Raw genomic sequence first — 230,686 nt, forward strand, 5'->3', positions numbered from 1 at the left:
CAATCGCAGCCGGCGCTAAGTCTACTTTTAATATGGAATTCAAAGGTCAAGTACCTTTACAGATCAGACGTTCGGGTAGAAATAGTGAAGAAGGTGTTGCCTTATCTATGAGTCAATGGTATCCAAAATTGGCTGAATATGATTTTGAAGGTTGGCACGCAGATCCATACATTGCTCGTGAATTTCAGGGGGTTTGGGGAGATTTTGATGTAAAATTGACCATTGACAAAGAGTATACTGTTGGTGGAACAGGTTATTTACAAAACCCTAACGAAATAGGTCATGGTTATGAAACACCTGGTACCAAAATTAAAAAACAAAAAGGCAAGACATTAACGTGGCATTTTAAAGCACCAATGGTACATGATTTTATGTGGGCTGCAGATCCAGAATATATTCATGATATTCAACAAGTACCTGACGGACCTGTACTTCATTTCCTTTACAAAAACGACCCAAAAATCATAGAAAACTGGAAAAACCTACAGCCTAAAACTATTGAGGCTATGCAGTTTTTCAGTAAAAATATTGGTAAATACCCATATGATCAATATTCGGTTATTCAAGGTGGTGATGGTGGTATGGAGTATGCGATGTCTACACTAATTACAGGTAACCGTAAATTTGGTAGCCTAGTGGGTGTTATGGTACATGAAATGGCTCACTCTTGGTTTCAACATATATTAGCTACAAACGAAGCTAAACATGAATGGATGGATGAAGGGTTTACTTCATTTATATCTAAACTCTGTATGACTGAAATATTGGACTATGAAAAAGAGAATCCTTTTGAGGGGACTTATAAAGGGTATAGAAACTTAGCACTTTCCGGTAAAGAACAACCTCAAGGTACGTACGCGGATCGTTACGCTCTTAACTTTGCCTACGGTATTTCTGCATACAGCAAAGGTTCTATATTTTTATCTCAACTTGGCTATGTTATCGGTCAAGATAAATTGATGGAAACTATTCGTCAATATTATGATGAGTTTAAATTTAAGCACCCTGTACCAAATGACATCAAACGTGTTGCCGAGAAAGTATCTGGCTTTGAACTAGATTGGTATTTAACAGATTGGACACAAACCACCAATACTATTGATTACAATATTAAAGATGTTGTGGCAGCAGAAAACAACACTAAAGTAACTTTAGAACGTATAGGGTTAATGCCAATGCCTTTAGATATACTAGTTGTATATAATGATGGTAGTAGAGAAACTTTTTATGCCCCTTTGCGTATGATGCGAGGTGAAAAAGAGAACCCATATGAAGGTATTGAAAGAACTATTATTAAAGACTGGGCTTGGGCCTACCCAACGTATGATTTTGAAATCAACAAACCAATTTCTACGATACAAGCTATTGTTATTGATCCTTCTCAATTAATGGCAGATGTCAATTTAGAGAACAATGTTTGGCAAGCGGAGTAGTTTCTTTTGCTAAACTTTAAGATATTTACGCCCCCACATTGGGGGCTAATTCTTTTCAATACTTCTTTTATAATGGATGCATCCTTCGGCAAAAAGGAAAAACTAAAAAGTAAAATTCTCATTACCCAATTATTTGAAGAGGGTAAGGGTATTTCCGTTTATCCGTTGAAATTAATTTATCTATCCGTAGAGAAAAAAGAAGTGCCTATTAAAACCGCAGTTACCGTATCTAAGCGAAATTTTAAAAGTGCGGTCGATAGAAACAAGATTAAACGTTTACTGAGAGAGTCTTATAGACTTAATAAAGCACTGGTTTTTAACAATACAGATGCAAACTTTGCGTTTCTATTTTTATACCTTGGTAAGGATATGCCCACCTTTGAGCAGTTAGATCATAAAATGAAGCTCGTTTTAAACAAGTTTAAGCTACAGATTGATGAAAAAAATAGTAAGTAAAAAAGTACTTGTACCCATAATCGCCATCGCTTTTCTATTTGTGGGAAGTAGTTATAAAAGTGACTTTTTCGAAATAGCCAAACAGATCGAAATCTTTACCACCTTGTTCAAAGAATTGAACATGAACTATGTGGACGAAACCAACCCTGCAGAATTAATGGATACCGCCATTAAAAATATGCTAGAGGAATTGGATCCTTACACCAAATTTTTAAACGAACAAGATGTTGAAACGTATCGTATAAACAATGCTGGCGAATATTCTGGTATTGGTGCTATGGTTCGTTCTTTTGATGATAAATTGTTAATTATTGAACCACACCAAGGATACCCCGCAGATAAAGCGGGATTAAAGGCCGGTGATGAAATTGTACAAATCGGAGATATCAAAGTAGCCGATTTTGAAGATAATGCCAGTGAGCTTTTAAAAGGGGCTAACGGATCAACCATAAATGTTAGTTATAAAAGACAAGGTAAATTAAACACCACAAGTATAACCCGTGAAGGGATAGAAGTAGATGCGGTTCCTTTCTTTAAAATGATCGATAACAAAACAGGGTATATTGTTCTTGCAAAGTTCAATGCCAAAGCAACAGAACAGACAAAATCTGCCTTATTAGATTTAAAAGGAAAAGGTGCTGAAAAAATCATTTTAGACCTTAGAGGAAATCCTGGCGGATTGTTATCGGAAGCTATTAATGTCACCAACTTGTTTGTTCCAAAAGGGGAATTGGTGGTGACCACAAAATCTAAGGTTAAAAAATTCAATCGAGAATATCATACCAACAATCAAGCTGTAGATGAAGAAATTCCTCTTGTAGTGTTGGTAAACGGAAGCAGCGCTTCTGCCAGTGAAATTGTTTCTGGTAGTTTACAAGATTTGGATAGAGCGGTAATAATGGGTGCCAGAAGCTTTGGAAAAGGTTTGGTGCAACGCCCGCTTAAATTAACATATGGTACACAGCTAAAGGTTACCATATCTCGGTATTACACTTCTTCTGGTCGTTGTATACAATCATTAGATTATTGGAACCGCGATGAAAGTGGTAATGCCGTGCGTAACACTACCTTTAATGATTTTACTACCCGTAATGGTAGAAAAGTACAAGACGGTGGGGGTATTTTACCAGATATTGAAGTGGCAACTTCTAAAACCAATGACCTTACATTGGCCTTATTACAAAACAATATCATTTTTGATTATGCTACCAACTATCATTATACACATACGTATAACAATGTAGGCGACTTTAAATTTACAGATGCTGATTTTAATGCCTTTAAAAACTATGTAAAGAAAAGTAACTTCTCTTTTGAGACCAAGGCAGAACAGGCAATCAAAAAGGCGCTCTCAGGCGATGAAAACGACTTTTTAGGTTCAGATGTAAAGGATAGCTACAAAACCTTGTTAGCGAACATTGAAAAAGGTAAAATCAACGCGATAGACAAATACCAAAGCGAGATTCAAAAGAACTTAGAAGATGAAATCGTTAAGCGTTACTTCTACAGAGATGGTCTATACCAATATTACCTTAACAATGATGATGCTATTTTAGCGGCAACCGAATTATTAAGTAACAATTCTAAGTACAGCGCTATCTTAAAATAGATAACATTAATAGGTGCAAGCTTCTTTATCTGATACTTGGTAATACGCTTTATAGTTAGTTGCCTTTGGGTCTGTGCAACCTTTTAAATTTCTAATTTTTATATTTTTAAAATCAATGGGCTGACCTTCACTTTGTAAGGCAATAAAACCTTCTGTTAACAACTTACCATCTTGTTTCATTATTGGGTCATAGCCTTTAGCTACTTCACCTCCGATTTGTGGTTTTTCATACTCTAACACTGTTTTACCATTGATAATATGTTTAACCAATGAATCATGATAAACAACTAGTTCTGCCGTTACCCATTGATTACCATAATACGTATCTGAAGTTGAGTTGATACAGTGTCTAGGGTCAATTTTACCTTCGTAAACAACATCTGTACCTGGTGAACACATGTTACCCGTTGGGCGTTCTTTGCCCTCTTCTACTCCCGCTAAAAATTGTATTTCAACACTAATAGGCCAATCTTGTTCTTTTAACATGGTTCTTGGATCTTGCGAATGAAACATTACACCACTGTTTAGAATTGTATACTCTGGTGCGCCTTTATATAATTCACCTACAAATCTATACTGCACCGTAAAATGAAAATCTGAAAAAGGCTTGTCAAAGTATAAATGTGAAAACCTGTTATTAAAATCCCCCTCATATTTATCATATCTAACCTTCACCATATCATCTTCTGCCCTAAAGGTATCTGCATAGTTATCGCCTACATCATAATGATGTACTTTGTTTGTCCACCCATCTAAATTATTACCGTTGAACATGGTTTCCCATCCATCGTATGATTCTTGCGAATTACATACTCCGTATCCTAAAAATAACAAAAGTGTAGTTATGAGTATTTGAGATTTAATATTGTGTATTTTCATGTTGATCGTATTTGGTTTAATATAATTTATGCGAAGGGGGAACTAATGCTAAAAATGTACTTCTAAATATACTCAATGTTCTGATATTTTTGGTGATGTAAATTTTGAAACATATTCAATTCAATACCAGTAAATCTGTTCATTTATTATCGTTACTTTTAAAAGTATAAACTAACAACACCATCAATACTTTTACTCAAAATGAGAAATCTACTTTTATTAGTGACCTGTCTATTGTTTCTTCAATTTTCGGAAGCTCAAGAACCAAAAAAGGAAATCGAAACTAAACCTATACCTGAAGTGAAGTCTTTTGTAACGAAGCACAAAGGAGTTTTCGGAGGTACAACTATAGACTATACCACAACAGCTAAAGAAACTTTCTTAACCAATAAAGAAGGGGATTCTATTGCTACTTTTTGGTCTGTTGCCTATACCAAAACAAATATGGGAGATGTTTCCAAAAGACCGGTAACCTTTGTTTTTAATGGTGGGCCAGGTTCTGCTTCTATGTGGTTACATATGGGATTCTTCGGACCTAAAATTGTAAAAGTAGATTCTGACGCTAAATCTGATGATGGTGCAGCACCGTACAAACTAGTAAACAATGAACATGGTTTGTTAGATATTACTGATTTCGTATTTATTGATCCTGTAGGTACCGGATATAGCAGGTTGGTGGGGAAAGGTGAGGGAAAAGATTTCTACGGATTAAAAGAGGATGTAAATTCTTTTGCCCAATTTATTAGAAAATGGGTGACCGAAAACGAACGTTGGTTTTCACCTAAATATTTAGCGGGCGAAAGTTATGGAACTACCCGTGCCGCGGCTCTTGGAAAAACTTTAGAAGGTTCTGGTCAAAACATGGCCCTTAACGGAATGATATTAATATCACAAGCATTAGATTATGCAGGCTCTACATCAATATCAAATAATATTACTTCATTTATTTCCTATTTACCTAGCATGGCCGCAACAGCCTGGTATCATAAAAAAGCGGGGCAGGGCAAATCTTTAGAAAACTTTACACAAGAATGTAGAGATTTTACATACAATACCTATGTGCCATCTTTATATAAAGGCAATTCTTTGAGCGATGTAGAAAAGGACACCTTGGCTGAAAAACTCTCATATTTTACAGGATTGGATAAAGCATATATTCTACAATCTAATTTGAGAATTTTAATGGGTCGTTTTCAGAAAAAACTACTAGAAGATAAAGGCTTGGCAATTGGCAGATTAGACGGACGATTTATGGGTGATGAAGAAGATAAGGTTTCTGAAAAACCACATTTGGGAGATGCCGCCAGTTACCAAATTAGTGCTGCCTATACGGCTAGCTTAAATCATTATTTTGCATCAGAATTAAAGGTGAAAATGGATAGACCATATATTACTTCTGGAGGTGGGTCTAATTGGAGATGGAGAACAGTACCAGACGGTAAATACTGGGAGCCTATGCCCGTAAATACAGCTCCGGATCTTGGGGAAACTATGCGAAGAAATACAGCAATGAAAGTTCTAGTTGCTAGTGGATATTACGATTTAATTACTCCGTTTTTTGATGCCGAATTTACTTTCGATAGAAACGGTATTGTTAAGGATCGTGTTGAAATGAAATATTATGAAGCAGGTCATATGATGTATACACATGAAACAGATTTTATTAAACTAAGTAAAGATATACGCGAGTTTATTACTGCAGATTAGGAAATATATAAATTAGAGTAGCACTATTTTTTAAGAATAAGCACATGCTGATCATTACATTGTAGATTGTAAAAATTAACAATGTCTCTAATGTGCTTTTTCTTGTATTCTTTATTTTGAATTTTAGCCACTAACTCAGGGCAATCGGAAAAATAATCTGAAGCTGCATTTTTAAAGTTTTTACTAAATAGCTGATTTGATCCCAAGTGGGTTACTTCTCCTTTAACTCCTTTAGTAACATATAAGTTTTTTATATCGTAATAATTACCATGCATCATGTTCATTTGCCCATTTGTACCACCAACGAACATTGGGGCAGAATAGCCTGTTTGTTCAAGAACATATAAATTTACAGCACCTATTTCAAGTTCTCTTACTACATTAAAATAGCCATCGCTAGTTTCTAAGTAAATATAGGTAGTTGGCTCAACCCTATCATTGATAACTACTTGCTCTAAATTTTCAAAATGGTATTTTTGAGACTTATCCCCTTTAAATTTTTTGAATTTTACTTGGTCGCCATTTACAAGCTTTGCCAAACCCTGAAGTTTATTTCCGTTCTTAAAATATAGAGTAGCGGTATCGCTTTGAGCGATGGTAATAGATGATCCTACAAAACAGCAGATTAAAACTAGAAGAATTGTTTTTTTCATAGTAAGTAAATGATCGTTCTAATCTAAAACGAGCGCATTATTACAATGTTATATTATTTGTCTTAAAATCGATGAAACACCTCTTTTAAAAACAAAACTTTTAATCTTTTATCGGTTTTGTAATATTTAGCTTTTGAAGCAAAGGATCATCTTCGTTTAATACTCTTTGGGTTCTTAGATAACGCCCTACATTATATGAATCGTAATTTGGGGATTCTTTGTCAACACTGCTAATACGTACCATTTCAGATGAATGTATAAATTGATTATTACCTATCCACATACCCACATGAACTACTTTTTCTGAAGTGGTTTCCGTTGCTTTTCTTCCAAAGAACAATAAATCACCTTTCTTTAATTTACTGAAATCTGCAATTGAATCTATCGGTTTACCAGCGTGTACTTGTTGAGAAGCGTCACGTGGTATTACCATACCGTTCAAATAATAAATAGTCTTTGTATAGCCACTACAATCAACACCTTTTGTAGATGTGCCGCCCCATAAATAAGGTACGCCCATCAATGTTTTTGAGGTTGCTATAAGTGATTCTACCGTATAATCTAAACTAGATAACCATGTCTCATATTCTTGTGCTTCATGCTTCAAAATATAAGCTTCTCTACCATCTGGAAATTCAACTTTATAAAACTCTTCATCACTACTTAATAGTTTTAATATGCTTCCGGCAACGATATCCGATGTTCTATTCTTAGCCTCTTCAGAACTAAATGCATGCCCATAGGTATTCGTATAAATGATTTTATCTGCGGTTGACCAATTTTCAATATCCTTGGTATTCATTAATTGAATTCCACCAAGATTAACCCATGCCAAATACTTATCTGGTGTTTGTATCAGATACCAATCTCCTTCTTTTTTTAGAACATTAACAACGGTTCCTAAAGTAGCCTGTGTTGCTAATTCTGCTGAATGTTTAGGATTACTTCTAAGATTGGCGGCAGAGATGTTAATAACTGCCTTGGTCATACCCTCTAATTCATCTGCAGGTAAAATTTTTATTTCGTTGGTAGCATTAATCCCTTTTTCTTTTAAAAGATTATTTAAAGAATCTACAGCTAGCGGTAAATTAGTTTCACCGACCATAGTAAAGCCTGACGGACCATCTAATACTTCTAAATTAAAAAGAGCCGTTCGTTTATCTGGCGCAAAAGCATTCTTTATAATTTCAATTTCTTGAACCAATAATTTCTTTTCATCCATATGAAGCCCACATGCTGTATTTAAAACAATCAAAATCAATACAAAAGCCCTCTTTAACATAATTCTCTTCATCCGTAAAATAATTTCTAATAGTATTAGCCTTGTGAAATTATGTAATTTTATCGCAAATGAAGAAACTAAAGGTCATAGAACTTTTTGCGGGTGTTGGTGGATTTCGCTTAGGATTAGAGGATACTGAGAACTTCGAGGTAGTTTGGAGCAATCAATTTGAGCCTAGTACAAAAGCACAGCATGCCTCAACAGTCTATGAAGCTAGATTTGGCTCTGAAAACCACAGAAATGAAGATATTTCTGAAGTACCGACCAAAGACATACCTGATGCAGATATTTTAGTGGGTGGTTTTCCTTGCCAAGATTATTCCGTAGCGGCTACATTAAATAATTCTAAAGGTCTTATTGGTAAAAAAGGGGTTTTATGGTGGAGTATTCATAGAATTTTATCGGAAAAGAAAAATCCTCCTAAATATCTATTTCTTGAAAATGTAGACAGATTATTGAAATCTCCATCAAATCAAAGAGGTAGAGATTTTGCCATTATGCTTAAAAGTTTAGACGACTTAGGTTATGCTGTAGAATGGAGAGTTATTAACGCTGCAGATTACGGAATGCCGCAAAGACGAAGACGTATTTTTTTCTTAGGCTACCATAAGTCTACTCCGCTTTATAAACAATTTAAAAAAACCAAAGCTGAAGATTGGATCTTTGAAAAGGGAACCATAGCAACGGCTTTTCCAATAACAAGCACTTCTTCAAAAATAATTTCTTTTGATATAACCAATGACCTAGTATCACTATCTGAAAATTTTAATCTGGGTGAAAAATTATCTCCATTTCAAAATACCGGAGTCTTCATAAAAGGAAAAGTATATACTACTAAATCAATGGCTAGTTATATTGGTAAAAGATCAGTCTTAGCAGATATTTTACAGAAAGAAAAAATACCTGAAGAATTTTATATTCCTGAACAGGATTACGATAAATGGTATTATTTAAAAGGTGCAAAGAAAGAAACCCGTACTTCTAAATCTGGTTTTGCTTATCATTATAATGAAGGTAGTATGATTTTTCCGGATGCGTTAGACAATGCTTCAAGAACAATCATTACAGGTGAAGGTGGTAAAAGTGCATCGCGCTTTAAACATGTTATCAACACCAAAGAAGGGTTGCGTAGATTAACTCCTGTAGAATTGGAACGTTTAAATATGTTCCCCGATAATCATACGTTACTCGAAGGCATATCAAATACTAAAAGAGCATTTTTTATGGGCAATGCCTTGGTTGTAGGTGTGGTTAGAAAAATAGGTGAAGTACTTTCAGAAAAAATAAAATCTGCTTAATATAACTTTCTCTTCTTTAGATTTATAGAACATTTTTTGCTTTTGTTTTGTTTTAAAAAATAGTTATATAAAATCTGTCTTTAAGCACAACATATTGTTAATCAACGTTTAAAATTAGGAATTGTCCTTTTTTTTGTTATTTTATTAGGTATGGTAAAAGTAGAAAAGTCAGAAAACGTAGAATTTTTAGAAAAGTCAATTCAACATTTAGAAGCCACCGGTTTTGAGAATATTAAAGCTGATATGGAGGGTTATGAAACTCCGAAATCATACGCAAGAAAAGGTATGGAAGACAACGTTACACCAGACATAGTGGCTATCAAAAATGGAAGAAAGTATTATTTTGATATAAGCCTAAAATCACCAAAGACAAGATTACTGAAATCTAAATGGTTGTTTTTAGATACCTTAAGTAGAATGAACTCTAACAGATTTAGGATTATTACTACTAAAGGTCATTATAAGTTTACCGATAATATGCTTGAGGATATTAACTTAAGTAATAAAACACCCATCAAAATTTAAAAATTAAAATAATTTATACAAAAGAAAGTCCGCTATTTGCGGACTTTCTTATTTTTTGATCATTTCTATATGCGGTATACCGTCTTCCAAATACTCTTTTCCTGTTGCATTAAATCCTAAATCAGTATAGAATTTGGTAAGATATTTTTGAGCTGAAATTTTAATTTTATTTTCACTAAAACGGTCTTCTATAGCTTTAATAGAAGCTTCCATAATTACTTTGCCATAACCAAATTTTCTATATTCCTTATGTACTGCTACTCTACCAATACTTGCTTGGTCAAAATAATCGCCTGGTTTAAAAATTCGCGTATAAGCTACTACTGTGTTGTCTTTAAATCCGATTACATGAATAGCTTTTTCATCTTTACCATCTAAATCTAGATAAACACAATCTTGTTCTACAACAAAAATATCGCTTCGCAATTGTAGCACATTATATAGTTCTTTACTATCGAACTCTTCAAAACCAATTACCTTTATATCTAACATGAATTTGCTTAATTAACTAGATATGTTCATATCTATAACTATCTAAATATTTGATTATTAAGTATTTGTAATAACTATTTAGGGTTATCAACATAGTTGTAATAACTATCTATTGAAGCGGAATCTTTTCAATTCTACGTTCATGTCTACCACCTTCGAAAGAAGTATTTAAAAATGTAGAAACCATCTCAAGTGCTTGAGGTAAAGAAATATACCTTGCCGGTAAACTCAAAATATTGGCATCGTTATGTTCTCTAGCTAATTTAGTTATCTCTTTTGTCCAACATAGAGCAGCTCTCACATTTTGTTGCTTATTAGCGGTCATACAAGCCCCATTACCGCTACCACAGATTATAATTCCATAATCTGCAATACCATTTTCAACATCAAGAGCCACAGGGTGTGCAAAGTCAGGATAATCAACACTATCAGTACCATCTGTACCATAGTTAATAACTTCAATATGTATAGATTTAAGTAAACCTATAATAGCTAACTTGTATTCAGTACCAGCATGGTCGTTACCAATAGCTATTTTCATATACTTTATATTTAAAGGTTAATAGTTCAAGGTTTATATCCAGTGGGGGTGGAACAAAACTATGCTAAAGGTACAATAATCAGGCATTCACAACAAAAAACTAAGGGTTCACAACAATTCTTGTTAGACTAGAAATTAAAATTGTTAATTAGTATGTTATAAGCGAGATTACTTAATGCATAAATTGTTTAGAAAAAGTTGCTAAAAAATTAGGTTATTAAAGTTAACATCTGCTTACACTTTTAATCCTCTGAAGACGAATTTAAATATTAGAAACTATTAGAGGATTTTCATCAAATTAATACCCCTAGTTAACATTAAAATTACATTTAGTTATTAATAAATTCATGTTAATAGCACTTATAAACCGTGTTTAATAACTTCTCAAAATACTGATTTTCAATTATAGTTTCATAAAACATATTGTCAACAAGTATTAGTATCTCATAAAGGCAAATAAAATTGAAATAACTTATTCTAGATATTAACAAGCTATAATAATCATTAATATTTAATTTAATTTAAAAGAAAAAATGCCTAATATGATATATATGTTAATAACAACTCGTTTTCTTAACTTTTGAATAAGAAGTTGAATAACAGCTAGTGGATTATAATTCGTAATTTTCCAACAAATAAAAAGTTTAATGTCGAAGAAGAATAAGAAGGCGAAGAATCATAGAAAGAACGAAATTACAAGAGGAATTTTTACCGTTCTTGAAAAGGAGCCGAATAAAAGTTTCAACTATAAGCAGATTGCTGCTAAAATAAATATTACAGATGCTCAAGATAGAAACACCCTTATTAAAAGGTTAACTGAGCTTAAAGAGAAAAAAAGAATACAAGAAGTAGATAGAGGTCAGTACAAAGTTTTAGAAGATACTAAAAGCTATCATGAAGGTACTGTAGATGTTACAGGAAAAGGTAATGCATATATTGTTGTCGAAGGTATGGACGATGATATTTTTATACCGGCCAATAAATTAAACAAAGCATTTCATAAAGATAAAGTAGAAGTATATATCTACCCTCGAAATAAGAGTAAAAAGCTTGAGGGTGAAATAGTTAAAGTACTTGAAAGATATAAAACAACATTCGTTGGTATTGTTGATATGCAAAAAACTTTTGCATTCGTAAGACCTTCAGATTTTAGAATGTACACCGATATTTTTGTTTCAAAAGATAAATTAAATGGAGCAAACGATGGTGAAAAGGTTTTAGTAGAAATCACCGATTGGCCCGATGATGTAGATTCTCCTTTTGGTAAAGTTACCGATGTATTAGGTATACCGGGTGAACATGATACTGAAATTCATTCCATTTTAGCAGAGTATGGTTTACCATATTCTTTTCCTGCAGATGTACAGAACTTTGCAGATGGGCTAGATACTAGCATTAAAGAAGAAGAAATAGAAAAGCGTAGAGATATACGAGATGTTCTTACGTTTACTATAGATCCAAAAGATGCAAAAGATTTTGATGATGCATTATCTTTTCAAAAATTAGAAAATGGTAATTATGAAATAGGAATACATATTGCCGACGTTTCTCACTACTTACAAAAAGATACCATTTTAGATGATGAAGCTTATGAAAGAGCAACATCGGTTTATTTAGTAGATCGTGTAGTACCTATGTTACCAGAAGTACTTTCTAACAATGCTTGTTCATTAAGACCTAATGAAGAAAAATATACTTTTTCTGCTATTTTCGAATTAGATAATAATTCAATAATAAGAAATCAGTGGTTTGGAAGAACTGTAATTGATTCTAATGAACGTTTTGCATATGAAGAGGCTCAGTATATCATAGAGAACGGTAACGGAAATATTCCTGAAGATATATCGATACGAGAAACTGCATATAGCGTTTCTAATGATGTTGTAGAGGCTACATTAGAAATGGATAGACTCGCTAAAATTATGCGTGCTAAGCGTATGGATCAAGGTGCGCTTTCTTTTGATAAAGTTGAAGTTCGTTTTAATCTTGATGAGAATAGCGAACCTATTGGAGTTTATTTTAAAGAATCTAAAGAAGCTAATAAACTTATCGAAGAGTTTATGTTATTGGCAAATAGAAAAGTGGCTGAATTTATTGGTAAACAAAAACCTAAAAAGACATTTGTCTATAGAATACATGATGATCCAGATCCAGATAAATTAATGGCTTTAAATGGTATCGTTTCTAAATTCGGACATAAGTTAGATTTTAAGGATAAGAAATCTATCAGTTCTTCTTTGAACCAATTATTACAAGATGTAAAGGGAAAAAAGGAGCAAAATATGGTAGATACGCTTACCATACGTAGTATGAGTAAAGCGATTTATACTATAGATAATATTGGTCATTATGGTTTAGCTTTTGATTATTATACCCATTTTACTTCTCCTATTAGAAGATATCCAGATGTAATGGTGCATAGATTGTTACAGCATTATTTAGATGGTGGTAATTCTGCAAATGCAGAAGAATTTGAAAAGAAATGTAAGCATTCTTCTGATATGGAATATTTAGCGTCAAGTGCTGAACGTGACTCTATTAAATATATGCAGATTAAATTCATGCAGGATCATAGAGATGAAGAATTTCGCGGAGTTATCAGTGGTGTTACCGAGTGGGGAATCTATGTTGAGATTATAGCCAACAAATGTGAAGGCATGATACGTATTAGAGACATCAAAGGAGATTATTATATCTTTGATGAGAAGCAATATGCTATCGTAGGTGAACGTACCAAGAAGAAATATACTTTGGGCGATGAGATTACGGTTATGGTAAAAAGTACAGATTTAGTTAAAAGACATTTAGATTTTGCTTTAATTCCAGATAACAATAATTAATTTGGAATAGATTTTGGTATAAGAAGCCTGAATTAAGAATACATTTCAAATATAAAATGTATTCTTATATAAATTACATAGAAAAGAATGAAACAAGTTTTAGTTATAATGTTTCTCTTAGGATGTCTTTTGGTTACTGGCCAAGATAATGAGATTACCCAAAACTTAGAACCTTTTAAAGAGTTAAAAGGTTTTGATGGTTTATCTATTAATCTTATTAAATCTTCAGAAAACAAAGTTATCATAACTGGTGAAAATACAAGTAAGGTAGCTATTGTTAATAACGATGGTATTTTAAAAATACGAATGCAAATAGGTAAGATTTTTAGCGGCTATAAAACTTTTATAGATTTATATTATGCTTCAGATTTATTGGTTATTGATGTAAATGAAGACGCGAGAATTGTTACTGAAGATATTATTCAGCAAGATATTCTCGAACTAAAAGCTCAAGAAGGAGGTGAATTAATTGTAAGTGCAGAGGTAGAGCAAATGTTAATCAAGTCAGTCTCTGGCGGAATTATTAGAACAGCTGGTTCTTCAAATCTACAAGACGTTCAGATAAATACTGGTGGTATTTATGAAGGTAAAGGATTTGTTACCAATTTTTCTACTATAAATGTAAACGCTGGTTCTAGAGCCGAGATAAATGCAAAGGATTATGTGAAGGCTACAGTTAAAGCTGGTGGTGAAGTTTTAGTATTCGGTAATCCAAAGAAACTTGAAGAGAAAACGGTATTTGGCGGTACCATTAAAAGAATGCAATAGTACATGTTAGAAGATATTCAGGCAGCAATTCCTTTAGGCTTTTTCCTAAGCTTTATGGTTGGGCCGGTTTTCTTTGTGCTTTTACAAACAAGTGCTGTAAAAGGATTTAGAGCTGCAATTACTTTTGATTTAGGCGTTTTACTCGCAGATGTTCTTTTTATACTTGTGGCGTATTTTAGTAGTTTTCAATTACTTGAAAATTTAAGTAATCAACCTGGTCTATATGTATTTGGAGGAGTTATTCTATTGATATACGGACTGGTAACTTTTTTCAAAGTCGATAAAAAAGTGATACCAGATGAGTCTAAGAAGATTCGTAAGTCTGATTTCTTCGGACTTTTTATTAAAGGTTTTCTACTTAATTTTATTAATATCGGAGTTCTTGTTTTCTGGTTAGGAATTATTATAATTTTTGGTCCTTCCTTAGATAATCAACCAAATCGCTTTTTTATTTTTTTTGCTACAGTACTACTCTCCTATTTTGTAACAGATATTTTTAAAATACTTTTAGCTAAACAGTTGAAACGAAAATTGACTGCAAAAAGGATAATTATTGTAAAAAAGATAATAGGAATTATATTAGTTATATGTGGTATTGTTTTGATAGTAAAAGGATTTCTTCCTAAGGATCAATTCAATATAGAACAGGAATTAGAGCGGTTTGAAACAAATATAACAGAATAAAAAAAGCCGGTTATTGACCGGCTTTTTTTATGAATAAAATTAAAGTTTTATTTCTTGTACTTATCGTTAAGTAATTTAACTATTTCATCAGTAAGGTCATTAGCGTCCTTTCCATAAAGAACACTGCCACCATCTCCACCACCTAAAATATAAGAGTATCCATTTGTTTGACCATAAGCTTTAATTTCTTCTTTAACTTTTGATACAAGGCTGTCCATTTCGGTTTGACCTTCTATCTGCAATTGTTGATCTTGTTGTTGAAGTTGTTGACCGATCATCTGACCTTTTTGTTGCATTGCTGCATATTCTTCTTGAGCTTTTGCTTGAGACATTGATTGTGCTTTAGATTGAAAAGCTTGTGCTTCTAATTGGAAAGCTTGAGAAATACTATCTCTAGTTTTAGCTAAGGCATCTGCCTTTACTTTGAATTTAGATTCCACATCAATTTTTTGTTGATATTCATCCATCAATTTTACGTTATCCACGTAACCAATTTTTTCTTGTTGGCAAGATGCTAATAATGCGATAGCGAAAATTACAATTAGGTTTTTCATTTTTTCATTTTTATGTGGTGTAAAAGTAATAAAGCTTTTAGAATGAAAATATTTTTAAATAGAGATAAATTAACAGATATCTATATAAATAGATATTTGTTATTGTATTTTTTATAAATATTGATTTTACTTATTATAAAGACAAGTTTTAAGTAGTATTTAAGCTATTATTATGTTTTATTTGATATTGTATATAGGTTTTATTAAATAATGCTTTAAATCTCTTTTAAATAGGTTTTTACTCTTTTTTAAGCACATAAATTAGGGAAGAATACTCACTTGATGACTTTGCCTTCATATTTGAGATAAAACCTCTGTAAAACGCTTTGAAATAATTTGATGAACCAGATTTATATTTTTCTGATAAAAGTGATACATAGTAAGAATCAAAATACATTGGAATCGTTTTGACTACTTTTATTTTTTTATTTTTAAAAATATTTTTAATCGCATTTTGAGAAAAATGCCATAGATGTCTTGGTGTATCATAAGCTGCCCAAAACTCTTTGTAGTATTGAGCATCGTATGATTTGTAATTTGGAACGGCAATTATAAGTGTACCATTGTTATTTAAAAGAGATCTTATTTTATTTATTTGTTCGTCTAAATTTGGTAAATGTTCTAGTACATGCCATAAGGTAATAACATCAAATTTTTTATTATTTAAATCATCTAGCGATTTATATATTTCTAAATTTTTATCTAATGCTTTCTTTCTTGCATTATCATTTAGCTCTACTCCTACAGTATTCCAATCTTTTTTATTGGCATTAAAAAGAAACTCGCCAGTACCGCATCCTATATCTAGTAATTTTTTTTCACCAACATTAAGTCCTTTAATTAATTTTACTTTTTTATTTAGGGTATATTTTTTAACCAATTGATAAATATTTTCAACGATACCATTGCTAGAATCTGAGTGTGAAATATAATTATTAGGGTCATAGTATTTTCCTAAATCTTTAGGTACTGGTTTGGTTACAAGTATATCTAATTTAGGATTATACTCTAATTCAAATGGTTCTTGAGTTACTAAATAATCTTTGGTTAATATTTTAGAAATTTGATTTGGCATTTTGAACTAAAGATGGTTTATAAGTGATGTTTATTTTCATTGTTCCACGTGGAACAATTTGCCCTACCTTCCAAGATAAACTAAAAGAACACTGATGTCACTCGGAGTAACTCCACTGATTCTTGAAGCTTGAGAAATGGTAACCGGTTGAATTTTTGTCATTTTTTCTCTTGCTTCAAAAGATAAAGATTTCAATTTTGAGTAATCAAAATTGGCAGGAATTTTTACCGCTTCTAATCGGTGAAGTTTGTCTGCATTAACTTTTTCCTTAGCTATATAACCAGAATATTTAATCTGTACTTCTGCTTGTTCAAGAATTTCTCCATCGAAATTATTCTCTTTTATATAATTAGATACCGCATCTAATTGAAGCATGTGATCCATAGTTACATTGGGTCTGGAAAATGCTTTATACATTTTATCAGATTGTTTTACTAAAGATGAATCAACACTTTCGAAAATTGGATTTATGTCTTTTGGTAATACACTAGTTTCTTTAAAGAAATTAACAAGGGCTTCAGATTGTTCTAGTTTTTGTTCCATTCTTTTCATTCTAGAATCTGTTGACAAACCTATGGAATGACTTAAAGGTGTTAATCTTAAATCTGCATTATCTTGTCTTAGTAGTGTTCTATATTCTGCACGAGAAGTAAACATGCGATATGGTTCTTCTGTTCCTTTTGTAATTAGGTCGTCAATTAAAACGCCAATGTATGCTTCGTCTCTTTTAAGTATTAACGGATTTTCTTCTTTAAGTTTTAAATGTGCATTTATACCAGCCATTAAACCTTGCGATGCTGCTTCTTCATATCCAGTGGTTCCGTTTATTTGTCCGGCGAAATATAAATTTTCAACTAGTTTAGTTTCTAAGGTATGTTTTAATTGTGTCGGTGGAAAGTAGTCGTATTCTATTGCATAACCCGGTCTAAAGAATTTTACTTTTTCAAAACCTACAACAGAACGCAAAGCTTTAAATTGCACATCTTCTGGTAATGAAGTTGAAAATCCGTTCACATATACTTCTACAGTTTCCCATCCTTCAGGTTCAATAAACATTTGATGACTGTCTTTATCTGAAAATCTGTTTATTTTATCTTCAATGGATGGACAGTATCTAGGACCTAAACTTTTTATTCTACCGTTGAACATTGGTGATCTATCAAAACCTTCACGTAACAAATCATGTACTAGAGCACTCGTATGTGTCATGTGACAATCGCGTTGATGTGCTAATGGTTTTGTATTTGTATATGAGAATTTTTCAGGTATTGCATCACCCGGTTGAACTATCATTTTTGAATAATCAAGAGATCTACCATCAACTCTTGGAGGAGTTCCTGTTTTCATTCTTCCACTTTCAAATCCTAATTCAAGTAATTGTTCCGTTATTCCGGTTGCAGCTTTTTCTCCTGCTCTACCTCCACCGAATTGTTTTTCACCAATATGGATGAGTCCATTTAAAAAAGTTCCGTTGGTTAATACCACTGCTTTAGATTTAATATCAATGCCCAAAGAAGTTTTTACACCAACAACTTTATGATTTTCTACTAACAATCCTGAAACCATTTCTTGGTAAAAATCCACATTGGGAGTACGTTCTAACATTAAACGCCACTCTTCAGCAAAACGCATTCTATCGTTCTGAGTTCTCGGACTCCACATTGCAGGTCCTTTAGATTTATTTAACATCTTAAATTGAATTGCAGATTTGTCTGAAACAATTCCGCTGTATCCACCAAGAGCATCTATCTCTCTTACAATTTGTCCTTTTGCAATTCCTCCCATAGCTGGGTTGCAAGACATTTGACCAATGTTCTGCAAATTCATAGTTACTAATAGGGTTTTTGAACCCAAATTTGCAGCTGCCGCTGCCGCTTCTGCACCGGCGTGTCCTCCGCCAACTACAATTACATCATATTCTTCTCCAAACATATCTTCTATTGTTCCACGTGGAACAGCTTTAATTTTTCTTCTTCTTTAGCGCGCATTTCGGCAGTAGCTGTATCCGATTTATCCGAATAACCCATAAGATGTAAAACCCCATGAATCATTACGCGTTTTAATTCATTATCAAATGAAACATTAAACTCTTCTGCGTTTTCTTTTACGCGGTCTATTGAAATGTATAGGTCGCCTGAAACGTTTTTTCCTGACACATAATCAAAAGTGATAATGTCTGTTAGATAATCGTGTTGTAAGTAATCTTGATTTATTTTAAGCAAGTAGTCATCACTACAAAAAATATAGTTAAGTTCAATTATAGAAAACCCTTCGGTATCACAAGATTCTGTAATCCATGAATTGAAGTTGTTTTCTGCTACAAGTTTAAAGTCAGTTAGGTAATTATAATTAATCATTTGCTTTGAAGTACTCTTTAACCTTAGATTGAAAATTTTGCCGCAAAGGTAAGCTTTGCCTATTTAAAATTTCAACTTCATTATGATAATTATCTAATAATGAGGGTTTAGTAGTAATAGGATTTGTGAAGTCTTTGGTATTTCTATTACTTTCTCGCTCAGATTTCTCTCCTTGTTTAAGTGCTGCGTTTTCCAATTTCAACAATTCATACTGTATAGTATTGACTTTGTTGATAGTACGTTGTGTTACTCCATTTTCTAAAAGATCATTTTCAAAATCTTCCATCTGTTTGATTAATTTTTGACCTAGTTTTTGGTCATCGGAATTAATCATGTTTTCAAGTTGTTTTTCTAATTCCTGTCTTAATTTTTGCTGATTTTGATAGATTTCATAAATTTCTTTTAGCTCACTTTCACTCATTGACCCTTGCCTTTGCCCGTTTGTACCGTTAGAGCCATTATTTCCTTGACCGTTTTCTCCACCCTGTCCATTTTCACTATTTTTTCCGTTTTTTCCTTCTCCATTTTTCCCATTTTCACCGTTATTTCCATTCTCTCCTTCTTTTCCGTTAGCCCCTTGTTTACCACGTTCGCCTTGTTTTCCACCTTCTCCACTTTTACCTTCTTTTCCTTCACTCCCAGACTGACCTTGTTGTCCCATTTTTTCACCTAACTCTTGTTGACCTTTGATGATATCCGGCAATTGAAAACCACCTTCACTTTCTCCAGAACCTTTTCCCATTTGCATACTCGAATTCATATTATCCATTACTTCGGCGAGAAAATCTGCAAGACTATTTGCTGCAGTTAAAACATATTTTTGATGAGAAATACCTTGAAACATTTGACCATCTGCCATAGTTTCTAAAGATTTATCAATGTTGTAATACACTTCGGTAATTTGTTCATTTACAAATTCTGAAAGTTCAGCTTGGCGAAGTGATAATGCAAAAAGACTATCATCTACATGTTCAAACAAACCCTTCAATTCATTTTGATCACGCACGGTTTCAGAATACTGGGTTGCATCTTGGTCTTCTCTAGCTGTTAGTCGGTCATATAAAGTTTCTTGTTTGAAAGAAAATATGATAAGATTATCAAGAATTTGTCTCAGCATTTCTGCATCTTCAGTTACAGATGAACCACCGCCTCCACCAGAAGATGATTCGCTAAGTTGTTCACTCATTTCCTTCATCTTTTCTGCAGCAGATTTTTGCTTCTTATTCGCATCAGTACTGTTTGGTTTATTCTTGTCGTTTATTGCATTTTTTTCTAGTTGTTCCAATGCATTTTTTTGGTCTTTTTTTATGCCTTCTTTTTTACTTTTTTCTAAATTAATATCAATCGGTTTTTTGAGCTTTTCATTGTCTTTTTTAAGGTCATCCATTTCAGCTGAAATCTCATCGAATTTTTTATTTAATTCTTTCTGTTTTTGAGCGGTATTATTTTCCTCATTTTGTTGAGAAAGTTCTTCTTGTTTTTTAGCTAACTCTTCTAAATCACGTGCAATTTGAGATGCCTTTTCAGTTACATAATACCGTTTGGTCAATTCTAGTAATTGCTCAAGACTACGCTGACTGTTTTGTTGTTTTTTACCAAGTTCCTCTAATTTTTTGGTAAGCTCTTCTTTTTTAATCTTATCAGCTACCTTGTTAAGCTCTTCAAGGAGTTGCTGGTTTTTCTTTGCTTGTTCTTCTTGGCGTTGTAATCGCTCTTGTAACAATTGGTTTAATTTATCATCTTTATTTTCCTTATTTAGATTTTCTTTTAATTCTTTGCTGAATTTTTGCATCAGCTGTTCTTGCTGTTCTTGTTTTTTTAGATAGTCTTTTATCTGATTTTTATCATTAAAATTTAGACTGTTTTTTTCTTTCTGATTTTGATTAATCTCTTCTAAGGATTCCTTCTGTTCTTTAGATTGTTGTAATGATTTATCAAGGTCTCTTATGAGAGATTGTTGGGACTCTAAATCTTTGTTTTTTAGTTGATTTTCATTTAGTAATACCTGCTGGTATATTTGGCTTTTTATCGTCTTGCCATTATGTATTGCATCGTTATCCGTAACCTCAAAATAAAAGCCATAACTTTTGCCTGCTTCAAGTTCTAAACCAGATGGGAAAGTGTAATAGAATTGTTCGTAATTAGAAGTAGATTTTAATAGGTTAACCGTATTCTTATTTTCCTCTTCTCCTACTTGAAAATACACTACATCTATTTTTCGTAAACCATAATCATCACTTGCATTACCAGTGTAGTAAGAAACATTCGGATTTAAACTATCCAGAACTTGATTAACCTTTATTGAAGGGTATGCATCTTTAATTACTTTAAAATTATAGGTTAGACGTTCGTAATCTTGTACGTTTTTGTTGTTAGTGGTTAGTTCATAATTCAAATCAGTATAGATTCGTTTTTCTAATTGAAAGATATTTTTTTCTTTATTTAACGGTATTACCGTATCTTTTGTAGAAAGATTAATCTTATCGGTATTTTCTCCATTTATCTTCCACTGTATTTTGGTTCCTTCCGGTATTACAGCGTTTCCCGTGCTTTTAATAGTATCATTTTGTTTGTTCAGGTACGATGGATATGTAAGATTCATGGTGAAATCTAAAATAGAAGGTGTCTCTAAAGCTGTTAAGGTATAATCTCTAGAACTTACTTCATTTGCTTTGAATTTAAAGTTCGTTGTGGATATCGGTGGGGTGAATACATATTCATACAAACCATTGTTTTTTTGTAAAAGAATCTGTTTGCCATCTATTTCAATATATACGTTCTCTGGTTTTACTTCCCCATTAGTAGCAACTTGTATAGTAAAGGTTTCATCTTGTAACGTTTTCAAATCTTTTGAAAATATTTCGAATTGGAACGGTGCTGGTTTTTCATAAGCCATTTCATAATTAACTACGCGTTCGTAACTGCCAAAAAAAGTATTCCAGTTACCGGAAATGAATAAAAGTGCTATTATGGCTATCGGAATTATAGCATATTTCGAATATTTCAAAGAATCTCTAAAATCTATTGCGTTTGAAAATGGAATATGATCTAATTGTTTTGATCTTTGGTTTATGCTGGCAAGTAATAATTCTGATTGTTGCGGGTCGTTTGCTAGATCTAATAAATTGGTAAGCTTATCTCCTACTTCAGGAAAATGTTTTCCGATTATTTGAGCGGCACCTTTTGGTCCGATACCTTGTTTTAGTTTAAATAAGTAGAAAATGGGAGTTAAAATGTATTTAAAAAGAAGAAATAGCTCAACTGCTATAAAAATTCCGAAAAGTATCATTCTTCCTGTGGTATTCAGCCATAGAAAATATTCTACTCCTAAAATCAATAAGAAAAACAGTAATCCGAAGGCAAAGAATAATAAGATACCTTTCAGTAGAACTTGAGAGTAGTGCTTTTGTATAAACTGATTTAATCGGTCTAAAATGTGCTGATAGTCTTGCAATTGTTCTTTTTTATACCAAGATAACGGTTATCACCAATGTTTGTTGGGAAATATTTGTTAAATCAAAACTCTGACCTGTTGATAACTACATAATTAAACGGTACTATTTAGCTGTTATTTGTAAAATTCCTATTTCGCATTTTTAAATTAAAAAGTTAGGGATGTGTATCTTTGTAGCCTTATAAAAATACTATGTCGAAAAAAGTTCGTGTTCGTTTTGCCCCTAGTCCTACTGGACCATTACATATTGGTGGTGTTCGTACCGCCCTATTTAATTATTTATTTGCCAAAAAACATGGCGGTGATTTTATTCTGAGAATAGAAGATACCGACCAGAATAGATATGTTGAAGGTGCTGAGCAATATATAATTGATTCTTTGAATTGGTGTGGAATTCCTTTTGACGAAGGTATTGGTAAAGACGGTGGTTTTGGTCCCTATAGACAGAGCGAGCGAAAATCATTGTATAAAAAATACGCCGATGAGTTAGTTGAAAAAGGTAAGGCATATTATGCTTTTGATACTTCTGAAAGTTTAGATGATCATAGAAAAGAGCATGAAAAACAAGGCAAAACCTTTATTTATAATTGGCACAATAGATTAAAGCTTGATAATTCACTTTCATTAATGCCAGAAGAGGTAAAAGCCAAGTTAGATAATGGTGATGATTATGTAATTCGTTTTTTAACTCCACCAGACGAAACGTTACATCTACAAGATCTAATACGTGGCTCAATAAAAATAGACACTAATGTTTTAGACGATAAGGTATTGTTTAAAAGTGACGGTATGCCAACATATCATTTGGCAAATATTGTTGATGACCATTTAATGGAAATTACTCACGTTATTCGTGGTGAAGAATGGTTGCCTTCTATGGCGTTACACAAACAATTGTATGATGCATTTGGTTGGGATTCTCCAGAATTTGCACATTTACCTTTGATTATGAAACCTGTAGGAAAAGGAAAGTTGAGTAAACGTGATGGTGAAAAAATGGGCTTTCCGGTTTTTCCGCTTTCTTGGAATGAATCTGTAGGGTATAAAGAATCAGGATATTTTCCTGAAGCAGTTATAAATTTCTTGGCTTTATTAGGATGGAACCCAGGAACGGAACAAGAATTGTTTTCTTTAGATGAATTGGTAGAAACGTTCAGTTTAGACCGTGTAAACAAATCTGGAGCGCGATTTGATCCTGAAAAGACCAAATGGTACAACCAACACTATCTTCAGGAAACTGCTGATAATGAGTTGGCTAAACTATTCTTACCAATAGTTAAAGGACATGCTTCTAATGATGACAAACTAGATTTAGAGTATGTGACCAAAGTAGTTACGCTAATAAAAGAACGTGCAGTTTTTGTTTCAGATTTTTGGGACTTGAGTGATTACTTCTTTGTTGCTCCGGCAGAATACAATGAGAAAGCAGCCAAAAAACAATGGAAAGAAGATACCGCTTCAATCATGAACGATCTTATTACTGTGTTAAAATCCATAGATGATTTTTCTTCTGAAAATAGTGAAACCATTGTAAAAGCATGGATTAGCGAAAAAGAATTGTCTTTCGGAAAAGTGATGCCCCCATTGCGTCTATTCTTGGTTGGCGATATGAAAGGTCCTCATATTTTTGATATTATGGCGATGATCGGTAAAGAAGAAAGTATTTCTAGAATAGAAACAGCTTTAACCAAATTGGGATAAAATAGAGTTTTCAGGAAAATAATAATAATTTTATTTTCCTGAAAATTCACTTAAGATTTCCATTGCCTTTTCGGTGTCTTTGATAGGAACAAAAATATGATCATGATAATACGCCGCAACCACATTGCAACTGATATTGTTTTTGGTCAATTTAGTAGAAACAGCGGCAGTTAATCCAACAGCTTCTAGTGCCGAGTGAACGTTAAGTGTAATCCAAGATGCAACAAATTCGTATTTAAAATTTAATTCATCGGCTTTAGCCTGTTCTAAGATTATGGTTATACCTTCTTTTTCTTTGAACTCGAATAAAATAATGTCCCTGGAAACATGCTGAATATCCTTTACAGATATAAAAACATAATTCCCTTTGTTCAAACTAGGTTTTAAACTCCTTAAAAGTATATTTAAATCGGTTTCTCCTGCCATTTTAGCGTTTTTGCTGAATTTTCAAAAAAATTTCGACCCTTCGGGTCAATTTACCAAAGAGAACGGCTTAAAATACCTCCTTTGATGATTAAAAAAGGTCCGTGGCAAAATTTTATACGCTTACCCATCTATCTTCTGCCCAAGTTTTCATTTCTGCGGCTGATAAAAATGTCCAAGCAATTATTCTACTTAGTTTATTACCCTGCCCCATTGGTGTAGTTTTGTGCTCCACAACTCCTACTTTTTCTAATCTATCATAAAACGCACGTAGGTTAGATTGCTTTGATACTAAAGTTGAAAACCAGGCACAATTTTTAGAATATTGAGCACTTTCATTAATCATATTAAGTACGAAACGTTTTTCACCCCCGTCTGTCCATAGTTCTCCACCTTGACCGCTAAAATTCAGCTCGGGTTTCTTGACCCTTTTTTTCTTTAGATTACTTAATTTTCTAAGTGTTCCGGCTTCTGCTTCTGCTTGTGTAGCGTGAAATGGAGGGTTACAAATAGCTAAATCAATCTTTTCTTCAGCATTTAAAATTCCAGAAAATATATGTTCTGGTTTAGGTTGGTGTCTAAATTCGACTTTACCATGAAGCGAAGGATTGGATGTCACAATTTTTTGTGCAACTTCAATTGCCCTTGGGTCTATATCGGTTCCTATAAACGACCATCCGTAAGCACTATTTCCTATTATTGGGTATACACAATTTGCTCCTACTCCAATATCCAGGCATTTAATTTTATCGCCTTTAACCAAATTTCCATCGTTACTGGCTGCCAAGATATCAGCAATGTGGTGAATATAATCTGCTCTTCCTGGTATCGGAGGGCACAAGAAACCATCTGGTATATCCCAAAAATCTAAGCCATATTGAGAAATTAAAATTGCTTTATTTAGAGCTTTAACAGCTATCGGATTAAAGAAGTCTATTGTAAAATTGCCGTATTTATTTTTAGTTACAAACGGCTTTAAATCGGTATTTACCAATTTAAGCGCCTTCAAATCGTAACGACCGGTATGTTTGTTTCGTGGGTGTAAAGTTGGTTTTTCTATACCTTCTTTTTTCTTTTGGTCTGCCATAATTTTTGAGCCTTATTAAGACTCCAAAGCTAACCTTAATTTTTAAGCAGTTGTTTAATTTTTTCGCATACGCTTCGGTCCGTACCACAACCAAAAGCCGGTAATCGTAAAAAGTAGAAGGGCCAAGCCCATTATAGTAGTATAGATTACTTTAATTTGCTTATTACTAGTGCCTATATAATCGTCTAAAATTGAACCATCGTGTATTTGTTCTATAAGGTCGGAATATCTGCGTTCTACATGAAGTAATTTGCCGGTTGCCCCATCTAATTGCAAACCCCAAAGGTGATTTACATAGACAAATTTGACCATACCTTTTTCTTTTCTAATATCAATTCGATCTATTTCTGTTGATAATTCTTCAGATACGGTTTGTAAAAGGTAAGTATTGGCGAGAGTGTGTAAACTATCAATAGGTAACCAATGTTTTAAAACGGTTGAAGTGCCCTCATATGATTTTGATAAAATTACTCCATCACTATGTTTTTTCCAACCCAAAAGTAGTCCGGTTATAGAGATAATGAAGAAGAAAATAAATAATGCCGCACCTGTAGCTCTATGAATTTTTCGAAAAATCCGTAACCATTTGGCTTGACTTTGTCTTTTTGTTTGGTTCGCCATAAATAACTGTAATATAGCTGTGCAATATAGTTAGATTAACCAGGCTCATTAATACGTAAAGTGTTAAAAGAGAATCTATATAGCATATATTTCAAAACACTATAACATGGTTTCAAAAACCTTGTTTTTTATAAAGTTTTGGTTAGTAATGTTTTGCTAAGCTTTTCTTTACTTAAAAGCGGATTGATAAGATTCAAATTCCGTATATTTAAGTGCCTATTGACATGTGATTTAAAAAGTAATGTGTCAGTGAAAAAATTATATCATAAGATTTATCTATTAAAATCTGATTTATCATAAACAGAATATGAATAGTTTTACAATTGAGAATTAAAAACAACTTAAAATCTATATAATCATGAGTAGTACTAACGGAAAAGGGGAAGCATGGGATATTAATAATTCTGATGCTGCAAATTGTCCATTTTTAAATGGTGAAATGCACCAAGCAGCTGGCGGTGGAACAACGAATAGAGACTGGTGGCCAAATATGTTGAATCTAAACATCTTAAGATTGCATTCTAAAATGGCAGACCCAATGGATGACGATTTTAATTATACCGAAGAGTTTAAATCTTTGGATTTAGCTGCTATTAAAAAAGATTTAACCGAGCTAATGACAACCAGTCAAGACTGGTGGCCTGCAGATTATGGTCATTACGGACCATTTTTTATACGTATGGCATGGCATAGTGCCGGTACATATCGTATATCTGACGGTAGAGGTGGTGCAAGTGCTGGAAACCAACGTTTCGCTCCGTTAAACAGTTGGCCAGATAATGCCAATTTAGATAAGGCAAGGTTATTATTATGGCCTATAAAGCAGAAATATGGTAAAAAGATTTCTTGGGCCGATTTAATGATTTTGACCGGTAATGTTGCTCATGAAAGTATGGGATTACCAATGTTCGGTTTTGCAGGTGGTCGTGAAGACATATGGCAGCCAGAAGAAGATATTTATTGGGGTTCTGAAACAGAATGGTTAGGTAATAAACAACGTTACGATGAAGATGGTAATGAATTAGAAAATCCTTTAGGTGCTGCGCACATGGGATTAATCTATGTAAACCCAGAAGGGCATAACGCTAACCCAGATCCATTAGAAGCTGCTCACTATATAAGGCAGACCTTCAAAAGAATGGCGATGGATGATTATGAAACCGTTGCGTTGATCGCAGGTGGTCATACATTTGGTAAAACACACGGAGCTGCTAACCCTGACGATTATGTTAGTGCTGAACCTGCAGCTGCCGATATTACGGAACAAGGTTTGGGATGGAAGAATAGTTTTGGTACTGGTTCTGGTGCTGATACTATAACAAGTGGAATAGAAGGTGCTTGGACACAAACACCTACAAAGTGGAGTCATTATTACTTTGAAAATTTATTCGGTTTCGAATGGGAATTAACAAAGAGTCCTGCCGGAGCTTGGCAATATAAGCCAGTAGGCGATGCAGGTGCAGGTGAAATGCCAGATGCCCATATACCGGGTAAAACGCACCAGCCTTTTATGTTGGTGACCGATTTATCTTTACGTATAGACCCAGCTTACGAAAAAATTTCAAGAAACTTTTTAGAAAATCCAGATGAGTTTAAAGATGCCTATTCAAGAGCTTGGTATAAATTAACGCACCGGGATATGGGGCCTGTAGATCGTTATTTAGGTCCTGAAGTGCCAAAAGAAGAATTGCTTTGGCAAGATCCAGTACCAGCAGTTGATTTTGAATTGATAAATGATGCTGATATCGCAGGTTTGAAAAATACTATTTTGTCTTCGGGTCTTTCAACTGCAGAACTGGTTTCAACAGCTTGGGCATCTGCCTCTACTTTTAGAGGTTCAGATAAACGTGGCGGTGCCAATGGTGGTCGTGTGCGTTTAGCACCTCAAAAAGATTGGAAAGTTAACAACCCTAGTCAATTGGCCAAAGTAACTGCTACTTTAGAGAAAATTCAAAAAGACTTTAACGATAGCCAATCTGGTAATAAAAAAGTTTCTTTTGCCGATCTAGTTGTACTTGCTGGTTCTGCCGCTGTGGAGAACGCTGCTAAATTAGCTGGTTTTGATACTATTGTTACATTTAATGCAGGTCGTACCGATGCTACGCAAGAGAAAACGGATATCGAAGCTTTTGATGCACTAGAGCCAATTGCAGACGGCTTTAGAAATTACACTAAGCAAAAACTTTCTATTCAACCCGAAGAATTATTGATTGATAGAGCAAACCTGTTAACCTTGACTGCTCCAGAAATGACTGTTCTTGTTGGTGGACTTCGTGTATTAGGCGCTAATTACGATGGTTCTAACAACGGAGTGTTTACCGATAAGCCAGGTATGCTTACGAACGATTTCTTTATTAATCTTTTAGATATGGGTACCACTTGGAAAGCTAATTCTAATGATGATACTTTGTTTGAAGGAAGTGACCGCAAAACAGGTGCTGTTAAGTGGACAGGAACAAGAGCTGATTTAATTTTCGGCTCTAATTCTGAATTACGTGCTTTGGCCGAAGTTTATGGAACAGAAGATGCGAAACAAAAATTTGTTCGCGATTTTAGCAGAACATGGACGAAGGTGATGAATTTAGATCGTTTTGATATCTAACATATACCATTGATATATTGAAAAAGGCAGCTCATTTGAGCTGCCTTCTTTTTTTAAACACTTGTCATTTGTTTAATGACGCTCCAAACGTTAGTAAGTTACTGTCAGGGTCTAAAAGAGCGAACTCCTTTTGCCCCCAAGGCTTCGCCTCTAATATTCCGTTTGGATGAATAGGAACTTTATTGTTTAATAACGATTGGTATAACACCTCTATTTCATTAGTTCGAATATATACTTGCCCATAATTTTCTTTTGGATCTAGGGTTTCGAATAAAAAGAAATGTATTTCAATGCCATCTTTTTCTATCATTAAATAGTCAGGATAATCAATAGTCCCCACTTTTTTAAACCCGAGAGAAGAAATATAATAGTCCATAGTTTTATTCCTGTTTCGCATCGGTAATTTCGGATTTATTGATAAAAGCATAGTTTGCGTTTTAAGATTAGGACTAAATTAATCAATCGAAACCAGAGTTATGAGTGTTAGAAAATCATTTGTAAAGGTTAAACGGAAAAGGTAATTACCAAATAAATTACAGAATAAGTATTTATAGGTGCTATTCTGTAACAAATATGAAATAAAGGTTACTAATTGTTTGAAGGCTTTTAGTATCTTCCAACATTAACTTTAAAATAAAAAATCATGGGCTCATTTATTTGGATTCCGATTGCGTTTTTAGTGATTGCCACTATCCTATCGGGTGTATTTATTGTAAAACAACAAACAGCTGTTTTAATAGAAACTTTCGGAAAATTTACTAGTGTAAGACAATCTGGTATTCAGTTTAAAATTCCTTTTGTACAACGAATAGCCGCAAGAATAGGTTTGAAAATTCAACAATTAGATGTTATTATAGAAACAAAAACGCTCGACGATGTATTTGTTAAACTTAAGGTGTCCGTTCAATATGTTGTAATTAAGGAAAAGGTATATGATGCTTATTACAAATTGGAATATCCGCATGAGCAGATTACTTCTTATGTATTTGATGTTGTACGTGCCGAAGTACCTAAGATGAAATTAGATGATGTCTTTGTAAAGAAGGATGATATTGCAATTGCTGTAAAGTCAGAATTACAAGAGGCAATGTTAGATTATGGTTTTGACATCATTAAGACCTTGGTAACAGATATTGATCCAGATGCTCAGGTAAAAGAAGCTATGAACCGTATTAATGCTTCTGAACGTCAAAAAACTGCTGCGCAGTTTGAAGGTGATGCAGCCCGTATCTTAATTGTTGAAAAAGCAAAAGCCGAGGCAGAAAGTAAAAGATTACAAGGTCAAGGTATTGCGGATCAGAGAAGAGAAATCGCTAGAGGTCTAGAAGAGTCTGTTGAGGTATTAAATAAAGTAGGTATTAATTCTCAAGAAGCCTCTGCCCTAATTGTAGTAACACAACATTATGATACGCTACAAAGTATAGGTGAAGAAACGAATACCAATCTGATATTGTTACCTAACTCGCCACAAGCTGGTAGTGACATGCTAAATAATATGGTTGCTAGTTTTACGGCAAGTAACATGATTGGTGAAAGTATGAAACAAACCAACAAGCCTAAGCCAAAAGATAAATAGGCTTAATTATTTTAATGAGAATTTCAAACCCAGAAACTAAAAGCTTCTGGGTTTTTTGTTTCCTTTGGGTTTAGAAGCCAATCAATTTAAAGTTAAGAGCAATCATATTAAGATTATTTAATATCAAGGACTTTTAGAGCGTTTCCCGCAGGTTATAATACCAATAAGGTCTATAAAAACGAAAACGCCTGTAGACAGCTTGTCTACAGGCGTTTTTTAATAAGAATTTTAAATATATTTTATTGAATACAATAAGCGAATCTTATACTTCTAATTTATTTGATTTTGGCCCAAGAATCGCGTAAACCAACAGTTCTATTAAATACTAAATTATCGGCAGTGGTATCTGGATCAACACAAAAATATCCGATGCGTTGAAACTGAAAACGATCACCTGGTTTAGCATCCTTTAAAGCTGGTTCCACATAACCTGTAATAACGGTTAAAGAATCAGGATTTATAAAATCCATGAAATCTTTGTCCTTATGTGTATCCGGACTTTCATCTGTAAAAAGACGATCGTATAACCTTATTTCTGTTTTAACAGCATGCTCGATAGATACCCAGTGCAATGTTCCTTTTACTTTACGCAAGCTTTCTTCGGTACCGCTACCACTTTTACTTTTTGGGTCGTAAGTACATTGTACCTCTGTTATATTCCCATCGGTATCTTTAGTACAGCTTTCCGCTTTAATAATGTATCCGTTTTTAAGTCGTACCTCATGACCAAGTTTTAAACGGAAGAATTTCTTATTTGCCGCCTCTCTAAAATCTTCTTGTTCTATATATAACTCTCTTGAAAATGGCACTTGTCGTGTACCAGCATTTTCATCTTCCGGAGAATTTTCTGCTTCTAACCATTCCGTTTCTCCTTCGGGATAATTTGTAATTACCAATTTCAACGGATTCAAAACACCCATAACTCTATGAGTTGTTTTGTTTAGATCTTCTCTGATGTTGAATTCCAGCAAAGAAACATCAATAAGGTTGTCTCTTTTCGCTATACCTATGGTATCTACGAAATTGCGGATAGAATCTGGAGTATATCCTCTTCTTCGTAATCCTGATATTGTAGGCATTCTTGGATCATCCCAACCATTTACAACTCCTTGTTCAACTAATTGCGCCAGTTTTCGCTTACTAACTACGGTATGGCTTAGGTTACGACGAGCAAACTCACGTTGTTTCGGACGCACTTTTTTAGGATCATATACTTGATCTAAGAACCAATTATATAATTCTCTGTGCATTGCGAATTCTAACGTACAGAATGAATGTGATACTTGTTCTATATAATCACTTTCACCATGTGTCCAATCATACATCGGATAAATACACCAATCGGTATTTGTTCTGTGGTGTGCTTTATGAAGAATTCGGTACATTATTGGATCTCTCATTAACATATTAGAGGAAGCCATATCTATTTTGGCTCTTAATACATGAGTTCCTTCTTTAAAGTCTCCATTTTTCATTTTTTCGAAGAGCTCTAAATTCTCTTCGATAGATCTATTCCTATTCGGACTATCCGTTCCTGGTTCTGTAGGTGTGCCTTTTTGGATGGCCATGTCTTCCGAAGACTGATTATCTACATAAGCTTTGCCCTTTTTAATCAATTCAATTGCCCAATCGTATAATTGTTGGAAATAATCAGAGGCATACCGTTCGGTATCCCATTTAAAACCTAACCACTCTACATCTTTTTTGATGGCATCTACAAATTCCTGCTCTTCTTTTGCAGGGTTGGTATCATCAAACCTCAGATTTACAGGTGCATCGTATCTAAGACCTAAACCAAAGTTTAAGCAAATAGAACTTGCATGCCCAATATGTAGGTAACCATTAGGCTCTGGAGGAAAACGAAAACGTAATTCGTCTTTGGTATAACCATTTACCAAGTCCTCTTCAACAATTTGTTCAATAAAATTCAAAGACTTTGATGTCTCGCTCATGTCATTATTTTTCAGGGTACAAAAGTAGCAAAATTGCCTTAATTGGCAGGTTTAAAAAAGATACACATTAGATAAAAGGAGTTTCACAACAGAAATCTTCCTTCCGACAACATAAAATTCCCATTCATCGTATTAAATAACATATTTGTCTAAGAAATGTTCGGAATGTAAAAAACTTATTAACGAACTTTTCAACCGTAGTGGCCCCCAAAACTACAAATACTTATGAAAACTTTGAACAAACTTACCGTATTTACAGCACTATCCATGCTATTTTGCGCTTTTCAATTATCTGCGCAAGCAATAGTAATTAACGCTCCAGAACCTGCAGACAATCCAAATCTGTCAGGAAGTACTCCGTGGTCTGCCGTATGTGCAGGAAATGGTGGATTCAACGAATATTTTGTCAACATCACTTGGATAGGTACCGCCAATGCAGGCAATGAGTTTATTCTCGAATTGTCTGATGCCAGTGGTAGCTTTTCAAATCCTCAAACATTGCAAACGATTACCGATCAAAATGCCGTTAAAGATTTTGATACTAGTTTCGCAATACCTACCGATACTCGTGGCGAAGGGTATAAGATGAGGGTTAGAAGTACAGATCCTGTAAAAGTGGGTAGCGAATCTGAGGCATTCAATATGTATTATATGGATGTGACTTCTAATCTTAATATTAGTGAATTGGGTGACGGAGTGCCACCGGGTACCGTTTGTAGTACTGGTGCTATCACGTTGCAAGTTGATAATATTGCCAACCCAGAAACCTATCAGTATATTTGGTTTCGTAGTGGAACAGAATTAACAAGCGAAACTGGGCATACATTAAACGTAACGCAATCGGGTATGTACAACGTATATATTAATTACGGACCAAGATGTACAGGTTCTGGTAACACAGATTCTAATATTGTAGATGTTACTATTGGTGGTTCAGGAACTGGTATTGCAGTTACCGCCCCAAGCAAAACCTCTTTATGTAGTACCGATACAGAATTGTTAAGTATTGATCAAACCGATGCTTCATGGAGCTATCAGTGGTTTAAAGATGATGTCGAGATTGTTGGTGCAACAGCAACCACATATAACGTAAATGCTGCAAGTGCAGGTTTCGAAGGAGACTATGCAGTAGAGATTTCTGGAACAGGTATCTGTAATGAAAGATCAGCAGTGGTATCTATTACCAATGCAGAATTATATACAGTTTCGGTAGTGAATGAAATCAATATGGTTTTATTACCTACTCAAAGCGAAGTATTATCAGTGAGTACAACAGCGATTACGCCAAGTTATAAATGGTTTAGAAATGCTGTTGAAATTCCAGGTGAAACAAATAGTACACTTACAATTACTGAAGATGGCGAGTATTTTGCAGAGGTTACACAAACAGGCGGTGCTTGTTCGGTGTCTTCTAAAAACTCTCAAGTAACTACAGTGGTTTCTCCTGCTTCTTTCGAAATGACCATAAATTATACCGAAGCGTATACATCTTGTGAAACCACAAGCACTACTTTGGGTGTTGAGCTTATAAACGCAGTTGCTGCAGATGGTACTAAAACAGATGTTACTAGTGCTTTACTTGATGGATTTACCTATGAATGGAGTAAAGATGGTGCAGCAATAGCCGGTGCAACTAGCAACAGTATTAGTTTGGCTTCAAATGCTGAAAATGGTGATTACGATTTAAATGCGACCGTTGGTAGTTTTGATATAGATTCTAATTTGTTACCGGTTCAATTATTGACTAACGAAACGGTAAGTATTACAAGCTCTGGAACTGTCTTCTGTAGCGGCGGCGAAACCATTACATTGAGTACAACCACCGACTTGAATTCTGCTTCATATCAATGGCAACTAGACGGTGCATCTATAAATACTACGGATGCTGTATTGACGGTTTCTACTGCAGGTACCTATACCTTGGCGATAGATAGAGATGGTTGTTCTTTAATCTCTAACGAGATTGTGGTAACACCATTAGATGAAAACTTGATTACACTTGATCAGGGTACAGAAATAGTAATGCCAGAAGGTACTACTAGATTGGTAACAGCAAGTGGAGGTACAGGCTACAGATGGTTAGATGCCAATGCGGTAGAAGTAAGCAACTCTGATAGTGTAAACTTTACCGAAGCCGGTAGTTATACCCTTATAGCTTCTATAGATAATTGTGAGATTGTTAGACAGATAGAAGTTACCTATTTAGACACCTTTAAAGTGCCTAATGTAATTACCGTGAATGGAGATGGTATTAATGATCAATGGATTATACCAAACTCTTATTCTAATAAAGCCGATGTTAATGTAATTATCTACAATGAACAGGGTCAAGAAATTGTAAACGAATTCGATTATAAAAATAACTGGCCGCAGTCAACTACTGCGTTCACCAAACAAAACATGGTATTCTATTATAAAATTAGAAATGCCAGTGAAGTACTTAAACAAGGTACGATCACAGTAATACGTTAAGCTCACCATGCTAAAGAAAAGTGTTTTATATCTATTGTTATTTGTGTTAGCTATCATGAAGGTTAGCGGGCAAGAGGAAAATCCGTTTGTATCATACGATGTTCCTGCCCAGAACCTTTTGAAGTATAACCGATTCTTAATCAACCCAACGTTTTCAACGGTTAGGGAAGACAAGTCTTATATTAATTTATTACACCGAAACCAATCGGTACAATTTGATGATAACAATCAAAACTATTTCTTAAGCTATAGTGGACGTATTAATGATAAAACAGGATTAGGTCTTAGTCTATATTCTCAAAGAGAAGGTATCTTAAGCAATTTTGGTGTTCTGGCAAATTATGCCTACGGTATTAAACTGAACGACAAGAGTAACTTTACTTTTGGTGCAAACGTTTCTTACTACCAGAGTGGGTTTGATAACGGTAGAGCATCTACTGTAGAAGAGGATCCTTTTCTAGCCGGATTGCAAGATCAGAACCTATTATCATTTCAGCCTGGTTTTAACCTTTCGTACGGTAAGTTCGATGTTGGTGTTTTTGCGGAAAACCTTTTTGATTACAACTTAAAGACAAGCGAATCGGTAACTGAATTTAAAGACAAAACCTATTCTGGTCACCTACAATATACCCATCAGTTTGAAAAGCAAGATGGTATTTTTGAACAAGGTCGGTTAATGCCTTTGGCAAGAGTTAGAAAAGTAGGCGAAGAAGATGTTACCCTTGGTGGTAGTTTAATTCTTGACCTTCCAAAATTAGGATGGATACAGGGTGGATATGATAGTTTTTATGGCGCAGCTGCAGGTGTTGGTTTTAACCTTAACCAAAGAATTTCTTTAGGCTATACTATGGAAAAAGGATTGTCTAACAACTTTGATAATTTCGGAGTTACGCATGAGATATCATTTGCTTACTCATTCTCTCCGAATCTTACCGAAGATAGGGTTATGTTAGAAGATGACTTTGAAGATGATTTAGTACAGAATGATGAGGAGCCTGAAAATATTGCAACCAATGAGGAAATAGAGGAGTTGAAGATGAAATTGGCAGAAAACGATGCCATCATCGAAGAACTAATGTTTCGTCAAGACTCATTAGAAGCTATTCGTCAATCTGATTTAGAAAGACGTTTTGCTATGGTAATGCGTATGGTTCGTAATGAAACAAACGGAGAAAGACCAGACTTAGAGAATAAAGCTAAAGAGCTTTTCCTTGATGAGAATAACAACACTGAAGTGGCTTCTAATTACAATCCGAGTAATTCAGGTGAGGCAGTTGCAAGTAATCAACCTGCTAGTCAAACACAACAGGATAGGGTAGCAGTGTTAACAAACGAAAGAAAAGACCCTGTTGCAAAGAGGCAAGAAGTTGCAGAAACAAATACAGATACTAATTCTTCTGATGATAACAGATTTAATGAACAAGTACAGCCAAAAGATGCTGTCGTTGCCAATAGACCGCGAAATACAACAAGAACAAAATTGAATGCTACTAAAGAAGCGGCTCAAGATGGTGTTAAGGTTGGTAGATTTAAAAACTTACCAGATGTTACGGACGGCTACTATGTAGTTGCCAATGTATACAAAGGTGGTCAGTATATGAACAATTTTCTTGATGACTTAAATGCTAAAGGTATTAATGCTGATTATATTGATAATCCGAATACAGGTTTAAAGTATGTTTACCTTCAACGTTATGAAACATTTGAAGATGCTGTTGCTGCACACGATTCTAAACTGAACGGTACATATGATGGTGCCATGTGGATCATGAATGTAGATAATAGATACACTAATGAGGCTTACGCTAGCAATGTAAACAAGATCAAAGAAAAATCTTCGAAGTACGATTCTAATGTTCTTACTTCTAATGAGGTCGTAAGAGATAATGTAGATGCTAGAGAAGCTGATTCTAAGTCTTATGTTATTGAGGGTGCCGGTTCTGGGTATTACCTTATTGCAAATGTATTTGCGAACCCTACTAATGCGAATAAGTTTGTATCGCTTTTAAATTCATTCGGATTAAGTGCGAGTTACTTCATCAACCCTAAGAACAATTATAGATACGTTTACCTTAAAAAACACGACTCTTGGACCAATGCTTTGATATCTTATTACTCTAAGCTAAACGACGCCTATGATGAGAAGATGTGGATTATGAGGGTCAATCATGAACTGCTCGTGTAACACGGCTTTATGTTTGCAAAGGTTTCGGACTTCATCAATTACATGCAGGAACTATAAACCAATCATTATATTTTATTGTTTCTTTTAAATCTATCCATGTATTTTCATATGATCTAATAAGTAGAAAAGTTTTGGTAAAATGCCAAAATTAAAATACAACTTGGTATTTTAAATAATTTAAAAATTTTTCAAGGGATAATATTCTAACTTTTGATCACTCTTTTTTCAATTCTTATTTCTTGAAAAGTGCTTGAATTTAAACTTATAAGTGTAATCAATTCCATCTAATTTTTATCAAACGAAGTGGAATCAAATTAGAAATTTATAAAGGCAATATGTCTTTTTCAAATATGATTTTTAAACGGTAATCTTTTTAATTATTTTTTGATTGTGTAACAAGATGTTCGCCTTTAAAATCAATCATAATTTGAATTTATAAGGTGTAAATTTACATTGGTAAAAAAAGCACTTTTAATTATTTGGTAGAAGTCATTTCGAATGCAAACCGCTGGATAGTGATTTTTACTTTGTCATTCTTTCATGTGTGGATTAATTTTTTCTTTTTCAACACTTCAGATACAGCTTTACTTTGAATTTTATAAGAAGTGCTATTAATATTCCTTTCATTCGTATTGAGCGAATGAAAGTGTAATTCGTATCTTGATTTTGAAGATTAAGAATATTCAAAACTATAATTTATGGGTTGGTTATGGATTCTTAATTTCATTTAACCCAAATCTTTAATTACAGTATCACTTATTTTTATAGTTTATTATTTGATACTTACAAGTGAAGTTTTTTTTATCCAATTTTATGTTCAGAAAACAGTTGTGTAATTACTTCTCTAGTTTCTTCTTCCTCTAAATAAATTTTTTCACGAAGGGCAATTTCATTTCATTCTCTCTTGTTTTCCATTAGTGATATAAAATGTCTTTCTTTATTTTTTCTGTGTTTGTTTTTTTACTGCTATCATCATATGCGGACTAAAAGGTAAAATGTAGCTGTCGTTTTCTGTAATTTGCACTAGTACTATTAAGTTCTTTCTCTTTTAAAATATAGCATGTTTAAGATGATGGAAACAAGTCTCAAGATTATCCTAAATGAACCGAAACCCTTTTTTTTAATTTCTTAGGGCAGTTTTAGACTATGAATAGTTGTTTCGTGACAAGTTCTACTAATGAACCAGATGATTTTTTTTATGCAAGCTACTTAGCATACTTTTCCCTTTCCCCACTAACATCAATAATTGTTATAAATGTTATAAAGAGGGGTTTTTCAATGAGCGATTTGATACTTCAAACTCCAATATACCGACACCCTTTTCAACTCAGATTTCCTCAGATACTTTAGAAAAGAGCGATGTAATATTTCTAGAGATTAATTATTTACTTTTCTTTTCAATGCTACAAATTTCATCACACTTGAATTTGATAACTATAATTCATAAAATGACGGTTTAACTATTTTTAATCAACTGTTATGTTTCAAATTTGATTACAAAAAGCGGATAGTATTATTTGTGTACTAACGACTTTTGGGTAGTATGAACTCATTTGTAGCATGGTCTTTCTTGAAAGATTTGGAAATATGTGGAATTAATATAACAGCTTTTTAAAAGTAAAAATATTCTTTTTCAACAGGCTATTAGATTTCCGTTTTTTGTTTATGACACCTCGTATATTAAGCTTGATAAAGAGTTTAAGAGCTATTTAAACATAGAACTGAACTAATCTCAATTACTTGTAACTTATTTTTTAGAGTCGCTTATGGCGCCTTAAACAGACTTTGTGTTTCTTAATGCTAAGTCCATCATAGTAAAATCAAAAAAAGAAGTTCTAAAAACACACTATAGAATAGTTTATTATAGTGCTAAATCAATTTTATGTTTATAATCAACCGTATTTAATACGGGTTATATTTTATAAACAGTACCTCAAAAATTGACTAATTGCGTGTTGGTTTTGTCTTCGAAACCATCATTTTGTAACCTATAATTATTAAAACTTTCACAAAAGAATAGCAATAATTACAAGAAGAATTCAACTCAATTTTTGATGAAATTCATTGAATTTAACGTCAAGATTTAAGCTGTTATTCAATAAATGTTGACTACTAAATTCTCTCAAATCGCCGCAAATTTAAAATTATAAAAGCAACGCCATTACTTGCGTAATCGTTTAAATACGCTCTTTTCTCAAAAGTTCAAACCCATTCTATTCGCTGTTTCACAACAGAAAACATCGTTACCACAACAATAAATTCTTTAGCTAACTAGTATGGTTAATATTTGTTATTGGAGAATTCCGCAAGGAACGATGCGAAATTGATATTGAATGATTGGAAGACTTCAACAAATTTACAAAATGACCAGACTGACTCAATTTTTAGATTTTACCAAACACACTTCTCTCATGGGAAAACAGTACTCAAAATGTTTATTTTTCATTTTATTCTTAGCGCTAGGTTTACAAACTGCCGTCTCTCAAGTTAAAAATGATTTTGACGTTCGTTATGAGGCGGATATTCGAGGCGAACTTACCTTTATTGCGAACAATATTGTAAACAGGTATATTCCTGAAAGCACACGTAGACAATGGGTCTTTAGAAATGGAAGATGGAGACGTGAAACCATTACTATTCCCGCAGTGACACCCAATGAACCTCTAAACGATACCGGTAATTCATCAGATTACAATGACAATTACAGCATGCAATATATTGATGTTGATAATGATAACAGTACTTTCAGTTCTAGTAGTGCAAACCTAGAAATTCCGGATGTTGATTGTTCTTTGGTTCGTTATGCCGGCTTATATTGGTCAGCCGTTTATGTAAATGCAGACAGGAGTAATATTGATGAAATTAAATTTATGACACCTGGAGGTGCATATCAAGATATCACCGCAGATGAGATTATTTTTGATGGTAATGGTGATGCTGATTTTGGTTATTACAGTCCGTATGCCGCCTATAAGGATGTAACCTCAATTGTATCGGGATTAGCAAATCCTAACGGAGATTATTTTGTTGCTAATGTAAGAGCTAGTACCGGCAATAATATTTCAGGTGGTATTTCAGGTGGATGGAAAATGGTTATTGTTTATGAAAACCCTAATTTGCCTGGAGATAAATTTATAACCACTTTTGATGGTTATGCAGGTGTTAAATCAGGAGAAAGTATTGATATTCCAGTAAACGGATTTACAACTCTACCAGCTCCTTTTCCTGTGTATGCAAACATGGGTGTAGCTGCTTTAGAAGGGGACAATAGAATTGGTGGTGATGCTTTGCAAATTAATGCGAACGGTTCGTTTACCACGTTAGCAAATGGTCAAAACCCAGCGAACAATTTTTTCAACTCTAGTATTACTCAATTTGATACTCAATATACTAATAGAAATCCTAACAGTATAAATACTTTAGGATGGGATGTTGATCTTTTTGAAATACCAAATGGTGGCGCCAGTAATACGATTATACCTAACGGAGCAACTAGTGCTATTTTAAGAGCAAGTTCTTCACAAGATAAATATGATATTTTCTTTACTTCTTTTGATGTAGATATTATTGCCCCAAATATTGTATTGGAAAAAAGAGTACAAACACCAGGTGGTTTAGATATAACAGGGCAGGGAGTAAATTTAGGGCAAACGTTAGATTATGTTTTAACCTTTGAAAACATCGGTAACGACGATGGTGTTAATTATACGATTAGGGATGTTTTACCAGTTAACGTTTCTCCACCGGATGGACGTAGCTTTTTTAATGCTACTGATTTTTCTTTTCCTGCACCAATATGTACAGGAACACCTAGAACATGTTATGAAATTACTTATGCATATGATCCAGCGAGTAGAGAAATTGTTTTCAATATTCCAGATGTTTATGTTGAAGACGAAGATGGTGAGTATTCTATTATTTTTCGAGTTCAAGTTGCCGAAAATTGTTTTGACTTTATCAACGCTTGTTCAGATTTAATTGAAAACCTTGCTTATAGTTCATATAGAGGAGAAAATAATTCTGCACAGGTTACTGATGACCCTAGTGTTACCGATTTTAATTCATGTGGTTTTATAATACCAGGTGCGACCAATTTTCTTTTAGATGATTTATCTGATTGTAATTTTGAAAGGACGATAGAGCTTTGTGGTACTAGTGCAATTTTAAATGCTGGTGATGGTTTTGATACTTATGTGTGGTATCGCGATACAAACAGTAATGGCGAAATTGATGCTACTGATATTGAAATTAATGACGGTGATCCAGATAATGACCCAAGTACTCAAGTTGTAACACTTGTAGGTCAATATATTGTAGATAAAATTGTTGCTGATCCTTGTAAAGGTTTTAAAGAAATTATTACTGTAGAACCATTTGGTTCTGGTAGTTTACCAAACCCGGTAACAGAATATTTTAATGAGGTAAATGGAGATACTGATCCAAGTAATGATATTCCTGGTGAAATAGTTTTCTGTAGTGATGACAACTCTTACTTACCAAAAATTTTCTTGTGTGGTATTAATGATTCGCAACCATTGGCAGTAAACATAGTTGATGCACAAAGCGTGGCTTGGGAACGTTTGGTTGAAGGTAGTTGTGGCGTAGATGTTGGTGAAGATTGTGCCAATAGAGCACTTACGTGTACATGGACAGAAGTAGGTACTGGTAGCAATTATTTATTGAACGCACCAGGTGAATATAGATTATCTGTTGTTTATCAAAACGGTTGTACAAGCCGCTTTTTCTTTAAAGGGTTTCAGAACAACTTAGATATAGAATTTAATAATAGAGATATTGTTTGTGATACCGATGGTAACATTACCATTACAAATCTAGGAAGTGGATATGGATATCAGTTGGTAGACAATGATACTAATAACGTTATTGTACCATTTAGTTCAAACAACGGACCTAGTTTTGATTTTGGTTCTGGTGAAAATGGTTCTTATAGAGTAGAGGTTACTCAACTTGATACTAGCGGCAACCCTATTCAAGATGCTTGTGTTTTTACTACTCCGGTAATTGGGGTACGTGAGCGTGCGATTACATATAATGTTAGTGTAACACCTGAAACGTGTTTTAATTTAGGAACAGTTAATCTACAGATTACAGATGCAGATCCACCATATGCTTTTGAGATTAGAAGAGATGATGGTGCAAACGGCGGACTAGGTACTCTTATAGACAGCCAAAATGGTCATGCAGATAATAACTACACTTTTACAGATGTAAGTGCTGGTGATTATATAGCTTATATTTCTACAGATGATGGTTGTTCTTATAGTGAAGCAGTAACTGTTATTAATGAAAATGACCTTGATCTTACTGCAAGGGTTTCTCAACATATTACTTGTAGAGAAGGTAATATTTTAATGGATTCTGAGGGCGGTAAAACACCACATACCTACGCCATTTGGGAACACATAGACCCTTCTGGTACAACCGTAACATCTTATCCTAATTACTCGGATATACCTCCTACAAACTTTCAGAGCAGTCAAATATTTGACATTTTTGACCCAGGAGATTACACCTTCGTAGTTTTAGATAGAAATGGTTGTTATAGTGAATCAAATACCGTTACTATAGAATTTAGACCTGCCGCCGAATTTGCCGCAACTACGGTTAACGATGTTTTATGTTTTAACGAATCTACAGGTAGAATACAGTTTAATTTAATAGATGACAATGGGTATCAACTAACATTTTTCCTGTTTGACTCAGATGATCAACCTTTAGGTGAAAATACAACGGGTCTTTTTCCAAACTTGGCAGATGGTGATTATAGAGTTGTAATCAATCAAAGAAAAGGTAGTGCGTCATGTGATTATGAAGAGAATTATTCAATTTCAGCACCAGCTTCGGCAGTAAGCGGAACATCTATTTTAATTCAAGATTATACCTGTTTACAAGATGGTATTATAGAAGCTCAAAATGTAACCGGAGGTACTGCACCTTATGAATATAGTATTGATGGAATCAACTTCATTCCAGATACGACCGTAAATGCACATCGTTTTGAAAACCTAACAGATGGCACTTATAATCTTGTAATTAGAGATGCCAACGGGTGTACTCTAAGTACAGACGAAATTGTGATAGACAGACCTAATCCTCCAACGGATTTAACTTTTACAGAATCACAAATTACCTGTCCGGCACAAACCGTTAATTTAACGGTGAATACTATTAATGGTACTGCACCTTATGTGTATTCAATTATAGCACCAGCTACAATTGCACCAACGAGTACTTCAGGTAACGAAGCTGCTTTTGATGGTTTAGCTCCTGACACCTATACGGTTAGAGTTACAGATGCCGACGGTTGTTTTTATGATGAAAATTATACAATAAATGCGATTAACCCAATTACTGCAAACGGTCAAACTACACAACCAATTAGTTGTTTTGGTGCTGCAGATGGCGTTATCCGTTTTAATGTAAACTTCCAAGCAGGTCAAAATTTCACGTATACCATTACCGGTCCTGCAGGAGTTGTTAGAACCGGGGGTACCGAAGCTTTAATTGATAATATCAACAATTTGGCTCCTGGCATATATACCATAGCTATTGTTGACACTGATACTAACTGTACATATAGTGCTTCACATGAATTGGAAGGTCCGGCTTCGGCATTGACTATTTCTAGTTTAACAGAAATACAACCTAGTTGTACATCACAGGGTAGTGTAAGTGTTCTTGCCGATGGCGGATGGGGAAGCTATGTTTATGAACTGAATAATCCAGATAATTCTGTATTTGGTTCTAATTCAACGGGTTCTTTCAATGGCTTATCACAAACTGGAACTTATAACGGTACTATTACCGATGCTAATAACTGTAGTATTCCATTTACTTTCGATTTAAACCCAGCAACTGCTCCAGTTTTAGAAATAACACCAAATCAAGATTGTTTTGACGATGCTGTATTATTGACATTGACCGCTAGTGTTTCTTCTGGTGGAGATGGAACTTTTCAATATAGCTTGAATGGTGGTCCTTTTAGTAGTACAAACGTATTCGCAAACCTTTCTGCGGGAACATACACTATCGATGTTAGAGATGGTAATAATTGTACAGATACAGAAAGTATTACAATTGACCCGGCGTTAACAGTAAATGCAAGCGCAGGTAATATTACCGCTTGTGGTACCGATACGGATATTACTGTTTCTGCAGCTGGTGGAGATGGTAATTATGTGTACGCTGTAGTGGCTGACGGAGTTATACCAACCGCTGGTGATTTTAATGTAAATAACACAGTTACGGTTACCGGAATTGGTGACTATGATGTGTACGTAAGAGACAATAGCGGAAACGCTGATTTCTGTGAATCTTCATATGAGATTACAATAGACCAAGATGCTCCTGTAGCCGCAACAGAAACTGTTGTAGATGTTACTTGTTTTGGCGGAAATAATGGTAGTATCTCTTTAGCCCCAAGTGGTGGTGAAGCTCCATATACCTTTAGTATCAATGGCGGTATTTTCGGTACAGAAAGTTCTTTTAATAATCTTACTGCGGGCACGTATGATGTTAGGGTAAGAGACGCGAATAATTGTGAAGCGATATTATCACTTCCTGTAGACGAGTTACCTGAAATTATTGCGGAAAGTGTACAAACCGAAGATTATACTTGTAATCAATTAGCAGAAATTACTGTGGGTAGCGTAACACCTACAACAGGTGGTTCTGGTTCGTATCAATATAGTCTAAATGGTGGTGCTTGGACGGCGGCTACGGCGGGCGGTACAGTTTTTACCGATTTAACGGATAATACATATCAGGTTCAAGTTAGAGACGCAAACAATATCAATTGTGTTGTAGCTCTTCCTGAAATTATAATTGCTCCTTTACCAATACTACCTTCATTAAGTAGCAGTGTTGCTTATAGTTGTGATGGAACGGGAATTATCACCATACTTCCAAACGATGCAGCTTATACGTATAGCATTGACGGTAATACCCCTCAAATAGGTGACAATGTATTTAATAATGTTTTAGTTGGTCAGCATACAATAACCGTAGACTATGGTAGTGATTGTACTACAGACATTATTGTAACTGTTGAAGATGGCTTTGCTTTTGAAGCATCTTTATTAACCTCTAAAGATTTAGATTGTAATGCAGATAACTCTGGTTCGATAACTTTTGAAGTAGATAATTATGGTGCAAGCGGATTCGAATACAGCTTAGATAATTTTGCTAGTATTTTAGGTAGTACTACGGTATCACCTCAAACAATATCTGGACTTGCAGCGGGTAGCTATCGAGTATATGTTAGAGATGCAGCTAGTACTTTACCAGGTTGTATAACATTTTTTGACCACATTATTAACGAACCAACATTAGTTGTTGCTGATGCTGCTCGTACACAAGATTTTACATGTAACAATGGTGGTGCAGAAATTACAGCTAGTGCTATAGGTGGTACTCCAGGATATGAATATCAATTAGAAGAAGATGTAATCGGAATTGTAACTCCATACCAAACAAATACTGTATTTAGTGGTTTACCGGCCGGTACATATAATGTTCGTGTAATGGATGCGAATGGATGTATCGATTTAATCGACACACCTATTGTTATTTCAGCCCCAGAAATACCTGCTTTCACTTTACAAGAAACACTGTGTTATAGTGGTAGCAATGATGCAACTATTGTTGTAGATGTTACAGCAGGAAATGGTGATTACCAATTTAGAATCAACGGTGGTTCTTTTGTAACTCCGACTCCACTAGATGCAACAACGTATACTTTTACAGGTCTTTCAAATGGTACATATACTATAGAAGTAACAGATGCTTTTGGTTGTGATGCTCCGGCTCAAACGGTAACCATCGATCAACAAGTTACGGTCAGCGCAAGCGCGGGCAGTATTACCGCATGTGGTACGGATACCGACATCGATATAACCGCTGCAGGTGGTGATGGGAATTATGTTTATGCGGTAGTAGCTGACGGAGTTATTCCAACAGCTGGCGATTATGCAGCAACGAATCTGGTTACCGTTACCGGTGCTGGAGATTACGATGTTTATGTTCTTGACAATAATGGTGGCACCGACGGGTGTCCTGCAATGTATGATATTTCTATTGCTCAAGATGCTCCTGTAGCCGCAACACCAACTGTTGTAGATGTTACTTGTTTTGGCGGAAATAACGGTAGTATCTCTTTGGCCCCAAGTGGTGGCGAAGCCCCATATACCTATAGTATCAATGGCGGTATTTTCGGTACAGAAAGTTCTTTTAATAATCTTACCGCGGGCACTTATGATGTAAGGGTAAGAGATGCGAATAATTGTGAGGCGACATTATCACTTCCTGTTGACGAATTGCCTGAAATTATTGCGGAAAGTGTACAAACCGAAGATTATACTTGTAATCAATTAGCAGAGATCACTGTTGGTGGTGTAACCCCTACAACGGGTGGTTCTGGTTCTTATCAATATAGCTTAAACGGTGGTACTTGGACAGCGGCTACTGCCGGCGGAACAGTTTTTACCGATTTATCCGATGGCACATTTACTGTTCGCGTAAGAGATGCAAACAATATTGCATGTGTAATAAGCCTTCTGAATATCATTATTGCTCCATTGCCAACGGCACCTTTATTAAGTAGTTCTGTTGATTACAGTTGTGATGGAACAGGGACAATAACCATACTTCCGAATGATGCAACATACACGTATAGCATTGATGGAAATACTCCTCAAATCGGTGACAATGTATTTAATAATGTATTAGTTGGCCAACATACGATTACCGTAGACTATGGTAGTGATTGTACCACAGATATTATTGTAGATGTTCAAGATGGCAATGCTTTTGAAGCTGCAATTTTATCTTACGAAGATTTAGATTGTAATGCCGATAATTCTGGTACCATAACTTTTGAAGTTGAGAATTTTGGAGCAGGTGGTTATGAGTATAGCTATGATAGTGCTTTTGCAACTATTGAAGGTAGCGATACTGCTGCAATGCACCAAATAACAGGTTTAGCTGCCGGTACTTATACCATCTATGTTAGAGATGTAGACAACCCAATTGCCGGTTGTACTGAAATGTTGACTCAAATTATTAATGAGCCTGCAGTTTTAACGGTTTCTAATACACCAACACAACCTACATGTATTGATGATGGTGCTGTAAATATTACGGTTACAGGTGGTGCTGCTGCATATTCTTATGTAATTCAATTACCAGATGCTTCATTCACGCCAGTACAAAACACAGGAATATTTACCGGTCTTGATCAATTAGGTTTACATACGATTACGGTTACCGATGCAAACGGATGTACTGATATTGATACCTTTACTTTGGTAGCACCGGTTATTCCAGTAGCTAGTATTTTACCAACTTCAGATGTATGTTTTGATTCTTCTGTAACTGGTTCGGCAACTATTGAAGTTGGTGCAACTGGCGGAGTTGCTCCATATTCATATAAAATGAATACAGGTGTATTTGCAAACTCAAACACTTTTACAAATCTAACACCAGGAAGCTACACTTTTGAAATTAGAGATGCGAATGGTTGTACAGACACCATGACTTTTGATATTGAAGCCCAATTAACGGGTAATCTTGCTTTAACCAAAGACTTAGATTGTTCTGTATCGCCAGAGGCAACTATGAATTTAGTGACCAATGGTGGTTATGCTCCTTACACGTATGAATTGGAAGTTAATGGTGGAGGGTTTGCTGTTTTTGCAGGAACATTCCCGTATTCAACTTCAACTATAGGCACCTATAGATTTAGAGTAACAGATGATCAAGGTTGTACTGCTGTTTCTAATTTGGTTACTGTAACGGCAACTGTAAATCCTGTTGCAACGGAAACCATTACCAATCCTACTTGTTTTGGTGACACTAACGGCATTGTTGAAATTAACGTTGATCCTAATTTTGGATCTTCGCCATATGAAATTAGTTTTGACGGTAGTGCTTTTACAAGTCAAAGAGTATACACAGGTTTAGCGGCTGGGACATATACGTATATCGTAAGAGATTCTAAAGAATGTACTTACAATGGTAGTGTAGATGTTATTGACCCTGTATTGTTCGATGCAAATGTTGTGGCTACCGATGTTAGTTGTGGAGGTGTTGGCATTGGTGATGTTCCTGGTAGTATTGAAATTACAATTACAAGTGGTGGTGCACCGAACTTTACATATACACTTTACGATAACCTTAATAACCTAGCGACAACAACTAGTCCTAACCCATTAGTAAACACAACCGATACTGTAGTTAATTTCGGTGGTTTGGCGTTTGGTGATTACTATGTTCGTGTATTAGATGCGAATGGTTGTGAATATTACGAAAACCCGGTAAGAGTTCTTTCTAACCCATATATTGCTGTTGATGCGGTAATACCTGCTGTTAGTTGTGTAACCGGTGGTACAGTTGAACTTACGGCTAGCGGAGGTTCTGGAAATTATAATTTCACGATTTATGGTTCAGGTAGAACACCAGATGCTGAGGCGCCAGGAGCTACTGCTGATGAGGAAGTGGCAACGTATAACGGACTTAATCCTGGTCAGAATTATGTATTCCAGGTGATTGACGTAACAACAGGTTGTTCAAGTTATATTGATGCTGACATTCCTAATTTATCAACTATAGATGTAGTACCAACTCCAACGGTAACCGATGTTGCCTGTTTTGGTGATACTAATGGGTCAATTGCTTTTCAATTTGAGGGTTATGATACTTCGGTTACTACCATTAACTATGAAATAAGAGAAAGTATAAGCAACATACCATTAGGTGCTGCATATTCAGGTAGTGTAACGGGTCCAAACGGTCCTGGTCCAACAGCTTTAGAAACAGTATCAAGTATTCCTCCTGGAGATTATGTATTATTCTTCCAAGAAGCAGCTACGCCAGAGTGTACAAATACTTTTGAGTTTAGAATATTAGAGCCTAACCCGGTTACCTTGACTTTGGCAGACCAAAATAATGGCTACTGTTCAGAAGACGCTAATGTTACTGTTATTGCAGGTGGTGGTAATGGTTCTTATACCTATGCCTACGTTGAAAATGGCGTTCCTCCTGTTGCTGGTGATTATGTTACTAGTAACTATGCAGAATTAGACCCTTCGGTTAATACCGAATGGGATATTTATGTAATGGACGGAAATGGCTGTTCTACAGCTTTACCGATAGATGTTACTATTGCAGATGATCCAACCCCAGCTATTTCTGGTGTGGTAATCAACCAATGTACTGCAGATGAAGGTGAATTTATTATAGAAATTACGTTAGATGGTGAAGGGTCTCAACCGTATACACTAAGTGTAAACAGTGGTTCATACCAGTCTTCTACGTTAACGACCGCAGGTACAACGCATCAGTTTACTGATCTTGGTTCTGGCAATTATACCGTTCAGGTTCGTGACTTTAATGGATGTGGAAATTTAGAAAACATTGAAATTTTCCCACCAACTTCTATTACCGCAGAGGTAACTACTCAACCCTCATGTACTGAAGGTGATGGTGAAATTATAATTACCGCATATGGTGGTTCTACATTCTATGAATATGAATTATTTGATAATGGAGGAGTTAGCGTAGCTGGCGGACCTCAACTATCACCAATTTTTACAGGATTAGATTCAGGTGTATATACAGCTCATGTTTATGATACTGTTTTAGGTGGATGTACTGCCCAAACCGATGTTGAATTAGAATTAGCAACCCCGGTATTATTTACTACAGATATAACACCTGTTACCTGTTTTGGAGATACTGATGGGTCAATAGTCGTTCTGTTAGATGCCACTATGGACAACCCTCCATATGTATTTCAATTATTTATAGAAACGGCACCTTCAGTTTTAGTACCTGTTGGTGTTCCGCAAACAACTTCTACATTTAGTAATCTTGCTGCAAATGATAATTATGTAGTTAGAGCAACTTCTTCTCGTGGTTGTGTGTTAGAAGTAGATAGTCCGGTAGCTACTCCGTTGCAAATAACAAATGTAACTGCTGACGTGGTTGAATTTGGTTGTACCGTAGGTAATAACCCTAACAATGCAACGGTAACTGTAGATACTGCAGCAATTACAGGTGGTAGTACTACTTATGTTACCTATGAGTTTATAGATAGTAGTTCTGCTATTGTTCAATCGGGTACATCAAATGTATTAACGGTTACAGATAGAACAGGGGAGACCTATACTATTAATGTGTATGATGATAATGGTTGTTCAGGTAGTACAACAGCTACAGTTCTTCCTTTTGATGAAATGATAGGAGCAACAGCTGCGGTAACGACAACAGTTACGTGTGCGCCAGGTAGCGACGGAGTAATTACGGTTACAGCAACTTCTTCTGCTAGTGATACTACGAAATATGAATATAGTATCAATAACGGTTCAACTTATGTTTCTACCAATGTCTTTGGCGGATTATCTGCTGGAAACTACAATTTCTTAGTAAGACACACTGATACGGGTTGTATCGTAACTGCTTCAGCTATAATTGAAGAGCCAAATACGTTTAATATCGATGTCGCTAAAACGAGCGATGTAATTTGTTTTGGCACAAATACTGGCGAAGTTACTTTTGAATTGGTCGATGCTACGTATAACACAGGATTCGATTGGGAAATTTTCCGTACTGATAACACTTCTGTTGTTAGTGGTTCAGAAGCTGCAAATGGTCCAACATCGATTATTAATTTAGGTGTAGGTGAATACTATGTTTCTATTTCACAAACCAATAATCCATTCTGTACTAATGTTGAATTTTTCAATATTGCAGGTCCTGATGCTGATATTACAGGAGATACTATAGTAACTGATATTACTTGTGCTTTAGGAGATGGTTCAATTACGATTACTGACGTTGTCGGTGGTTGGGGTGGCTATAATTACTTTGTTGATACGGTAGCACCAACATTACCAACTGATTTCATTGCAGATGCTTCTTTCGCAGGATTAGGAGCGGGTACATACCAAGCATGGGTTCGTGACGCAGAAGGTTGTGAGCGATTAATTCAAGATAACATTGTTTTGGATGTTCCAGAACTGATTGATGCCGATTTACTTGTTACTGTTGAGAATTGTACAAACTTACAAGGCGTATTAACGGTAAGCAACGTAGTTGGCGGACAAGGAAGTAACTATACCTACCAATTGAGATTAAACGGTAGTGATTTCCGTGCTCCACAGAATACCACAGTTTTCTCTGGTTTAGGTGCTGGTGAATACGAAGTAATTGTTTCGGATCAATGGGGTTGTACGTTTACAACTGATTCTAGATTATTGTATGAGCAGTTGAGCGCTACTACTTCAGTTGATAAAGCAATTGACTGCACAAGTATACCAGGCGGTACAATTACTATAAACGTAACTGGTGGTTCAACAAACCTTGAGTTTATAATGACACCTCCAGCAGGTGTTGCAGTAACTCAGTTGAATGACCCAACATTTACAGGATTAACTGTTGATGGTCTTTACAGTTTCTTAGTTAGAGATTTAGATACTACAAATCCTGTTTGTGAGTACCCAGTAACGCAAGAATTAGCTCCTGCCATACAGCCAGTATTTACAGATTCTCATATAGACATTACATGTTTTGGATCTAATGACGGTTCAATTACATTGACACAAGTGGAAAACGGAGTAAATCCGCTAACATTTGCCATATCTCCTGTAGCAGGAACATTTAACCCAAGCAACAATACGTTTGAAGGCTTGCCTCCAAATACGTATGTGGTAACTGCAACAGGAACCAATGGTTGTAGTGCTGTTTCAGGTAATATTGTAATAGATGAACCTACATTAATTTCGAACATCAATACTTCGGTAGTAGAATTCGGTTGTACCGTGGGTAATAATCCTAACAACGCTACAATTACCGTTGACGAGGCTGCCATTACAGGTGGTAGCGGTAACTATGTAATCTATGAATTTTTAGATAGCAGTTCAACTATTGTACAATCTGGTGCGTCTAACGTATTAATTGTTACAAATAGAGCAGGTGACACCTATACTATTAATGTATATGACGATAAAGGATGTGCTGGTAACACAACGGCTACCGTACTTCCTTATGATGAAATGACAGGAGCAACAGCTGCCGTAACGACAACAGTTACGTGTGCCCCAGGTAGTGATGGTGTAATTACGGTTACAGCAACATCTTCTGCTAGTGATGCTACTAAATATGAGTATAGTATCGATAACGGTTCAACTTATGTTCCTACCAATGTCTTTGGCGGATTATCTGCTGGAAACCATAACTTCTTAATAAGACATACAGACACAGGTTGTTTCGTAACAGCTTCAGCTATAATTGAAGAACCAAATACGTTTACTATTGATGTTGTTAAGACAAATGATGTAATTTGTTTTGGAACGAATACTGGTGAAGTAACTGTTGAATTAATTGACGCTGCATATAGCACAGGATTCGATTGGGAAATTTTCCGTACCGATAATACTTCTGTTGTTAGTGGTTCAGAATTAGCAAACGGTCCTACACCAATAATTAACTTAGGTGTTGGTGAATACTATGTATCAATATCACAATCTAATAATCCTTTCTGTACCAATGTTGAATATTTCAATATTGCAGGTCCTGATGCTGATATTACTGGAAATACTGTAATAACAAATATTACATGTAACCCTGGTAATGATGGTTCAATTACAATCATTGACGTAGTTGGTGGTTGGGGTGGCTATACATACTATGTAGGTGTAGGTATTCCTGCAACTGTAGATTTCGTGGCAGGTGCTACTTTCGATTCGCTTACAGCAGGTACTTACCAGGCATGGGCACGAGATTCTGAAGGTTGTGAGCGATTAATTCAAGATAATATTGTTCTTGATGTTCCAGACCCAATAGCGGCAATATTAGAAGTAAACATAGAGAACTGCACAAACTTACAAGGAGAAATTGAAGTGAGTATGCCTACTGGCGGACAAGGAAGTAACTATACATACCAATTAAGATTAAACGGTACTGATTTCCGTGCACCACAAAACACGAGAGTATTCACAGGTCTTGGTGCTGGTAGTTATGACGTAACGATTATAGACCAATGGGGTTGTCCTTTTACAACCAATGCGGTGGTGCTTTATGAGCAAATGGATGTTTCTACGACAGTAGATAAGTCTATTGATTGTTCATCAATACCTGGTGGTGAAATCACAGTGAATGTTAATGGTGGTTCTACTAACCTTGAGTTTGAAATGACGACTCCGTTAGGTAGCGTTGTAACTCAAACAACAGGTGTATTTACAAACTTAACTGAGGCAGGACCATATCGTTTCATCGTAAGAGATTTAGATACAACTAACCCTGTTTGTGAAAGAGAAGTGACTCAAACATTAGATGCGCCGGTTGATCCAGTATTATTAGATGCAACTATTGTAAACGTAAGTTGTTTCGGTGGTTCAGATGGTAATATTAGCGCTAACATTGATCCTGCTACGAATACAAACCCTGAATATCAATATGAATTATATGATATCGCTGATTTGGTTAATCCGATAGCATCTCAAACAAATCCTTTATTTACAGGATTAACAGAAGGTGATTATCAAGTACGGGTTATTTCTAGTAGAGGTTGTGAAGACATCAAGAATGAAACTATCACAGAACCATTAGCATTAACGGTAAGTGCGACGGCAACAGAATTTAGTTGTTCAGCAGATAATAGTGTTAATACGGCAACAATAACGGCAACAGCTGGCGCAGGTACTGGTACCGCACCATATTTGTACAGTATAGACAATGTAATCTTTCAAACATCGAATACATTCAATGTTAGCGATACAGGAAGTGCACAAACTATTAATGTATATGTAAAAGATGCCAAAGGTTGTGACACGTTCGATACGGTTACAATTCAACCTATCAACACGTTTACAGCTTCTATTGCACAAGATATAGCTATTAATTGTGCTGTTAATGAAACAATTACAATTACCGTTGCCGATAATGGACTGGCACATAACTATGGTTATGAGTTGTTACCGATTGGAAATACAACGGCTACATTAGTAAGCTCTACCGCAACAACAGCTACGTTCGATTTAACCACTGTAGGCTCTTACGTATTTAGAGTTACAGATTTAGATACGGGCTGTTTTGTAAATACCGCTAGTTATCCGGTTGCTCCGTTCGATTTAATTACGGCAACAGCTACACCTGTATCAGAGGTTACATGTTTTGGTGATGCTAACGGAAGTTTAGAAATTGATATCGATGGCTATACGGGTAATTACACTTACGAGGTATTTACCACGGCAGGAGTTTCTGTTATAGCATCGACTGCAACCGACACCAGTGTTAACCCAAGAACGATTACAGGATTATCTGGTGGCAGCTACTATGTTACCATTACGGAAACCGATGTTCCTTTATGTTCAGAAGACACGAATATGGTGACTATTGTATCTCCGGATATTGCTTTAAGTGGAACTGTTACTCCTTTAGCAGAAGCAACCTGTACAGATGATCAAGGTGAAATTAGAGTAGAAGTTGAAGGTGGATATAAGCCATATGATATTGTATTGACCAATACCTTAACAGGAGATGTGTATACAATGGATGACGTTAATGAAGGACTTTTCACAGATTTAGCTGCGGGGGATTTTACAGTAAGCATTACCGATGATGCCGGATGTGTAGTAAATTATACAGAAACATTGGCAGCTGCAACTCCAATAGTTGCCAACGCCACTCCGCTTGTAACAGACTTAGCTTGTTACGGTGATACAGGAGCTGTAGTTACTGCAAATGTAACTGGTGGCGGTAGTGGTAATTACGAATATCAGTTGAATTATTATGATGAAACCGGTACTACAATAACAAATACAACTGGAGCACAAACTAATCCTAATTTTAGAGATTTAGGTGCAGGTTTCTATAGTGTTACCGTAATTGACGGATGGAATTGTGATACAACAACCAATGTAGTTGAGGTAAGAGAGCCAACTGAAGTACAGGCTAGCTTAATTAGAACAGACGCATTAACCTGTGAGTCTGGCGCGGCGTTCGAGCTTAGCGCAACAGGTGGTAGTGGAACATATGAGTATAGTGTTGACAATATCAACTTCTTACCAATGACAAGCAACCCAATTGGATTACCGGAAACTGGTGAGTATGGTGCAGGTAGATATCAATTCTATGTTCGTGACGCTGTAAATGGTTGTGAGTCTGCAATTTCTAATGCTATTACAGAAAGTGAGATTCCACCATTATTATTAACGGTAAACGAAACTGCTGCAGTATTAAATTGTACCAGCGAAAGCACGGCTATTATTTATGCAACTGCTGATGGCGGATTAGGAAACTACCAATATGAATTATTTACAGATAGTTCTTTAAGCGTAGCCTCTAGAATTGCTGGTCCACAATCTCAAGGAGTGTTTAGAGATTTAGGTGCAGGTACTTATTATGTTACTGTAATTAGTGATGATTGTGAAACAACACCAGAAACAGTTGTTATTGATGAGCCAACGCCGCTTTCTTATACAGACAATGTTATTGATATTACCTGTGAAGGTGAAGATAACGGCGAGATTTCGGTAACGTTATCTGGTGGAGCTGGCGGTTATCAATATGCGATTTCTCCGAACTTAAATCAATTTTATGCTGAAGGTATATTTACCGAATTGACTCCGGGAGAGTATACAATCATTGCACAAGACCAAAATGGTTGTTTCGAATACTTGACATACACTATTTCAGAGCCGTCAAGTTTAGAAGTAACGGCAGAGACTACACCAGAAATTTGTGTTGATAGCCAAGATGGTTCTATCATCCTTGAAATAACAGGAGGTACGGCACCATATAGCACAGCGTTAAATTCGAATAGCGATGAAGATTTTGTACTGAACAGAACAGAATTTTATGATATGGCTGCAGGTAATTACTTAATTGTAATTAAAGATGCAAATGGTTGTGATACCAACGTAGTTGTTGACATTGAAACCGGAGTAAACCTTAACGCTACCGTAGTACCAGTTTATGAATGTTCGGGCGATACTCCAGATAACTATGTAAATATAACACTTGAAGACGATGGTGTAATTGGTGATGTACTTTATGCGATTGACTCTGTTGATCCAGCTGATTTTCAATTGAATCCTGATTTTAGAAATTCAGCTCCAGGTAATCATTATATAACCATTGCCCATTCTAATGGATGTTTACAAACAGTTGATTTCGTAATTGAAGCATTTGAACCTTTAACTCTTGTTTTAGAGCAAAATAACATGAACGAAATAACAGCTATAGCAGAAGGTGGTCGAGAAGACTATACTTTCTTCTTCGATGGTTATGACAATGGCGATAATAATACGTTCTATATCACAAGAACAGATACCTATGAGGTACGTGTTGTTGATGAGAACGGATGTTCTACGGTTGCAAACATATTCATGGAGTTTATAGACATTGAATTGCCTAATTTCTTTACGCCTGACGGAGACGGACAGAACGATTTATGGATCCCAAGAAACATTGAACAATACCCTCAAATACTAATAAAAATATTTGATCGTTATGGTAGAGTGGTTTCCGAACAAGCAGTTGATTCTGAAGGTTGGGACGGAACATACTTAGACAACGAATTGCCAACCGGAGACTACTGGTATGTAGTGAAACTGAACGGCGATCGAGATGAAAGAGAATTTGTTGGACACTTTACTTTATACCGTTAAAAACTTAACCTAAAATGATGATGCGGAACAGTCTATTGACACTGGTATTATTTATAAGCGTCTTCTCCCTAAGAGGGCAGGAGCTTACTATACCTCAATTATCTCAATATCTTGCCGATAACCCCTTTGTAATGTCCCCAACTTACGCAGGTATTGGTGACCATGTTAAAATAAGACTTAACGGTCTTACGCAATGGGTAGGTATTAAAGATGCACCCGATACCCAATCTCTTGCTGCAGATATGCGAATTGGAGAGAAATCTGGTATTGGTATGTTATTGTATAACGATAGTAATGGTGAAACAAAGCAACAGGGAGCACGGTTCTCATTTGCCCATCACCTTACATTGGACCGTTATGATGATGAGTTTTTATCATTCGGTATATCTTATAATTTTAACCAGTTTAGAATTGACAACACAAACCCAGAGTTAGTAGCCGATCCTGCATATGTTGGTGATAAAGCTACCACAAATCATAATTTTGATATTGGGGCACTTTACAGGTATGACAAATTTTATTTCAGTATCAATGCATCTAATGTTTTAGATAAAGACTTAAGTAATTTCAACGCATTATACGAGCCTAATAGATTAAGAAACTATTACGTGTATACAGGTTATAGATACATGAAAAAAAGAACCAGTAAGATGGAAATTGAGCCTTCTGTGTTGTTTCAATTGTTTGAGAGTGATGGGCGTTCTGTTACCGATTTAAACTTGAAATTCAGATTTTACGATTTTGAAGATTATTTCTACGCAGGTATCAACTATCGTTTCTTGAACGACCAAATTGGTAATCCGCTTTATATCGCTCCTATTGCAGGTTTAAAGAAAAGTAACTTTTACTTCGGATATTCTTATCAAGTAATTCTGAACGAACTTCTTGGGTATAGTTCTGGTACGCATGTAATTACCTTAGGGGTAGATTTATTTCAAGGTATCAGTAATTGTCGGTGTACTTACTAATCCTTCATGGATAATCATTAAATTTGATGTCCAGAATATAAAGAATGGGTAAAGTACAGTTAGAGAATATAAAAGCATATGCCCACCACGGGTGTTTGCCTCAAGAAACTAATATTGGTAGTGATTATTTGGTCAACGTTTCTGTAGAGACAAATCTATTGATTGCCTCAGTTTCCGACGAGCTAAAAGATACTGTTGATTATGTTCATATCAACAAGATAGTCAAGCAAGAGATGGCAACACCTTCTAAGTTGTTGGAGCATGTAGCCAAAAGAATAATCGACCGTATTTTTATGGAACTGCCAACCGTAGACTCAGCTATGGTATCCGTTTCTAAAATCAATCCGCCCATAAATGGGGACGTAGAAAAGGTAACCGTATCATTGAATTTACAAAGAGGACAATCTGTTCAGTAATCCATCCGACCTTAAAAAAATATAATTTCTTGGCTGTTAATGCAGCTTAAATTGGGAATAATGTTTATTTTTGCTCTCGCTAAAAAATGGCATCGTGGCCGAGTGGCTAGGCACAGCTCTGCAAAAGCTTGTACAGCGGTTCGAATCCGCTCGATGCCTCCAAAACCCTCCTATTAGGAGGGTTTTTTTGTTTACTTTACTTTTCTGTTACTTAAGGTTGAAGTAGAAATACTAGTAGAATTGTAGGTATAAAGTAAACAGCAATAGTTTTAGCACCTTCATAGTCTTTGGCAATTCGCTGACCGAATAAAAGCATAAGCAATGTTATACTTGATAAGATTGCTCCAAATAATGCAATGCTAGTTTCTCCTGTGCTAAAAATATGATAGACACCTACCAAACATAGTAAACCGGCAACAACTTCTGTAACCAAAATAATACCTACCAATAAAGGCACTATATTTTTGAAAGGAGTTTTAGAGAAGTGATCTTTTAACCAAGATATATTACCGTTCCAATCGGTTATTTTATCAAATCCGCTTTGTAAAAAGGTGATGATTAAAAATAAGAGCAACAAAATTTCAGTGGCATTGTTCAATACTGTATTCATGGTGGTTTATTTAAGTTCAGACTTTTTTCTATGAAGTAGTCGGGTTAGTTTAATTGAAAGGTCGGTAAATATTATTTTCGAATTTCCATTTCTTTCTACATGGTAAATAGCATCTTCTAACTCTTTAGTAATATCTATAATGTTGTTTTCATGTACAAAAGGTGCAAATTTCTTCAGCTGAAATCCTTCGGCATGTATTTTAAGATAAGCAAGTTCTTCTGCACCATAATTAATCATGAGCGCCTGTCTCATGACCGTAATACAGTAGCTTAGAAAGTTCTTCTGTGTTTCTCTACCGGTTTTTGCAACCTCTTCGCTCCATAATAACAATTCATGAATGGCAGCTTTATTACCTTTTGCCTTAAAAGCAGTTCGAACCCATTGTACAAACCAGTTTTCAAAAACCAGATCTTCAGAATCTTTATTTAAAAGATCAAGAGCTTTATTGTAATTACCGTTCGCTTCATGAGCCAAGAGCATTGCCTCTGCCTTGCTTGCTCCTTTCTCACTCAAGGCGGTGGCGATGGCATCTTCTGCCAAAGGAGGAAAATGAACGACCTGACATCTAGATTTTATAGTCTGTATGATTTGCTCTTCGTCTTCACAAAGCAGTAAGAAGATAGTTTTATCGGGCGGTTCTTCTATTAGTTTCAATAATTTGTTAGAAGCTGCCGTGTTCATCTTTTCAGCCATCCAAATTAACATCACTTTATAGCCGCCTTCATAAGACTTTAATGATAATTTTTTTACAATATCCTGGGCTTCATCTACCCCTATTTGACCTTGTTTCTTTTCAATTTCAATATGGCGGTACCAGTCAAAGAGATTTCCATAGGGCTGTTCTAGTATAAACTCTCGCCATTCTTTCATATAATGGTTGCTTACAGCGTGAGATTTTACCTTATCAGAATTAGAGACAGGAAAAGCAAAATGAACATCTGGGTGGGCAAACGACTTGAACTTTAAATTGCATGCCTCATTACCACCATTATTTTCTCCATTCTGGTTTGAACATATAATATATTGAGCATATGCCAATGCCATTGGTAAAAGGCCACACCCCTCTGGACCCACAAATAACTGTGCATGCGGTATTCTACCTGCATCTGCACTTGATGCCAGGTGTTTTTTAATATGTGAAAGTCCTAAAATTTCATTGAATAACATAGATTCAAATATAGTTGTTTAAAGCACAACAAATTTAATGGTATTGGGTGTAAATTATCCTATTTAGCACTTTATCACAAGGCATTTAATCTTTACATTTGTTACCTAACAAAAGTAATATCACATGAAAGTATTGAATGACTTTAATTTTGAAGATAAAAAAGCGTTAATTAGAGTGGACTTCAATGTTCCATTAAATGACAAATTCGAAGTAACGGATAACACTAGAATTCAAGCAGCTAAGCCAACAATTATTAAAGTGTTGGAAGATGGCGGTAGCGCTGTGCTTATGAGTCATTTAGGAAGACCAAAAGGGGAACGCAATTCAGATCTATCCCTAAGTCATATCGTAGATGCTGTTTCTGATATTATCGGAGTTACCGTTAAGTTTGTTGGTGACTGTGTTGGTGACGATGCTGAAAAAGCAGTAGCAGAATTACAGAACGGAGAGGTACTTTTAATAGAGAACCTTAGATTTCATAGTGAGGAAGAAAAAGGTGATGAAGACTTCGCAGAAAAACTTTCTAAATTAGGAGATATATATGTTAATGATGCTTTTGGTACGGCTCACCGTGCTCATGCATCTACTACTGTAATAGCTAAGTTTTTTACAGGCGCTAAGTGTTTTGGTTATTTATTGGCCAAAGAAATAGAGGCTATCGATAAGGTAATGGCTACAGGTGAAAAACCTGTATTGGCAATTCTTGGTGGAGCTAAAGTTTCTTCTAAGATTACTATCATCGAAAATATTCTTGATAAAATCGATGATTTGATCATTGGTGGCGGCATGACATATACTTTTATTAAGGCTCAAGGTGGTAAAGTAGGAGATTCTATTTGTGAAGATGACAAAATGGAACTTGCCATGGAAATTCTTAAACAGGCAAAGGAGAAAAATGTTAATGTACACATACCTGTAGACGTTATTGCTGCAGATGCTTTTGATGCGAATGCAAATACACAAGTGGTAGATGTTGACAAAATACCAGATGGCTGGCAAGGACTAGATGCCGGACCAGATACACTACAAAACTTCAAAAAAGTAATTCTAGCTTCTAAAACAATTCTTTGGAACGGACCAATTGGCGTTTTTGAAATGGAGAAATTTGCTGGCGGTACTATAGCAGTTGGTAATTATATTGCAGAAGCTACAAAAGAAGGTTCTTTTTCATTAGTTGGTGGTGGAGATTCTGTTGCCGCAGTGAAACAATTCGGCTTTGAAAACAAAGTTAGTTATGTATCAACAGGCGGAGGTGCAATGCTAGAAAGTTTAGAAGGTAAAACATTACCAGGGATCGCCGCTATATTAGACTAATAAAGGGGTTATCGATAAACGGCATATAACGAAAATTTGTGCATTTTAAGAGAAATTATTTTATTCTCATTAAAAAATGTACGATTTTCGTTTGTTCCGTTAACGTAATTTACCCCATTATGAATAAAATAACCTATAACTGTTTTTATTTACTAGGATTAGCTTTGATGCCGGTCTTAGGATCTGCACAGCAAGAAAATTCAGTTTCTACTGTTTCAGATTCATTAAACAGTACTTCTATAATTGTTAATGATTCACTCACCGAAGCGGTTCCGTTAGAACAATTAGATGTTGTTAAAAATTCTAAAACCGAAAGTTTGGTTTTATATAAACCAACAGAATCCTCTTCTTATAATCTTCAGGATAATCTATTGGCAGCCAAGTATGATAGTCTTTGGATGAAAGAACTAATAGATACAGCTCCGCTTTTTAATGAAATGTACCAAGAGGTATTAGAATTGGATACCATTTCTACCTTCGTTTTAGATTTACCAACGGATACCTTAAAGATGCGTTTGGCAAAATTGAATGCAAAAACACCTTTTAACGTAGAATACAATACATCTTTAGAAAGCGTTATTAAATCATTTCTAACTAGAAAAAGAGATTTGATGGAGCGTATGCTTACCGTTAGTCAATTTTACTTTCCATTATTTGAGCAAGAGCTAGACAATAAGAACATTCCATTAGAAATGAAATACTTGTCAATTGTAGAATCTGCATTAAATCCGAAAGCACGTTCTAGAGTTGGGGCAACCGGTCTGTGGCAATTTATGTACGGTACGGGTAAGGAAATGAAATTAAACATCAACAGTTATGTTGATGAGCGTAGTGATCCTATAAAATCTACTGCTGCTGCCGCTAATTACTTAAACAGATTACATAGAATTTATGATGATTGGGATTTAGCGCTAGCTGCTTATAATTCTGGTCCGGGTAACGTAAACAAAGCTATTCGTAGAAGTGGTGGTCAAAGAAATTATTGGAACATAAGAAGGAACCTACCTAGGGAAACAGCTGGTTACGTACCTGCTTTTCAAGCAACGATGTATATTTTTGAATATGCCGAGGAACACGGATTAAAAACTAAAAGAGCGGAAAGAGCTTATTTTGAAACGGATACAATTCATGTCAAGCACATGATTACCTTCGATCAGATTACAGAACTTACAGGCATCAATAAGGATGAATTAAAGGTATTTAACCCTCAATATAAATTAGATGTAATCCCCTTTGTTGAAGGTAGACCACATGCTTTAAGATTACCTGTTCATAAAATGGGGAAATTTGTAGCGAACGAGGAAGCTATATATGCTCATGTTGAGAAAGAATTAAAGAGTAAGGAGAGTCCTATTGCGCAAATAACAAAGCAGGCAGAGGAGAACAGTATAAGGTATAGAGTTAGAGATGGCGATTTTCTTGGAAAAATTGCTGAACGTTATGGAGTTCGTGTTAGCCAGTTGAAACAATGGAACGGGTTACGAAGTAATAATTTACGAATCGGACAACGATTAACAATTTATCCAAAACATAACACAGGTTCTTCTGTAAAACCGAAAGAAACTCCGTCTAGAACAGCTGTTGCAAGTAATTCTAAAACGCATGAAGTTAGAAGTGGAGACTCATTATGGACAATTTCTAGAAAATATCCGGGTGTAACTATAGATAATTTACGAAAGTGGAACGGTATTAGTGGTAATAATTTAAAACCAGGCACAAAACTTAAATTGTGCGACTGTTCATCGTAAACCAAAACACCAATGAAAAAAAGAATTTTATTTTGTTTTTTAGCAATTTTAGGATTGTCAATTGCCTGTAAAGAAGACGGCAAAGCAGATTACTTACCAGAATCGGTAGGTGCCATGAATACCTTAACGGTAGTTATAGATAATGATTTGTGGAACAGTAGTGTTGGCGATGCCATTCGTGAAAACTATACTGCCGCTGCACAAGGATTAACTTGGGACGAGGCACTTTTTAGTGTTACCCAGATTCCTCAACAAATATTTTCTGGTTCAATTCGTAACACTAGCTCTGTGCTTTATGTTATGGAAGATACCTTGAACGTTGCCCACATGAAATCTAACATGTATTCGAAACCACAGAAAGTGGGCGTAATTAAAGGGCAAAATAAAGAGGAGATCATTGCAAATATCAAAAAGACGGCACCAGAATTTATAGCTGATTTTAAAGCACTTGAAATTGCAAAAGCTCAAAAACGATTCGAAAAATCATTGAATAAGGAAAAGGCGCTAGACGATAAATTTGATATTTCGATGAAAATACCTTCCGTATATAGAGTAGGTAGAGAAGAAGATAACTTTGTGTGGATAGATCGTCAAATTCAAAAAGGGAATATGAATATCATCGCATACACCATGCCTTGGGATAGTTTTCAGAACGATTCTACCTTTGTTCAAGATATTATTAAAATGCGTGATTCTATTGGGGCACTTTACATTGGAGGAGAGGATATACCTGGTAAACAAAATCATATGATTACAGAAAAGGCTTTTTCTCCATACGTCTTTCCTGCCGAGGTTTCCGGTAAAAAAGCAGCTGAGGTAAGGGGAATTTGGGAAATGTCGGCTTACCCAATGGCAGGTCCATTTTTGACCTATATAATAAGCGATAAAGAGAACAACCGTAAATTGATTCTTGAAGGTTTTGTTTTTGCTCCCGCAACCAAGAAAAGAGATTACATGTTCGAGCTAGAAGCGATTATGAAATCAGTGCGGTTCAATGTTAACAAACAAAACAAATAACTAATTCTATATAGTTTTATACAAAATAAAAGGCTCAGGAATTTCCTGAGCCTTTTTATATGAGTTAGGTTTATGTTTAATGACAAACCGTGCCTTAATGACTTGTCTATTATAAGTTGCTGAAAGAAAATCCGGTAGAAACTCTAAAAATTAAAGCGTAAAAAGTATAAGCTATCAATAAAAAACACAACCACGAAAATATTTTAAAGTAATGTTCCAAAAGGAAACTTTTCCAATTTTTAAAGGCTTCAATGTAAATTTCTTTTACTAGTGTAATTTTTTCCATGTTCAATGATTTAGGAGTTCATGCTAGTAAAGATGTTCAATCTTAATGCCTTTATTGAAAAGTTTAGGTAAAAGGACCAATTATTCTATAAAACGTAATAGATTAAAAGCTATATCTATCAACAGTAAAAATGACAGATAAACTGCATGTTTTAAACATTTTAGAAAATCGACAAAGAGTATAAAATCATAGATAAATAGAGAGCGGTTGGGGTTGATAGAAGAAAAAGCATTTAACTTTAGATACTTACAAAAAGTTAAACGTATTATAATAAAAAAGACCCGCTATCTAGCAGGTCTTTTTTATTGATGTCATTTAATATTACATGTCTACTATAATAAACTCTGATCTACGGTTAAGGTAGTGTTGTTCTTCTGTACAACGAACTGTACCATCACATTCATTAATTAGCTGTTCTTCTCCATAACCAATGGCACTTTCAATTCTACTTGGGTCTATACCTTGGGCAATGATATAGTCTCTTGTTGATTTAGCACGCTTGTCAGATAAATATTTGTTATAAACTGCTGCACCTCTTGAATCGGTATGGGATTCAATTTTAATGACCATATTAGGTGAATCGTTCATTACAGCTACTAGTTTATCAAGTTCTTCAGCGGCGTCTGTACGTATGTATGATTTATCGAAGTTAAAGTGAATCATTTCTGTCTTAAGCTTCTTAATGCCATTCTCAACAGCGATCATATCATTAAGTTTTCTCATCGACACATCTACATTAACAATTTCATTGTCTTTCGTTGCAGCTTCTCTGGTATCTTCAAAGTATGAACCTTTGGTTGTCTTTAAAACATACCTAGTATCAGCATCTAAATCTTCAAAAATGAAGTTTCCGTTTTCATCGGTTTCCATTTCTTTAAGTTTAATGTTGTTCTCATCAAGTAATTCAATAAATGCATTTGGCATTAAATCGCCCGTTATTAAATCGGTTACAATACCCGATATAGCATTTATACTGGGTGGTGTTTCTTCTAATTGTAAGGTTTTAAAAGAATAGATATCATCATCTCCCTTACCACCATCTCGGTTAGATGCAAAGTATCCTTTCTGAGTCTCTTCGTCTACAATGAAAGAAAAATCATCTTTCTTACTATTAATAGGTTTACCCACATTGCGTACTTCTAAAAAGCCAGCCTCTTCGTCAAAGGCAACTTCAAAAACATCTAATCCTCCTAAACCTATATGGCCATCAGATGAGAAGTATAGTTTCTTGTTATTAATAAAAGGAAACATTTCTTTATGTTCCGTATTAATTTCAGGACCAAGGTTTCTTGGTGAAGAGAAAGAACCGTCTTCAAGCACGTCTACAACAAAAATATCTGTTTCCCCTATACTACCTGGCATATCAGATACAAAGTATAATTGCTTTCCGTCAGGACTTAGTGCTGGGTGACCAGTAGAGTAATTATCACCGTTGAAGGAAACTTCTTCAGCTTCTAACCACTCATCATTAACTTTCTTAGAGCGATAAATTTTAAGATGATTTATACCGTTTTTATCACGCTTTAGTTTTTTACCATAATTATTTCTGGTAAAATACATTGTTTCATTATCTGGGGAGAAAGCAACAGAAGCTTCGTGATATTTTGTATTTATCTTTTTAGAAAACTTAATGGCATCTTTAAAATCTTGTGACTCTTCATTTACCTTGGCAACAAATAGATCTAAGTAAGGTTGGTTGTTCCACTTATATTTTCTGGTAGTAAATATAGAAGAATCTTTAGCAGATGCATAAACCATTTCATCACCACCATAATACATAGGTGAAAATTCTGAATACTTTGAGTTTATGTTCAGGTTGTCGACATCAAATTTTTCTTCCATTCTTAGAAGTCCGTCCAATACAATTTCATTTTGTTTAGTATCTGGCGCAAACTTTTCACCAGTTAGTTTTCTATTATATAATTTTAATAGACGTTTTGATCTTTTGTAATTTCCAATACCTTTAAGAGAGTGAGCATATTTAAATAAGTAGTCAGAACTCATATCAGACTCATATTTAGTATATAATATGTTGTACCATTTATAAGCGTTTTCCATATCTGTATTGAAGTAATGCGCATCTCCCGCTTTCTTCAATATTTCATAGGTATAAGCTTTTTCTCCTTTAGATAAAGCTTGCTCATAAATTTTGGCAGCTTCGGCATACCACATTTTGTCAAAATACTCATCAGCTCTTTTTATAAGTATTGATTTAACCGTTGGGTCATTTTGTTTTGATGCGGTTAACATGTCATAAGAAACATCTTCTACTGGTATGGATTCTGTGTCTAAAAAAGTTTCTGGAGTTAATACTGATTCTGCTATTGTTTCTGTCTCTGATACGGTCTGTAATTCAGTTACTGAATCTGATTCAGTATATAAGTTACTATTAATCATTTTTAATATCCAAACTTCATCATCATATCGATTATCAAATTGTGTAGAATAATCGTTTAACGCCTCTTCCCAAGAAGTATAATGATTTAAATAAAGATAGTATAGTTGGTTTTGAGGATTTTGAAAAGACCCTGAACTAAACCCTTTTCTATTAAGTTTTTTAATTTGAGACTTTAGATTTTTGTCTTTAGAAAAAGTACCGGCTATAACGTAATATCCATTTTCGGTTTCTTCAATATCATGAAAAGCCCTGTAAGGAATAGACAATGCATCTGCCGCCCTTTGGAATGATTTTTTGTCATCAGCTTCTATTTCGGAAACTACCACATTATCGCTATTATTTGACACCTCAGATACAAGTTCATCCTGAAAGCCTTGAGCTTGAGCAAAAACGATAAATACCAGAAACAATAGATTTAATACACTTCTCATAGACATAATTCTTTGTTGAACGTTACATTCAACTGGGGTTTTAAGTATAGTACCAACGGTTAGTTATGGGTTTTTAGTACTATATGCCTAACGAAATTAGCTGTAAAGCGATATTCTGAATATTAATTGTTGTGAAAGAGGGTTTTTATGTCGTGTATGAATAGTATTTAGTAGCCTCTTAACCAATGAGATCCGGATAAACGGACGATTTTTACGATATAGAGCATATTCCTACTACGGAAGGATATTTAAATTCTAATACTATTATGAGAAACAAAAAAAGCTCTGATATTCAGAGCTTTATAAATTATATGAAAGGCTAAAATATTGCTTAGTCCTTTTTCTTTTCTTCTAATTGTTCATCCTCTTTAGAGGCATCTTTAAATTCTTTTATTCCACTACCCAAACCTCTCATTAGTTCCGGAATTTTTTTACCTCCGAATAATAGTAGAATTACGACTACCACTAATATAATCTGTGGAGCGCCTATGGCCAAAAAAGTAGATAATAATGTCATAAGACTATGATTTAAAATGGATTTCAAAGATACTAAAAAGTTATTAGTTTGCTGTTAATATTAACAGCAAGTGTATATTTCTTTAATTCAAAATTTTTAAATCTGTAATATACAGATAGGTATATAATTTTTTAAGAGTATTAATCTGTATATCCTTTATCCAGTTTTAGAGTTTACCACTTCAAAACATATAGTATTAACCGATTTCAAACATAAGTAGTGATTTATACTAGTTTGATTTTTATAAAGCTTGTAAATTATTTGTCAATTAGGGTACGTTCTAATGAATTTAGATAGTTACAAAGATTATTAAGACCATCTTAATTATCTTAATTATGGAGTAAAACGGAAATTTGGATTATTTTATGAATAGAAAATATTTATAATAAGGTAATTAAATTAAGTTTGGGCAACTCTTTAATTAATTATTCATTTTAAAGAAGGTCTAAAATAAAATTCTAAGTTTATCTTTGTTAAGATGGCCAAAAAGAAAGTCAAAAAAAGAAAGGAAATAAAAAGGAAACTTCTTCATAAGTACCGTTTGGTTATATTGAACGAAAATACTTTTGAAGAGAAGATTTCCTTTAAGTTGAGTAGACTTAATGTTTTTGTGACGGGATCTCTTTTTATGATTACCTTAATCGGACTTACAACTCTTCTTATAGCCTTTACGCCACTACGAGAATATATACCTGGCTATTCTTCAACAAGATTAAAGAAAGAAGCCACAGAACTTACGTATAAGACCGACTCTTTAATTAGAACCTTAAACTATACCAATAAGTATTTAGATAATATTCGTATGGTTTTAAAGGGTGATATTGAAAACACTGTAGTTAATAGAGATTCTCTTTTTCAGCAGTTTAAATTAGATCCAGCATCTGTAGATTTAAATCCTATTAAAGAAGATTCGTTATTGCGGGCAGAGGTCGCTCTTGAAGATAAGTACAACTTATTCGAGCGAACAATAGATAAGAAAAATTTAGTGCTGTTTACTCCCGTTTCAGGTTCTGTTACAATGGGTTTCAACCCTAATGAAAAACACTACGCAGTTGATATTACAGCAGTAAGCGATAGTCCGGTAAAAGCAATTGCAAACGGTACAGTAATTTTTTCTGAATGGACGGCAGATACTGGTTATGTCATTATAATTGAGCACGAAGGCGGATTGTTAAGTGTATACAAGCATAATGGTTCATTATCTAAATATCAAGGTAATATCGTTAGAGGTGGCGAAGTAATCGCTGCAGTGGGTAATACCGGCGAACTTACCACTGGACCACATCTACATTTTGAACTTTGGGACAACGGAACACCTATTGACCCTTTAAATTATATCGACTTTAATTAAAACGAAATGTCACTAAAGACTATTGCTGCCAAGATATTTGCGCATCGTATCGCGAAAAGAACCGAAAAATGGGTCAGTAATCCTATTGAGACACAAGAAAATGTTTTTAGAGAACTTATTGCCAAAGGAAGTAAGACAAAGTTTGGTCAAGATCATAACTTAAAGACGATTAAAGCTCATAGCGATTTTATAGCTCAGGTTCCTATTAGAGATTACGAAGAACTTAAAGAGTATGTGAATTTAGCAGTTGCTGGTCAAGAAGATATTCTTTGGCCAGGTAAACCATTATATTTCGCAAAAACTTCGGGTACCACTTCTGGAGCTAAATATATACCCATTACTGAAGGTAGTATTAAAGAACAAGTAAAAGCATCTAGAAACGCTATTCTTAATTACATACATGAAACTGGTAAGGCGGACTTCGTAACTGGTAAAATGATATTTTTACAAGGTAGCCCCGTTTTAACAGAGAAAAACGGAGTGAAATTAGGTAGGCTTTCTGGAATTTCGGCGCATTATGTCCCTAATTATCTGCAGAAGAATAGAATGCCCAGTTGGGAAACTAATTGTATTGAAGATTGGGAAACCAAAGTAAATGCCATTGTAGAAGAAACCAAGAATGAAGACATGACGGTTATCGCTGGCATACCGTCTTGGGTGCAAATGTATTTCGAGAAATTAAAGGAAAATACCAATGAGTATGTAGGTGACTTGTTCAAGAATTTTGAGCTTTTCATTTATGGCGGTGTAAACTATGAACCCTATAGAAAGAAATTCGAAACTCTAATTGGTAGAAAAGTTGCGAGCATTGAGTTGTTTCCGGCAAGTGAAGGATTTTTTGCTTATCAGAACTCTCAAAAGGAAAATGGAATGCTTCTGCTTTTAGATGCTGGTATATTTTATGAATTTGTTCGGTCGGATGAATTTTTTGATGAGCACCCTAAAAGGATCACCCTAAAAGATGTTGAGATAGGAGTAGATTATGTTATGATTATTACTACCAATGCAGGATTATGGGCATATAACCTTGGTGATACCATTCGGTTTATTTCAACGTATCCTTTTAAAATAGTGGTATCTGGTCGTATAAAACATTTTATTTCTGCTTTTGGTGAACATGTTATTGCCAAAGAAGTAGAAGAAGCTATGTTGGCAGCTACAAAGGCAACCGATGCAAGTGTCAGTGAATTTACGGTGGCACCTCAAATTACTCCGAAAGAAAATGAATTGCCATATCATGAATGGTTTATAGAGTTTGAAAAACAACCTTCTAATATGAACCTTTTTATTAAAGAATTAGATTCGGCACTACAAAAACAAAATAGCTATTATTATGATCTAATTGTAGGTAAAGTGCTGCAGACTTTGAAAATTACTCCAGTAAAAAGTGGAGGCTTTTTAGAGTATATGAAATCTATTGGTAAGCTTGGTGGTCAGAACAAAGTGCAACGTTTATCTAACGACCGAAAAGTGGCAGATGGGTTGTCAAAATATAAAGCAGAAAACAACTAGCTTTTAAATAACAAATTATAAATCGTAATTTCGTTTGAAATCATCAATGGGAAAAGCAATTACAACAACTAGAGCGCAAGAGTCTACAAACGCAATAGAACGCATGTATATTACTATGCGCCATCTTTTTAATAGAGGTTTTTATAAACCAAACGGCGTTTCTGGTGAAGCATTAAAAAATGCATTACTACAATTAAGACCAGAAATATATGGTTCTGTAGCAGAAGAGAAAGCGGAGCTAAACGGACTTATTTATGTTTTAGAAAGATTGCCAGAAGGTATAGAACAATGCTCATTTATTAATCTAACTTCTGACGAGGGATATGGAATTTCTCATATAGACCCAATAGTACCACCAAAAAGAAGAAGAAACTGCTACCGTATAGACGATGAGCAGATGAATATTGAGATAACCAGAGGACGTTCAGACATTTATGATATTCTTACGCACCTTACATTTTTATTTATTGAATCTGAAAAAATATGTAAGCGTGTTTTAATTACGGATACAGAAAAAACCATAAGAGATTGGACAAAACTTGAAGCTGCTGTTCAAAAAGAGGAATTAACCCAGGCTGAGCGAGAAATTGCACTTATTCATACAGCAAATATATTAGGTAGGTCTTTTGAAGAAATTTTAGAAGTATATAAGAAGTTCAGTACCGAAAGTAATCCAGATAGATTTCTGAATGTTATTTATTGGTTAGGTAAGTTAGCCTTAGACGAAGAAATCTCAGGCGAAAAAAGAGCGGTTACATTTAGTGCTTTGCTCAGAGAACGATTAGGGCATCACATTCACGGAGAACGTTGGGCAAATAACATTAAGGAGGTTTTAACCAAAAACAACCTAATGCATAGACCAATTCATATTATCTCTGCAAACATGCATAGTGTTATGAATTCATTATTTGCAAAAGCGGCTTTAAAAACTGAATTTCCGAATACAGATTCATTAGAAATTTTTGAAGCACTTAGTAGTTCTGGTAATGCGGCACTAAGGAAGAAAGTTACGGACTTGGCTGAAAAGAATGGTATGATCATTATGGATGATACCTCTGGCACCAATATAGATGTACAGATATTTGATACTGCTAAAATTAAAATCAACAATTGCTCGTATGAATTTTCTGAGGAAGATGTTGATAAAAAACCTGTTATATTTGTAATGGATTACGCATTCGGCGAGCAGGCTTATGAAACGATTGATGAATTGTTGAAACCTTACACTACAAAAAAGAACAATGTGTCTTTAATAAATGTTGATTCTGTTTCCATAATGGGGAAAGCGGGTATTTTGGAAGGTGGAAAAGGAGATTTAATGATTCCTTCTGCACATATTTTTGAAGGAACAGCAGACAATTATCCGTTTAAAAATGAATTGTGTGCCAAAGACTTTGAAGGTTATGGTTTAAAGGTTTTTGAAGGAACTATGGTAACGGTTTTAGGAACCTCACTTCAGAATAAGGACATTTTAAAATTCTTTCACAAATCAACTTGGAATGTAATTGGATTAGAGATGGAAGGTGTGCATTATCAGAAAGCAATTCAGTCGGCCTCTAAAATAAGAAAGAGTATAGGTGAAGATGTTAAAGTGCGTTATGCATATTATGCTTCAGATAACCCGTTAGAAACAGGAAGTACATTGGCATCAGGTGGATTAGGTACTACAGGAGTAAAACCTACATACTTAATTACTGATAAAATTTTAAAGCAAATATTTACTACATAAATGGCAAGCAATCAAACACCATCTACACAAACCAATTCTGATGAAATTGATTTGGGGCAATTATTTCAATTAATAGGAAGGGGCTTCAATGCTATTTTTCGTTGGATTTTAAGAGTTTTTCTGTATCTAAAGAAGAACATGCTTTTACTTATTGGTCTTGTCGTTGTAGGACTAGCAATAGGTTATGGTTTAAATAAAATTATATCAAAAAAGTATAAAACCGAGGTGATTGTAAAACCTCAAATTGAAAGTAAAAACTACTTGTATGATGTTGTAAATGAATTAAAATCTAATATAGGGTCAAGGGACACAATGTTTTTTAAGTCCATAGGTATAGAGAATATTGATTTTAATGGTTTAAATATTGAAATCTCTAGAGTTGCCGAAGTAGGAAACTCAGAGAGTGATCTTAAATATTTAGAATTACTTCAAAGTTTTGAAAATACCGATGCCATAGCAGATATTGTTAGGGCAGAATTACAGAATAAGAGCTCGTTTAATCATAGAATTACTTTCTATTATAAGGATACAGCTTTCGGTAAACAATTTGCAGAACAAGTATTGAATTATATCAATACTAACGCATATTTCAACGGCCTTTTAGAGGTTTATAAAAGTAATGCAGCAGCTAGGATAAAGGAGGATGAAAAATTATTGGTGCAAGTTGATCAAATTATTACTAATTATACAAAGGGATTAGCAAATAATGGGAGTTCTTCTTCAAATGATAAAATTGTTTTAGACAATCAAGAGCAAGTCAATATAGCTGATATTTTTGAATATAAAACAGGATTAATTAGAGATATTGAAACTAAGAAACTAGAATTGGAAGAACGTAAAGAACCGGTCAGTATAATTAATTTAGGGCAACCTCAAGTTGAACAAAAGTCGTTTTTTGGTAAAAGCATAGTGTTGATTCCTTTAATTTTTGTTTCGGTTTTCTTTATTTTGTCAGCGGTGGTTTATTTAAATAGAAAAGCAAAATCTATAGCGTAGTTTATGTTGGACCACCATTCTAATAATACTATACTAATTACTGGTGGCGCTGGCTTTATAGGGAGTAATTTTATCCCTTATTTTTTAGAGCAACACCCTAATATTGATGTGGTTAATTTGGATCTGTTAACTTATGCAGGTGATTTAACTAACCTTAGAGAAGTTGAGGGCCATCCAAACTATACATTTATAAAAGGAGATATATGCGATAAACTTTTGGTTAAGCATTTATTTAAGGAGTATAACATTAGTGGGGTTATAAATTTTGCAGCTGAATCTCATGTAGATAACTCCATTAGTTCACCAGGTCAATTTATAAAAACTAATATTGAGGGAACTTTTAACCTGTTAGAAATAGCTAGAATTTTATGGAACGGGAAAAATAATAGATTCCATCATATTTCGACTGATGAGGTTTACGGCTCGTTAGGAAAAGACGGTTACTTTACAGAGAGGTCTAACTACCAACCTAACAGTCCTTATAGCGCTTCTAAAGCTTCTTCAGACTTTTTAGTTAGAAGCTATCACCATACATATGGCATGAATGTGGTAACCAGCAATTGCTCTAATAATTACGGGCCAAAACAACATGATGAAAAGTTGATTCCTACAATTATAAGATCAGCCATTAAGGGAGTAAAGATTCCAATATATGGTAATGGTAAAAATGTTAGGGATTGGTTATTTGTTAAGGATCATTGTATTGGTGTTGATACGATATATAACCATGGTAAAGCAGGAGAAACATACCTTTTAGGAGGTAATAATGAATATGATAACTTGACAATTGCGTTTAAAATATGCGATATTTTGGACGTTAAGCGTTCCAAAATTAAAGGGAATTATAAAGATCAAATAGAATTTGTAGAAGATCGCTTAGGTCATGATTTTAGGTATGCAATTGATGCTTCTAAAATTTCAAAGGAATTAGGATGGAAAGCTTCAGAATATTTTGATTCAGGACTAGATAAGACCATTGATTGGTATTTAAATAAATATCAACTTTAATACTATGAAAGGAATTATTCTTGCAGGAGGAACAGGTTCTCGTTTATGGCCTTTGACAAAGGCTTTAAGTAAGCAACTCATGCCTATTTATGACAAACCAATGATTTATTACCCATTGTCTACTTTGATGACAACCGGTATACGTGAGATTTTAATTATTACTACTCCAGAAGATTTACCTTTATTTAAAAAACTACTTTCAGATGGAAGTCAATTAGGATGTAAATTTGAATATGCCGTACAATCGCAACCCAAAGGATTAGCGGAAGCATTTATAATTGGAAAAAAATTTATTGGAAAAAGTAAAGTCGCATTAATTCTTGGCGACAACATATTTTATGGAAACGGCTTGGAGAAATTGCTAAAGGAAAATGATAATCCTGATGGTGGTATAGTTTATGGGTATCATGTAAATAACCCAAAAAGATATGGTGTGGTTGAATTCGATAATACGGGGAAGGTTATTTCAATTGTTGAAAAACCTGAAAAACCTAAATCCAATTATGCAATACCAGGGATTTACTTTTATGATAATGAAGTAATAGAAATTGCCGAAAATATTAAGCCAAGTGGTAGAGGTGAATTAGAAATTACAGATGTGAATATTTCTTATTTACAACTAGAAAAGTTAAAAGTCAGTGTTTTAGATAAGGGTATCGCATGGTTAGATACAGGTACGTTTAGTTCTTTAATGCAAGCATCGCAGTTTGTTCAGGTAATAGAGGAAAGACAAGGTCTTAAAATCGGTTGCATTGAAGAAGTCGCTTACACACAGGGTTTTATTGATGCAAATCAATTGGAAAAATTGGCAAAGCCTTTATTAAAAAGTGGTTATGGGGAGTATTTAATGAATTTGATGAAATGAAAATAACCGAAACAAAACTAAAAGGTTGCTTAATTCTGGAACCTCAAGTTTTTGAAGACCACAGAGGTGTTTTTTTTGAAGTCTTTAAAAAAAGGGAATTGGAGGACTTTTTGGGGTATAAAATTGACTTTGTACAGGAGAATACATCTATTTCTAAGAAAGGAGTTTTAAGGGGGTTGCATTTTCAGATTGGTGAGGGTGCACAAGCAAAATTGGTCTCTGTACAAAAGGGAGAGGTAGTTGATGTCATTGTTGATATTAGACCGGATAGTAAAACTTTCGGTGAACATATTAAAGTAACCTTGTCTGATAAAAACCACAAAAGCATTTTTATACCAAAAGGTATGGCACATGGGTTTTTATCAATTACCAATGAAGTTATATTTAATTATTTTTGTGATAACTATTACAATCCTAAAATGGAGTCTGGAATTTTATATAATGATTGTGATTTGGACATAGATTGGGATTTTCCTTTATCAGAATTAATAATTTCAGAGAAAGATTTGATTTTACCAAGCTTCAAAGAATTGATAAAATGAAGAAGGTTTTGGTTACGGGGGCAAATGGGCAGTTAGGGCAATGTTTACAGAAAACAGCTCCGCTTTATAAAAACTTGGAATTCGCTTTCAAAAATTCTAAAGAACTAGATATTACAGATGTTTTATCAATTAAAAAAACCTTTGACCTGGTTGATTTTGATTATTGTATTAATTGTGCAGCATATACTGATGTAGAACAAGCCGAAAAAACACCAGATATAGCTTTTAAGGTTAATGCAGAAGGTGTCAAAAATCTTGCTTTAGCTTGTAAAAAACGTAAAGTTGGTCTAATTCATATTTCTACGGATTATGTTTTTGATGGTGAAAAGAATGAGCCATATACCACCGATGATATACCGAACCCCATAAATGAATACGGAAGATCTAAATTAATGGGCGAGAAATATATCCAAGAGTCAATGGTTGACTATATTATCATAAGAACTTCTTGGTTGTATTCTGAGTTTGGTAAGAATTTTTATACTACAATTTTAGAAAAGGCTAAAGCAGGGGAAAATCTTGCTGTAACAGACAATCAGATTGGCTGTCCTACAAATGCCAATAATTTGGCATTGATCATAGTAGAAAAGTTAGCCCAGAATAATAACTTTGGTATTGAAAACTTTACAGATGGATATTCCTGTACATGGTTTGATTTTGCCAAAAAAATACTTCTAGAAAATAATTTAACTAATAAAGTCCAACTTGAGAAAGTTAAGAATTATCGTACTTTTGCGACAAGGCCTAAGTATAGCGTTTTAAAATAAAATTATGCAAATAAAGAATCTAATAATATTTGGCACTAGGCCAGAGGCTATTAAAATGGCACCATTAGTAAAGGAATTTCAAAAACATTCTGATAAATTTGAAACTAAAGTTTGTATTACTGCACAACATAGAGAAATGCTAGATCAAGTTTTAGATTTTTTTGAAATTAAGCCAGATTTTGATTTAGATTTAATGAAGCCAAATCAAAACCTTTATCAATTGACTGCGGATATAATCACTAATTTGAAACCCGTTTTAGATGATTTTAGACCAGACTATGTATATGTTCATGGCGATACTACGACTACTATGGCATCTAGTTTAGCTGCCTTTTATTCAGGCGCTAAGATTTGTCATGTTGAGGCTGGATTAAGAACATTTAATCTAAAGTCTCCTTTTCCAGAAGAAATGAATAGAAGTGTAACTGGTGTAATTAGTAATTTACATTTTGCCCCTACCTCTAACTCTAAGAACAACTTACTGAAGGAAAATAAAGTAGAGAGCGATATTATTGTAACCGGTAATACAGTAATAGATGCATTATTGTTTAGTGTTAAAAAGGTAAACAGTGATGAATTTGTAGATTCTGAAGTACTTCGTTTAAAACCATTTTTGGATGATTCAAAAAGGTTAATTTTAGTAACTGGTCATAGAAGAGAGAACCATGGACAAGGTTTTATTAATATTTGTAAGGCTTTAAAGCAAATTGCCTTGGAAAATCCTAATGTGCAGATAGTATACCCTGTGCATTTAAACCCAAATGTACAAAAGCCAGTATACGATTTATTGGCTAACATCGAAAATATAATACTAATAGACCCGCTTTCTTACCCTGCCTTTGTATGGCTAATGGAGAAGTCATATTTGATAATTACGGATAGTGGCGGTGTTCAAGAAGAAGCACCTAGTTTAGGAAAACCGGTATTGGTTATGAGGGATACTACAGAAAGACCAGAAGCAGTAGATGCAGGAACAGTACTTTTGGTGGGTACCAATACGGATAAAATTATACAAGAGACTACAAAACTGTTAGGTGATGAAAAGATTTATGGACATATGGGAAAATTACATAACCCTTATGGCGATGGACTTGCATGTAAAACTATTGTGCAACACATTTCTAGTTTGAATAAATAGTTATTATCAACTTGTCATACAAATAATTTATACGGTCTTAACTAGTAGGTTAAGACTATTAACATTTAAATAAATTACAATGAGTAAACCTGAAGTAGTAATGATTGGCTTAGGCTATATTGGTTTGCCAACAGCAGCTTTAATCGCTCAGAATAACACTTATGTACATGGGGTAGATATTAACCCAAAAATTGTGGATATTATCAATGCAGGAAAGATTCATATTGTAGAGCCTGAATTAGATACCGCTGTTGCTAAGGCAGTCAAAGAAGGTTATTTAGAAGCCGCGACATTACCTGTTGAAGCCAACACTTATTTAATAGTTGTACCAACACCGTTTAAAGATAAAAATGAACCGGATATTTCATTTGTTGAAGCGGCGACTATGGCTATTTTACCACTTTTAAAAGAAGATGATTTATATATTATAGAATCTACTTCACCTATTGGTACAACAGAAAAAATGAGTGAGCTCATTTATAGCAAACGCCCAGAGTTGGAAGATAAGATTAATATTGCATATTGTCCTGAACGTGTATTGCCTGGGAATGTAATGTATGAATTAGTTAATAACGATAGAGTAATTGGTGGAATCAATGAAAAATCCACAGAAAAAGCTGTTGCCTTTTATTCGCAGTTTATTAAAGGGGATTTACACAAAACAAATGCTAGAACTGCAGAAATGTGTAAGCTAGTTGAAAATTCTTCAAGAGATGTTCAAATAGCCTTTGCTAATGAATTGTCTTTAATTTGTGACAAAGCAGGCATAAATGTATGGGAATTAATTCATTTAGCGAATAAACACCCTAGAGTTAATATACTCAATCCTGGATGTGGTGTTGGCGGACATTGTATAGCTGTTGATCCTTATTTTATAGTTGCAGACTACCCTATGGAATCTAAAATTATAGGTACTGCTCGTGAGATAAACAACTATAAATCGTTTTGGTGTGCAGAAAAAGTTCAAACAGCGAAATTACAGTTTGAGTTAAAATATGGTCGTAAACCAAGCATTGCATTAATGGGGCTTGCGTTTAAGCCAAACATAGACGATTTAAGAGAATCTCCCGCAAAATATATCGTACAAAAAGTATTACAGAACGCTAATAATGAAGAATACTTTATTGTAGAGCCAAATATTTCTGAACACAAAGTTTTTAAGTTAACGGATTATAAAGATGCTGTAAAAAAAGCGGATATAATTGCATTTTTTGTAGCACATAAGGAATTTAAGAATTTAGAGATAAATAATGAAAAAGTAGTTCTAGATTTTTGTGGTATAATAAAATAGCAACTTTGAAATAATGAAGAATTTTTATAATTATATTGTTATATCTGGGGCTCTTTTGTTGCTATGTGCCAGTTGTGGTGTCAAACCTGATTTCGACAAGCCAAAAAGTAAACATGATATACCAATATTTCCATTTACTAATTCGAATATTGAGAAGTATGATAAATTTGTTTTTGATAGGAATCATGTGCCTTTATTGCTATATAAAGATTCATTAATATATTATCCAGTTCAATATACTCAGGTAGCATTACATTACTATTCTAATTATAGTAAGACTAAAAGTGAGAGAATAAAGAATTTATTTCTTCAACAAGCATCATATATAAAAGAATCCTTAGTTGTTAAAGATGAGTTTGGAGTCTGGGAATGCAAAACTTTAATTTCGCCGTATGATCTAGAGGCGCCCTGGGCCTCTTCTATGGCACAATCATTTGGTATAGGGGTCATGTTACAGGCGTATAGCTTAACCAAGGATAAATCTTATCTTTTTGCGGCTAAACAGGCACTTAATTCGTATGAAGTCTTAATAAAGGACGGAGGTATTAAAAGCATTTGGGATGGTTATGTTCATTATGAGGAATATGCCGATTCTACTTCTCATGTTTTAAATGGATATATCTTTTCTCTTGGGGGTCTTTATTATTATTACCAACTTACAGGAAGTAAGCAAGCTTTAAGTTTATTTGAGCAAGGTATTGAATCGTTATCGGTTAAACTAAAAGATTATGACGCTGGGTTTACTTCATTTTATAGTTTAATAACTCACACAGGCCAGTATCCCTATGATTCTGCAAACGGAACTCGACCAGATCATTACCATGAACTGGTTGTCCAACAATTGGCGACACTTTATGTTTGGACAGGAAATAGAATTTTTTATGAATATGCATATAAATTCTACCAACAAGATTTAGGAGGTTTCCATGATAATGAAACTCCAAATAAATTCAAGTCAATTTCTGCCTCCAAAAGTATAATTGCGAGTACACATGGACCGGATAATTTATTGAATCCTAATTGGACATATGGTAATTATTGGAGTACAAATAAATTTCCAACTGAATTAGTTATAGATTTAGGAGCTCGTAAAAAGAATATTAAAAAGTTGGTTCTATATGGTTTATCAGAAGAAACACTTCCTAAAGAATTCAAAATTTATATAAAGAATAATAACATTTGGGATTTAGCAAATACAAGCCAAGATATTTTGAGAACTCACGATACAAAATTCAAAACTCGGCATCATAAAACTTTAGTTAGGGAATATGATTTATTTGGCATATTTGAAGGAGATAAAATCAAAATTGTTTTTACCGTACCTAACTCACAAACAGTAGCTTTACGGAATATTAATATTTTTTTTGACCAAAGAGAAGAGTTTAAAAAGTTGGTTAATAAAATTGTTTCAAGTCAAGAGGATAAAGAGTAATCAAGTAGAATGTTTCACATAATACTTTACAATGCTGTAGAAGAAAATTGGATTATAGGGTATACTTTAAATAAAAGCATATTTAAAAGACTGTTTATATTTTCTTAACGTGGAGCAAGAACTAAGGATTAGATAAGAGACAATTTAATTCATGTTGACGAAATTGAGAAAATTAGGTACTGTGCCAATTAAGTTAGATATAAACCAAAAACATGAGGTAAAACCCAAATATTTTTAAGAAAACAACCAAAACATTTTTAAATAATATGAAAAGTAAAGGACTGTTAAGTTCAAAATTATTCAGAAATATATCTTGGTTATTTTTTGATAAAATTTTTAGAATGATATACGGCATATTTGTCAGTATCGTTTTGGCTAGATATTTAGGTCCTGAAGATTTTGGTAATTTAAATTTTTCTATTGCATTTGTTTATGTTTTCTTGGTTATATCTAATCTTGGACTTGAATCTGTTCTAGTAAGGGAAATTACCTTACAACCTAAGAAAAGGCAAGAGCTAATTTCTACATCAATCTTTTTAAGAGGAGGTGTCGCTCTAGCGCTTTATTTTATCTGTGTGCTTCTTGCAAAGATGTACCACCCAGACATTAATACCACATTACTGATTACGATTATTGCAACACAGATTATTTTTCAAATAACAGATGTGTTCTTTACCGTTTTCATGGCAGAAGTAAACTCTAAATATGTGGTTATAGCTAAAAATATTGGTTTTTTAATCTCCGGTCTGGTAAAATTATTATTTGTCTATATCAATTTAAGTTTAAAATGGTTCGCTGTAGCTACTGCGTTGGAATTTTTGGTTTGTTTGATATTAATAATTTGGTTTATCAATAAGAAAACGGATATTGTTATAAAGTTTAAATATTTTAATTTTTACATTGCCAAAGAGTTATTAAAAAGTTCTTACCCTTTAATCATTTCAGGTGTTTTTTATGTTATTTATACTAAATTAGATCAGGTTATGCTTGGTTATCTTTCTACTCAGGCTGAAGTAGGATATTATGCAGTAGCTACCAAGTTTTCAGAGGTATGGTATTTTATTCCAGTTGCGATCGTTAATTCATTTTATCCCGAATTAATAAAAAAACATAAAGAAGATAAAAATGGGTTTAACAAACTGATAGGGAATTTAATGTTAGTTTTGGCCAGCTTTGCTCTAGTTTTAACCATTTTTTTTACTTTTTTTTCAGAATATTTGATTACAAAATTGTACGGGGCAGAATACTCTGTTTCTGGAGAAATTCTGACCATTCATATTTGGTCTTGTTTAATTGTTTTTACCGCTGTGGTTAGTGGGTCTTGGTTTGTTATTAATAAGTTAGAAAAATATTCTTTTTATAGGACTGGTACTGGTGCATTGTTTAATATTGTTTTAAACTTTATTTTAATACCAATTTATGGTGGTTTTGGCGCGGCAATAGCCACCTTATTGGCCAAAATATTGGCATCTTATTTAATGAACGGAATGTTTACTAAAACAAGAAGTATATTTTGGCATCAAACCAACGCATATTTTAATGTGCTGAAAATTTATCCTATAATTGGGGCAACCAAACAAATGCTATATGAGATTAGAAGAAATTAAACTTGATATTGAATCCCAATTATCAAAAATTATTACAGAAGATTACGTTCTTTATGATATTCCAAATCATAAAAATATTGGCGATCAATTAATTTATCAAGGGGAATTGGATTTTTTAAAAACGTTACCTTATAAATGTTGTGATTATTCTAGTGTTACTTTTAATTTTTCAAGAAAAATTCAGCCAAACACTATATTGCTTCATGGAGGCGGAAACTTCGGTGATTTATATCCATTACATCAGAATTTTAGAGAAAAAACTATTAAGAATAATCCAGATAAGAAAATAGTAATTTTTTCTCAGACTGTACATTTTGAGAGCAAAAAGGAATTGGAAAGAAGTGCAAAGGTTTTTAATGCTCATAGGAATGTTACCTTATGTGCTAGAGATACGGTATCATTTGATATTTTGAGAAAGCATTTTATAAATTGTAAGGTCATACTGCTTTCAGATATGGCACTTTGTTCTTCTTATAGCAAATCAAAGAAGCCCAAGTATGAAGTGTTAATTATGAAACGAAAAGATATTGAATTGGGTGGAATAAATGTTTTAAAAAATTCATATGGCTATCCGGAAATTGATTGGCCAACTTATGAAGAATCAATGGTAGAATCAATTGTGTCGTTTTATGTTAAGTTGAACAATAAATTTTCTAAGCTTTATTTTAGAAGTGTTCAAAAGAACAGTGTTTTTGGACTTTTACCTATTCGTAACAAGGACTCTTATATTAAACAGGGAATAGACTTTTTATCTGATTATAAATTTGTAATATCAACTAGGCTGCATGGTCATATATTATGTTTGCTTTTAGGTATTCCTTCAGTAATTATTAATAATAGTTATGGAAAAAATAAAAGATTTTATAATAGTTGGTTAAAAAATGTTGATAATTCTTATTACGCGGAAACCATTGAAGAAGGAATAGAATTATACAGGAACTTTCAAAATGAAAAATAATCAAATCTCTATATCCATAATTGTTCCAGTTTACAATGTAGAAAGTTATTTAGAAAAATGTTTTAACTCTGTATTATCCCAGAAATTTACGAAATGGGAAATGATTGTGGTTAACGACTGTTCACCAGATAATAGTCAAAATATTATTGATGAATATGCCTTAAAAGATTCAAGAATAATTTCTATTATTAATGAGCAAAACAAAGGTCTTGGAGGAGCTAGGAACATTGGGTTAAAATATTGCAAGGGGCAATATATAATGTTTTTGGATAGTGATGATTTTATTTCCGACAATAGCGTGTTAGAACAACTATACTCTCAAGGCTTAGCCTATGATTTAGATGTTCTGGACAGCCGTTACAACATGTTAGAAAACGACAGTGTTAAAGCCATATTGCCTAATAAATTTAAGATGTTAAATGAGAAGTCTTATACAGGAAAGGAATATTTGGACTTAGTTTCTATAATGCCTATTGTTGCTTGGAACAAACTTTACAAGCGTACATTTATTGAAAAGCACAACATTACTTTTAAAGAACGTAAGTATGAGGACATTTGCTTTACTTTAGAGTGTTTGTTTAAAGCTAATAAAATACAAAATACAGAGGTTATATTTTATAATTATATAGTTAGGCCTGGTTCTATTATGACTTCTAAACCCAACAAGTCTTCAATTGAAGATGCTTGGAGTTTATGTAAAGATTTGGAATCATTGTACCTTAATTTAAATAGAAATTCACAAATTGAAAAAAGTTTCTTTTATTCATTTGTGAGTATTTCAAAATTATTAAGTGGTTATGATAATGAAGAACATAAGTCAGAAATAATTTCAAAATTAAAACGTATACACAGAAAATACAGACTCCAAATTTTGAGCGCTAATAAATTGGGAGTAAAACAAAAAATTTTGTTGTATCTGTCTCCTCAACTAATGAGCTTTGTTCTAAATAAAGTGAAATAAATAATAACCGTAATGAAAGTAGCTTTCTTAACATCTAGATATCCAGGTAAAGATAATCCATACAATCATATGTTCGTTCATATGAGATGTGTAGAAATGATTAAACAAGGGTATGAGGTTAGTGTATATGTGCCTTCTAAAATATTCAATACATATGTTTTTGAAGGCGTTGAAGTCATTCAAATGCCTTCTAAGGAATTAAATAAGGAACTTCATCAATATAATGTTCTCTATTTACATCTATTAAACATTTATCCTTTCACTAAAGAAAACGGGTGGCCTATTTATAAGTATATCTTAAAGAACAATCTATCATTCGTAATGTATATCCATGGTAATGATGTTCAAAAATATGGATCAAGAATGTTTGAATTTCGTTTTAACCATACAGAACTGCTAAAATGGGTTAAAAGAGACACTATTACTATTCCTAGAATAAAACGTTTTGTAACTAAAACAAAGAAAAAAAGTAATGTCGCTTTTATTTTTCCATCTGTATGGATGAAGGAAGATATGGAACATAATTTACAATTAAAGGTTGAAAACAACTTCCACATAATACCCAACGGTATTAACACTAAATTGCTTAGCTTCCATAAGCTATATAAAAATAGGTATAAATTGGTAACTCTGAGACCTTTGTCAAGTAAAAAATATGCTGTAGATATTGCAATTGATATTATGAAATATTTACCAGAGAAATATACGCTGGAAATTTTTGGTAAAGGTCAATATGAAAAATCTTATAGAGATTTAATTAAGGCTAATGGTCTTAAAGAAAGGGTAAACATAAAAAATAATTTTATAGAAAGAAGCGAGCTTAATAATTTTTTTACGCAATATGGAATTATGTTAGCGCCAACTAGAATGGACGCCCAAGGGGTGAGCATGTGTGAAGCTATGTCCTCAGGTTTATTAACAGTTAGTAGTGACAATACGGCAATACCAGAGTTTATTACTCATTTAGAAAATGGAATTATAGGTAAAGAACCCAAAAAAATTGCTGAGGAGATTATCAGGGTTGTAAATAATGAGGAAAGATATAATCAAATAGTTTTAAAAGGAAGGGAATCAATGGAGGCAATTGACATAAATAAAACTGTTTCAAAAGAACTTGAAGTTTTAAAAAAAGTATCTTCAATAAATGGATAAAAAGCTAACTTTTGAGAGGCTAATAATTTGGCTCATGTTCGCTTTAATCCCCATAGATATGCTCCATGGTTTTTTATTGCATAGCGGGGTAATTTTACCTTTATCTGTAGGTCAATTATTTAAATTACTATTACTAGGTTCATTATTACTAAGTTTTATAACTGAAAAAAATCGTTTGGTAATATGTTTTTTACTTTTTTTACTATTATTTATCCCTTCATTAATTCAAGTGTTTTTTCAATTAAAAATTGATTTTTTATTTAAGGATTTTATTAAAATATCTAGGTATTTAATGCCGATTATAGCTTATTTATTCTTTAAGAAAATTACGTGTAAAGGGAAGAAAGGTGACATGAACTTAATATTTAAGTTGGTTCAATTTTCTTATGCTGTATTCTCATTTAATATATTATTAAAGTATATCGGTTTAGGATATGCTATGTATCCAAATGGTGATATTGGTAGTAAGGGTTTTTTTTTTGCGGGTAATGAGACTTCAGCTTTATTAATTATTTTAAGTGCAATAATTGGATTTAATATTGCTCAAAAAGGCAAAAATTTAAAATATTCTTTATTCTTTATTTTTAATTTATTTATTGGTCTTACTATTAGTTCCAAGACTGGTACGCTAGGTGTTTTGCTGGTCTTTCTATTAATCCCTGTTAAAAAGTTTAAGTTTAAGATTAGACTTAAATATTTAAAAAGAGTAATTATCTCCGTTTTGGTTATATTACCTATTGTAATTATTTCAACTTGGAAATTCATAGTTGCATCACCTGTATTTAAAAGGTTGGATTATTTTTGGAAAGAACTAGATTTCCTAACTTTTATATTTTCTAATCGTAACAATTTTTTCAAAAGTGCTTGGCAAGTTTATTTAGAAGAGTATAATATATTGGAAAAGTTCTTTGGGGTGGGCCAAACCACCTATGAGCTTTTAAATGGAAACTCTATAGTGGAGATAGATATAGCAGATATATTCTTTTCTTATGGTATAATTGGTTTGTCGCTGTTTATTTTTTTAATGATCTTTGGTTATTATCAAGCTAAGAAGCTAAGGGTTACAAATAATTACCCTTATGCCGGTCTAGTAATATTAATGTTGTTTGTATTATTTGGTATTTCAACAATTGCAGGACACGTTTATAGTTCTGGTATGTCAGCTGTTTTTATAGGACTTTTATTTAGTTTAATGTTTTATAAAAAGAACTTAAATGTTATCTAGAATAATTCTGTTTTCAGTAATGATTTTTGGGTTTCTTTTGCCAATTTCTACTAAGTACAGCAATGCAGCTTTAATTTTATTTTATACACTATCTATATTCTATTCAATTTCTTATGGTTTTAAATTTAAGGATGTTAAATTCCGCTTTGTAAAAGGATCTACTTTGTTATTGTTTGCTCCTGCCTTAATAAGTATCTTAACGTTTAATGATATAGAAGCAGATTTTCAGATAATTAGTAGGCGAATTACTTTTTTAATTTCTCCAATTGTTTTTTTACTATTACCCAATAGTATTATTGAAAAAATTAAATTTAAGTCTTTATTTGGTTTAATTATAGGGTGTTTAACTACATCACTCTATCTCATTTATAAAGTTTTAATTAAATATTACCACTCTAAAAATGGTTTTGTAATTGATAAGGATTTATTCAATTACTATCATACCAATGTACATTTTATGTCAGATATAGACATACATCCTTCATATTTTGGAATGTTTATTTTGCTTTCCCTATTTGCTTTATGGTTTTTAAAACCTATAAAGAATCATTGGTTCGTTAGTGCTACATATATGATTTTTGGTTTAGCTGTACTTTTTATTAATTCTAGAATAATCATCGTTTTTACAGTGGTTTTTATGGTATTTATAGGATATTCAATGTTAAAGAGCTACATAAAATCATTCAAACATGTTTTTGTAATAGTATTGGTAGGAATAGCCATTTTTGGAAGTTTATTTTTTTTCTTAAAAAACACGTATCTATCCCAGCGGTTTTCAAAAGAATTGGCTTGGGAATTATCTAATGAAATTGGTACAAAGTATAACAGTAAAAATTATGGTGATTCTAGAGTTGCGAGATGGCGCTTAGCTATAGAACTAATTAAGGACAAACCATTTTTTGGTTATGGCGTTAGTAAGGAAACAATAATATTGAAAAATGCTTTTTTAGAAAACAATATGGCGACATCCGCTAAATTGCAGTATAATGCACATAATCAGTTTATTACAACATCTTTGGAAAGTGGAATTATAGGCTTACTTATATTATTATATTTCTTCACGTATAATTTATGTATCGCTTTTACTAAGCACGACTCACTGTTTCTATTTTATATTATAAGTATTCTATCAATATGTTTAATAGAAAGTTACTTTAAACGAAATGCGGGTATTACCTTTGTGTCATTCTTTACAACACTATTATTGCTTTATAACCAACAAAATGAAACCATTACCAAAAGTAGTTGATATCTTAAGTAGTCGAATTCATAATTTAACTATGAAAGAAACACTTAACATTGTTGAGAATAATATTGAAGATGGTAAGCAAATACATCATGTGGTGGTCAATGCGGGCAAAATTGTTGCTATGCAGGATGATTTACAGTTGAGAAAAAGTGTAAATGAAAGTGATTTAATTAATGCTGATGGCCAGGCGGTTGTATGGGCCTCTAAATTTTTAGGTAAGCCGTTAAAAGAAAGGGTTGCCGGTATAGATTTAATGAATAACTTGGTAGAAATGGCGTTCCGTAAGAAGTATAAAATATTTTTCTTCGGAGCTAAAGAAGATGTAGTTAAGACTGTTGTAGACAAACTTTCGTTAAAATATTCTCCTAATATTGTGGCAGGTTATAGAAATGGATATTTTAAAAAAGAAGACGAACAATTAGTTGCCCAAGAGATTGCCAATAGTGGTGCGCATATATTGTTTGTAGCTATAAGTTCCCCTACGAAAGAAAATTTTCTTTACGAAAACAAGGCTTTATTGAACAAGGTTAATTTTGTAATGGGTGTAGGAGGTAGTTTTGATGTAGTTGCTGGTAAGGTTAAAAGAGCTCCTCTGTGGATGCAGAAAAACGGTTTAGAATGGTTTTATAGGCTTATTCAGGAACCTAAAAGGATGTGGAAACGCTATTTATTAGGAAATTTTAATTTTATGTACTTAGTATTTAAGGAGAAGTTTGGATTTTAATATCTTCGTTAAGTTTTACTATAATATAATGCTCTTTAAACAAGGTAGATTTTCTGGCTTCATTACACCTTTATCCTATATTTTGGATTTATTGGTAATAAATTTGTGTGCGAACTTTTTACCTATAAATTTTCAAAACCCTTATTTATTTCATTTTTATATTTCTTTTACTTGGGTAGTACTTTCTTTTAAGAATGATTTTTATGTTATACACAGGTATTCAAAAGCGGTGGTTCTTTTTAGAAAATTATTTACACAATTCGTTTTCTTTTTTTTAATCCTTTATGCTTTTATAGGGTTTTTTAAACAACCTTTAATGAGCCGTTTGGCATTAGGTCAATACTTCATTCTAGTATTTATTGGGATAAGTTTTTTAAAGATATTAAATTTTTTCCTTTTACATAAATATAGAGAAAGGGTAAAGGGGAATCTTAGAAATGTTGTTGTTATTGGTAGAAGTAAGAAGTCTAATCAACTTATTGAGGTATTTAAAGAAAGGAGAGAATTTGGGTTCAATTTTGTAGCACAATTTGGTCCTAAGGACCGTGATTTTGAACTTTTGAAAAGTTTTCAATTTATTGCTAATAACAATATAGATGAAATCTATTGTTCTGTTTCTGAATTGAAGAATGAAGAATTATCAGCGTTCATTAATTTTGCAGATAATAATTTAAAAACACTTAAATTTTTACCTGACAATAAGAATATTTTTTCAAAGAAATTAAAGTTTGAATATTATGATTATTTACCAATACTATCATTAAGAGACATTCCCCTGCATAATGCCTTAAATGCTATTCTTAAACGGTCATTTGATATTATATTTTCTTTGATTGTAATTTTTGGAATACTTATTTGGTTGGGACCATTATTGGCGCTTATTATTTCTTTAGAATCTAAAGGTCCTGTTTTTTTTATACAGAAACGAACTGGGTTTGATAACAATGAATTTCAGTGCTTTAAATTTAGGTCAATGGCGGTCAATGAATCCTCAGATTTCATGCAGGCAGGTAAAAATGATATGAGGGTTACTAAAATAGGTCGTTTTATTCGAAAGACCAGTATTGATGAATTACCTCAATTTTATAATGTGCTTTTCGGAAATATGTCAGTTGTAGGACCCAGGCCACATATGCTTAAACATACTAATGAATATGCAAATAGGGTAGATAAATATATGCTTAGGCATTTTGTGAAGCCAGGAATAACTGGTTTGGCGCAGGTGCGAGGTTATAGGGGGGAAATTGAAAAAGACAGCGATATTCAGAACAGAATAAAATTTGATATTTTTTATGTTGAAAACTGGTCCTTTTTTTTAGATTTAAAAATTATCGTGGAAACAATTGTAAATGCCTTTAAAGGAGAAGAAAAAGCCTACTAGAATTATTATGAAAAAAATATTAATTACAGGTGCTGCAGGTTTTTTAGGTTCTCACTTATGCGATAGGTTTATTGCTGAAGGATTTCACGTTATTGGAATGGATAATTTGATTACTGGTGACCTGAATAACATTGCTTATTTGTTTCCATTAGAACATTTTGAATTTCATCATCATGATGTAACTAAATTTGTGCATGTTTCTGGAAAGCTTGATTACATTTTGCACTTTGCCTCTCCCGCAAGTCCTATTGATTACTTAAAGATTCCTATAAAAACTTTAAAAGTGGGTTCGCTTGGTACACTGAACTTATTAGGTTTGGCAAAAGAAAAGGGTGCTAGAATTTTAGTAGCTTCTACTTCCGAAGTTTATGGTGATCCATTAGTTCACCCTCAAAATGAGGAATATTTTGGTAACGTTAACCCTATAGGTCCTCGTGGGGTTTATGACGAAGCTAAACGCTTTATGGAGTCGATTACAATGGCGTATCATAGACATCATGGACTAGATACTCGTATCGTTCGTATTTTTAACACCTATGGTCCTAGAATGCGTTTAAATGATGGTAGAGTTGTACCTGCTTTTATGGGTCAAGCGTTACGTGGAGAAGATTTAACCGTTTTTGGAGATGGGTCTCAGAGTAGATCATTCTGCTATATTGATGATCAGGTTGAAGGAATATACCGATTATTATTTAGCGATTATACAAATCCTGTTAATATTGGGAATCCGCATGAAACTACTATTAAAGAATTCGCAGAAGAGATAATAGCTTTGACGGGGACCAAACAAAAAATAATTTATAAACCGTTACCTCAAGATGATCCTACTCAGCGGCAACCCGATATTACCAAAGCAAAAGAAATTCTAGGTTGGGAACCAAAGGTACACAGGACAGAAGGATTAAAAATCGTATACGATTATTTCAAATCATTGTCACCAGAGGACTTACAAAAGAAAGAGCATAGAAATTTTTCTACTAAATAATATTTTTAAAAAGCAAAATGTATTTTTGCCAAAATTCGAAGAATGAACATTTTAATACTAGGATCAGGAGGTCGCGAGCATACCTTTGCTTGGAAATTGGCACAGAGTAATAAACTATCAAAACTTTTTGTGGCACCGGGTAATGCGGGGACTGAACAAATAGCTACAAACATACCAATTGGTGTAAATGATTTTGAAGCTATTAAAAAATTAGTTTTAAAAGAGAATGTTCAGCTTGTAATGGTTGGTCCTGAAGATCCTTTAGTAAACGGAATTCATGATTTTTTTCTTAACGATGATGATTTAAAAAACGTCGCTGTTATAGGTCCCGAAAAATTAGCGGCTACCTTAGAAGGTAGTAAAGAGTTTGCGAAGGAATTTATGATGAGACATCGTATACCTACCGCTCAGTATAAAAGCTTTACTTCTGAAACAGTTGAAGATGGATTTAAGTTCTTAGAACAATTAAATCCGCCCTATGTTTTAAAAGCCGATGGTCTTGCTGCTGGTAAAGGTGTTGTAATTTTAAATGAGCTTGATGAAGCTAAGAAAGAACTAAAGTCTATGTTAGTAGACAAAAAATTTGGTTCTGCTAGTGCTACCGTGGTTATAGAAGAGTTTCTTGACGGAATTGAATTAAGTGTATTTGTTCTTACAGATGGTGATTCTTATAAAGTGCTACCTACTGCAAAAGACTATAAAAGAATAGGTGAGGGTGATACGGGACTCAATACAGGGGGTATGGGCGCTATTTCACCGGTTCCTTTTGCTGATAAGACTTTTATGGATAAGATAGAGCAGCGAATTGTAAAACCTACGGTAGAAGGGCTTAAAAAGGACAATATGCCTTATAAAGGATTTATCTTCATCGGACTTATAAAAGTTGGTGATGATCCTAAGGTCATTGAATATAACGTTAGAATGGGTGATCCTGAAACTGAAGTTGTTTTACCACGTATTCAGAATGACATGGTAGAATTACTTGATGCAGTGGCGAAACAAAAATTATCGGAAATAGATTTACAGTTAGATGAAAGAACAGCTACTACTGTTATGACCGTTTCTGGTGGTTATCCTGGGTCGTACGAGAAAGGAAAAGAAATCACGGGCATAGATGCCATATCTGAATCTTTAGTATTCCACGCAGGTACAACGTTTAAAGATGGTAAAGTAGTTACTAACGGAGGTAGGGTAATGGCGATTACGTCTTTTGGTACTGATTTTAAATCGGCACTTGCGCAATCGTATAAGAATGTAGAGAAGCTTTCCTTTGAGGGAATGAATTATAGAAAAGATCTAGGTTTCGATCTTTAATCAATAATCTCCTATCAGTTTTAAGAATAAAAACTGATAGGAGATTTAATTTGATATTATAAGTAAGAATGAGAAGTGCTTGAAGTGTCTTCTTCTCCTTTATCGTTATATTTCTTCAATTCCAGCATCCAATACACAAATGCTACCGAACCGATTAACATAAATATCCAGTTTAAGATATTTGCCAAGGCCCAACTATCTGTAAAACGTAAAAAATCTAACGGTGCAAATAGTACATTTACGAACAAATCTGCGATACCTTCAAAAAATGATTTCATCTTATTACTATATTTACCAGCAAAAATATAAAAAGCTTAGATGATTTCAAGCATTTTTGAGAAAACAAAACCGGTGAATTTCATCATTATTCTGGTTTTTTTGTTTCTTTTCTACTGGTCAGTGCAATTTTACCTATTTGATTTATCGATGAGCAATTTAGAAATTGCCCCGGCAATCGGTATTTTGACCATCTTATTATTTAGTGTTTTTATTGTTGACTTCATTGTAAAGCGTAACAAACTCACCGGCACAAATTCTTTTGCCATTTTATTTTTTACGCTACTGTTTGTGGTATTCCCAGAGACCTTAGGTGATAATAATGCCATTCTTACTAGTTTTTTTCTATTACTCGCCATGAGGCGGTTACTAAGCATTAAGTCTCTAAAGAATATTAAACTTAAGATTTTTGATGCCGGACTATGGATCTGCATTTCAAGTGTCTTTTATGAATGGGCTTTGCTTTATTTATTATTAGTTTTTGCTGCAATATATATTTATGACCCTAAGAATATAAGAAACTGGCTTGTTATCTTGTCGGTAGCTTCTTGTTTTTTTATGATACTGTACGGTATATTAGTTTTGCTTGGCAAGCCTGGTTTTATTCAAGAACATTATGATTTTGCAATAAACTATGACGCTATATTTCCTATTAAATGGTGGACTAGCTTAAAAATGACATTGTATGCTTTGTTTAATATGGCTCTTGCTTTTTCAGCTTTTGTTCACTTAAGCAAGTCGGGTGTTGGTAAGGTTATAGTTATGAGGCTAATTGCATTTTCTTTTATAATTGGTTTAGTGGTAAATGTATTGGTTACCTCAGAAAATAATAATGCCGTTGTAATTACCTTTTTTCCTTCAGTAATATTTGTGGTCAACTATCTACAATCTATAAAGAAACCTAAGTTTTTAGAATTAATTCTAGTTTCTAGTATTTTAATACCCATCATAGTTTTTGTTGTGAAACTTTAGGTTTATCCTTTAAACTTTATCTTTGTAAAAAAGGCTCTTATGTTTAGCGAATTCGCATTTAAAATATTTAATACTAGTATTGAAAAATATCACATAGAGGATGATGTGTATCAAAGTTTTCATAACCCGTATTCGAAAGAGGATATCGAGCATTTGTTATATCGCAAAAACTGGATTGATACCGTTCAATGGCACTATGAAGATATTATTAGAAATCCGGATATAAATCCTGATGATGCTTTGGTTTTAAAGCGAAAAATTGATGCCAGTAATCAAGATAGAACCGACTTGGTAGAGTTCATTGATAGTTACTTTCTAAATAAATACCAATCGGTAGATGTTAAGTCTGACGCTACTATTAATACCGAGAGTCCCGCTTGGGCAATTGACCGCTTGTCTATTTTAGCCTTAAAAATTTATCATATGAATGAAGAGGCTACTAGGGTAGATGCTTCTTTAGCGCATAGAGAAAAATGTCAAGTTAAATTAGAAATCTTGCTTGAACAAAAAAACGACCTTTCTTTAGCTATTGACCAATTACTTACTGATATTGAAAGCGGTACAAAGTATATGAAGGTATATAAGCAAATGAAAATGTATAATGATGAGGAACTAAACCCCATCCTTCGTGGCAATAAATAAAAACAAGCATATTCTGGTCATACGACTTTCCGCAATGGGAGATGTCGCTATGACTGTTCCGGTTATTTTAGGGGTTTTAAAAAAATATCCTCACCTTAAAATTACGGTTTTAACAAAAGCCTTTACTGCGCCAATTTTTGAAAATATCCCAAATGTCTCCGTTTTTAAAGTCGATGTAAAAGGAAAGCATAAAGGTATTTTGGGTCTTTGGAAATTATACAAAGAATTAAAGGCGTTTCAGATTGATGCAGTTGCAGATTTGCATAATGTTCTACGTAGTTCTATTCTAAAACAGTTTTTTAAATTTTCTACCATTCCATTCATTCAAGTGGATAAGGGAAGGACAGCTAAGAAAGCTTTAATAAATCCGAATCGAACATCTTTTAAACCTTTACCAACTACTTTTGAACGCTATGCAGACGTTTTTGATGCGTTAGGGTATGCTATTGCAATACATGAGATGGAAACCTTGTCTAAAAAGTCTATTCCCGAAAAAGCTTTGAGTTTAAAAAATAGTAATGATAGGCTTCTAATCGGTATAGCTCCTTTTGCAGCTTTTAGTGGAAAAATGTATCCGCAACCTTTGATGGAAGAGGTATTAAGTACATTGAATTCATCCAATAAATATCAGATTATATTATTTGGTGGCGGAAAAAAAGAAATAGAGGTTTTGGCAAAATGGGAAACTCAGTTTAACAATTGCTATAATGCAGCTGGAAAATTATTATTCCCAGATGAATTAAGCTTAATATCCAACCTTAATTTAATGTTGGCGATGGATAGTGGAAATGCGCATTTAGCCGCTATGTTTGGTGTGCCAACCGTAACAATTTGGGGTGTAACACATCCGTATGCTGGATTTTCACCTTTTAATCAGCCAGCGGGTAATGCTCTTTTATCCGATAGAGAAAAATACCCTGCGATACCAACTTCCATTTATGGGAATAAGTATCCCGTTGGTTATGAAAATGTAATGGAAACCATATTACCAGCAACTATCGTTCAGAAAATAAGTGAAATTTCAAGCACCTCGGTTTAAGAATTAACGGGCTTAGCTTCGATACTTTTAAAATATTGACGTAGCTGAGACATAAATCTATATTTCTTAGAAGCAGGTGCTGCACTTGTCATTAAGGTTCTTACCCCGAAATAAGAGCTCATTAGAAATGTAGCCGAAGCTTCACAATCTACATGACGGTCTAAATAACCATTGAATTTTCCTTTTTGTAATGCTGTAATTAAGTTTACTTCCCAAACGGTAACAATCTCATTTAAGTGGCGCATAATAACTTCATTTTTACCATTGAATTCAGTTAGGAAATTACTTAGTATACAACCGTAGTCCATTTCATTATGTACTGCAGTTTCCATAGCATTGTCAAAACACTTTGTAATTAATGTAATTGGATTGTCATGCCCTTCAATAGGTTCTATTAAAGTGCTATAGATTTTACGTGCCAATAAATTTTGAATGATTTGAATGAAGAAGTCTTCTTTAGAATCGAAATGATAGTAAAAAGCCCCTTTAGAAAGTTCTAGTTTTTTAAGAATATCATCAACACTAGTATCGTAATACCCTTGGGCATAAAATAATTCTAATCCGGTGGTCTGTAAACGTTGCATGGTTGCCATGCGCTTAAGGCTCTTGTTCATAATATAAAAATTTGGGTAAAACTGACCATGTGGTCTTTTTATAGAACGTCATACGGTTAAACAACCTTAGAATTTATAGATTAGGTGCATTTTTTTTCGATAAACGGTCATTTTATCGGTGTAGAACACTCTTTTTGTAGCTGTTAACAAACTAAGTGGTCAGTTTTGAAATCGAAATAATTAGTTGATTTAGAGTAGAATGTAGTATTCTAGAAAAAAAAACCGTTTGATAGTTTACATCAAACGGTTGTTAAAATTCATCCTTAATTGCATTACGCAACAGTACCCTGGCAGCTACTACCGGCACCTGCCGTGCAGCCATAACAATGCTGTGAGATGATGATGTTTCTATCGTTCAACAAATCTTCGTTATAATCTTTAATATGTTTCACCTTACTAGCTACTTTCAAATCTAGCATTTGGTTAAAATCACAATCATATAACCAACCGTCCCAACTAATGGAAATGGTATTGGTACACATAACGTTTGCCACTGCAGACGGATTATATGCCTCTACCAGCGCATACATATAATCTTCATAATTCTCAGATGCTATCAAATAGTCCAAGAATCGCGCAATAGGTAAATTGGTAATGGCAAAAAGATTGTGAAATTGAATATCAAAATCTTCTTTAAGCGCTTTTTTGAAATCTTTTTCCATTGCGGCTTGATCACCTGGTAAATACGCTCCTGATGGATTATATACTAAATCCAATCTTAGATTGCTACCAGGCATACCGTAACCTCTTTCGTTTAATTCTTGTAATGCTTTAATCGATTTATCGAAAACTCCGTCACCTCTTTGCTTATCGGTTTTACCACGCGTGTAGTGTGGCATTGATGAGATTACATGAACGTTATGTTTTTTAAAGAAATCTGGTAAATGGTGATATTTTTTATTGGCTCTAATGATAGTAAGGTTAGAACGAACGATAAAGTCTTTAATTCCTGCTTTTGCCGCTTCCTCAACAAACCACTCAAAATCAGGATTCATTTCTGGTGCTCCACCAGTTAAATCTAATGTATGTGCTCCTGTATTTTTAATGACATCTAAACACTGTTTCATCGTTTCACGGGTCATAATTTCCTTACGATCCGGACCAGCATCTACATGGCAATGCTCACAAACTTGGTTACACATGTAACCGACATTAATTTGCAAGATCTCTAGCTTTTTAGGACGCAAAGGAAAATGACCTATTTCGGAAATTTTATCTTTAAAGTAAGGAAGCTCTCCATCAGCAAATATGCCTCCGTTCAATATTTCTAACTGCTTATTGGAAACTGCTAAATCGTTTCCTTTTGCTTTTAATGATTTTGTAGCCATTTTTTAGTTGTTCGTTGTTCGTTGTTCGTTGTTGGCATTTTGTACAAATGCATTAAACTCTAACTTCACAACATTTAATTTCTTTTTTTTACATGGATATTCATATTGAATATTCTATTTGCAATATTTTTTAAACCAGCTTTAATTTCACTGTATTGATTGTTGAAGAAGGCTGTTACGAACAACCATCAACGAACAACCAACAACGAAATTTACATTGACAATTTATTATACTTATTCATCATTTGTACACCATGAACCAATGTTGCTCCACTTTCAATTGCAGCCCCAACATGTACAGCCTCCATCATTTCTTCTTTTGTTATTCCCTTTTGTAATCCGTCTTTGGTATATGCATCAATACAATACGGACACTTTACCACATGCGAAACTGCTAATGCAATTAGAGATTTCTCTCTAGCACTTAGTGCACCTTCTTCGAAAACCTTACCATAATAATCGAAAAATTTGGTTCCAAGCTCTTCGCTCCACTCTGTAATTTTTCCGAATTTTCGTAAATCTGCTGGGTCGTAATACGTATTTGCCATCTTTTTCTGAGTTTTAGTTTGTATTGTATTTTTTTGTTCTTGATTAAAATAAATCGGAATTCCCTGACCCATTTTTTCCAGTTCAGGAAGTATTTCCATATTGTCCCAAATACCAGAGGTAAGCGTATCGCCGTATGCTTCGGGTAAATGGTTTTTGTACATTAATTTTTGTGCGGTTTCGGCATCGTATTCAAAAGAATGATGAGTATAAATTACTTCGCCATTTATAATATCTAACATCATATACCAGACCCTAGGTGTGCCATCATTTGCCGGCATACCAATAACTCCAGGATTAAGCCACACCTTTTCTTTTATAGTTTGATGAAATGGCAAGCCACAATGCCCCGCAATAATGATATCACTTTTAGTCTCTTGAAAACAACGTTCTTTACTTTCAGTGGCGTTAGATTTAAATATGAATTCTGAAGTGTTACCATAGTTTCCATGGACTACTGTTACTTTCTTATTGCCATAATCAAAGCTTATGTATTCAGGAATGTTTTTCATAGAATCTAAAGATTCTTTGGATAAACGACCTTTAGTATATGGAAACCACATTTTTGAAAAATCGTCGCAACGGCTTCCGCTTTTAAAATCGCATCCACAATCTTCGCTATCGCTTGCTAATTGTAATTCTACATTGCCTGCTATGCCCAACGCTCCCCATTTTTGAAATAGTTGTACGGTTTCTTCAGGTTGTGCACAATAACCGGTAATATCACCGGTACTAATACAGTTTTCGGGTTTAATTCCCTCTTCTTCAGCAATAGAAATCAATTTTTCTAAAGCTTGTAGATTACTATACACACCACCGAAAAGCAACAGCTTTCCGCATTTGGTACCAATATGTTTTATTTCTTTATCCATGTAGGTATTATATAAACGAATAGGCAACATAAAATGCCCCAAAAATTAATCCAAAGTAAATTGGCATACTTACCAGTTGTAAATATTAAATCATCTGGAAACCAGTTAAATATTAAAAGGAAACCAAAAAGTAATCCTATAAAAACACTCAGGTGAAAGCTCACTTTTGATGCATTGTCTTTCCAAAAAAGAAAAACTGGAGTTAAACCGATGACCATAGTTCCACTAATGGTCGTTGCCGATAGAATTTCGGCATCTAAAAAAACTGGCACGGTACCCAAAACAGCGATTACCACCATAGACCAACGACCAAATTTTAAAGTGTTTCCCAGGTTTAGATCAAGTGCCAGTAATTTTGAAAATGATGAAAATGTAGAATCTAATGTGGATGCTGCGGATGTGATCATGATGAAGTTGATGACCAGTAAAAACAATGTTCCAAAAGCCTTACCAACTTGAACAGCTGCTTGACCCTGCATGCCTTGAGATTGGGCATAAACACCAATAATGCTAAATAAAATGATACAAGTAGCACCAAGAACACTTGCCCATAAAAAACTCTTTAATGTAACCTTGGGACTACTGATAAAACCCCTGTCTGTTAATACCGGGTCATGAAAGGGATAACTGAAGGATTGTAGCAAGGCAGCAAACAATAAATTTAGTCCGGTTTCAAAAGACCAAACCCCAGAATTAAGTACTTCTGTAGTATCTATTGCATTGTCATTTCCGAAAATAGTGAACAATATTACCGCTAAAAGAACAGAAAATAATCCCATTTGGACAACATCGGTAAAAATTGAGCTGCTCATACCTCCTTTTAGAACATACGATAATGTGAGTCCGGTAAATACTAAAATGGACCAGTAATACGGGCTTGTACCCATATCACCAAAGTATGAGCCAATAACCATGGTATTGCTCCAGACTTCATTGAACAAACGGAAAGCGATGAGAATTGAAAATATGGTAACTGCAGATTTACCAAATTTAGAAGATAAGAAATGATGAATACTGGTGTATTTGCCATGTAGTCTCATCTTATAAATTACAACGCCTGCCACAGCAAAGGATAGGTAATATCCTGCATATGCCACGCCACCAACAATACCGAAGTCCAATCCTAAATTTGCGGCATTGGTGATGCTTTTGGCGAATATCCAAGAGATAATCAAACTACCCATCAACATAAAAGTGTTTGGGGCTTTCTTTTTTTGGACAGCCTTAAAAAACTGATTGGTATCTTTTGCCCACGGGGAAAGGAAAAACAACACCAAACTTGATGCTATCACTAATCCCCATTGCCAAATTTGTACTTCAGTCATAAATTTATTTTTATTCCTAACTCCTAACTCCTAACTCCTAACTCCTAACTCCTAACTCCTTTACTCATCCCACCAAACTGCAACATTTATACTATTGCCGTCAGTGTTGTTTGAAGCTTCGGTATAATTGGCATTATTTAAAGCTTCTTCCTCAGCAGGATAGGGCATACGTACCGGAATCAAATCATTGTTCAAACTAGCTGAAATTGTTTTCAATTCCGGAAAACCTGTTCTTCTATACTCTATCCAACCTTCATAGCCGTTTATGGAATTTGCGATCCATTTTTGTGTGATGATATTTTCTAAAGGATCCCCGTTGGTCAACGCAGCATCAGCTGTTAGATAATCATCAGGAAGTGCTACCTGCCAATATTCAAAAGCGTGTGTTACTCCGGTATTGTAAAGGGTTTCCGTGTCGGCGGAAATAAGTCCTTTTTGAGTGGCTTCTGCTAACAAAAAGTGAGTTTCCATACTTGTCATGAAATTTGCGTCTAATAGCCCTGTATTCTCTCTGAAAATAGTGCCCAATAAAGAGTAATCAGCTAACGATACTCCCGCAGAAGCATCGATTCCATTTAATAGTCCGTTATAACCGCCATCAGTGCTATTGGCAAAAGGTTGGTATAAGCGTGCAAAACGTGGGTCGTTTAAATTGGTCAAAATATCATCCATCGTTTCAGAAAGCACATAATTATTAAAATCACCTACTCTAAGTTGTGCCAACCTAAAACTATTTGGTTCGCCATCGGTAAAGTTGAAAATGGCGTTTTTACTGTTTTCATCTATAAAATTGCCTTCGGCAACCAAGGTTTGTAATTGCGGTGCCACTTCAACCTTATCGGAAACTCGCATTAGATATTTAATTTTCAAGGAATTTGCAAAACGTATCCATCCGTCTAAATCACCATTAAAGAGAATGTCTCCCTCTAAAGCTATGGTACCTGAATAATTCTGAATGGCTAAAATTCCTTTATCAAGATTGTCAAATATTCCTCCTGCATCCATATAAATTGACTCCTGTGTGTCATAGGACGGAGTAACAGTTTCTGTATCTCCTTGAAATGCTTTTGAATATGGAACATCACCGAATAAATCTGTTAAACCAGCTGCCATACACGCTTTCATAATTCTTGCTGGGCCTTCATAAACGGTATATGCAGTATTCTCTTGAGATAAATTCAAAATAATTTCATTGTCGCGTAAATTCTGATAGAATATAGGCCATGGGTTTCCACCTAATTGCGGAGATTTTAAATCGTGACGATCAAAAAGATTAAAATCTAGTGCTGTGCTATATTGACCTAAAAGATTTCCTGCAGTAAAACCTTCATATGACATTTGTTCCCCATAGTCATAAATTACCTGTCTTAACAAAAGACTAGGTTGTACGGTAACGGGATCGTTGGTGTTTGTATTAATTTCCTCAAAATCTTTTGTACAGCCAATGACCAACAATAAGATTAAAATGCTATATATATGTTTCATCTTTTCTTTCTTAAAAATTAAATCCGGCTTTAAAACCTATACTTCTTGTTGTGGCATATGACATATCTTCAACACCGCTAATAAAGCCTTGCCCTTGTACTGCCAATTGCTCGGGGTCAAAATGTGGATTCTCTGTTATAGCAAATAAGTTCTTTCCTATCAATGATAAACTCAACGTAGCATCTTGGTTAAACAGACTAAGATTATCAAACGTATAACCAACGGATACTTGACGTAGCTTCAAAAAGGAAGCGTCATAGGTATTGTTTTCCTCATGGTTTCTGTCATAAAATTGGCGGTAATAACTTTCTGCCGTTACAGCAAGGGTATTTGGTGTATATACAGGATTATCAGTAGTGCCTGTATTTACAACGCCTTCCGGTACAATTCCCCCTTCTGGTCTAAAAGCCGTTTCTGCTAACTGACCACCAACATTACCTAATGCCCTTGTTCTAGAAACTATGATACCACCTTGTCGCCAATCGAAAAGGAAACCCATATTCCAATTTTTATAATTGAATTGATTGTTGAATCCCAACATAAAATCGGGATTGTAATTTCCTAATTTTTGCAGTTCGTTATCGGGTATGTATCTGCCCTCATCCGTTAAGATAAAATCACCATTTTCATTCTTTAGATATCCGGTACCGTACAAATCACCAACGCGACCGCCTTCTTCCGCCTGTAAAAATACCGTTTGGTTTTGGCTGTCGTAAATTCTAGAGTATGCCAATGTTAATCGACCTTCTTCTTGTGGTAGACTTTCTACAGTAGCTCTATTGGTGCTAAAATTTAAGGTGCTGTTCCATTTAAAATCCTGATTTATTACGGGGGAAATTCCTAATATAATTTCTAGTCCTTTTGAACGAACCTCTCCGCCATTTACGACCTGTTGCGTATACCCAGATGAAATACCTATTGGCAATGAAATAATTTGATCTTTAGTTAAAGCATTGTAATAAGAAACATCTAACCGTAGTTGATCGTTAAAAAAACGAATATCAGCACCAACTTCAAAAGAAGATGTTTGCTCAGGCTGCAGATCTGCATTCGCAATGGTATTTGAATTACTAAATGTTGGTTGCCCATTAAAAGGAGTTTGTGCTACAAAAGCTCCTGTAGTTTGATAGGGATCAGTGTCATTACCTACTTGTGCCCAACTTGCTCTAAGTTTTGCGAAGGAAATAACCTGAGGTAAATTCACCGTGTTGGATAAAATAAAGCTACTAGAGACAGATGGATAAAAGAAAGAGGTATTATCTACAGAAAACGGAGTTGCCAATGCACTAGACCAATCATTTCTACCTGTAATATCTAAAAACAAGTAATCTTTATAGCCCAACTTGGCCAGACCATATATACTGTTTATTCTTTTGTTCGATTCAAATTCAAAAACTTCTATGGGCGAGGCTGCATTCGATAATCTAAAAATACCCGGTTGTGCCAAACTCGTGGTCTGTGATTGTGAGGTAAACGCTTTTTGGTCCAATCGGTTTACACCTAAAGAAACATCGACTTTAAAATTATTAAACCTATTGGTATAATTTATAAGAAAATCTGTATTTACTTCTCTATAAAAAACATCGTGTTCTGCATAGCCACCATTTGCAAACCTGTTAGAGCTATAGGCTCTGCGCAATTGGCGTAGTTCACTAGAATAATCCATTCCGGTACGGATAGACGCTGTTATATGATCTGAAATATCATAGCTTGCCGAAATATTACCGAAAATACGATCTCTATTGAACGAATTTCTGTTTTCATTAAGAATGAAATACGGATTATCAAAAAAGGTATAGTTGTACGAGTATTGTTGTATACCCTCTAAGCCTGGTTGCCAGTAATTTTTTAGATTCTCAATGTTCAGCGAGCGTGGTCCCCAAGCAACCAAAGAATAGTTTGCATTCTCTGAACCATAACCGTTAGAGGGTCTATTGTCCGATCCGGAATTGATATAACTAATGGATGAATTGATGCGTAATTTATCAATCGGTTGAAAATTTAGTCGTGCGCTAATCGTTTGGCGGTCTAGGTCAACACCCGGTATTATAGATTCGCTTCGTAAATCTGTAAAGGAGAGACGGTAACTACCTGTATCAAATCCGTTAGATATTGCAATGTTATTAATAAATGTAGTACCCGTTTCGTAGAAATTCTTAAGGTTGTCTGGGTTTGATTTGAATTCCGTGGGAGTAATGGCTATACCGTTATAAAGAGCAGTGTCTCCACCACGTACTACCGTACCATCTGGCAAGGTAACCGGACTATCATACTGAGGAATTAAATTGCCAACATCTAAACGTGGTCCCCAACTATAGGTAATCAAATCATTTGTTCCACCACCTAATCCGTCCACAAAAGCAAACTCACCAGAATTTCCTTGTCCGTATTCATTCTGAAAATCGGGTAATTGAAACGCTGAATCCACAAAAAAGCTGGTATTGTAACTAACGCCTAATCCTTTTGAATTTTTTCCGCTTTTGGTTTCAATAATGATAACTCCGTTAGATGCTCTAGTACCGTAAAGGGCGGCTGCACTTGGTCCTTTTAAAACAGAAACTTCAGCAATATCATCTGGATTTACCTCCATGGCACCGTTTCCAAAATCTATTTCTTGAAATCCGGCAGCGGCTTCATTGGTAAAATTGAAGACCGAATTATTATTGATTGGAACGCCGTCCACAATAAACAATGGATTATTATTAGAGAAAGAAGCTTCACCACGAATGGTAATTTTAGAGGAAGACCCTACTCCGGTAGCACCTTGGTTTATAGTAACACCAGCAAGCTTACCCGATAGGTTATCAAGAAAATTAACAGATTTTACTTCGGTAACTCCTTTTGCGTCTAAGCTTTGTACAACATAGCCTAATTCTTTTGTTTCCCGCTTTAAGCCTAATGCGGTCAGTACCACTTCATCCAATATTTCAGAAGAGTCGTTTAGAGTAACATTGATTGTGTTTCGATTATTAATTGATATTACTTGTGTTTCATATCCTAATACGGAAAATTCAATAGCACCTGAAAGATCAGGGGCATTTATAGTATATATACCATCTACATTGGTGGTAGATCCGGTCAAAGTACCGGATAATACAATGTTTACGTACGGTATGGTATTTCCATAGGTATCAGTAACGGTACCTGTAATTGTTTCTTGAGCATTGACTATGTTCATAATAAACAACGTCAACACCAGTAATAAGTGTTTCATATTTAGCTTTGGACTGAGGTTTCACTTATCCAACTATTGGATAAAGGGGGATCTAGATAAATGAAACTGCAGGAGAGCCTTTGTTGAAAGGAAAACTGTTTGGGTATGAAGATGAGAAGTTCTGGTTAGTATAGTATAAACCTCTTTTTCTTTTTATTAGTTGTGCTATCAACAAAAACAGGGTTGGTGATAGGCCTTCTGAAAACGATAATATGGATTGTAAATCTCTTTCGTTATCCAAATCCTGTAAAACAGGTAATTTTATTAATTCAGACGATTCTGCATGTAACCACAATGAAATTTGATGGTATAAGCTGAAGCGTTGCCAAGGTAAATTTTGAAATTCTGCAACATTAAAATTAGATTTCTGTAACCCTAATAGGTAAAATCCACCATCTTTTGACGGACCAATTACGGTCTTACCCTTTGCCAATTGCTCGGCCGCAAGTTTAAGTTGTTGGGTTTTTAAATGCGGAGTATCGTTACCTATGGCAATAATACTTGTAAAACCATTATTGAATACAGAAGCTATGGCATTGGTAAATCGTTGCCCAAAACTCGATCCTATTTGATCATCATCAGAAATATGAAAAACGGGTAAACCGGAGTTCTTAGCTTTTTGGAGTGTGCTTTTTGTTAGCTCACTGAATAAACGTTCACCTTTGGCAATACGCTTATTGACCAAATCTTCCTTAGCGGAATTGGCAAATACCAGTATAGCAGTAGTACCTTGTGAATTCAATTTAATTTTCTTTCTCGTTGTTAAACTTACGTAAAAATATGACAAAGGTTTTTTAACAATACATAAATTGTATTAATAAAAGATAAGTATTGCCTTACTTTAAGTCAAATTGTCAGTTTTAGACTATGCAGTTTGTTTTACCAAATCGTTTTTGGTAATATCTTGGGCATTAGCCTATAAACAAGTTATAAAATCTGATAATCTGCATAATTTATATGCTTATTCTCATGTAATTTTAAGGTTACAGACCGCTTAGTCTAAAAAATCCCTTAAAATTTCAACAAGTTTTAATTTTTTTTTAGCATTGACAGGTATATACATGGTATAGCTATTGCTGCTTGGACATCAGAAGAATCATAAAAATAATATACATATGAAATCAGACACAAAAACCAGAAGCGCTTGGAAGGTCTACTTCTTTTCAGCGGTTATTGCCCTTGCAGTAAGTTACGGGGTACTACATTTTAACAAACAAGAGGTAAAAGTATCTAGCGGAGTAACCGTAGTAGAATCTGTTCCTGGAGCACAAGCTTTATACACGAAGGATAATGAAGGTAACATTAAGCCTTTAGATTTTACCGAAACCTCTGAAAAAGTTTTAGATGCCGTTGTACATATTAAATCGACCCAAACAGGGTCATCTTATCAAAATCAAGGTGCACGCGAATTGCCAGACCCTTTCAAAGAGTTTTTTGGCGATATGTTTAAGGGGCAATCTCCACAAGGTTCTTCATCTAGACCTAGGGTAGGTACAGGTTCGGGTGTTATCATTAATGACAAAGGTTACATTGTAACGAATAACCACGTTATCGATAATGCAGATGAGGTTGAGGTTACTTTATACAACAACCAATCGTACAAGGCGACAGTTATTGGTACTGACCCAACTACAGATTTAGCATTATTACAGATAAAGGCAGATAACTTAAAAACGATGTCTTTGGTAAATTCCGATGATGTTGAAGTTGGCGAATGGGTATTGGCAGTTGGTAATCCGTTGGGTTTGAACTCTACGGTTACTGCAGGTATCGTAAGTGCAAAGGCAAGAAGTATACATATTAACTCAGATAAGTTTGCGGTAGAAAGTTTTATACAGACCGATGCGGCCATAAATCCAGGTAATAGTGGGGGAGCGTTGGTTAATCTTGATGGTAATTTGGTGGGAATCAACACAGCCATTGCCAGTACAACTGGTACTTACACCGGATACGGATTTGCAGTGCCAAGTAATATTGTTACCAAAGTAGTTGAAGATTTACTAAAATTCGGAAATGTACAACGCGGTATGTTAGGTGTAACCATTAGAACTATGGATAGTAACCTTGCCAAAGAAAAAGATGTTGACTTTACCAAAGGTGTTTGGGTAGAGCAAGTTGGTGAAGAAAGTGGCGCTGACTTGGCGGGGATGGAATCTGGCGATATTATCGTTAGTGTAAATGGAAAAGAAACCGCTACGTCACCTAGACTTCAAGAAATTATTGCCGGTAAAAGACCTGGTGACAAAGTTGCTATTATTATCAATAGAAATGGTAAAGAAAAAGAATTGGAAGTAGAACTTCATAATTCTCAAGGTGGAACCAACATAATCAAAAAGGAAGAAAAAGAAGTTTTTAACCTTTTAGGTGCCGATTTTGAGAATGTAAATAAAGAAATCGCCAAAAAGTTCGGATTGGATGGCGGAGTTCAAGTAACCAAATTATATCCTGGTAAGATTAAGAGTGAAACACAAATGCGGGCAGGTTTTATTATTACGCATATTGATGGTAAACACGTAAAGGATGTTGATGATGTTGCTACTATTTTAGAAAACAAAAAAGGCGGAGTGATGTTAGAAGGAATTTATGAAGATGGCACAAAAAATTATTATGCCTTCGGATTGGATTCATAGTCCGCATTAATGATTAATTTTATGCCGAGCGAATAATAATATTGGCTCGGCATTTTTTTTGAAATTAATTCTAGATAGATGCAATTAGGTTCTAAGTCCATAGGTTTAGTGCTTTCAGGTGGGGGCATAAGAGGCATGGCACATATTGGTGTTATAAAGGCAATGCAAGAATTTGGTCTTGAGGCAAAGGTGGTATCCGGAAGCAGTATTGGTGCTTTGGTAGGTGCGTTGTACGCGGCAGATAAACCTGTTGTTGACATGCTCAAGTTTTTTAAGGAAACTCCGCTTTTTAAATACAATTACTTTGCTGTTGCCAAACCCGGTTTATTGAATAGCGAGAGTTATATATCTTCCTTTAAACAGTATTTTCCAGATGATAGTTTTGAGGCTTTAAATAGAGAGCTTCACGTAGTCGCTACTAATTTGCAAAAAGGCGAAGAGCTTTTTATTGATAAAGGAGAACTGATTAAACCCTTATTGGCTTCTGCCGCATTACCACCCGTTTTTAGTCCGGTAGAGTATAATGGTGAATTATATGCCGATGGCGGAATCATGAATAATTTTCCTTCAGAGCCGGTTTTGTCTAGGGTAGAGTATGTAATAGGTAGTAATGTTTCAGTGGTTTCTCAATTAGAGAAAAAACATTTGAACAATTCTTTTCAATTGACAGGCAGAGTAACAGGATTGATGATTTACGCCATAAACAGACAAAAAATCAACAACTGTCATCTTATTCTAGAATCAAAAGAGCTGGAACATATTGGTTTGTTGGATAGACGAGGAATTGAAAAAGCCTATGCCATTGGTTATGAAGCTGCAGTCAGAAAATTCAAAGAGGTCTTTTCAGAATAATTCAGTTAGCTATAGCATGGCACTTAAAAGCAAGGTACCAACTATCCATAATACCAATGATATTACTCCGCCAATTACAAGAAAGTGTTTAAACTTATAGATTCCCATGCTGTAAATAAGGGCGTTTGTTTGATAGCCTAACGGAGTAAAGAAGCTAAAATTTGCTGCGAACATCACACAAAGAATAAATGGTTTAGGGTCAAGATTTAATCCGCTGGCAAGTGAAATACCTATTGGGGCCATGATAATAGCTGTAGCGTTGTTAGATACTACACTACTTAAAATCATGGTAGTTAAAAACAACAATCCTATAATAAATAAAGGTTGCTGACCTGACATTAAAGCTAATAATTCTTCCGTAATCCAAGTGTCTGCCTTGGCATTACTCATCGCAATACCTAACGGTATCATACCTGCTAATAAGAATATAATTTGCCAGTTTATCTTTTCATAAATGCGATTTAGCTCTACACACTTAAATAGAAGCATTGCTAAAGTTCCTGTAATTACACTGGTCATAACCTCAAAAACTCCCGTTGCTGCCATGGTAATCGTGGCAATAAGAATTAGAATCGATAGATTTCTTTTAAACGGAGTAGCCGGTGTACGCCCTTCATATTGATTAAGCACCGCTAGATTATTACTGTTTTCAAAGTTTGAAACGTATTCGGGCTTTGTTTGTATTAATAGTCGGTCACCAACATGTAGTTTGGTAAATTCATGGTTACTTTGATGTAATCGGTTTCGAAGAATGCGTAGCTTCTTTCGTTTATTGACCGCAAGCGGAATAGCTCTTGGAATCAACATGGTTTTTAATTCTGTCAAATTTTTACCTAAAAAGCGGGAGCCTGGTAAAAGCAATAATTCCAGTAGTAGATTTTCATCTGTATTTTCAGAGTCCTCCTTATCCTTTTTATCGGAATCTGCTACTTTTTTAATTTGAGTAGTTTTTGTGGATGTAAAATGGTCTTTTTCTTCCTGTTCTAACTCAAAATAGCCTTCACCTCGCATTTTTTGAAGGTTTTCTAGGCTGCAATGCAACAGAATTACATCATTTGGTTTAATCAACAAATCGTGATTCAATAAATTTTGGTCGTAACCATAGCGGGTTAAGCGAAGTACGGTAATATCAGTTTCCTTGAACATAAAACTTTCCCCTATGGGCTTGTCAACTAATGGTGATTCTTCCTCAACCGTTAATGTCAAAAGATAACGATCAAGGTCATAATTATCAGAAAGCTCACCTGTGTTTTTTGGTAAAAACCGATAGAAAAGAGCAATTATACCTATAGAAATGACCAAAAAAGTGCCTCCCATGAGCGAAAATTCAAAAAAACCGAGTTTTTCGCCTGTGTATCTAGCAGCGATATTACTGACCAATAAGTTGGTTGAAGTTCCCATTAAGGTACAACTGCCGCCTAAAATACTGGCGAAAGAAATGGGCAATAATAATTTACCCGGAGGCAGCTGATACTTTTCTCGTAGTTCTGCAACAATTTTTATAAATACGATGACTACGGCAGTAGAACTGACAAAGGCAGAAATACTACCAGCAATAAGCATTATAGCAACAGTTGCTAAAACTACGGGCCAGTTCTTTAAGATTTTTAATCCCTTTGCTAAGTAGGTTATAGCACCATTTTCTTCTAAGCCGATTGCTAAAATCATCAAGCATAAAATAGTGATGACCGCTTTGTTAGAAAATCCGCTGACTGCCTCTTCTGGTGAAACGAGTCCTGTCAATAATAAGGCAGCAATAATACAGAAGGATATTTTATCCATCGGAAAAATCTCAAACGCAAACAATATTATTACAGCCGCGATGATGATAAATACACCAATGATTTCGATGGTCATATCTAATGAGAATTGAAAATGTTATCAAAGATATTTCAACGCCCAAATTGGGATGACTCAATCGAATATATTTTAGCTTTTAATGAATAAACATATGGAAAAGAAAAAACGTCATTACGAATGAAGTGTAGTAATCTGCTGAATAGATGTGCCTATTGGTTAGATTGCTTCGTACCTCGCAATGACGTTCTTTAAGATTTAGTTTTGCCTCAGGGGCTTACACATCATCATAATCTACCTTAATAGTAGGTGTAGTTGGGTGTGCTTGGCAGGTTAGAATAAATCCGTCTGCGATTTCTTTATCGGTCAAAATTTGGTTCATAACCATTTCAGCTTTTCCTTCTGTTACCTTGGCAATACAGCTACTGCATACTCCGCCTTGGCAAGAATAAGGTGCATCAATATTTTCCTTTAAAACAGCATCGAGTATCATGGTTTTCTTGTCCATCGTAAACTGAAATTCCTCATCGTCAACAAGAACGGTAACCGCAGTTTGACCATCTGCTTGTATAGGTAATTCCTCTTTTATTTCAGTAGGCGTAAAAAGCTCGAAATGGATTTTATCCTTTTCTACTTCATTCTCGATTAAAGTATCTTGAACCAAACGGATCATCTCTTCTGGTCCGCATAAATAATATCCGTCGAAATCAACATCCTTATGCTTGTTCAACAAGGCATAATTTACCGTTGAGGTGTCTATTCTACCAAATAAAGCCTTGTCTTCACGGGTTTGGCTATTGGTGAAGTACACAAAAAACCGATTGGCATATTCTAGTTCTAATTTTACTAAATCGGTATAGAACATGGTCTCTTCGTAAGATTTGTTACCGTAAACCAAAACAAATTTGTTCTTAGGGTTACTATCCAAAACCGATTTTACGATACTCATAATTGGTGTAATACCGCTACCTGCAGCAAAAGCGGCAATGTTCTGTACTTCTTTGGTCGTATTGAATACGAAACGACCTTCTGGTTCCATTACCTCTAAGGTATCGCCTACCTTTAATTCTGAGTTGGCGTAATTGGAGAATCCGCCATTATCTACTTTTTTGATGCCGATGGTAATGCCATCTTTTTCAGGTGATGAACTAATGGAGTATGCTCTTCTAAGTTCTTTTCCCTTAATCTCTTTTTTAATGGTGATATACTGACCCGCCGTAAAGGTGAAAGTCTGTGCCAATTCTTTCGGAATTGAAAACGTAACGGCAACAGAGGTTGGCGTTAATTTCTTGATATGTTTTACCGTTAATGGGTGAAAATGCGACATATGTTCGTTTCTTTAAATCGATTTACAAAATTAAGCATGCTTTTGCGATATCATATGACATTTGTCAAAAAAGTCTAACGGTCAATGGCTTTTACAGCGTTTTTCTCACATTAAATAATCCTTAATTTATCTTTTTTGAAAAAAAGTTCTAAAAAATGTCCCTAATTTGATTTTGGTATCCTCATTGGGTAAATAAAAAAAACTTAGAGTAGGTTATTTTTAAATACTAAAATAGTTAAATCCTAATTATGAAATTTTTCAAAGCTATTGGTTTACTGATTTTGGGGTTGATAATGATTTATTTTTCACTAAAAAAAACAAAATATGATAAAGAGTTTGATGACGATTTGTCTAAAAATCTAAAGGATGAGTTAAAATTTTATGGTGCGACGGTTAATTTTAAGCTACTCTTATTTGGCATGTTTTCGCTGTTGATTGGAATTATATTTCTTTTATCGGAACTGGAGCTGATTGATATTTCTATCTCCGAATAGCCCCCGCTAGCGCAGGTCTTTGACGAGTGCTGTGCCAAGAAAGTACAGGTTTAATAAATTAATATAATATCTACACTGGTGCTCGTTTGCAAGAGGCTCCATACTAGATAGAGGAATATTATTAAACCCCATACTGCCAATAATATAAGTAAAACCTAGCGTGAGTTTTTAACTCGTGCCGTAACAGTAACCACAAGAGCAAAAAGAGCTACAAAAATTAATTTATAGTGGTTGCTCAATTCGAACTGTCAAGCTATTATTAAATATTAGTGGTAGTGGAGGATGGTAACAGAAGTTATTTCAGTTTAAATAATCCTTAATTTATCTTTTTTGAAAAAAAACATATGAAAATTGTCCCTAATTTGATTTCGGTTACGTCATGAGGTAAACAAAAAGAACTTAGAGCGAGTTCTATGTAAAAATTAAAACGATTAAATTATGAAAGATTTTATGATGATTTTCATTGGTGCAGATTACCAAGAATTAGGTTTATCGCCAGAGCAGTTGCAAGAACGTATGGGAAAATGGTTCGCTTGGAACGAAAAAATGCAAAAACAAGGTATCGTAAAAGCTGGTGATGCATTGGTTCCAAATGTAAAAAGAGTATCTGGACCTAACCGTACCGTAACCGATGCCCCGTTGATTGAAGGTAAAGAATTAATTGGAGGGTACTATATTGTACAAGCAGAGAATGCCGATGCCGTTGTAAAAATTGCAGGAGATTACCCGGATTACGATTTAGATGGCACCGTAGAAATTAGGGAAGTAATGGTATTTGACCAACAATAATATATGGAACATAAAGTAGTAGACCATCTTTTTAGACATCATTACGGGAAGATGGTCGCTATTTTAATCCGTTTTTTCGGCTTATCTCATATAGAAACTATTGAAGATGCGGTACAGGATACCTTTATTAAAGCAACTTCTCAATGGCGAACCCAAATTCCCGATAATCCAGAAGCTTGGCTGAATAGGGTTGCCAAAAACAGAACAATTGATATTCTAAGAAGTATACAAGCCGAAAAGAATAGAAATCTTGCTATTAACACAGGTGCATCTTCGCTACAGATTGATGAACTTTTTTTAGACCATGAAGTAGCCGATAGTCAATTACGAATGATTTTCGTTGCATGTCACCCAAGTTTAAACCCTAGCGAACAAATAGCCTTTGCACTTAAAACAATTTCAGGTTTTAGCATTAAAGAAATAGCTGCGGCATTGTTGACCAAGGAAGAAACTATTTCCAAACGACTGACTCGGGCAAAGAAAACAATTATAGAAAGGGATATTCAGTTTCAGTACCCAAATCCAGAAGCAATTCATAATCGTATGGAGCGGGTCATGAAAGTCATTTATTTGACATTTAATGAGGGGTTTCATTCTACCAATCAAGACAAATTGATTAAGGAAGATTTGTGTGGCGAAGCTATTCGCCTTTGTCAATTACTTTTAAAAAAGGAACAATTTAGAAGTGGCAGTTTATATGTGCTTTTTGCATTGCTGTGTTTTCATATGTCACGACTGGAAAGTAAAATTTCGTCTAATAATCAATTGGTTAATTTGAAAAACCAAAACCGTACCAAATGGTATTTTCCACTGATAAAAATGGGGAATAGCGCAATGCACAAAGCCATGGATTACGATGATAGTTCGGTGTATCATTAAGAAGCTGCTATAGCCTCTGAACATTTAAATGCAAAAACATTTAAAGATACCAACTGGAGAAAGATTTCTTATTGGTATGAACAGTTGCATATGTTTGAACCTAACATGTTTACATTGTTAAATCATGCAACAGTTTGTCTTCAACTAAACGATTTAGCGAAAACATATCAAATACTAAAAAGCATTGATGTTGCTGAACTTGGTCAAAGGGGCTATCTATATTATGGTTGTTTTGCGGAATATTATCTGAAAAAAGGTGAGAAAGATTTGGCAATTTCATTTTTGGATAAAGCACTGCTGGAAACTTCGAATAAATTGGAGCGGGAGTTTTTGATGAAGAAGCGGGAGGTTATGAATGGTTGATTTTCACCAATTATATATTAAGGTATAAACAAAGAGATTAGATAATTTTATAATTGTTTGTAACAAACTCAAGATTTTTCTTACTTATATTCCAAATACTAAAACCAACCGAATGTTTAAACGCTTTGCTTCCTTACAATGGAAATCTTTTTTTAGGTCTTCTAACCTTGGTAAAAGTTTAGGGATAAAAATAGTAATGGGTTTTTTTGCGGTTTATATGTTGATATCGCTTGCCGTATCTGGTGGGGGTATGTACTTTCTACTGCGCAAAATTTTCCCAGATCAAAACCCAATATGGATCGTTAGTCAATATTTTATTTACTGGATTCTAATGGAATTAATGCTCAGGTATTTTATGCAAAAACTACCGGTAATGGACATTAAGCCTTTTTTGACCACACCGGTGAAGAAAAGTACCATAGCACATTATATATTAGGTAGATCTGCGGCATCTATTTATAATTTATTGACCTTATTTTTTATTGTTCCCTTCGCTATTGTTCTTTTATTCAATGATTACCCTGTATTGAATGTATTATTATGGGTTGTTGCAATAAAGGCAATTGTTCTTAGTATTAATTATATAAACCTTTTGGTCAATAAAAATGACAAGGTTCTTATTGCTATTGTAAGCTTACTCGTTTTGGGCTATGGATTAGATTATTTTGGGGTGTTTTCTATTAAGGAATTTTTTGCGCCCGTTTTTCATGCACTTTATGCATATCCCATAGCAGTATTGATACCCGTTGCTCTAGCCTTGCTCATGTATTATATAAACTATACATATTTAAAAGATAAAATTTACCTAGATGCAAAACTCAAAGCGAAATCGGTAGAGGCAAATACCTCAGATTTAGCTTGGACGAAACGTTTTGGTGAAATGGGCTCTTTCTTACAACTTGATCTTAAAATGATATGGCGTAATAAAAGAACCAAGTCTCAAGTATATATTTCCTTGCTATTTGTTTTTTACGGCTTAGTGTTTTACACCCAAGATATATATAGTAGTATGATGCCTATGAAAGCTTTTGTCGGCATATTTATGACTGGTATTTTCTTAAGTAATTTCGGTCAGTTTATTCCCGCTTGGGATAGTAGTTACTATAGTATGATGATGTCGCAAAATATACCCATGCGCAAGTATTTGGAGTCTAAAGTTTCTTTAATTACGGTGAGTATAGTGGCTATGTTTTTATTGACTATACCTTATGTTTACTTTGGTTGGGATGCCTTGGCAATCAATTTTGGCTGTGCCTTATATAATTTAGGAGTAAATATACCGGTCATTTTATATTTCGGTTCTTTCAACAAGAAAAGGATTGAATTAGATCAGAGTCCGTTCGGTAATATGCAAGGTGCAAGTGCCACTCAATTTCTAGTAATGCTTCCTGTATTAGTTGTTCCTATTATTATATTTTCCATCTTTTATTACATTTTTAATTTAGAAGTGGCAGTAGGTGTACTTTCAGTTTTAGGAATTATCGGTTTTGCCATGAAGAATTATCTATTTGGTTTAATTACGGAACAATACAAGAAAAAGAAATACGGAATGATTGCGGGCTTTAAAGAGAAAGCGAGTTAGTCTTTATCTATTTATCACATTACAATTCATCCAAAAAATATAGAACAACAAGATTATGATTACAATAGAAAATTTATCCAAAATTTACGGCGCACATAAAGTATTGAATATAGAATCTTTAAATATTCCAACAGGACAAAGTTTCGGTTTGGTTGGTAATAATGGGGCAGGTAAAACAACGCTTTTTAGTTTGTTGCTTGACCTAATTCAGCCAACTACAGGTCATATTATTAATAACGAAGTTCAAGTAAACACCAGTGAAAATTGGAAACCGTTTACATCATCTTTTATAGATGAAACTTTTTTGATCGGGTATTTGACTCCCGAAGAGTATTTTTACTTCATTGGTGACCTTCGCGGCCAAAACAAAGCTGATGTTGATGCGCTTTTAGCACAGTATCAAGATTTCTTTCACGGTGAAATTTTGGGTCAGAAAAAGTACTTGAGAGATTTGTCTAAAGGGAATCAAAAAAAAGCTGGTATTGTAGCTTCGTTTATTGGTAATCCAAAAGTGGTAATTTTAGATGAACCTTTTGCAAACCTAGATCCAACGACTCAAATTCGATTAAAGCAAATAATTAAAGAACTAGCGGAACAAAAAGACGTAACAGTTTTAGTTTCTAGTCACGATTTAATTCATGTAACCGAAGTATGTGAGCGTATTGTGGTGTTAAACAAAGGCGAGGTGGTAAGAGATATTGAAACTTCTACCGAAACTTTAAAAGAATTAGAAGTGTTCTTTGGTTCAGATAATGCTGAGGTAATTGTGGAATAATCTATATTTTAGACACATATACTAGTTAAATGACTTCTGATTTAAATTCGTTAATTGATTATTATCAATGGGAAATTATTAGAATACAGGCTCAAATCGATGAAAATCTAGAAATGCATTTTTACAACGAGATTGAGTTTGATATAGTTGCTTTACGCGACTTGAAAAATGAGTTGGATGCTATATTAACATTGCAAGATTCAAGGTACCCGAAGATTACAAGAGTAAAAGATCGAATTGAATATTATAAAACAAAGATTACGGAACAGGGAAAATCAAGTGACTTCAAAGATGTCTATGAGATTCGAATTCGTGAAGTTGAAAAGGAATTGGAAGCATTATTACATGTAAAAAATAAGTCAATTTCGTTTGAAACTCAATATGTAGATGATGCTTTGTATAAATTATATTCAAAAGAGATTGTTGCTTTCAATTTATACCTCATAGAAAATAAGCAAACTTACTTAAATCTAAATTTGGCAGATACTAATGATATAAGAATTACTGTTTATCTTGAGAATAAGAATGATTATTCATGGTACAGAAAATACTCTTTAATTAAAGATTTAAAACTTTATGATTTAGAAGGTGGAGGAATGTATTTGACAAGGAGAATTTATAACTCAAATACCTTATTAGAAATTAAAGAGCTTCTATCAAGAATCGTAATAGCAATTAAGAGTGTCGGTCATGTTAAGAATGAAATCTATTTAGAACTCATCGAAAATAAGTAATTATCAAAATTTTATAGTAATATTAATAAAACTGACCGTTAGGTCGGTTTTTCAATAGTACACCTTTACTGTAAGGTTAATAAAAGTCGATAAAGAAATCGTTGATCAGATTAACTGCAATAAAATGATGAAATCTTGATCATTTTATGTCAAAACAAACTACTCAGTCTGTTATAAAAGTATCTTCCAGCTTGTTTCCATTATAATCATTCAAAAATAAATATGTAGTTTACCGATGAACGGTATAATAATCTGGTTGTTTTTAAGTTAAACATACATACGTAGATCAACTATTTTGAATCTTAGAAACAAACTCATTTTATCCGGTGTTTTGGCGAGTATGCTATTTAATGCATGTTCTGTCAAGAAAGACAAGTTCGTAAACCGTAATTGGCACGCGCTCAATACCAAGTACAATACCTTGTATAATGGTAACATTGCCTTTGACCTGGGGCGAGAAACTTTGAACGATACTTATCAAGATGACTATTTTGAAGTGTTGCCAATAGAACGTTTAGAAGTTAGTGGCGAAATAAAACTAGATTCAGAAGACAACAACCCTAATTTCCTTATTGCGGAAGAAAAAGCGACCAAGGCTATTCAACGCCATAGTATGGATATTAAGGATGAAGAGCGTAATCCGCAAATTGATGAAGCTTTTCTTCTTTTAGGTAAAGCCCGTTATTTTGACGAACGCTACATTCCTGCACTAGAATCCTTTAATTACATTCTTAACAAATACTCTGAAAGCGACAAGCTTAATGAAGCCAGTATTTGGAGAGAAAAGGTAAACATAAGACTAGAAAACGATGACCTCGCCATAAAAAATTTAAAACGCTTAATGAAGTACGAGCGTTTAAAAGACCAAGAATATGCCGATGCTAGAGCTATGTTGGCACAAGCATATATCAACTTAAATGCTCCTGATACTGCAGTGCAAAATCTTAAGGTTGCATCGCACTACACCAAGAAAAATCCTGAAAAAGGAAGATATTACTATATCATTGGTCAGTTGTACAATCAGATGGGTTTTAAGGATAGTGCTAATTATGCTTTTGATAAGGTAATTGAACTGAACAGAAAGTCTCCAAGAGTTTACATGATCAATGCGGAGATTGAAAAACTAAAGAATACCAAAGTAACTAGTGAGAATAAAGAAGAGGTACTGGAGTATTTGACCAAATTAGAGTTGAACAGAGAGAATAGACCATTTTTAGATGGTATTTATAGACAATTGGCAGAGTTTCATTTAGAGCAGGAATCTGATAGTTTGGCTTTGGTTTATTTTAATAAATCGCTTCGCGCTTCGCAAAACAAGCCAAAGTTGAATGCACTCAACTACGAGAATTTAGCGGAATACAATTTTGATGAAAGCGTTTATAAACCGGCCGGCGCATATTATGATAGCGTACTGACCAACCTTAACGAGAACACCAAAAAATTTCGTGCTATCAAAAAGAAGCGCGATAATTTAGAAGATGTTATTAAATACGAAGACATTGTACAATATTCCGATAGTGTAATTACGGTATTTGAAATGCCAAAAGAAGAGCAGTTGGCATATTTTGGTAAACATATAGAAGAATTACAAAAGGCTAAAGAAGCAGCACAGAAAAAAGAAAAGCAAAGAATTACAGATGGCTTTGCTGCATTTAGTAATAGTAAAGGAGGTAAAGAGAATAAAGGTAAATTCTATTTCTATAACATTACCAGTTTAGGCTATGGTCAAAATGATTTTAAGAATCGTTGGGGCAATAGAGAGCTCACGGATGACTGGCGTTGGTCAGACAAATCAGTCATCAATGCTGAAAATGTTGCATTGCAAAATGCAACGGGTGTAAATGATAGTTTAAGTGTAGTCAGTGAAGACGAGAAATTCTCTTTAGATTATTACATGAATCGTTTACCTACAGATGTTGCCATTATCGATAGCCTAAAGACAGAACGTAATTTTGCGAACTATCAATTAGGACTTATCTATAAGGAGAAATTCAACGAGAACTTGTTGGCAGCAGAGAAGCTTGAAAATGTATTGGCATCAAACGCCGAAGAACGATTGATTCTACCTTCAAAATATAACTTGTACAAAATTTACGAAGAAGTTGGTAGTCCGTTGAAAGAGACCATGAAGGCAGATATTATTGCCAACCATGCAGATTCTAGATACGCTGAAATATTGTTGAATCCGCAAGCGGTATTGGCAGATAGTTCTGATAGTCCAGAGAAGCGCTATGAGAGCCTATTCAAACAATATAAAGAACAACAATATTTACAAGTAATAACAGGGGCAGAGCAAAACATCAATAGGTTTACCGGCGATCCAATTGTTCCGAAATTTGAGATGTTAAAGGCAAATGCCATTGGAAGGCTGCAAGGTTTTGAACCTTTTAAAGAAGCATTGAATTATGTGGCGTTGACATATCCTAATAATCCAGAGGGTAAAAAGGCTGAACAGATGATTGCAGAGCAGCTTCCGAAGTTAGAACAAAAAGAGTTTTCACCAGAGACAGACTCTAAAGGAACATCGAACTGGAAAGTAGTTTTCCCGTTTAAAAGAAGTAATACAGATGAAGCGTTAAAATTGATGGAATTGTTAGAGCAGTCTATCATAGACCTTAGATATAAAAATATAGTTTCTAGAGATATTTATAACCTAGAAGATCAATTTGTAGTAGTACACGGATTTAAATCTAAGGATTTTGCCCTTGGGTATGCCGAGCTACTAAAAAACAATAAGGATTACCTCGTTGCTGATGAGAATTTTGTAGTTTTATCGGAGAACTATAAGATTGTACAAGTACACAAGAATATAATCGAATATAGAAATACGCTTTTAACCCCAAAACCGTGAACAATGTTTTCAGACAAACAAAAACCTAGAGCTATGAATGAAATAGGAGGTCAACCTAACAGAATAGAAAAGAACACCAAAATTAAAGGAGATATCATATCTGAAGCAGATTTTCGTATAGATGGTAAGCTAGACGGCAATGTAAAAACTTCTGGTAAAGTGGTCATTGGTAAAGATGGCTACATTCATGGTAAAGTAGAATGCGTAAACGCAGATATAGAAGGTAGCTTCAATGGCGAACTTTTAGTGTCTGACCTATTATCTTTAAAATCTTCTGCAGTTATAGAAGGTACGGTATCTGTAAATAAACTGGCTGTTGAGCCGGGCGCTACTTTTAACGCTTCTTGTTCTATGGGCGGCGGTAAAGGTACTGCAGGTTTAAAATCTTCTAACAATGGAGCCGCAAAAGCCTCGTAATGACAATTCTGAACTTTTAAGAAATGCCGCAAGTTTATCTGGTGTTGCCATACAAATGGGTGTCACTATATTCTTGGGCAATCTCTTAGGGGAGTGGTTAGATCAAAAATTTGAAAAAACGTTTTTAGAGGACATATTTACATTACTTGCTGTATTTTTGTCCATCTATTTAGTCATAAAGAAAGTTATGGCGCTAAATAAATAAACGTTGCTAAAAAATATAATTTTATATATAGTCGTGTTCACTGTTGTGGGCGCGACTTCTTATTTTCTGCAAAATCTTACTTTATTAGATCCGCCAACTTATTTTGGTCCGCTTTTGGTCAAGGCATACACTTTTCACTTCGTGTTCTCTCTTGTGTTGGTCATCATTTTCTTAATTGCCTCAAAAAACAATTCTTTTTTTGATCAGCTGGGTTTTATGTATATGGGTGTACTGGTTTTTAAGATTACAATTTTTGCGGCACTGTTCTATCCTTACCTTTTGGGTGAACTGATTATGCCTCAAATATATAGGGGTGCGCTGCTTATACCGGTGATTATTTTTTTGTTTCTAGAAGTGTTTTTTATTTCCAAAATTATGCGCAAAAAAAGACTCTAAATTTTAAAGCTGTAAAATTGGGTAGATTATGCAATAATTAACTACTTTTGCGCAAAATTTCTAGGAGCTAAATTTTTTGATAAAGAACTAATGATGCAAGTTTCAAATACGATTAAAACCTTATTACAACTTCTAATACTTTGTTTTTCATTGCAAAGTTTCGCTATATCTGATACTGAGCCAGAAGGAGCGGTAAGTGGTAAGGAACAGGTAGATGCCTATATTTTACATCACCTTAAAGATTCTCATGATTTTCATTTGTTCTCTTACACTAGTGATTCAGGAGAAAGAAAGCATGTTGGGTTTCCACTTCCCGTAATTCTTTGGTCAAGCAATGGTTTGGCAACTTTTATGTCATCAGAATTTCACCATGATGATAATGGACAAGTTGTAGTTGAAAAAAACGGTTCTAAGTTTGTTAAACTTCACAGTAAAATATATGAATTAGATGCTGGCGCTTCTTCAGTGAATTTTGATGAAGAGCACCATGCCACAAATGCACATAAGGTTTTAGATTTTTCTATTACTAAAAGTGTTGTTGGGGTGTTATTGGTTGGTTTGCTAATGTTGTTGGCCTTTTCTTCACTTGCAAAGCAATATGGAAAGAAAAAAATACCTACTGGTTTTGGTAGAGTGTTAGAGCCATTGGTGCTTTATGTAAGGGATGAGATTGCAAGACCTAATATTGGCGAAAAACATTATAGAAAATTTACAGGATATCTCTTAACGGTTTTCTTTTTTATCTGGGTGTTGAACTTATTAGGGCTTACACCGTTCGGATTTAATGTTACTGGGCAAATAGCGGTAACAGCTTGTTTGGCAATTTTCACTTTAATCATTTATACAGTTAGTGGAAATAAAGACTACTGGATGCACATTTTATGGATGCCAGGTGTACCTGTATTCGTGAAACCTATTTTGGCTATTATAGAATTAGCTGGTGCATTTATCATTAAACCATTTTCATTGTTAGTGCGTTTATTCGCAAACATATCTGCAGGTCACATTGTAGTAATGAGCTTAATTGCAATTATGTTTACATTAAAAGAGAGTTTAGGAGTAGCAGGTGCTACAGGCCTCTCATTGGTATTATCATTTTTCATTACGCTTATTGAGGTTTTAGTTGCCTTTTTACAAGCATATATTTTTACTGCGCTTTCAGCCTTGTTTATAGGCATGGCAGTTGCAGAACATGACCATGATCATGAACATGACGAGGCGGGTCACGAAGTAGCCGATACAGAAGATGTAAGAGCGGACTTCATTTAATAAGAGTTTTTTTAATTTAATTATATAAATCAATTAGTATGGTAACTTACAATTTAATTGGAGCAGGTTTAATCGTTATCGGAGCAGGTCTAGGTCTTGGTCAAATCGGTGGTAAAGCAATGGAAGGTATTGCTCGTCAACCTGAAGCGGCAGGAAAAATTCAAACTGCGATGATTATCGTAGCTGCACTTTTAGAAGGTTTAGCATTCGGTGCTTTGTTCTTAGGAAAATAAGAACGTGAAAACCCAAAGACATCTTCCTGTAACGGTTGGTTACAGGAAATGTTTTTTATTTATTGATTTAGATTTAAAAGATTAGGATATGGAAGTTTTATTGAACGATTTTTCACCAGGTTTGTTTGTTGTTCAAACAATATTATTATTAGCATTAATTTTCTTAATGGTAAAATTTGCTTGGAAACCAATTTTGAATTCTTTGAATGAAAGAGAAGCTGGTATAGAAGAAGCATTGGCTGCTGCCGATAAAGCACGCACAGATATGCAGAACTTACAAGCTGATAATGAGAAGATGCTTCAAGAAGCACGTGCTGAACGTGAGGGTATGTTGAAAGAAGCACGCGAAATCAAAGAAAAAATGATTTCTGACTCTAAAGAGCAAGCTAAGCTAGAAGGCGACAAAATGTTGAAGCAGGCACAAGCTGCAATCGAAAGCGAGAAAAAAGCTGCTGTTGCTGATATTAAAAGTCAGGTTGCAGAATTGTCTGTAGCTATTGCAGAAAAAGTTCTAAAAGAAGATTTATCTAGTAATGACAAGCAATTGAAATTGGTAGATACAATGTTGAGCGATATAAAACTTAACTAAAAGAAATAATGAGCGAATCTAGAGCTGCATTACGTTACGCAAAGGCAATATTGGATATGGCCAAGGAAAACAAAGCCTTGGATGCTGTTGAGAAAGATATGCGTTCAATCGCCGCTACAATTTCAGGTAGTAAAGAACTTAGAGATGTACTGGCTAGTCCGGTTGTTTCTGGTTCCATGAAAAAGAATGCCTTACTTGAAATTTTCAAGGGTAGTCATTCTATTACAGAAGGTGCTATTAATATGTTGGTAGACAACAAACGTTTAGCTATGCTGAATGAAGTTGCCTTAAAATATATTATTATTAATGAGCAATTAAAAGGTAAAGATGTAGCGTATGTTACAACTGCTGTACCTTTAGATGCTACAATGGAGAAGAAAATATTAAAGAAGGTTACTGAACTTACCGGTAATGAAGTTACCATTGAAAGTAAGGTTGACGAAAGTATTATTGGTGGTTTCATCTTAAGAGTTGGAGATTTACAATATGATGCTAGCGTAAGTAACAAGCTTAACAATTTAAAAAGAGAATTTTCAAATAGTCTATAATAACTATATAAGGCTTCGGATGGTTACATTCATTGCCTAATATCTTATATCTAATTAAAAATGGCAGGAGTAAAAGCCGCTGAAGTATCAGCAATTTTAAAGAAACAATTATCAGGATTTGATGCTACCGCTACTTTAGACGAAGTAGGTACTGTATTAACTGTAGGTGATGGTATCGCAAGAATCTACGGATTAGCTAATGCTCAATACGGAGAATTAGTTGAGTTCGAAGGCGGACTTGAAGGTATCGTTCTTAACCTTGAGGAAGACAACGTTGGTGTGGTTCTTTTAGGACCTTCCAAATCAGTTGGTGAGGGTGATACCGTAAAACGTACACAACGTATTGCTTCTGTAAAAGTTGGTGAAGGTATTGTTGGTCGTGTAGTGGATACTTTAGGTAACCCTATCGATGGTAAAGGACCTATTGCCGGTGATACTTATGAGATGCCATTAGAGCGTAAAGCTCCAGGGGTAATCTATAGAGAGCCTGTAACTGAGCCAATGCAATCTGGTATTAAAGCAATTGATGCGATGATCCCAGTTGGTAGAGGTCAAAGAGAGCTTGTTATTGGTGACCGTCAAACTGGTAAGACTACAGTTTGTATCGATACCATTCTAAACCAAAAAGAATTTTATGATGCTGGTGAGCCTGTTTACTGTATCTATGTTGCCATAGGTCAGAAAGCATCTACTGTTGCCGGTATCGCACAGGTATTGGAAGATAAAGGAGCAATGGCATATACTACTATCGTAGCTGCAAATGCATCTGATCCAGCGCCAATGCAAGTATATGCACCATTTACTGGAGCATCTATTGGAGAATATTTCCGTGATACAGGTCGTCCTGCATTAATTATATATGATGATTTATCTAAACAAGCGGTTGCATATCGTGAGGTGTCTCTTTTATTAAGAAGACCACCGGGACGTGAGGCTTACCCAGGTGATGTTTTCTACCTACATTCTAGATTATTAGAGCGTGCAGCAAAAGTTATCAATGATGATGATATCGCAAAAGAAATGAATGATTTGCCAGAGGTATTAAAGCCTATGGTAAAAGGTGGTGGTTCTTTAACGGCTTTACCAATTATAGAAACACAAGCGGGTGACGTTTCTGCTTATATTCCAACCAACGTAATTTCTATTACTGACGGACAGATATTTTTAGAGCAAGATTTATTCAACCAAGGTGTAAGACCGGCAATTAACGTAGGTATTTCTGTATCTCGTGTTGGTGGTAACGCTCAGATTAAATCAATGAAGAAAGTTTCAGGTACGTTGAAACTGGATCAAGCACAGTTCCGTGAATTGGAAGCTTTTGCTAAATTTGGTTCAGATTTAGATGCAGCAACATTGAACGTTATTGAAAAAGGACGTAGAAACGTTGAAATATTAAAGCAAGCACAAAACGATCCTTATACTGTTGAAGATCAGGTTGCAATTATCTATGCTGGTTCTAAGAACTTGTTAAGAGATGTGCCTGTTGAGAAAGTAAAAGAATTCGAACGTGATTACTTAGAGTTTTTGAACGCTAAGCACAGAGGTGTTCTTGATACATTGAAGTCTGGTAAACTAACCGATGAGGTTACAGATACATTGACTTCTGTTTGTAAAGAGCTTTCAGCAAAATATAAATAAGTTAAAAGTGCGGAGTGATGAGTTATGAGTAAATTGAATGAAAGTCCTATTAGGATAAAAAGTTTTGATTTTGCTTGTAATATCGTTTTGTACTGTGATACTTTAAAAGGAAATAAAGATTTTGAGCTTGCCTCTCAATTGTTAAGAAGCGGAACTAGTATTGGAGCTAATACTAGAGAAGCGCAACGAGGGGTTAGTAAAAAAGATTTTAAAAATAAGTTTGGAATTGCTCTAAAGGAGGCAGACGAGACAATGTATTGGTTAGATATATTGGAAGCAACTGGAAGAAATGTACCAAAGGATATGAAAATTAAATGCGAAGAGTTAATTAGAATTTTAGTTTCAATTATTAAAAACTCATAACTCTTCATTCATAACTTTTAACTTGAACAAATGGCAAATTTAAAGGAAATACGTAATAGGATTTCATCGGTTTCATCAACGATGCAGATTACCAGTGCCATGAAAATGGTATCTGCTGCGAAATTGAAAAAGGCGCAAGATGCTATTACGGCTATGAGACCTTATGCCGATAAGCTAACTGAACTATTACAAAACTTAAGTGCAAGTTTAGAAGGTGATTCTGGAAGTGTTTATGCCGATAATCGTGTTGTGAACAAGGTTTTAGTGGTTTCAGTTACATCTAATAGAGGTCTTTGTGGAGCTTTTAATACCAATATTTTAAAGCAATCGGTAAATCTAGCAGATAATGTTTACGCTGGTAAATCAGTTGATTTTATTGCTGTTGGTAAAAAGGCAAATGACTATTTAGGAAAACGTTTTAATGTTATCGCTAATCACAGTGGTGTTTATGATGACTTAACTTTTGATAATGTCGCTGATATTGCTGAGAGTTTAATGGAACTTTTTACTGCTGGTACATATGACCGTATTGAAATTGTGTATAACAAATTCAAAAACGCGGCAACTCAAATTGTAATGACAGAGCAATTTTTACCTATTGTTCCATTAGAGGAAGCTGAAGTAACTGCAAGTGCAGATTATACTTTTGAACCTACGAAATTAGAAATCATTGAACAATTGATTCCTAAATCTTTGAAAACACAATTGTACAAAGGTATAAGAGATTCATTTGCTAGTGAGCACGGTGCTCGTATGACTGCCATGCACAAAGCAACAGATAACGCAACAGAAATGCGTGATCAATTGAAATTAACATACAATAAAGCAAGACAAGCAGCTATTACTAACGAGATATTAGAAATCGTTGGTGGTGCAGAAGCATTGAATAATTAATTCAACTTTATAATTGATGGCTAACGCATGTGAAGTCATTTATAGCTTGAAAATATAATGAGTTGAAAACCCCACCTTAAAGTGGGGTTTTTACTTTTAAAGCTATTAGATTCCCTTTTTTATCCGACTTTTGTCTAGACATGAAATCGAGCAAAACCGCATTACTTTTTATTTTCATTACTATTTTAGTTGATGTGATCGGTATTGGCATCATTCTTCCTATTATTCCTGATTTGATTATGGAGTTAACGGGTGAAGGTAATCACATGGCAATAATCTACGGAATGTGGTTGACGACCGCTTTTGCCGGAATGCAGTTTTTGTTTTCTCCTGTGTTAGGCGAAATATCCGATAGATTTGGTAGAAGACCTATATTACTTTTAGCACTTTTAGGCTTAAGTATAGATTACTTGATTCACGCTTGGGCACCAACAATCACTTGGTTGTTTCTTGGGCGTTTTTTAGCAGGAATTACAGGCGCTAGTTTTACCGTAGCATCAGCATATATAGCTGATGTAAGTACCAAAGAAAATAAAGCGAAGAACTTTGGGTTAATCGGTGCCGCTTTCGGAATCGGATTTATTATCGGTCCTGGTATTGGAGGGTTTTTCGGTGAGATCAATATTCGACTTCCATTTTACATAGCTGCAGGCTTAACATTTGCTAACTTCCTTTTTGGATATTTCTTTGTGCCTGAATCTTTAACACCAGAGAATAGAAGACAGATTAATTTTTCTAAAATGATTCCAGGTGTTTCTTTGTTCGCATTGAGAAACTATAAAGGTATCCTGTTATTGATATCCGCTTTTTTCTTGGCTAATCTTGCCGGTCAGGCGCTTCCATCTACATGGTCATATTATGGTATTGAGCGATATGATTGGACTCCGAAACAAATAGGATTGTCGCTAATGGTCGTAGGCTTATTAGTTGCAATCGTACAAGGGTTTTTAGTGGGAAAGATTGTAAAGAAGTTTGGAAAGCGTAAAGTAATTACATTCGGTTTTTTGTTATGGACGGTTGGTATGTTCCTGTTTTCATTCGCCAAAGAACCGTGGATGCTATATGCGTTCTTAATTCCATATGCATTAGGCGGTATTGCAGGTCCTACGGTCCAAGGCGTAATTTCTAACCAAGTATCTGAAAAGGAGCAGGGAATTTTACAGGGATCGATTACTGGTCTAGTTAGTATTACTGCTATACTTGGACAATTCATCTTTGCGCCTGTATTTTATTATTTTATACGTCCTGAAGCGTCTATTTACTTTCCTGGCGCTCCATATGCGTTGGCAGCAGTATTTCTCTTAGCAGCATTTATTTTGGCTTCTATGGCTATAAATAGAATGAATGTAGAGCCGGAATAATATCTTTTTTCAATTTAGGATGTAACATTATTTAATTTTTGAATCTAAAGAGCGAACAAAACAAAAACTCTTACGATGAAAACTATTAAAAATTTACTTTTCGGATTGCTTATTTTTTCGGCATTTTCAATAACTGCACAACACAACTCTTTTGAAGTGGAAGTTACTGGCAAAGGTGAACCAATACTACTATTTCCAGGGTTTACTTGTACTGGTGAAGTATGGGACGCTACAGTATTGGAACTATCAAAAGGTTATGAATGTCACGTATTTACTTTTGCCGGTTTCGGTAATGTTCCTGCTATTGAAAAACCATGGCTACCAAAGATTAAAGAAAGTGTTATTAAATACATTTTAGAAAATAAATTGGAAAACGCTATTTTGTTGGGGCACAGTCTAGGTGGTGCATTGGCGCTTTGGATGGCTACAGAAAGTGAAACATACAAAGAGCTGATTATAGTAGATGCTTTGCCCTCAACAGGAGCATTAATGATGCCCGATTATAAAAGTGAATACATGTTGTATGATTCTCCATCTAATAAACAACTATTAGCTATGAACGATACCGATTTTGAAGCTATGATTGTTCAAATGGCTAGTGGTATGACCAAAGAAAAGTCAAATCAACAGAAAATTCAAAATTGGATGATTCAGGCAGATAGAGAGACCTATGTCTATGGGTATACAGATTTATTAAAGTTAGATTTACGTGAAGATTTGGCTAAGATAAATTCACCGGTGACTATTTTGGCGGCTACAGAACCTTATGGTTTAGAAATGGCGAAATCCACTTATGACCTACAGTATAAAGCGCTTGCAGAATACACCATTGAATTTGCAAATGGCTCATCACATTTTATCATGTATGATCAATCACAGTGGTTTATAGAGAATCTTAAAAATGCGTTGAAGAACTAATGAGCTCTAAAGAAATCACATATCAGAAGATCTATGAGGAAAACTACCCAAAGGTAATGCGATTATGCATGGGTTATACCGCAGGTAACGAGTCTCTTGCTAAAGATCTGGTACAGGAAACTTTTATAAAAATTTGGCAGAATTTAGACGGTTTTAGAAATGAAAGCAAAATAGGCACTTGGATTTATCGTATTTGTGTGAATACCTGTTTAGCTGAAATACGGCGGGAGCGTAAAAAGGAGAGGGAGCTTCAAATTGATAATCTGCAGATAAGTGACAGCAGTGACAGCCCTGCTGAGAAAGAAGATATGTTAGTGCAATTATATAAGTGCATAAATAAACTAAGCAGCACTAATAAAGCAATTATATTATTGGAATTGGAAGGCTTGCCCCAACTAGAGATTTCAGAAATAATCGGGATAAAATATGAAGCTGTCCGAACTAGAATTTATAGAATAAAACAACAACTTACAAAATGTGTAAACGATGAATAATTTTGAAGATTTACAAAATAAATGGCAGAACCAATCGGGAGTTTCTGCAACCGAAGATGGATTTCAAGCACTTTTAAAAAATGTAAAATCCATAGAACAAAAACAAAGAACAGGAAATATAGTTTTAACCCTTACTATAGTTATACTAGTTTCTTTTCTGATATATGTTTCAGGATACAAGAGCACTAAATTTATGCTCGGTATCGGGTTAATGATTGGTAGTTTAGTGGTTAGAATTGCTATTGAATTATTTAGTTTGAAGAGGCTGCGTACCATAAAATTTAGTAAAGATGCAAATACCTTTACTGATGATTTAATTACCTATTATTCCTTTAGAAAGTATACTCATTACATAATTACACCTTTAGCTCTTGTAGTTTATACCGTTGGGTTTATAATATTATTGCCATTGTTTGAAGCTTCGTTATCACATGGGTTTTATATCTATATTCTATTTTCGTCAGTGACTTTTTTATTAGTGTTTTCTATATTTTTATACAAAGAGGTAAAGAGTGAACTATTTAAATTGAAACAATTACAAAGGGACGACGAGGCTATTAATTTGTGATAGCCATGTTAAATGACTTATTAAACCCATATTACTTATTATCTTTATAAGAATAATATGGGTCTAATGAAATATATACTTAGTTGTTTTCTACTTATCTGTCTTTGTTTAACCAGTTGCACCTCGCAGAAAAAACTACAAACGGAAATTCCGTTCGAAATTGGTAAAGCTATTAGCCAACAGTATGTGGGCGGACGAGAAGAAAGCGGTTCTGGTACTGAATTGAGAATTCCGGTGTCACTACTCAATACTTCTGACATAGAAATTAAAGAGGTTTACTTTCGTGGTAAGAAAGTAAAAGCGCTTGTAAACACTGTAGATAATGAAGAGATGATTATTGTTAGAATACCTAACAACAGCCCTGAATCATCTGAAACATCAGATTTAAAATTAAATACAGATGAGGCGGTTATCAGTTATAATGAAAATGGAGAAATGAAATATGCTAAAGTAAATGGCATAAAACAAAAGCAACCATTAATTTATAAGGGCGCACCCAAAAACTAACTTTGTAACTAGGCTTTTAATAGGTACTTTTATCGCCTGAATGTATAGTGCTTGAATCCACTCAAAAAACTTTTTAAACAAACAGCAATCTATGGCTTGGCAACTGTCTTGCCAAGGATGCTTAACGTCATATTAGTACCAATTTATACAGGTGTTATGCTACCTGGTGCATATGGGCAAGTGGTGGTGATTTATGCCTATTTTGCCATTTTCAATATCTTTTTGGCTTATGGCATGGAAACCGCATTTTTTAGGTTTTATAAGGATTCTGAGAATAAGAAAAAAGTTGTTTCTACTTCTTTATTGTCCATATTAGGGTCTACAATGATATTTATGATCATTGGATTGTTATTTAAGTCATCACTATCGCAATTTCTGGAAATATCTATTGAATATATAGGATATGTTTTTTGGATTTTAGCTCTAGATGCATTGGTTATAATTCCTTTTGCATGGTTAAGGGCTAATGAAAGACCTATGCGTTTTGCCATTATTAAACTTATTAGTGTGGTATTGAACTTAGGGCTTAACTTCTTCTTTCTAATTTTGCTGCCAAAATTAGCGATAGACAATGAAGGTTTTCTTGCTTCTATCTATAAAGCGGATTATGAGATTTTATATATATTAATCTCTAACCTTGCTTCAAGTGCTGTTACCCTTTTGCTAATGTTAAGGGTGTATCTTAGAAGACCTTATGTCTTTGATATTGATATTTGGAAGCGTATGATAAAATATGCCATGCCAGTAATGATTGCGGGTATTGCATTTACCGTAAATGAAGTATTAGATAAAATTTTGCTAGAGAAAATTTTACCTGTTGAAATAGCTAGTGAAGAAGTTGGTAAGTATGGAGCTTGCGTAAAGTTGGCTGTGTTCATGACATTATTTATTACTGCATTTAGAATGGGGATCGAACCTTTCTTTTTTAGTCATTCAGATACAAAAAATCCGCAGAAAGCATATGCCCAAATAACAAATTACTTTGTAGTGTTAGGGAGTATCATACTTTTAGCGGTAGTTGTTTTTTCTGATGTATTAAAGGTTCTTTTTGTACGTAACGAAGCGTATTGGGAAGCTATGTCCGTAGTGCCAATAATTTTATTGGCAGCCTTCTTCTTGGGTATTTACCATAACTTATCCGTTTGGTACAAAGTTACCGACCGTACAAAATTCGGAGCATATATTTCAATGATCGGTGCCGTGTTGACCATAGTCGTCAATCTTATTTTTATTCCGTATTTTGGGTATATGGCATCTGCCGTTGCTACTCTGTTAGCTTATGGCACGATGATGTTGCTTTCATTCTATTTCGGGCGCATGTATTATCCTATTCCGTATAACTTCAGAAAAATTATATTTTATTTAGTAATATCCATCTTGTTTTCTATCCTTTCATTTTACATTTTTGATAGAAACCTTTTTGTTGGAATATCGCTATTAATTCTGTTCTTGGGCTTGGTATATAAACTAGAGTTTGAGAATCTTAAAAAACTATATGTAAACAGATGAACATAAAAATCATTAATAAATCGAATCACGACTTACCGCATTATGAAACAAGTGCTTCTGCTGGTATGGACTTAAGAGCAAACCTTACAGAAGCTGTTACTTTGCAACCATTAGCCAGGGCTATTATACCAACTGGTCTTTTCATCGAGTTACCTGTAGGTATAGAAGCTCAGGTGCGACCCAGAAGTGGTCTTGCCGCTAAAAAAGGTGTAACCGTACTAAATGCTCCTGGCACAATTGATGCTGATTATAGAGGTGAAGTGGGAGTTATATTGATAAATCTTGGTAACGAAGATTTTGTTGTCGAAAACGGGGAACGTATTGCACAAATGGTCATTGCTAAGCATGAACGTGCGGAGTGGAACCTTGTCGATAACCTATCTGAAACCTTAAGAGGCGATGGCGGATTTGGTAGTACTGGCGTAAAGTAATTTCTATATAATTGTTATGAAAAAATTGATTTTTTTGGGCTTGCTTGTCGGTGTTTGTAATACGCCATTGCAGTCTTATGCACAAGAAAATCAAGAATTGGATGTAGAACAAAGTGCTGAAGTATTTCTAGAAGAATACTCAGATACTTTTCAAGAAAATTTTTTCGAGGGATTAAAGCAAATGGGAATAAGAAATTATGACCGTGCGATTACCTACTTTTTAGAATGTAAACGCCTACAGCCACAAAATACGGTAGTCACTTTTGAGCTTGCTAAGTTTCATTTGTATGACAAGCAATTTATACTCGCTCAAGAATATGCTTTAGAAGCATTGAGCGGTGAACCAGAGAATTATTGGTACGCTGAAACCCTAGTTAATGTTGTTGACGCTAGAAAATCTGCACTAGAAGAGGTGAAAACAGAATTACCTTGGAACAATATTGAGCTAAGGGGTAATTTGGCAGAAATCTATTTTATAAATGCAGATTATGTTACTGCAAAGTCTGTTTTAAAAGGAATTAAAACATCTAAGAAACAAAAATATTTAGAGCAGAAAATTAACGACTCGATTGCGAAACAAGAAAAGGTAGTAGTGCCTGTAGCAAATGTAGAGAGAACGGAATCTTCTGAAGATTTAAATAACGTAGAAGGGTATAAGTTAAAAATTGAGAAGTTGCTTACTTCTGGTGCTGACAATAATGTCTTGCTAGGTATAACCGAAGAGGCAATGGAGCGTTTCCCTTCTCAACCTTATTTCTATTATGCCAACGGAGCCGCTTTGAATACAGCGCTGAAATATAAAGACGCTATAGCTATTCTAGAGACGGCATTAGATTATATTATTGATGATGCTCCTTTAGAAAATGCTTGTTATAAAGAATTGGCAAATGCATATACCGCGACCAATAATACGTCTAAAGCAAATATGTACCTTAGTAAAATTAAATCAGAATTTTAATGACGAAGTTTTTGAATATGATGAAGATAAAATATGCTTTACTGATGGTCACGATAGTTTTTATGGCGTCTTGTAAGAGTACGAAGGTAATTTCTGGAGGTACTGTGGACGCAAAATTATCGTCTAAATCGGTCATCAAAGCGCATTACCAAAATGAAGCAGGTTTTAAAACATTGGCTGGTAGGGTAAAAATAAATTATTCTGATGGCGAATCTTCTCAAGGTGTTTCTGTGAGCTTGAGAATGGAGAAAGATAAAGCCATTTGGATGAGTGCTCCACTTGGTATTGTTAAAGCCTATATTACTCCTGATAGAGTGTCATTTTACAACAAACTGGAAAATGAATATTTTGATGGCGATTTTTCATATTTAAGTGATTTGTTAGGTACCGAAGTAGATTTTTCAATTTTGCAAAATTTGCTGACAGGTCAGGCTATTGTAGATTTACGCCTAGAGAAATATGATATTGGAATTTCTGAAGATAACTACAGGCTCACGCCAAAACAGCAGGGAGTATTATATAAAACCCTATTTCAAGTGGAGCCTAAAAACTATAAAATGGCTATGCAGCAACTTTCTCAACCATTGGAGAAACGTTTGCTAGAGATTGTCTATAAAAACTATCAGAGCATAGATAAAGAAGTTTTGCCCAATGAAATTATAGTTAGGGCAATTAGTAAAGAGAAGGTAAATAACATAGACCTTGAATTTAAAAGTTTGGAGTTGAACGGAACAGTAAATTTTCCATATTCGATACCTAAAGGATTTAATGCAATAGAGCTTTAAACAGATGTTGTTCAAATTTAAATACGGTCTTTTTCTTTTAGTGCTGTTCACTACGGCATCTGCTTTTACGCAGACTAGTGAGCAAAAAGCTTTAGAGGAAAAACGTGAGCAACTTCAATCAGAAATACGCGATATCAACCGATTGCTTTTTGCCGAAAAAAAGGAAAAAGGTAATGTCTTGGATCAGATGGAAGCATTGGACAAAAAGATTACCGTACGGCAACAACTTATTCGCGTTACCAATCAACAATCTAACCTGTTGAACAGACAGATCAATACCAACATTAGAAACATTGGTAAGCTAAAGACCGAATTGCAAGAGGTGAAAGATGAGTATGCCAAAATGATTCAGAAATCATATCAGAACAAATCAAAGCAAAATAGATTAATGTTCTTGTTGTCTTCAGAAAGCTTCTTTCAGGCATTTAAAAGGCTTCAGTACATGAAGCAATATACAGACTATAGAAAAGAGCAGGGAGCTCAAATATTAACTAAGACAGAAGAGCTTTCTCGCTTAAATTCTGACTTGAACGAAGAGCGAAAGGTAAAAGAAGTTTTATTGGCTCAAAACAAAAAGGCGAAAGACCAGTTGTTTGGTGAAATTCAGACTCAAAAAGCTTTATTAGGTACTATTCGTAAGAATGAGAGTAAATATGCCAGTGCTATTGAAACGAAGAAAAAAGAATCTAGAAAAATAGATCAGCAGATTGAAAAATTGATAAGAAGTGCCATTGCGGCCTCTAATAAGAAAACGGCAAGTACTACTAAAAATTCAAGTAAGTTCGTGTTAACTCCCGAAGCAACCGTTATTGCAAATAACTTTTCTGCCAATAAGGGTAAATTGATTTGGCCAGTAGAAAAGGGGATAAAGAGTCAGGGATTCGGAGTGTATGCCGATCCGGTTTACCCGGGGATAAAGCACCAAAGTAACGGCGTTATCATTGCAACTGACGAAGGTTCTAAAGCGCGTGCCATTTTTGAAGGTGAAGTAATCGCTATTTTGGCAGTACCCGGCGGTAATAAAGGTGTTCAAATTAAACATGGTAACTTCATTAGCACCTATTATAATCTTTCTGAGTTATATGTCAAAAAAGGAGATAAAGTAGCCAGTAAGGAAGAACTTGGTATTGTGTACACCAATAAAAACAATGGACAGACCCGATTAAAATTTTATTTATATCAAGATACATCTCGTCTTAACCCAGAAGAGTGGGTGTATCGTCTTTAAAACTTAACACGAATGAAACAACAACATACTATATCAGATATTAAAGGAAACTTTGAACTAAGTAATGGGGTAAAGATGCCCTATTTAGGTTTAGGTACTTATCAATCAGATAATGATCAAGAAGTTGTTGATGCTGTAAAGAACGCTCTTCAATTAGGGTATCGTCATATAGATACTGCAGCAGCTTATAAAAATGAAGAGGGTGTAGGGCAAGGTATACGCGAAAGCGGAATAGATAGAAGTGACATTTTTTTGGTGACCAAAGTCTGGAACGACGACCAAGGATATGAAGAAACACTGAAAGCATTTGACGCAAGTTTAAAACGTTTGGGTGTCGACTACCTAGATTTATATCTTATTCATTGGCCAGTTGCGGGCAAATACAAAGAGACTTGGAGAGCATTAGAGCATCTATATGCTCAAAAGAAGATTAGAGCAATTGGAGTTAGTAATTTCCTAAAACATCATTTAGAGGATCTGATGAACGATTGTACTGTGATGCCTATGGTTAATCAAATGGAGTTTCATCCGTACTTGGTGCAGCAAGACCTTATCGATTTTTGTACTTCGAACGGAATTCAATATGAGTCATGGTCTCCTTTCATGCAGGGCAAGGTTTTTGAGTTGGATATTTGTGCAGATTTAGCCAGTAAGTATAATAAGAGTGTTGCACAGATTATTTTACGTTACAACCTTCAAAAAGGTGTTGTTGCTATCCCAAAATCTGTTCATGCAAAACGTATTGCATCTAATGCCGATATTTTTGATTTTGAGTTGTCTAAAGCTGATATTACCTTTTTAGATGGATTGGAAACTGGAGAACGTTCAGGACCTGATCCCGATAACTTCAATTTTTAGTAGCTAATTTTATCAATACTATTTTTCTGTTATTTAATTAATATGATTTCTTTAATTCTAAGTTATCATATTGATTTTCATGCGATTATGTAAGTATGGGTTCATTATTTTTTCCGAATTTTGATGTATTAATCAGTAAAGGGGAACTATTATGAGTAACACAATCACTTTAAATTCGGAGACAGTTAAAGATAAATTAAATAAAGATTCAAGTTTAAAATCACCAAGTTTTGATTTCAGCTGGTCTCTTGCACCAATCGTTGTCTATAGTGCGTTCTTAGCAACATGTTTAGCTTTGGCCTACGGCGGATTAGTAGTTTATTCAATTATCATTTTTATTCTTGGTAGTATAGGTTTGGCAGCCCTCTATTTGTGGAATAATAGTAGAAGCTTAGATTTAGATTTATCGTTCGAGGTCGATTTGGCGCAATCAGAACTTGAAAGAGATTTGTATAGAGAAGTAGCTTAGTAGAATTTCAAATAAGTAAAGTAAAAATATAGTAGCATCCCCAGTTGCTATATTTTCATTGAAAAAGAATTCGGAAACCTAATTGTATTTTATTTGGCGTCTTGTTTCGTAAACAACGCTTTAAGCTCGGTAGCATTATCAGGTGTCATTTTACCAGCTAATACTAAACTCAATTGTTTTCTACGAAGTGCACCTTCAAAACGGGTAATCTCTAGTGGAGTTTCAGGCGTTAATTCAGGAACTTCAGTTGGTGTACCTGTTTCATCAACCGCAACAAAGGTGTAGATAGCTTCATTTGCCTTAGTGCGCTTACCATTATAGCGATCTTCTATCCAAACATCTATATATACTTCCATAGACGTGTTATAAGCTCTAGAAACGGCTGCTTCGACAGTAACTACACTACCAAGCGGAATTGCCAAGTTAAAAGCTACGTGATTTACAGATGCGGTAACGGTAATTCTGCGACTATGTCTACCGGCAGCAATACTAGCTGCACGATCCATACGTGCCAATAATTCGCCACCAAATAGATTTTGAAGTGCGTTGGTCTCACTTGGGAGAACCAAATCGGTCATTGTGGTACGAGATGCTGCAGGAGTCTTTGCTTCCATTAATTAGAAATTTTCCGCAAAGATACGGGCATCAATAGTACTTATAAAATGTGTACGGGTTTATTTTTCGGTTAATAACCAAGCATCTTTAGACTGCGTACGTTTAATTTTACGCAACGCTTTTAAAGCATCGTTTGCATTGGTATAACTATCAAAAGTTACCATGTGCAGTCCGTAAGCGTTAGTGCCATAATAACTGGCATTAAATCCGTTCGCCTTAAGCTGTTCAATTTTTCTATCGGCATTACCTCTAACCCTAAAAGCTCCGGCAACAATAAAGTGTGTTGCCTCATTTTTGTTGATAGCTGTTTTTGCTGTTGAAGATGTAGTAGCTTCAACGGTAACTGTTGGTAACTCTAACGGAGATAAGTCGAAGAAAGTTGCTTCTTGTATTTGTTTGTTAACAAACTCTTCAGCATCTTGTCTAGCAACTTGCTCATTTGTATTTTTTTGTTGGTATGCACGATAACCGGTTACGCCCGTAGAAAATGCTAACATTAGAATGGCAGCATATTTTAAATAAGGTCTGAAACCTCTAGTTTCTCTACGTTCTGGACTAATAACGAACGGTATTTTTTCTTCAATTTCTATAATCTCTTCTTTTAATACTTCTCTAGTTACAGGTATAGAGTTGAAATTCGAAAGTCCGAATGAAGAGGTTAAATAGTTTGTTTCATTTGCTGGCTGAAACAATATTTTATCTTCGTGGTTTCTAGCTAAAGAGCCTATATTTTTAAGGTGTAAAGAAGTTTCTTGAATTAAAACCTCTTGCCAAGTTTTTACTTGTTTTTCAATTTCAACCAATGCTGTTTCATACGAAACCTTCTCTGCAGTTGATACATAAGAAACCAAAAGCCCATCATTTGAGATAAGCTGTCTATTAAAAACAATAGATTTATTTGGTGCGCTAAACGTATTGGTAACCACGTTTATTTTGGCAGAATTTTTTTGGGTAAGGAATGCTCCAAATCCAGGAACAACAACACAGTTGTACCTATAAAGTAAATCGCTTATATAGTGTTCTAAAACCATTGGATCACAAATATGAAAAAAATAAAGAGGTATAAAAACACCTTTGGCAACTTTTTATTAACATATTTTTTTCTCTTATTTGTGAACAAGAAATGAAAACTATACAACATACTGCTGATGAACTTGTTGCAATACTCCGGTTACAACATGTTCCAAATATTGGAGATATCCTCGCAAAGAAATTAATTTCACATTGTGGAAGTCCATCCGCAATTTTCGAGGACAAAAAGCAAAACCTATTGAAAATCGATGGCATCGGTACTCATACGATCAGACATTTATTTGACGTAGAACATTTAGAAGCTGCGGAGTCAGAATATAATTATGTGCTCAAAAACGATATATGCTGCACCTACTTTTTAGATGAAGATTACCCTAAATATTTAAAACATTGTATTGACGGACCTATTCTTTTGTTTCAGAAAGGAAATATTGATTTGCAGAATCGTAAATTGATTAGCGTAGTAGGCACTCGTAATATTACGAGTTACGGTATGGCTTTTTGTGAACAGTTTATTGAAGAGATAGCTCCTTTAGATCCAGTCATAATTAGTGGTTTTGCGTACGGAGTAGATATTTGTATTCAGCGGGAAGCTATAAAACATGGTTTGCAAACCGTAGGATGCTTAGCACACGGGTTAAACCAAATTTATCCGAAAGTTCATGCCAAGTATCAAGCTGATGTTTTAAAGAATGGCGGATTTTACACTGAGTTTTGGAGCACCAGTAACCCCGAACGTGAAAATTTTTTAAAACGGAACCGAATAATTGCTGGTGCGAGTGAAGCTACGGTTGTAGTTGAATCTGCAGAAAAAGGTGGTAGTCTAGTAACCGCTGATATTGCCAATAGTTATAATAGAGATGTCTTTGCGGTACCAGGTAGAACTACCGATAAATACAGTCTGGGTTGTAATAATCTAATCAAGCAGCAAAAAGCACATGTAATGACTTCGGCGGCAGATTTAATTTATTTGTTAGATTGGGATATAGCAGAGAAACAAAATAAGACAATTCAGAGACAGCTTTTTGTTGAATTAGATGAGATTGAACAAAATATTTACACTTATTTACAGAATAACGGCAAGCAAATTTTAGATAGTATAGCCTTAGATTGTAAACTGCCTATTTATAGAACATCGTCTACCTTGTTGACTATGGAAATGAAAGGTGTTATACGACCGTTGCCTGGAAAACTGTTTGAGGCTATCTGAGATTTTACAAACCACTTGGTTTGTTTATTGATTATTAAAGGTGTAGAATGGACTAAGTAATCACTTTGTCGATAAAATGCCATTACAAATCGGGAAACCTACCACGGACTCAGTAGTAATTAAAACAAAAAACCGACCTAGTGGTCGGTTTTCAATATTTGTGGTTTTTTGGGTTATTATTTAATATCCCAGCTTTTCACGAACTCTTCCTAGCACTTCGTCGGCTACTTTTCTTGCTTTTTCTGCACCCAAAGCCAAAGCATCATCTACCTCATTTAGGTTGTTCATGTAATATTCAAACTTCTCACGAGGCTCTTCAAACTTATTTACTATTACTTCATAAAGTGCTTGCTTGGCATGACCGTAACCATAATTTCCGGCTAGGTAGTTGGCGCTCATTTCTTCAATTTGAGGCTGGCTAGCTAGAATTTTATATAAAGCGAATATAGTATCATTGGTAGGGTCTTTGGGGTCTTCCATAGGCGTACTATCCGTTTGTATTCCCATAATCTGCTTGCGTAATTTTTTATCCGTCTGAAAAAGACTGATCAAATTACCCTTGCTCTTACTCATTTTAGCACCATCGGTACCTGGTATATACATAGTTTCTTCTTGAACCTTGCCCTCCGGTAAAACAAAAATTTCGCCTAATTGGGCATGAAAACGAGAAGCTACATCGCGTGTCATTTCTATGTGCTGCATTTGATCCTTGCCAACAGGTACAATGTTTGCATCATATAATAGAATGTCTGCCGCCATTAACATCGGGTAGGTGAAGAGTCCGGCATTTACATCTTCTAACCTATCTGCTTTATCTTTGAAAGAATGTGCAAGAGTTAATCGTTGGTACGGAAAAAAACAGCTTAGGTACCAAGCTAGTTCTGCCGTTTGTGGCACATCGCTCTGTCTATAAAAAACGGTATTTTCTATATCTAATCCAAAGGCAAGCCAAGTTGCAGCAACAGCATAGGTATTATGACGTAATTCTGCGCCATTTTTAATCTGTGTCAACGAATGCATATCTGCTATAAAAAGAAAAGATTCGTTCGAAGGATTATTTGCCATTTCTATTGCTGGCTTGATTGCTCCTAGAATATTTCCTAAATGCGGAGTTCCTGTACTTTGTATGCCTGTTAAAATTCTTGCCATTTTCTTTATTCTAAGAAAGCAAAGGTAAAACAAATACAAAAAAACTATCGTAAATAACTACTTTTGATTTATGCTTAAATTGGTTAAACAAGCCGGTCAAACTATATACCGAATTTGGTTTTATGTTCTAGTGGCCACTCCTATTCTACTCTTTTTTCCATTTCTGGTAATCTTTGCTTCTCGTGAAGCCTGGTATCCACAGTTTTTTTGGATGGCTAGAAACCTATGGGCTAGATTTATACTGTATGGTATGTTTTGTTTTCCTAAAGTGAAATATGAGCAGCGCTTGGTGAAAAGGAAAAGTTATATGTTGGTGGCAAACCATACGAGTATGCTAGATATTATGCTCATGCTTGTGGTGAGTAGAAACCCGTTTGTATTTGTTGGCAAGAAGGAATTGGTTAAAATACCGTTGTTTGGTTTTTTCTACAAACGGGTATGTATAATGGTAGATAGAGATAGTACCCAAAGTAGAACTGGTGTATATAGACGGGCGCAAAGAAGGCTACAGCAGGGTTTGAGTATTTGTATTTTTCCTGAGGGTGGTGTACCGGAAGAACATGTGTTATTAGATAAATTTAAAGATGGTGCTTTTAAAATGGCCATAGCCCATAAAATACCCGTGGTACCCATGACCTTTTATGACAATAAGGAAAGATTCTCTTTTACCTTCTTTAGTGGAGGTCCTGGTAAATGCAGGGCTAGAGTTCATTCATTTGTTGAGACACATTCCATACGCCCGGAAGATACGGCAGACCTTAGGAATAGTGTTAGAGAAACGATACTTAACGACTTAACTAAAAATAGCTAGAATCTGTAACCTAGATTTATGCCGCCTTTACCTATAATGGTAAAGTCTCTGTCATTTTTGAATAAATTTCGTCCAATACCTAGGTCTATTTCTACGATAAAGCCTCTTTTGGTTATGAGTTTTACACCAGTGCTAATTCCTAAAGCGAAATCGACAACGTTGTCATCGTATCCAGAATTTGAATAATAGGTATCAGTTGGTTCGTCGTAATAAGAGCCGTAGGTGTAATCATCAACAGAATTCAACATACCAAAAGCTTCTACGAAGAAACCAGATGCGTATTTTTTCCCGAAATATTGACGGTAATAGGGTGCTATGTAATAGTTGACATCAATATTCTCGTCATCATAAGCATATAAGACATCAATACCGATAGCAGATTCTTCATTTAGTAAATATTGATAATCCAACTCAATGGCGCCTAAGATTAAAAAAAGGCCGTTAATTTTTAATTCTTGATGTTCTTCTGAAGTTATATATGCATCATCAACATCTTGAGAGTAGATAGAAATGCTCATTAAGCAAAGGCAACACAAGATATAATACTTCATATTTATATTTTTAAAACTGAAAAGTAAGTCCGCTATATACCCCAACTGAATATGGCCTAAAAGTGCCGTTTACATAAGAAAAGGTGTTTAATTGATATTTAAAGATTGGTTCTACATTAAATCGTACTTTTTGTGAAAAGTTGTAGTTAATGCCAAGCCCCATATTGGCACTAAAGTTCAAGTCGTTTATATTATTTGCTTCGCCAATTTCAGTTGTCAATTCACCAGAAGTCAATGATACCGCATTGTCAATTAAAAATAAAGAACTGACACCACCAATAAGGTTGATGCCGAATTTTTTATCTATAAGCGCGTAATTTAATTCAACTGGTAATTCTAGATAGCCGAACTGTTGCGACATATAGCCATCTCTTGAAGGACTTTTTGCTGTTACATCTTGAGCAGTATTAACGGTGCTGTATTTATCTGAGGGAACTATTTTGCTGGAAATAGTTAATGTATTTGATGTTTCAGCATAATCAATAGTACTTAATTGACCAGTATTAGAAGCAAGACTTGACGAAGATGAAAAAGCAACATCTTCAGTGTCATACCCATAATCTACTTTATTGATACCCGAGCGTATCGTCAATTTTTTGGTGACAGCATATGCCACGGAGACTCCGTAACTCATATTTACATTTCCTGATTTTGCATTGGGACTAAAAATGGAGTTTACAGGTGAGCCTTCACCAATGGCATTAAAATATACTGGAGCGACATTCGGACCCGCTGACCACCTATTACTAGCCACTTTTTTGTTTTTCAGCTCTTCTTGATCTTCAATTTCATCAAAAATAGATTTCTTGTTCGATTCAAGTTCTTCGGTAACTTCTTCTATAGTGTTGTTTTCAGCTATGGAGTTTTCTGCTTCCTTAAGGTTAAAGTCCAGGTGTGTATTAGAATCTTTGTTTGTAGTTTCAATTGATTCGTCTGTGTTAAGATTATAGTTTAAAAAGTTTTCTGAATCATTTGAATTAACACCTTTTGCCAATCTATTTTGTGCAATTAAAACTTCGTTGGTAGAATTATTATTTTCTGAATTATTATTACTATTTACCGCAAGAGCATGAACCGGTTCAATATTCTTGTCGTAACTTTTTTTAGTAGTTGGCACAGCAACCTTATTAGGTTCTAGCTGATTGTTCATTGGGTTGTTTTCAACATCGTTCTGTTGATTTTCACTAACCATGTTTTGTTCAACTACAGCATTGGCAGTAGTGTCTAACGAATCAATAAAAATTTCATTTTCTATATTCTGTTGAATATCATCGATTTTTTCGGATTCGTTATCCGTGTCTACCAGTATTTGGTTGTTAGTATTATCTTCTGTAAACGGATTTAAAATTAATAGCCCAATCATTATAGCGGCAGCAATCCCCCCAAATGACCACCAAAATGGTATAATTCTTCTCTTTTTTCGTTTGTCCAATGACGCATCAATCGCACGCCAGACTTTATTGTCTGGTGTTTGTTTGAAGTCCGAAAGCTTATCTCGGAAAATATCGTCTATATTCTTCTTCTGCATCTAGTACTGTTTCTGTCTATAATCACTAGGATTATAAAAAGTGTGTTGATATTATAATTAAGATACTTACAATTGATTGCGTGATCTTAGTCTCTATTTTTTCTTTTAATAATGCGCGTGCCCTGGCGAGATTAGATTTTGAGGTGCCAATTGTGGTACCTAGCATTTCACTAATTTCTTTGTGCGTATAGCCATCCAACACATATAGGTTGAAGGTGGCGCGGTATTTATTTGGTAACTCTTGAATGTAACTTAATAGTGTTTGTAAACTGATGTCATCATAAGCATTATCTACAGTAACTTCTTCTTCGGTATTATCTGTAACCACATTCAGGTATTCTTGCTTTCTATATTTTTGTAGCGCAGTATTTACCGTAATTCTTTTCATCCAACCTTCAAAAGAACCTTTGTTTTTAAATTGACCTATTTTATCATAAATGGTCATAAAGCTGTCATGTAGGGTATCTTCTGCCTGTGATTTAGATTTGGAGTATTTAAGGCATATACCAAAGAGGGTAGAGGCATAGGCTCTATATAATAGTTCCTGTGCTTTACGGTCTCCTTTTTTGCAATTATGTATGAGTTCTTCTAGACTCACAAATGGTTGGTTGTTTTAAGGGTTGTTTACTGGAACGACAATTTCCATATATTCTGCCTCTCCGTCACTATTATCGCCTTTATAAAATTTAAATGTATAGGGTTCGGTATAAACTACCTGGAAGTTGAAAGACGCCGTTTCTTGAATTAATTCTTCCATACAATCATCAATATCTGTTCTTACAGCCCCAATGGCAACAACACTTCTAACGGTCAGGGAATCTTTAACAACGTCAAAACCTTCATAGTATGTACAACTATCCGGTTTTAAATAATTTACAGAAATCGTATAGGTCTCATTGAGATCAAAAGATTCTGGTACTTCTGCATCGACAATCTCCAAAGCTGTAAAATGGAAATTAGCGCCATCATCATCAATAGAACAACCATTACATATAAATGCTATGACCAAGGCCAACAGCATAAACTTTTTTCTCATCATATAACTGTTTTGTTCTAAGATGAGAATGAAGTGCAATGGTTGCGTTAACTCATTTATGTTTACTTAAATAATACTGAATTTAGGCATTCAAGGCAGCAATGGCTTCTCTAATTTTGCCATCTAATTCCTCAAATAATTCAGGGTTATCTAAAAGTAGGTTTTTAACCGCATCACGACCTTGACCTAATTTTGTGTCACCATAGCTAAACCATGATCCACTCTTTTTTACTATTTCATATTCCACACCTAAGTCGATCACTTCACCAACCTTAGAAATACCTTCGCCATACATAATATCAAATTCAGTGGTACGGAAAGGTGGTGCTACTTTATTCTTTACAACCTTAACCCTGGTCTTGTTCCCTTGAACATTACCGTCTGTATCTTTAATCTGTGTAGATCTTCTAATATCTAAACGAACAGATGCGTAAAATTTAAGGGCATTACCACCAGTAGTAGTTTCTGGGTTACCGAACATTACACCAATTTTTTCACGTAATTGGTTAATGAATATAACGGTACAGTTTGTTTTGCTGATAGAACCGGTTAATTTTCTAAGTGCTTGAGACATTAAACGTGCGTGAAGACCCATTTTAGAATCTCCCATTTCTCCTTCAATTTCACTTTTAGGTGTCAATGCCGCAACTGAATCTATTACTACAATATCGATTGCTCCAGAACGAATTAAGTTATCAGCTATTTCTAAGCCTTGCTCACCGTTATCTGGTTGAGAGATGATTAAGTTGTCTATATCTACACCTAATTTTTGAGCGTAAAAACGGTCAAAAGCATGCTCTGCGTCAATAAATGCCGCTATGCCGCCATTTTTTTGTGCTTCTGCTATTGCGTGCAAAGTCAAGGTTGTTTTACCTGAAGATTCCGGTCCGTAAATTTCAATTACACGACCTCTTGGGTAACCCCCTACGCCTAAGGCAATATCTAAACCTAATGAGCCAGAAGGTATCACTTCAACATCTGCAACAACACTATCTCCCATTTTCATTACAGCGCCCTTACCATAGGTCTTATCCATTTTGTCAAGGGTCAACTTTAATGCTTTTAATTTTGCTTCTTTTTCAGAACTCATTTTCTATTTTTTTGGAAAGCTAAATTACCAAATCTTTTTTGATTTGAATAATATTCAATCAATTACGCAACCATTTTAAGCAATTACTATCTTTTATAAAATAGAAGTTACTTTATTGTTTATAAATCGCTGTTTTTAGTGTCGGCGATTATAGGTGGCTATATCCTTTTTTATATTCTTTAAGAATACTATGAAAAAGAAAAAAATGGAATGGTCGATAAAGAGTCTTGTTATAAGCAAGGCTCTTTTTTTATGTTACAAAGTGGTTAACCTTTATAAAATAGATGCATTTTTCAATATTATAACTATTTTTGTTCTTGAAATTTTTTCTATAAACCTTCTGCCCATTGGCAGACTTAAATTATTAGTATAGCATGCAACTGTACAATACGTTAAGTGCAATAGAAAGAGCAGCTTTAATTGAAGAAGCGGGTAAGGAACGCCTTACTATCTCTTTCTATACCTATGCACACATTGGTAACACCAACATTTTTAGAAACCACCTATTCATCAACTGGAACGATATGGATGTTCTTGGGCGAATTTACGTTGCTCACGAGGGAATAAATGCCCAGCTTTCGGTTCCAGCTGAAAACTTCAATGTTTTTAAAGAACATTTAGATAGTATTTCTTTTCTAGAGAATGTGCGACTCAATATTGCTATTGAACAGGACAACCTTTCCTTTTTAAAGTTAAAAGTGAAAGTTAGACATAAGATTGTAGCTGACGGATTAGAAGATAATTCTTTTGACGTCACCAATAAAGGTATTCATGTAGGTGCAGAAAAATTCAATGAACTTATTGAAGATCCAGATACGGTTTTGGTAGATATGCGAAACCATTATGAAAGTGAAATAGGGCACTTTAAAAATGCCGTTACACCAGATGTTGATACGTTTAGAGATTCATTAGATATTATTGAACGCGATTTAGCCGCTCATAAAAAAGATAAGAAACTGGTAATGTACTGTACTGGCGGAATTCGTTGCGAGAAAGCGAGTGCTTATTATAAACACAAAGGTTTTGAACAGGTATATCAACTAGAAGGGGGAATTATTGAATATACCCGACAAGTAGAGAAAAACAATCTTGAAAATAAATTCAAGGGTAAGAATTTTGTTTTTGACCACAGAAGGGGTGAGCGTATTAGTGATGATGTTATTGCTAATTGTCATCAATGTGGAACACCTTGTGATGAGCATGTAAATTGTGCTAATGAGGCTTGTCATTTATTATTTATTCAATGCAAATCTTGTGCAGAAAAAATGAATAATTGCTGTTCAGATACTTGTAAAGAAGTTCATGAATTGCCTTTTGAAGAACAAAAGGCCTTGAGAAAAGGTAAGGTTGTAAGTAATAAGATATTTAAAAAAGGCCGCTCAGAAGTGCTGAAGTTTAAAAAGTAGCTTTCTGTTTTGCGAAGGCTTAAGTCATTAAACCATACGATACACTATAAAAAGGCAGCGTTTTTCGCTGTCTTTTTAGGTTTTAGAAATGGTCTTGAGTTATTGGTAAAGTCACTATATAAAACCGACACCGCTAATTTCACTTTTATTTCACATTAAAAAAACTGTATCTTTACCTATAAGTTTTTTATGAACCTTTTTTGGTGAATTTTATATAATTCGACCAAACCAATATATATAATATGAGTTGTAGTAGTTGTTCTACCGGTAAGGATGGACAACCAAAGGGATGCAAGAATAACGGTACTTGCGGTACAGATGGTTGCAATAAACTGACAGTTTTTGACTGGCTTTCAAATATGTCGCTCCCTAATGGGGAACGACCATTCGATTTTGTTGAAGTACGATTTAAAAATAGTAGAAAAGAATTTTTTCAGAACACCGAGAATCTTTCACTTTCCATTGGCGATATAGTTGCCACACAAGCACAATCAGGTCATGACATAGGTATGGTTACCTTAACGGGAGAACTTGTACGCGTGCAAATGAAACGGAAAAAAGTGTCTTTCACTGATGAAGAGGCACCGAAAGTGTATAGAAAAGCAAGCCAGAAAGACATAGATATTTGGCAGAAATGTAGAGATAGAGAAGAAGAAATTAAGAAAAGAGCACGTGAAATTGCCATTATCTTGAAGCTTCAAATGAAGATTTCTGATGTAGAGTTTCAGGGTGATGGTTCTAAAGCCACTTTTTATTATACAGCAGATGAACGCGTAGATTTTCGACAGTTGATAAAAGATATGGCAAAGGCATTCGGTATTCGAATCGAAATGCGTCAAATCGGTTATCGTCAAGAAGCACAAAGATTGGGTGGTATTGGATCTTGTGGTAGAGAGTTGTGTTGCTCAACGTGGTTGACAGATTTTAGGTCTGTAAGTACTTCTGCAGCACGTTACCAACAGTTGTCATTGAATCCGCAAAAGCTTGCAGGTCAATGTGGTAAATTGAAGTGTTGCTTGAATTATGAGCTAGATGTCTATGTAGACGCACTTAAAGATTTTCCTTCTCAAGACACAAAATTGTTTACCGAAAAAGGACTCGCTTTTTGCCAGAAAACCGATATTTTTAAAGAGATGTTGTGGTTTTCATATAGAGATGATCCTGGTAGCTGGCATGTGCTTTCTAAAGATCAGGTAAACGAAATCTTAGAGAAGAATAAAAAGAAAGAGAAAGTTGCTAGTTTGGAAATGTACGCGATGGAAATTGCTGTTGAAGAAAAAGTAGTTTTTGAAAATGTAGTAGGGCAAGACAGTCTTACACGATTTGATAGACCAAAAGGTGGCGGAAACAATAATAAAAATAGGAACAAGAACCGAAACCGCAACAAGAATAAGAACAAGAATAGAAATCGTAATAGAAATCAAAAGAAGAATGCGTAGTATATCTTGTTGTTTTTTAGCATTAGTGCTCTTTGCTTCTTGTGACAGCAATATTATTAAGACCGAATACCGAACCTTGGAAGATGGTGTTTGGAACAAAGATAATGTTCTTGAATTTTCACTTTCTAACATAGATACTACTGCAGCGCATGATGTCTTTATCAACGTTCGCAATGACAATACTTTCCCTTATAGCAATCTATTTATAATTGCATCATTGACGACACCTGAAGGCGAAGTAACCAAAGACACTTTAGAATATGCGATGTCTTTACCAGATGGCACTTGGCTCGGCAAGGGTAGTGGTAGCATTAAAGAAAATAAATTGTGGTATAAAGAAAACATCGTTTTTTCATCTTCTGGCGTATATACTATAGAGGTATCACAGGCGATGCGTAAAAATGGTAATGTTTCTGGTATCATCGGGCTAGAAGGTATTACCGATGTAGGTATAGAAGTAACAAAAAGCACCCCGTAAACAATGGCAAAAGAGGTAAAGAAAAAAACAACGAATAGTTTTTCGAAATTCATATTATGGTTTTGGATTTTGTTTGGGTCTGGTATTGCTATCGTGGCATTAATTTTCCTATCTGCTTCTTGGGGACTTTTTGGTGAATTGCCTTCTTATGAGTATTTAGAAAATCCGCAGACCAATTTAGCCTCACAAATTATCTCTTCTGATGGTAATTTGTTGGGTAAGTTCTATTTAGATGATAATCGTACCGATGTAAAGTTTGAAGAATTGCCAGATAATTTGGTAAATGCATTAATCGCGACAGAAGATGCTCGTTTTAAAGATCATTCCGGTATCGATGCCCGAGGTACGGTTAGGGCTTTTGCATATTTAGGCAGTAAAGGTGGTGCCAGTACCATTTCGCAGCAGTTGGCTCGTCAGCTTTTTGTAGGTGTGCGATCTAGAAGTAAGTTCGATGCTGTAAAACAAAAAATTAAAGAGTGGGTTCTGGCTATAAGACTTGAACGTAGTTATACCAAAGAAGAAATCATTAGTATGTATTTCAATATTTATGATTTTGGTAATAATGCTGATGGTATTCGTTCTGCTGCTCGTATTTATTTCGGTAAAGAGCCAAAAGACCTTAAAATTGAAGAGTCTGCCATGTTGGTAGGTATGTTCAAAAACTCATCACTTTTTAACCCAATGAGAAGGGAAGAAATGGTTAAAGACCGAAGAGATGTAGTTCTATCACAAATGGCTAAATATGAATATATCTCTGAAGTAGAGAAAGATTCACTACAGGCTATGAAAATGGATATCAATTATAATCCAGAAACGCATAGTGTAGGTTTGGCTACTTATTTTAGAATGTATTTGCAACGTTTTATGAAAGATTGGATTAACAAGAATCCGAAACCCGCTATTGGTGATGAATCTGATCGATATAATCTGTATTTAGACGGACTCAAAATCTACACGACCATTGACTCTAAAATGCAAGCAAATGCAGAAGAGGCAGTTAATGAACATATGACGAAATTACAAGCGGAGTTCTTTCATCAGAATACGCCAGATAGAAATAAAACAGCTCCTTTCTTAGATATTACTCCAGAGGAAACGAAGGGTATTATGGAACGTGCTATGAAGAATTCTGATCGTTGGAAAATTATGAAAAGCGCTGGTAAATCTGAAAAAGAAATTCGCGAGTCTTTTGATAAGAAGACCGAAATGACTGTTTTTGATTGGAAAAGCCCGACTAAAGAAAAAGATACTATTCTTACACCGAGAGATTCTATTCGTTATTACAAAGCTTTTTTAAGAACGGCAATGATGTCTATGGAGCCACAAACTGGTCATGTTAAAGCATGGGTAGGTGGTATCAATTACAAGCATTTTCAGTACGACAATGTTATTCAAGGTGCAAGACAAGCAGGTTCGACTTTTAAACCTTTTGTCTATGCAGCTGCAATAGATCAATTACGATTATCACCTTGCGAAACTCGCCCAGATACGCAATACTGTATTGAAGCAGGTAAGCATGGTAATATGGAGCCATGGTGCCCAAGAAATTCTAATCTTAAATATTCAGGTAATAGCTACACCTTGAAAAAAGCATTAGCAAATTCTGTAAATACAGTTACAGCTCAATTAATAGATGAGGTAGGTCCGAAATCCGTGGTTAGTATGGTGCGTAATTTAGGCTTGAGCGGAGATATTCTAGAAGTACCTTCAATAGCGTTAGGTACTGTAGATGTTAATGTATATGAAATGGTTGGGGCATACGGTGCTTTTGCCAACCAAGGGGTGTATGTGAAACCAGTAATGGTAACTCGTATTGAAAATAAGGATGGTACGGTTTTATATGAATACGTTCCTGAAACTAAAGATGTGCTGAGTAAAGATGTTTCGTACGCTATTTTAGATTTAATGAAAGGTGTTACCCAAGGTGGTTCAGGTACGCGTTTACGTACTACAGGTTATAATAAGTGGAGACCAGAGTATGACGAGATTATTACAGGGTATCCTTATAAATTAACTAATCCAATAGCAGGTAAAACCGGTACTACACAAAATAATAGTGATGGTTGGTTTATGGGTATGGTTCCTAATTTAGTTACCGGTGTTTGGGTTGGTGGCGAAGAAAGAGCTGTTCATTTTAAAAGTATTACTTACGGTCAAGGTGCTTCAATGGCGCTGCCTATTTGGGGCTTGTATATGACCAAGAATTATGCTGATGAGGAGCTAGGTATTTCTAAAGAAGATTTTGAGAAGCCAAGTGATATGTCGATCGAAATAAATTGCGATGAGTTTGCAGCCGATATTAAAGAAGATAATGACATCGAAGATGATTTGGAAGATTTAGATTTCTAAAATATTTTATAGTTTTTATGAAAAGGTCTTGGTGTAAACCAAGACCTTTTTTTATTTAATCCATTTTTAATCGGTATTTTAGTGACTAGATAATTTAATAAAAATGATTCGTAAAACAGTAGCAAACGTAACTGATGCATTAGCAGGAGTAAAAGATGGAATGACCTTTATGTTAGGGGGATTCGGACTTTGTGGTATACCAGAAAATGCGATAAGTGAATTGGTCAAATTAGGTGTAAAAGATATCACTTGTATTTCTAATAATGCAGGGGTTGATGATTTTGGCTTGGGATTATTGTTGCAGCAACATCAAATTAAAAAAATGATCTCTTCTTATGTAGGCGAGAATGATGAATTTGAACGGCAGATGTTAAGTGGAGAGTTAGAAGTTGAATTAACACCGCAAGGTACACTAGCTGAAAAATGTAGAGCCGCACAAGCTGGTTTCCCTGCCTTTTTTACTCCGGCTGGGTATGGTACAGAAGTAGCAGAAGGAAAAGAAGTACGTGAATTCGATGGTAAAATGTACATATTAGAAGAAGCTTTCAAGGCAGATTTTGCTTTTGTAAAAGCTTGGAAAGGTGATGTTGCCGGTAATTTAATATTTAAAGGTACGGCACGAAATTTTAATCCATGTATGTGTGGTGCAGCAAAAATTACGGTAGCTGAGGTTGAAGAGTTGGTGCCTGAAGGAGAACTGGACCCCAATCAAATACATATTCCTGGAATATTCGTGCAACGTATTTTCGAAGGAAAAGATTACGAGAAAAGAATAGAACAAAGAACGGTACGTCAAAAATAAGAGCATGTTAGATAAAAACGGAATTGCAAAAAGAATTGCACAAGAAGTGGAAGACGGTTATTATGTAAACTTAGGTATTGGTATACCTACTCTGGTTGCTAATTATGTACGAGAAGATATTAGTGTAGAATTTCAAAGTGAAAACGGAATTCTTGGTATGGGTCCTTTCCCTTTTGAAGGAGAAGAAGATGCAGATTTAATCAATGCCGGTAAGCAAACTATTACGGCGCTGCCTGGTGCATCTTATTTTGACTCGGCTACTAGTTTTGCTATGATTAGAGGTAAACATGTTGATCTTACTATTTTAGGGGCTATGGAGGTTGCTGAGAACGGAGATATAGCCAATTGGAAGATTCCTGGAAAAATGGTTAAAGGTATGGGGGGTGCTATGGATCTTGTGGCATCTGCAGAGAATATCATAGTTGCTATGATGCATACCAATAGAGCAGGTGAGTCTAAACTTTTAAAGAAGTGTAGTCTGCCATTAACAGGTGTAGGTTGTGTAAAAAAGATTGTAACCAATTTGGCAGTACTTGAGGTGGTAGAAGGTGGTTTTTTGCTTTTGGAAAGAGCGCCTGGTGTAACGGTTGATGAAATTAAAACGGCAACTGAAGGTAATTTAATTATAAAAGGTGAGGTTATAGAAATGAATGTTTAATACATGGGGGTGAATCTTCGATGAAATAAGCTTTTCATTTTTTTTCACAACAAGTTATATTCAATACACAACATTTATTGTCATTTTTGAGAAGAACAGATGTATATTTAGTATTCGATAAAACCCATAACCTATTAATTACTTAACCGTCATGAATTCTCAAATTAACCAGACAGCAAACGAACATAAAATACAAGTATATAGAAACGACTTCTTTAGCGGATTTCTAAGGCTTACCAAAAAGTTGTTTATGTTATAAATTACTTTTAAAAAATTATAAAGGAGCGACTTAATAAGTCGCTCCTTTTTTTTTGCCTTTTTTAGGGAATTGGAATGCTAATAACCTAATCTTAAAATTTTAATCATAATGTTGATGAACTAACTTGTCTTAGTTCACCACAATTTTAATAAGTTTTACCACAAATTCTTTTTTGTAAGAAAAAGACTACATATATTTGAAGTGAAATAAAAAGTGAATCCCAAATCGCTTTGAAAAACTTAACCTGAAATGAATTATATATTTAGTTGCCTAATCTTGTTGGTACTTGTTGCCTCTTGTTCAAAAATAGAAGAAAATAACGATCCTATAATTGGTATTTGGAGCCATACAGTTAAAACCGCTACCAATACGAATAAAATGGTTGTTGATAATGAAGAATGGATCTTTAATGATGTTTATTTAGGTCGCTTTCATGGCTATAAAGGTGGTCAAGTGGTATATCTGACAGATTTTAACTGGAGTGTTAATGGTGATGTGTATATAGTTAGCTACCCAGGTACAGATTTCCCCGATGATTTCGTAAGGATGCAAGAGACAGATGAAGGAACCATTCTTATGAGAACAGAAGGTAAGTTATTTGCTGAAAAACAATAAAAGTTCGCAATTGAAAAATGCCCACGAACTGATGTATGTGACAAACACGTATTATTAGGAACAGAAAAGTTACCAAATCAACCATTTTATAAAATTTCCCCCGGTAAGGAGCAAAGTAATTTGCTCCTTTTTTTATTTTAGGGGTATGGAACTTACTTATACACTTTGTGCGTTGAACGAACTTGAACAATTAAGGTCAATTTCAGAACAAACTTTTGTTACCGCCTTTGCAAAAGATAATGACCCCGAAGATTTCAAAATCTACATTAAAAAAGCTTTTGCACTAGAAACCATTAAAGCAGAACTGCTTAACCCTAATAGTGATTTTTACTGTGTATATTCTAAAAATGAAATTGTGGGATACTTTAAGCTAAATGTAAAAGACGCACAGTCTGAACTAAAGCAAGATGATAGTATTGAATTAGAGCGTATATATGTATTACATAAACATCAAGGTTTAGGTTTAGGGGAACAATTTCTTCATCATATTAAAACTATTGCTCAAGAACGGAACAAGAAAACATTATGGTTAGGTGTGTGGCAAGAGAATAAACGCGCCATAAAATTCTATGAACGCCACGGATTCCAAAAATTTGATACGCACCCCTATTATATAGGCTCAGATGAACAGACAGATTGGTTAATGCGTTTCAATTTAAGTACCTTGTAACTTCTAACTAATTTTCATGAAACCACACTTTATCACCTTCATTGCGCTTTTGGGTTTTTTAAATCTGCACGGGCAAGAGTATTATTTTCCAGAAAAAAATGCAGATTGGGAGCAAAAATCTCCTAACATCTTAAAAATAAATGACGCTAAACTAAAGCAAGCTGTAGATTTTGCAGAAGCTAATGAATATTCTGGTTCTAGAGATTTGCGTATTGCTATTGTAAAAGGTTTTGAAAAAGAACCGTTTCATAAAATATTAGGTCCTACTAAGAAACGTGGCGGTCCGGCAGGCATGATTCTTAAGAATGGATATGTGGTTGCTCAATGGGGAGATACCAAAAGAGTTGATATGACTTTCAGTGTCACCAAGAGTTTTTTGAGTACTATTGCTGGTCTTGCTGAAGATGAAAAGCTTATTGCCGACACTAAGAATTTAGTTGGAAATTATATTTAGGATGGTACTTTTGATGGTGCACATAATGCAAAAATTACTTGGGAACATTTATTACAACAGAACTCCGCTTGGTCTGGTGAACTTTGGGGCGGTAAAGATTGGGCCGATCGACCACCCAGTGAAGGTGGTATTGATGATTGGAAGTTGGCACAACCTAAAGAACCTGGTACCGTAATGGAATATAATGATGTGCGTGTAAATGTGCTCGCATATTCACTTACACATGTGTGGCGTAAACCAATGCCATTGGTCTTAAAAGAGAAAATCATGGATAAAATCGACGCATCTTCTACATGGCGTTGGTTTGGATATGATGATGCTTGGACTGAAATTGACGGACTTCAAATGAAATCCGTTACGGGTGGCGGACACTCGGGTGCAGGAATATTCATTAGTGCAGAAGACATGGCTCGCTTTGGAATGTTATTTTTAAACAATGGTAAATGGAAGAATGAACAATTGATTTCAGAAAACTGGATAAAGAAAGCTACAACACCTTCAGGCCCAAACGTGAACTATGGCTATATGTGGTGGCTGAATAAAAAGGGTGCTAGACATTGGGAAGGACTATCAGAAAATATCTATTACGCTGCCGGTTTTGGCGGTAATTTTATTGTCATAGATAAAGAGAATGATGTAGTTGTAGTAACCCGTTGGTTAGAACCGAGTAAAATTGGTGAGTTTATGTCTAAAGTAAATTCGGCCTTCTAGAAAGTAGGTACTAGAGTTTACATAGAATTTCAACCGCTTTCTCTAAGGTTTCCTGTTTTTTGGCAAAACAGAATCTTAACATATAATCATTTCTATTATCGACATTGAACGATGATATCGGTATAGAGGCTATTCCGTTTTCGGTAATTAATCGCTTTCCGATAGCTTCATCTTCTTCATTTGAAATATTGGTATAATCCAATAGTTGAAAATAAGTGCCTTGGGATGGTTTAAACTTAAATTTGGACGAATTTATTCCCTCAACGAAGAAATCTCGTTTTTGCTGATAAAAATTGTTCAAATCTAGATAATGTGATGGATTTTTTAAATAAATAGCCAATGCCCGTTGCACCGGATGGTCTACACAGAAAACAGCAAATTGATGTACTTTTCTAAATTCAGCCATCAATTCAGCTGGGGCAGCACAATAGCCCATTTTCCAACCGGTTACATGAAATGTTTTTCCGAACGATGCACAAATAAAACTTCTACTCGCTAAATCTGAAAATCGAGAGGCGCTTTCATGCACCTGTCCGTCAAAAATGATATGCTCGTAAACCTCATCGCTTATCAGAATTATATTGGTAGGCTTTAATATCGACTCCAAGTGCTGCATATCCCATTTGGTTAATATAGTTCCGCTGGGGTTATGAGGCGTATTTATAATCACCATTTTAGTTTTATCGGTAATCTTACTGCGAAAAAGCTCCCAATCAATTTTATAATTTGGTGCATCTAATTGTACAAAAACTGGTTTGCCTCCATTTAATATGATTGCAGGCTCATAACAGTCGTATGCAGGTTTAATAACAATTACCTCGTCACCATTGCCAACAAAGGCTGTAATAGCGGTAAAAATAGCTTGTGTGGCACCAACAGTCACTGTTATTTCACTTTCAGGATTATACTGGCGGTTGTGTAGTGTTTCTATCTTTTCTGATATGGCTTCTCTAAGTCCATAATAGCCTTGCATGGGCGCATATTGGTTGTAACCGATGTTTATCGCCTCGCTTACCAATGACTTTAATTTTTTATCAGCTTTAAAATTTGGAAAACCTTGAGATAGATCAATAGCCTTATGTTTACGAGCAAGATTGCCAACGGTTGTAAAAACGGTGGTCTTTACATCGGGTAATTTAGAGTCTATTGTATGTGGTGTATAATCCATAGTAGTAAATGTATGAATTTTAAATACGGTCATAAAAAAAGCCCAACCAATTTGGTTGGGCTTCCTAATTCTGTTAAACTGAATTATGCGTGTTGCATTTCGTGCTTTCCTTCTTTTATTTCCTCAATTAATTTGGAATTAAAAGCAGGTAAATCATCTGGATTTCTACTTGTTACAAATCCTTCGTCAACCACCACTTCTTGGTCTACCCAATTGGCTCCTGCATTTACTAAATCATCTTTGATGGAATTAAATGAAGTCATTTTTCTTCCTTTAACCACCCCGGCACTAATCAATGTCCATGGTGCATGGCAAATTGCAGCTACCGGCTTTTTCAATTTAAAAAAGTCACGTACAAAATCTAATGCTGTTTCTTCTCTTCTTAATAAATCTGGATTAATTACTCCGCCTGGTAGAACCAAAGCATAATAATCTTCAGCCTTTACTTCGTTCAAGTTTTTATCTACTGTGTAACTATTAGACCAATTACCATTTGCCCAACCTTTTATTTCACCTTTTTCTAAACTTACAATGTCTACGTTAAAGCCTTCTTTCTCCATGGCTTTTTTTGGAGATTTTAATTCACTTTCTTCAAATCCATTAGTAGCTAATATTGCTATCCTCTTCATAATATATAGTTTTTAACGATTAATAATTTCTTTAATACTAAGTTATACATCAAAGGAGGTAATGTCCGTTAAAGCCTTATTAATAAAGGAACGACAAGGGTTAAACATTTATTAAATGAACTTTATAAAATTCATTTTGCGCTCATTTGCACGGTATTTAAATGCTCTATCGTTTTCTCTATACACTCATTAAGATTTTTTTTGACTTCAGTTTCCCAAAATCTGAAAATGGTATAACCCAAAGAAGTGAGTTCTTGATTCACCTCAAGATCACGTTGCATATTGCGCTCTATTTTTGCAATCCAAAATTCTCTATTCGTTTTCACTTTTGGTTTTCGTTCCTCCCAATTTTTTCCATGCCAGTATTCACCATCTATGAATATGACCGTTTTGTATTTGGGTAGGGCAATGTCTGGTTTGCCAATTAGTTTTTTGTAATCTATACGGTAACGATATCCAGCAGCGTATAATGCTTTTCTAAAGGCAAGTTCCGGTTTGGTATTCTTTCCTTTTATTTTGCTCATTATTTTAGAGCGTTTAGGTGTAGTATAGAATCCAGATGCTTCGTTGAACCTTGGTACTTTAATTCTTTCTATGGTGTAGTCTTTAGACATATCTTAAAAATAAAAAATCCCGAGCCTTTACGGTCGGGATTTTTTAAAACTTTATGATGGTTAAGCTTAACTTTTAACGTTTGCGCTTAAGAACTCACGGTTCATTCTTGCAATATTTTCTAAAGAAATTCCTTTGGGGCATTCTACTTCACATGCTCCAGTATTGGTACAGTTACCAAAACCTTCAAGATCCATCTGTGCAACCATATTTTTAACACGGTCTACAGCTTCAATTTGACCTTGTGGCAATAATGCGTATTGCGATACTTTAGCACCTACGAATAACATTGCCGAAGCATTTTTACAACTTGCAACACAAGCTCCACAACCAATACAAGTAGCGGCATCCATAGCCTCATCTGCTGCATGTTTTGAAATAAGAGTTGCGTTTGCATCTTGTGTATTACCTGAAGTGTTTACAGATATATAACCACCCGCATGCTGTATACGATCGAATGCGCTTCTATCTACCACTAAATCTTTAATTACCGGAAATGCTTTTGCTCTAAAAGGTTCAATAGTAATAGTGTCACCATCTTTGAACATTCTCATGTGTAATTGACAAGTGGTAACTCCTCTATCAGGACCATGAGCTTCACCGTTAATATACATAGAGCACATTCCACAAATACCTTCACGACAGTCATGATCAAAAGCTACAGGCTCTACTCCTTTATTGATTAATTGTTCGTTAAGAACATCCATCATTTCTAAAAAGGACATGTGTTCAGATATTTCTGTCACCTTATAATCGACCATTTTACCCTTGTCGTTCGCATCTGTTTGACGCCAAATTTTAAGTGTTAAGTTCATGATACCTTCTTTATTTATAGCTTCTTTCTTTAACTTCTATATTTTCGTAAACCAATTCTTCTTTATGCAAAACTGCATCTTTTGGCTCACCTTTGTATTCCCATGCCGAAACAAATTGAAACTCTTTAAGTCTTTTTGCTTCACCATCTTCTGTTTGGTGTTCTTCTCTAAAGTGACCGCCTGCAGATTCTTCTCTTACCAATGCATCTTTAGCGAATAATTCTCCCAATTCTAAGAAATCTGCAACTCTACCAGCTTTAGCTAGTTGTTCGTTGTATTCTGTAGTTGTTCCTGGAACATTTACGTTTTTCCAAAAATCTTTTCTAAGCGCAGATATTTCTTCAATTGCCTTTTTAAGACCTTCTGCATTACGTGACATACCACACTCATCCCACATTATCTTACCTAATTTCTTATGGTAGTAATCTACAGAATGCTCTCCTTTATTGTTAATAAAGAAATTAATTCTATCGGTTACTTCTTTTTCAGCAGCATCGAACTCAGGTGTATCTGTTGGTATTTTTCCCGTTCTAATGTCGTGTGATAAATAATCACCAATAGTGTATGGCAATACAAAATAACCATCAGCTAAACCTTGCATTAATGCAGAGGCTCCAAGTCTGTTGGCACCGTGATCAGAGAAATTTGCTTCACCAATAGCGTAACAACCAGGTATTGTTGTCATCAAATTATAATCTACCCAAACTCCGCCCATAGTATAATGCACCGCTGGGTAAATCATCATTGGTGTTTTGTACGGGTCTTGATCAACAATCTTCTCATACATTTGAAATAGGTTTCCGTATTTCGCCTTAACGATAGCAGCACCTAAATCATATATTTTATCTGCTGAAGCGTTTGTAATATTATGGATTTTAGCTTGCTCAATACCGTAACGTTTAATTGCGGCGGCAAAATCTAAATAAACAGCTTCACCAGTTGCATTTACTCCGTAACCAGCATCACAGCGTTCTTTTGCAGCTCTCGATGCAACGTCACGTGGTACCAAGTTGCCAAATGCAGGGTATCTTCTTTCTAAGTAATAATCTCTTTCATCTTCAGATAAATCTGTCGGCTTTTTCTTGCCTTCACGAATTGCCATTACATCATCTAAATTCTTAGGTACCCAAATACGACCATCGTTTCGTAAAGACTCAGACATCAACGTAAGTTTAGACTGATAATCTCCTGAACGAGGAATACAGGTTGGGTGAATTTGAGTATAGCAAGGATTTGCAAAAAACGCTCCTTTTTTATGTATTTTCCAAGATGCGGTTACGTTAGAGCCCATAGCGTTAGTTGAAAGGAAATAAACATTTCCGTATCCACCAGAAGCGATAACAACGGCGTGTGCAGAGTGACGTTCTATTTCACCAGTAACTAGGTTACGAGCAATAATACCACGAGCTTTACCATCAATCTTTACTACATCTAGCATTTCATGACGATTGAACGGGGTAATTTTACCACGTGCAATTTGTCTGTTCATTGCAGAATAAGCTCCTAACAATAATTGTTGACCTGTTTGTCCTTTAGCATAGAATGTACGGGAAACCAATACACCACCGAAAGAACGGTTGTCTAATAGTCCACCATAGTCACGTGCAAATGGTACGCCCTGGGCAACACATTGGTCAATAATATTTGCAGATACTTCTGCTAATCTATATACGTTAGCTTCTCTTGAACGGTAATCACCACCTTTTACCGTATCGTAAAATAAACGGTAGGTAGAATCACCATCACCTTGATAGTTTTTTGCAGCGTTAATACCACCTTGTGCAGCAATAGAGTGAGCTCTTCTTGGAGAATCTTGGTAGCAAAATGTTTTTACATTATAGCCTAATTCTGCTAAAGTTGCAGCAGCAGAACCACCTGCTAATCCCGTTCCAACTACGATAACATCAATATTACGTTTGTTGGCAGGGTTTACCAAATCGATATGGTTCTTATAATCGGTCCACTTTGTTTTCAACGGACCTTTAGGTACTTTTGAGTCTAATACAGACATAAGTAATAGGTATTAATGATTAAAATGATGAAAAAGTGCAATGAATATAAATCCTAACGGAATAGATATCGAATACACTTTAGCAAACAATTGTAGTTTTTCTTTTCTCATACTAGATGCACCGGCAGACTGAAATGCAGAACTGAAACCATGCATAAGGTGCAGTGATAAGAATATGAAGGCGATTACGTAAGCACCAACACGTAGTGGATTTTCAAATTTATGAACAAGCTCCTCATAATATCTGAAGCCTTCACCATTTGGTAGTAAACCAGTCATGTCTCCATCAATGAACTTGGTGTTGATTTCTGGAATCCAGAAATCGATAAAGTGAAGTACAAGGAAAGCCAAAATAGCTAAACCGCTGTAAATCATATTACGGCTCATCCAAGATGAATTGGCGGCACCATTGTTTTTAGCGTATTTTTTTACTCTGGCACTTCTATTTTTAGCTTCTAAAATGAAACCCATCACAAAGTGATAAATAACACCGAAAATTAGAACAGGTTGCAAAACATACTGTACAGCCCAGAAAGTACCCATAAAATGCGAAGCTTCATTGAACGCATCGGGACTGAAAACCGATAAGATGTTTATTGCAAAATGCTGAAGTAGAAAAAACATTAAAAAGAAAGCAGAAAGCGCCATTGCGTACTTTCTACCAATCGAAGATTTAAAAAATCCGCTCATTATTTGTTAATTTTATCTGCGAATTTACATCACAGGCTAGTTATTAACAAGGATTATACAGTTTTAGTATACCTATTTAGATTGATTTTAAAATGAATTTTTAAGATGTTTAAGAATTATCTTCTGTTTAGGGCCTTATATTCTCAATCTTTAAACAAAAAAATGATTAGGAATTAGAAGATAAACCTGAATTTTTAGAAATACGTAGTGCCCAATCTACAGCTTTGTCCAAATCTGGGAATGTTTTAATTCTTTTTGGAAAAATTAATTGCTTGAGCATAGAGCTAAACATGTTGTTCCTTAATGGGCCAACTGAAGCAATATGTTGCATGTCGAAACGATTTTTATGAAATTTAAACCATTCAAAAGGCGCTACACGATATCTGTTCACCCTATTGGCTATATAAATTAATGGAATATCATTCCCATAGATTTCTTGCGCTGCGTAGACTGCCTTTTTTGCATTTTGCCATTTGAATTTTGCCCCTTCATGCATTTCGGATATAACGATACCTCCTTTGAAAAAATAGAACACCCCAAATTCGAATTCTCTTATTTCCCTAATTTGATTTACCAATTCGAGTTCTCGAACTCTTTTCATGCCTAATTTTATCAGACGGCAAATATACTGGTTATTACCTAAATAGCTAATAAAAACATCGACGAACGGTAAGGTTATTAGCCAGGGACCTTAACTTGAGGTTTGGTAATTATTTCTCCATATCCTTTAACTGAATTTCTAAGGCTTTTGTCGATAACTGTACTTCAATTAATGATAGGACCAATGAGATCATTAATGCAAATAAGCTAATCCCAAAAATTAAGTTTGCCCACAAAGTAAGTTCTACATAAATTAGGCTCATGGTAATTACTGCTAAGAGGAAACTTACAATTGCTGTTGCCTGCATATTTTTTATAATAGTAAGTCGCTTTCTTAGCTTTTGAACTTGTAAACCTATAGAGGTTGAAGCTGTCTCTTGATACTTTTTATGTAATTGTCTAATTAAAGCGGCGATAGCTAAATACCGGGCATTGTATGCTAGCATGGTTAACGAAATAGCCGGAAATAATAAAGCGGGTATACCTAAGGTCAGTTCCATAATTTTTAAAGCTTAATCTGTAGCAATACCAAAATAGGTCCAGGTGACATCATTGTTAAACGGGTTATGTTGACCATGTAGTTCTCCAGGGGCTATGGTAATGCATTTTCCTGGTCCTACCTCATAATCTTTTCCTGAAATAGTAAAAATTGCCTTGCCGGTCTGTATATGAAAAACCTCGTACATGGTATCATGTTTATGAAGCTCTACTTTTTGACCAGGCTTAAACACTGCGGTACCGTACATCATTAATTGAGGAATTTCACCACGAGGGATCAATGTTCTTTTCTTTATTTCAGGATTATGACTTACGCCCAAATCTGGCAGTTCGTTCCAGTCGGTTATTTTCATTTTGTTATTCTATATCAAAAGTTACCTTTTCAACAGTACCATTTCCTTTAATCTCAGCGGTATATGTGCCTTTAGGTAGATAGGTGCTGCCGTTATCGGCTTGCTTTAAAACGGTCTTGTGTTTTTTAAGGTAATTTAACTTCCCTATTTTAGAAAAAGCTACATCATATGATAAAATGTTTAAGCCTTTATTGGCAATGATTTCAGTTTCGCTTACCACAATATCATCAGATGAAATAATTTTGGCTTGGTATACATCATCACTGTCAGAATAAAAAGAGATGTCCAAACCAGGTGTTCTTGGTTTTGACCATGAACTCCATGAATTGCCCCAACGAGTAGAATGCTTTATATTTTCTAAGGCGTATACATGTAAATCTTTATTCAGGACATCATCGGTCAGTTTTTGAAGCGCAGAAATATCAGCTTTGTAGAGACTTCTACCATGCGTACCAACAATAAGGTCCTTTGCTTCTTTTTGTATTACCAAATCATGAACTGCTACATAGGGCATCCCATTTTGAAAAGATTGCCAAGTTGCTCCTCTATCCAATGTCACATACAATCCATTATCCGTACCAACGAATAAGAGGTTTTCGTTTTCTGGGTCTTCGGTAATTACATTGACAGCGGAGGTAGGTATGTTATTGGAGATACTTTTCCAAGTTGTTCCTTTATCATCACTTACATATACATACGGTGTAAAATCATCTGAACGGTAACCGTTCAATGTGGCATACACTCTGTTTTTATTATGTTTTGAAGCGATAACCCTACTTACCCATAAATTTTGGGGCAGATTTTTTGATAATGTTACCCAATTGCCGCCGCCGTTATCCGTACGTTGAATTAAACCATCATCACTACCGGTATATATTAATCCGAATTTAAAGGGCGATTCAGAAATAGTGGTAAGTGTACCGTACGCTACATTACCGGTCTTACCGCCTTGAGTTAAATCGCCAGAAATTGTTTCCCAAGTATCTCCTTTATTTAAGGAACGATGCATTTTATTACTTCCCATGTAAAGAATGTCTTGATTATGGGGAGAAAGCAGAATAGGGGTTTGCCAGTTAAATCGATAAGGAGCTTCGCCTAACTCATGTTTTGGCTGAATATACTTACGTTGGTCCTTTTCTAAATCTATTCTAAAATAATTTCCAAATTGATAACCGGTATAAACAATGTTGGCATTGCGGTTATCAATTTCTACCTGCATACCATCGCCACCTAAAATAGATGTCCAAGGGTATTGACCCGTTTGGTGCCACTCGTTATTTTCTTCGGCATTATGAGGTCCCATCCATACCCCGTTATCCTGTAATCCGCCATATACGTTATAAGGTTTTTCATTATCTACGGCAATGGCATAGAATTGACCAACAGTGGGCGAGTTGTTCTTGAACCAATTTTTACCATCATCATAACTGGTATTAACACCACCGTCGTTTCCATTGATAAGATGACCTGATAATTTAGGATTGATCCATAACGCATGGTGGTCTGCATGTACATTATCCCCATTGATAGAGGTGTAGGTTTTACCGCCATCTTTAGAAGCAATTATAGGTACACCTGCCAAATAAATGGCGTCAACATTATTTGGGTCTACATTAATTTGCGCAAAATAGTAGCCGTAGCTATAGAATAGGTCATCTATATAATCTTCATTTTGCTTTGTCCAACTTTTACCTCCATCATTACTACGGTAGACCTCCGCACCAATAACGGGCGTGTCAAAAAGCATGCTGTTGGCGTCCTCTAAATACAAGGCAAGATCTGTGGGCTTTACTACATTGCTACGTACCATTTGTTTTACATTGGCAGCTCTATATTTTTCATGAAAATTATTGGTCTTTAAAAACTCGTTCAGGTCTTTATCGTTCAAGTCTAAAAACTGTTCTTTAGAGAGCGATTTAAAGTCATCTTTTGTTAAGCCCGATGGTTTATCTTTCTTTTCTTTGGATTTCTCTCGTCTAAACTGGTTGTCATGAACGGCATATAGCGTATTATCGTCAAAAACGGCTAAACCAATTCTACCTACTCCGTCTCCCGTAGGAAAACCACTTGCTGGAGTAGAGATTTTGGTCCAGGTTGTACCTGCATCGGTACTTTTGTAAATACCAGAACCTTCACCATTACCGCTAAAATTCCAAGCCTTTCTATCTTTTTGCCAAGCAGCTGCATATTGAATGTCAAAATTATTTGGAGAAACGGCAACGTCTATAATACCAGTATTTTCATCAATGTATAAAGTGTTTTTCCATGTTTTACCACCGTCTGTAGTTTTGTAAATACCACGTTCTTTATTTGTAGAATATAAATGACCCGTTACGCCAACCGTTACTTCGTTTGCATTATCAGGATTTACGATAATACGCCCAATATGGTGGGAGTCTGGCAAGCCCATATGCTGCCATGTTTTTCCTTTATCCGTAGATTTTAATATGCCTATACCGGCATAAGAAGAACGGGATGAGTTATTTTCTCCTGTACCCACCCAAATAGTACCGCTTTGCCAATGTACTGCAATGTCACCTAGGTTTTGAGTTTCGGTATCATCCATTATTGGAGTAAATGAATTACCGTTATTATTGGTATACCATAAACCACCGGAAGCATATGCCACATAATATTCCGTTGGGTTATCTTCATTGACCGCTAAATCTACTACACGACCACTCATTACAGACGGACCAATATTCTTTAATGGAATGTTCTTTACCAAAGAATTGGCATCCATTGCTTTTTTCGCTTTTAACGACGCATCAATTTGTTGTGATGAGGTAGGCTGTATTTGTGCCGATGCTATTGAGATACTGGCGAGTAATAATAGGTAAAATTGTTTCATTTTTATGTTTTTATACTACTGACGGTAAGTTACTGATTAGTTTTGAGAGGCGGTTTTTAATCGACTAACCAATTCCTTTGTTTTTGATTTTATTGATACGTTTGCTTTTTTAATATCTTTTTCCATTGCTGTTTTAGAATTTGGCAAAGCATCGTTTACGGTTAAGATGGCTTTTGTGTACCAATCTTCCCAAGCGTTAAGAATTGCGATTTCATCTTCAAGATCTTTACCGCTTTCTATGGCAGTTAAACTCAATTGAAATTCATTTTCTAAACGTTCAAATGCCTTCCGTTTTAGATTTGAAATTTGACTTAAGGCAAAAGCTGCGTCAGAATTCACCAATTCCAATCCGCTAACCAATGCTGCTGTACCTACATTTTTCATGGTTTCTTGGGATACTTTGTTTATACGGTCATAATCGGTATGGTAAAACTGGTCTGTAAAATGCCAAAGTAGAAGTCCGGGTATATCAGCCTGTAAAAACGGAGTATGATCACTGCCACCTTCAAAAGGATTGGTTTCTACCACCCAATTGGCATATTCCCCTTGCTTTTTAAAGTTTGAAATAATAAAATCATTAAGGTAGTGGGGTTTCATATCCGCTAATTTTAAAACCTCACCGCCCCATTCACTGTGCTTATCCTTTCCGCGGGTCCAAATGGCACTTGGGTCTGGCATTTTTTCAATCAAGAAAGTTCCGCCAGTTACTGAAGTGTTTTCACCTACCATATCTAGGCTAATTCCCCATTTGATTCCATTGGCACGTTGGGCATCTTCTTGAATATACCGTCTGGTAGAAATAATTTCATCGCCCCATAAAAAGGTCATTGTTCGTTTAAAATCAATTTTACCTTCAGCAAATAATCTGGCTGCAGTTCTAGCCATTTCCAGTTGTGTGCCAACCCCGGTGGCATTGTCATTTGCCCCTGGTTCTTGAACATGTGCACTGTACACCAAACGCTCATGAGGTAGTTCATTACCCTTTATTTCTGCAACAATTGTTAGTTCTTCGGATGGATATCTTTTGGTCTGGATATTCACCAGAACTTCTGTTTTTCCTTTTTTAAGCTGTGCTATTAATTTTTCTTTTGCTTCGTAGGATAGCGCAATGCCCCAGAAACCGTCATCATCTTGGGCAGGGAGACTTCTAAATTGAATAGAAGTGGTGTTTTTTTCTGGTTGTAAATATGCAGGATTGTCATAGGTCAGTATGCCAATGGCACCTTTGCCAATTGCTGTTTTATACAATTTACGGGCACTCATTTCTGCAAATACAACTTTTCCCTTAATAGAAGCGGACTCAAAATCCTTTAAGGATTTTATCCAAACCACTTCAGTTTTTACTCCTTTTTTAGGCGTAGAAACCGAATTTAAATAGGTCATGTTACGGTTGGTTTCTGAAAGCAACAAAGGTTTGTCGGCACCGACAATTTGTAAAGAGGCAGATACAGGTTCCCAAGTTTGATGGGTCATAGACCTTTTTTCGATTCGATAGGTGAATCGGTTGTTTTCTTGTGCTTTTTCCTCTAAAACATAACCCGAAGCTTCTAAACTATCGGCGATGAGGTAAATGGTTTTATTGAATCCGGTGTTGCCGACAATGCGCCAATAGTCTTCTACAAAATCTGTGGTCTCATATGCCAGTTTGCCCGTAAATTCAGGTCTTACAATAGTAAAATAATCTACTGGTTCTTCGTTGGTTTGCTGAGAGCATCCTACTATAAATGAAAAGCAGAGTAATGAGAGTACAATACCCTGCCTTTTTAGTATTTTTTTCAACGGAATTATTCTTCCCATTTCCATTCGTTACCAATGATCAACTTCTCCTTTAAATTATTTTTGATCATAAATTCTTTTGTGGTTTCGCTATCCATTTTAGTGGCAGGTAAGGTATCGGCATTTGCAAGGGCATATAACATTATAGTGCCAAAACGAGCCGTGTTTTTCATGTGGTCTTCATTTACCAAATGAAAATCATCACAATCAGAATGGTAGCATCCATAAATTGAACGGTCTAGATTACTATGTACCGATAAAATTGGAACACCTTCTAACATAAATGGTTGGTGATCACTGTGCAAGCCTGATTTATTGGAAAATTTATTCTCATATATAGTGTCTTGTTGCTTAATGGCTGCGCCTAAATCTTTAAAAAACTGTTCGTTATCTAACTGTCCGCCAGCGTTCATGCCAATAGGGTTGCCAGACATATCTAAATTCATCATGTATTTGATGTTGTCTATCGTATTGTTTTCAATAGCCTGTTCCACTAAATATTTTGAACCAAGCAGTCCTTGTTCTTCTCCCATGAACATGACAAACTTTACGGTACGTTTTGGGTGAAGGTTATTTGCTTTGAACGCTCTTGCAATATCTATAACCGCAAAAGAACCTATACCATTATCAATAGCGCCAGTTGCTAGATCCCATGAATCTAAATGTCCGCCAATTACAATTTCTTCCTGCGGAATTTCTGAACCAGGTAATGTGGCTACAACGTTTCTTGCCTTAATAATATCACTCGTATTGGTCATATCAATTTTGGCAGTAGCTTTTTTAGTTTTTAAAGTTTCCTTCAATGCCATACCGTCTTCTTTTCCAATACATACCGCAGGAATTGGAATCAATTCTCCGGTAACGGATGCAGTACCCGTTAATAAAACACCATTATCCACTTGGTTAATAATAATGATGCCAATTGCACCATACTTTATGGCTAAAGCAGTTTTTTCACTTCTGTGTAAATTGGTAAGTCCTTCTTCACTTCCTGGTAAAATATTAATATATACTAGTGAGATTTTTCCTTTTACGGCGTCTGGGTTTGCGGCATAGTCAGCATCAAGACCATTGCCCATATCTACTATTTCTCCGGTAACATGTGCCTCTACAGGTGCATGACCCAAAGTCACTACCTTAATATCTTCATCGTTGATGGTTAAAGAAACATCACCTCTTGCCCAAGCTTCAACTTCAAAGGTTTGGTATTCAACATCCTTAAAACCATATTCCTTGAATTTGTTGTAAGTGTACTCTTCTGCCTTGGCACCATTAGTTGATCCCGTTAATCTGTGACCAATGGTTTCCGTAGCTTCTTTTAGTGTGCTATAGCCTTTAGAGTTTTGCTTTATTTCTGTGTCGATTCTTGCAAAGAGCTCGGCTTGAGATTCTTCTTTTTTAGCTTCTGAGCATGCCTGTAGGCAAAGTGCACCTATGATTAGGTAAGCGATTTTTTTCATGAGTTGTTTGTGTTTGGTTTAGGTATACAAGTTAGCTAATTTGTTGCTAAGAAAGAACCGTTGCTGACTTGTAAATATTATAATTCCATGCCCTAATTTTTAAGGAAACAACACATTATGCGTAATTTTATATCAAAATAAAAATTCATGAAATACGAACAAATACCTAACTCCCTATTTATTAAGAACCGCAAGAAGTTTATGGACCGCATGCAACCTAAAAGCATTGCCGTTTTTAATTCTAACGATATTTACCCAATAGGAGCGGATAGCGTTTTACCTTTTGAGCAACATAGAGATATCTTTTACCTTTCTGGGGCAGATCAGGAAGAAACTATATTAGTACTGTTTCCCGATGCCATCAACAAAAAGCATCGCGAAATTCTGTTTGTTCGTGAAACAAACGAACATATTGCTATTTGGGAAGGAGAAAAATTGACAAAGGAAAAGGCTACTGAAGTATCTGGTATTGAAACTATTTGCTGGTTACAAGATTTCGATAAGATTTTCTTTGACCTAATGACCGAGGCAGAAACGATATACTTTAATACCAACGAACATTATAGACAAGCGGTAGAAACGCAAACGAGAGAAGATCGTTTTATTGAAAAGTGTAAGCGAGAATATCCTGCTCATAAAGTTGCCAAGAGTAACCCCATTCTTCAAGAAATTAGAGGAATTAAGGAACCAGAGGAAATCGATATCATGCAAACCGCATGTAATATTACCGAAAAAGGTTTCCGTAGATTACTTGGTTTTGTAAAGCCGGGAGTAATGGAGTATGAAATTGAAGCCGAACTACTGCATGAGTTTGTACGTAACAAATCTAAAGGGTTTGCTTATCCGCCAATAATAGCGTCTGGTAACAATGCCAATGTGTTGCATTATTTAGAGAACAATAAGCCGTGTAATGCGGGCGATTTAATTTTGATGGATACTGCTGCCGAGTATGCAAACTATTCAAGTGACCTTACAAGAACTATTCCCGTAAGTGGTACATTCACTAAAAGACAAAAAGAAGTATATAATGCCGTATTGCGAGTAAAGGACGAGGCTACCAAAATGTTGGTGCCTGGTACTCTTTGGGCGGAATATCATAAAGAATGTGGTAAACTAATGACCTCTGAATTGTTAGGACTTGGGTTATTGGATAAGGCAGATGTACAGAATGAGAACCCAGAATGGCCAGCATACAAAAAGTACTTTATGCACGGAACCAGTCACCACATTGGTTTAAATACGCATGATTACGGTGCATTGAAAACCCCTATGAAAGCAAATATGGTATTTACCGTAGAACCAGGTATTTATATTCCTGCAGAGAAAATGGGAATCCGTTTAGAAGATGATGTGGTTATTCAAGAAAAAGGAGAGCCTTTTAACTTGATGGCAAACATACCGATCAAGGCTGATGAGATTGAAGAATTAATGAACAAATAAGAGCATAGAATGAAATTAGTATCGTGGAACGTTAATGGCATAAGAGCTTCTGTAAAAAAAGGATTCGAAGAAGTCGTAAAAGATTTTGATGCCGATGTGTTTTGTGTACAAGAGACAAAGGCTCAAGATGATCAGGTTGCCGAAGCTTTAAAAGATGTTTCGGGGTATGAGCTGTTTAGCAACAGTGCCGAAAGAAAAGGCTACTCGGGTACAGGTATTCTGTCAAAAGAAAAACCGGTTGCCTTTAATAAGAACATGGGTGTAGAACTTCATGATTTGGAAGGAAGAATTACACATGCGGAATATGAGCACTTCCATTTAATCAATGTATATATTCCTAATAGTGGTAGCGGGTTAAAAAGATTGGATTACCGTGCCGGATGGGACAAAGACTTTACCAATTACCTAAAAGAGCTGTCAAAGTCTAAACCGTTGATCATTACAGGCGATTTTAACGTGGCACATACCGAGAATGATTTGGCGAACCCAAAAAGTAATTACAATAAGACATCAGGATTTACACAAGTGGAGATTGATGGCTTTGACAACATGTTGAAAGAAGTCAAATTAGTAGATAGCTTTAGAACTCTACATCCTACAACATTTGACAAATATACCTTCTGGAGTATGAGAGGTGGTGCCAGAGGTAGAAACGTGGGTTGGCGTTTAGACTACTTTTTGGTCAGTGAATCTATTTGGGACAAGGTGAAATCTGCCGAAATTCATGATCAGATCATGGGTAGTGACCATTGTCCTATCAGTTTGGAAATTGAGTTTTAAAAACAGAAAGCGGCCCACAATTGTGGGCCGCTTAAATTAAATGGGGAAATTTTTTATAATTACATGCCCGGCAATACTACGGTGTCCACAACATGTATAACTCCATTTGACTGATGTACATCTGCTATGGTAACCATAGACATATTACTACCAGCATCTTTTAATACTACATTTTTACCTTTTACCATTACGGTCAGCATACCGCCATTAACAGTAGTTAACTCCGTTTTTCCCTTACCATCTTTAATCATTTTCATTAAGTCCATAGCACTTACATTACCGGCAACAACGTGATATGTAAGAACAGATTGAAGTTTTGCTTTATTTTCTGTCATGAACAAAGTCTCAACGGTTCCTTTTGGCAGTTTTTCAAAAGCTTCATTTGTTGGTGCAAAAACAGTGAAAGGACCTTCACCTTGTAAAGTTTCAACCAAGTCGGCTGCTTTTACGGCTGCAACTAGGGTTGTATGATCTTTTGAGTTCACTGCATTTTCAATGATGTTTTTATTGGGATACATTTCTGCACCACCTACCATTTTGGTTTCCATCATCATTTTTTCCTTCTTCATCTTCTTGTCCTTTTTCATTTCCATACCGCCATCTTGAGCGAAAGATGAAGTGGTAAGTCCTATGGTTAAGGCAAGAGTAGCAAGTTTAATCGTTTTTAAAATTTTCATAATCTAATTTTTTAGTATACCTCACTTACGGAAACCAAATTGCGAAGGTTTGGTTTTGGGTATGAATTAGATAAAATAATTTTTTGAAAGTTATTTTTTGGTGGAGTTGATATAAACGTTAGAAAGTACAAACACAATGAAAGCCGGCAATACCCACCCCAAACTGTACTGTTGTAGCGGAATCCATGAGAAAGTGTCTGCAGCAGGAGCTAATGCACTGATGCTGCTTAAAAAATCTGGAATACTAAATAGAATAGTGGTTATCGTAACAGCTCTAAAAACAAAAACAGATGCATATTTGTCTGGCACCACATTCAATAGAATAAGAATAATTGTAATCGGGTAAATAAACATTAATGAAGGTATGGCCACTGCAATTATATAGGCGACATTGAATTGCCCAACTAAGATACCAAGTACACTACCTAGAATTGCTGTTATGGTATAGATAGATTGTGACTCATTAAATCTAGATGCTACAAAATCTGCTGTTCCCGTAACAATACCCACAGCAGTTGTAAAGCAAGCTAAGCTTACAAGAATGCTTAGAAATAAATTACCAATATTGCCTAAACTTTGTATGGCCAAACCAGATAATATTTCTGTTCTAGTGGTGTCTTCATTAAACGCAGTATGCGATAATGCCCCAGATATTATTAACCCCATATAAATTAAAAACAATGATAAACCTGCAAACCAAGCTGCATTGCGTATTAGCAGTTTTTTCTCTTCATAGGATACATGGGTGTATTTTAAATTGATGGATATGATAATAACTCCGCCTACCACAACAGCACCAATAGCATCGAATGTTTGGTAGCCTTCTAGTATTCCGTTTGTAAACGGACTAGCAATCGTGGTGCTTCCAAAATCGAAGGGGAACGAGAAAATGGTAATTCCTATTACTAAAAGAAGAATTAGAATTATTGCAGGAGTTAATATTTTGCCCAGTATGCTCAATATCTTAGAACGGTTTAAAGCGAATAACAATACTAAAGCAAAGTATATGCTACTTGTAAACCAAGATGAGATATCCCAATACGGCTGTATAGCCATTTCATATGTTACCGAAGCTGTTCTGGGGCTGGGTAATGCAATCGCAATCGCATAAATGAAAAACGCATATATTAGACTAAATGTCGGTGATACCTTATTTCCAAAATCGATTAGGGTGCCTTGTAGTTTTGCATGTGCCAAAATACCAAGTACGGGTATAGCAACTGCCGATAGACCAAAACCAATAGTTACTATTAACCATTGATTACCGGAATTGAAACCTAATAACGGGGGTAAAATAAGGTTGCCCGCTCCAAAAAAAAGGGAGAACAATGCAAAGGCTGTAACTAGGGTTTCCTTCTTTGTGAACATGGGTGCAAATTAAGTGAAAGATTATTAAATAACAGGCAAGAGAGGCTTTTTCATTTTATGAAACAGCAAAAAAAAGGGTATTGACAACAGGTTAGGTAAAACTCACAACAATTACTGGTACAGGCTTTTAATGTGTAGTACTTTAACCAAAGGAAACAAAGCGTATGCAAATTTCCTTGAGTTTCAATCTAATATATTAATCGCATTTTCTCGATTGCCCAAATCGAAATTTTTGCTAAAAAACCTACAGCATGAAAAAAATATTCTGCAGCATCTTCGGTCATCACTATTCAATTTCAAAAAAGGTGACTTCTCATATTAAAGAGTACAAGTGTATTCACTGTCAAAAAGAAGTCACTACCGATGTAAGTGGTAACCTTTCTATTTTGACTCCTGAATTACAAGATATCAATAGAACTTTAGAGCATATTTATCAAAGAAGACATACTTCAGCACGTGCACATACGCCTACGCAACAAGTAGCTTAAATTTTTCAGATTTATTCGAATGAATTCCAACCCTGTGCGGTCAATGGAATCTTTGTATTACTCCTTGAAATCAAGAATGCACCTTCGTCTTTTCCTGTAGTATGACCAATAACGGTCAAGTTTGGATTGCCTTTTATTTTCGAAAATTCTTTTTGGTCTATAGTGAACAATAATTCATAGTCCTCACCGCCACTTAATGCAACAAGTGTACTATCTATTTTAAACTCTTCGCAAGCTGAAATAACAGTAGGGTCTAAAGGAATTTTGTCTTCGTATAAGTCAATTCCCAATCCGCTACTCTTGCTTAAATGTAGAATCTCAGATGAAAGTCCGTCACTAATATCAATCATCGATGTTGGGTGAACATCTAATTTTTTCAATAGTTCAGTAATATCTTTTCGAGCTTCAGGTTTTAACTGACGTTCTACGATATAAGAATATGGTTCTAAATCTGGCTGACTATTAGGGTTCACTTTAAAAACCTCTTTTTCACGCTCTAATACTTGAAGTCCGATATATGCAGCCCCTAAATCTCCACTAATTACTAAAAGATCATTTGGTTGAGCACCTGAACGGTAAGCGATATCTTCTTCATTTGCGATACCAATGGCGGTAACGCTGATCATTAACCCTGTTTTAGATGAGGTGGTGTCACCACCAACTAAATCTACATTATATGCTTTACATGCTGTTGCCACACCAGCGTAAAATTCTTCAAGTGCTTCTAACGGAAATCTATTTGAAACTGCAATTGAAATAGTTACTTGAGTCGCCGTAGCGTTCATGGCGTAAATATCAGAAAGGTTGACCATAATAGATTTGTAACCTAAATGCTTTAGTGGCATGTAGGCAAGGTCGAAATGCACCCCTTCTATTAAAAGATCGGTACTGATAACCGTTTTTTTGTTTTCAAAATCTAAAACTGCAGCATCATCACCAATACCTTTTAAGGTAGATTTTTGTTCGATTTTAAAATCTTTAGTCAGGTGTTCTATGAGTCCGAATTCACCTAATTTCTCTAACGATGTTCTTTCTTGTTCTTTATCTTCTAGCATACTGCAAAAATAAGAAGTAAAACAAGATGTATAGCATAAAAAAACCGAAGCTTTTCAGCTTCGGTTATACTGTTGAAATTATCAACCTGTATAAGGTTTATCCTACTGAATACCCATCTCTATAGGTGCGTTTCACATATTTGTTTGCAGGTTCGAAATTGGTAATTTTCATATTTGCTGCATCCCATTGTAAACGTTTTCTACCGTAGTATTGTTTTCCGCCACCCCAGAAGCTTTGATTTTCTACTGATGGATCGACTTCAAAATATGATTTTAACGCCAAGTTTCCTATTAAGATACTTTCGGTAAATGGTCCGGCATAATCGAAAGAAGAGCTGGTTTCAGCATTTCCGTAACCTGCCATACATGCATTTACCCATTGTAAGTAATGACCTTCTGGTACACGCGCAATGGTTTGTTCTACTTCAAATTGTTCATTTAGAGTCAGTGGAAGTAAACGCGGATTCGCACCATAGCAATCTGCCATTAATTTGCCTTTTGTACCAATGAAAAGTACGCCACCATCCCAGTTTCCTAAAGCTTCGTCATCGCCTAATTCTTCAGGCCTTTCAGGTAGCAATCCGCCATCCATCCAGGTAACTTTAATTTTCCCTTTACCATCCGTTCTTGGGTAACTCAAATGTATTTTACTAGAGTTCGGAAAACTTTTTGGGTAGTCTTTGTATTGGAAATTACCACTGAAAGAATCAGAAACACTGCATTCTACAGTATCAGGATATAAAATTGGAAGAATTCTATATACAGGGTCCATAATGTGGCATGCCATGTCGCCCAAAGCACCTGTTCCAAAATCTGACCAACCTCTCCAATCGAAAGGAAGGTACGCGTTATTGTAGTCTCGCATTGCCGCAGTACCTAACCAAAGATCCCAATTCAATCCTTTTGGGATACGATCTTTTTTGGTGGGTGTTTGTAATGCTTGTGGCCAAATGGCTCTATTCGTCCAACATTTTACGGTATGTACTTCACCAATAATGCCTGTGTCATAAATTTCTTTCATGGTACGTACACCATCGCCAGAACCACCTTGGTTACCCATTTGAGTAACTACTTTGAATTTTTTCGCTGCCTCGGTCAACATTCTTGCTTCCCAAATATCATGTGTCAAAGGTTTTTGAACATACACATGTTTTCCCATAGACATTGCCTGGTAAGCTGCAACGGCATGGTTGTGATCTGGCGTAGATACAGAAACGGCATCGATATTTTTGCCTTCTTTATCTAGCATTTCCCTAAAATCATTAAAATAACTGGCTTTCGGGAAGGCTTCTCTAGATGCAATTGCTTGCCTATTGTCGACATCAGCAAGTGATACGATATTTACATTCGGACTCTCAGCAAAAGAAGCAATATCGCTTTGACCTTTACCACCGACACCAATACCGGCAATATTTAGCTTGTCGCTTGGTGCGACAAAACCTGTTCCACCTAAAACGTGTCTGGGTACAATCATAAAACCGGCTGCCGCCATACCGGTATTCTTCATAAATTTTCGGCGGGTGTTGTTTTTGTCGTTTGATTTGTTGTGTGACATAAGTTGTTGTTTGATTTGGTATTGAAGGTAATTGAATTCTATTAAATTGTGGTCGATTGAGCAGTGTATTGAAGTATAACATAATTTAGTATTTAAGTTTAAATACTGATAATTAGCCACTTATGTAATTAATGAGTTTTAATTTTTAACATTTTATTTGTGTACTCTGCTAAGAAAATAGCGTTGCTTTTACTTAGAATAATCAATTTTGTAATCTCGATTTGTTAGGTATATACAGACGCATGTGCAGTAGAATTGAAAAACGATGAATTCAATTTTGACAGAAATACTACCCTTATTAAAATCAAGTAATTGTTCTTCATCAATTAATACAATTGCATTCTTTTCGGGTATAGTATTTCTCTATTAATATATACGTTATAATAATGTTAGGTTCTATTGAAAAAACCTACTTATGACGTATATTTGTAAACTATTTAGATTAAATCTAGTTAATTATGATTCAAGTATCAGAAACGGCTAAACAGAAAGTAATCAACCTTATGACGGAAGAAGGTTTTGATGCTACGACGGATTATGTGCGTGTTGGAGTAAAGAGTGGTGGATGTAGTGGATTGTCATACGAGTTAAATTTTGATGATAAGAAAGACGACGCCGATAAAGTATTCGAAGACAATAATGTACGAATTATCGTAGACAAAAAAAGCTTTTTATATTTAGTAGGTACAGTTTTGGAATACTCTGGCGGACTCAACGGAAAGGGTTTTGTTTTTAATAACCCTAACGCACAAAGAACTTGTGGCTGTGGCGAGAGTTTTTCATTATAAGAAAAGTGAAGTTTTAAATATGTAAAGAAGATCATGTAGTTGTTTTTTTAACTCATTTATTTTTTACTTATTAACGAGAATATATGGCATATACAGAAGAAGAATTAAAGAAAGAATTGGAAACCAAAGAGTATGAGTATGGTTTCTACACAGATATAGAATCTGATACATTTCCTGTTGGGTTAAGCGAAGAAATTGTTATTGCGATTTCAAAGAAAAAGGAAGAACCGGAGTGGATGACACTTTGGCGATTAGAAGCTTTTCGCATTTGGGAAAGTATGGAAGAGCCTACATGGGCAAATGTGCATTATGAAAAACCAGATTTTCAAAAAATCAGTTATTATTCTGCACCTAAATCTGCTGACCCTAATAAAACGTTAGATGATGTTGATCCCGATTTGTTAGAAATGTATCGAAAGCTTGGTATTTCTGTTGATGAGCAAAAGAAATTACAAAATGTAGCTGTTGATATTGTTGTCGATTCTGTTTCTGTAGCAACGACTTTCAAAAAGACCCTAGCTGAAAAAGGGATTATTTTTATGCCTATTTCAGAGGCTATAAAAGAGCATCCAGAGTTGGTGAAGAAGTACATTGGTTCTGTTGTTCCACAAAAAGATAATTTTTATGCAGCTCTAAATTCCGCAGTATTTACCGATGGTTCTTTTTGCTATATTCCAAAAGGTGTACGTTGCCCAATGGAGCTTTCAACATACTTTAGAATTAACCAAGCGGGTACAGGTCAATTTGAACGTACTTTACTAATTGCAGACGAAGATAGTTATGTAAGTTACCTTGAAGGTTGTACAGCTCCGTCAAGAGATGAGAACCAATTGCACGCTGCCGTAGTAGAGCTAATTGCTCTAGATGGTGCTGAAATAAAATATTCTACCGTTCAAAACTGGTTCCCTGGTAATAGCGAGGGTAAGGGTGGTGTTTATAACTTCGTTACGAAAAGAGCTATTTGCGAGAAAAATGCTAAGGTATCTTGGACACAAGTTGAAACAGGTTCGGCAGTAACATGGAAATATCCTTCTTGTATTTTAAAAGGAGATAATTCTATCGGCGAATTTTATTCTATAGCTGTAACTAACAATTACCAACAAGCAGATACAGGTACTAAAATGGTACATCTTGGTAAAAACACTAAGAGTACTATTATTTCTAAAGGTATTTCTGCAGGTAAATCTCAAAATAGTTACCGTGGTTTGGTACAGGTAAATAGCCGTGCCGATGGAGCTCGTAACTTCTCTCAATGCGATTCTTTGTTAATGGGTAATGAATGTGGTGCACATACCTTCCCGTATATTGAAGCAAAGAACAAAACTGCAATGATTGAGCATGAGGCTACCACAAGTAAAATTGGTGAAGACCAAATTTTCTATTGCAACCAAAGAGGTATTCCGACAGAGAAAGCTATTGCATTAATTGTAAATGGTTTTAGTAAAGAAGTGTTAAATAAACTACCGATGGAATTTGCTGTAGAGGCACAAAAACTATTGGAAATTAGTTTAGAAGGTTCTGTAGGATAAAAAGTAATTAAGATTTTAGTAAAACGCCATTGGCGCCACAATATTTAAAGTAACATATTATGTTGAAAATTAAAGATCTACATGCTAGCGTAGACGATAAGGAGATATTAAGAGGAATAAACTTAGAAATTAAAGCAGGCGAAGTACATGCTATAATGGGACCTAACGGTTCTGGTAAAAGTACATTAGCATCTGTAATTGCCGGAAACGAGCGTTTTGAGGTTACTCAAGGTTCAATTGAATTGAGTGGTGAAGATTTAGAAGAAGTTTCTCCAGAAGAAAGAGCACACAAAGGTGTTTTTCTATCTTTTCAATATCCAGTTGAAATTCCTGGTGTTTCTGTAACCAACTTTATGAAAACTGCTATTAACGAATCTCGTAAGGCCAGAGGTCTTGAAGATATGCCTGCGAAGGATATGTTGAAGTTGATTCGTGAAAAATCTGAGTTATTAGAAATTGACCGTAAATTCTTGTCTAGATCATTGAACGAAGGTTTTTCTGGTGGTGAGAAAAAGAGAAACGAAATTTTTCAAATGGCAATGTTAGAGCCAAAGGTTGCAATTTTAGATGAAACCGATTCTGGATTGGATATCGATGCTTTACGTATTGTTGCTAGCGGAGTTAACAAACTAAAAAGTAAGGATAACGCAGTAATCTTAATTACACACTACCAACGTTTGTTGGAGTATATTGTACCTGATTTTGTTCATGTTTTACATAATGGTAAAATTGTAAAATCTGGTGGAAAAGAACTTGCTCTAGAGCTTGAAGAAAAAGGATACGACTGGTTAAAGCAAGAAACAGCGGTGTAATTGAGTATCAGTATTCAGTGGCAGTAATTAGAAATTACGAACTGCCATCTGCTACTGCAAACTGGCAACTGAAAAAATATGGATTTAAAAGATAAATTGATTTCCTCTTTTATGGCGTTTGAGAACAACGTGGATGTTGAACATCCGGTACACGACGTTCGTATGGCAGCTATAAAAAACTTTGAGGAAAAAGGATTTCCTTCTAAAAAGGAAGAAGCTTGGAAATATACTTCGTTAAATAGTTTACAAAAAATAGACTTCAGCATCTTCCCAAAAGAAGAGAATGCGTTGGAGTATAAAGATGTAAAACGCTATTTCATTCACGAAATTGATACGTATAAAATTGTTTTCGTTGATGGTATTTATAGCTCTTACCTTTCTGAAACAACACATGATGGTGTAGATATCTGCTTAATGAGTGCAGCGCTTACAAAGCCAATGTACAAGCAGGTAATTGATGTGTATTTTAATAAAATAGCATCTAAAGATGAGTCGTTAACGTTATTAAATACAGCGTTTAGTAGAGAAGGTGCTTACATTTACATACCGAAGAATAAAATGCCTAAAAAGCCAATTGAGATATTACATTTCTCTACTGGTAACGAGGCTTCACTTTTGTTACAGCCTAGAAATTTAATTATAGTAGAAGAAAATGCTGAGGTTCAAATTATTGAGCGTCACCAGAGTTTAACTTCTAACGACATACTTACGAATGCGGTGACAGAAATATTCGCTGCTAAGAGTGCTATTGTTGATTTTTATAAAATTCAGAACGATAATGAAACGGCATCTTTAATCGATAATACATATATCGATCAAAAAGATAAGAGTCTTGTTAAGGTTCATACCTTCTCTTTTGGTGGTAAGTTAATTCGTAACAATCTTAACTTTTATCAGAATGGCGAGTATATCGATTCTACCATGAAAGGGGTAACTATTCTAGGAGAAAAACAACATGTGGATCACCATACATTAGTTCATCATATAGAGCCTAACTGTGAAAGTCACCAAGATTATAAAGGTATTTACGGTGATAGTTCTACAGGTGTTTTTAATGGTAAAATTATCGTTGATAAAATTGCTCAAAAGACAAATGCTTTTCAGCAGAATAACAATATATTAATTAGTGATAAAGCAAGCATTAACACAAAACCGCAATTAGAGATTTTTGCAGATGATGTAAAATGTTCTCACGGTTGTACTATTGGTCAGCTAGATGAAGATGCTTTATTTTATTTACAATCAAGAGGTATACCGAAGAAAGAAGCTAGAGCTTTATTAATGTATGCCTTTGCAAATAACGTATTATCTTCTGTTCGTATTCCTGAACTAAAGACTAGAATAAATAAATTGATTGCTAAGAAACTAGGGGTTAACCTTGGGTTCGATTTGTAGTCTATAATTTTGTTCAATTAAAATTAACGGTTCGTTAGGTTATTCTTAACGAACCGTTGTATTTTCTTACATTGCTAATAAGCTATTTTCGTCGTACAAATAATTAACTTGAAATTTATGAAACGACTTTTACTTACTTCATTTTTAGTATTCACTATTATTATTTTACATGCTCAGGACCAGAAATGGAGTGTTGAGGCTAATTACCCATTCACATTAGATGATGGTGCTTTCTCTAATAATGATGGAGCAATTGATTTAGGTATAAAATACCGCTTTTTTAGAACAGATTTAGTTCGTTTGGGTTTAGACCTTAACGGTGGTTTTGTATATGACAAAGCAGGTAAGAATAATGAAGATACGTTCAAGTCTAAAACATATCTTTTTCAACCCAAGGTGTTTGCCGAGTTTAGTGTGCCATTTGCACCAAAATGGCATCCTATGGTCGGTGTTGGTTATTCAGTTGTGAGTAATAATTTTAGTGGATCAATTTCAGGTACAGATTTTTCAGATCGCAGTGGTGCCGACGGAGGATTCAATTTTGATGTCGGAATCTCCTATGATATATCAAAAAGATTCTTTTTACAATTAAAGTATGATATGATATTACTTCAAGTTAAAGATGAGGTTGTATTTGATGATGAAAGAATAAACATTGATTTTAGAGAAAATATAGATCGCCTAAAAATAGGAGTAGGATTTAGATTCTAAAATAAGATATTACAATACCCTTCATACCCGATATGTTTTCATTATCGGGTATCTTTGTATATAAGAAGATTGACTATGTTAGATATTAAAAAAATAAGAGAAGATTTTCCAATTCTTAAGCGTCAGGTAAACGGTAAGCCATTGGTCTATTTAGACAATGCCGCAACATCGCAAACTCCGCAACAGGTTATAGATACCATTGTAGATTACTATCAAAACTATAATGCTAATATTCACCGTGGGGTTCATACGCTCTCTCAAGAAGCTACCGATAAATACGAACAGGCAAGAATAAAGATTCAAAAGCATTTTAATGCTGCGAAGTCTTATGAAATTATATTTACTTCGGGTACAACGCATAGTATTAATCTTGTTGCTAACGGATTCTCTGCCTTAATCAAAGAAGGAGATGAGGTTTTGGTTTCTGCTATGGAGCATCATTCTAACATTGTGCCTTGGCAAATGTTATGTGAACGTACTGGTGCTGTTTTGAAAGTGATTCCAATGAACCAAGAAGGGGAATTACGAATGGATGTGTATGACGAATTACTTTCAGATAAAACCAAACTGGTTTTCTGTAATCATATTTCGAATGCTTTAGGAACCATTAATCCTATTGAAGAAATTATAGAAAAAGCACATAAAGTTGGCGCAGCGGTATTGATTGATGGTGCTCAAGCAGCACCACACCTTATTGCAGATGTACAAGCTTTAGATGTAGATTTTTATACTTGTTCTGCACATAAAATCTGTGGACCAACTGGTGAAGGTATGTTATATGGTAAAGAAGAGTGGTTAAATAAATTGCCCCCTTATCAAGGTGGTGGTGAAATGATTGCCGAAGTAACTTTCGAGAAAACGACCTATGCCGATTTACCGCATAAATTCGAAGCTGGTACACCTAATATCTGTGGTGGTATCGCTTTTGGCGCTGCACTAGATTATATGAATGCTATTGGTTTTGATGAAATTGCCAAGTATGAGCACGAGTTGCTAGAATATGCCACACAAGAGTTGTTGAAAATAGGCGGACTCAAAATTTACGGGACTGCAAAAAATAAGACTTCCGTTATTTCATTTAATATTGATGGTATACACCCTTATGATATAGGCAGTATTTTAGATAAGCTGGGTATTGCGGTACGAACGGGTCACCATTGTGCACAACCTATTATGGATTTCTATAAGATACCGGGTACAGTGCGGGCTAGTTTTGCTTTCTATAATACCAAAGAAGAAGTAGATGTGCTTGTTGCAGGTGTTTTAAAAGCCAAGAGCATGCTACTCTAATTGCAGAAAATGAATTAAAACTTATAATTTTCATAACATTCCTTTAACATAATGTTAATATTTTATATATTGGCGAAACACTAATTATATAATATTATATCTATTTATGAAAAAAGTAATTTTAAGCGTAGCGGTATTGGGAGCTTTTCTTTTATCCTGCGAAAATGAGTCCCCCACTGAGTTCAATTCAGAAATAGAGGCGCAAGAAGTACAAGTTGACATGAGCGATTTCTCGTTGTATGTTGATGAGGATGATTTATCAGGAAAATCTGCAAGCAGTTTTGAAAAATGTGTTTCCATGAAAAACTTGGAATATAGATTATCCAAGAATAATGGTTTGGCTAAAAAGATGTACGATATAGAGTACAATACAAGAAAGGCCATTGCATTAAAAAATCAAGGAAAAGGTAAACCCGGCGGAGGAAATGACGGCGGAGGTACTACACCAACAATTTTTGAAGGAGCTATTACAATTCCTGTAGTCGTTAATATCATAGAACAATTTTCAGGACAGGTTACCCAAAATCAAATCAATTCTCAAATTAGAATACTGAATGAGGATTTCCAGAATAATAATAGTAATACCGCAGCGGTACCATCAGAATTTTCAAGTCTGGTCGCCGATGTTGATGTAGCTTTTGTTTTGGCAGGTGTTAATAGGGTAGTTAATACCAAAGCATCTTGGGGAACTAATGATGCTATGAAAATACCTTCGCAAGGTGGTATAGCACCAACAGACGCTTCTAGTAACTTAAATCTATGGGTTTGTGAAATTGGCGGAGGAATTCTTGGTTATGCACAATTTCCAGGTGGTTCAGTTGCTACCGATGGTGTAGTAATCGGTACTGATTTCTTTGGTGAAACCAATGCAGGTGGAATTTATGGAAAAGGGCGTACAGGTACTCATGAGGTAGGTCACTGGTTAAATCTTCGTCATATTTGGGGTGATGGTAGATGTAATAGAGATGACTTCGTTGCGGATACTCCAACTTCTGATGCTCCTAACTACAACTGCCCAAGTTACCCAACTGTAAATTGTAGATCGGCAGATATGACTATGAATTATATGGATTATGTACAAGATGATTGTATGTACATGTTTACAACTGGTCAAAATGATCGTATGCGTGCATTATTTGTCGCTGGCGGACCAAAAGAAGGTTTTGTAAACTAAAACAATTCCTAAGCTTATAATAAAAGGACATCCAATGGATGTCCTTTTTGTATTATTACATTTAAATATATACTAATGAAAATAGTCTTTTTGCTCCTAGGCATTATTACAATGAATACTTGTGGTCAAAAGTCAATGCCCAATAAAACAATTATTGAATTTAAATATGAAGCTAGTACAAGAGGCTCTAATTATACATGTTCGATAAATGAAAACGATATAGATGTGATATCAAAAGGAATATCTGATTTTCAAAAATCTAAAAGCATCAATAATGAGCAATGGAGTTCTTTAATAAACTCATCAAAAACTATAGATGTGCTGAATTTAGAGAACCTAATTGCGCCAAGTAATAATAGTCATACCGACAGGGCAAGAATTGCCACTTTAACTATAATAACACCCGATAGTATTTTTATCTCGAAACCTTTTGATGAAGGTAATCCTCCTTCACAATTAACATCTTTGATAAACAATATGTTGACCATTGCTAAAACTGTTGATTAACATACTTACTTGTTGTAATTTTGCATAAAATAAAGCAATGGAAATTAAAGAGATACAGGAAGAGATTATAGATGAATTTTCTATGTTCGATGATTGGATGCAGCGCTATGAGTACATGATCGATCTTGGCAAATCACTTCCATTAATTAATGAAGAGTTTAAGACTGACGATAACATTATTAAAGGTTGTCAAAGTAAGGTTTGGGTACATGCCGAATTAGAAGGTAATAAATTGGTTTTTACTGCAGATAGCGATGCTATAATCACTAAGGGAATTATTGCGATTCTAATACGTGCATTTAGCAACCAAAAACCGCAAGATATTTTAGATGCCGATACCCAGTTCATTGATGAAATTGGGTTAAAAGAGCATTTGTCGCCTACAAGGGCAAACGGTTTGGTAAGTATGATCAAACAATTAAAGTTATACGCAGTAGCGTATCAAACACAAATTGAAGACTAGAAGATTATGAGTGATGAAAATATAGCTGAAGACAGCGCAGAATTAGGAGAGAAAATCGTTAAGATTTTAAAGACCATATATGATCCAGAAATTCCTGTAGATATCTATGAACTAGGTTTAATATATGATGTTTTGGTGAATGAAGACAATGAAGTTAAGATTTTAATGACGCTAACATCTCCAAACTGTCCGGTTGCTGAAAGTTTACCGGCAGAAGTTGAGGAAAAAGTGAAGTCATTAGATGCCATTAAAGATGCTGAGGTAGAAATTACATTTGATCCACCTTGGACACAAGATTTAATGAGCGAAGAAGCAAAATTAGAACTAGGCCTACTTTAAAGAGATTGCTGTTCTAGCTTAAAAGATGCCATTATGCAAGATGAGATAATAAATAAAGTTGCTCAAAGTAAGCTTATTACTTTTAACCTTGAAGATTACTATCCTGAAGGCGAAAGAATGGTATTGGATATAAAAGATTGGTTGTATGAAGGCTTTATTCTTAAAGAAAAGGAATTTAGAGCTTTTGTTGATACGCATGATTGGTCTCAATATGAGGGTGCTTATGTTGCCATGCAATGCTCTACCGATGCTATCGTACCCGGCTGGGCTTATTTATTATTAAGCGTAAAGCTTAGTGGTATTGCTAAAAAGGCAATTCAAGGTACTTTGGTAGATTTAGAAACCAGTATTTATCAATCTGTTATTGCAAATATTGACGTTTCTGATTATCAAGATAAGTTTATTATTATAAAAGGATGCAGTAAAAAACCTGTACCACCAAACGCTTACCTGTTTCTCGCAGAGCGTTTAAAACCTGTGGCAAAGTCTATAATGTATGGTGAGGCATGTTCTTCTGTGCCATTGTACAAAAGAAAATAACATAATCGTACTTAAAGATGTTGCGAAGTATTATTACCTTTGCGCCACTATAAATTATAAACATTAACTATTATGAAGAAAATTGTATTAACTCTAGCTCTTGCATTTGTTGCATCTGTTGGTTTTTCTCAGACAGAAGAAGAACTAAAAGGTCAATTAGGTGCAGCAAAAGATTCTATCGCAGCTATTCAAGGAAGAGCTGATGCCATTCAAGGTGCCATAGATGCATTACCAGGATGGAAAAAAGGTGCATTTGGTACTATCGGTGCTAACTTAAGTAGCTTTAACAACTGGTACGGTCAAGGTACTCCAGATTTATCTTCTGGTAACATTGGTGTAACTGTAAATGCTTTTGCTAATTTGAACGAAGAGAAATTCTTTTGGAGAAACTCTGGTAACATCAATTTAGGATGGGTAAAGTTCGACGATAAGAACGATGATACTGACGATGACAGTTTCAAACAAGGTACAGATGTATTTAACATTACTTCTCTTTACGGAAGAAAGCTTAGCGAAAAGTGGGCTATTTCTGGTTTAGGTGAGTACAGAACTACAATATTAAACAACTTTAACGACCCAGGATACCTTGACTTAGGTGTTGGTGCTACTTGGACTCCTATTGCTGATTTAGTTGTTGTAATTCACCCATTAAACTACAACTTTGTATTCAGTGATAACGATGCAGTATTTGAATCTTCTTTAGGTGCTAAAATTGTAGCTGATTATACAAGACAGATTGGAGCAGTTAATTTTAAGTCTAACCTTTCTATGTTTCAAAGTTATAAGAGCGGTGACCTTTCTAACTTAACTTGGATCAACTCATTTGGTTACACGTTATGGAATGGTATTGGTTTAGGTTTTGAATTCGGTTTACGTGATAACAAGCAAGAAGCTTTAAATTTCGCATTAACTGACAATCCAACTGAAACATTCGATACTGTTGACAACAAATTACAAACGTATTTCTTAGTAGGTCTTAACTACTCTTTGTAGTCTCAGATAGTATATTAAAAAATAGTATATAATAAAAAAGCCCTCTATATAGAGGGCTTTTTTCGGTTAAGTAATTATCGTAAAATTTGGGGTTTTACTTTTTAGTTTTCATAAGTTAAATATCGATTTGGGGTCAAGACTTATCTTAAGTACACTGTAAAATTAATGCATAAGGTCTTGTTACAAACAATTTATGTTGTGAACTGATCTCATAATGTGGTGAGATTTACCATTGGTTTAATTTCATCGATGAACTACATAATTTTGATTGTAATTGATCTCTAATACTCGTCTAAATGCTCTGGATATAGAAAATTATTATACGGAAAGCGCGTCACGTGAATATCTCTTACCTCGTCATAAACACGTTTTCTAAATTCATCTAGATTTTCTTTGTTTAAGGCAGATATAAAAATAGCGCGATCGCCAACTTTTTCCATCCAAGTTTGTTTCCAATCATTAATGGTAAAATGTTTACCGGTACGTTCGGTAATTAAATCGTCATCATCAATGGTTTCGTGTTCATACTGATCAATTTTATTAAAGACCATAATTATTTTCTTATCTGAACTTTTGATTTCAGATAATATCTGGTTTACAGATTCTATATGTTCCTCAAACTGCGGGTGAGAGATGTCTACTATATGTAGCAGCAAATCTGCCTCTCGCACTTCATCTAAGGTACTTTTAAAGCTTTCTACTAATTGTGTAGGCAGTTTTCTGATAAATCCTACAGTATCACTTAAAAGGAAAGGGAGATTTCCTATAACAACCTTTCTTACGGTAGTGTCCAGTGTAGCGAACAATTTATTCTCGGCGAATACATCACTCTTACTAATAACATTCATTAAGGTAGACTTACCAACATTGGTATACCCTACCAATGCAACACGAACCAAAGCACCACGGTTACCTCTTTGGGTTTCCATTTGGCGATCTATCTTTAAAAGCTTCTTTTTTAATAGGGTAATACGGTCACGTACAATACGTCTATCTGTTTCAATTTCAGTTTCACCTGGTCCACGCATACCAATACCACCTTTTTGGCGCTCAAGGTGCGTCCATAGACCTGTTAGTCTCGGTAGCAAGTATTCATATTGTGCAAGTTCAACCTGTGTTCTGGCATAACTTGTTTGTGCACGTTGTGCGAAGATGTCCAAAATTAAACTCGTACGATCAATAATTTTACAACGTAATTGTTTTTCGATGTTACGTTGTTGACCAGGCGTTAGCTCATCATCAAAAATTACAGAACCTATTTCATTTTCTTCAACATACTTTTCAATTTCTTCCATTTTCCCAGTTCCAATCATGGTTTTTGGGTTGGGAACATCCATTCTTTGGGTAAAACGTTTGTATACTTCTCCACCAGCGGTATAAGTTAGAAATTCTAGTTCATCTAAATATTCCTTAACCTTTTCCTCGTTTTGATCCTTATTGATTATACCAATAAGAACCGCTTTTTCATAATCTACCTTTTTCTTTTCTATCATAATATTGTAAAGTGCAAAATTAAGCAATTACCCATAAGCTATTTCGTATTTTTATTGACTCGATAATCGAGATTACATGCTCTGAAGCTTTTCGTGGAATTTTAAATTAACCTTTCCCGATATTTCTTTTGCTTCTATAGGATGAATTACTCTTTAAAATGATACATGCGATTTCCATTCTTTAAGAAAAAGACAAAAAAACAGCGCTATACGATTGCGTTCTACAATTTAGAGAATCTATTTGATCCAGAACGTAATACTAAAATTCTTGATAAAGATTATACTCCCAATGGTGCAAAAAAGTGGACTGTAGAGCGCTATCAGCGTAAATTAGATAAACTCTCGAAGACTATAGTTAAAATAGGTGATGAAGACCACCCTTACCCACCTGCATTAATAGGTGTTGCCGAAGCTGAAAATAATAGTGTTTTTAAAGCATTGTTAGATACCGATGCGATGGACGATTTGGATTATGGGTTTGTTCATTACGATTCACCCGATGAAAGAGGCATAGATACAGGTCTCATTTACCGAAAGCGTTTTTTTAAAGTGTTACACTCAGAACCATTTGCGTTGTTGGTCGATAATGCTGGTGGCGTAAGAGATACAACTAGAGACATATTATATGTAAAGGGAGAATTAAATAAAGAATTGGTACATGTTTTTGTCAATCATTGGCCCTCTAGAAGAGATGGTGGTGTAGAGACAGAATATAAACGGGTAATCGCAGCCAAAGAAATAATTCAGAAAATTGAACTAATTAAGGAAACCGAATTAGATCCCAATATTATAGTAATGGGAGATTTTAATGATGATCCTTCTTCAAAAAGCCTCCAAACTATGACAGAAGGTGCATTTCTATTTAATCCTTTTGAAAAGATTCATATACCTAATAGTAAAGGGTCATCTGTTTATGGTAATAAATGGAATATGTTCGACCAAATTTTAATCTCCAATTCTTTTTTTAAGTTCCAAAAGAATACCCACAGTTTTGATGCTGCTGCCATATATGATCACAAATCATTAAAGGAGAAAAAAGGAAAGTTTAAAGGTTCGCCCTACAGAACATTTGTTTCGGATCGTTACATGGGTGGGTATAGCGATCATTTTCCGGTCTATGCCGTGTTTACGTTTAATTCTTAAAAGACCTTTAAACGAAAGAAAAGTCCTACACATCAGAAATTGATGTTTTCACAACAGGTTCACCATAATGTTTAGGTAATTCGTCGAATAAAAGTGTTCATTCACCGAACACAGTATATGGTTTTTATATTTGTAGTCCAAATCTTACAATTTCAAACCTATGTTGACTACCTACAATTCTACCTACCGTACAAGTAGTATCTTAATACTGCTATTTTTTGTGTTCTCGGCAACAAATATTGTTACCGCACAACATTCTCAACAACGATTAAAAATTGCTGAAAACAACAAAAGAACTGAATTGGCAAAATTCAAATCGAATTTGGTTTCTGAGTATGCTCTTGAAAGAACTCATCTTAAAGAGGTAGCAAAACTGAATAACTGGAAAATCAAGGAAACTTTAGCGAACGGTAAAAAAATAGAATTACAGGGTATAGGGGTAGATGGTAGTCCTTTGTACTATGAAACCTATGCGGATCAAGCTGGTTTGGCTTCTAGGGCAAGTACATTAAATACTGATGGTTTAATGGGATTGAATTTAGATGGTGATGGAATGAAAGTTGGTGTTTGGGATGCTGGTGTTGCATTAGAGAATCATATAGAATACACGTCTAGGGTTACAATTAGTGATGCTAATGCCGAAGTAGATACTCATGCTACCCACGTAACAGGAAGTATTATTTCTACAGGTCTTAAAAAAGATGCGAAAGGTGTAGCCAATATGGCTAGCGTAGAATCTCATGATTGGACAAGAGATAAGATTGAAGTAACCGAAGCAGCTGCTGACGGACTTCTACTTTCTAACCACTCTTACGGTATTAAGGCTGATCGTGTGCCAGACTGGTATTTTGGTGCTTACACGAAAGTAGCTCAAGATTGGGACAAGATAATGTACAATGCCCCTTACTATTTAATGGTAACAGCTGCAGGTAATGCACAAAAAAGTAGAGATAACGAAACACCAACATATGGTAAAACGGCAGATGGTTTTGATGTATTATTAGGTTTCACTATTTCAAAAAATAATATTACCGTTGCAGGTGCTAATTCTAAGATTGACGGAAACGGAAATTTAAAAAATGCAGAGGTTTCTGCATACAGTAGCTTTGGTCCGGTTGATGACGGTAGAATTAAGCCAGACATCGCTGGTAACGGTGGTGCAGTGCTTTCTACAGATGCTGCTAGTAATACCAGCTATGAAACTTCTTCTGGTACATCAATGGCGACGCCAGGTGTTACAGGTTCTTTATTATTATTACAACAGTATAACAAAGAATTATATGGTGAGTATATGAAAGCAGCGACCTTAAAAGGTTTGGCTTTACATACTGCAGATGATATCGATGATTTAGGTCCAGATTATAAATTAGGATGGGGTATCATGAATTCAAAAAATGCCGCTGAGGTATTGAATAATAAAGATTTCTCTAGCCACATTGCTGAAGAGACTTTAGAAAACGGAAATTCATTTTCATTTGATGTTACTGCAGAAGGCAACGAAACATTGATAGCTTCAATTTCTTGGACAGATGTACAATCTAGTTTTATTAATTCTGGTGAAATGAATAATACAACTGCTGCATTGGTAAATGACCTTGATATTAGAATTACTAAAAACGGACAAACTTTTTTACCTTGGAAATTAAACCCTGCTCAGGCTACTGCCGCTGCAACGAAAGGAGATAACAAGGTTGATCCTTTTGAAAGAGTTGAAATACCTAATGCAAATGGTACCTATACTATTACAGTTACTCATAAAGGTGAACTTGTAAATGCTATGCAAGATTTTTCATTGATCGTTTCTGGTGTTGCTATGACTACGTGTTCTACTAATGCGCCAGAAGTTAATCTTGATGAAGCAGAACTGTCTACTGTAAAATTAGCTTGGAATGCTTCAGAAGATGCACTTTATGAAATTCAGTATAAACAAGTACACCAACAAGAATGGTCTACAGAGTATATTTCTGTAAATAACTTTAGCTGGAAAGGATTATTAATAGATACTACCTATTCTTTTAGACTAAGAACATTCTGTTCTCAAAATATCGCTTCTGAATTTAGTGAAGTGGCTACCTTTACTTTTGAAGGTGAAGAAACCGAGTTAGAAACCTTACAAGCTTTAAGTGCAGAATCTAATATTCCGTTTAACGTATATCCTAACCCTGCGGTAGATGAAATACAATTGAACGTAAAAACTTCTGATACCGCTATTTATAGAATAATGAGCACAGGTGGTGTGGCATTGAAAATGGACAAAGCATCAGATGCTAGAATAAACGTTTCAGATTTACCTTCAGGTTTGTATATATTACAAATTCAAGATGCTGACGTAAGCAAAAGCACTAAATTCTATAAGTACTAGAAAACTATTTTATTCTTCTAGATTGTGTAGTAAATGAAAGTCCTTGTTGACCAACGGTAGAATTCATAATACCTTCAAATAATGGCTCAGGACAATCTTTAGGTGCATGCCATTCAAAAATAAAATTCGAACCGGTACCGCCTTCAACATCCATCTCATCGATAATAATTTCGGCAGTTTCTAGAGGTGCTAAATAAATAGGATGATTAAAGTAGTTTCTTAAAGACACGCCATGTGTATCAAAATACTCTGCCTTTGAAAGGTAGATAGTATCGATATCACTGGTATTACGCAAACTAACCATTGCCGTTAAATTATGCGTCTTATGCTCAGAGCTACTATAAATTTGAGAATAGATAGATAAATAAGACTTACCATACTCTAAAGAATCTTGAACATTTATAGTAGCTTTTCTCTTCGTCCAGTTTTCAGGATTTATAGAGCTTATTTCCTTTTCTTGCACACAACTTGCCAGTACTAAAACTATGGAGAATAATAAGATGATTTTTTTCATAGGTAAGGCTCGTTTTGTACAAATTTTGTTACTAGCAAAATTACACCATTAGTGCTATTTTTATATGGATGGATGCTAATTTTAACGCGATTCTATCAATTCGCTACTTTCTTTACCTCGTTATCTGTTAAAAGATCTTGATTTCTTAACCTCAAATATACTTGCGCAGTAGTTAGCACATCTAATTCGCAATAGGTAACAATACGCTTTAAATCGTTTTCCTCATAATATACTACGCGAACCATACTACCATCAATATCTTCTTTAGGTGAAGGTATGCCTAGCACATGAGCCATAAGTTTTAGCGAAGTATAATGTTTGTAGTCACCAAATTTCCAAAGCTCCATAGTATCTATATGCGGAATCTCCCATGGTTTTTTGCCAAATAAATCTAGTTTTTGAGGTAACGATATACCGTGAATAATCATTCTTCTGGCGATATACGGAAAGTCGAATTCTTTACCATTATGCGCACAAAGTACATTTTTAATATGGTTAAAATGCTCATCTAATAAACCTTTAAAATCTTGTAAAAGTTTCGCTTCTTCACCATAAAATGTCGTTATTCTAAAACTACGAACCTCTTTTTGAAATGTAAAATAACCAACAGATATACAAATGATTTTACCGAACTCTGCCCATATGCCAGCACGCTCGTAGAATTCCTCTGCCGTTACATCATCTTTACGTTGGTACTGAGATTTATGAGCCCATAATTCTTTGGTGGCGTCATCTAGCTGGTCAAACGAGCTCTTTTCTGGTACGGTCTCAATATCTAAAAACAAGATATTTTCAAGATGTATTTTATCTGGCATAGAAAGGTAAGATACTAATAAGTAGGAAATTATAACAGTTTCACTAATTTGAAAAATACAATTTATTGTTACATTCCATTAAAATATGAGAAGGTTTTAGATATTTTATGGGATAACAAGGGAGTGTTTTGAAAGAAAAGCTCTGATGAATAACGAGAGAGCACTAAAAATGACGAACCGACCAACCGGTTTGTTTTTTACTAGTTAAAGGAATTGAGAATTTTTGAAAGTACCGACAGAAATCGCACTTATATCGATATAATGCAAAGCGTACGAAGTTAAATAGGTGTTTTAGGCACTAAACAAACTAAGTGGTTTGTTTTTTGGTACTATAAAAATAAGGTTAGAATAAACTAATCTTTGTTTTCCACTACGAACTTAGTGAGATTTACGTTTTACGTGTATGCCTGCAAAAATGTAAAACGTAAACCTTTCATTAAAACTGAGATCTGATTTGTTGTTGGTCTTACTAAGTTAGTACGGTGTTCACTTTTCTATTTTAATGAAATAAAACACAGCTAATATCTAATCAGGTTAGGTCATGATGTAACTAATTTTTCCAGTTATCATTATGCCAATCCGTAGTAAATACAAATCAACGATATGGTATCAAAAAAACCATGTACGGCAATTACAAACCATAAATCGTATTTGCGAAGGTAGAATATCAGCGCTATGAGCCCTCCGACGGTACCTGCAACAATTTGTCCGGTAATTCCTTGGTAACTATGCATGAAGCCGAAAAAACAAGCCAATAAGACGATATTAAGAATAATACTTACTTTGCTTTCTCCAAAGAATTTTACAAATTGTCTCATAAAATAACCACGAAAAATAATTTCTTCTCCAAACCCAGCATTAGCCCACACGATTAATAAGGCAACAAAGCATGCGGAAAAGTTTCCTTCTAATTCCTTAAAACTTGAATAATCTATGGGAACTCCTGTGAGTTTTGTAATTCCGGGAACTAGTAAAAAGACATAAAAAATAAAGAGACCTAAAGCAAGTAAAGGTGCTATGATGAAGATGTTTTTTATTGTGAATTTTTCTCGTCGAAAGCCTAGGGCTGAAAATGTTTTTCCTTTGTATTCTATATAATTTGATAAGATGATTATTAAAGAAACAACGATGTTTATTATATAACTTAATTGTAGTGGACCAAACCATATAAAGCAGATTACTGCAAGGGTAATTAATGGAATTATTATTTGGCGAAAGGTAACTTTGTTCATTATTGTTGGTTTTATATTCTAACCGAATTAATGAACAAAAACGCTGAGAACCCTTTTAATTACTTATGTTCTTACTGAATGGTAGTAAATTAATAACTGAATAGTCGGTATTTTTTATTGAAACCAATTTATAAATTCCTTTCGCTTGTACCGACTGATATTTATTTCTTTAATAGCATCGTTTTCAATAGTAGCTTTTAATTGAATACGTAATTTACCATTCTCAATTTTTTCTATTTCTTCTACAGCATCTTTGTGAACGATAATTTGCCGATTGGCTCTATAAAACAATTGATTGTTTATTTTTTCTTCTAGCTCATTTAATATAAAATCAGTGCTTATCGTTGTGCCATCATTCTTAACAGCAAATACTATTTTGTTTTCACTATAAAAGCATGCAATATTTTCATAAGCGAGCTTTGTGGTTTTTGCACCGCTTTCTATAGTCACAACAGCATTTTTTATAGATGACTTATATAAATTGTAAACGTCTTGGGCATACGATAACCCTATAAGAATAAAACTCAACAGTAAGGTGATTAGCAAACCAATTAGTAAATAATAGAACTCAATATCTTCGCCTGCAACTATACTTAAAATAAAATTTATAGGAATATACATAAGTGTAATGTATCCTAAGGTTGAAGCCATAAACCATATGATGGTTACCATTTCAACTTTTTTGTAGAAATGCTTTTTCTTGTAATATTGAAAGTTAACCTCGGTTATGATACCTATGAGAACACACAAAACAATAGATGTCAAAAAACCTTCAATGGGGAATCTATATGAATCACTAGCAGGAAAGCTTTCTGGTGTCGCTAAATGGTTAATTACCAAAGAAAAAATAACCAATACAATCACTTTCTTAAACCAACGCCATATTGAACTACTGATCAAGGTGAGCCGATCTGTTTTTAGGATAGTTTTTGTTGGTTTTGTGGTGTACATTGATTTGAACCTCTTTTTTTTGGCAGTGAATCTATGTTGTTAATAGATTTTTACGATTTAAGTATGAATCGTAATGTAAATTGCACTACAACCATATTAAGCGACGATTTCTATAATTAATTATATTACCCTTTAAATATGGTATTTTCCGCCTAATATTTTATACATTTTGTTAGCATTATGCTTACGCTATAATTTGAATTGTTTGGTTCTCTTTTAATGATACCTCATAGGTTTCGCCATTACAATGAACAATTGTTTTGCCTCCATTTTTAGAGAAGATGGTAAGGTTTGTCACCTTTTTATTTTCCCAACTGAAAGTCAATTCAAACCCTCCTCTGGCTTTAACCCCATGTAATTTTCCCTTTTGCCAAGTATCGGGAATAGCAGGAAGAAGATGAATACTTTTTTCTGTTGATTGTACTATCATTTCCATAACTCCTGCCGCTCCGCCAAAGTTTCCATCAATTTGAAATGGAGGATGTGCATCAAACAAATTGGGATAAGTTCCTCCAGCATTCGAGTTATTAGCTTCCAAACCTGTCGGGTCAACATAGTTCAGTAATTCTCTATACAATTTATAGGCTCTTTTGCCGTCTTTTAACCGTGCCCAAAGGTTTATTCTCCAACCTTGTGACCAGCCTGTACTTTTGTCGCCTTTTATATTTAAAGTCTTTTTGGCGGCCTCGGCTAGTTCAGGGGTTCTTTCTGGTGAAATATGATGTCCTGGATATAGCCCAAATAAGTGCGACTGATGACGGTGTTGAGGATCGTCATCATCCCAATCATGATACCATTCTAACAAATGCCCACCTTTCTTGCTTATTTGATAAGGATGAAGTTCATTAAGCCTTTCCTTTAATTCATTTTGAAAGGCAAGGTCAGTATCCAGAATTTCAGCTGCCCTAATGGTATTATTAAAAACCTCTCTGACAATTGCTAAATCAGATGTTGCCCCATATAATGTAGCACCACGATATCCAGTTGAAGTAACGTACATGTTTTCGGGAGAGGTCGATGGAGAAGTAACCCAGTTCCCTTTTTTATCTTTCACCATCATATCAATACAAAACAAGGCGGCTCCTTTCATTAATGGATATGCTTTCTGTTTTAGAAAATCTAAATTTTGATTGTATAAATAATGTTCCCATAAATGAGTGCTAAGCCATGCTCCGCCCATGTTCCAGTTTGCCCAAACAGGGTGGCCATTTCCAAAGTCACCGACAGGATTACTCATTGCCCAGATATCAGAATTGTGACCTACGGTCCAACCTCGTGCACCATAAAAAGTGGGGGCTGTAATTTTTCCTGTCTCTTCCAAATTTTCTATCCAACTAAGCAAGGGAAAATGGCATTCACTTAAATTGGCTACTTCAGCGAGCCAATAATTCTCTTCTACGTTTATATTTGTTGTATAATTACTACTCCAAGGTGGTCTAAGGTATGGGTTCCAAATGCCTTGTAAGTTGGCAGGTACACCAGGAGTCCGTGAGCTTGCAATCAATAAATATCGACCGAAATGGAAGTACAGTTCTTCCAGCCCTTTATCTTGTTTTCCTTTACTATAACGAATCAATCGCTTATTCGTAGGTAAATTAAGTGTATCTATTTCTTGTAATTGAAACGTAAGCCGATTAAACAAAGCATGGTGGTCATCAAGATGATCGCTTAATAATTGTTTATATGCTTTCTTTGAAGCATTATCTAATTGTCTTTGTGCAATTTCTTTGTACGGTTTCCCTTCTTTAACAGGATCTTTATCAAAACCATTAAAACTAGTAGCTACCGATACAAGAATCTGAGCAAATGAACCTTCTGAAAGTATTAGTTTAGATCCTTCAAAAGACACTTTCCCGTCCGTATTATTTATCTTGACATAATTTGAAAAATGGATGCCACGACAATCGTCAAAACGAACAGGGTTTTCAATGTTTGAGCTGTAATTTGGTTCACAACGATAAGGAGCATAGCCGTCTGTTTTTTGAATAGGCTCATTTACTGTAGTCGTAAACTTTAGAAGACTAGAAAAATCTGCTGTAAAGTTTAACTTACCTAAAGCATCACTTTTTAGGTTTATGACCATAACGTTATCAGGGTGCGAAATAAAATATTCCCGAACATAGTTTACTCCGTCAATTTGATAGGATACTTCAGAGGTGGCGTCACTTATGTTTAAAGATCTGCGATAATTTTCTGATTTATGTTCATCATGGTCATATTCAAAAAATAGGGTGCCTAGCGGAGCAAAAGACTGAGAATAGGAACCTTGTATGTTCTTAATTAACTCATCTGCTTTTTGATATTCTTCATCTTCAAGTACTTTTCGTACATCATCAATATATTCATGGGCATTGGGATTCATATTTGGATTCACAGGTTCACCAGACCAAAGTGTGGCATCATTGAGATAAATAGAGTCTACCTGTACCCCTCCAAATATGCTTGCACCCATTTTCCCGTTTCCAAGAACTAAAGATTCTTCAAAATGACTGGCAGGTTTTTCATACCAAAGGGTATATTTTTTTTGCGCGCTAGCTTCTTGTTTATCAACCAAATCTTGGCAACTAAAGATGAACAAGGAGAGAACGCTTGCAAATAGAAATATCTTTTTATTAATCATTGGTCGTTTTAAAATTAATGCTGTCGGTCTCGTATATGAAACGTAGCGTGTAAAATAACCCTAACTTTTCGGATTAAACACGAGCCGAATTTTTTGAATTTTACTTTTTATCTTTATTTATTTAAAAGCCAAATTTAAAAATTTGGCGGTCTTTGTTAATAAGCCCAAGCCTTTAAATTTAGTACTTCCCGCCCTATTTGCTATAAGTATTGTTAACCACAGTTATTTTTTAGTCAGATTAATGATTATTTAGCTTTTAATGAGTCTAGCTTTTTTTCTAAATCCGTCTTTTTATCATTCCACCATTCCCAATTTGATTCTTTCTTCAGTTGTGCTTCTACAATCAACATTGCTTGGTTGAAATTACCTTGTTCCTCCAAGGCCAACATTTCATAAAATGCAAAGGTTTCTAGTGCAGAATCTTCTTTTGCTATTTTTGCAAAATGTATAGATAATTTTTCCGCTTCTTTATATAGTTTTTGGTCTGTGAGTGAATCAAGTAAAATAAATAGAATTTCAGTATCAGTATGAAATTCATTCTTCATTTTACTATTAATAACGCTTTGATAGAAATTGATTGCCGCCTTAGAGCCTTTAGTTTTAACAATGGTTTGTAGTGTATCGTTTATTAGGTTTTTAGGTTCAGAAACTTTTTTCACTTTTAGTGGATTATAAACTAAAGTAGTACCTGGAGGCATTCCATTACCACCCTCTTTTCCGTAAGCAATGGAATCCGGTAAAATCGCAATTACTTCGTCCCCTTCTACTAAATAGTTATTGAGCTCTTCAAATCCTGAAATCATTGAGGTCACGCCATGAATAAATCCAATAATCGAATCCTTTTCTGTTGACGTGGACCAAAAAATAGTATCAGATTCGTTTAGGTATAAATCCATTGATTCTTCAACTCTTGAATTTGTTCTAATCTGTTTGCCATTACCTTCTTTTAAAAAAATATATTTCAATCCGCTAGCTGTAGTTATGGTGTCGCCCAAAACTATATTTCCTCTTTCTTTTTTTACTTGTTGATTGCAAGAATAAAATGAAGTCGAAATGATTAATAGAAGTAAATAGTTTTTCATAATTGTGGGTAACAGCTTCTGCTATGAGTAGTTGCTTGGTTTAGCACTTAACTTTTCAAAGTAGGCGAGAACAAGCAATTACTATAGCCATTGTCGTGCTTTCGTTATTTAATTTCTGTTTGTAATAATTCTAAAATTGAATTCAGTTCTTTCATAAGTGGATCATAGTGTGATGTTTCTGTTGCTTTACTGGTCAAATAAAACATTAAAATATTATTTTCAAATTCCAGTGATTCTAATAAATTCAAATTACTTACACTACTTTTTGTCTGGTGAAAATTTATTTCTGAATTGGGATTTGTTTGCTCAAAAATAGTTTTAATACTGTTTTTGTTTGTTCTAAACATATCAAGCACTTTTACTCTTTGATTGCCGAGTTCTTCCTCTTGTCTCGCTATATCTTCTAAAGTCGATTTCCAATTTGTTAACCTTATTCTAAGTTTACTATTTGTAATATCTTTTAAACTACCAGAATTAATAATCTCATTTAATAGCGAATTATTAGCGTTAAATGAAATATCTGAAGAAAACGAACGGAATAATAATTCTGAGAATTGTTTTTCATTTAATGAAATATTTGGATTTGAAATGTTTTCCATTATCGTTTTAGCACCCAAATAGTTCTGTTTATTAACCTCAAGTAGCTCATTTAGTTTTAGCTTACTCGTTTTAAATTCTTCCTGCAATCCTTTGAGGTATGTTTGTTCTTTTTTTAATAAATTTTTATTCTGTTGACCATTGTTTATAGCAACGGCAATTAAAATGCCAACTACAACAAGTATTATTTCTCCTAGTGCATATATTAGGTATTTGCCGAATTTGTTTTCAGTTAGCATTTTTTGTCTAATTTTTCTAAAGAAATTTATCATTGGTTAGCGGTTTCTGATAATGAAGCATAACGTCAAAGCTAAGCGTAGTGCGGAGGCAAGGAAACTTTTCGTTTCCGTCTGCCAACGAAGCTAAAGCTTATTGTTTAGTTTTATTTTTTCTTGTCCAAAGCTAAATCCATAAGATTTAGCGACTATATAAACCTGCCTGCCGGCAGGCAGGTATACACAGACCTTTCGGTTTTGCCTTAAAGTTCGCATTACGTTTAGGTTTCCTAAGTTAGTAATCTGTTATCTTTTATAGTTTAACAAAAGAACAAAAGAGCAGAGTAAGGTTATTTTAGGTTTAGAAACTTCAGATTCCGTCAACAAAGAAAATCCCTGCTCTTTTACTATTCAAATACGATCAGTTCATTAGGTCATAAGAACCTGTTTCTAGGATGATGTATAGTATTAGTGTTTGTTCTTTAAAAATTTAATGATATGAATAAAAGTACAATTTTTGTGGGTATAGACATCTCGAAAGATGTTTTCGATGTATATGATTCCAAGAGAGGCCATATCCAATACTGTAATGATGAAAATGGTTTCAAGTTGTTCCGAAAGAGCATAACCGCCGATCATTGGTGCGTAATGGAAGCTACGGGATGCTATCACCACCAACTTGCCATTGACCTTTTCAATAACGGTTTACGTGTTTCGATGATAAACCCCTTGATCATCAAGCGTTTTATACAGATGAAACTGAATCAGGTAAAAACGGATAAGAGCGATGCCAAGATGATCTGTCGCTATGGTGAAGAACAGGCAATGGAGCTATGGTCGCCAGAGCCTGATTATATTGTGGAGAGCAAGACCCTTCAAGGAGTCGTGCGCCTTTATTTCAAGCAACGTACGGCTTTGAAAAATACGCTTCACGCCATGTCCACGAGTAAACGTGGCAAGGGCAAGCTAATGCGTTCCATTGTCCGTCAGTTGAGGATCCTGGACAAAGAGATCGGTTTGCTAGAGGCAGAGATCGAAAAATTGATACGTGCGAACGAACAGGAGCTTTATACAAGATTGAACACTATACCGAGTGTTGGTAGAAAGACCGCTATGCTCTTGATCGTTTCCACGAACGGTTTTCGGGATTTTGAAAGTTCACGGCAGTTGTCCTCCTATTTCGGTCTTGCCCCGAACGAGCGAAGTTCGGGCAGTAGTATCCGAGGAAAGTCCCGAATAAGTAAAACCGGAGATTCTCTAGTGAGGAACCATCTTTTTCTGTGCAGTTTTACAGCATGTATCCATAACCCTCAATGCAAGGCATTATATGATAGAATAGTCTTAAAAGGTAAAAGCAAAAAATTGGCTTTGATCGCAGTCTGTAATAAACTTATTAAACAAGCTTACGGAATAGCTAAATCAGGTTTGGATTACGATAGAAATCATGTAGGTAGATTGAGCTAAATATTATTTGTTTTTCAGCTCAGTTCTTTGTTAGCATTTGTTTTTTTCGTCTGAGTATGCCGTATCCGCTAAGTTTTGGTCTATTTATTTAGCATTGTTGAAACCCAGTTTTTTGACTTCGCTTATTTGAATAGTAGGCTGAATATTAGTGTAGTTTTTAAAGTCTCCGATTATTGCATCTATATTTGGTCCTATTGCTTTGTTATACTCAGCAACATTTTTTACATAAAAATAACCGATAGCCAAATAAGGCACTTTATCATTCGGGGTTCGACCTGCTATGCCCTTATCAATTTCATAAAATTTTAAATTTTCGCCCAAAAATTCTGCCACCATAGGCATATGTTTGTTTGCATAATAATCCATGTCAAAAGTTTTTCCTTCATCGTTCGGATATAGAATTGCCACTTTAAACATTTCATTTCCTAGTGTTGAAGAATGCATCAGTTTATTGGTTTTGCAACTTAACAAGGCTATAAGAGCAAAGGTTAATAAGAAGAATTTGATTTTCATTTATTTTTGGTTTATATAATTGTTATTTGCTCAATTTTCTTCCATCTCCATAAGATTGAAAAAGTCTGAAATTTTGTTTTTCTAAAATACCTAAAAAAATTGACCGCCGTTCGGTCTATTTAACATTCCTACAGAGTTAGAAATCACTCCGCGTTTCCATTGCGAAAGAGTGACAAGTTCCGCGTACAGTTTTTCAAATCCGTCAGAGTATGAATTCCGTCCGAAATTTCGTCAAATTCTAAACATTCCATCTGCGGAATTTTGAACTCCTGGGGAATATTTTTACAATTAATGCCAACGGTCTCGTATAAGAATAGTAGCGGATTGAAATACGCTAGCTTTTCGGTTAAACACAGACCTTATTTATATTACTTACTTTCGTTTTAGCGATAAAACCGCTATTATTTTTATACATTGTTGTGCGTTCGTCTTTATTCATCATCTATTTTTATTTTCCAATCAACTGACAATAATCTCGTTTTAATCATTTCCAAAGTTTTTAATAGTTCCTTTTCTTCAGGAAAATTACCATAAACCAAGTTTTTGAAATCAGTTTCATATGTTGGTTTCAAATCACTCCAAACTTTTTTGGGCTCATCAAATATTAGAGATGAAGAAGGATGATTTTTCAACCACTTATTATTGTTTTTAAAACTTAAAACATCGTCCTGAGCAACTTTCAATAACATATCATCAAATTCTTTTGTATTAAAGAAATTCAATAATTCTTTTTCCAATAACAATTGGTTTAAATCATAAACGTGTCTTATTTTATTCCTCAAAGCTTCAATTGGATTTTCACTATAAGAGAAGCGTACCAAGCTCATAATTTTTTCGCAAATTGTTCTAATTGGTTCTAAAACGAGTACGTCAAAAGGAAGTAAATTATTTTCATTTGCTATTTCAATCTGTTGGTTATCAATCATCATTTGTCCTACAAAAGAACATAAACTTTTTGTTGTATATGGTTCAAAATATCCTAACCAAGTAGCTTCAACTACAATAGCATCTCTAACTTGACCATAATCGCCTTGAAACTCTTTACTATAAGAATGAGTCGTTTTACGATTCATTCCCATTTTTTGTGTTAAACCAGGAATATCTATTTCAGGCAGTACAGCACTAACAACTTTACTAATCGCTTTTATTTTGTTTGTAAGTTTATTATTAGATTCTCCTTCTCTTCTTAAGACAACTAAATCTATATCTTCTGAAAACCTTTGAATTATACCAAAGCATTTGGATAGGGCAGTACCTCCTTTGAAAACTGTATCACTACCAATTTTATCATTGAATATATTGAAAAGGGCATATGTTACCCAATAATCTTTTTCAACATATATTGCTGGTATTTGCATTTGGTCAGATGTAAACTGAACAGCTTGTCTAAATAGTTTTTTATCTTGATGAAGTTTCATAATATATTCCAGTCAGATGATTTACTTAATACTTCATTTGCATTTGATAACTCATATTTGGTAATAGGATTAAGTGATTCTTTTAAAGTTAATGTTATAGCTTTTTCTTGTAATTCATCCAGTAATGCTCCTAGTAATGCTCTTGTTGATGGCGGATATTTTAGAGATAGTCGTATTAATTCTTTCTTATCATCTAAATTCAACTTCTTAAGTATTTCCAAAAATCGTAGACAAGATATTTTTACGTTCGTGTCGGGTATCTTTTTGATGTATTTAATAGAGTCTAAAATCTGTAATAGAGGAATATTCTTTTTAGTAATAATATTTTTTTGTTTGATGAATGAAATAGTATAACGCTCTCTTTTAAATTTAGGGCGAGTTTGATTTTTTCCAATTTGTATTACGTTACTAACTTGTGTAGTTAATCCTAATCTATTATATATGCTATATCCTGTAAGATATCCTACGGTTTTTCCATCTTCATCGAGTAGGTCTTTTACTATTTGTTCTTGATTAGGTTGAAGAATACCGAAAGGTGTTTTTTCAGGTTTAAAATATTTCCCTTTAGCTAGTTTGGAAATTTTACCAGAATCAACCATACGATTCAGAGCTTTAATAATTGCTTCTTTTTTTTTTACATCAATATTAAAGTCCTCATAGGTGAATACGTATCCTTTAGGTAGCCTATCTATTGTATTCCTTATATAATCAGTTACTTTCAATGATTTTAATTTATTTCAAATATAGTGAAATGTCCAGTTTTTTAAGTAATAAACTGGACAAAAAAATAATTTATTTGGAAAGCTACCCACCCTTCTTTTATTAAAATTGATTTTCAGAACGTTGTTTTTTTAGATGACGCACAACGGTTCGGCTATGGCAAGTAGGGCAGGCAAGGAAACTTTTCGTTTCCGTCTGGTCTGCTAGCCAGAGCTTTTTGTTTTGTAATTATTTTTTACTTTTCAATTGCCAAATCCAAAAGATTTGGCGGACTTAGTAAACAAGCTCAAGCCATTAAATATAGCACTTTTCGCCCTATTTGCTATAGCCATTGTTAGCAAATGTTTTTTATTCATATCGCCAATAAGCTACTCCGCCATGATGGGAACATGCTCCACGCCCAGTTGCCTTAGAAATAGTTCCGTCGTTACAAACAGCTCCAACCCTTACCTTGTAATTCTCCTTTTTAGTCTCAAATTCTTCATAATTTATTCTTTCAATACTTTCTTCCGAAAACCGTTCATAAGACTGTTTTTTGGGTTTGTGATTTTCAGAATTTGAACTATTTAATTCTAATGTATTGAGGTAATTTTCTTGGGAAACTTTATTGATATTTTGTTCAATGTTAATATTCTTTTTTACATGACCTTTTGAATCATTATCGTCATTCACGTAAAGTATAAAAAGTCCAATTCCTAGAAGGATACTTAAATTAGGTCTTTTCCTAATGAAAATAAGTAGTAAAATCCCTAAAATTATTCTAGCAATCCAAACCATTATTCTTAGACTTTTTCAATTCTTCGATGCGCGGTAATTTAAAAGTAATCGCCATCTTTTACTTCTATTCCAAGTTCTTTAAATAGATGCAAAAATGCTTTTTTATATTTCTCTATTAGTTCTTTGCTGCAATTTAAGGAAATATCAAATCCATACATTTTTGTTTCGGATGGCTCTCCTTCGATGTCTGAATTTTCATTTAAATAATACTTTTTTACGATAGTACCGCCTTTTTTAAAATTTAGCTTAACGGAATTCCAACCATCTTGTCCATATTTCAAGCTTATGGAGTTTACATCGACTGGATTTATTTCATTTACAAAAGTAGCTTGGCTGTTACCAGCTTGACGCACGGAAAAAAAATATAGTATGTTTTGGTTTTTGTCGTACTCAATCTGTTCTCTTCCACTTGAATTTCTGCCTATCCATTCAATCGTTTCTTCTAAGGATTGAGAAAAACTAACGTTTAGAAATAATAAGAAAACTACTATAATTTTGAAATTGGTCATTTTGTTTTTTTAAATATTTGCTAACGTTTCGGCTAAGCGAAGTGCGGTAGTAAGGAAACTTTTCGTTTCCGTCTGCGCACGAAGCAAAAGCTTTTTGTTTTGGTTTATTTTTTCTTGTTCAAAGCAAAATCCTAAAGATTTTGCGACTTCATAAAAATACACAAAGCATTCGTTCTAGCCCAAAAGTCCGCATTACGTTTAGGTTTTGTTACCAACTGTTTTTTTTTGTCCGAGTTAGCCTTCTCCTTATAGTTTTTCAACTACTCCCCTGTAAGAAGACCAACTACTCAGCAGTTGCGCCTGAGTAAAAAGTCCATTGTGCGATTTTCAATATTTCAACTGGTTCTTCTTGTATTTTCGGATAAGTTTTTCAGCCCCTTTTAGCATAATCATATGGGAACTAGGATTAATTGTCGGTATTTGATTATCATCAGGGAAAATTGACTCTTGATTTTCTGTTTTTCCATAGACTTGAGAAGATGAGATAAGAGTTTCTGTATTTAGGTCGTATATTGATATTGAAACAGATGCCCTATTACTTGAATTATCGTTTTGATTGGGAAAAGACAATGTTCCTGCGCCATCACTAATAACGTTTCCGCCTATATTTATTAGGTAATCACAGTCGGTATCTCTTTTTAATTCTTTTAAATCTGAATCGGTTAAGTCAAATTTAATTTTTGGTGCCACCAATTTTGTACTTCTTAAGTCGTTCATTTCTATTAAAGAATCTCCTAGAATTTTTTTGAACTCTTTTAGTGAATTGTCATAAAGCTCGGTATCAAATATTCTTGAATTCGATTTGGTACTATTTAAAATCCATTTTCCATCACTAAAGTCCAATTGTTTTCCAGCATCGAAAAAGTAATTGTATTTCGCCCCTCCGCACGAATAAAGGGCAGAAATAATCAATATTGAGAATAATTTTTTCATTGGTTATTTATGTTTTTCAAAATAGTTGGTAACGTACGGATATGTGCACAATTATACATATCCGCATATATTGATGTATATGTGTAGTTATTTATTTGATACACTTACTAATATACTACTAAAGAATAAACCTACAATCAACTGGGTACATTCCGTAGCGTGAAACCTTAATGATAAATTATATGCAATGGAAATGATTAAAAACAACAAACCAACCATTCAGTCTGTTTTTTACTGGTAAATGGAGTGGAGAATTTAAGAAGCCAACGACGGCATTTGCTATTATATCGATAAAATGCGAAGCGAACAAAGTTAAATGGTTGTCTTAGACATTAAACAAACCAACTGGTTTGTTTTTTGGTTGGGAAAAGTAGCTGTTTTAGAACAAATTTGCTGTTTAGACGGACTCCTATGGTTCAATAACCACTGTTTGCAGTGCAGTTTTATAATCCTCAATGCAAAGCATTAGATGATTTCATAGTTTTAAAAAGGAACAAACATGCATTAGTCTTTAGCGAGGGTTTTAAAGCCTTCCATCACATAGATTAACTTACGTTTATCTTCGAATCCCGGATATTCTTCATCTGTGAACATTGATGGTAAAAAACTCTTATATTCTGTATAATTTTCGCCTTGGTATACACCGAAAGTATAGGTTTGTCCACCACTTATGGCATTTTTCCATGAGTTCGCTTTTTCTCCTAAGGTCGCTAATTGACTTTGATTTATACTGAATTTTCCTTCGCTAGCACAGAGATTCAAAAATGCCCAATACGCTGAATACTTTTTTTTCTTAACACGTATCCTCTTTATTTTAGGGGAAGCCATTGGTTGGGCGGACTCCTTAATTCTGTAGCGCCTTACCTTACCATTATTAAGGTAAACGATATAATCTGATTCTGGTTCTATATGTGGCAGTATAGAGTAGGCGAGGCGAACCACCAATGCGTCTGCATCATTCAAGCCAAATAACTCAGTATACCTGTTTACTTCTTCTGAATTCGATTTAAAGTCGATTTCTGGTATTTCAGATGCTTGCGAAAAGGCTAGAATGGGCAAAAGAATAAAAAGATAGTATAGAAGTTTTCTCATTGTAAAGTTATAAAACTCGGTTACGAACGTATTCTGTTTATTGATTTTAGAATCTATTAGCTTAGAATAGTAATGTCACGGTTTAAGAATGAATTTGGTTGTTTTTCAGCTTAGTTCTTTTTTGGCAACAGTCTTAATCTGTTTTCAAAGTTTTATTTGGATTCGGTTCAAATACAGCCTTGTCTATATTCTTTTCCACTATAGAAGTAACTTCTTCAATTGACTTAAAAAGCGGGTAAAATTCTGTTTCGTTTCGAATACTTATCGCATTTGATTCCTTCACAAATAGATTCCAAAAACCATCTGTATATTCGGAATAGCGTTTCGCATTTAATTTATATTTGGGGTTGAAATAGTATTTCCCTCGCATTTCTGTAAAAAATGATATAGAATCTTTAGGCTTGTATTGTAATGTTATCGATTCACATTTTTCTCCTAATATGATTTTTTTATCATTTTGATTGCGTTCAAACTTAATTAAATCATTTTTTTCAGTTCCGAATTTACTTTTGGTTATTGTGTCCAATTTTTCAAATTCCGTATAAGAATAACCTTCGTCTAGGCGGACAATTATTTTCATCCAGCCTTGTTGTCCTTTTCCATGGTATATCATTGCATACCTGTCTTCCTTTACATATGCAGTAAATGATGTTCCGAATTCTCGTTCTAGCATGGAAGTTGGTAAATTCTCATTATTTGATTGATATTCTATTTTATAATTTAATTCTCCTTCAAAAAAATCTTGTGCATTTAATGAAAAGGCGTAAAATATAATTAGTACAACTGAGATTTTGATTTTATTCATGTTTTTTTGATTGTTGCCAACACATTACCTAAGCGTAGTGCGGTGGCAAGGAAACTTTTCGTTTCCGTCTGCGCACGAAGCTAAAGCTTTTGGTTTCGCTTTTCTTTTTTTTGTCCAAAGCTAAATCCATAAGATTTAGCGACACCATAAATATACACAGACCATTCGTTTTAAGCCTAAAGTCTGCATTTATAGGCTTTGTTGGTAAATCGTTTTTATGATAAAATTTAATTAATTAAACTTCGTTATTTCTTTATTAACTTGGATATAATCAAAATAAAAAAAGTAATAGTTGTATGAAAGCTATCAATAAAAGTATTATAGTTATTATTTCTCTATTTTTCATTTCTTGTGCAACCGAGGATAACGATATTGAAGTTGCTAAAGAAAATCCCACAGTAGAGTCTGTTGATATATTAGATTTAGTTAAATGGCAAAAAATAGCAGATACACCTGTTACAAATTTTCAGGCCCATATCGTTCATGAAAACAAGTTATTTTCATTGAGTATTAAAGATACCTATGTTTTTGATTTCGAATTAGTTCAATGGACATTATTAGCGACGGATTCAGATAATGTTTTTCCAGACTATGGATTAGGAGGTCTTAAGGTTAATTTTATTCGAAATGAAAAATGGAATATGTTTACAGAAAAAGGGTTGTATGAATTTGATTTTCAATTGAATAAATGGTCGGTTGTGAAAGAATTCCCTCAAGTAAATGGGTTGTTTTCAATTTCAGGTTTTTATGTCGAAGAAGATATGGCAATCTACTTTTTGGATAAATCAAATGGGAATGATACTATCTATAAATATGATTTATTTACAAATGAATTACTATCCCATAGTAATTATATTAATACGGGCGATAGAGGAGAAACATATAATGGTTCTTTGAAAGTAGAAAACTCAAACTATTATATTACACCTGGTTCAGGTACGGGGAGAAGTAATGAAATTTTAATATCTAAATTCAATGAAGATTTTACTACTTTAGTTCCTGTTGGAAATTTTGTTACAGAAAACGATATGGCAAATAGTGTCGCTGTACAGTATGGGAATTACATAATTTTTGGTCTGGGAGGTACTGCAACATTAGATGGTTCTACGGGAATAATTACAGACATAAGACCTACTTTGAAATTCTATGCTTACGACACTGTAAATGATGTTTTCACCGAAATGTCTTCTCCATTTTATGAAAGTTGTTGGGCTGCTAATGTAATAGTACACAACAATGAGTATTACTTAATAAATGGGCATACAATTAAAAATCAAAAAGTAGAACTTAGAACCAAAATAGAAAAGATAGAATTTGATTTTATAACACAGTAATGGTGCTTAGGTTTTAAATCTTCGGTAATATTGTTCCTAAAATGTTTGCCAACGTTGCGGCTAAGCGTAGTGCGGAGGCAAGGAAACTTTTCGTTTCCGTCTGCGCACGAAGCTAAAGCTTTTGGTTTAGTTTTTATTTTTCTTGTCCAAAGCTAAATCCCAAAGATTTAGCGACATCATAATATACACAGACCATTCGATTTAGCTCTAATGTCCGCATTACGTTTAGGTATTGTTGTAGTGCGTTTTTTTCCGAGCTGTGTCATTCAAATTGTTTTCGTTAATTAGGTAGAATATTGGAATTATTGCTAAGCTTTGCCAAGCAACAAACATTGTTACTCTTGTTGGAATATTGTAATCAAAAAACAATTTATTATTTATCATTTCAATTAAGATACTACTTAGTACACCGGCTATAAATATCATTAAAAGTGATATCTTCAATTTATCAACTTTGTAAATGTATTTAATCATCAAGCTCAACCCTATCGATGCGACGGCTGAACTTAAGACTACGAACAATGTTTTATTTGTAAATTCTGGCAAATCAAAAAGCCAAATTAGCCAGATTGAGAAAAGTCCAACAAGAAATGAGGCTACAAAAAAAGTGATGGAAACTATTATGGCTGAGTATAATAATTGTCTAAGCTTAATTTTGTAGTTAGTTAAAAATATTGAAATTGTAAATATTATTAAAAAACCCAATCCACTTATAAAGCCTTTGTCATTCTTTGTAAACTCATTGGTTACTACGCATAAGATAGTCCAAATAGCTGTCAGAATTAAATAAGTATAAATCCCAATGAATGTCGTTCTGTCAATTTTTTGCATATTTTTTCTCAAATGCACTACAACGTACTGATATGTGTAATTGCACACATATCCGCATATATTGATGTATATGTGTAATTATTTATTTGATGCACTTACTAATATACCATTAAAGAATAAACCTACAATTAACATCTCACATTCCATTACGGGAAACCATAATTGCTATAAATTCTATAGAACTAATGTGTCATTAGTAGCACTCAGAAGAGAATTGCATTAAAAATACCGAACCGACCACCTAGTCGGTTTTTGAGTGGTAAAATGAGTTCTGAATTGTTAGAATGAACGATAGCAATGGCAATTGTATCGACAAAATACGAAGCGAACAAAGTTCAATGGGTGTTTTAGACATTAAAAAAACCAAGTGGTTTGTTTTTTGATCGGTTAAAGCAGCTGTTTTAGAACAGACTTTGCTGTTTAAACGGACTCTCATGGTTCAATAACCACTGTTTTCTATGTAAACCGCCAGCGTAACCGGTAAGTGAACCATCGGTACCAATAACTCTATGGCAAGGCACTACGATCCATAACGGATTTCGAGCATTTGCAGAGGCGGCAGCTCTGGTGGCATTGGGGTCACCTAATAATTTTGCAAGTTCTAAGTAAGATTTCGATTTTCCATACGGTATGTTCTGCAATTCCACCCATACCTTCTTTTGAAATTCGGTTCCTTCAGGGTTTAGTTTTAAATTGAACTGTGTTCTTGCGCCTTCAAAATATTCGTTTAATTGATAAACGGCATCTTCTAAAGACTCTGGTATAACATCGGTAAGGGGTTCATCAGAGTTTAAAACGGTTATAGCGGTAAGGCCGTCAGTGTCGCCCATAATTTTGGCAACGCCAAGGGGTGTTTGTATATAAGCAACATCGACCATAGTGGTAATTGATATTTATTCGTCTGGCGAAGTAGGTTTTTCGATCACTCCCGTTGCCTGAGCGCGTTTTTCCCAGTTTTTACGAGCAAGACTCTGCAAATCGGCAACATTGTCGCTCTCATCCATTATTTCAAGCCCTAGAAGGGTCTCAATAACATCTTCCATAGTTACGATACCACTTACAGAACCATATTCATCTACAACAAGTGCAATTGCCTCTCGTTTTTGAATGAATATTTCGAATAAAGTAGGTATTGGCGTACTTCTACGGGTTACTAAAATTTCGCGTTTGATTTCTTTCAGCGGAATGTCTCCGTTCTGATTGATCATTTCTTCCAGAACATTATCCTTTAAAACGAAACCGGTAATATTATCCATATTATCGGTATACACCGGAATTCTTGAAAAACGCAATTTCGGATTGTCAGTAAAGAAATCGGCAATCGTTTTTTCATCAGACGCTACTTTCATTACCGCTCTTGGCGTCATAATATCTTTCACCAAGACTTCATCGAACTTCAAAAGGTTTTTAATGATAGTAGATTCAGATTTTTCAAAAACACCTTCTTCATGTGCCATATCGGTCATTGCATGAAAATCTTCGCGACTTAACACACTACCGTGGTGATTTCCGCCACCTACCATTTTGGTAAAAAGACGAAGTAACCACAACAGACCGGTATACTTTAAGGCAATGACCATAATATTCAAAGCTTTAGTAGAGAAATTGGCTAGTTGTTTCCAATACGTTGCACCGATTGTTTTTGGGATAATTTCAGAAGCCACCAAAATAAGAATGGTCATAATGGTCGATACGACCCCGACCATTAAATCTTCTGTAAATGATACACCAAGTATCGTTTTGGTCTCGCTACCGTATAATTCGGCATAGGCGACCTTTGCCTGTACACCTACCAATATAGCACCAACGGTATGCGCAATGGTGTTTATGGTTAAAATGGCAATTAAAGGTTGGTCGACATCTTTTTTAAGAGCCTCTAGTGTTTTGGCATAAGCATGGCCTTCTTTCATTTTTACATTTATGAAAGTGGGGGTGATACTCAATAATACCGCTTCTAATATAGAACACAGAAAAGAGAAGAAAATAGAAATAAACGCGTAAAAAAGTAGTAGGCCCATAGGGTTGTTTTATAAATCGAAGATATTAATAAAAATGCTAAGGTTGGTGCTGTATTGCGTTATCAAATGCCCGATAAAATATTTGTTGTATTGATGAACGTATATTCAGCTTGTAAATATTGCGATTTTCTCTGGTAGGATATACTCTATTCGATAGAAATATATACACCATTTGATGTTCTGGATCTGCCCAAACAAAAGTGCCCGTAAAACCACTATGACCAAAACTGGTTGCACTGACTTCTGGCGCAGGGTAAGCGTCGGCAATTTTAAAGGTATTGTTATCCAAATAAGGTTTGTCAAAACCTAGCCCTCTTCTATTGTCGTTATCTGGATATTGAACTTTTATAAATTCTTTCATCGTCTTTTCAGAGATGTATTGCTTACCGGCATAAAGACCGTTTTGCACAAATAGTTGCATGATGATCGATAAATCATTTGCAGTACCAAACAGCCCTGCATTACCAGAAATACCACCTAATAAAGATGCATTTTCATCATGTACCCAGCCTTGGGTTAGCGTATGTCTGTAAATAGTATCTACTTCTGTGGGGACTATTTTGTTGTTGAAATTTTTCTGGCTCGGTAGAAAACCAAAGGTTTTCATACCAAGTGGTTTATAAAATTCCTGCTCCATATAATCTGCATATGGTACACCGGTAATTTGAGTAATTAGTTCCGGAAAAATAAGAAATGTGAGTCCCGAATATTTATATTTTTTCACAGCCGATACTTCAGAACGATTTATGATTCGGTACATTTTTCTGTTGAATCTATTTTTTACATAGATGCCATCAAATGCCTCTTTGCTGAATCTGTTATTAAATTTTCTGCGGATGAATCTACTTTTAAACCGACCGTTATTTTTTAAGGTCTTAGCTAAAAATACAATATAGGGTTCAAGACCTGCTTGGTGTGCTAAAATCTCGCGAAGCGTAATATTTGCTTTATCTTTCTGTCTTTTCCAAGGTTTCCAATAGGTACTAAAGGGAACATCTAAATCTAGCTTTCCTTCATCAACCAATTTCATTATTGCAGGTAGCGGACCTAGAATTTTGGTAACCGAAGCCAGATCATAAATGTCATCTAAAGCAACCGGTTGAATACTATCATAGGTGTGAAATCCGTATGTATTATGAAAAATGATATTACCTTCTTTCGCAATTAAAACCTGAGCACCTGGAAAAGCATTATTTTTTATACCAGTTGTTACAATACTATCAATTTTACGATAGATGTAAATTGAATCTAAACCATAACTATCCAATGAAGATTCTTGCAAACTAGAACCAACCGGAAGCAATAAAGGTCTGGTAGCAGGTTCTTGTGAAACAAGAACACCACTTAATAAACCAAATAGTATAAAAAATAATTTATTCATTCACTGAAGTCAGTTCTGCTTTTAACCCATTAGCTTTACAGCATCTTTTGCAAAATAACTTGCAATAATATTGGCGCCTGCTCTTTTAATTGCTAATAACTGTTCCATCATTACGGCATCATGATCTAACCACCCTTTTTCGGCAGCAGCTTTTACCATCGCGTACTCGCCAGAAACTTGATAAACTGCAACAGGCACATCAACTTCATTCTTAATTTCACGAACAATATCAAGGTAGCAAAGTCCTGGTTTTACCATAACAATATCTGCGCCTTCTTCAATATCCATTAATGTTTCTTTAATGGCTTCAGATCTATTGGCAGAATCCATTTGGTAGGTTTTTTTATCCTTAGGTACGTTTTTAATGTCTACCGGTGCAGAATCCAAGGCATCTCTAAACGGACCGTAAAATGCACTGGCATATTTGGCGCTGTATGCCATAATACCAGTATTGGTATAACCTTCATCTTCTAAAGCCTCGCGAATGCTAAGAATACGACCGTCCATCATATCGCTAGGGGCAACAAAATCGGCACCGGCTTTTGCGTGCGAAACACTCATTTCTGCCAAAACCTCTACACTTTCATCGTTCAAAATTTGTCCGTCTGCAACAATACCATCATGACCGTAAGAAGAATAGGGGTCAAGGGCAACATCTGTCATGACCAACATATCGGGACATGCATTTTTAACCGTTTTAATAGCCAGTTGCATTAATCCGTTTTCGTTCAATGCCTCAGAACCGATATTATCCTTTAAGTTATCAGGCACTTTAACAAATAGAAGTACCGAACATAGACCCATTCGCCAAAGTTCTTTTACTTCTTTCGCAAGATTGTCTAGACTTAGGCGGTAATAATTGGGCATAGAAGGTATTTCTTCTTTAATGCCTTGACCCTCGACAACGAACAGCGGTACTAAAAAATCGCTTGGTGTAATAATGGTTTCCCTTACCAAACTTCTAATGGCTTCATTGCTACGTAATCTTCTTGGGCGTATAAGTGGGTACATAATGCTATATTTTATTACTTATTTAGATTCCTGACTTTTTCTAATGATTTCTTTTAAGCGTTCTTTTCTAAGCGCAGCTTCTTTTTTCAATTTATTTTTCTTTCTATCCATAAGCTTGGCATGCTTTGCTTTGTTCACCGTATTTTTAGTCTTGCCTTTTTTTGCCATATCAGCATATTTATATTCAAACTATTTATCACTTTAACTAACTAGTTTTTACGTAATCAAAACGAGTGTATCTTGAAGTTTTACAAAAATAGGGGAATTTGAATTATAGCTAGAGCGGTTATTACTTATTTTTATAGGCTTAGCGGCTAATAGACCCTTGATGCAAGAAATCAGTGAAATTTTACAATTCAAATATACCTGGCGTAACTACCAACAAAAGTTTTTAGATGGTTTTCAAGAACATATAAAAGATGAACATTTACATGTGATTGCACCACCAGGTTCAGGTAAGACGATACTTGGTTTAGAAATTTTAAAACGTATAGGTAAGCCAACTTTGGTGTTGTCACCAACATTGACCATTCGCAATCAATGGCGTTCTAGATTGTTAGAGTTCTTTACGATCGATGGTGATTTTAATGCGTATTCACTGGACATAAAATCTCCGGATCACATTACGTTTTCTACCTATCAATCCTTGTTTTCTTTATCAAGATCATTTGGTGATAACGCTAAACAACAGCTACTAGCGTTTATCAAGCTTCATAAAATCGAGACCTTGGTTTTAGACGAGGCGCATCACCTTAAAAACGAGTGGTGGCATTGTTTATATCATTTGAAAGAAATAGAAGGATTAACCGTAGTTGCCCTTACAGCTACTCCTCCATACGATAGTACCGCCACAGAAATTAATCGCTATTTTAGTTTATGCGGGCCAATTGATGATGAAATTGCCGTACCAGATCTTATCAAGAACGGAGATCTTTGTCCGCATCAAGATTTCGTCTATTTCTCAAAACCAGAAGAAGCTCAAATTAAGTATATCGTTAACTATCGTGAGCAGATATTAAAATTTACCAATGCCCTAATTGCCAATACGGCATTACAAGAAAGTTTAATTACCCTTAATTTTTATATCGCCCCAGAAGAATCTTTAGAATACATCTATCAAAACCCTACGTTCTTTTCGTCCATCATTATTTATTTAAATTCTTGCGGTTATGCCGTAAATGAAGAAAACCTTAAGCTATTGGGGTTTTCAAACAGCGATGTCACTTTTCCAAGTTTCAACTATGAATGGGCAGAAATACTGCTGCAGCATTTACTCATAGCTCAGCGAGAAGAATTTGTAGCCTTTGAACAGGTGTTGATGCCTATTGAAAAAGAACTAAAACGAATTGGGGTTTTAGAACATAAACGGGTAAACTTTGTTGGGGACGAGGTTTTGTATAGAAACTTGTCTAACAGCCCTAGTAAACTAGAAAGTATATTCCAGATTGTAAAGCATACAGATGAGCATTTAGGTGAAGATGCCAGAACGGTTATTTTAACCGATTTTATTCGTAAAGAGTTTTTGAATTTTAAAGGGAGCGAAACCAGCGTTCTAAATAAGCTGGGTGTTCTACCTATTTTTAAATACATATTGGCGAAACAAGTAGGTAAAACTTCTTTAGGTGTTCTTACGGGTTCGTTGGTTATTCTTCATAAAACTGCATTAAACAAACTAAAGAAACTTTTAACTATTGAGAATCTCACGAATGCACCTGTAGATGGGTCTGAAGGTTATGTTCTTATTAGTGTACCCGATGTCTTAAAGAATAAAATTGCAGAAGCTGTTACCCAATTGTTTACTGAAGGAGTAATTAAAACACTTGTTGGTACCAAGGCATTTTTAGGTGAAGGTTGGGATGCTCCTTGTATAAATACCTTAGTGCTGGCTTCTTATGTGGGATCGTTCGTGTCTTCAAATCAAATGAGGGGCCGTGCCATACGTGTAGATGCCAATAATCCTGATAAGACAGGAAGTATTTGGCACTTGGCTTGTTTAGATCCTACTGCTATAAATGGAGGAAAGGATATGGAAAAGCTACAGCAACGGTTTGATGCCTTTACGGGAGTTTCATTAAAAGACGAGGTGTATATTTCAAATGGAATAGACCGATTGGTATTGCCTTTAGATTGGTCTGAATCTAGCGAATTAGCAAGGATTAACAAGAATATGTTGTTGTTGTCTCAGCAAAAATCCGTTTTCAAGAATCGATGGAACGAAGCTATTGAAGAAGGCAATGTTTTGGTACGGGAACTAAAAATACCGTACGGTCAAGAGCAACCCTATGCCAAGACCAAAAAAATGCATGCACTAAATGCGGGTAAATATGTAATGCTAGAGGTTATTTTAGGTGTTTCAGCTTTTGTACCGGAGTTTCTAATAAAAAATATGGGCGCAGTTTTAAATAAAGGTATCGTACAAGTATTGTATTTGTTCATTGCTGCATTGTTCTTGGGCTTTGGTCCAAAAACTTTTAAAGCACTTAAACTTTATTTTCTATTTGGAAATCAATACAAGAAGACCAAGAAAATAGGTGAGGCCTTATTGGGCTATCTTTTAGATTCTAAAGTTTTGAGTTTCGAATCTGTTAACGCTACCATCCATTCTGAGCAAAATATAAAGGGTTCATTTTCAATTTACTTAAAAGATGCAAGTCAGCATGATAGCAACTTATTTATTTCGCTATTAGAGGAAGTCATCGCTCCAATTGATAATCCTAAATATTTACTGGTAAATGGTAATTGGATAAAAAGGAAAATGGGTATTCGTAACTATTACGTGGTGCCAAAAGATTGTGGTAAGAATAAAACGGAAGCGCTGCTTTTTCAAAAATATTGGAACAAAGAGGTTGACGGTTCTAAAATTTTATTCACCAGAACATTAAAGGGCAGAAAAGAGCTGCTTAAAGCAAGATTCTCACACCTTAAATATCAATTTGAAGAGGTTTCGAAAAAAGCGATTACGTGGAAATAAAATCAGTATGATTAGTGCGCTATATTTCTATATCGCCTACTAAATAACAAACTGCACTACCTGATATTTTTACGCGGTCACCAAGATATTCGCATTGTAAATCACCGCCACGTTCAGAGAGTTGTTTTGCACTTAATAATTTCTTCTGTAGTTTTTCTGACCAATATGGTGTAAGTGTAGTATGTGCAGAACCGGTTACCGGATCTTCTGGAATTCCGCATTGTGGGGCAAAAAAGCGTGAGACAAAATCTACATTTTTTCCTTTTGCCGTAACAATGACTCCTCTACAATCTAATTCATTTAATAAATGAAAATTAGGAGTAATAGCTTCTATGTCTTCTTGTGATTCATAAATAAGCATGTAATCAGTTTTACCTTTAAAGGTTTCTATCGGTTGCTTTCCTATGGCTTTTGATATGCTGGGTTGTTCTGAAACGGGTGTTAGGTCATCGGTAGGGAAATCCATAGTAAAGAGATCTTTTCCATCTCTCTGTACTAATAACTCCCCACTTCTTGGAGAAATAAACCGTAAAGTATTTTCATTATAACCGTAATGATTGAAGATGACGAAGGCGGTTGCAAGGGTGGCATGACCACAAAGATCAACTTCTATTTCTGGGGTAAACCATCTAAGTTCATAGTGGTCCTTATTTTTAACTGCAAATGCCGTTTCAGCCAAATTATTCTCAGCAGCGATTTTTTGCATTAAATCGGTTTCTAACCAACTTTCAAGAATACAAACCGCAGCGGGATTACCGCCAAATAGTTTTGTTGTAAATGCATCTATTTGATATATTTTTTGCTTCATGGAATATTGATTTACTCGATAATAGAGATTATAATGCTTCGAGGCTTGAGTATAAAAATACAGTTATTCTAAAACGAATGCATATAGCGATTGCTCAGCTGTTGTTTATTCAATCCCTAATTTACGACTTATCTCGTCGGCTTTGGCAATCCATTTTTTAGGTGCATCAAAACGATACCCAACATAAAACTCAAGAAAACTTATAGAATCGTCTAAAATGAAGTTTTCATCGGAAGTGTGACTTAATAATTGTGTGTTGATATTTACGCCACTGAAGAAATTTTCTGAATTATACCCACCGGTCATTCTAAAAATTAGTTGTGCCAAACCATTAAAAGATTTCTTACCGTCGGTACTTGAATAATTGAAACCTAAACCGCTGGTTGCTCCCGCAGAAACGAGGTAATTTTCTTCAAATACCCAATTGTAATAATAACCCGGACCAATAGCGACTTTTAAGGATTTCTCCAATTGATTGTCTAGTATGGGGTCTTCTAATTTAAACTTGGTATAGTAGTAAGATATGCTTGGAATAAAACTGCCGACACTTTGTTTTTGCCATTCATTCTGAAACCCAATAGCACGAAACGAAAAATCAGGATTAAAAATATAACTAGATGTTCCACCGATCTTAAAGGTCTTTAAATCATCGATAGGCAAGGTTAGATCAGCAGTACGAACAAAGAATCCTTTTTGCTTATAGATGTCTAAAGTCTGCATGTATTGACCAAAAAACGTACGAACGTTGAAGGTGATTAATTTAGAATCTCCGTTGTCTTTATTCTCGGCTAAAAAATTAGGGGCATAACCAAAATCAACTTCTAGAAAACGAAAAAGAACAGACAGTCCCAAATAGCTTTTGTCATTGGGTATAAACTCGGTTTTGTTGCGTGTTATCTTGTCTCTAAGCGTAAAACTATTCGAAGTGGTCTGTAATGACAACCTAACGGTTACCTTGTCTGGAAAAGCTTCTTTGTAAAGTGAGTTTTGAGCTGAACATATACAAGTTGAACAAAGCATACTAAAAATAAGTATTGCTTTTAAACCCATTCTTTTGGTGCTTTTAGTATCTCCAACAATCGCTCTTCTTCGCTACCTTTTTCGGGTTGATGGTCATAGCGCCATTGTACATGTGGCGGTAGGCTCATTAAGATACTTTCTATTCTTCCATTGGTCTTTAAACCGAATAGCGTTCCTTTGTCATGAACCAGATTGAATTCAACATATCTACCTCGTCTAATCTCTTGCCAATCCCTTTGTTCTTTGGTGTATTCAAGATCTTTTCTTTTTATAACAATCGGTACATAACAATCTAAAAAGCTATTACCTACTTCGGTTACAAAGTTGTACCAGTCTTGCATGTCCATCTCCGGAGTTGCTTTACAATAGTCAAAAAATAGACCGCCTAGTCCGCGAGCTTCGTTTCTATGTGCATTCCAAAAATACTCGTCGCAACGTTTTTTATAGGTATCGTAGAAGGAAGGATTGTGTTTGTCGCAAGCTGTTTTGCATACTTGATGAAAATGAACCGCATCTTCGTCAAATAGGTAGTACGGAGTCAAGTCTTGACCGCCGCCAAACCATTGATCTACAATTTCGCCGTCTTTACCATACATTTCAAAATAGCGCCAATTGGCATGAACCGTTGGCACCATTGGGTTCTTTGGATGTAATACTAAACTTAATCCGCAGGCAAAAAAATTGGCATCTTCTACTCCGAAATATGCCTTCATACTATCTGGAAGCTCGCCATGTACGCCAGATATATTTACACCGCCTTTTTCAAAAACAGCTCCGTTTTCAATAACTCTTGTACGACCGCCACCACCTTCTGGGCGTACCCAAATGTCTTCTTTAAAAATTGCTGTACCGTCTACTGTTTCTAATTTAGAGGTAATCGTATCTTGAAGTTGTTCTATGTAAGCGTAAAATTTATCTTTCATTCTGTAAAACATAAAGTTCCATATCTAACGGTTGTTCGTTAGGTGGAGTGTGTTCTTTTAATAGCGTTTCTTTCCAAAGATAACCACAATTTTCTGCTACCTTAATACTGCCAAGGTTCGATTTATGAGCAATGATTCTAAGTCGCTGTAAATGTTGTTCGTTAAAGCCCCATTCAGAAATGGTCTTAACAGCTTTTGTGGCAAAACCTTTATTGTTATGGTCGTACGATATGCAATAGGCGATTTCAGCTTCTTGGGCTGCTCGTTTTAGTTCTTTTAAATAAACCAGACCTATAATTTTTCTTTTTTCTGGTTCTTTAAGCGTAAATAAGTACTCTTTGCCAGATATAAAATCTGATACCTTTTCAAGAACAAAAATATTGGATAATGTCGGATTTAGATTTGCAGCTACCGTTTTAGGGAAGTATCGTTTTATATGGTCTGCATTAGCACATATAAAATCGCATAAACGCCATCCATCTCTCTCTGATATCGGATTTATTTCGAAATCTGCTAGTTGAAATGAATTCATTATGCGATTTTAATATCGGCTACCTTAGCGCTTTCTGAACCTGTTAGGGTTAGTCTTGCTTGTATTCTTTTACTGCATCAATAAACGCCTTAGCATTTTCAACAGGAACATTTGGTAAAATACCGTGACCTAAATTAACTACGTAGCTATCTTTGCCAAATTCATTGATCATTTGGTGTACCATCTTCTTAATTTCAGATGGTGGAGATAATAAACGTGATGGGTCAAAGTTACCTTGAAGGGTAATTTTTCCACCACTTAAATAACGTGCATTTCTTGCAGAACATGTCCAGTCGACACCTAGTGCAGAAGCACCAGATTTTGCCATATCACCTAAAGCAAACCAACATCCTTTTCCAAAAACGATAACCGGAGCTTCATCTTTTAAAGCATCTATAATTTGCTGAATATATTGCCAAGAAAATTCTTGATAATCGGTTGGCGATAACATTCCGCCCCAAGAATCAAATACTTGTACCGCATTAACTCCTGCAGCAACTTTAGCCTTTAAATATGCAATGGTAGTATCTGTAATTTTCTGAAGTAATTCGTGGGCAACAACAGGTTGTGTAAAGCATAATTCTTTAGCCTTGTCGAACGTTTTGCTGCCTTGACCTTGTACACAGTAGCATAAAATGGTCCAAGGGGAACCTGCAAAACCGATCAAAGGTACTTCGTCGTTCAGTTTTTCTTTGGTCACTTTTATGGCTTCCAGAACGTAACCCAATGTATCGTGAACATCTGGCACGATAACGCTGTCTAAATCTTTCTGATTACGAATCGGATTCGGTAAATACGGACCAAAATTCGGCTTCATCTCCACATGAATATTCATTGCTTGCGGGATTACCAAAATATCACTGAACAATATAGCGGCATCCATTCCGTATCTACGAATAGGTTGTACCGTGATTTCTGATGCTAATTCTGGAGTCTGACATCTGGTAAAGAAGTCATATTTTTCTTTGATGGCCATGAATTCAGGTAAATATCTACCTGCTTGGCGCATCATCCATACTGGTGGTCTTTCTACCGTTTCACCTTTTAAGGCTTTTAGAAATAAGTCGTTTTTTAAGCTCATAGTTTATATGGTTCGTCATTGCGAGGAGCCTTTTCGCTCCGAAGCAATCTGTTTATTCGGTGTTCCTAACAAACAGATTGCTTCGCTATGCTCGTAAAGACGTTAATTTTTAATTTTTTAGCCAACAGCCAAGGGCTAGCAGCCAACAGCTAAAGGCAATTTCTTAATCTTGATAATCAGCGTTCACCAATTCAATAACACTTTCTACTGTTGGTATTTTAGCAACTTTTACTTCCTTGAAATGTTTTCTGGCAGCTTTTGCCGTAGTTTCACCAATACAATAGGCAACTCTGTCGGTAGAATTCTCTTTTAAATAGCTTTCCACGTTCGACGGACTAAAAAACATGATGCCTTTTGCGCTTTTTGGTATTGCTTTACCAGAAAGTTTAGTTCTATAGGCTTCTATGGCATTTACTTCAATATTGTTTTCTTCTAAAATACTTGGTAGTTCTTCTAAGCTTAAATTACCATGAAAATAGGTAACTTCAGTGCCATCTATAAACTCTACCAAATGGTTCGCTAAATCTTTTGCATTATTTTCATAATGTGTAACCTTACCGAAAGTGTTTTTTATTAATCTACGTGTTTTTCTGCCAACACAGTAGATGTTTTCAAAATCTAACTCAGCGACATCTCTGCTTGCCAATACTGCTTCTACCGCATTTTTACTAGTGAAAACAACATTCTTATGTGGTTTTTTCAAGATAACGGGAGAAATACGATTCGGATTAATTTTTATAAAATCATCTGAATCGGCATTAACCGATATGTTTAGTAGCAGCTGTTGTGGCGGAGTCAGTTTTTTGGTAGAAAATACATTTACTTCCAATCCGGCATTTGCCAGTTCGGTCATTAATCGTTTACCACCTCTGGCTAAAATACTTTTAGCACAGTCAATGCCCAAATTTTGATGCTTACCAAGTGGCGCGGTCAGTTCTGCTTCCAGTTTTTTACTTCCATCAACATTTAATAGAACACCTTTTAGGGTGACAATATTTTCTTTGTTGATGTATGACAATGCTCCGATCGGTGCACTACAACCACCTTCTAATTCTCTAAGAAATTCTCTTTCTAGACTTACACAAGTATCTGTTTCCTCATGGTTTAGTTGAGCACAGGCTTCTAGAATTTCTTCATCGCCTTCCATGGCAACTACCATAATAGCACCTTGTGCAGGGGCTGGTAACATCCAGGTAAGTCCGATAGTATTTTCTGGTTCTAAACCGATACGTTCTAATCCGGCAGCGGCGAAAATAGCACCGTTCCATTCATTTTCATACAGTTTTTCTAATCGTCTATTGACATTTCCTCTTAAATCTACAACCGTATGTGTTGGGTATCTATTTAACCATTGTGCTTGTCTACGTAAACTACCTGTAGCAATGACACCCTCGCGAGAACCTAAAAATTCTTCATTGTCTTTAAACGCCATGATGTCCATGTAATTACCGCGCTTTAAAACAGCAGCTTTTACAATACCTTGTGGCAAGGCGGTAGGTACATCTTTCATAGAATGTACGGCAATATCAATATCGCCATTGATCATGGCAACATCTAGGGTTTTGGTAAACACTCCCGTAATTCCTAATTCATATAAGGGTTTGTCTAAAATTAAGTCTCCCGTAGATTTTACCGGAACCAATTTTACTTTATGACCTAATTCTTGAAGTTGACTTTTAACGGTATTCGCCTGCCATAGCGCTAATTCGCTATCGCGTGTTCCTAATCGTATTACTTTACTCATTGTTCGTCCAATTCTAATTGAAATACTTTTTGGATAAATTCTAAACTTGAACTGGAATCTACCGTGTCATCTTTTAAATGATTTGCAAATTGTTTTGTTATTTTTTGAATAATGCGATTGGTAACCACATCTGCTTGGTGCGAATTAAAATCGACCGTTTTTTTGGATTGATAGTCTAATTCTTCGTCCTTAATAGTCTTCAATTTTTTCTTTAAAGCTTTAATTACAGGGGCAAATTTTCTGGTTTCTAACCATTGATTGAAATCATTTTTCACCTCTTCGTTTATAGCTTCTGCATCTGGTATAAATTGCTTTCTACGCTCTAAGGTTTCATCTGTCATTTGAGATAAATGATCTAAATGTATTACCGTAACATTGTCCATTTCTGAAATAGAATCATCTACATTTTTAGGAACGGAAAGATCTAATATCAATAACGGTTTGTTCGTATATATCAATTCTTTGGTAATCGTAGGTTTTTGGGCACCTGTAGCGACTACCAAAATATCAGAAGTTCTTATTTCTGTTTGTAAATCGCCATAATCTTTCACCTTAAGGTTGAACTTGCCTGCAATTTGCTCAGCTTTACCTTTTGTTCTGTTAATAAGGGTGATATGCGGATTCTTAGTATGTTTTATTAAATTCTCACACGTGTTACGACCAATTTTACCGGTTCCGAATAAAAGAATATTCTTGTCGGTAACATTTTCAACATTACGCATAATGTATTGTACAGAAGCGAATGCTACAGAGGTTGCACCAGATGAAATTTCAGTTTCATTCTTAATACGTTTGCTCGCCTGAATTATACTGTTGCAAAGTCTCTCGATAAACGGGTTGGCAATACCCAATTCTTTAGAACGCTTAAAACTTTGCTTTAATTGACTGATGATTTCAAAATCACCAAGTATCTGACTATCTAATCCTGTCCCAACTCTGAAGAGGTGATTAATAGCTTCTTTATTTTTATACACATATGCTACCTCTTGAAAAGCCTCAACGGTTCCATTAGAGTGGTCGCATAATAATTTTATCAGTTGAAAAGGATGTTGCGCAAAACCATGTAACTCTGTACGGTTACAAGTTGATGTTGCCAATAACCCATCAATGCCCTGATTTTTAGCTTCTATTAAAAGTGACTTTACAGCCACTTCGTCTAAACTAAATTTACCACGAGCCTCAGCATCAGCCTTTTTATAGTTAAGACCAATGGTGTAAAATGAATTATGTTTAGAAATGTGATAGTCCTTCATAAAGCGGATACAAAAATATGAGCATCCATTCAATAAAAACAACGCTAGCGGTACAAATAGTATCGTCTGCCGAATTTTTGGTCAAAATATGATAAATATCAGTTTATTAGCCATAATTTTATAGTGGTTTGAATGAATAAGGACTATTTTATTTAGATGCTTTCTAAATAGATATAAAATCGATTTAAGAAAATGGAGTTAAAAAGTAACGCTGAAGGGTCATACGACGAAGTTTTAATTGAAGACGGATTTTACGTGCTCAAATTTCAGAATGAAGAGGATAACGTGGTGCATTATACCCGTGAAATCAATAAACGATTTATTCAGATTCATTTTTGTTTAAAGGGCAGTGGTAGCTATAACTTCAATCAAGGTAACTATAGTTTAGATGTCAAAGAAGAGAATTCTTTGTTGCTGTATAACACGCAGTTAGACTTGCCTTTGAATTTAAGTCTTAGCCCAAAATCATCGTTGGTTTCTGTGGTGATGACCTTGCGAAAGTTTCATTCTTTATTCACTGCAGAGGCAGATTATATTCCGTTTTTGAGTTCAGATAATAAGGAGAAAAAATATTATTCTCAAGAACCATTTTCACCTTCGATAGCCGTTATTTTGAGTCAGATTGTAAACTATAACCTGCACCCATCTATAAAATCGCTTTACGTAAAAGGTAAAATTTATGAATTAATAGCTTTATACTTTAATAGAAGCCCCAATGCAGATATTGAACAATGCCCGTATCTAGCAGATGAAGAAAATGTAAAGAAGATTAAGAAAGCCAAGGAAATTATTTTAGCTAATATGGCAGAGCCACCAACTTTGGCAGAGCTGTCAAGTGAAATAGGATTAAGCTTAAAACGCCTAAAGGAAGGTTTTAAGCAAATTTATGGCGATTCGGTCTACAGTTTTTTATTTGATCATAAGATGGATTACGCCAAAAGACTTTTAGAAACCGGTCAGTATAATGTCAATGAAATCGGACTCAAAGTAGGGTATAGTACCTCCAGTCATTTCATTGCGGCGTTTAAGAAAAAGTATAATACGACACCAAAGAAATATTTATTGGCACTTTCAGGAAGTTAGAATTTATAGCGGTCTGGCAACCATAATACCTGTGTTGCTCTTTATGTTTTTTAGGTAATCTGCTAGCGGTAATTTAGACACTTCAACTTCCATTGATCCGGTCGAGGCATGTAGTAAATGAATTCTGCCGTCTTTTTCTCGCGTAGCAATTCCGGTATGGGTGACATCTAAGCCATTAATAGATGTAGCCAATGCAATGATATCTCCAGATTGAATCAAATGCTCATTTTTGGAGATGTCATCTTGTGCCAGTACACAAATAGCCTGGTTGTTCAAATAGTTTTCTGAAGCCTTAATTTTCGAGTAATTGACATCATCTGCCAAAAACGGATATAAATCGCGGTGGGTACTCATAAAATTGATATCCTTGGTAATTTCTTCACCGCCAATTTCACCGGTTATATCTTTAAGTAATCCTTTCTCGGCATTGTTGGCAATCCATTCAGAGAAATAGTGCAGGCGAGAAGCATAGCCATCTAAAGTGCCGTCTTTGTATCTTATGGTCTCTAGATTTTTTAAGTAGTCATCAAAAGACATTTCTTGTTGACGGAGTAAAAGGGAAAAAGCAAGCACGTTTTCTACAAAAGTGGTGCAATCTAAGCCTTGTAGATTTACGACCAAGGTTTCTGTATCGCCAATCTCCAGGGTTTTGGCAACATACGGAGTCTTCATAAATGACTTACCAACGCTTACCATGGTTTCGCCAAAATCACCCTGAAACATTCCGTCGATTTCAACTAGTTTGCTTTCTACGGCAGCTCTGTCTTTTGGCGAGCAGGTTATTTGTTGGGAGGAGATAGATGTTAACCATCCAAAGAAAAAAAGAAATAGAAATACATGTTTCATAAAGCTAAATTATGAATTGTTATTTTCATCCATAGACTTTTCCAACAAAACCCTATTTCTAGCAATACTCTCCGGGTAGTTTTGCTGTAAAAATATAATTAGTTTCTCGCGAACCAACACACGTAAATCCCAAGAGGTTGGTGAGTCTTTGGCGCTCATTAAGGCTCTAATTTCTACACAGTTTTGCTTGCTTTCGGTTACTTGAAGTACATTAACTTCTTTATCCCAAAGGTCTGTACTCTTTAAAATTTTAGTCAACTCTTCGCGAAGTGCATCAAATGATACATTGTAGTCGGTATATAGAAAAACTGTTCCGAGAATATCAGATGAGGTTTTTGTCCAATTTTGAAATGGCTTATCAATAAAATATGGTGTCGGTACAATAAGTCTTCGTTTATCCCAAATCTTTACCACAACATAGGTCAAGGTTATTTCTTCAATACGCCCCCATTCGCCTTCTACAATAACTACATCATCTATTTTTATAGGTTGGGCAATGGCAATTTGAATACCTGCCAATACCGTTGCAATCATTTTTTGTGCAGAGAAACCAATGATAATACCTGCTACACCTGCAGATGCAAAAATACTGACCCCCAATTCTCTAATACTCTCAAAACTCATAAGCACTGCACCAGCTGCTAATATGATTATGGTAATCATGAAAATACGTTCAAGAATATTGAACTGCGTGTATATTTGACGGGCTTTTAGGTTATTGGCAACATTGACATCATAATTTTTAACGATTACCGTTTTCGCTATTTTCAATAAGTTCAGTAATAACCAGGTTACCGAAACTATAAATAGAATTGTACTCGTTTTTTTAAACCAATATTCATGATGTTCAACATGTAACAGTTCCCGTAATGACTGCGAGCGAATTAATATAGAAAGGAAAATAAATAGAATTGGGCGGCTAATTTTTTTAAAGGCCCCACTGGGCAAAAGGTATTTGGGATCCTTCCCATATTTTTTTATGAAATATGAAACCAACCAATAGGCAATCAAAATACCTATGGTAGTAGCTAAAAAGAAGTAAAGTGAACTTTTAGGCACGTTATCAAAAAAAGTGTTCATTCTTAAATAGGTTATTGTTTTTGACGAATTACAACTTACTAAAATTAAACAGCACTAAAAATTAATTGGCTAGTTATTAGATTGCTTTATAAGAGTATAGAAAAACTATTGCCCAAAATTAAATTATCATCGATTTGCAAGTGTTATTTTTGCAATCGAATAACAAACACATACGCTATGAAAGGAGTATTATTGGTCAATTTGGGTTCTCCAGAAAGTCCTACCGCAAAAGATGTTAAGCCGTATTTAGATGAATTTTTAATGGATGAGCGTGTAATTGACGCTCCCAAATGGTTAAGAACTATTTTGGTTAGAGGAATTATTTTACAGACTCGACCAAAAAAATCTGCTGAGGCGTATGCTAAAATATGGTGGGAAGAAGGTTCTCCGTTAGTCGTAATATCTGAGCGATTCTCCAATAAATTAAAAACACAGACCGAAATGCCGGTGGCTTTAGGTATGCGTTATGGAACTATGTCCATTAAAAAGGCAATGCAAGAACTGAAAGAGAAGGGAGTTGATGATGTTCTTTTAGTTCCGCTTTATCCACATTATGCAATGTCTAGCTTTGAGACGGTAGTTGTAAAAGTGTTAGAAGAGCAAAAAGCAGGTTTTCCTGAGATGAAAATTACTACGTTACCTGCTTTTTATAAGCATCCGGAGTTTATTAAAGCGCTTTCAGAGAGTATAAAAGACGGATTAGAAGGTTTTGACTATGACCATATTTTATTTTCATATCATGGTATACCTGAACGTCATATTCGTAAAAGTGATCCTACTAGTTTTCATTGTAAAATAGACGGTACGTGTTGTAACGTGAATTCTGTTGCGCATAATACCTGTTATAGACATCAAGTTTATGATACCACTGAAATGGTCAAAGCATATTTAGGTTTAAAAGAAGAGCAGGTGAGTTCTTCGTTTCAATCGCGTTTGGCAGGTGATCCATGGTTGAAACCCTACACCGATTATGAATTTGAGCGATTAGCGAAAGAAGGCAAGAAGAAATTAGCTGTTATTACGCCCGCATTTGTGAGTGATTGTCTAGAAACATTGGAAGAAATTGCGATGGAAGGTAAAGAGCAGTTTATAGAGGCCGGTGGTGAAGAATACAAGCATATACCATGTATGAACGATAATGATACTTGGGTGAAGGTAATGGCGAAATGGGTGAATGATTGGCAAACTACCGATAAGTTAGATGTAGTACCGAGCACATAAAAAGTTTATAATTCTTAGAAAATCGCTGCTATGAAAATCGAAGAAATAGAATCTATATTAGAACCATTAAGAGTACAGTTAAGAAGTCATGAGCTTTATGGGGAGCTTACATCTGTTGCAGATATTCAAATATTCATGGAAAACCATGTATTTGCGGTCTGGGATTTTATGTCTTTATTAAAAGCATTACAAATTAATCTTACTTGTACTTCATTACCTTGGAAACCCGTTTCCAATACAAATACTGCACGGTTTATTAATGAGATTGTTCTTGAGGAAGAAACGGATCGTAATGAATTGGGAGTTTTAAAAAGTCATTATGAAATGTATTTAGATGCCATGCTCGAAGTTGGTGCCGATACAAGTAAAATGACAGGTTTTTTAGCCGGAATTACTGAGTTAAATAGCGTTTTAAAAACAATTGAAAATTCAGATTTGAACCCTGCCGTGAAATCATTTTTAAGATTCACTTTTGAAACGATTCAAACTCAAGAACCACATAAGATTGCTGCCGCTTTTACTTTTGGTAGAGAAGATTTGATACCTGATATGTTCTTGAAAATTGTGGGCAGTGCAGGTAAAGATGCATATCCGAAATTGGAATATTACCTAAGAAGACATATTGAATTAGATGGAGATGAACATGGTCCGCTTTCACTAAAAATGATTCAAGAATTATGCGGAGATGATGCCGTAAAATGGCATGATGTTCTAGAATGTTCAGAAAAAGCATTGCAACAGCGCATTAACCTATGGGACCATATAGCAAAGGCAATTCAGCAAAATAAAGAGATTACAGTTTAACATTATCATCTAAGATGGTATACTAATTCAAAACCACACCAATGGCAAACGTTTCCGCAGAACAACTGGGCACGGATTCTATATCAAGTTTGCTTATAAAACAGGCGCTACCTGCTAGTATAGGCATACTGGTCATGTCGTTGAATGTTCTGGTAGATTCTATTTTTGTGGGTAATTGGATTGGCTCTATTGCCATTGCGGCAATAAATGTTGTACTACCTATTTCCTTTTTTATAGGTGCTTTAGGTATGGCAATCGGTATTGGCGGTGCGAGTATTATTTCTCGTGCATTAGGTGCTAATAATAAAGAAAAGGCACTACGCACGTTTGGAAATCAAATTTCTTTTACCATTCTGATTACTGTAGCTATGGTTGCAGTGGGGCTAACATACGTAGATACCCTGATACCTGCTTTTGGGGGTAAAGGCTCCATTTTCGAGCTTGCAAAGATTTACTATGTTATTGTGTTGTATGGTGTGCCGTTTTTGGCACTTAATATGATGGGTAATACTGTAATTAGAGCAGAAGGCAAACCAAAGTTTGCTATGATCGCCATGATAATTCCGTCAATTGGGAATTTGTTCTTAGATTATTTACTAATCAATGTCTTAGATTATGGTATGGAAGGTGCCGCCTGGGCAACAACGATCAGTTATTTTTTATGTTTTAGTTATATCCTTTACTTTTTTCTCTCTAAGAATTCAGAATTAAAACTGAGTGCACCATATTTTAGTATCGATTTTTCAATTATAAAAGAAATTAGCTCGCTAGGTGTAGTGACACTATCTCGTCAGGCGGTGGTAAGTATCATCTATTTACTGATGAACAATATTCTATTTGATTTGGGAGGCGAAGCTATGGTGGCCGTTTATGCTATAATAGGTAGAATGTTGATGTTTGCTCTTTTCCCCGTATTCGGTGTCACACAAGGTTTCTTACCTATTGCAGGATTTAACTACGGAGCTAAAAAATATGATAGGGTAAAAGAATCAATTTATACCGCCATAAAATTTGCGGCACTATTAGCTACAATAGTTTTTACCGGACTCATGATTTTTCCAGCAGAAATCGCGGGTCTCTTTTTAAGTGATAAACAGAATATGAGTACGTTAGAACTTGCTACGAATGCCTTTGTTCTAGAAAATACACCATCTGCAATGCGTTGGGTATTTGCCGCTACACCGATTATTGCACTTCAACTTATTGGTGCCGCTTATTTTCAAGCTATAGGTAAGGCTGTTCCAGCGCTATTACTGACATTG

The 230,686-nt window shown here is 34.9% G+C and carries 197 protein-coding genes, 1 tRNA gene and 2 pseudogenes (2 of these 200 only partly in view); 114 read left to right on the forward strand and 86 right to left on the reverse strand.

Annotated elements, in window-relative coordinates; translation table 11 throughout:
* The 3 genes from DFQ03_RS01380 to DFQ03_RS01390 form a co-directional block, all read left to right on the forward strand.
* Positions 1-1,433, forward strand: the 3' portion of a protein-coding gene (locus DFQ03_RS01380; protein WP_133671244.1) for a M1 family metallopeptidase. The gene continues 421 nt to the left of window position 1, outside the view; the window shows 1,433 of its 1,854 coding nt (coding positions 422-1,854); its start codon lies off the left edge, out of view; the stop codon is at positions 1,431-1,433.
* Between the two features lie 72 nt (positions 1,434-1,505).
* Positions 1,506-1,889 (forward strand): ribonuclease P protein component, encoded by a 384-nt coding sequence (rnpA, locus tag DFQ03_RS01385; RefSeq protein WP_133671245.1) that lies wholly within the window; start codon positions 1,506-1,508, stop codon positions 1,887-1,889.
* The gene (locus DFQ03_RS01390; RefSeq protein WP_133671246.1) at positions 1,870-3,498 is read left to right on the forward strand and encodes a S41 family peptidase; all 1,629 of its coding nucleotides are present in this window, start codon (positions 1,870-1,872) and stop codon (positions 3,496-3,498) included. Before rnpA ends, DFQ03_RS01390 begins: the two co-directional genes overlap by 20 nt.
* Positions 3,499-3,504: 6 nt before the next feature.
* Here the strand turns inward: DFQ03_RS01390 and DFQ03_RS01395 are convergent, their stop codons facing one another.
* Positions 3,505-4,377, reverse strand: a complete 873-nt coding sequence (locus tag DFQ03_RS01395; protein ID WP_133671247.1) for a 3-keto-disaccharide hydrolase — start codon at positions 4,375-4,377, stop codon at positions 3,505-3,507.
* Positions 4,378-4,578: 201 nt separating this feature from the next.
* Between DFQ03_RS01395 and DFQ03_RS01400 the strand changes: the two genes are divergently transcribed.
* Entirely contained in the window at positions 4,579-6,084 is a 1,506-nt protein-coding gene (locus DFQ03_RS01400) for a S10 family peptidase (protein ID WP_133671248.1), read from the forward strand.
* 23 nt (positions 6,085-6,107) lie between these two features.
* Here the strand turns inward: DFQ03_RS01400 and DFQ03_RS01405 are convergent, their stop codons facing one another.
* Both DFQ03_RS01405 and DFQ03_RS01410 read right to left on the reverse strand, forming a co-directional pair.
* A complete protein-coding gene (locus DFQ03_RS01405) occupies positions 6,108-6,737 on the reverse strand; it encodes a hypothetical protein (RefSeq protein ID WP_133671249.1) in 630 nt (209 codons plus the stop codon).
* A gap of 100 nt (positions 6,738-6,837) precedes the next feature.
* Positions 6,838-8,031 carry an SH3 domain-containing C40 family peptidase gene (locus tag DFQ03_RS01410; protein WP_133671250.1) on the reverse strand — a complete coding sequence of 398 codons (1,194 nt, stop codon included), beginning with the start codon at positions 8,029-8,031 and terminating at the stop codon, positions 6,838-6,840.
* Between the two features lie 56 nt (positions 8,032-8,087).
* Here DFQ03_RS01410 and dcm point away from each other — a divergent pair, with 56 nt between their 5' ends.
* Positions 8,088-9,317 carry a DNA (cytosine-5-)-methyltransferase gene (dcm, locus tag DFQ03_RS01415; protein WP_133671251.1) on the forward strand — a complete coding sequence of 410 codons (1,230 nt, stop codon included), beginning with the start codon at positions 8,088-8,090 and terminating at the stop codon, positions 9,315-9,317.
* Between the two features lie 150 nt (positions 9,318-9,467).
* Positions 9,468-9,842, forward strand: a complete 375-nt coding sequence (locus tag DFQ03_RS01420; RefSeq protein WP_133671252.1) for a hypothetical protein — start codon at positions 9,468-9,470, stop codon at positions 9,840-9,842.
* Positions 9,843-9,890: 48 nt separating this feature from the next.
* Here the strand turns inward: DFQ03_RS01420 and DFQ03_RS01425 are convergent, their stop codons facing one another.
* Positions 9,891-10,334 carry a GNAT family N-acetyltransferase gene (locus DFQ03_RS01425; protein WP_133671253.1) on the reverse strand — a complete coding sequence of 148 codons (444 nt, stop codon included), beginning with the start codon at positions 10,332-10,334 and terminating at the stop codon, positions 9,891-9,893.
* 109 nt (positions 10,335-10,443) lie between these two features.
* A complete protein-coding gene (locus DFQ03_RS01430) occupies positions 10,444-10,875 on the reverse strand; it encodes an RpiB/LacA/LacB family sugar-phosphate isomerase (RefSeq protein ID WP_133671254.1) in 432 nt (143 codons plus the stop codon).
* A 647-nt stretch (positions 10,876-11,522) separates the two neighbouring features.
* Here DFQ03_RS01430 and rnr point away from each other — a divergent pair.
* The 3 genes from rnr to DFQ03_RS01445 all read left to right on the forward strand — a co-directional run bounded on the left by rnr (position 11,523) and on the right by DFQ03_RS01445 (position 15,167).
* Positions 11,523-13,715, forward strand: coding sequence for a ribonuclease R (gene rnr / locus DFQ03_RS01435; protein WP_133671255.1), 2,193 nt, complete (start codon positions 11,523-11,525; stop codon positions 13,713-13,715).
* A gap of 87 nt (positions 13,716-13,802) precedes the next feature.
* Entirely contained in the window at positions 13,803-14,483 is a 681-nt protein-coding gene (locus tag DFQ03_RS01440) for a head GIN domain-containing protein (protein WP_133671256.1), read from the forward strand.
* Positions 14,484-14,486: 3 nt separating this feature from the next.
* Entirely contained in the window at positions 14,487-15,167 is a 681-nt protein-coding gene (locus DFQ03_RS01445; protein WP_133671257.1) for a LysE family translocator, read from the forward strand.
* 47 nt (positions 15,168-15,214) lie between these two features.
* On the opposite strand, the gene DFQ03_RS01450 is transcribed toward DFQ03_RS01445, so the two are convergent.
* The 5 genes from DFQ03_RS01450 to DFQ03_RS01470 all read right to left on the reverse strand — a co-directional run bounded on the left by DFQ03_RS01450 (position 15,215) and on the right by DFQ03_RS01470 (position 22,607).
* Positions 15,215-15,721, reverse strand: coding sequence for an OmpH family outer membrane protein (locus DFQ03_RS01450; RefSeq protein ID WP_133671258.1), 507 nt, complete (start codon positions 15,719-15,721; stop codon positions 15,215-15,217).
* Positions 15,722-15,959: 238 nt separating this feature from the next.
* Positions 15,960-16,796 (reverse strand): class I SAM-dependent methyltransferase, encoded by an 837-nt coding sequence (locus tag DFQ03_RS01455; protein WP_133671259.1) that lies wholly within the window; start codon positions 16,794-16,796, stop codon positions 15,960-15,962.
* 63 nt (positions 16,797-16,859) lie between these two features.
* Entirely contained in the window at positions 16,860-18,728 is a 1,869-nt protein-coding gene (gene mnmG / locus DFQ03_RS01460) for a tRNA uridine-5-carboxymethylaminomethyl(34) synthesis enzyme MnmG (protein WP_133671260.1), read from the reverse strand.
* Positions 18,729-18,733: 5 nt separating this feature from the next.
* Positions 18,734-19,153, reverse strand: a complete 420-nt coding sequence (gene ybeY / locus DFQ03_RS01465; RefSeq protein WP_133671261.1) for an rRNA maturation RNase YbeY — start codon at positions 19,151-19,153, stop codon at positions 18,734-18,736.
* Positions 19,146-22,607 (reverse strand): DUF4175 family protein, encoded by a 3,462-nt coding sequence (locus DFQ03_RS01470; protein WP_133671262.1) that lies wholly within the window; start codon positions 22,605-22,607, stop codon positions 19,146-19,148. The genes ybeY and DFQ03_RS01470 overlap by 8 nt, the downstream gene beginning before the upstream one ends.
* Before the next feature lie 192 nt (positions 22,608-22,799).
* Here DFQ03_RS01470 and gltX point away from each other — a divergent pair, with 192 nt between their 5' ends.
* Positions 22,800-24,308, forward strand: a complete 1,509-nt coding sequence (gene gltX / locus DFQ03_RS01475) for a glutamate--tRNA ligase (protein ID WP_133671263.1) — start codon at positions 22,800-22,802, stop codon at positions 24,306-24,308.
* 30 nt (positions 24,309-24,338) lie between these two features.
* Here gltX and DFQ03_RS01480 read toward each other — a convergent pair whose 3' ends face one another.
* The 3 genes from DFQ03_RS01480 to DFQ03_RS01490 all read right to left on the reverse strand — a co-directional run bounded on the left by DFQ03_RS01480 (position 24,339) and on the right by DFQ03_RS01490 (position 26,439).
* The gene (locus tag DFQ03_RS01480) at positions 24,339-24,734 is read right to left on the reverse strand and encodes an ACT domain-containing protein (RefSeq protein WP_133671264.1); all 396 of its coding nucleotides are present in this window, start codon (positions 24,732-24,734) and stop codon (positions 24,339-24,341) included.
* Between the two features lie 112 nt (positions 24,735-24,846).
* The gene (gene rlmF, locus DFQ03_RS01485) at positions 24,847-25,818 is read right to left on the reverse strand and encodes a 23S rRNA (adenine(1618)-N(6))-methyltransferase RlmF (protein WP_133671265.1); all 972 of its coding nucleotides are present in this window, start codon (positions 25,816-25,818) and stop codon (positions 24,847-24,849) included.
* 54 nt (positions 25,819-25,872) lie between these two features.
* Positions 25,873-26,439, reverse strand: coding sequence for a PepSY domain-containing protein (locus tag DFQ03_RS01490; protein ID WP_133671266.1), 567 nt, complete (start codon positions 26,437-26,439; stop codon positions 25,873-25,875).
* Positions 26,440-26,797: 358 nt separating this feature from the next.
* On the opposite strand from DFQ03_RS01490, the gene katG reads away from it, so the two are divergent.
* Positions 26,798-29,041, forward strand: a complete 2,244-nt coding sequence (katG, locus tag DFQ03_RS01495; RefSeq protein WP_133671267.1) for a catalase/peroxidase HPI — start codon at positions 26,798-26,800, stop codon at positions 29,039-29,041.
* A gap of 64 nt (positions 29,042-29,105) precedes the next feature.
* Here the strand turns inward: katG and DFQ03_RS01500 are convergent, their stop codons facing one another.
* Entirely contained in the window at positions 29,106-29,468 is a 363-nt protein-coding gene (locus DFQ03_RS01500; protein ID WP_133671268.1) for a bleomycin resistance protein, read from the reverse strand.
* A 216-nt stretch (positions 29,469-29,684) separates the two neighbouring features.
* On the opposite strand from DFQ03_RS01500, the gene DFQ03_RS01505 reads away from it, so the two are divergent.
* Positions 29,685-30,617, forward strand: a complete 933-nt coding sequence (locus DFQ03_RS01505; protein ID WP_133671269.1) for an SPFH domain-containing protein — start codon at positions 29,685-29,687, stop codon at positions 30,615-30,617.
* Between the two features lie 275 nt (positions 30,618-30,892).
* Here the strand turns inward: DFQ03_RS01505 and DFQ03_RS01510 are convergent, their stop codons facing one another.
* Positions 30,893-32,569, reverse strand: a complete 1,677-nt coding sequence (locus tag DFQ03_RS01510; RefSeq protein WP_133671270.1) for a glutamine--tRNA ligase/YqeY domain fusion protein — start codon at positions 32,567-32,569, stop codon at positions 30,893-30,895.
* A 225-nt stretch (positions 32,570-32,794) separates the two neighbouring features.
* Between DFQ03_RS01510 and DFQ03_RS01515 the strand changes: the two genes are divergently transcribed.
* From DFQ03_RS01515 to DFQ03_RS01540, 6 genes are all read left to right on the forward strand, one after another.
* A complete protein-coding gene (locus DFQ03_RS01515) occupies positions 32,795-35,041 on the forward strand; it encodes a T9SS type B sorting domain-containing protein (RefSeq protein ID WP_243834389.1) in 2,247 nt (748 codons plus the stop codon).
* Between the two features lie 7 nt (positions 35,042-35,048).
* A complete protein-coding gene (locus tag DFQ03_RS01520; RefSeq protein ID WP_133671271.1) occupies positions 35,049-37,226 on the forward strand; it encodes a PorP/SprF family type IX secretion system membrane protein in 2,178 nt (725 codons plus the stop codon).
* 2,363 nt (positions 37,227-39,589) lie between these two features.
* Positions 39,590-56,914 carry a T9SS type B sorting domain-containing protein gene (locus tag DFQ03_RS01525; protein WP_166637419.1) on the forward strand — a complete coding sequence of 5,775 codons (17,325 nt, stop codon included), beginning with the start codon at positions 39,590-39,592 and terminating at the stop codon, positions 56,912-56,914.
* A 17-nt stretch (positions 56,915-56,931) separates the two neighbouring features.
* Positions 56,932-57,882: a PorP/SprF family type IX secretion system membrane protein gene (locus tag DFQ03_RS01530; RefSeq protein ID WP_449405359.1), complete on the forward strand. Its 951-nt coding sequence runs from the start codon at positions 56,932-56,934 to the stop codon at positions 57,880-57,882.
* A 44-nt stretch (positions 57,883-57,926) separates the two neighbouring features.
* Positions 57,927-58,298 carry a dihydroneopterin aldolase gene (gene folB, locus DFQ03_RS01535; RefSeq protein ID WP_133671273.1) on the forward strand — a complete coding sequence of 124 codons (372 nt, stop codon included), beginning with the start codon at positions 57,927-57,929 and terminating at the stop codon, positions 58,296-58,298.
* 88 nt (positions 58,299-58,386) lie between these two features.
* A tRNA-Cys gene (locus DFQ03_RS01540) sits at positions 58,387-58,460 on the forward strand.
* A 49-nt stretch (positions 58,461-58,509) separates the two neighbouring features.
* Here DFQ03_RS01540 and DFQ03_RS01545 read toward each other — a convergent pair.
* A complete protein-coding gene (locus DFQ03_RS01545; RefSeq protein ID WP_133671274.1) occupies positions 58,510-58,908 on the reverse strand; it encodes a DoxX family membrane protein in 399 nt (132 codons plus the stop codon).
* A gap of 6 nt (positions 58,909-58,914) precedes the next feature.
* Positions 58,915-60,075 carry a DNA polymerase III subunit gene (locus DFQ03_RS01550; RefSeq protein WP_133671275.1) on the reverse strand — a complete coding sequence of 387 codons (1,161 nt, stop codon included), beginning with the start codon at positions 60,073-60,075 and terminating at the stop codon, positions 58,915-58,917.
* 124 nt (positions 60,076-60,199) lie between these two features.
* Between DFQ03_RS01550 and DFQ03_RS01555 the strand changes: the two genes are divergently transcribed.
* From DFQ03_RS01555 to DFQ03_RS01565, 3 genes are all read left to right on the forward strand, one after another.
* Entirely contained in the window at positions 60,200-61,390 is a 1,191-nt protein-coding gene (locus DFQ03_RS01555; protein ID WP_133671276.1) for a phosphoglycerate kinase, read from the forward strand.
* A gap of 119 nt (positions 61,391-61,509) precedes the next feature.
* Complete coding sequence (locus DFQ03_RS01560) at positions 61,510-63,138, forward strand: LysM peptidoglycan-binding domain-containing protein (protein WP_243834390.1); 1,629 nt, start codon at positions 61,510-61,512, stop codon at positions 63,136-63,138.
* Between the two features lie 12 nt (positions 63,139-63,150).
* Positions 63,151-64,155, forward strand: a complete 1,005-nt coding sequence (locus DFQ03_RS01565) for a DUF4837 family protein (RefSeq protein ID WP_133671277.1) — start codon at positions 63,151-63,153, stop codon at positions 64,153-64,155.
* Positions 64,156-64,264: 109 nt separating this feature from the next.
* Here DFQ03_RS01565 and DFQ03_RS19160 read toward each other — a convergent pair whose 3' ends face one another.
* From DFQ03_RS19160 to tatA, 3 genes are all read right to left on the reverse strand, one after another.
* Positions 64,265-64,441 (reverse strand): DUF6747 family protein, encoded by a 177-nt coding sequence (locus DFQ03_RS19160; RefSeq protein WP_317128148.1) that lies wholly within the window; start codon positions 64,439-64,441, stop codon positions 64,265-64,267.
* A 321-nt stretch (positions 64,442-64,762) separates the two neighbouring features.
* Positions 64,763-67,270: an OmpA family protein gene (locus DFQ03_RS01570; RefSeq protein ID WP_133671278.1), complete on the reverse strand. Its 2,508-nt coding sequence runs from the start codon at positions 67,268-67,270 to the stop codon at positions 64,763-64,765.
* A 331-nt stretch (positions 67,271-67,601) separates the two neighbouring features.
* A complete protein-coding gene (gene tatA, locus DFQ03_RS01575) occupies positions 67,602-67,787 on the reverse strand; it encodes a twin-arginine translocase TatA/TatE family subunit (protein WP_133671279.1) in 186 nt (61 codons plus the stop codon).
* A gap of 478 nt (positions 67,788-68,265) precedes the next feature.
* Here tatA and DFQ03_RS01580 point away from each other — a divergent pair, with 478 nt between their 5' ends.
* The 21 genes from DFQ03_RS01580 (at position 68,266) to purD (ending at position 91,974) form a co-directional block, all read left to right on the forward strand.
* Positions 68,266-69,138, forward strand: coding sequence for a M23 family metallopeptidase (locus DFQ03_RS01580; RefSeq protein WP_133671280.1), 873 nt, complete (start codon positions 68,266-68,268; stop codon positions 69,136-69,138).
* Positions 69,139-69,144: 6 nt separating this feature from the next.
* Complete coding sequence (locus tag DFQ03_RS01585) at positions 69,145-70,650, forward strand: GH3 family domain-containing protein (RefSeq protein WP_133671281.1); 1,506 nt, start codon at positions 69,145-69,147, stop codon at positions 70,648-70,650.
* A 46-nt stretch (positions 70,651-70,696) separates the two neighbouring features.
* On the forward strand, positions 70,697-72,379 hold the full coding sequence (locus tag DFQ03_RS01590; protein WP_133671931.1) for a DUF6909 family protein: 1,683 nt from the start codon (positions 70,697-70,699) through the stop codon (positions 72,377-72,379).
* Entirely contained in the window at positions 72,380-73,375 is a 996-nt protein-coding gene (locus DFQ03_RS01595) for a hypothetical protein (protein WP_133671282.1), read from the forward strand.
* Between the two features lie 3 nt (positions 73,376-73,378).
* Positions 73,379-74,383 carry a dTDP-glucose 4,6-dehydratase gene (gene rfbB / locus DFQ03_RS01600; RefSeq protein WP_133671283.1) on the forward strand — a complete coding sequence of 335 codons (1,005 nt, stop codon included), beginning with the start codon at positions 73,379-73,381 and terminating at the stop codon, positions 74,381-74,383.
* 4 nt (positions 74,384-74,387) lie between these two features.
* On the forward strand, positions 74,388-75,248 hold the full coding sequence (rfbA, locus tag DFQ03_RS01605; protein WP_133671284.1) for a glucose-1-phosphate thymidylyltransferase RfbA: 861 nt from the start codon (positions 74,388-74,390) through the stop codon (positions 75,246-75,248).
* Positions 75,245-75,790, forward strand: a complete 546-nt coding sequence (gene rfbC, locus DFQ03_RS01610; protein ID WP_133671285.1) for a dTDP-4-dehydrorhamnose 3,5-epimerase — start codon at positions 75,245-75,247, stop codon at positions 75,788-75,790. Before rfbA ends, rfbC begins: the two co-directional genes overlap by 4 nt.
* Entirely contained in the window at positions 75,787-76,557 is a 771-nt protein-coding gene (gene rfbD, locus DFQ03_RS01615) for a dTDP-4-dehydrorhamnose reductase (RefSeq protein ID WP_133671286.1), read from the forward strand. The genes rfbC and rfbD overlap by 4 nt, the downstream gene beginning before the upstream one ends.
* Before the next feature lie 4 nt (positions 76,558-76,561).
* On the forward strand, positions 76,562-77,695 hold the full coding sequence (gene wecB / locus DFQ03_RS01620; protein ID WP_133671287.1) for a non-hydrolyzing UDP-N-acetylglucosamine 2-epimerase: 1,134 nt from the start codon (positions 76,562-76,564) through the stop codon (positions 77,693-77,695).
* Between the two features lie 79 nt (positions 77,696-77,774).
* Positions 77,775-78,986: a UDP-N-acetyl-D-mannosamine dehydrogenase gene (gene wecC, locus DFQ03_RS01625; RefSeq protein ID WP_133671288.1), complete on the forward strand. Its 1,212-nt coding sequence runs from the start codon at positions 77,775-77,777 to the stop codon at positions 78,984-78,986.
* Between the two features lie 13 nt (positions 78,987-78,999).
* A complete protein-coding gene (locus DFQ03_RS01630) occupies positions 79,000-80,418 on the forward strand; it encodes a D-glucuronyl C5-epimerase family protein (protein WP_133671289.1) in 1,419 nt (472 codons plus the stop codon).
* Between the two features lie 266 nt (positions 80,419-80,684).
* Entirely contained in the window at positions 80,685-82,025 is a 1,341-nt protein-coding gene (locus DFQ03_RS01635; protein ID WP_133671290.1) for a flippase, read from the forward strand.
* On the forward strand, positions 82,006-82,983 hold the full coding sequence (locus tag DFQ03_RS01640) for a polysaccharide pyruvyl transferase family protein (protein WP_133671291.1): 978 nt from the start codon (positions 82,006-82,008) through the stop codon (positions 82,981-82,983). Before DFQ03_RS01635 ends, DFQ03_RS01640 begins: the two co-directional genes overlap by 20 nt.
* A complete protein-coding gene (locus DFQ03_RS01645) occupies positions 82,973-83,944 on the forward strand; it encodes a glycosyltransferase (RefSeq protein ID WP_133671292.1) in 972 nt (323 codons plus the stop codon). The genes DFQ03_RS01640 and DFQ03_RS01645 overlap by 11 nt, the downstream gene beginning before the upstream one ends.
* Positions 83,945-83,956: 12 nt before the next feature.
* Complete coding sequence (locus DFQ03_RS01650) at positions 83,957-85,096, forward strand: glycosyltransferase family 4 protein (protein ID WP_133671293.1); 1,140 nt, start codon at positions 83,957-83,959, stop codon at positions 85,094-85,096.
* Positions 85,089-86,321 (forward strand): O-antigen ligase family protein, encoded by a 1,233-nt coding sequence (locus tag DFQ03_RS01655; protein WP_133671294.1) that lies wholly within the window; start codon positions 85,089-85,091, stop codon positions 86,319-86,321. Before DFQ03_RS01650 ends, DFQ03_RS01655 begins: the two co-directional genes overlap by 8 nt.
* A complete protein-coding gene (locus tag DFQ03_RS01660; RefSeq protein ID WP_133671295.1) occupies positions 86,311-87,570 on the forward strand; it encodes an O-antigen ligase family protein in 1,260 nt (419 codons plus the stop codon). The genes DFQ03_RS01655 and DFQ03_RS01660 overlap by 11 nt, the downstream gene beginning before the upstream one ends.
* Positions 87,545-88,294: a WecB/TagA/CpsF family glycosyltransferase gene (locus DFQ03_RS01665; protein ID WP_133671296.1), complete on the forward strand. Its 750-nt coding sequence runs from the start codon at positions 87,545-87,547 to the stop codon at positions 88,292-88,294. Before DFQ03_RS01660 ends, DFQ03_RS01665 begins: the two co-directional genes overlap by 26 nt.
* A gap of 28 nt (positions 88,295-88,322) precedes the next feature.
* Positions 88,323-89,675: an exopolysaccharide biosynthesis polyprenyl glycosylphosphotransferase gene (locus DFQ03_RS01670; RefSeq protein ID WP_133671297.1), complete on the forward strand. Its 1,353-nt coding sequence runs from the start codon at positions 88,323-88,325 to the stop codon at positions 89,673-89,675.
* A gap of 7 nt (positions 89,676-89,682) precedes the next feature.
* Positions 89,683-90,660, forward strand: a complete 978-nt coding sequence (locus DFQ03_RS01675; protein WP_133671298.1) for a UDP-glucuronic acid decarboxylase family protein — start codon at positions 89,683-89,685, stop codon at positions 90,658-90,660.
* Positions 90,661-90,702: 42 nt separating this feature from the next.
* Positions 90,703-91,974 (forward strand): phosphoribosylamine--glycine ligase, encoded by a 1,272-nt coding sequence (gene purD, locus DFQ03_RS01680; protein ID WP_133671299.1) that lies wholly within the window; start codon positions 90,703-90,705, stop codon positions 91,972-91,974.
* 56 nt (positions 91,975-92,030) lie between these two features.
* On the opposite strand, the gene DFQ03_RS01685 is transcribed toward purD, so the two are convergent.
* Positions 92,031-92,252, reverse strand: coding sequence for a DUF6341 family protein (locus DFQ03_RS01685; protein ID WP_133671300.1), 222 nt, complete (start codon positions 92,250-92,252; stop codon positions 92,031-92,033).
* 148 nt (positions 92,253-92,400) lie between these two features.
* Between DFQ03_RS01685 and DFQ03_RS01690 the strand changes: the two genes are divergently transcribed.
* From DFQ03_RS01690 to DFQ03_RS01700, 3 genes are read left to right on the forward strand one after another with little or no spacing between them, the layout of a single operon-like run.
* Positions 92,401-93,222: a hypothetical protein gene (locus DFQ03_RS01690; protein ID WP_394346247.1), complete on the forward strand. Its 822-nt coding sequence runs from the start codon at positions 92,401-92,403 to the stop codon at positions 93,220-93,222.
* Positions 93,223-93,261: 39 nt separating this feature from the next.
* A complete protein-coding gene (locus DFQ03_RS01695) occupies positions 93,262-93,864 on the forward strand; it encodes a DUF4254 domain-containing protein (protein WP_133671302.1) in 603 nt (200 codons plus the stop codon).
* A complete protein-coding gene (locus tag DFQ03_RS01700) occupies positions 93,851-94,903 on the forward strand; it encodes a glycosyltransferase family 9 protein (RefSeq protein WP_317128149.1) in 1,053 nt (350 codons plus the stop codon). Before DFQ03_RS01695 ends, DFQ03_RS01700 begins: the two co-directional genes overlap by 14 nt.
* On the opposite strand, the gene DFQ03_RS01705 is transcribed toward DFQ03_RS01700, so the two are convergent.
* The 8 genes and pseudogenes from DFQ03_RS01705 to DFQ03_RS01740 form a co-directional block, all read right to left on the reverse strand.
* Complete coding sequence (locus DFQ03_RS01705; protein WP_133671303.1) at positions 94,900-95,517, reverse strand: TetR/AcrR family transcriptional regulator; 618 nt, start codon at positions 95,515-95,517, stop codon at positions 94,900-94,902. The genes DFQ03_RS01700 and DFQ03_RS01705 overlap by 4 nt on opposite strands.
* Before the next feature lie 272 nt (positions 95,518-95,789).
* The gene (arsS, locus tag DFQ03_RS01710; protein WP_133671304.1) at positions 95,790-96,845 is read right to left on the reverse strand and encodes an arsenosugar biosynthesis radical SAM (seleno)protein ArsS; all 1,056 of its coding nucleotides are present in this window, start codon (positions 96,843-96,845) and stop codon (positions 95,790-95,792) included.
* 212 nt (positions 96,846-97,057) lie between these two features.
* Complete coding sequence (locus DFQ03_RS01715; RefSeq protein WP_081819435.1) at positions 97,058-97,393, reverse strand: arsenosugar biosynthesis-associated peroxidase-like protein; 336 nt, start codon at positions 97,391-97,393, stop codon at positions 97,058-97,060.
* A 240-nt stretch (positions 97,394-97,633) separates the two neighbouring features.
* Positions 97,634-98,293: pseudogene (locus DFQ03_RS01720) on the reverse strand (metallophosphoesterase family protein); the annotation flags it as partial.
* On the reverse strand, positions 98,248-99,588 hold the full coding sequence (locus tag DFQ03_RS01725) for an SLC5/6 family protein (protein ID WP_133671305.1): 1,341 nt from the start codon (positions 99,586-99,588) through the stop codon (positions 98,248-98,250). The pseudogene DFQ03_RS01720 and the gene DFQ03_RS01725, both read right to left, overlap by 46 nt.
* 60 nt (positions 99,589-99,648) lie before the next feature.
* Entirely contained in the window at positions 99,649-101,073 is a 1,425-nt protein-coding gene (locus DFQ03_RS01730) for a SusD/RagB family nutrient-binding outer membrane lipoprotein (protein ID WP_133671306.1), read from the reverse strand.
* Positions 101,074-101,083: 10 nt separating this feature from the next.
* Positions 101,084-104,287: a SusC/RagA family TonB-linked outer membrane protein gene (locus DFQ03_RS01735; protein ID WP_133671307.1), complete on the reverse strand. Its 3,204-nt coding sequence runs from the start codon at positions 104,285-104,287 to the stop codon at positions 101,084-101,086.
* Between the two features lie 52 nt (positions 104,288-104,339).
* Positions 104,340-105,029, reverse strand: a complete 690-nt coding sequence (locus DFQ03_RS01740; RefSeq protein ID WP_208295880.1) for a TIGR04282 family arsenosugar biosynthesis glycosyltransferase — start codon at positions 105,027-105,029, stop codon at positions 104,340-104,342.
* Between the two features lie 373 nt (positions 105,030-105,402).
* On the opposite strand from DFQ03_RS01740, the gene DFQ03_RS01745 reads away from it, so the two are divergent.
* Together DFQ03_RS01745 and DFQ03_RS01750 are read left to right on the forward strand one after the other, a co-directional pair.
* Complete coding sequence (locus tag DFQ03_RS01745; protein WP_133671309.1) at positions 105,403-106,917, forward strand: Do family serine endopeptidase; 1,515 nt, start codon at positions 105,403-105,405, stop codon at positions 106,915-106,917.
* Between the two features lie 78 nt (positions 106,918-106,995).
* Complete coding sequence (locus tag DFQ03_RS01750) at positions 106,996-107,769, forward strand: patatin-like phospholipase family protein (protein WP_133671310.1); 774 nt, start codon at positions 106,996-106,998, stop codon at positions 107,767-107,769.
* Positions 107,770-107,778: 9 nt separating this feature from the next.
* On the opposite strand, the gene DFQ03_RS01755 is transcribed toward DFQ03_RS01750, so the two are convergent.
* Positions 107,779-109,626, reverse strand: a complete 1,848-nt coding sequence (locus tag DFQ03_RS01755; protein WP_133671311.1) for an SLC13 family permease — start codon at positions 109,624-109,626, stop codon at positions 107,779-107,781.
* A gap of 217 nt (positions 109,627-109,843) precedes the next feature.
* Positions 109,844-110,893 (reverse strand): ferredoxin--NADP reductase, encoded by a 1,050-nt coding sequence (locus DFQ03_RS01760; RefSeq protein ID WP_133671312.1) that lies wholly within the window; start codon positions 110,891-110,893, stop codon positions 109,844-109,846.
* A 248-nt stretch (positions 110,894-111,141) separates the two neighbouring features.
* On the opposite strand from DFQ03_RS01760, the gene DFQ03_RS01765 reads away from it, so the two are divergent.
* The 30 genes from DFQ03_RS01765 to DFQ03_RS01900 all read left to right on the forward strand — a co-directional run bounded on the left by DFQ03_RS01765 (position 111,142) and on the right by DFQ03_RS01900 (position 135,998).
* The gene (locus tag DFQ03_RS01765) at positions 111,142-111,387 is read left to right on the forward strand and encodes a hypothetical protein (protein ID WP_133671313.1); all 246 of its coding nucleotides are present in this window, start codon (positions 111,142-111,144) and stop codon (positions 111,385-111,387) included.
* 438 nt (positions 111,388-111,825) lie between these two features.
* The gene (locus DFQ03_RS01770; protein ID WP_133671314.1) at positions 111,826-112,176 is read left to right on the forward strand and encodes a YciI family protein; all 351 of its coding nucleotides are present in this window, start codon (positions 111,826-111,828) and stop codon (positions 112,174-112,176) included.
* A 3-nt stretch (positions 112,177-112,179) separates the two neighbouring features.
* The gene (locus tag DFQ03_RS01775; RefSeq protein WP_243834391.1) at positions 112,180-113,055 is read left to right on the forward strand and encodes an RNA polymerase sigma factor; all 876 of its coding nucleotides are present in this window, start codon (positions 112,180-112,182) and stop codon (positions 113,053-113,055) included.
* A gap of 90 nt (positions 113,056-113,145) precedes the next feature.
* Entirely contained in the window at positions 113,146-113,418 is a 273-nt protein-coding gene (locus tag DFQ03_RS18970) for a hypothetical protein (RefSeq protein ID WP_243834392.1), read from the forward strand.
* A 112-nt stretch (positions 113,419-113,530) separates the two neighbouring features.
* Positions 113,531-115,000 (forward strand): DUF5687 family protein, encoded by a 1,470-nt coding sequence (locus tag DFQ03_RS01780; protein WP_133671315.1) that lies wholly within the window; start codon positions 113,531-113,533, stop codon positions 114,998-115,000.
* A gap of 55 nt (positions 115,001-115,055) precedes the next feature.
* Positions 115,056-115,775, forward strand: a complete 720-nt coding sequence (locus DFQ03_RS01785) for an ABC transporter ATP-binding protein (RefSeq protein ID WP_133671316.1) — start codon at positions 115,056-115,058, stop codon at positions 115,773-115,775.
* Positions 115,776-115,804: 29 nt separating this feature from the next.
* Positions 115,805-116,509, forward strand: coding sequence for a hypothetical protein (locus DFQ03_RS01790; RefSeq protein WP_133671317.1), 705 nt, complete (start codon positions 115,805-115,807; stop codon positions 116,507-116,509).
* Positions 116,510-116,849: 340 nt separating this feature from the next.
* Complete coding sequence (gene porW / locus DFQ03_RS01795; protein WP_394346255.1) at positions 116,850-119,360, forward strand: type IX secretion system periplasmic lipoprotein PorW/SprE; 2,511 nt, start codon at positions 116,850-116,852, stop codon at positions 119,358-119,360.
* Positions 119,361-119,363: 3 nt separating this feature from the next.
* Positions 119,364-119,777: a bactofilin family protein gene (locus DFQ03_RS01800; RefSeq protein WP_133671319.1), complete on the forward strand. Its 414-nt coding sequence runs from the start codon at positions 119,364-119,366 to the stop codon at positions 119,775-119,777.
* Complete coding sequence (locus tag DFQ03_RS01805) at positions 119,755-119,982, forward strand: AtpZ/AtpI family protein (RefSeq protein WP_133671320.1); 228 nt, start codon at positions 119,755-119,757, stop codon at positions 119,980-119,982. Before DFQ03_RS01800 ends, DFQ03_RS01805 begins: the two co-directional genes overlap by 23 nt.
* Before the next feature lie 3 nt (positions 119,983-119,985).
* Positions 119,986-120,378, forward strand: coding sequence for a DUF6168 family protein (locus DFQ03_RS19225; RefSeq protein WP_394346248.1), 393 nt, complete (start codon positions 119,986-119,988; stop codon positions 120,376-120,378).
* A gap of 90 nt (positions 120,379-120,468) precedes the next feature.
* Entirely contained in the window at positions 120,469-121,647 is a 1,179-nt protein-coding gene (atpB, locus tag DFQ03_RS01810) for a F0F1 ATP synthase subunit A (RefSeq protein WP_394346249.1), read from the forward strand.
* Between the two features lie 38 nt (positions 121,648-121,685).
* Entirely contained in the window at positions 121,686-121,880 is a 195-nt protein-coding gene (gene atpE, locus DFQ03_RS01815; protein ID WP_027065438.1) for an ATP synthase F0 subunit C, read from the forward strand.
* Between the two features lie 88 nt (positions 121,881-121,968).
* Entirely contained in the window at positions 121,969-122,469 is a 501-nt protein-coding gene (locus DFQ03_RS01820) for a F0F1 ATP synthase subunit B (protein ID WP_133671321.1), read from the forward strand.
* Positions 122,470-122,477: 8 nt separating this feature from the next.
* On the forward strand, positions 122,478-123,017 hold the full coding sequence (gene atpH, locus DFQ03_RS01825) for an ATP synthase F1 subunit delta (RefSeq protein ID WP_133671322.1): 540 nt from the start codon (positions 122,478-122,480) through the stop codon (positions 123,015-123,017).
* A gap of 60 nt (positions 123,018-123,077) precedes the next feature.
* On the forward strand, positions 123,078-124,655 hold the full coding sequence (gene atpA / locus DFQ03_RS01830; RefSeq protein ID WP_133671323.1) for a F0F1 ATP synthase subunit alpha: 1,578 nt from the start codon (positions 123,078-123,080) through the stop codon (positions 124,653-124,655).
* A 24-nt stretch (positions 124,656-124,679) separates the two neighbouring features.
* On the forward strand, positions 124,680-125,018 hold the full coding sequence (locus DFQ03_RS01835; RefSeq protein ID WP_133671324.1) for a four helix bundle protein: 339 nt from the start codon (positions 124,680-124,682) through the stop codon (positions 125,016-125,018).
* A 30-nt stretch (positions 125,019-125,048) separates the two neighbouring features.
* Positions 125,049-125,912 (forward strand): ATP synthase F1 subunit gamma, encoded by an 864-nt coding sequence (gene atpG / locus DFQ03_RS01840; RefSeq protein ID WP_133671325.1) that lies wholly within the window; start codon positions 125,049-125,051, stop codon positions 125,910-125,912.
* 140 nt (positions 125,913-126,052) lie between these two features.
* The gene (locus DFQ03_RS01845) at positions 126,053-127,273 is read left to right on the forward strand and encodes a TCR/Tet family MFS transporter (protein WP_133671326.1); all 1,221 of its coding nucleotides are present in this window, start codon (positions 126,053-126,055) and stop codon (positions 127,271-127,273) included.
* 75 nt (positions 127,274-127,348) lie between these two features.
* Entirely contained in the window at positions 127,349-128,191 is an 843-nt protein-coding gene (locus DFQ03_RS01850) for an alpha/beta fold hydrolase (protein WP_133671327.1), read from the forward strand.
* A complete protein-coding gene (locus DFQ03_RS01855; protein ID WP_133671328.1) occupies positions 128,191-128,685 on the forward strand; it encodes an RNA polymerase sigma factor in 495 nt (164 codons plus the stop codon). Before DFQ03_RS01850 ends, DFQ03_RS01855 begins: the two co-directional genes overlap by 1 nt.
* Complete coding sequence (locus DFQ03_RS01860) at positions 128,678-129,253, forward strand: hypothetical protein (protein ID WP_133671329.1); 576 nt, start codon at positions 128,678-128,680, stop codon at positions 129,251-129,253. The genes DFQ03_RS01855 and DFQ03_RS01860 overlap by 8 nt, the downstream gene beginning before the upstream one ends.
* A 66-nt stretch (positions 129,254-129,319) precedes the next feature.
* The gene (locus DFQ03_RS01865) at positions 129,320-129,760 is read left to right on the forward strand and encodes a hypothetical protein (RefSeq protein ID WP_133671330.1); all 441 of its coding nucleotides are present in this window, start codon (positions 129,320-129,322) and stop codon (positions 129,758-129,760) included.
* A 51-nt stretch (positions 129,761-129,811) separates the two neighbouring features.
* Complete coding sequence (locus tag DFQ03_RS01870; RefSeq protein WP_133671331.1) at positions 129,812-131,269, forward strand: lipopolysaccharide biosynthesis protein; 1,458 nt, start codon at positions 129,812-129,814, stop codon at positions 131,267-131,269.
* On the forward strand, positions 131,266-131,700 hold the full coding sequence (gene dut / locus DFQ03_RS01875) for a dUTP diphosphatase (RefSeq protein WP_133671332.1): 435 nt from the start codon (positions 131,266-131,268) through the stop codon (positions 131,698-131,700). Before DFQ03_RS01870 ends, dut begins: the two co-directional genes overlap by 4 nt.
* A 16-nt stretch (positions 131,701-131,716) precedes the next feature.
* The gene (locus tag DFQ03_RS01880; RefSeq protein WP_133671333.1) at positions 131,717-132,658 is read left to right on the forward strand and encodes a tetratricopeptide repeat protein; all 942 of its coding nucleotides are present in this window, start codon (positions 131,717-131,719) and stop codon (positions 132,656-132,658) included.
* 17 nt (positions 132,659-132,675) lie between these two features.
* The gene (locus DFQ03_RS01885; RefSeq protein ID WP_243834393.1) at positions 132,676-133,443 is read left to right on the forward strand and encodes a DUF4292 domain-containing protein; all 768 of its coding nucleotides are present in this window, start codon (positions 132,676-132,678) and stop codon (positions 133,441-133,443) included.
* Positions 133,444-133,447: 4 nt separating this feature from the next.
* The gene (locus DFQ03_RS01890) at positions 133,448-134,671 is read left to right on the forward strand and encodes a murein hydrolase activator EnvC family protein (protein ID WP_133671335.1); all 1,224 of its coding nucleotides are present in this window, start codon (positions 133,448-133,450) and stop codon (positions 134,669-134,671) included.
* A 12-nt stretch (positions 134,672-134,683) separates the two neighbouring features.
* Complete coding sequence (locus DFQ03_RS01895; RefSeq protein WP_133671336.1) at positions 134,684-135,529, forward strand: aldo/keto reductase; 846 nt, start codon at positions 134,684-134,686, stop codon at positions 135,527-135,529.
* Positions 135,530-135,680: 151 nt separating this feature from the next.
* Positions 135,681-135,998: a hypothetical protein gene (locus DFQ03_RS01900; RefSeq protein WP_133671337.1), complete on the forward strand. Its 318-nt coding sequence runs from the start codon at positions 135,681-135,683 to the stop codon at positions 135,996-135,998.
* 89 nt (positions 135,999-136,087) lie between these two features.
* Here DFQ03_RS01900 and DFQ03_RS01905 read toward each other — a convergent pair whose 3' ends face one another.
* Complete coding sequence (locus tag DFQ03_RS01905; RefSeq protein WP_133671338.1) at positions 136,088-136,612, reverse strand: acyl-CoA thioesterase; 525 nt, start codon at positions 136,610-136,612, stop codon at positions 136,088-136,090.
* A 60-nt stretch (positions 136,613-136,672) separates the two neighbouring features.
* On the reverse strand, positions 136,673-137,644 hold the full coding sequence (locus DFQ03_RS01910) for an HU domain-containing protein (RefSeq protein WP_133671339.1): 972 nt from the start codon (positions 137,642-137,644) through the stop codon (positions 136,673-136,675).
* A 92-nt stretch (positions 137,645-137,736) separates the two neighbouring features.
* Between DFQ03_RS01910 and dprA the strand changes: the two genes are divergently transcribed.
* Positions 137,737-138,855 carry a DNA-processing protein DprA gene (gene dprA / locus DFQ03_RS01915; RefSeq protein WP_133671340.1) on the forward strand — a complete coding sequence of 373 codons (1,119 nt, stop codon included), beginning with the start codon at positions 137,737-137,739 and terminating at the stop codon, positions 138,853-138,855.
* 180 nt (positions 138,856-139,035) lie between these two features.
* Here the strand turns inward: dprA and trpS are convergent, their stop codons facing one another.
* Complete coding sequence (gene trpS / locus DFQ03_RS01920; protein ID WP_133671341.1) at positions 139,036-140,004, reverse strand: tryptophan--tRNA ligase; 969 nt, start codon at positions 140,002-140,004, stop codon at positions 139,036-139,038.
* A 70-nt stretch (positions 140,005-140,074) separates the two neighbouring features.
* Here trpS and DFQ03_RS01925 point away from each other — a divergent pair, with 70 nt between their 5' ends.
* Positions 140,075-140,815 carry a lysophospholipid acyltransferase family protein gene (locus tag DFQ03_RS01925; RefSeq protein ID WP_133671342.1) on the forward strand — a complete coding sequence of 247 codons (741 nt, stop codon included), beginning with the start codon at positions 140,075-140,077 and terminating at the stop codon, positions 140,813-140,815.
* Here the strand turns inward: DFQ03_RS01925 and DFQ03_RS01930 are convergent.
* The 5 genes from DFQ03_RS01930 to recA form a co-directional block, all read right to left on the reverse strand.
* Complete coding sequence (locus DFQ03_RS01930) at positions 140,812-141,366, reverse strand: DUF3575 domain-containing protein (RefSeq protein WP_133671343.1); 555 nt, start codon at positions 141,364-141,366, stop codon at positions 140,812-140,814. The genes DFQ03_RS01925 and DFQ03_RS01930 overlap by 4 nt on opposite strands.
* A gap of 10 nt (positions 141,367-141,376) precedes the next feature.
* Positions 141,377-142,894 carry an outer membrane beta-barrel protein gene (locus DFQ03_RS01935; RefSeq protein ID WP_133671344.1) on the reverse strand — a complete coding sequence of 506 codons (1,518 nt, stop codon included), beginning with the start codon at positions 142,892-142,894 and terminating at the stop codon, positions 141,377-141,379.
* Positions 142,895-142,925: 31 nt separating this feature from the next.
* A complete protein-coding gene (locus tag DFQ03_RS01940) occupies positions 142,926-143,492 on the reverse strand; it encodes an RNA polymerase sigma factor (RefSeq protein WP_133671345.1) in 567 nt (188 codons plus the stop codon).
* A gap of 15 nt (positions 143,493-143,507) precedes the next feature.
* On the reverse strand, positions 143,508-143,930 hold the full coding sequence (locus DFQ03_RS01945; RefSeq protein WP_133671937.1) for a hypothetical protein: 423 nt from the start codon (positions 143,928-143,930) through the stop codon (positions 143,508-143,510).
* Between the two features lie 82 nt (positions 143,931-144,012).
* Positions 144,013-145,020, reverse strand: coding sequence for a recombinase RecA (gene recA, locus DFQ03_RS01950; protein WP_027065412.1), 1,008 nt, complete (start codon positions 145,018-145,020; stop codon positions 144,013-144,015).
* Positions 145,021-145,394: 374 nt separating this feature from the next.
* On the opposite strand from recA, the gene trhO reads away from it, so the two are divergent.
* From trhO to DFQ03_RS19170, 10 genes and pseudogenes are all read left to right on the forward strand, one after another.
* Positions 145,395-146,426, forward strand: coding sequence for an oxygen-dependent tRNA uridine(34) hydroxylase TrhO (gene trhO / locus DFQ03_RS01955; protein WP_133671346.1), 1,032 nt, complete (start codon positions 145,395-145,397; stop codon positions 146,424-146,426).
* A 242-nt stretch (positions 146,427-146,668) separates the two neighbouring features.
* Positions 146,669-147,865 carry a PSP1 domain-containing protein gene (locus DFQ03_RS01960; RefSeq protein WP_133671347.1) on the forward strand — a complete coding sequence of 399 codons (1,197 nt, stop codon included), beginning with the start codon at positions 146,669-146,671 and terminating at the stop codon, positions 147,863-147,865.
* Positions 147,858-148,343 carry a gliding motility lipoprotein GldH gene (locus DFQ03_RS01965; protein WP_133671348.1) on the forward strand — a complete coding sequence of 162 codons (486 nt, stop codon included), beginning with the start codon at positions 147,858-147,860 and terminating at the stop codon, positions 148,341-148,343. The genes DFQ03_RS01960 and DFQ03_RS01965 overlap by 8 nt, the downstream gene beginning before the upstream one ends.
* Positions 148,344-148,346: 3 nt before the next feature.
* Positions 148,347-150,692: a transglycosylase domain-containing protein gene (locus tag DFQ03_RS01970; RefSeq protein WP_133671349.1), complete on the forward strand. Its 2,346-nt coding sequence runs from the start codon at positions 148,347-148,349 to the stop codon at positions 150,690-150,692.
* 103 nt (positions 150,693-150,795) lie between these two features.
* The gene (locus DFQ03_RS01975) at positions 150,796-151,494 is read left to right on the forward strand and encodes a CoA transferase subunit A (protein ID WP_133671350.1); all 699 of its coding nucleotides are present in this window, start codon (positions 150,796-150,798) and stop codon (positions 151,492-151,494) included.
* A gap of 4 nt (positions 151,495-151,498) precedes the next feature.
* Entirely contained in the window at positions 151,499-152,152 is a 654-nt protein-coding gene (locus DFQ03_RS01980) for a CoA transferase subunit B (RefSeq protein WP_133671351.1), read from the forward strand.
* A 508-nt stretch (positions 152,153-152,660) separates the two neighbouring features.
* A complete protein-coding gene (locus DFQ03_RS01985) occupies positions 152,661-153,026 on the forward strand; it encodes a hypothetical protein (protein WP_133671352.1) in 366 nt (121 codons plus the stop codon).
* Positions 153,027-153,171: 145 nt separating this feature from the next.
* Positions 153,172-153,696: a GNAT family N-acetyltransferase gene (locus DFQ03_RS01990; protein WP_133671353.1), complete on the forward strand. Its 525-nt coding sequence runs from the start codon at positions 153,172-153,174 to the stop codon at positions 153,694-153,696.
* A gap of 16 nt (positions 153,697-153,712) precedes the next feature.
* The gene (locus tag DFQ03_RS19165) at positions 153,713-154,150 is read left to right on the forward strand and encodes a hypothetical protein (protein ID WP_317128150.1); all 438 of its coding nucleotides are present in this window, start codon (positions 153,713-153,715) and stop codon (positions 154,148-154,150) included.
* A gap of 21 nt (positions 154,151-154,171) precedes the next feature.
* Positions 154,172-154,861: pseudogene (locus DFQ03_RS19170) on the forward strand (serine hydrolase domain-containing protein); the annotation flags it as partial.
* Between the two features lie 10 nt (positions 154,862-154,871).
* On the opposite strand, the gene DFQ03_RS02000 reads toward DFQ03_RS19170, so the two are convergent.
* From DFQ03_RS02000 to DFQ03_RS02055, 12 genes are all read right to left on the reverse strand, one after another.
* On the reverse strand, positions 154,872-156,029 hold the full coding sequence (locus DFQ03_RS02000) for a methionine aminotransferase (protein ID WP_133671354.1): 1,158 nt from the start codon (positions 156,027-156,029) through the stop codon (positions 154,872-154,874).
* Between the two features lie 83 nt (positions 156,030-156,112).
* Positions 156,113-156,658, reverse strand: a complete 546-nt coding sequence (locus DFQ03_RS02005; RefSeq protein WP_133671355.1) for a type 1 glutamine amidotransferase domain-containing protein — start codon at positions 156,656-156,658, stop codon at positions 156,113-156,115.
* A gap of 131 nt (positions 156,659-156,789) precedes the next feature.
* A complete protein-coding gene (locus DFQ03_RS02010; protein WP_133671356.1) occupies positions 156,790-157,272 on the reverse strand; it encodes a very short patch repair endonuclease in 483 nt (160 codons plus the stop codon).
* 66 nt (positions 157,273-157,338) lie between these two features.
* Positions 157,339-158,085, reverse strand: coding sequence for a succinate dehydrogenase/fumarate reductase iron-sulfur subunit (locus tag DFQ03_RS02015; RefSeq protein ID WP_133671357.1), 747 nt, complete (start codon positions 158,083-158,085; stop codon positions 157,339-157,341).
* Positions 158,086-158,095: 10 nt separating this feature from the next.
* Positions 158,096-160,096 carry a fumarate reductase/succinate dehydrogenase flavoprotein subunit gene (locus tag DFQ03_RS02020; RefSeq protein ID WP_133671358.1) on the reverse strand — a complete coding sequence of 667 codons (2,001 nt, stop codon included), beginning with the start codon at positions 160,094-160,096 and terminating at the stop codon, positions 158,096-158,098.
* Positions 160,097-160,108: 12 nt separating this feature from the next.
* Complete coding sequence (locus DFQ03_RS02025) at positions 160,109-160,786, reverse strand: succinate dehydrogenase cytochrome b subunit (RefSeq protein WP_133671359.1); 678 nt, start codon at positions 160,784-160,786, stop codon at positions 160,109-160,111.
* Positions 160,787-160,952: 166 nt separating this feature from the next.
* Positions 160,953-161,387: a hypothetical protein gene (locus DFQ03_RS02030; RefSeq protein WP_133671360.1), complete on the reverse strand. Its 435-nt coding sequence runs from the start codon at positions 161,385-161,387 to the stop codon at positions 160,953-160,955.
* A 109-nt stretch (positions 161,388-161,496) separates the two neighbouring features.
* Positions 161,497-161,886: a DUF2721 domain-containing protein gene (locus DFQ03_RS02035; protein ID WP_133671361.1), complete on the reverse strand. Its 390-nt coding sequence runs from the start codon at positions 161,884-161,886 to the stop codon at positions 161,497-161,499.
* A 12-nt stretch (positions 161,887-161,898) separates the two neighbouring features.
* Positions 161,899-162,237 carry a cupin domain-containing protein gene (locus DFQ03_RS02040; protein ID WP_133671362.1) on the reverse strand — a complete coding sequence of 113 codons (339 nt, stop codon included), beginning with the start codon at positions 162,235-162,237 and terminating at the stop codon, positions 161,899-161,901.
* Between the two features lie 4 nt (positions 162,238-162,241).
* The gene (locus tag DFQ03_RS02045; protein WP_133671363.1) at positions 162,242-165,088 is read right to left on the reverse strand and encodes a VPS10 domain-containing protein; all 2,847 of its coding nucleotides are present in this window, start codon (positions 165,086-165,088) and stop codon (positions 162,242-162,244) included.
* A gap of 36 nt (positions 165,089-165,124) precedes the next feature.
* Positions 165,125-166,885 (reverse strand): M28 family peptidase, encoded by a 1,761-nt coding sequence (locus DFQ03_RS02050; protein ID WP_133671364.1) that lies wholly within the window; start codon positions 166,883-166,885, stop codon positions 165,125-165,127.
* Positions 166,873-168,324 carry a M20/M25/M40 family metallo-hydrolase gene (locus tag DFQ03_RS02055; RefSeq protein ID WP_133671365.1) on the reverse strand — a complete coding sequence of 484 codons (1,452 nt, stop codon included), beginning with the start codon at positions 168,322-168,324 and terminating at the stop codon, positions 166,873-166,875. The genes DFQ03_RS02050 and DFQ03_RS02055 overlap by 13 nt, the downstream gene beginning before the upstream one ends.
* 147 nt (positions 168,325-168,471) lie before the next feature.
* On the opposite strand from DFQ03_RS02055, the gene DFQ03_RS02060 reads away from it, so the two are divergent.
* Together DFQ03_RS02060 and DFQ03_RS02065 are read left to right on the forward strand one after the other, a co-directional pair.
* Complete coding sequence (locus DFQ03_RS02060) at positions 168,472-169,764, forward strand: aminopeptidase P family protein (RefSeq protein ID WP_133671366.1); 1,293 nt, start codon at positions 168,472-168,474, stop codon at positions 169,762-169,764.
* A 9-nt stretch (positions 169,765-169,773) separates the two neighbouring features.
* On the forward strand, positions 169,774-170,544 hold the full coding sequence (locus DFQ03_RS02065) for an exodeoxyribonuclease III (protein WP_133671367.1): 771 nt from the start codon (positions 169,774-169,776) through the stop codon (positions 170,542-170,544).
* Positions 170,545-170,603: 59 nt separating this feature from the next.
* Here DFQ03_RS02065 and DFQ03_RS02070 read toward each other — a convergent pair whose 3' ends face one another.
* Both DFQ03_RS02070 and DFQ03_RS02075 read right to left on the reverse strand, forming a co-directional pair.
* A complete protein-coding gene (locus DFQ03_RS02070) occupies positions 170,604-171,221 on the reverse strand; it encodes a fasciclin domain-containing protein (protein ID WP_133671368.1) in 618 nt (205 codons plus the stop codon).
* Positions 171,222-171,311: 90 nt separating this feature from the next.
* The gene (locus tag DFQ03_RS02075) at positions 171,312-172,589 is read right to left on the reverse strand and encodes a branched-chain amino acid transport system II carrier protein (RefSeq protein WP_133671369.1); all 1,278 of its coding nucleotides are present in this window, start codon (positions 172,587-172,589) and stop codon (positions 171,312-171,314) included.
* A gap of 251 nt (positions 172,590-172,840) precedes the next feature.
* Here DFQ03_RS02075 and DFQ03_RS02080 point away from each other — a divergent pair, with 251 nt between their 5' ends.
* Entirely contained in the window at positions 172,841-173,077 is a 237-nt protein-coding gene (locus DFQ03_RS02080; RefSeq protein ID WP_133671370.1) for a hypothetical protein, read from the forward strand.
* Between the two features lie 11 nt (positions 173,078-173,088).
* On the opposite strand, the gene thiL is transcribed toward DFQ03_RS02080, so the two are convergent.
* Positions 173,089-174,132 carry a thiamine-phosphate kinase gene (thiL, locus tag DFQ03_RS02085; protein WP_133671371.1) on the reverse strand — a complete coding sequence of 348 codons (1,044 nt, stop codon included), beginning with the start codon at positions 174,130-174,132 and terminating at the stop codon, positions 173,089-173,091.
* A gap of 97 nt (positions 174,133-174,229) precedes the next feature.
* Entirely contained in the window at positions 174,230-175,687 is a 1,458-nt protein-coding gene (locus tag DFQ03_RS02090) for a Gfo/Idh/MocA family protein (protein WP_133671372.1), read from the reverse strand.
* Positions 175,688-176,145: 458 nt separating this feature from the next.
* Here DFQ03_RS02090 and DFQ03_RS02095 point away from each other — a divergent pair, with 458 nt between their 5' ends.
* The 12 genes from DFQ03_RS02095 (at position 176,146) to DFQ03_RS02150 (ending at position 186,228) form a co-directional block, all read left to right on the forward strand.
* Positions 176,146-176,475 carry a HesB/IscA family protein gene (locus DFQ03_RS02095; protein WP_073241609.1) on the forward strand — a complete coding sequence of 110 codons (330 nt, stop codon included), beginning with the start codon at positions 176,146-176,148 and terminating at the stop codon, positions 176,473-176,475.
* A gap of 83 nt (positions 176,476-176,558) precedes the next feature.
* Positions 176,559-178,004, forward strand: a complete 1,446-nt coding sequence (gene sufB / locus DFQ03_RS02100) for a Fe-S cluster assembly protein SufB (RefSeq protein WP_133671373.1) — start codon at positions 176,559-176,561, stop codon at positions 178,002-178,004.
* A 59-nt stretch (positions 178,005-178,063) separates the two neighbouring features.
* Complete coding sequence (sufC, locus tag DFQ03_RS02105) at positions 178,064-178,816, forward strand: Fe-S cluster assembly ATPase SufC (protein WP_133671374.1); 753 nt, start codon at positions 178,064-178,066, stop codon at positions 178,814-178,816.
* A gap of 78 nt (positions 178,817-178,894) precedes the next feature.
* The gene (gene sufD, locus DFQ03_RS02110) at positions 178,895-180,211 is read left to right on the forward strand and encodes a Fe-S cluster assembly protein SufD (RefSeq protein ID WP_133671375.1); all 1,317 of its coding nucleotides are present in this window, start codon (positions 178,895-178,897) and stop codon (positions 180,209-180,211) included.
* A gap of 117 nt (positions 180,212-180,328) precedes the next feature.
* On the forward strand, positions 180,329-180,922 hold the full coding sequence (locus tag DFQ03_RS02115) for an outer membrane protein (RefSeq protein ID WP_133671376.1): 594 nt from the start codon (positions 180,329-180,331) through the stop codon (positions 180,920-180,922).
* Positions 180,923-180,997: 75 nt separating this feature from the next.
* A complete protein-coding gene (locus tag DFQ03_RS02120) occupies positions 180,998-182,212 on the forward strand; it encodes an aminotransferase class V-fold PLP-dependent enzyme (RefSeq protein ID WP_133671377.1) in 1,215 nt (404 codons plus the stop codon).
* Positions 182,213-182,318: 106 nt separating this feature from the next.
* Positions 182,319-183,386, forward strand: coding sequence for a zinc metalloprotease (locus DFQ03_RS02125; protein WP_133671378.1), 1,068 nt, complete (start codon positions 182,319-182,321; stop codon positions 183,384-183,386).
* Between the two features lie 75 nt (positions 183,387-183,461).
* Positions 183,462-183,893, forward strand: coding sequence for a hypothetical protein (locus DFQ03_RS02130; RefSeq protein WP_133671379.1), 432 nt, complete (start codon positions 183,462-183,464; stop codon positions 183,891-183,893).
* 37 nt (positions 183,894-183,930) lie between these two features.
* Positions 183,931-184,356 (forward strand): SufE family protein, encoded by a 426-nt coding sequence (locus DFQ03_RS02135; RefSeq protein WP_133671380.1) that lies wholly within the window; start codon positions 183,931-183,933, stop codon positions 184,354-184,356.
* 6 nt (positions 184,357-184,362) lie between these two features.
* On the forward strand, positions 184,363-184,695 hold the full coding sequence (locus DFQ03_RS02140) for an SUF system Fe-S cluster assembly protein (RefSeq protein WP_036151130.1): 333 nt from the start codon (positions 184,363-184,365) through the stop codon (positions 184,693-184,695).
* A gap of 33 nt (positions 184,696-184,728) precedes the next feature.
* Entirely contained in the window at positions 184,729-185,235 is a 507-nt protein-coding gene (locus DFQ03_RS02145) for a DUF2480 family protein (RefSeq protein WP_133671381.1), read from the forward strand.
* A gap of 72 nt (positions 185,236-185,307) precedes the next feature.
* On the forward strand, positions 185,308-186,228 hold the full coding sequence (locus tag DFQ03_RS02150; RefSeq protein ID WP_133671382.1) for a DUF3078 domain-containing protein: 921 nt from the start codon (positions 185,308-185,310) through the stop codon (positions 186,226-186,228).
* A gap of 281 nt (positions 186,229-186,509) precedes the next feature.
* Here DFQ03_RS02150 and hflX read toward each other — a convergent pair whose 3' ends face one another.
* Positions 186,510-187,721 (reverse strand): GTPase HflX, encoded by a 1,212-nt coding sequence (gene hflX / locus DFQ03_RS02155; RefSeq protein WP_133671383.1) that lies wholly within the window; start codon positions 187,719-187,721, stop codon positions 186,510-186,512.
* 165 nt (positions 187,722-187,886) lie between these two features.
* On the opposite strand from hflX, the gene DFQ03_RS02160 reads away from it, so the two are divergent.
* Entirely contained in the window at positions 187,887-188,864 is a 978-nt protein-coding gene (locus DFQ03_RS02160; RefSeq protein WP_133671384.1) for an endonuclease/exonuclease/phosphatase family protein, read from the forward strand.
* Between the two features lie 160 nt (positions 188,865-189,024).
* The gene (locus tag DFQ03_RS02165; RefSeq protein ID WP_133671385.1) at positions 189,025-191,226 is read left to right on the forward strand and encodes a S8 family serine peptidase; all 2,202 of its coding nucleotides are present in this window, start codon (positions 189,025-189,027) and stop codon (positions 191,224-191,226) included.
* 4 nt (positions 191,227-191,230) lie between these two features.
* On the opposite strand, the gene DFQ03_RS02170 is transcribed toward DFQ03_RS02165, so the two are convergent.
* The 4 genes from DFQ03_RS02170 to DFQ03_RS18975 all read right to left on the reverse strand — a co-directional run bounded on the left by DFQ03_RS02170 (position 191,231) and on the right by DFQ03_RS18975 (position 194,438).
* Positions 191,231-191,740 carry a DUF3124 domain-containing protein gene (locus DFQ03_RS02170; RefSeq protein ID WP_133671386.1) on the reverse strand — a complete coding sequence of 170 codons (510 nt, stop codon included), beginning with the start codon at positions 191,738-191,740 and terminating at the stop codon, positions 191,231-191,233.
* Positions 191,741-191,835: 95 nt separating this feature from the next.
* Complete coding sequence (locus tag DFQ03_RS02175) at positions 191,836-192,555, reverse strand: 3'-5' exonuclease (RefSeq protein ID WP_133671387.1); 720 nt, start codon at positions 192,553-192,555, stop codon at positions 191,836-191,838.
* A gap of 569 nt (positions 192,556-193,124) precedes the next feature.
* Positions 193,125-193,787 (reverse strand): CPBP family intramembrane glutamic endopeptidase, encoded by a 663-nt coding sequence (locus tag DFQ03_RS02180; RefSeq protein ID WP_133671388.1) that lies wholly within the window; start codon positions 193,785-193,787, stop codon positions 193,125-193,127.
* A 114-nt stretch (positions 193,788-193,901) separates the two neighbouring features.
* Positions 193,902-194,438 (reverse strand): LytR/AlgR family response regulator transcription factor, encoded by a 537-nt coding sequence (locus tag DFQ03_RS18975; protein ID WP_243834394.1) that lies wholly within the window; start codon positions 194,436-194,438, stop codon positions 193,902-193,904.
* Between the two features lie 124 nt (positions 194,439-194,562).
* Between DFQ03_RS18975 and DFQ03_RS18980 the strand changes: the two genes are divergently transcribed.
* Positions 194,563-194,781, forward strand: a complete 219-nt coding sequence (locus DFQ03_RS18980) for a hypothetical protein (protein WP_243834395.1) — start codon at positions 194,563-194,565, stop codon at positions 194,779-194,781.
* Between the two features lie 141 nt (positions 194,782-194,922).
* On the opposite strand, the gene DFQ03_RS02190 is transcribed toward DFQ03_RS18980, so the two are convergent.
* From DFQ03_RS02190 to DFQ03_RS02200, 3 genes are all read right to left on the reverse strand, one after another.
* Positions 194,923-197,358, reverse strand: coding sequence for a glycoside hydrolase family 95 protein (locus DFQ03_RS02190; RefSeq protein ID WP_133671390.1), 2,436 nt, complete (start codon positions 197,356-197,358; stop codon positions 194,923-194,925).
* 245 nt (positions 197,359-197,603) lie between these two features.
* On the reverse strand, positions 197,604-198,440 hold the full coding sequence (locus DFQ03_RS02195; protein ID WP_133671391.1) for an FKBP-type peptidyl-prolyl cis-trans isomerase: 837 nt from the start codon (positions 198,438-198,440) through the stop codon (positions 197,604-197,606).
* Between the two features lie 104 nt (positions 198,441-198,544).
* On the reverse strand, positions 198,545-199,309 hold the full coding sequence (locus tag DFQ03_RS02200; RefSeq protein WP_133671392.1) for a DUF6090 family protein: 765 nt from the start codon (positions 199,307-199,309) through the stop codon (positions 198,545-198,547).
* A 441-nt stretch (positions 199,310-199,750) separates the two neighbouring features.
* On the opposite strand from DFQ03_RS02200, the gene DFQ03_RS02205 reads away from it, so the two are divergent.
* Positions 199,751-200,716, forward strand: a complete 966-nt coding sequence (locus tag DFQ03_RS02205; RefSeq protein ID WP_133671393.1) for an IS110 family RNA-guided transposase — start codon at positions 199,751-199,753, stop codon at positions 200,714-200,716.
* An 84-nt stretch (positions 200,717-200,800) separates the two neighbouring features.
* Here the strand turns inward: DFQ03_RS02205 and DFQ03_RS02210 are convergent, their stop codons facing one another.
* From DFQ03_RS02210 to DFQ03_RS02245, 8 genes are all read right to left on the reverse strand, one after another.
* Entirely contained in the window at positions 200,801-201,229 is a 429-nt protein-coding gene (locus DFQ03_RS02210) for an EthD family reductase (RefSeq protein ID WP_133671394.1), read from the reverse strand.
* A gap of 431 nt (positions 201,230-201,660) precedes the next feature.
* Positions 201,661-202,647: a nucleotidyl transferase AbiEii/AbiGii toxin family protein gene (locus DFQ03_RS02215; protein WP_133671395.1), complete on the reverse strand. Its 987-nt coding sequence runs from the start codon at positions 202,645-202,647 to the stop codon at positions 201,661-201,663.
* A complete protein-coding gene (locus DFQ03_RS02220) occupies positions 202,644-203,369 on the reverse strand; it encodes a type IV toxin-antitoxin system AbiEi family antitoxin domain-containing protein (protein ID WP_133671396.1) in 726 nt (241 codons plus the stop codon). Before DFQ03_RS02220 ends, DFQ03_RS02215 begins: the two co-directional genes overlap by 4 nt.
* Positions 203,370-203,715: 346 nt before the next feature.
* Positions 203,716-204,144 (reverse strand): hypothetical protein, encoded by a 429-nt coding sequence (locus DFQ03_RS02225; RefSeq protein WP_133671397.1) that lies wholly within the window; start codon positions 204,142-204,144, stop codon positions 203,716-203,718.
* A 38-nt stretch (positions 204,145-204,182) separates the two neighbouring features.
* The gene (locus DFQ03_RS02230; RefSeq protein ID WP_133671398.1) at positions 204,183-204,653 is read right to left on the reverse strand and encodes a hypothetical protein; all 471 of its coding nucleotides are present in this window, start codon (positions 204,651-204,653) and stop codon (positions 204,183-204,185) included.
* A gap of 327 nt (positions 204,654-204,980) precedes the next feature.
* Positions 204,981-205,586 carry a hypothetical protein gene (locus tag DFQ03_RS02235; RefSeq protein ID WP_133671399.1) on the reverse strand — a complete coding sequence of 202 codons (606 nt, stop codon included), beginning with the start codon at positions 205,584-205,586 and terminating at the stop codon, positions 204,981-204,983.
* 504 nt (positions 205,587-206,090) lie between these two features.
* Positions 206,091-206,678 carry a hypothetical protein gene (locus DFQ03_RS02240; RefSeq protein WP_133671400.1) on the reverse strand — a complete coding sequence of 196 codons (588 nt, stop codon included), beginning with the start codon at positions 206,676-206,678 and terminating at the stop codon, positions 206,091-206,093.
* A 133-nt stretch (positions 206,679-206,811) separates the two neighbouring features.
* Entirely contained in the window at positions 206,812-207,483 is a 672-nt protein-coding gene (locus DFQ03_RS02245; RefSeq protein ID WP_133671401.1) for a hypothetical protein, read from the reverse strand.
* A 296-nt stretch (positions 207,484-207,779) separates the two neighbouring features.
* On the opposite strand from DFQ03_RS02245, the gene DFQ03_RS02250 reads away from it, so the two are divergent.
* Positions 207,780-208,817 carry a Kelch repeat-containing protein gene (locus DFQ03_RS02250; RefSeq protein WP_133671402.1) on the forward strand — a complete coding sequence of 346 codons (1,038 nt, stop codon included), beginning with the start codon at positions 207,780-207,782 and terminating at the stop codon, positions 208,815-208,817.
* A 225-nt stretch (positions 208,818-209,042) separates the two neighbouring features.
* Here the strand turns inward: DFQ03_RS02250 and DFQ03_RS02255 are convergent, their stop codons facing one another.
* The 6 genes from DFQ03_RS02255 to DFQ03_RS18735 all read right to left on the reverse strand — a co-directional run bounded on the left by DFQ03_RS02255 (position 209,043) and on the right by DFQ03_RS18735 (position 214,226).
* Positions 209,043-209,648 (reverse strand): hypothetical protein, encoded by a 606-nt coding sequence (locus DFQ03_RS02255; RefSeq protein ID WP_133671403.1) that lies wholly within the window; start codon positions 209,646-209,648, stop codon positions 209,043-209,045.
* A gap of 401 nt (positions 209,649-210,049) precedes the next feature.
* Complete coding sequence (locus DFQ03_RS02260; RefSeq protein ID WP_133671404.1) at positions 210,050-210,526, reverse strand: methylated-DNA--[protein]-cysteine S-methyltransferase; 477 nt, start codon at positions 210,524-210,526, stop codon at positions 210,050-210,052.
* 15 nt (positions 210,527-210,541) lie between these two features.
* Positions 210,542-211,666 (reverse strand): CNNM domain-containing protein, encoded by a 1,125-nt coding sequence (locus DFQ03_RS02265; protein ID WP_133671405.1) that lies wholly within the window; start codon positions 211,664-211,666, stop codon positions 210,542-210,544.
* Positions 211,667-211,703: 37 nt separating this feature from the next.
* Positions 211,704-213,047, reverse strand: a complete 1,344-nt coding sequence (locus DFQ03_RS02270; RefSeq protein ID WP_133671406.1) for a serine hydrolase domain-containing protein — start codon at positions 213,045-213,047, stop codon at positions 211,704-211,706.
* Positions 213,048-213,068: 21 nt separating this feature from the next.
* On the reverse strand, positions 213,069-214,058 hold the full coding sequence (hemB, locus tag DFQ03_RS02275) for a porphobilinogen synthase (RefSeq protein ID WP_133671407.1): 990 nt from the start codon (positions 214,056-214,058) through the stop codon (positions 213,069-213,071).
* 18 nt (positions 214,059-214,076) lie between these two features.
* The gene (locus DFQ03_RS18735) at positions 214,077-214,226 is read right to left on the reverse strand and encodes a hypothetical protein (RefSeq protein ID WP_166637422.1); all 150 of its coding nucleotides are present in this window, start codon (positions 214,224-214,226) and stop codon (positions 214,077-214,079) included.
* Positions 214,227-214,386: 160 nt separating this feature from the next.
* On the opposite strand from DFQ03_RS18735, the gene DFQ03_RS02280 reads away from it, so the two are divergent.
* Positions 214,387-217,029, forward strand: a complete 2,643-nt coding sequence (locus DFQ03_RS02280) for a DEAD/DEAH box helicase family protein (protein ID WP_133671408.1) — start codon at positions 214,387-214,389, stop codon at positions 217,027-217,029.
* A 19-nt stretch (positions 217,030-217,048) separates the two neighbouring features.
* Here the strand turns inward: DFQ03_RS02280 and DFQ03_RS02285 are convergent, their stop codons facing one another.
* From DFQ03_RS02285 to hemA, 7 genes are all read right to left on the reverse strand, one after another.
* Complete coding sequence (locus DFQ03_RS02285; RefSeq protein ID WP_133671409.1) at positions 217,049-217,837, reverse strand: PhzF family phenazine biosynthesis protein; 789 nt, start codon at positions 217,835-217,837, stop codon at positions 217,049-217,051.
* A gap of 105 nt (positions 217,838-217,942) precedes the next feature.
* Positions 217,943-218,887 (reverse strand): DUF4421 family protein, encoded by a 945-nt coding sequence (locus DFQ03_RS02290; RefSeq protein WP_133671410.1) that lies wholly within the window; start codon positions 218,885-218,887, stop codon positions 217,943-217,945.
* Positions 218,878-219,780 carry an oxygen-dependent coproporphyrinogen oxidase gene (hemF, locus tag DFQ03_RS02295; protein WP_133671411.1) on the reverse strand — a complete coding sequence of 301 codons (903 nt, stop codon included), beginning with the start codon at positions 219,778-219,780 and terminating at the stop codon, positions 218,878-218,880. Before hemF ends, DFQ03_RS02290 begins: the two co-directional genes overlap by 10 nt.
* Entirely contained in the window at positions 219,770-220,312 is a 543-nt protein-coding gene (locus tag DFQ03_RS02300; protein WP_133671412.1) for a GNAT family N-acetyltransferase, read from the reverse strand. Before DFQ03_RS02300 ends, hemF begins: the two co-directional genes overlap by 11 nt.
* A 49-nt stretch (positions 220,313-220,361) precedes the next feature.
* Entirely contained in the window at positions 220,362-221,393 is a 1,032-nt protein-coding gene (gene hemE / locus DFQ03_RS02305; protein WP_133671413.1) for a uroporphyrinogen decarboxylase, read from the reverse strand.
* Between the two features lie 163 nt (positions 221,394-221,556).
* Positions 221,557-223,137 carry a hydroxymethylbilane synthase gene (gene hemC / locus DFQ03_RS02310; RefSeq protein WP_133671414.1) on the reverse strand — a complete coding sequence of 527 codons (1,581 nt, stop codon included), beginning with the start codon at positions 223,135-223,137 and terminating at the stop codon, positions 221,557-221,559.
* Positions 223,134-224,390 carry a glutamyl-tRNA reductase gene (gene hemA, locus DFQ03_RS02315; RefSeq protein ID WP_133671415.1) on the reverse strand — a complete coding sequence of 419 codons (1,257 nt, stop codon included), beginning with the start codon at positions 224,388-224,390 and terminating at the stop codon, positions 223,134-223,136. The genes hemC and hemA overlap by 4 nt, the downstream gene beginning before the upstream one ends.
* Before the next feature lie 192 nt (positions 224,391-224,582).
* On the opposite strand from hemA, the gene DFQ03_RS02320 reads away from it, so the two are divergent.
* Positions 224,583-225,473 carry an AraC family transcriptional regulator gene (locus tag DFQ03_RS02320; RefSeq protein ID WP_133671416.1) on the forward strand — a complete coding sequence of 297 codons (891 nt, stop codon included), beginning with the start codon at positions 224,583-224,585 and terminating at the stop codon, positions 225,471-225,473.
* 3 nt (positions 225,474-225,476) lie between these two features.
* Here the strand turns inward: DFQ03_RS02320 and DFQ03_RS02325 are convergent, their stop codons facing one another.
* Both DFQ03_RS02325 and DFQ03_RS02330 read right to left on the reverse strand, forming a co-directional pair.
* Positions 225,477-226,319, reverse strand: a complete 843-nt coding sequence (locus DFQ03_RS02325) for an N-acetylmuramoyl-L-alanine amidase-like domain-containing protein (RefSeq protein ID WP_133671417.1) — start codon at positions 226,317-226,319, stop codon at positions 225,477-225,479.
* A gap of 9 nt (positions 226,320-226,328) precedes the next feature.
* The gene (locus DFQ03_RS02330; RefSeq protein ID WP_133671418.1) at positions 226,329-227,399 is read right to left on the reverse strand and encodes a mechanosensitive ion channel family protein; all 1,071 of its coding nucleotides are present in this window, start codon (positions 227,397-227,399) and stop codon (positions 226,329-226,331) included.
* 177 nt (positions 227,400-227,576) lie between these two features.
* On the opposite strand from DFQ03_RS02330, the gene hemH reads away from it, so the two are divergent.
* The 3 genes in view from hemH to DFQ03_RS02345 are tightly spaced (at most 41 nt apart) and all read left to right on the forward strand, a layout consistent with a single transcriptional unit that may run on beyond the window.
* Positions 227,577-228,620: a ferrochelatase gene (gene hemH / locus DFQ03_RS02335; protein ID WP_133671419.1), complete on the forward strand. Its 1,044-nt coding sequence runs from the start codon at positions 227,577-227,579 to the stop codon at positions 228,618-228,620.
* A gap of 30 nt (positions 228,621-228,650) precedes the next feature.
* On the forward strand, positions 228,651-229,424 hold the full coding sequence (locus DFQ03_RS02340) for a DUF3050 domain-containing protein (protein WP_133671420.1): 774 nt from the start codon (positions 228,651-228,653) through the stop codon (positions 229,422-229,424).
* Between the two features lie 41 nt (positions 229,425-229,465).
* Positions 229,466-230,686: the 5' portion of an MATE family efflux transporter gene (locus DFQ03_RS02345; protein WP_133671421.1), read on the forward strand. 156 nt of this gene lie beyond the right edge of the window; only the first 1,221 of its 1,377 coding nucleotides appear in the window; the start codon lies at positions 229,466-229,468; the stop codon falls past the right edge of the window.

It is taken from the genome of Maribacter caenipelagi (assembly GCF_004364175.1).
GTDB classification, from domain to species: Bacteria; Bacteroidota; Bacteroidia; order Flavobacteriales; family Flavobacteriaceae; genus Maribacter; species Maribacter caenipelagi.

Bases quoted from the DNA above. Each gene is read 5' to 3' on its own strand.
- rnpA (WP_133671245.1), top strand. From the start codon at position 1,506: ATGGATGCATCCTTCGGCAAAAAGGAAAAACTAAAAAGTAAAATTCTC.
- DFQ03_RS01390 (WP_133671246.1), top strand. From the start codon at position 1,870: ATGAAAAAAATAGTAAGTAAAAAAGTACTTGTACCCATAATCGCCATC.
- DFQ03_RS01395 (WP_133671247.1), bottom strand. From the start codon at position 4,377: ATGAAAATACACAATATTAAATCTCAAATACTCATAACTACACTTTTG.
- DFQ03_RS01400 (WP_133671248.1), top strand. From the start codon at position 4,579: ATGAGAAATCTACTTTTATTAGTGACCTGTCTATTGTTTCTTCAATTT.
- DFQ03_RS01405 (WP_133671249.1), bottom strand. From the start codon at position 6,737: ATGAAAAAAACAATTCTTCTAGTTTTAATCTGCTGTTTTGTAGGATCA.
- DFQ03_RS01410 (WP_133671250.1), bottom strand. From the start codon at position 8,031: ATGAAGAGAATTATGTTAAAGAGGGCTTTTGTATTGATTTTGATTGTT.
- dcm (WP_133671251.1), top strand. From the start codon at position 8,088: ATGAAGAAACTAAAGGTCATAGAACTTTTTGCGGGTGTTGGTGGATTT.
- DFQ03_RS01420 (WP_133671252.1), top strand. From the start codon at position 9,468: ATGGTAAAAGTAGAAAAGTCAGAAAACGTAGAATTTTTAGAAAAGTCA.
- DFQ03_RS01425 (WP_133671253.1), bottom strand. From the start codon at position 10,334: ATGTTAGATATAAAGGTAATTGGTTTTGAAGAGTTCGATAGTAAAGAA.
- DFQ03_RS01430 (WP_133671254.1), bottom strand. From the start codon at position 10,875: ATGAAAATAGCTATTGGTAACGACCATGCTGGTACTGAATACAAGTTA.
- rnr (WP_133671255.1), top strand. From the start codon at position 11,523: ATGTCGAAGAAGAATAAGAAGGCGAAGAATCATAGAAAGAACGAAATT.
- DFQ03_RS01440 (WP_133671256.1), top strand. From the start codon at position 13,803: ATGAAACAAGTTTTAGTTATAATGTTTCTCTTAGGATGTCTTTTGGTT.
- DFQ03_RS01445 (WP_133671257.1), top strand. From the start codon at position 14,487: ATGTTAGAAGATATTCAGGCAGCAATTCCTTTAGGCTTTTTCCTAAGC.
- DFQ03_RS01450 (WP_133671258.1), bottom strand. From the start codon at position 15,721: ATGAAAAACCTAATTGTAATTTTCGCTATCGCATTATTAGCATCTTGC.
- DFQ03_RS01455 (WP_133671259.1), bottom strand. From the start codon at position 16,796: ATGCCAAATCAAATTTCTAAAATATTAACCAAAGATTATTTAGTAACT.
- mnmG (WP_133671260.1), bottom strand. From the start codon at position 18,728: ATGTTTGGAGAAGAATATGATGTAATTGTAGTTGGCGGAGGACACGCC.
- ybeY (WP_133671261.1), bottom strand. From the start codon at position 19,153: ATGATTAATTATAATTACCTAACTGACTTTAAACTTGTAGCAGAAAAC.
- gltX (WP_133671263.1), top strand. From the start codon at position 22,800: ATGTCGAAAAAAGTTCGTGTTCGTTTTGCCCCTAGTCCTACTGGACCA.
- DFQ03_RS01480 (WP_133671264.1), bottom strand. From the start codon at position 24,734: ATGGCAGGAGAAACCGATTTAAATATACTTTTAAGGAGTTTAAAACCT.
- rlmF (WP_133671265.1), bottom strand. From the start codon at position 25,818: ATGGCAGACCAAAAGAAAAAAGAAGGTATAGAAAAACCAACTTTACAC.
- DFQ03_RS01490 (WP_133671266.1), bottom strand. From the start codon at position 26,439: ATGGCGAACCAAACAAAAAGACAAAGTCAAGCCAAATGGTTACGGATT.
- katG (WP_133671267.1), top strand. From the start codon at position 26,798: ATGAGTAGTACTAACGGAAAAGGGGAAGCATGGGATATTAATAATTCT.
- DFQ03_RS01500 (WP_133671268.1), bottom strand. From the start codon at position 29,468: ATGCTTTTATCAATAAATCCGAAATTACCGATGCGAAACAGGAATAAA.
- DFQ03_RS01505 (WP_133671269.1), top strand. From the start codon at position 29,685: ATGGGCTCATTTATTTGGATTCCGATTGCGTTTTTAGTGATTGCCACT.
- DFQ03_RS01510 (WP_133671270.1), bottom strand. From the start codon at position 32,569: ATGAGCGAGACATCAAAGTCTTTGAATTTTATTGAACAAATTGTTGAA.
- DFQ03_RS01515 (WP_243834389.1), top strand. From the start codon at position 32,795: ATGAAAACTTTGAACAAACTTACCGTATTTACAGCACTATCCATGCTA.
- DFQ03_RS01520 (WP_133671271.1), top strand. From the start codon at position 35,049: ATGCTAAAGAAAAGTGTTTTATATCTATTGTTATTTGTGTTAGCTATC.
- DFQ03_RS01525 (WP_166637419.1), top strand. From the start codon at position 39,590: ATGACCAGACTGACTCAATTTTTAGATTTTACCAAACACACTTCTCTC.
- DFQ03_RS01530 (WP_449405359.1), top strand. From the start codon at position 56,932: ATGATGCGGAACAGTCTATTGACACTGGTATTATTTATAAGCGTCTTC.
- folB (WP_133671273.1), top strand. From the start codon at position 57,927: ATGGGTAAAGTACAGTTAGAGAATATAAAAGCATATGCCCACCACGGG.
- DFQ03_RS01545 (WP_133671274.1), bottom strand. From the start codon at position 58,908: ATGAATACAGTATTGAACAATGCCACTGAAATTTTGTTGCTCTTATTT.
- DFQ03_RS01550 (WP_133671275.1), bottom strand. From the start codon at position 60,075: ATGTTATTCAATGAAATTTTAGGACTTTCACATATTAAAAAACACCTG.
- DFQ03_RS01555 (WP_133671276.1), top strand. From the start codon at position 60,200: ATGAAAGTATTGAATGACTTTAATTTTGAAGATAAAAAAGCGTTAATT.
- DFQ03_RS01560 (WP_243834390.1), top strand. From the start codon at position 61,510: ATGAATAAAATAACCTATAACTGTTTTTATTTACTAGGATTAGCTTTG.
- DFQ03_RS01565 (WP_133671277.1), top strand. From the start codon at position 63,151: ATGAAAAAAAGAATTTTATTTTGTTTTTTAGCAATTTTAGGATTGTCA.
- DFQ03_RS19160 (WP_317128148.1), bottom strand. From the start codon at position 64,441: ATGGAAAAAATTACACTAGTAAAAGAAATTTACATTGAAGCCTTTAAA.
- DFQ03_RS01570 (WP_133671278.1), bottom strand. From the start codon at position 67,270: ATGAGAAGTGTATTAAATCTATTGTTTCTGGTATTTATCGTTTTTGCT.
- tatA (WP_133671279.1), bottom strand. From the start codon at position 67,787: ATGACATTATTATCTACTTTTTTGGCCATAGGCGCTCCACAGATTATA.
- DFQ03_RS01580 (WP_133671280.1), top strand. From the start codon at position 68,266: ATGGCCAAAAAGAAAGTCAAAAAAAGAAAGGAAATAAAAAGGAAACTT.
- DFQ03_RS01585 (WP_133671281.1), top strand. From the start codon at position 69,145: ATGTCACTAAAGACTATTGCTGCCAAGATATTTGCGCATCGTATCGCG.
- DFQ03_RS01590 (WP_133671931.1), top strand. From the start codon at position 70,697: ATGGGAAAAGCAATTACAACAACTAGAGCGCAAGAGTCTACAAACGCA.
- DFQ03_RS01595 (WP_133671282.1), top strand. From the start codon at position 72,380: ATGGCAAGCAATCAAACACCATCTACACAAACCAATTCTGATGAAATT.
- rfbB (WP_133671283.1), top strand. From the start codon at position 73,379: ATGTTGGACCACCATTCTAATAATACTATACTAATTACTGGTGGCGCT.
- rfbA (WP_133671284.1), top strand. From the start codon at position 74,388: ATGAAAGGAATTATTCTTGCAGGAGGAACAGGTTCTCGTTTATGGCCT.
- rfbC (WP_133671285.1), top strand. From the start codon at position 75,245: ATGAAAATAACCGAAACAAAACTAAAAGGTTGCTTAATTCTGGAACCT.
- rfbD (WP_133671286.1), top strand. From the start codon at position 75,787: ATGAAGAAGGTTTTGGTTACGGGGGCAAATGGGCAGTTAGGGCAATGT.
- wecB (WP_133671287.1), top strand. From the start codon at position 76,562: ATGCAAATAAAGAATCTAATAATATTTGGCACTAGGCCAGAGGCTATT.
- wecC (WP_133671288.1), top strand. From the start codon at position 77,775: ATGAGTAAACCTGAAGTAGTAATGATTGGCTTAGGCTATATTGGTTTG.
- DFQ03_RS01630 (WP_133671289.1), top strand. From the start codon at position 79,000: ATGAAGAATTTTTATAATTATATTGTTATATCTGGGGCTCTTTTGTTG.
- DFQ03_RS01635 (WP_133671290.1), top strand. From the start codon at position 80,685: ATGAAAAGTAAAGGACTGTTAAGTTCAAAATTATTCAGAAATATATCT.
- DFQ03_RS01640 (WP_133671291.1), top strand. From the start codon at position 82,006: ATGAGATTAGAAGAAATTAAACTTGATATTGAATCCCAATTATCAAAA.
- DFQ03_RS01645 (WP_133671292.1), top strand. From the start codon at position 82,973: ATGAAAAATAATCAAATCTCTATATCCATAATTGTTCCAGTTTACAAT.
- DFQ03_RS01650 (WP_133671293.1), top strand. From the start codon at position 83,957: ATGAAAGTAGCTTTCTTAACATCTAGATATCCAGGTAAAGATAATCCA.
- DFQ03_RS01655 (WP_133671294.1), top strand. From the start codon at position 85,089: ATGGATAAAAAGCTAACTTTTGAGAGGCTAATAATTTGGCTCATGTTC.
- DFQ03_RS01660 (WP_133671295.1), top strand. From the start codon at position 86,311: ATGTTATCTAGAATAATTCTGTTTTCAGTAATGATTTTTGGGTTTCTT.
- DFQ03_RS01665 (WP_133671296.1), top strand. From the start codon at position 87,545: ATGAAACCATTACCAAAAGTAGTTGATATCTTAAGTAGTCGAATTCAT.
- DFQ03_RS01670 (WP_133671297.1), top strand. From the start codon at position 88,323: ATGCTCTTTAAACAAGGTAGATTTTCTGGCTTCATTACACCTTTATCC.
- DFQ03_RS01675 (WP_133671298.1), top strand. From the start codon at position 89,683: ATGAAAAAAATATTAATTACAGGTGCTGCAGGTTTTTTAGGTTCTCAC.
- purD (WP_133671299.1), top strand. From the start codon at position 90,703: ATGAACATTTTAATACTAGGATCAGGAGGTCGCGAGCATACCTTTGCT.
- DFQ03_RS01685 (WP_133671300.1), bottom strand. From the start codon at position 92,252: ATGAAATCATTTTTTGAAGGTATCGCAGATTTGTTCGTAAATGTACTA.
- DFQ03_RS01690 (WP_394346247.1), top strand. From the start codon at position 92,401: ATGAGCAATTTAGAAATTGCCCCGGCAATCGGTATTTTGACCATCTTA.
- DFQ03_RS01695 (WP_133671302.1), top strand. From the start codon at position 93,262: ATGTTTAGCGAATTCGCATTTAAAATATTTAATACTAGTATTGAAAAA.
- DFQ03_RS01705 (WP_133671303.1), bottom strand. From the start codon at position 95,517: ATGAACAAGAGCCTTAAGCGCATGGCAACCATGCAACGTTTACAGACC.
- arsS (WP_133671304.1), bottom strand. From the start codon at position 96,845: ATGGCTACAAAATCATTAAAAGCAAAAGGAAACGATTTAGCAGTTTCC.
- DFQ03_RS01715 (WP_081819435.1), bottom strand. From the start codon at position 97,393: ATGGCAAATACGTATTACGACCCAGCAGATTTACGAAAATTCGGAAAA.
- DFQ03_RS01725 (WP_133671305.1), bottom strand. From the start codon at position 99,588: ATGACTGAAGTACAAATTTGGCAATGGGGATTAGTGATAGCATCAAGT.
- DFQ03_RS01730 (WP_133671306.1), bottom strand. From the start codon at position 101,073: ATGAAACATATATATAGCATTTTAATCTTATTGTTGGTCATTGGCTGT.
- DFQ03_RS01735 (WP_133671307.1), bottom strand. From the start codon at position 104,287: ATGAAACACTTATTACTGGTGTTGACGTTGTTTATTATGAACATAGTC.
- DFQ03_RS01745 (WP_133671309.1), top strand. From the start codon at position 105,403: ATGAAATCAGACACAAAAACCAGAAGCGCTTGGAAGGTCTACTTCTTT.
- DFQ03_RS01750 (WP_133671310.1), top strand. From the start codon at position 106,996: ATGCAATTAGGTTCTAAGTCCATAGGTTTAGTGCTTTCAGGTGGGGGC.
- DFQ03_RS01755 (WP_133671311.1), bottom strand. From the start codon at position 109,626: ATGACCATCGAAATCATTGGTGTATTTATCATCATCGCGGCTGTAATA.
- DFQ03_RS01760 (WP_133671312.1), bottom strand. From the start codon at position 110,893: ATGTCGCATTTTCACCCATTAACGGTAAAACATATCAAGAAATTAACG.
- DFQ03_RS01765 (WP_133671313.1), top strand. From the start codon at position 111,142: ATGAAATTTTTCAAAGCTATTGGTTTACTGATTTTGGGGTTGATAATG.
- DFQ03_RS01770 (WP_133671314.1), top strand. From the start codon at position 111,826: ATGAAAGATTTTATGATGATTTTCATTGGTGCAGATTACCAAGAATTA.
- DFQ03_RS01775 (WP_243834391.1), top strand. From the start codon at position 112,180: ATGGAACATAAAGTAGTAGACCATCTTTTTAGACATCATTACGGGAAG.
- DFQ03_RS18970 (WP_243834392.1), top strand. From the start codon at position 113,146: ATGTTTGAACCTAACATGTTTACATTGTTAAATCATGCAACAGTTTGT.
- DFQ03_RS01780 (WP_133671315.1), top strand. From the start codon at position 113,531: ATGTTTAAACGCTTTGCTTCCTTACAATGGAAATCTTTTTTTAGGTCT.
- DFQ03_RS01785 (WP_133671316.1), top strand. From the start codon at position 115,056: ATGATTACAATAGAAAATTTATCCAAAATTTACGGCGCACATAAAGTA.
- DFQ03_RS01790 (WP_133671317.1), top strand. From the start codon at position 115,805: ATGACTTCTGATTTAAATTCGTTAATTGATTATTATCAATGGGAAATT.
- porW (WP_394346255.1), top strand. From the start codon at position 116,850: ATGCTATTTAATGCATGTTCTGTCAAGAAAGACAAGTTCGTAAACCGT.
- DFQ03_RS01800 (WP_133671319.1), top strand. From the start codon at position 119,364: ATGTTTTCAGACAAACAAAAACCTAGAGCTATGAATGAAATAGGAGGT.
- DFQ03_RS01805 (WP_133671320.1), top strand. From the start codon at position 119,755: ATGGAGCCGCAAAAGCCTCGTAATGACAATTCTGAACTTTTAAGAAAT.
- atpB (WP_394346249.1), top strand. From the start codon at position 120,469: ATGATGCAAGTTTCAAATACGATTAAAACCTTATTACAACTTCTAATA.
- atpE (WP_027065438.1), top strand. From the start codon at position 121,686: ATGGTAACTTACAATTTAATTGGAGCAGGTTTAATCGTTATCGGAGCA.
- DFQ03_RS01820 (WP_133671321.1), top strand. From the start codon at position 121,969: ATGGAAGTTTTATTGAACGATTTTTCACCAGGTTTGTTTGTTGTTCAA.
- atpH (WP_133671322.1), top strand. From the start codon at position 122,478: ATGAGCGAATCTAGAGCTGCATTACGTTACGCAAAGGCAATATTGGAT.
- atpA (WP_133671323.1), top strand. From the start codon at position 123,078: ATGGCAGGAGTAAAAGCCGCTGAAGTATCAGCAATTTTAAAGAAACAA.
- DFQ03_RS01835 (WP_133671324.1), top strand. From the start codon at position 124,680: ATGAGTAAATTGAATGAAAGTCCTATTAGGATAAAAAGTTTTGATTTT.
- atpG (WP_133671325.1), top strand. From the start codon at position 125,049: ATGGCAAATTTAAAGGAAATACGTAATAGGATTTCATCGGTTTCATCA.
- DFQ03_RS01845 (WP_133671326.1), top strand. From the start codon at position 126,053: ATGAAATCGAGCAAAACCGCATTACTTTTTATTTTCATTACTATTTTA.
- DFQ03_RS01850 (WP_133671327.1), top strand. From the start codon at position 127,349: ATGAAAACTATTAAAAATTTACTTTTCGGATTGCTTATTTTTTCGGCA.
- DFQ03_RS01855 (WP_133671328.1), top strand. From the start codon at position 128,191: ATGAGCTCTAAAGAAATCACATATCAGAAGATCTATGAGGAAAACTAC.
- DFQ03_RS01860 (WP_133671329.1), top strand. From the start codon at position 128,678: ATGAATAATTTTGAAGATTTACAAAATAAATGGCAGAACCAATCGGGA.
- DFQ03_RS01865 (WP_133671330.1), top strand. From the start codon at position 129,320: ATGAAATATATACTTAGTTGTTTTCTACTTATCTGTCTTTGTTTAACC.
- dut (WP_133671332.1), top strand. From the start codon at position 131,266: ATGAACATAAAAATCATTAATAAATCGAATCACGACTTACCGCATTAT.
- DFQ03_RS01880 (WP_133671333.1), top strand. From the start codon at position 131,717: ATGAAAAAATTGATTTTTTTGGGCTTGCTTGTCGGTGTTTGTAATACG.
- DFQ03_RS01885 (WP_243834393.1), top strand. From the start codon at position 132,676: ATGATGAAGATAAAATATGCTTTACTGATGGTCACGATAGTTTTTATG.
- DFQ03_RS01890 (WP_133671335.1), top strand. From the start codon at position 133,448: ATGTTGTTCAAATTTAAATACGGTCTTTTTCTTTTAGTGCTGTTCACT.
- DFQ03_RS01895 (WP_133671336.1), top strand. From the start codon at position 134,684: ATGAAACAACAACATACTATATCAGATATTAAAGGAAACTTTGAACTA.
- DFQ03_RS01900 (WP_133671337.1), top strand. From the start codon at position 135,681: ATGAGTAACACAATCACTTTAAATTCGGAGACAGTTAAAGATAAATTA.
- DFQ03_RS01905 (WP_133671338.1), bottom strand. From the start codon at position 136,612: ATGGAAGCAAAGACTCCTGCAGCATCTCGTACCACAATGACCGATTTG.
- DFQ03_RS01910 (WP_133671339.1), bottom strand. From the start codon at position 137,644: ATGGTTTTAGAACACTATATAAGCGATTTACTTTATAGGTACAACTGT.
- dprA (WP_133671340.1), top strand. From the start codon at position 137,737: ATGAAAACTATACAACATACTGCTGATGAACTTGTTGCAATACTCCGG.
- trpS (WP_133671341.1), bottom strand. From the start codon at position 140,004: ATGGCAAGAATTTTAACAGGCATACAAAGTACAGGAACTCCGCATTTA.
- DFQ03_RS01925 (WP_133671342.1), top strand. From the start codon at position 140,075: ATGCTTAAATTGGTTAAACAAGCCGGTCAAACTATATACCGAATTTGG.
- DFQ03_RS01930 (WP_133671343.1), bottom strand. From the start codon at position 141,366: ATGAAGTATTATATCTTGTGTTGCCTTTGCTTAATGAGCATTTCTATC.
- DFQ03_RS01935 (WP_133671344.1), bottom strand. From the start codon at position 142,894: ATGCAGAAGAAGAATATAGACGATATTTTCCGAGATAAGCTTTCGGAC.
- DFQ03_RS01945 (WP_133671937.1), bottom strand. From the start codon at position 143,930: ATGAGAAAAAAGTTTATGCTGTTGGCCTTGGTCATAGCATTTATATGT.
- recA (WP_027065412.1), bottom strand. From the start codon at position 145,020: ATGAGTTCTGAAAAAGAAGCAAAATTAAAAGCATTAAAGTTGACCCTT.
- trhO (WP_133671346.1), top strand. From the start codon at position 145,395: ATGCAACTGTACAATACGTTAAGTGCAATAGAAAGAGCAGCTTTAATT.
- DFQ03_RS01960 (WP_133671347.1), top strand. From the start codon at position 146,669: ATGAGTTGTAGTAGTTGTTCTACCGGTAAGGATGGACAACCAAAGGGA.
- DFQ03_RS01965 (WP_133671348.1), top strand. From the start codon at position 147,858: ATGCGTAGTATATCTTGTTGTTTTTTAGCATTAGTGCTCTTTGCTTCT.
- DFQ03_RS01970 (WP_133671349.1), top strand. From the start codon at position 148,347: ATGGCAAAAGAGGTAAAGAAAAAAACAACGAATAGTTTTTCGAAATTC.
- DFQ03_RS01975 (WP_133671350.1), top strand. From the start codon at position 150,796: ATGATTCGTAAAACAGTAGCAAACGTAACTGATGCATTAGCAGGAGTA.
- DFQ03_RS01980 (WP_133671351.1), top strand. From the start codon at position 151,499: ATGTTAGATAAAAACGGAATTGCAAAAAGAATTGCACAAGAAGTGGAA.
- DFQ03_RS01985 (WP_133671352.1), top strand. From the start codon at position 152,661: ATGAATTATATATTTAGTTGCCTAATCTTGTTGGTACTTGTTGCCTCT.
- DFQ03_RS01990 (WP_133671353.1), top strand. From the start codon at position 153,172: ATGGAACTTACTTATACACTTTGTGCGTTGAACGAACTTGAACAATTA.
- DFQ03_RS19165 (WP_317128150.1), top strand. From the start codon at position 153,713: ATGAAACCACACTTTATCACCTTCATTGCGCTTTTGGGTTTTTTAAAT.
- DFQ03_RS02000 (WP_133671354.1), bottom strand. From the start codon at position 156,029: ATGGATTATACACCACATACAATAGACTCTAAATTACCCGATGTAAAG.
- DFQ03_RS02005 (WP_133671355.1), bottom strand. From the start codon at position 156,658: ATGAAGAGGATAGCAATATTAGCTACTAATGGATTTGAAGAAAGTGAA.
- DFQ03_RS02010 (WP_133671356.1), bottom strand. From the start codon at position 157,272: ATGTCTAAAGACTACACCATAGAAAGAATTAAAGTACCAAGGTTCAAC.
- DFQ03_RS02015 (WP_133671357.1), bottom strand. From the start codon at position 158,085: ATGAACTTAACACTTAAAATTTGGCGTCAAACAGATGCGAACGACAAG.
- DFQ03_RS02020 (WP_133671358.1), bottom strand. From the start codon at position 160,096: ATGTCTGTATTAGACTCAAAAGTACCTAAAGGTCCGTTGAAAACAAAG.
- DFQ03_RS02025 (WP_133671359.1), bottom strand. From the start codon at position 160,786: ATGAGCGGATTTTTTAAATCTTCGATTGGTAGAAAGTACGCAATGGCG.
- DFQ03_RS02030 (WP_133671360.1), bottom strand. From the start codon at position 161,387: ATGAAAAGAGTTCGAGAACTCGAATTGGTAAATCAAATTAGGGAAATA.
- DFQ03_RS02035 (WP_133671361.1), bottom strand. From the start codon at position 161,886: ATGGAACTGACCTTAGGTATACCCGCTTTATTATTTCCGGCTATTTCG.
- DFQ03_RS02040 (WP_133671362.1), bottom strand. From the start codon at position 162,237: ATGAAAATAACCGACTGGAACGAACTGCCAGATTTGGGCGTAAGTCAT.
- DFQ03_RS02045 (WP_133671363.1), bottom strand. From the start codon at position 165,088: ATGAAACAATTTTACCTATTATTACTCGCCAGTATCTCAATAGCATCG.
- DFQ03_RS02050 (WP_133671364.1), bottom strand. From the start codon at position 166,885: ATGGGAAGAATAATTCCGTTGAAAAAAATACTAAAAAGGCAGGGTATT.
- DFQ03_RS02055 (WP_133671365.1), bottom strand. From the start codon at position 168,324: ATGAAAAAAATCGCTTACCTAATCATAGGTGCACTTTGCCTACAGGCA.
- DFQ03_RS02060 (WP_133671366.1), top strand. From the start codon at position 168,472: ATGAAATACGAACAAATACCTAACTCCCTATTTATTAAGAACCGCAAG.
- DFQ03_RS02065 (WP_133671367.1), top strand. From the start codon at position 169,774: ATGAAATTAGTATCGTGGAACGTTAATGGCATAAGAGCTTCTGTAAAA.
- DFQ03_RS02070 (WP_133671368.1), bottom strand. From the start codon at position 171,221: ATGAAAATTTTAAAAACGATTAAACTTGCTACTCTTGCCTTAACCATA.
- DFQ03_RS02075 (WP_133671369.1), bottom strand. From the start codon at position 172,589: ATGTTCACAAAGAAGGAAACCCTAGTTACAGCCTTTGCATTGTTCTCC.
- DFQ03_RS02080 (WP_133671370.1), top strand. From the start codon at position 172,841: ATGAAAAAAATATTCTGCAGCATCTTCGGTCATCACTATTCAATTTCA.
- thiL (WP_133671371.1), bottom strand. From the start codon at position 174,132: ATGCTAGAAGATAAAGAACAAGAAAGAACATCGTTAGAGAAATTAGGT.
- DFQ03_RS02090 (WP_133671372.1), bottom strand. From the start codon at position 175,687: ATGTCACACAACAAATCAAACGACAAAAACAACACCCGCCGAAAATTT.
- DFQ03_RS02095 (WP_073241609.1), top strand. From the start codon at position 176,146: ATGATTCAAGTATCAGAAACGGCTAAACAGAAAGTAATCAACCTTATG.
- sufB (WP_133671373.1), top strand. From the start codon at position 176,559: ATGGCATATACAGAAGAAGAATTAAAGAAAGAATTGGAAACCAAAGAG.
- sufC (WP_133671374.1), top strand. From the start codon at position 178,064: ATGTTGAAAATTAAAGATCTACATGCTAGCGTAGACGATAAGGAGATA.
- sufD (WP_133671375.1), top strand. From the start codon at position 178,895: ATGGATTTAAAAGATAAATTGATTTCCTCTTTTATGGCGTTTGAGAAC.
- DFQ03_RS02115 (WP_133671376.1), top strand. From the start codon at position 180,329: ATGAAACGACTTTTACTTACTTCATTTTTAGTATTCACTATTATTATT.
- DFQ03_RS02120 (WP_133671377.1), top strand. From the start codon at position 180,998: ATGTTAGATATTAAAAAAATAAGAGAAGATTTTCCAATTCTTAAGCGT.
- DFQ03_RS02125 (WP_133671378.1), top strand. From the start codon at position 182,319: ATGAAAAAAGTAATTTTAAGCGTAGCGGTATTGGGAGCTTTTCTTTTA.
- DFQ03_RS02130 (WP_133671379.1), top strand. From the start codon at position 183,462: ATGAAAATAGTCTTTTTGCTCCTAGGCATTATTACAATGAATACTTGT.
- DFQ03_RS02135 (WP_133671380.1), top strand. From the start codon at position 183,931: ATGGAAATTAAAGAGATACAGGAAGAGATTATAGATGAATTTTCTATG.
- DFQ03_RS02140 (WP_036151130.1), top strand. From the start codon at position 184,363: ATGAGTGATGAAAATATAGCTGAAGACAGCGCAGAATTAGGAGAGAAA.
- DFQ03_RS02145 (WP_133671381.1), top strand. From the start codon at position 184,729: ATGCAAGATGAGATAATAAATAAAGTTGCTCAAAGTAAGCTTATTACT.
- DFQ03_RS02150 (WP_133671382.1), top strand. From the start codon at position 185,308: ATGAAGAAAATTGTATTAACTCTAGCTCTTGCATTTGTTGCATCTGTT.
- hflX (WP_133671383.1), bottom strand. From the start codon at position 187,721: ATGATAGAAAAGAAAAAGGTAGATTATGAAAAAGCGGTTCTTATTGGT.
- DFQ03_RS02160 (WP_133671384.1), top strand. From the start codon at position 187,887: ATGCGATTTCCATTCTTTAAGAAAAAGACAAAAAAACAGCGCTATACG.
- DFQ03_RS02165 (WP_133671385.1), top strand. From the start codon at position 189,025: ATGTTGACTACCTACAATTCTACCTACCGTACAAGTAGTATCTTAATA.
- DFQ03_RS02170 (WP_133671386.1), bottom strand. From the start codon at position 191,740: ATGAAAAAAATCATCTTATTATTCTCCATAGTTTTAGTACTGGCAAGT.
- DFQ03_RS02175 (WP_133671387.1), bottom strand. From the start codon at position 192,555: ATGCCAGATAAAATACATCTTGAAAATATCTTGTTTTTAGATATTGAG.
- DFQ03_RS02180 (WP_133671388.1), bottom strand. From the start codon at position 193,787: ATGAACAAAGTTACCTTTCGCCAAATAATAATTCCATTAATTACCCTT.
- DFQ03_RS18975 (WP_243834394.1), bottom strand. From the start codon at position 194,438: ATGGCTTCAACCTTAGGATACATTACACTTATGTATATTCCTATAAAT.
- DFQ03_RS18980 (WP_243834395.1), top strand. From the start codon at position 194,563: ATGGGGAATCTATATGAATCACTAGCAGGAAAGCTTTCTGGTGTCGCT.
- DFQ03_RS02190 (WP_133671390.1), bottom strand. From the start codon at position 197,358: ATGATTAATAAAAAGATATTTCTATTTGCAAGCGTTCTCTCCTTGTTC.
- DFQ03_RS02195 (WP_133671391.1), bottom strand. From the start codon at position 198,440: ATGAAAAACTATTTACTTCTATTAATCATTTCGACTTCATTTTATTCT.
- DFQ03_RS02200 (WP_133671392.1), bottom strand. From the start codon at position 199,309: ATGATAAATTTCTTTAGAAAAATTAGACAAAAAATGCTAACTGAAAAC.
- DFQ03_RS02205 (WP_133671393.1), top strand. From the start codon at position 199,751: ATGAATAAAAGTACAATTTTTGTGGGTATAGACATCTCGAAAGATGTT.
- DFQ03_RS02210 (WP_133671394.1), bottom strand. From the start codon at position 201,229: ATGAAAATCAAATTCTTCTTATTAACCTTTGCTCTTATAGCCTTGTTA.
- DFQ03_RS02215 (WP_133671395.1), bottom strand. From the start codon at position 202,647: ATGAAACTTCATCAAGATAAAAAACTATTTAGACAAGCTGTTCAGTTT.
- DFQ03_RS02225 (WP_133671397.1), bottom strand. From the start codon at position 204,144: ATGGTTTGGATTGCTAGAATAATTTTAGGGATTTTACTACTTATTTTC.
- DFQ03_RS02230 (WP_133671398.1), bottom strand. From the start codon at position 204,653: ATGACCAATTTCAAAATTATAGTAGTTTTCTTATTATTTCTAAACGTT.
- DFQ03_RS02235 (WP_133671399.1), bottom strand. From the start codon at position 205,586: ATGAAAAAATTATTCTCAATATTGATTATTTCTGCCCTTTATTCGTGC.
- DFQ03_RS02240 (WP_133671400.1), bottom strand. From the start codon at position 206,678: ATGAGAAAACTTCTATACTATCTTTTTATTCTTTTGCCCATTCTAGCC.
- DFQ03_RS02245 (WP_133671401.1), bottom strand. From the start codon at position 207,483: ATGAATAAAATCAAAATCTCAGTTGTACTAATTATATTTTACGCCTTT.
- DFQ03_RS02250 (WP_133671402.1), top strand. From the start codon at position 207,780: ATGAAAGCTATCAATAAAAGTATTATAGTTATTATTTCTCTATTTTTC.
- DFQ03_RS02255 (WP_133671403.1), bottom strand. From the start codon at position 209,648: ATGCAAAAAATTGACAGAACGACATTCATTGGGATTTATACTTATTTA.
- DFQ03_RS02260 (WP_133671404.1), bottom strand. From the start codon at position 210,526: ATGGTCGATGTTGCTTATATACAAACACCCCTTGGCGTTGCCAAAATT.
- DFQ03_RS02265 (WP_133671405.1), bottom strand. From the start codon at position 211,666: ATGGGCCTACTACTTTTTTACGCGTTTATTTCTATTTTCTTCTCTTTT.
- DFQ03_RS02270 (WP_133671406.1), bottom strand. From the start codon at position 213,047: ATGAATAAATTATTTTTTATACTATTTGGTTTATTAAGTGGTGTTCTT.
- hemB (WP_133671407.1), bottom strand. From the start codon at position 214,058: ATGTACCCACTTATACGCCCAAGAAGATTACGTAGCAATGAAGCCATT.
- DFQ03_RS18735 (WP_166637422.1), bottom strand. From the start codon at position 214,226: ATGGCAAAAAAAGGCAAGACTAAAAATACGGTGAACAAAGCAAAGCAT.
- DFQ03_RS02280 (WP_133671408.1), top strand. From the start codon at position 214,387: ATGCAAGAAATCAGTGAAATTTTACAATTCAAATATACCTGGCGTAAC.
- DFQ03_RS02285 (WP_133671409.1), bottom strand. From the start codon at position 217,837: ATGAAGCAAAAAATATATCAAATAGATGCATTTACAACAAAACTATTT.
- DFQ03_RS02290 (WP_133671410.1), bottom strand. From the start codon at position 218,887: ATGGGTTTAAAAGCAATACTTATTTTTAGTATGCTTTGTTCAACTTGT.
- hemF (WP_133671411.1), bottom strand. From the start codon at position 219,780: ATGAAAGATAAATTTTACGCTTACATAGAACAACTTCAAGATACGATT.
- DFQ03_RS02300 (WP_133671412.1), bottom strand. From the start codon at position 220,312: ATGAATTCATTTCAACTAGCAGATTTCGAAATAAATCCGATATCAGAG.
- hemE (WP_133671413.1), bottom strand. From the start codon at position 221,393: ATGAGCTTAAAAAACGACTTATTTCTAAAAGCCTTAAAAGGTGAAACG.
- hemC (WP_133671414.1), bottom strand. From the start codon at position 223,137: ATGAGTAAAGTAATACGATTAGGAACACGCGATAGCGAATTAGCGCTA.
- hemA (WP_133671415.1), bottom strand. From the start codon at position 224,390: ATGAAGGACTATCACATTTCTAAACATAATTCATTTTACACCATTGGT.
- DFQ03_RS02320 (WP_133671416.1), top strand. From the start codon at position 224,583: ATGGAGTTAAAAAGTAACGCTGAAGGGTCATACGACGAAGTTTTAATT.
- DFQ03_RS02325 (WP_133671417.1), bottom strand. From the start codon at position 226,319: ATGAAACATGTATTTCTATTTCTTTTTTTCTTTGGATGGTTAACATCT.
- DFQ03_RS02330 (WP_133671418.1), bottom strand. From the start codon at position 227,399: ATGAACACTTTTTTTGATAACGTGCCTAAAAGTTCACTTTACTTCTTT.
- hemH (WP_133671419.1), top strand. From the start codon at position 227,577: ATGAAAGGAGTATTATTGGTCAATTTGGGTTCTCCAGAAAGTCCTACC.
- DFQ03_RS02340 (WP_133671420.1), top strand. From the start codon at position 228,651: ATGAAAATCGAAGAAATAGAATCTATATTAGAACCATTAAGAGTACAG.